General features: G+C 71.5%; 183 protein-coding genes and 1 tRNA gene (1 of these 184 cut by a window edge). 76 read left to right on the plus strand and 108 right to left on the minus strand.

The genetic code is table 11. The features are described from left to right. The 3 genes from ACFY8U_RS26060 to ACFY8U_RS26070 all read left to right on the plus strand — a co-directional run. Positions 1 to 663: acyl-CoA dehydrogenase family protein (locus tag ACFY8U_RS26060; protein ID WP_389574192.1), on the plus strand; the 663-nt coding region annotated here is incomplete at its 5' end. 44 nt (positions 664 to 707) lie between these two features. Next, positions 708 to 1493, plus strand: coding sequence for an electron transfer flavoprotein subunit beta/FixA family protein (locus tag ACFY8U_RS26065; protein WP_389574194.1), 786 nt, complete (start codon positions 708 to 710; stop codon positions 1491 to 1493). 33 nt (positions 1494 to 1526) lie between these two features. Further along, positions 1527 to 2483 (plus strand): electron transfer flavoprotein subunit alpha/FixB family protein, encoded by a 957-nt coding sequence (locus ACFY8U_RS26070; RefSeq protein ID WP_389574196.1) that lies wholly within the window; start codon positions 1527 to 1529, stop codon positions 2481 to 2483. Positions 2484 to 2554: 71 nt separating this feature from the next. Here ACFY8U_RS26070 and ACFY8U_RS26075 read toward each other — a convergent pair whose 3' ends face one another. From ACFY8U_RS26075 to ACFY8U_RS26090, 4 genes are all read right to left on the minus strand, one after another. Then, entirely contained in the window at positions 2555 to 2950 is a 396-nt protein-coding gene (locus ACFY8U_RS26075; RefSeq protein WP_361441289.1) for a hypothetical protein, read from the minus strand. Between the two features lie 121 nt (positions 2951 to 3071). After that, positions 3072 to 3785 carry a TetR family transcriptional regulator gene (locus ACFY8U_RS26080; protein ID WP_361441286.1) on the minus strand — a complete coding sequence of 238 codons (714 nt, stop codon included), beginning with the start codon at positions 3783 to 3785 and terminating at the stop codon, positions 3072 to 3074. A gap of 83 nt (positions 3786 to 3868) precedes the next feature. Continuing rightward, positions 3869 to 4630: an SDR family NAD(P)-dependent oxidoreductase gene (locus ACFY8U_RS26085; RefSeq protein ID WP_389574198.1), complete on the minus strand. Its 762-nt coding sequence runs from the start codon at positions 4628 to 4630 to the stop codon at positions 3869 to 3871. 63 nt (positions 4631 to 4693) lie between these two features. Then, complete coding sequence (locus tag ACFY8U_RS26090) at positions 4694 to 5848, minus strand: acyl-CoA dehydrogenase family protein (RefSeq protein WP_389574201.1); 1155 nt, start codon at positions 5846 to 5848, stop codon at positions 4694 to 4696. Between the two features lie 133 nt (positions 5849 to 5981). Here ACFY8U_RS26090 and ACFY8U_RS26095 point away from each other — a divergent pair, with 133 nt between their 5' ends. Then, positions 5982 to 6587, plus strand: coding sequence for a TetR/AcrR family transcriptional regulator (locus ACFY8U_RS26095; protein WP_361441277.1), 606 nt, complete (start codon positions 5982 to 5984; stop codon positions 6585 to 6587). Positions 6588 to 6722: 135 nt separating this feature from the next. Here the strand turns inward: ACFY8U_RS26095 and ACFY8U_RS26100 are convergent, their stop codons facing one another. The 6 genes from ACFY8U_RS26100 to ACFY8U_RS26125 form a co-directional block, all read right to left on the minus strand. After that, positions 6723 to 7937 (minus strand): GNAT family N-acetyltransferase, encoded by a 1215-nt coding sequence (locus ACFY8U_RS26100; protein ID WP_389574205.1) that lies wholly within the window; start codon positions 7935 to 7937, stop codon positions 6723 to 6725. Between the two features lie 33 nt (positions 7938 to 7970). Continuing rightward, on the minus strand, positions 7971 to 9107 hold the full coding sequence (locus tag ACFY8U_RS26105) for an XdhC family protein (protein ID WP_389574207.1): 1137 nt from the start codon (positions 9105 to 9107) through the stop codon (positions 7971 to 7973). A gap of 43 nt (positions 9108 to 9150) precedes the next feature. Then, the gene (locus ACFY8U_RS26110; RefSeq protein ID WP_260225838.1) at positions 9151 to 10617 is read right to left on the minus strand and encodes an NCS2 family permease; all 1467 of its coding nucleotides are present in this window, start codon (positions 10615 to 10617) and stop codon (positions 9151 to 9153) included. Between the two features lie 290 nt (positions 10618 to 10907). Beyond that, on the minus strand, positions 10908 to 13307 hold the full coding sequence (gene pucD / locus ACFY8U_RS26115) for a xanthine dehydrogenase subunit D (protein WP_389574210.1): 2400 nt from the start codon (positions 13305 to 13307) through the stop codon (positions 10908 to 10910). A 2-nt stretch (positions 13308 to 13309) separates the two neighbouring features. After that, the gene (locus ACFY8U_RS26120) at positions 13310 to 13912 is read right to left on the minus strand and encodes a (2Fe-2S)-binding protein (protein WP_361441262.1); all 603 of its coding nucleotides are present in this window, start codon (positions 13910 to 13912) and stop codon (positions 13310 to 13312) included. A 2-nt stretch (positions 13913 to 13914) separates the two neighbouring features. Then, complete coding sequence (locus tag ACFY8U_RS26125) at positions 13915 to 14805, minus strand: FAD binding domain-containing protein (RefSeq protein WP_389574213.1); 891 nt, start codon at positions 14803 to 14805, stop codon at positions 13915 to 13917. A 385-nt stretch (positions 14806 to 15190) separates the two neighbouring features. Here ACFY8U_RS26125 and ACFY8U_RS26130 point away from each other — a divergent pair, with 385 nt between their 5' ends. Together ACFY8U_RS26130 and ACFY8U_RS26135 are read left to right on the plus strand one after the other, a co-directional pair. Beyond that, positions 15191 to 16882, plus strand: coding sequence for a PucR family transcriptional regulator (locus ACFY8U_RS26130; RefSeq protein WP_389574216.1), 1692 nt, complete (start codon positions 15191 to 15193; stop codon positions 16880 to 16882). A 789-nt stretch (positions 16883 to 17671) separates the two neighbouring features. Continuing rightward, positions 17672 to 18460, plus strand: a complete 789-nt coding sequence (locus ACFY8U_RS26135) for a hypothetical protein (RefSeq protein WP_361441253.1) — start codon at positions 17672 to 17674, stop codon at positions 18458 to 18460. A gap of 82 nt (positions 18461 to 18542) precedes the next feature. Here ACFY8U_RS26135 and ACFY8U_RS26140 read toward each other — a convergent pair whose 3' ends face one another. Together ACFY8U_RS26140 and ACFY8U_RS26145 are read right to left on the minus strand one after the other, a co-directional pair. Then, positions 18543 to 20165, minus strand: a complete 1623-nt coding sequence (locus ACFY8U_RS26140) for a WD40 repeat domain-containing protein (RefSeq protein ID WP_389574219.1) — start codon at positions 20163 to 20165, stop codon at positions 18543 to 18545. 138 nt (positions 20166 to 20303) lie between these two features. Continuing rightward, on the minus strand, positions 20304 to 21215 hold the full coding sequence (locus ACFY8U_RS26145) for a GntR family transcriptional regulator (RefSeq protein ID WP_389574222.1): 912 nt from the start codon (positions 21213 to 21215) through the stop codon (positions 20304 to 20306). Between the two features lie 149 nt (positions 21216 to 21364). On the opposite strand from ACFY8U_RS26145, the gene ACFY8U_RS26150 reads away from it, so the two are divergent. Together ACFY8U_RS26150 and ACFY8U_RS26155 are read left to right on the plus strand one after the other, a co-directional pair. Further along, a complete protein-coding gene (locus ACFY8U_RS26150; protein ID WP_389574225.1) occupies positions 21365 to 22222 on the plus strand; it encodes a (2Fe-2S)-binding protein in 858 nt (285 codons plus the stop codon). 204 nt (positions 22223 to 22426) lie between these two features. After that, entirely contained in the window at positions 22427 to 23485 is a 1059-nt protein-coding gene (locus ACFY8U_RS26155; protein ID WP_361441241.1) for a DUF2637 domain-containing protein, read from the plus strand. Positions 23486 to 23519: 34 nt separating this feature from the next. Here ACFY8U_RS26155 and ACFY8U_RS26160 read toward each other — a convergent pair whose 3' ends face one another. The 5 genes from ACFY8U_RS26160 to ACFY8U_RS26180 form a co-directional block, all read right to left on the minus strand. Then, entirely contained in the window at positions 23520 to 23924 is a 405-nt protein-coding gene (locus tag ACFY8U_RS26160; RefSeq protein WP_389575015.1) for an ATP-binding protein, read from the minus strand. Positions 23925 to 24003: 79 nt separating this feature from the next. Then, a complete protein-coding gene (locus ACFY8U_RS26165) occupies positions 24004 to 25989 on the minus strand; it encodes a calcium-binding protein (RefSeq protein WP_389574229.1) in 1986 nt (661 codons plus the stop codon). 169 nt (positions 25990 to 26158) lie between these two features. Then, positions 26159 to 27901 (minus strand): pyruvate dehydrogenase, encoded by a 1743-nt coding sequence (locus ACFY8U_RS26170; protein WP_389574236.1) that lies wholly within the window; start codon positions 27899 to 27901, stop codon positions 26159 to 26161. Positions 27902 to 27928: 27 nt separating this feature from the next. Beyond that, positions 27929 to 29401 carry a protein phosphatase 2C domain-containing protein gene (locus ACFY8U_RS26175; protein WP_389574239.1) on the minus strand — a complete coding sequence of 491 codons (1473 nt, stop codon included), beginning with the start codon at positions 29399 to 29401 and terminating at the stop codon, positions 27929 to 27931. Between the two features lie 108 nt (positions 29402 to 29509). Beyond that, a complete protein-coding gene (locus ACFY8U_RS26180) occupies positions 29510 to 33271 on the minus strand; it encodes a S8 family serine peptidase (RefSeq protein WP_389574242.1) in 3762 nt (1253 codons plus the stop codon). Positions 33272 to 33504: 233 nt separating this feature from the next. Between ACFY8U_RS26180 and ACFY8U_RS26185 the strand changes: the two genes are divergently transcribed. From ACFY8U_RS26185 to ACFY8U_RS26195, 3 genes are all read left to right on the plus strand, one after another. Then, positions 33505 to 34488 (plus strand): helix-turn-helix domain-containing protein, encoded by a 984-nt coding sequence (locus ACFY8U_RS26185; RefSeq protein WP_361602339.1) that lies wholly within the window; start codon positions 33505 to 33507, stop codon positions 34486 to 34488. 262 nt (positions 34489 to 34750) lie between these two features. After that, on the plus strand, positions 34751 to 35233 hold the full coding sequence (locus ACFY8U_RS26190; protein ID WP_389574245.1) for a DUF456 domain-containing protein: 483 nt from the start codon (positions 34751 to 34753) through the stop codon (positions 35231 to 35233). Positions 35234 to 35312: 79 nt separating this feature from the next. Next, positions 35313 to 35726: a PPOX class F420-dependent oxidoreductase gene (locus ACFY8U_RS26195; RefSeq protein WP_361770543.1), complete on the plus strand. Its 414-nt coding sequence runs from the start codon at positions 35313 to 35315 to the stop codon at positions 35724 to 35726. On the opposite strand, the gene ACFY8U_RS26200 is transcribed toward ACFY8U_RS26195, so the two are convergent. From ACFY8U_RS26200 to rsgA, 3 genes are all read right to left on the minus strand, one after another. After that, the gene (locus ACFY8U_RS26200) at positions 35692 to 36138 is read right to left on the minus strand and encodes a GNAT family N-acetyltransferase (RefSeq protein WP_389574248.1); all 447 of its coding nucleotides are present in this window, start codon (positions 36136 to 36138) and stop codon (positions 35692 to 35694) included. The two genes, ACFY8U_RS26195 and ACFY8U_RS26200, sit on opposite strands and share 35 nt — an antisense overlap. Before the next feature lie 4 nt (positions 36139 to 36142). Beyond that, positions 36143 to 37522: a bifunctional transcriptional activator/DNA repair enzyme AdaA gene (locus tag ACFY8U_RS26205; protein ID WP_389574251.1), complete on the minus strand. Its 1380-nt coding sequence runs from the start codon at positions 37520 to 37522 to the stop codon at positions 36143 to 36145. A gap of 716 nt (positions 37523 to 38238) precedes the next feature. Next, positions 38239 to 39363 carry a ribosome small subunit-dependent GTPase A gene (gene rsgA, locus ACFY8U_RS26210; RefSeq protein WP_389574253.1) on the minus strand — a complete coding sequence of 375 codons (1125 nt, stop codon included), beginning with the start codon at positions 39361 to 39363 and terminating at the stop codon, positions 38239 to 38241. A 335-nt stretch (positions 39364 to 39698) separates the two neighbouring features. Between rsgA and ACFY8U_RS26215 the strand changes: the two genes are divergently transcribed. After that, a complete protein-coding gene (locus tag ACFY8U_RS26215; protein WP_389574256.1) occupies positions 39699 to 39842 on the plus strand; it encodes a hypothetical protein in 144 nt (47 codons plus the stop codon). Between the two features lie 19 nt (positions 39843 to 39861). On the opposite strand, the gene ACFY8U_RS26220 is transcribed toward ACFY8U_RS26215, so the two are convergent. Beyond that, positions 39862 to 40977 carry a sulfite oxidase gene (locus ACFY8U_RS26220; RefSeq protein ID WP_389574259.1) on the minus strand — a complete coding sequence of 372 codons (1116 nt, stop codon included), beginning with the start codon at positions 40975 to 40977 and terminating at the stop codon, positions 39862 to 39864. A gap of 374 nt (positions 40978 to 41351) precedes the next feature. Between ACFY8U_RS26220 and ACFY8U_RS26225 the strand changes: the two genes are divergently transcribed. After that, entirely contained in the window at positions 41352 to 41750 is a 399-nt protein-coding gene (locus tag ACFY8U_RS26225) for a VOC family protein (protein ID WP_389574262.1), read from the plus strand. Here ACFY8U_RS26225 and ACFY8U_RS26230 read toward each other — a convergent pair. Together ACFY8U_RS26230 and ACFY8U_RS26235 are read right to left on the minus strand one after the other, a co-directional pair. Beyond that, a complete protein-coding gene (locus ACFY8U_RS26230; protein ID WP_389574265.1) occupies positions 41687 to 42424 on the minus strand; it encodes a helix-turn-helix domain-containing protein in 738 nt (245 codons plus the stop codon). The genes ACFY8U_RS26225 and ACFY8U_RS26230 overlap by 64 nt on opposite strands. Positions 42425 to 42537: 113 nt before the next feature. Beyond that, a complete protein-coding gene (locus tag ACFY8U_RS26235; protein ID WP_361441202.1) occupies positions 42538 to 43653 on the minus strand; it encodes a YihY/virulence factor BrkB family protein in 1116 nt (371 codons plus the stop codon). 17 nt (positions 43654 to 43670) lie between these two features. Between ACFY8U_RS26235 and ACFY8U_RS26240 the strand changes: the two genes are divergently transcribed. The 14 genes from ACFY8U_RS26240 to ACFY8U_RS26305 all read left to right on the plus strand — a co-directional run bounded on the left by ACFY8U_RS26240 (position 43671) and on the right by ACFY8U_RS26305 (position 57455). Continuing rightward, positions 43671 to 45314, plus strand: a complete 1644-nt coding sequence (locus ACFY8U_RS26240) for an acyl-CoA dehydrogenase family protein (RefSeq protein ID WP_389574268.1) — start codon at positions 43671 to 43673, stop codon at positions 45312 to 45314. Positions 45315 to 45584: 270 nt separating this feature from the next. Beyond that, on the plus strand, positions 45585 to 46901 hold the full coding sequence (locus tag ACFY8U_RS26245) for a GAF domain-containing protein (RefSeq protein ID WP_389574271.1): 1317 nt from the start codon (positions 45585 to 45587) through the stop codon (positions 46899 to 46901). A gap of 290 nt (positions 46902 to 47191) precedes the next feature. Beyond that, on the plus strand, positions 47192 to 47758 hold the full coding sequence (locus ACFY8U_RS26250) for a GNAT family N-acetyltransferase (protein WP_389574274.1): 567 nt from the start codon (positions 47192 to 47194) through the stop codon (positions 47756 to 47758). Positions 47759 to 47898: 140 nt separating this feature from the next. Then, positions 47899 to 47982 (plus strand): putative leader peptide, encoded by an 84-nt coding sequence (locus ACFY8U_RS26255; RefSeq protein WP_352077884.1) that lies wholly within the window; start codon positions 47899 to 47901, stop codon positions 47980 to 47982. A 126-nt stretch (positions 47983 to 48108) separates the two neighbouring features. Then, the gene (locus tag ACFY8U_RS26260) at positions 48109 to 49806 is read left to right on the plus strand and encodes a nitrite/sulfite reductase (protein ID WP_361441190.1); all 1698 of its coding nucleotides are present in this window, start codon (positions 48109 to 48111) and stop codon (positions 49804 to 49806) included. Continuing rightward, entirely contained in the window at positions 49803 to 49982 is a 180-nt protein-coding gene (locus tag ACFY8U_RS26265; RefSeq protein WP_361966987.1) for a hypothetical protein, read from the plus strand. Before ACFY8U_RS26260 ends, ACFY8U_RS26265 begins: the two co-directional genes overlap by 4 nt. Next, complete coding sequence (locus ACFY8U_RS26270; RefSeq protein WP_389574278.1) at positions 49979 to 50689, plus strand: phosphoadenylyl-sulfate reductase; 711 nt, start codon at positions 49979 to 49981, stop codon at positions 50687 to 50689. The genes ACFY8U_RS26265 and ACFY8U_RS26270 overlap by 4 nt, the downstream gene beginning before the upstream one ends. Next, positions 50671 to 51252, plus strand: coding sequence for an adenylyl-sulfate kinase (gene cysC, locus ACFY8U_RS26275; RefSeq protein WP_389574281.1), 582 nt, complete (start codon positions 50671 to 50673; stop codon positions 51250 to 51252). The genes ACFY8U_RS26270 and cysC overlap by 19 nt, the downstream gene beginning before the upstream one ends. Next, on the plus strand, positions 51249 to 52187 hold the full coding sequence (gene cysD / locus ACFY8U_RS26280) for a sulfate adenylyltransferase subunit CysD (protein ID WP_389574284.1): 939 nt from the start codon (positions 51249 to 51251) through the stop codon (positions 52185 to 52187). Before cysC ends, cysD begins: the two co-directional genes overlap by 4 nt. Positions 52188 to 52189: 2 nt before the next feature. Next, positions 52190 to 53530, plus strand: a complete 1341-nt coding sequence (locus ACFY8U_RS26285) for a GTP-binding protein (protein WP_361441176.1) — start codon at positions 52190 to 52192, stop codon at positions 53528 to 53530. A 200-nt stretch (positions 53531 to 53730) separates the two neighbouring features. Next, positions 53731 to 54837: an aliphatic sulfonate ABC transporter substrate-binding protein gene (locus tag ACFY8U_RS26290; protein ID WP_389574288.1), complete on the plus strand. Its 1107-nt coding sequence runs from the start codon at positions 53731 to 53733 to the stop codon at positions 54835 to 54837. Positions 54838 to 54872: 35 nt separating this feature from the next. Next, a complete protein-coding gene (locus ACFY8U_RS26295) occupies positions 54873 to 55667 on the plus strand; it encodes an ABC transporter ATP-binding protein (protein ID WP_361674436.1) in 795 nt (264 codons plus the stop codon). Then, positions 55654 to 56559, plus strand: coding sequence for an ABC transporter permease (locus ACFY8U_RS26300; RefSeq protein ID WP_389574291.1), 906 nt, complete (start codon positions 55654 to 55656; stop codon positions 56557 to 56559). Before ACFY8U_RS26295 ends, ACFY8U_RS26300 begins: the two co-directional genes overlap by 14 nt. A gap of 2 nt (positions 56560 to 56561) precedes the next feature. Continuing rightward, the gene (locus ACFY8U_RS26305; RefSeq protein WP_389574294.1) at positions 56562 to 57455 is read left to right on the plus strand and encodes a sirohydrochlorin chelatase; all 894 of its coding nucleotides are present in this window, start codon (positions 56562 to 56564) and stop codon (positions 57453 to 57455) included. A 78-nt stretch (positions 57456 to 57533) separates the two neighbouring features. On the opposite strand, the gene ACFY8U_RS26310 is transcribed toward ACFY8U_RS26305, so the two are convergent. Next, positions 57534 to 58430, minus strand: a complete 897-nt coding sequence (locus tag ACFY8U_RS26310; RefSeq protein WP_389574296.1) for an alpha/beta hydrolase — start codon at positions 58428 to 58430, stop codon at positions 57534 to 57536. A 117-nt stretch (positions 58431 to 58547) separates the two neighbouring features. Here ACFY8U_RS26310 and ACFY8U_RS26315 point away from each other — a divergent pair, with 117 nt between their 5' ends. Further along, positions 58548 to 59651 (plus strand): helix-turn-helix domain-containing protein, encoded by a 1104-nt coding sequence (locus ACFY8U_RS26315; RefSeq protein ID WP_389574299.1) that lies wholly within the window; start codon positions 58548 to 58550, stop codon positions 59649 to 59651. Here ACFY8U_RS26315 and ACFY8U_RS26320 read toward each other — a convergent pair. From ACFY8U_RS26320 to ACFY8U_RS26350, 7 genes are all read right to left on the minus strand, one after another. Beyond that, positions 59614 to 60237, minus strand: a complete 624-nt coding sequence (locus ACFY8U_RS26320; RefSeq protein ID WP_389574302.1) for a DsbA family protein — start codon at positions 60235 to 60237, stop codon at positions 59614 to 59616. The two genes, ACFY8U_RS26315 and ACFY8U_RS26320, sit on opposite strands and share 38 nt — an antisense overlap. A 94-nt stretch (positions 60238 to 60331) precedes the next feature. Beyond that, positions 60332 to 60886, minus strand: coding sequence for a DUF1697 domain-containing protein (locus ACFY8U_RS26325; RefSeq protein ID WP_389574305.1), 555 nt, complete (start codon positions 60884 to 60886; stop codon positions 60332 to 60334). Positions 60887 to 60956: 70 nt separating this feature from the next. Continuing rightward, a complete protein-coding gene (locus tag ACFY8U_RS26330) occupies positions 60957 to 62159 on the minus strand; it encodes a S8 family serine peptidase (RefSeq protein ID WP_361602273.1) in 1203 nt (400 codons plus the stop codon). Positions 62160 to 62382: 223 nt separating this feature from the next. Then, on the minus strand, positions 62383 to 63579 hold the full coding sequence (gene mgt / locus ACFY8U_RS26335; protein WP_389574307.1) for a macrolide-inactivating glycosyltransferase: 1197 nt from the start codon (positions 63577 to 63579) through the stop codon (positions 62383 to 62385). A 99-nt stretch (positions 63580 to 63678) separates the two neighbouring features. Next, positions 63679 to 64974 (minus strand): ABC transporter substrate-binding protein, encoded by a 1296-nt coding sequence (locus ACFY8U_RS26340; protein ID WP_389574310.1) that lies wholly within the window; start codon positions 64972 to 64974, stop codon positions 63679 to 63681. Further along, positions 64974 to 65816, minus strand: coding sequence for a carbohydrate ABC transporter permease (locus tag ACFY8U_RS26345; RefSeq protein ID WP_389574313.1), 843 nt, complete (start codon positions 65814 to 65816; stop codon positions 64974 to 64976). Before ACFY8U_RS26345 ends, ACFY8U_RS26340 begins: the two co-directional genes overlap by 1 nt. Next, entirely contained in the window at positions 65813 to 66742 is a 930-nt protein-coding gene (locus ACFY8U_RS26350; RefSeq protein ID WP_389575019.1) for a carbohydrate ABC transporter permease, read from the minus strand. Before ACFY8U_RS26350 ends, ACFY8U_RS26345 begins: the two co-directional genes overlap by 4 nt. A gap of 147 nt (positions 66743 to 66889) precedes the next feature. Here ACFY8U_RS26350 and ACFY8U_RS26355 point away from each other — a divergent pair, with 147 nt between their 5' ends. Continuing rightward, a complete protein-coding gene (locus ACFY8U_RS26355; protein ID WP_389574316.1) occupies positions 66890 to 67777 on the plus strand; it encodes a phosphotransferase enzyme family protein in 888 nt (295 codons plus the stop codon). A gap of 49 nt (positions 67778 to 67826) precedes the next feature. Continuing rightward, entirely contained in the window at positions 67827 to 68657 is an 831-nt protein-coding gene (locus tag ACFY8U_RS26360) for an alpha/beta fold hydrolase (RefSeq protein ID WP_389574319.1), read from the plus strand. Positions 68658 to 68776: 119 nt separating this feature from the next. Here ACFY8U_RS26360 and ACFY8U_RS26365 read toward each other — a convergent pair whose 3' ends face one another. Beyond that, positions 68777 to 69499: an exonuclease domain-containing protein gene (locus ACFY8U_RS26365; protein WP_389574322.1), complete on the minus strand. Its 723-nt coding sequence runs from the start codon at positions 69497 to 69499 to the stop codon at positions 68777 to 68779. A gap of 88 nt (positions 69500 to 69587) precedes the next feature. Further along, complete coding sequence (locus ACFY8U_RS26370) at positions 69588 to 70838, minus strand: SAV2148 family HEPN domain-containing protein (RefSeq protein ID WP_361602255.1); 1251 nt, start codon at positions 70836 to 70838, stop codon at positions 69588 to 69590. Positions 70839 to 71300: 462 nt separating this feature from the next. On the opposite strand from ACFY8U_RS26370, the gene glgX reads away from it, so the two are divergent. Further along, entirely contained in the window at positions 71301 to 73421 is a 2121-nt protein-coding gene (gene glgX, locus ACFY8U_RS26375; protein ID WP_389574325.1) for a glycogen debranching protein GlgX, read from the plus strand. A 53-nt stretch (positions 73422 to 73474) separates the two neighbouring features. Here glgX and ACFY8U_RS26380 read toward each other — a convergent pair whose 3' ends face one another. Further along, positions 73475 to 74710, minus strand: a complete 1236-nt coding sequence (locus tag ACFY8U_RS26380) for an MFS transporter (RefSeq protein ID WP_389575021.1) — start codon at positions 74708 to 74710, stop codon at positions 73475 to 73477. 90 nt (positions 74711 to 74800) lie between these two features. On the opposite strand from ACFY8U_RS26380, the gene treY reads away from it, so the two are divergent. Further along, positions 74801 to 77170, plus strand: a complete 2370-nt coding sequence (treY, locus tag ACFY8U_RS26385) for a malto-oligosyltrehalose synthase (RefSeq protein ID WP_389574328.1) — start codon at positions 74801 to 74803, stop codon at positions 77168 to 77170. Positions 77171 to 77228: 58 nt separating this feature from the next. On the opposite strand, the gene ACFY8U_RS26390 is transcribed toward treY, so the two are convergent. From ACFY8U_RS26390 to ACFY8U_RS26400, 3 genes are all read right to left on the minus strand, one after another. Next, positions 77229 to 78395: a cytochrome P450 gene (locus tag ACFY8U_RS26390; protein ID WP_389574331.1), complete on the minus strand. Its 1167-nt coding sequence runs from the start codon at positions 78393 to 78395 to the stop codon at positions 77229 to 77231. A gap of 102 nt (positions 78396 to 78497) precedes the next feature. Then, positions 78498 to 80717, minus strand: coding sequence for an MMPL family transporter (locus tag ACFY8U_RS26395; RefSeq protein WP_389574333.1), 2220 nt, complete (start codon positions 80715 to 80717; stop codon positions 78498 to 78500). Positions 80718 to 80878: 161 nt separating this feature from the next. Next, a complete protein-coding gene (locus ACFY8U_RS26400; RefSeq protein ID WP_361441114.1) occupies positions 80879 to 81427 on the minus strand; it encodes a DUF1707 and FHA domain-containing protein in 549 nt (182 codons plus the stop codon). A gap of 259 nt (positions 81428 to 81686) precedes the next feature. Here ACFY8U_RS26400 and ACFY8U_RS26405 point away from each other — a divergent pair, with 259 nt between their 5' ends. From ACFY8U_RS26405 to ACFY8U_RS26415, 3 genes are all read left to right on the plus strand, one after another. Continuing rightward, positions 81687 to 82637, plus strand: a complete 951-nt coding sequence (locus ACFY8U_RS26405; RefSeq protein WP_389575024.1) for a GNAT family N-acetyltransferase — start codon at positions 81687 to 81689, stop codon at positions 82635 to 82637. Between the two features lie 78 nt (positions 82638 to 82715). Next, positions 82716 to 84467 (plus strand): malto-oligosyltrehalose trehalohydrolase, encoded by a 1752-nt coding sequence (treZ, locus tag ACFY8U_RS26410; RefSeq protein WP_389574337.1) that lies wholly within the window; start codon positions 82716 to 82718, stop codon positions 84465 to 84467. A 322-nt stretch (positions 84468 to 84789) separates the two neighbouring features. Beyond that, positions 84790 to 85602: a hypothetical protein gene (locus tag ACFY8U_RS26415; RefSeq protein WP_389574339.1), complete on the plus strand. Its 813-nt coding sequence runs from the start codon at positions 84790 to 84792 to the stop codon at positions 85600 to 85602. Here the strand turns inward: ACFY8U_RS26415 and ACFY8U_RS26420 are convergent, their stop codons facing one another. The 3 genes from ACFY8U_RS26420 to ACFY8U_RS26430 all read right to left on the minus strand — a co-directional run bounded on the left by ACFY8U_RS26420 (position 85603) and on the right by ACFY8U_RS26430 (position 88772). Next, entirely contained in the window at positions 85603 to 86685 is a 1083-nt protein-coding gene (locus ACFY8U_RS26420; protein ID WP_389575027.1) for a M24 family metallopeptidase, read from the minus strand. Between the two features lie 178 nt (positions 86686 to 86863). Further along, a complete protein-coding gene (locus ACFY8U_RS26425) occupies positions 86864 to 87838 on the minus strand; it encodes a hypothetical protein (RefSeq protein WP_389574342.1) in 975 nt (324 codons plus the stop codon). A gap of 61 nt (positions 87839 to 87899) precedes the next feature. Further along, positions 87900 to 88772, minus strand: a complete 873-nt coding sequence (locus ACFY8U_RS26430; protein WP_389575029.1) for a LysR family transcriptional regulator — start codon at positions 88770 to 88772, stop codon at positions 87900 to 87902. Between the two features lie 175 nt (positions 88773 to 88947). Here ACFY8U_RS26430 and ACFY8U_RS26435 point away from each other — a divergent pair, with 175 nt between their 5' ends. Continuing rightward, complete coding sequence (locus tag ACFY8U_RS26435; protein WP_389574345.1) at positions 88948 to 89667, plus strand: hypothetical protein; 720 nt, start codon at positions 88948 to 88950, stop codon at positions 89665 to 89667. 17 nt (positions 89668 to 89684) lie between these two features. Here the strand turns inward: ACFY8U_RS26435 and ACFY8U_RS26440 are convergent, their stop codons facing one another. Continuing rightward, positions 89685 to 90320 (minus strand): nucleoside/nucleotide kinase family protein, encoded by a 636-nt coding sequence (locus ACFY8U_RS26440; RefSeq protein ID WP_389574347.1) that lies wholly within the window; start codon positions 90318 to 90320, stop codon positions 89685 to 89687. 47 nt (positions 90321 to 90367) lie between these two features. Here ACFY8U_RS26440 and ACFY8U_RS26445 point away from each other — a divergent pair, with 47 nt between their 5' ends. Next, entirely contained in the window at positions 90368 to 90760 is a 393-nt protein-coding gene (locus tag ACFY8U_RS26445; RefSeq protein WP_389574350.1) for a VOC family protein, read from the plus strand. A gap of 96 nt (positions 90761 to 90856) precedes the next feature. Here ACFY8U_RS26445 and ACFY8U_RS26450 read toward each other — a convergent pair whose 3' ends face one another. Then, a complete protein-coding gene (locus ACFY8U_RS26450) occupies positions 90857 to 92344 on the minus strand; it encodes a TerD family protein (protein ID WP_389574353.1) in 1488 nt (495 codons plus the stop codon). 116 nt (positions 92345 to 92460) lie between these two features. Between ACFY8U_RS26450 and ACFY8U_RS26455 the strand changes: the two genes are divergently transcribed. Next, positions 92461 to 93696, plus strand: coding sequence for a benzoate/H(+) symporter BenE family transporter (locus tag ACFY8U_RS26455; protein WP_389574356.1), 1236 nt, complete (start codon positions 92461 to 92463; stop codon positions 93694 to 93696). Between the two features lie 3 nt (positions 93697 to 93699). Here ACFY8U_RS26455 and ACFY8U_RS26460 read toward each other — a convergent pair whose 3' ends face one another. The 7 genes from ACFY8U_RS26460 to ACFY8U_RS26490 form a co-directional block, all read right to left on the minus strand. Continuing rightward, positions 93700 to 94290, minus strand: coding sequence for an NAD(P)H-dependent oxidoreductase (locus ACFY8U_RS26460; RefSeq protein WP_389574359.1), 591 nt, complete (start codon positions 94288 to 94290; stop codon positions 93700 to 93702). A 34-nt stretch (positions 94291 to 94324) separates the two neighbouring features. Beyond that, positions 94325 to 94397 (minus strand) — tRNA-Ser (locus ACFY8U_RS26465). A gap of 210 nt (positions 94398 to 94607) precedes the next feature. Further along, a complete protein-coding gene (locus ACFY8U_RS26470; protein ID WP_389574361.1) occupies positions 94608 to 95981 on the minus strand; it encodes a hypothetical protein in 1374 nt (457 codons plus the stop codon). 101 nt (positions 95982 to 96082) lie between these two features. Further along, on the minus strand, positions 96083 to 96493 hold the full coding sequence (msrB, locus tag ACFY8U_RS26475) for a peptide-methionine (R)-S-oxide reductase MsrB (RefSeq protein WP_361441077.1): 411 nt from the start codon (positions 96491 to 96493) through the stop codon (positions 96083 to 96085). A 10-nt stretch (positions 96494 to 96503) separates the two neighbouring features. Then, the gene (gene murC, locus ACFY8U_RS26480) at positions 96504 to 97895 is read right to left on the minus strand and encodes a UDP-N-acetylmuramate--L-alanine ligase (RefSeq protein WP_389574366.1); all 1392 of its coding nucleotides are present in this window, start codon (positions 97893 to 97895) and stop codon (positions 96504 to 96506) included. A 345-nt stretch (positions 97896 to 98240) separates the two neighbouring features. Beyond that, positions 98241 to 98723 (minus strand): indole-3-glycerol phosphate synthase, encoded by a 483-nt coding sequence (locus tag ACFY8U_RS26485; protein WP_361441071.1) that lies wholly within the window; start codon positions 98721 to 98723, stop codon positions 98241 to 98243. 106 nt (positions 98724 to 98829) lie between these two features. After that, on the minus strand, positions 98830 to 99621 hold the full coding sequence (locus ACFY8U_RS26490; RefSeq protein ID WP_389574369.1) for a pyrimidine reductase family protein: 792 nt from the start codon (positions 99619 to 99621) through the stop codon (positions 98830 to 98832). Positions 99622 to 99657: 36 nt separating this feature from the next. Here ACFY8U_RS26490 and zapE point away from each other — a divergent pair, with 36 nt between their 5' ends. From zapE to ACFY8U_RS26515, 5 genes are all read left to right on the plus strand, one after another. After that, positions 99658 to 100773, plus strand: a complete 1116-nt coding sequence (gene zapE, locus ACFY8U_RS26495) for a cell division protein ZapE (RefSeq protein WP_389574372.1) — start codon at positions 99658 to 99660, stop codon at positions 100771 to 100773. Between the two features lie 33 nt (positions 100774 to 100806). Then, entirely contained in the window at positions 100807 to 101232 is a 426-nt protein-coding gene (locus ACFY8U_RS26500; RefSeq protein ID WP_389574374.1) for an OsmC family protein, read from the plus strand. A gap of 126 nt (positions 101233 to 101358) precedes the next feature. Further along, positions 101359 to 102717 (plus strand): alkaline phosphatase PhoX, encoded by a 1359-nt coding sequence (locus ACFY8U_RS26505; RefSeq protein WP_389574376.1) that lies wholly within the window; start codon positions 101359 to 101361, stop codon positions 102715 to 102717. A 253-nt stretch (positions 102718 to 102970) separates the two neighbouring features. Beyond that, positions 102971 to 103816: a PPK2 family polyphosphate kinase gene (locus tag ACFY8U_RS26510; protein WP_389575032.1), complete on the plus strand. Its 846-nt coding sequence runs from the start codon at positions 102971 to 102973 to the stop codon at positions 103814 to 103816. Between the two features lie 148 nt (positions 103817 to 103964). After that, positions 103965 to 104873 (plus strand): polysaccharide deacetylase family protein, encoded by a 909-nt coding sequence (locus ACFY8U_RS26515; protein WP_389574379.1) that lies wholly within the window; start codon positions 103965 to 103967, stop codon positions 104871 to 104873. On the opposite strand, the gene ACFY8U_RS26520 is transcribed toward ACFY8U_RS26515, so the two are convergent. The 4 genes from ACFY8U_RS26520 to ACFY8U_RS26535 all read right to left on the minus strand — a co-directional run bounded on the left by ACFY8U_RS26520 (position 104870) and on the right by ACFY8U_RS26535 (position 107680). Beyond that, entirely contained in the window at positions 104870 to 105439 is a 570-nt protein-coding gene (locus tag ACFY8U_RS26520; protein ID WP_389574382.1) for a hypothetical protein, read from the minus strand. The genes ACFY8U_RS26515 and ACFY8U_RS26520 overlap by 4 nt on opposite strands. 83 nt (positions 105440 to 105522) lie before the next feature. Continuing rightward, positions 105523 to 106173, minus strand: a complete 651-nt coding sequence (locus tag ACFY8U_RS26525; RefSeq protein WP_389574385.1) for an ABC transporter — start codon at positions 106171 to 106173, stop codon at positions 105523 to 105525. Beyond that, a complete protein-coding gene (locus ACFY8U_RS26530; protein WP_389575035.1) occupies positions 106170 to 107009 on the minus strand; it encodes an ATP-binding cassette domain-containing protein in 840 nt (279 codons plus the stop codon). The genes ACFY8U_RS26525 and ACFY8U_RS26530 overlap by 4 nt, the downstream gene beginning before the upstream one ends. Beyond that, on the minus strand, positions 107006 to 107680 hold the full coding sequence (locus ACFY8U_RS26535; protein ID WP_361602183.1) for an AIM24 family protein: 675 nt from the start codon (positions 107678 to 107680) through the stop codon (positions 107006 to 107008). The genes ACFY8U_RS26530 and ACFY8U_RS26535 overlap by 4 nt, the downstream gene beginning before the upstream one ends. Before the next feature lie 70 nt (positions 107681 to 107750). Here ACFY8U_RS26535 and ACFY8U_RS26540 point away from each other — a divergent pair, with 70 nt between their 5' ends. From ACFY8U_RS26540 to ACFY8U_RS26560, 5 genes are all read left to right on the plus strand, one after another. Beyond that, complete coding sequence (locus tag ACFY8U_RS26540) at positions 107751 to 108446, plus strand: peptidyl-tRNA hydrolase (protein ID WP_389574389.1); 696 nt, start codon at positions 107751 to 107753, stop codon at positions 108444 to 108446. A 112-nt stretch (positions 108447 to 108558) separates the two neighbouring features. Continuing rightward, on the plus strand, positions 108559 to 109314 hold the full coding sequence (locus ACFY8U_RS26545) for a DUF4142 domain-containing protein (protein WP_361441034.1): 756 nt from the start codon (positions 108559 to 108561) through the stop codon (positions 109312 to 109314). Between the two features lie 96 nt (positions 109315 to 109410). Beyond that, a complete protein-coding gene (locus ACFY8U_RS26550) occupies positions 109411 to 110865 on the plus strand; it encodes a DUF692 domain-containing protein (RefSeq protein ID WP_389574392.1) in 1455 nt (484 codons plus the stop codon). A 7-nt stretch (positions 110866 to 110872) separates the two neighbouring features. Then, on the plus strand, positions 110873 to 111928 hold the full coding sequence (locus ACFY8U_RS26555; protein WP_389574395.1) for a TIGR04222 domain-containing membrane protein: 1056 nt from the start codon (positions 110873 to 110875) through the stop codon (positions 111926 to 111928). Positions 111929 to 111999: 71 nt separating this feature from the next. Next, the gene (locus ACFY8U_RS26560; RefSeq protein ID WP_389574398.1) at positions 112000 to 113661 is read left to right on the plus strand and encodes an alpha/beta hydrolase; all 1662 of its coding nucleotides are present in this window, start codon (positions 112000 to 112002) and stop codon (positions 113659 to 113661) included. Positions 113662 to 113669: 8 nt separating this feature from the next. Here the strand turns inward: ACFY8U_RS26560 and hemQ are convergent, their stop codons facing one another. After that, a complete protein-coding gene (hemQ, locus tag ACFY8U_RS26565) occupies positions 113670 to 114383 on the minus strand; it encodes a hydrogen peroxide-dependent heme synthase (RefSeq protein WP_361441022.1) in 714 nt (237 codons plus the stop codon). 17 nt (positions 114384 to 114400) lie between these two features. Next, positions 114401 to 115876, minus strand: coding sequence for a protoporphyrinogen oxidase (hemG, locus tag ACFY8U_RS26570; protein ID WP_389574401.1), 1476 nt, complete (start codon positions 115874 to 115876; stop codon positions 114401 to 114403). 128 nt (positions 115877 to 116004) lie between these two features. Here hemG and ACFY8U_RS26575 point away from each other — a divergent pair, with 128 nt between their 5' ends. From ACFY8U_RS26575 to ACFY8U_RS26585, 3 genes are all read left to right on the plus strand, one after another. Continuing rightward, positions 116005 to 116916, plus strand: a complete 912-nt coding sequence (locus ACFY8U_RS26575) for a DUF4349 domain-containing protein (RefSeq protein WP_389574403.1) — start codon at positions 116005 to 116007, stop codon at positions 116914 to 116916. A 54-nt stretch (positions 116917 to 116970) separates the two neighbouring features. Next, on the plus strand, positions 116971 to 118344 hold the full coding sequence (locus tag ACFY8U_RS26580; protein ID WP_389574405.1) for an FAD-dependent oxidoreductase: 1374 nt from the start codon (positions 116971 to 116973) through the stop codon (positions 118342 to 118344). A gap of 65 nt (positions 118345 to 118409) precedes the next feature. Then, positions 118410 to 118832: a hypothetical protein gene (locus tag ACFY8U_RS26585; RefSeq protein WP_361602159.1), complete on the plus strand. Its 423-nt coding sequence runs from the start codon at positions 118410 to 118412 to the stop codon at positions 118830 to 118832. A gap of 60 nt (positions 118833 to 118892) precedes the next feature. Here ACFY8U_RS26585 and hemE read toward each other — a convergent pair whose 3' ends face one another. Beyond that, positions 118893 to 119969, minus strand: coding sequence for a uroporphyrinogen decarboxylase (hemE, locus tag ACFY8U_RS26590; protein ID WP_361441007.1), 1077 nt, complete (start codon positions 119967 to 119969; stop codon positions 118893 to 118895). A 91-nt stretch (positions 119970 to 120060) separates the two neighbouring features. Here hemE and ACFY8U_RS26595 point away from each other — a divergent pair, with 91 nt between their 5' ends. The 3 genes from ACFY8U_RS26595 to ACFY8U_RS26605 all read left to right on the plus strand — a co-directional run bounded on the left by ACFY8U_RS26595 (position 120061) and on the right by ACFY8U_RS26605 (position 123340). Further along, complete coding sequence (locus ACFY8U_RS26595; RefSeq protein WP_361441004.1) at positions 120061 to 120741, plus strand: DUF3000 domain-containing protein; 681 nt, start codon at positions 120061 to 120063, stop codon at positions 120739 to 120741. A 529-nt stretch (positions 120742 to 121270) separates the two neighbouring features. Then, complete coding sequence (locus ACFY8U_RS26600; RefSeq protein WP_389574408.1) at positions 121271 to 121936, plus strand: LuxR C-terminal-related transcriptional regulator; 666 nt, start codon at positions 121271 to 121273, stop codon at positions 121934 to 121936. Positions 121937 to 122053: 117 nt separating this feature from the next. Continuing rightward, entirely contained in the window at positions 122054 to 123340 is a 1287-nt protein-coding gene (locus ACFY8U_RS26605; protein ID WP_389574411.1) for a ribonuclease D, read from the plus strand. Between the two features lie 43 nt (positions 123341 to 123383). Here ACFY8U_RS26605 and ACFY8U_RS26610 read toward each other — a convergent pair whose 3' ends face one another. Further along, on the minus strand, positions 123384 to 124511 hold the full coding sequence (locus tag ACFY8U_RS26610) for an alpha/beta fold hydrolase (protein ID WP_389574414.1): 1128 nt from the start codon (positions 124509 to 124511) through the stop codon (positions 123384 to 123386). A gap of 267 nt (positions 124512 to 124778) precedes the next feature. On the opposite strand from ACFY8U_RS26610, the gene ACFY8U_RS26615 reads away from it, so the two are divergent. Further along, the gene (locus ACFY8U_RS26615; RefSeq protein ID WP_389574417.1) at positions 124779 to 125993 is read left to right on the plus strand and encodes a thiolase family protein; all 1215 of its coding nucleotides are present in this window, start codon (positions 124779 to 124781) and stop codon (positions 125991 to 125993) included. Next, a complete protein-coding gene (locus tag ACFY8U_RS26620) occupies positions 125990 to 128119 on the plus strand; it encodes a 3-hydroxyacyl-CoA dehydrogenase NAD-binding domain-containing protein (RefSeq protein ID WP_361440992.1) in 2130 nt (709 codons plus the stop codon). The genes ACFY8U_RS26615 and ACFY8U_RS26620 overlap by 4 nt, the downstream gene beginning before the upstream one ends. Positions 128120 to 128208: 89 nt before the next feature. On the opposite strand, the gene ACFY8U_RS26625 is transcribed toward ACFY8U_RS26620, so the two are convergent. From ACFY8U_RS26625 to ACFY8U_RS26645, 5 genes are all read right to left on the minus strand, one after another. Continuing rightward, a complete protein-coding gene (locus ACFY8U_RS26625) occupies positions 128209 to 129294 on the minus strand; it encodes a hypothetical protein (protein WP_389574420.1) in 1086 nt (361 codons plus the stop codon). A 107-nt stretch (positions 129295 to 129401) separates the two neighbouring features. Beyond that, positions 129402 to 132275: a stealth conserved region 3 domain-containing protein gene (locus ACFY8U_RS26630; protein ID WP_389574423.1), complete on the minus strand. Its 2874-nt coding sequence runs from the start codon at positions 132273 to 132275 to the stop codon at positions 129402 to 129404. Positions 132276 to 132283: 8 nt separating this feature from the next. Continuing rightward, positions 132284 to 133231, minus strand: coding sequence for a hypothetical protein (locus ACFY8U_RS26635; protein WP_389574426.1), 948 nt, complete (start codon positions 133229 to 133231; stop codon positions 132284 to 132286). Next, the gene (locus ACFY8U_RS26640; protein ID WP_389574429.1) at positions 133228 to 134907 is read right to left on the minus strand and encodes a stealth family protein; all 1680 of its coding nucleotides are present in this window, start codon (positions 134905 to 134907) and stop codon (positions 133228 to 133230) included. Before ACFY8U_RS26640 ends, ACFY8U_RS26635 begins: the two co-directional genes overlap by 4 nt. 455 nt (positions 134908 to 135362) lie before the next feature. Then, positions 135363 to 136460 carry a hypothetical protein gene (locus tag ACFY8U_RS26645; protein ID WP_389574431.1) on the minus strand — a complete coding sequence of 366 codons (1098 nt, stop codon included), beginning with the start codon at positions 136458 to 136460 and terminating at the stop codon, positions 135363 to 135365. Positions 136461 to 136679: 219 nt separating this feature from the next. Here ACFY8U_RS26645 and ACFY8U_RS26650 point away from each other — a divergent pair, with 219 nt between their 5' ends. After that, entirely contained in the window at positions 136680 to 137771 is a 1092-nt protein-coding gene (locus ACFY8U_RS26650) for an LCP family protein (RefSeq protein WP_389574434.1), read from the plus strand. 83 nt (positions 137772 to 137854) lie between these two features. On the opposite strand, the gene ACFY8U_RS26655 is transcribed toward ACFY8U_RS26650, so the two are convergent. The 9 genes from ACFY8U_RS26655 to ngcE form a co-directional block, all read right to left on the minus strand. Then, positions 137855 to 139333 carry an amino acid permease gene (locus ACFY8U_RS26655; protein WP_389574437.1) on the minus strand — a complete coding sequence of 493 codons (1479 nt, stop codon included), beginning with the start codon at positions 139331 to 139333 and terminating at the stop codon, positions 137855 to 137857. A 190-nt stretch (positions 139334 to 139523) separates the two neighbouring features. Then, complete coding sequence (gene dxs / locus ACFY8U_RS26660; RefSeq protein ID WP_389574439.1) at positions 139524 to 141440, minus strand: 1-deoxy-D-xylulose-5-phosphate synthase; 1917 nt, start codon at positions 141438 to 141440, stop codon at positions 139524 to 139526. A gap of 210 nt (positions 141441 to 141650) precedes the next feature. Beyond that, the gene (locus tag ACFY8U_RS26665; RefSeq protein ID WP_361440965.1) at positions 141651 to 142946 is read right to left on the minus strand and encodes a sugar ABC transporter permease; all 1296 of its coding nucleotides are present in this window, start codon (positions 142944 to 142946) and stop codon (positions 141651 to 141653) included. Continuing rightward, the gene (locus ACFY8U_RS26670) at positions 142943 to 143737 is read right to left on the minus strand and encodes an ATP-binding cassette domain-containing protein (RefSeq protein WP_361440962.1); all 795 of its coding nucleotides are present in this window, start codon (positions 143735 to 143737) and stop codon (positions 142943 to 142945) included. Before ACFY8U_RS26670 ends, ACFY8U_RS26665 begins: the two co-directional genes overlap by 4 nt. A 181-nt stretch (positions 143738 to 143918) precedes the next feature. After that, positions 143919 to 145034, minus strand: coding sequence for a substrate-binding domain-containing protein (locus ACFY8U_RS26675; protein ID WP_361440959.1), 1116 nt, complete (start codon positions 145032 to 145034; stop codon positions 143919 to 143921). Positions 145035 to 145156: 122 nt separating this feature from the next. Beyond that, entirely contained in the window at positions 145157 to 146368 is a 1212-nt protein-coding gene (locus tag ACFY8U_RS26680; protein ID WP_389574443.1) for an ROK family protein, read from the minus strand. A gap of 455 nt (positions 146369 to 146823) precedes the next feature. Next, positions 146824 to 147762: an ABC transporter permease subunit gene (locus ACFY8U_RS26685; RefSeq protein WP_389574445.1), complete on the minus strand. Its 939-nt coding sequence runs from the start codon at positions 147760 to 147762 to the stop codon at positions 146824 to 146826. A 91-nt stretch (positions 147763 to 147853) separates the two neighbouring features. Further along, positions 147854 to 148783: a carbohydrate ABC transporter permease gene (locus tag ACFY8U_RS26690; protein ID WP_389574448.1), complete on the minus strand. Its 930-nt coding sequence runs from the start codon at positions 148781 to 148783 to the stop codon at positions 147854 to 147856. Positions 148784 to 148898: 115 nt separating this feature from the next. Further along, positions 148899 to 150347 (minus strand): N-acetylglucosamine/diacetylchitobiose ABC transporter substrate-binding protein, encoded by a 1449-nt coding sequence (gene ngcE / locus ACFY8U_RS26695; RefSeq protein WP_361440950.1) that lies wholly within the window; start codon positions 150345 to 150347, stop codon positions 148899 to 148901. Positions 150348 to 150735: 388 nt separating this feature from the next. Here ngcE and ACFY8U_RS26700 point away from each other — a divergent pair, with 388 nt between their 5' ends. The 3 genes from ACFY8U_RS26700 (at position 150736) to ACFY8U_RS26710 (ending at position 156675) form a co-directional block, all read left to right on the plus strand. Beyond that, a complete protein-coding gene (locus tag ACFY8U_RS26700) occupies positions 150736 to 154554 on the plus strand; it encodes a GH92 family glycosyl hydrolase (protein ID WP_389574452.1) in 3819 nt (1272 codons plus the stop codon). A gap of 151 nt (positions 154555 to 154705) precedes the next feature. Continuing rightward, positions 154706 to 155614: an FG-GAP repeat domain-containing protein gene (locus ACFY8U_RS26705; RefSeq protein ID WP_389574455.1), complete on the plus strand. Its 909-nt coding sequence runs from the start codon at positions 154706 to 154708 to the stop codon at positions 155612 to 155614. A 131-nt stretch (positions 155615 to 155745) separates the two neighbouring features. After that, positions 155746 to 156675, plus strand: coding sequence for an FG-GAP repeat domain-containing protein (locus tag ACFY8U_RS26710; RefSeq protein WP_389574458.1), 930 nt, complete (start codon positions 155746 to 155748; stop codon positions 156673 to 156675). 87 nt (positions 156676 to 156762) lie between these two features. On the opposite strand, the gene acnA is transcribed toward ACFY8U_RS26710, so the two are convergent. Together acnA and ACFY8U_RS26720 are read right to left on the minus strand one after the other, a co-directional pair. Beyond that, a complete protein-coding gene (gene acnA, locus ACFY8U_RS26715; RefSeq protein WP_389574461.1) occupies positions 156763 to 159480 on the minus strand; it encodes an aconitate hydratase AcnA in 2718 nt (905 codons plus the stop codon). A gap of 201 nt (positions 159481 to 159681) precedes the next feature. Continuing rightward, entirely contained in the window at positions 159682 to 160674 is a 993-nt protein-coding gene (locus ACFY8U_RS26720) for a helix-turn-helix domain-containing protein (RefSeq protein WP_389574464.1), read from the minus strand. A gap of 109 nt (positions 160675 to 160783) precedes the next feature. Here ACFY8U_RS26720 and ACFY8U_RS26725 point away from each other — a divergent pair, with 109 nt between their 5' ends. Continuing rightward, a complete protein-coding gene (locus ACFY8U_RS26725; RefSeq protein ID WP_389574467.1) occupies positions 160784 to 161815 on the plus strand; it encodes a saccharopine dehydrogenase family protein in 1032 nt (343 codons plus the stop codon). A 97-nt stretch (positions 161816 to 161912) separates the two neighbouring features. Here the strand turns inward: ACFY8U_RS26725 and ACFY8U_RS26730 are convergent, their stop codons facing one another. Beyond that, positions 161913 to 162761, minus strand: a complete 849-nt coding sequence (locus ACFY8U_RS26730) for an NAD(P)H-binding protein (RefSeq protein WP_389574470.1) — start codon at positions 162759 to 162761, stop codon at positions 161913 to 161915. 114 nt (positions 162762 to 162875) lie between these two features. On the opposite strand from ACFY8U_RS26730, the gene ACFY8U_RS26735 reads away from it, so the two are divergent. The 3 genes from ACFY8U_RS26735 to ACFY8U_RS26745 all read left to right on the plus strand — a co-directional run bounded on the left by ACFY8U_RS26735 (position 162876) and on the right by ACFY8U_RS26745 (position 165840). Continuing rightward, positions 162876 to 163832, plus strand: coding sequence for a cupin domain-containing protein (locus ACFY8U_RS26735; protein ID WP_389574472.1), 957 nt, complete (start codon positions 162876 to 162878; stop codon positions 163830 to 163832). 73 nt (positions 163833 to 163905) lie between these two features. Further along, positions 163906 to 164259 (plus strand): VOC family protein, encoded by a 354-nt coding sequence (locus ACFY8U_RS26740; protein ID WP_389574475.1) that lies wholly within the window; start codon positions 163906 to 163908, stop codon positions 164257 to 164259. Positions 164260 to 164310: 51 nt separating this feature from the next. Then, on the plus strand, positions 164311 to 165840 hold the full coding sequence (locus tag ACFY8U_RS26745) for a UDP-N-acetylglucosamine 1-carboxyvinyltransferase (protein WP_361440920.1): 1530 nt from the start codon (positions 164311 to 164313) through the stop codon (positions 165838 to 165840). 230 nt (positions 165841 to 166070) lie between these two features. Here ACFY8U_RS26745 and ACFY8U_RS26750 read toward each other — a convergent pair whose 3' ends face one another. Further along, on the minus strand, positions 166071 to 166547 hold the full coding sequence (locus ACFY8U_RS26750) for an MmpS family transport accessory protein (protein ID WP_389574479.1): 477 nt from the start codon (positions 166545 to 166547) through the stop codon (positions 166071 to 166073). A gap of 300 nt (positions 166548 to 166847) precedes the next feature. On the opposite strand from ACFY8U_RS26750, the gene ACFY8U_RS26755 reads away from it, so the two are divergent. The 3 genes from ACFY8U_RS26755 to lepB all read left to right on the plus strand — a co-directional run bounded on the left by ACFY8U_RS26755 (position 166848) and on the right by lepB (position 176802). After that, positions 166848 to 175535, plus strand: coding sequence for a DNRLRE domain-containing protein (locus ACFY8U_RS26755; RefSeq protein WP_389574482.1), 8688 nt, complete (start codon positions 166848 to 166850; stop codon positions 175533 to 175535). A 74-nt stretch (positions 175536 to 175609) separates the two neighbouring features. Then, complete coding sequence (locus ACFY8U_RS26760) at positions 175610 to 176146, plus strand: hypothetical protein (protein WP_389574484.1); 537 nt, start codon at positions 175610 to 175612, stop codon at positions 176144 to 176146. A 62-nt stretch (positions 176147 to 176208) separates the two neighbouring features. Beyond that, entirely contained in the window at positions 176209 to 176802 is a 594-nt protein-coding gene (gene lepB, locus ACFY8U_RS26765) for a signal peptidase I (protein WP_389574486.1), read from the plus strand. A 52-nt stretch (positions 176803 to 176854) separates the two neighbouring features. On the opposite strand, the gene ACFY8U_RS26770 is transcribed toward lepB, so the two are convergent. From ACFY8U_RS26770 to ACFY8U_RS26790, 5 genes are all read right to left on the minus strand, one after another. Then, a complete protein-coding gene (locus ACFY8U_RS26770) occupies positions 176855 to 177790 on the minus strand; it encodes a tetratricopeptide repeat protein (RefSeq protein WP_389574489.1) in 936 nt (311 codons plus the stop codon). Between the two features lie 190 nt (positions 177791 to 177980). Then, the gene (gene tpx, locus ACFY8U_RS26775) at positions 177981 to 178481 is read right to left on the minus strand and encodes a thiol peroxidase (RefSeq protein ID WP_389574492.1); all 501 of its coding nucleotides are present in this window, start codon (positions 178479 to 178481) and stop codon (positions 177981 to 177983) included. A 95-nt stretch (positions 178482 to 178576) separates the two neighbouring features. Next, entirely contained in the window at positions 178577 to 180130 is a 1554-nt protein-coding gene (locus ACFY8U_RS26780; protein WP_389574495.1) for an MFS transporter, read from the minus strand. 104 nt (positions 180131 to 180234) lie between these two features. After that, positions 180235 to 180633, minus strand: a complete 399-nt coding sequence (locus ACFY8U_RS26785) for a RidA family protein (RefSeq protein WP_361602075.1) — start codon at positions 180631 to 180633, stop codon at positions 180235 to 180237. Further along, a complete protein-coding gene (locus tag ACFY8U_RS26790) occupies positions 180630 to 181925 on the minus strand; it encodes an acyl-CoA dehydrogenase family protein (protein ID WP_389574497.1) in 1296 nt (431 codons plus the stop codon). The genes ACFY8U_RS26785 and ACFY8U_RS26790 overlap by 4 nt, the downstream gene beginning before the upstream one ends. Before the next feature lie 109 nt (positions 181926 to 182034). Between ACFY8U_RS26790 and ACFY8U_RS26795 the strand changes: the two genes are divergently transcribed. Both ACFY8U_RS26795 and ACFY8U_RS26800 read left to right on the plus strand, forming a co-directional pair. Further along, the gene (locus tag ACFY8U_RS26795) at positions 182035 to 183678 is read left to right on the plus strand and encodes an AMP-binding protein (RefSeq protein ID WP_389574500.1); all 1644 of its coding nucleotides are present in this window, start codon (positions 182035 to 182037) and stop codon (positions 183676 to 183678) included. 9 nt (positions 183679 to 183687) lie between these two features. After that, on the plus strand, positions 183688 to 184536 hold the full coding sequence (locus tag ACFY8U_RS26800) for a PaaX family transcriptional regulator C-terminal domain-containing protein (protein WP_389574503.1): 849 nt from the start codon (positions 183688 to 183690) through the stop codon (positions 184534 to 184536). 26 nt (positions 184537 to 184562) lie between these two features. On the opposite strand, the gene ACFY8U_RS26805 is transcribed toward ACFY8U_RS26800, so the two are convergent. Both ACFY8U_RS26805 and ACFY8U_RS26810 read right to left on the minus strand, forming a co-directional pair. Next, complete coding sequence (locus tag ACFY8U_RS26805) at positions 184563 to 186977, minus strand: bifunctional salicylyl-CoA 5-hydroxylase/oxidoreductase (protein ID WP_389574506.1); 2415 nt, start codon at positions 186975 to 186977, stop codon at positions 184563 to 184565. Further along, positions 186962 to 187789 (minus strand): enoyl-CoA hydratase family protein, encoded by an 828-nt coding sequence (locus tag ACFY8U_RS26810; protein ID WP_389574508.1) that lies wholly within the window; start codon positions 187787 to 187789, stop codon positions 186962 to 186964. Before ACFY8U_RS26810 ends, ACFY8U_RS26805 begins: the two co-directional genes overlap by 16 nt. A gap of 254 nt (positions 187790 to 188043) precedes the next feature. Here ACFY8U_RS26810 and ACFY8U_RS26815 point away from each other — a divergent pair, with 254 nt between their 5' ends. After that, positions 188044 to 188484: an ATP-binding protein gene (locus ACFY8U_RS26815; protein WP_389574511.1), complete on the plus strand. Its 441-nt coding sequence runs from the start codon at positions 188044 to 188046 to the stop codon at positions 188482 to 188484. Here ACFY8U_RS26815 and ACFY8U_RS26820 read toward each other — a convergent pair. The 6 genes from ACFY8U_RS26820 to mmuM form a co-directional block, all read right to left on the minus strand. Continuing rightward, positions 188441 to 189997 (minus strand): amino acid permease, encoded by a 1557-nt coding sequence (locus ACFY8U_RS26820; RefSeq protein ID WP_389574514.1) that lies wholly within the window; start codon positions 189995 to 189997, stop codon positions 188441 to 188443. The genes ACFY8U_RS26815 and ACFY8U_RS26820 overlap by 44 nt on opposite strands. A gap of 166 nt (positions 189998 to 190163) precedes the next feature. Then, positions 190164 to 191171, minus strand: a complete 1008-nt coding sequence (argF, locus tag ACFY8U_RS26825) for an ornithine carbamoyltransferase (RefSeq protein WP_389574516.1) — start codon at positions 191169 to 191171, stop codon at positions 190164 to 190166. Between the two features lie 113 nt (positions 191172 to 191284). Beyond that, positions 191285 to 192517, minus strand: a complete 1233-nt coding sequence (locus ACFY8U_RS26830; protein ID WP_361602048.1) for an arginine deiminase — start codon at positions 192515 to 192517, stop codon at positions 191285 to 191287. Positions 192518 to 192661: 144 nt separating this feature from the next. Continuing rightward, positions 192662 to 195250, minus strand: a complete 2589-nt coding sequence (locus tag ACFY8U_RS26835; protein ID WP_389574520.1) for a polynucleotide kinase-phosphatase — start codon at positions 195248 to 195250, stop codon at positions 192662 to 192664. Beyond that, complete coding sequence (locus tag ACFY8U_RS26840) at positions 195247 to 196752, minus strand: 3' terminal RNA ribose 2'-O-methyltransferase Hen1 (protein ID WP_389574523.1); 1506 nt, start codon at positions 196750 to 196752, stop codon at positions 195247 to 195249. Before ACFY8U_RS26840 ends, ACFY8U_RS26835 begins: the two co-directional genes overlap by 4 nt. Positions 196753 to 196865: 113 nt before the next feature. Further along, positions 196866 to 197774, minus strand: a complete 909-nt coding sequence (gene mmuM, locus ACFY8U_RS26845) for a homocysteine S-methyltransferase (protein ID WP_389574526.1) — start codon at positions 197772 to 197774, stop codon at positions 196866 to 196868. Between the two features lie 444 nt (positions 197775 to 198218). On the opposite strand from mmuM, the gene ACFY8U_RS26850 reads away from it, so the two are divergent. The 3 genes from ACFY8U_RS26850 to ACFY8U_RS26860 all read left to right on the plus strand — a co-directional run bounded on the left by ACFY8U_RS26850 (position 198219) and on the right by ACFY8U_RS26860 (position 199896). Further along, positions 198219 to 198431 (plus strand): hypothetical protein, encoded by a 213-nt coding sequence (locus ACFY8U_RS26850; RefSeq protein WP_361440874.1) that lies wholly within the window; start codon positions 198219 to 198221, stop codon positions 198429 to 198431. Positions 198432 to 198519: 88 nt separating this feature from the next. Then, positions 198520 to 199458: an LLM class F420-dependent oxidoreductase gene (locus ACFY8U_RS26855; protein WP_389574529.1), complete on the plus strand. Its 939-nt coding sequence runs from the start codon at positions 198520 to 198522 to the stop codon at positions 199456 to 199458. 219 nt (positions 199459 to 199677) lie between these two features. Then, positions 199678 to 199896, plus strand: coding sequence for a hypothetical protein (locus ACFY8U_RS26860; RefSeq protein WP_389574532.1), 219 nt, complete (start codon positions 199678 to 199680; stop codon positions 199894 to 199896). Positions 199897 to 199970: 74 nt separating this feature from the next. On the opposite strand, the gene ACFY8U_RS26865 is transcribed toward ACFY8U_RS26860, so the two are convergent. The 5 genes from ACFY8U_RS26865 to ACFY8U_RS26885 all read right to left on the minus strand — a co-directional run bounded on the left by ACFY8U_RS26865 (position 199971) and on the right by ACFY8U_RS26885 (position 203652). Next, the gene (locus ACFY8U_RS26865) at positions 199971 to 200465 is read right to left on the minus strand and encodes a DUF6099 family protein (RefSeq protein WP_389574535.1); all 495 of its coding nucleotides are present in this window, start codon (positions 200463 to 200465) and stop codon (positions 199971 to 199973) included. A gap of 126 nt (positions 200466 to 200591) precedes the next feature. Further along, the gene (locus ACFY8U_RS26870; RefSeq protein ID WP_389574538.1) at positions 200592 to 200972 is read right to left on the minus strand and encodes a nucleotide pyrophosphohydrolase; all 381 of its coding nucleotides are present in this window, start codon (positions 200970 to 200972) and stop codon (positions 200592 to 200594) included. Next, positions 200965 to 202500: an ATP-binding protein gene (locus ACFY8U_RS26875; protein ID WP_389574540.1), complete on the minus strand. Its 1536-nt coding sequence runs from the start codon at positions 202498 to 202500 to the stop codon at positions 200965 to 200967. The genes ACFY8U_RS26870 and ACFY8U_RS26875 overlap by 8 nt, the downstream gene beginning before the upstream one ends. Before the next feature lie 205 nt (positions 202501 to 202705). After that, a complete protein-coding gene (locus ACFY8U_RS26880; protein WP_361440856.1) occupies positions 202706 to 203131 on the minus strand; it encodes a cell division protein SepF in 426 nt (141 codons plus the stop codon). A gap of 65 nt (positions 203132 to 203196) precedes the next feature. Further along, entirely contained in the window at positions 203197 to 203652 is a 456-nt protein-coding gene (locus ACFY8U_RS26885) for an Lrp/AsnC family transcriptional regulator (RefSeq protein WP_389574542.1), read from the minus strand. A 116-nt stretch (positions 203653 to 203768) separates the two neighbouring features. Here ACFY8U_RS26885 and ACFY8U_RS26890 point away from each other — a divergent pair, with 116 nt between their 5' ends. Next, entirely contained in the window at positions 203769 to 204830 is a 1062-nt protein-coding gene (locus tag ACFY8U_RS26890) for an asparaginase (protein WP_389574545.1), read from the plus strand. A gap of 68 nt (positions 204831 to 204898) precedes the next feature. After that, positions 204899 to 206311 carry an aspartate ammonia-lyase gene (gene aspA, locus ACFY8U_RS26895; protein WP_389574548.1) on the plus strand — a complete coding sequence of 471 codons (1413 nt, stop codon included), beginning with the start codon at positions 204899 to 204901 and terminating at the stop codon, positions 206309 to 206311. 47 nt (positions 206312 to 206358) lie between these two features. Here aspA and ACFY8U_RS26900 read toward each other — a convergent pair whose 3' ends face one another. The 13 genes from ACFY8U_RS26900 to ACFY8U_RS26960 form a co-directional block, all read right to left on the minus strand. After that, the gene (locus ACFY8U_RS26900; RefSeq protein ID WP_389574551.1) at positions 206359 to 207963 is read right to left on the minus strand and encodes a glycoside hydrolase family 13 protein; all 1605 of its coding nucleotides are present in this window, start codon (positions 207961 to 207963) and stop codon (positions 206359 to 206361) included. A 186-nt stretch (positions 207964 to 208149) separates the two neighbouring features. Further along, positions 208150 to 209025, minus strand: coding sequence for a carbohydrate ABC transporter permease (locus tag ACFY8U_RS26905; RefSeq protein WP_389574554.1), 876 nt, complete (start codon positions 209023 to 209025; stop codon positions 208150 to 208152). Between the two features lie 17 nt (positions 209026 to 209042). Next, the gene (locus tag ACFY8U_RS26910; RefSeq protein WP_389574557.1) at positions 209043 to 210002 is read right to left on the minus strand and encodes a carbohydrate ABC transporter permease; all 960 of its coding nucleotides are present in this window, start codon (positions 210000 to 210002) and stop codon (positions 209043 to 209045) included. Positions 210003 to 210090: 88 nt separating this feature from the next. Next, positions 210091 to 211506: an extracellular solute-binding protein gene (locus tag ACFY8U_RS26915; RefSeq protein WP_389574560.1), complete on the minus strand. Its 1416-nt coding sequence runs from the start codon at positions 211504 to 211506 to the stop codon at positions 210091 to 210093. 381 nt (positions 211507 to 211887) lie between these two features. Then, positions 211888 to 216174: a discoidin domain-containing protein gene (locus tag ACFY8U_RS26920; protein WP_389574563.1), complete on the minus strand. Its 4287-nt coding sequence runs from the start codon at positions 216172 to 216174 to the stop codon at positions 211888 to 211890. 111 nt (positions 216175 to 216285) lie between these two features. Continuing rightward, a complete protein-coding gene (locus tag ACFY8U_RS26925; protein ID WP_389574566.1) occupies positions 216286 to 219654 on the minus strand; it encodes a CARDB domain-containing protein in 3369 nt (1122 codons plus the stop codon). Between the two features lie 297 nt (positions 219655 to 219951). After that, positions 219952 to 220962, minus strand: a complete 1011-nt coding sequence (locus ACFY8U_RS26930; protein ID WP_361601979.1) for a LacI family DNA-binding transcriptional regulator — start codon at positions 220960 to 220962, stop codon at positions 219952 to 219954. An 83-nt stretch (positions 220963 to 221045) separates the two neighbouring features. Next, on the minus strand, positions 221046 to 222071 hold the full coding sequence (locus ACFY8U_RS26935; protein ID WP_389574569.1) for a pyridoxal-phosphate dependent enzyme: 1026 nt from the start codon (positions 222069 to 222071) through the stop codon (positions 221046 to 221048). Then, positions 221992 to 222942, minus strand: a complete 951-nt coding sequence (locus ACFY8U_RS26940; protein ID WP_389574572.1) for a GHMP kinase — start codon at positions 222940 to 222942, stop codon at positions 221992 to 221994. The genes ACFY8U_RS26935 and ACFY8U_RS26940 overlap by 80 nt, the downstream gene beginning before the upstream one ends. Before the next feature lie 77 nt (positions 222943 to 223019). After that, on the minus strand, positions 223020 to 223898 hold the full coding sequence (locus tag ACFY8U_RS26945; RefSeq protein ID WP_389574575.1) for a Rossmann-like domain-containing protein: 879 nt from the start codon (positions 223896 to 223898) through the stop codon (positions 223020 to 223022). An 11-nt stretch (positions 223899 to 223909) separates the two neighbouring features. Continuing rightward, positions 223910 to 224707, minus strand: a complete 798-nt coding sequence (locus ACFY8U_RS26950; protein WP_389574578.1) for an ABC transporter ATP-binding protein — start codon at positions 224705 to 224707, stop codon at positions 223910 to 223912. Next, positions 224704 to 225861: a FecCD family ABC transporter permease gene (locus tag ACFY8U_RS26955; protein WP_389574580.1), complete on the minus strand. Its 1158-nt coding sequence runs from the start codon at positions 225859 to 225861 to the stop codon at positions 224704 to 224706. The genes ACFY8U_RS26950 and ACFY8U_RS26955 overlap by 4 nt, the downstream gene beginning before the upstream one ends. Next, positions 225851 to 226873: an ABC transporter substrate-binding protein gene (locus ACFY8U_RS26960; protein ID WP_389574583.1), complete on the minus strand. Its 1023-nt coding sequence runs from the start codon at positions 226871 to 226873 to the stop codon at positions 225851 to 225853. Before ACFY8U_RS26960 ends, ACFY8U_RS26955 begins: the two co-directional genes overlap by 11 nt. A 142-nt stretch (positions 226874 to 227015) precedes the next feature. Here ACFY8U_RS26960 and ACFY8U_RS26965 point away from each other — a divergent pair, with 142 nt between their 5' ends. Next, positions 227016 to 228281, plus strand: a complete 1266-nt coding sequence (locus tag ACFY8U_RS26965) for an MFS transporter (RefSeq protein WP_389574586.1) — start codon at positions 227016 to 227018, stop codon at positions 228279 to 228281. 104 nt (positions 228282 to 228385) lie between these two features. On the opposite strand, the gene asnB is transcribed toward ACFY8U_RS26965, so the two are convergent. Continuing rightward, a complete protein-coding gene (gene asnB / locus ACFY8U_RS26970) occupies positions 228386 to 230230 on the minus strand; it encodes an asparagine synthase (glutamine-hydrolyzing) (RefSeq protein WP_389574589.1) in 1845 nt (614 codons plus the stop codon). A gap of 211 nt (positions 230231 to 230441) precedes the next feature. Then, positions 230442 to 230686, minus strand: partial view of an ABC transporter ATP-binding protein gene (locus tag ACFY8U_RS26975; RefSeq protein ID WP_389574591.1) — the 3' end only. 1249 nt of this gene lie beyond the right edge of the window; 245 of the gene's 1494 nt are visible here — the last part of the coding sequence; its start codon lies beyond the right edge, outside the window — the gene reads right to left on this strand; its stop codon occupies positions 230442 to 230444.

Here is a 230686-nt window from a genome sequence, read left to right on the forward strand (position 1 = left end):
GCCGGCGTCAGCGAGTACTACACGGTGATGGCCGTCACCGACCCCGACAAGCGCTCCAAGGGCATCTCCGCCTTCGTCGTGGAGAAGAGCGACGAAGGCGTCTCCTTCGGCGCCCCGGAGAAGAAGCTCGGCATCAAGGGCTCCCCGACCCGCGAGGTCTACCTCGACAACGTCCGCATCCCCGCCGACCGCATGATCGGCGCCGAGGGCACCGGCTTCGCCACCGCGATGAAGACCCTGGACCACACCCGGATCACCATCGCCGCCCAGGCCATCGGCATCGCCCAGGGCGCCCTCGACTACGCCAAGGGCTACGTCAAGGAACGCAAGCAGTTCGGCAAGCCGATCGCCGACTTCCAGGGCGTGCAGTTCATGCTCGCCGACATGGCCATGAAGCTGGAAGCCGCACGCCAGCTCACCTACGCCGCCGCCGCCAAGTCCGAGCGCGTCGACACCGACCTCACCTTCTTCGGCGCCGCGGCCAAGTGCTTCGCCTCCGACGTCGCCATGGAGGTCACCACCGACGCCGTCCAGCTCCTCGGCGGCTACGGCTACACCCGCGACTACCCCGTCGAGCGCATGATGCGCGACGCCAAGATCACCCAGATCTACGAAGGCACCAACCAGGTCCAGCGCATCGTCATGGCCCGCAACCTCCCGTAATCGCCCGTCACCTGCCCGCTTGATCGCTTGAAAGGAGCCAGGCCGTGACCCTGAGGATCGCTGTCTGTGTGAAGTACGTACCCGACGCGACCGGCGACCGCGGTTTCGCCGACGACCTGACGGTCGACCGCGACGAGGTCGACGGCCTGCTGTCGGAGCTCGACGAGTACGCCGTCGAGCAGGCGCTGCGCATCTCGGAGGAGTCCGACGACGCAGAGGTCACCGTCGTCACCGTCGGCCCGGACGACGCCAAGGACGCGCTGCGCAAGGCGCTGTCGATGGGCGCCGACAAGGCCGTCCATGTCAACGACGACGACATCCACGGCACCGACGTGATCGGCACCTCCGCCATCCTCGCCAAGGCCCTGGAGAAGACCGGTTTCGACCTGGTCATCTGCGGCATGGCGTCGACCGACGGCACGATGGGTGTGCTGCCTGCGCTGCTCGCCGAGCGGCTGAGCCTCCCGCAGGTCACCCTCCTCTCCGAGGTCTCGATTGAGGGCACCGTGGTGAAGGGCCGCCGGGACGGCGACGCCGCCACGGAGCTGATCGAGGCCCCGTTGCCCGCCGTCGTCTCGGTCACCGACCAGTCGGGCGAGGCGCGTTACCCCTCCTTCAAGGGGATCATGGCCGCCAAGAAGAAGCCGGTCGAGGAGCTGGACCTGGACGACCTCGGCATCGACGCCGACGAGGTCGGCCTCGCCGGGTCCTGGACCCTGGTCGAGTCGGCCACCGCGCGCCCGGCCCGTACCGCGGGCACGATCGTCACCGACGAGGGCGACGGCGGCAAGCAGCTCGCCGCGTTCCTGTCCGCCCAGAAGTTCATCTGACCCACCGTCACTAACGTTCAGGAGCAAGGAATCATGGCTGAGATCCTGGTTCTCGTGGACCACGCCGACGGTGCGGTCCGCAAGCCGGCGCTCGAACTGCTCACGCTGGCCCGCCGGCTGGGCGAGCCGACGGCCGTCGTGCTCGGCGCCGGCGAGGCCGCCGCGTCGATCGCCGCCACCGCCGGTGAGTACGGCGCGGCGACCGTGTACGTCGCGGACGGCGCCGAGTTCGCCGACCAGCTCGTCGTGCCGAAGGTCGACGCGCTCACCCAGATCGCGAAGGACAAGGGCGTCGCCGCCGTTCTGGTGACGTCGTCGGGCGAGGGCAAGGAGGTCGCGGCTCGTGTCGCACTGCGTCTCGGCTCGGGTCTGATCACCGACGCCGTGGAGCTTGAGGCCGGTGCCGACGGCCCGGTCGCGACCCAGTCCGTCTTCGCCGCCTCGTACCAGGTGAAGTCGCGGGTCTCGCACGGCGTGCCGGTCATCACCGTCAAGCCGAACTCCGCCGCCCCGGAGGCCGCCCCGGCCGCCGGTACGGTCGAGAACGTCACCGTCGCCTTCACCGGCAACGCCGCCACGGTGGTCTCGCGCACCCCGCGCGTCTCCACCGGCCGCCCCGAGCTGACCGAGTCCGCGATCGTGGTCTCCGGCGGCCGTGGCGTCGGCGCGGCCGAGGGCTTCGAGGTCGTCGAAAAGCTCGCGGACTCGCTCGGTGCGGCTGTCGGCGCCTCGCGTGCCGCCGTCGACGCCGGCTGGTACCCGCACTCCAACCAGGTCGGCCAGACCGGCAAGCAGGTCTCGCCGCAGCTGTACATCGCGGCGGGCATCTCCGGCGCGATCCAGCACCGCGCGGGCATGCAGACCTCGAAGACGATCGTGGCCGTCAACAAGGACGCGGAGGCTCCGATCTTCGACCTGGTGGACTACGGCGTGGTCGGTGACCTCTTCGAGGTCCTGCCGCAGCTGACGGGCGAGATCGGCGCACGGTAGGGCCGGTCCTTCAGCAAACGGAAGCGGCCCGGTGGCACTCTGTGCCACCGGGCCGCTTCATCGTGTTCTGATCAGATCCAGCCGTCGAGGGGGACCTCTTCGCAGAGCCGGACGACCGGCTGCCCTGCCGCGGCCGGGCGGGCGGAGAGTCTGACGCGGACGCCGGGGCGTACCGCGTGCGGGGGCCCGTCGACGCGGCACCGTACGACGAAGCCCTCGGCCATGTGCACCGGCCAGAGGTCGTTGTCGGCCGCGGCGACCCCGCGGCGCACGGAGATCACGCCCTCGCCCTCGCTGCGTTCGGGGGCCAGGTCGGTCGACCCGCAGGTCGGACAGAGCAGGCGCTGGAAGGTCGTGGTGTGGCACCAGCGGCAGAGCTGGTAGTAGAGCTCGGCGCCGTCGGCCGATTCCTCGGCCCGGACGGCGGTGCTCCCGTTCCTCAGTGCTACGGACCCGGTGTGGAACACGATGCGTTCTCCTTGCACTCGGCGGCTCGACCGTGCATGGAGCAAAGATATGGCACTGAGTGCCATCAAATAAAGACCTGAGTTCCCTCAATTGAAGATACTGAGATCCCTCAGCCGTCTCTCAGCTCTCGCCGAGGCTCGATTCGACCTCGCGCACCACACGCCACATCGGCGTCGACCGCTTGGTGATCACCACGACGATGTCCTCGGCCTCCTCGCCGTGGCCGGCACCGCCCCCCTCGCTCCCCTCGCTCCACGTGTCGCGGACGAACTCCAGGGCCCGGTCCACCTCGGCCAGCGGATCGCCCTCGCCGCCCGAGCGCAGCCAGTGCCGGAGCGTGTGGTTGTGCGCGGCGACCACGGCGGCGGCGACCACGTTGGCCCGCAGGGTGCCGTCGCGCCGGTCGGCGTAGCGGGTCCGCAGATAGTCGCCGAGGGTCTTCTCGTACCGCCAGACGACCGACAGTTCGTACGTCCGCAGGCCCGTCACCTCACGGGTGAGGCGGTAGCGCTGGACGGAGAAGGTGGGGTTCTCGGCGTACATCCGCATGACGAGGCGGGTGGCGTCGCAGACCCGAGTCAGCGGGTCGTCGGCGTCCCCGCTCGCGGCGAGGAACGCGGTCATGTCGGCGAGGCTCTGCTCGTGGTCGGGGAAGACCACGTCCTCCTTCGACGGGAAGTACCGGAAGAACGACCGGCGGCCGACCCCGGCGAGGGCGACGATGTCGTCGACGGTGGTCTGCTCGTACCCCCGCTCCAGGAAGAGCTGGAAGGCCGCGGCGATGAGGGAGTCCCGCATCGCGGGCTTCGCGGAGTTCGTCGAGGCTGTTCCCATGGCCAGAACCTAACATCCGGCGGAGGGAACGCGGCACTTGGTGCCAGCTTTCACCGGCACCAAGTGCTCTCTGGACGGGAGTGTCAGCGGGCCGCCATCCGGAGGGCGCCGTCCATCCGGATCGTCTCCCCGTTCAGGTAGTCGTGCTCGGTGACCATCGTGACGAGCCTGGCGTACTCGTCCGGGCGGGCCAGGCGCTGCGGGAAGGTGACGCTCGCGCCGAGCCCGGCGCGGATCTCCTCGCTGAATCCGGCCATCATCGGGGTGTCGACGATGCCGGGGGCGATGGTGACGACCCGGATGCCGAACTGCGCGAGGTCACGGGCGGCGGTGACGGTCATACCGGCGACACCCGCCTTGGAGGCGGCGTACGCGATCTGTCCGACCTGCCCCTCGAAGGCCGCGATCGACGCGGTGTTGACGACGAGGCCGCGCTGACCGTGCTCGTCCGGCTCCTGACGGGCGATGACCTCGGCGGCCAGCCGCATCACGTTGAACGTCCCCAGCAGGTTGACGTTCAGGACGGTACGGAACAGGTCGAGGTCGTGCGGACCCTTGCGGCCCAGGACGCGGGCGGAGGGGGCGATGCCCGCGCAGTTGACGGCGAGCCGCAGCTCCACGCCGTCGGCCTCGATCCGGGCGAGCGCCTCGCGGACCGGCACCTCCTCGGTGACGTCGGCGGCGAGCAGGATGACGCCCTCGGGCAGGGGCCCGGCCGCGGCGACGGCCTTGTCCAGGTCCAGGCCGTAGACGGTGGCGCCACGGGCGGCGAGTGCGGCGGCGGTGGCGGCGCCGAGACCGGATGCGGCGCCGGTGACGAGCGCGGCGGAGCCGGCGGTGTCCATGGAACTCCTCGAAACGTCAGCGGGAAATCAGCGGGAGGGAGCGGGCGTGGGCCAAGGAGGGCGTCAGAGGACGAGCCCGCGGCTGATGACCAGCCGCTGGATCTGGTTGGTGCCCTCGAAGATCTGCATGATCTTGGCCTCGCGCATGTAGCGCTCGACCGGGAAGTCGCGGGTGTAGCCGTACCCGCCGAGGACCTGGACGGCGTCCGTGGTCACCTTCATGGCCGCGTCGGTCGCGGTCAGCTTGGCCACGCTGGCCTGCCGGCTGAACGGGCGGCCGAGGTCGCGCCGGCGGGCCGCGTCGAGGTAGGTGGCGCGGGCGGAGTCGACGGCGGCGGCCATGTCGGCCAGGAGGAAGCCGAGCCCCTGGTGGTCGACGATCTTCCGGCCGAAGGTGGTGCGCTCGTTGGCGTACGCGACGGCGGCGTCGAGCGCGGCCTGTGCGAGGCCCGTGGCGCAGGCGGCGATGCCGAGGCGGCCGGAGTCGAGCGCGCTGAACGCGATCTGGAGGCCCTGGCCCTCGTCGCCGATGAGCCGGTCGGCGTCGAGCAGCGCGCCGTCCCAGTGGGCAGAGGTGGTGGGGACGGCCTGGAGGCCCATCTTCCGCTCGGGCTTGCCGAAGGAGAGGCCCTCGGTCTCGCCGGGGGCCAGGAAGCAGGAGATGCCGTGGCTGCCGGGGGCCGTACGGGCGAAGAGGGCGTAGAAGCCGGCCTTGCCGCCGTGGGTGATCCACGCCTTGGTGCCGGTGACGCGGTACGCGGCGCCGTCCGGGCCTTCGTCCACGCGCTCGGCCTTGCAGGCCAGGGCGGCCGCGTCGGAGCCCGCCTGGGGCTCGGAGAGGCTGTAGCCGCCGATGGTCTCGCCGGCGAGCATCGCCGGGAGCCAGCGCTCCTTCTGCTCCGGGGTGCCGAAGGAGTGCAGGGGGTGGCAGGCCAGGGTGTGGACGCTGGTGGCGACGGCGACGGCCGCCCAGCGTGCCGCCAGCTCCTCGAGGACCTGGAGGTACACCTCGTACGGCTGGCCTCCGCCGCCGTACTCCTCGGGGTAGGCGAGGCCGAGCAGTCCGGCCCGGCCGAGCGTGGCGAACAGACCCTCGGGATACGTCTCTGCGGCCTCGTGCTCGTCCACCCGGGAAGAGAGCTCCTTGTCGGCGATCTCCCGGGTGAGGGCGATGAGGTCCGCTGCCTCGGGGGTGGGAAGCAGGCGGTCGACATCCATGGCGACTCCATTGACACTCAGCCACTCAGTATCCGTTGTAACGGTACTGCGGGCGGTACGGCAGTACCACTTAGCGTAGCGCAGAAGGGGTCTGCCGTAACCCCTGGAACGGGCCGACCGGCATACTGTTCGGGTGATCGACACTCCAGCCGCCGGCGCCCCCAAGCTGACGGGCCGTGGCGCGGCCCGCCGGTCCGCCCTCTTCGAGGAGCTGGTGGAACTCCTCGTGGGAGAGGGTTTCGCCCAGCTGACCCTGGACGATCTCGCGGCCCGGCTGCGCTGCTCCAAGCGCACGCTGTACGGCCTGGCGGGCAGCAAGGAGCAGCTCGTCCGGGCGGCCGTCGTCCACTTCTTCCGGCGCGCGACCACCCGGGTCGAGGCGGTCCTCGCGGCGGAGCAGGATCCGGCGGAGCGGCTGGCCGCGTATCTGCGGGCGGTCGCGGCGGAGCTGGCTCCGGTCTCCCCTCAGTTCTTCGACGACGTCGCGGCCTTCGAACCGGCCGCCGAGGTCTACGAGCGCAATACGCGCGCGGCGGCCGGGCGGGTGCAGCAGCTGATCGAGGAGGGCGTGCGCGCGGGCGTCTTCCGCGAGGTCCATGTGAGGTTCGCGGCCGATGTCATCGCCTCGGTCATGGTCCGCATCCAGCAGCGGCAGGTCGCGGCGACGACGGGCCTGGCGGACGCGGAGGCGTACGGACAGCTGGCCGAGCTGCTTCTGAACGGCCTCCGCAAGAGCTGAGAGCGCCCCTCGCCGTGCCCCGGGACGTTCCGGCGCTCCGAAGCCGGTGAACCGACCCCGGCCTCCCGGCCCCCGGCGAACCGATACCGGCCCTCCGACTTCCCGGCGGACCGACCCCGGCGTACGGGGCCCGGCCTAGAACTCGTCGTCGGTGTGCGGCAGTCGGGGTGTGCGCAGCGCGGTGTCGAACGTGGCCGCCGCGCCCGGTGTGTGCTCCTCGACCAGGCCCGCGGCGACCAGGTCCACGACCTTCGTACCGCCGAGGTAGCAGGCTGCCAGGTCCTGTACGCCGAAGGAGAGGTCGACCGGGTCGCCCGTCGGCTCGTACTGCGCCCCCTCCGGGCCCGACGAAAGGCGGAAGCGGCCGGAATTGGCCGGAAGGCGGCTGTCGTGCACTTCCAGGACGAGATCGACGGCGGCGACCCAGCCTCGGGCCGTGAGCGCCGCACGGACGTCGATCAGCCGCACCCACAGCGCGGGGAACTGGCCGGTCACACGGACCTGGTCGCGGTCCGCGGCGAAGAGCAGCAGCGGGTCGTCGAGCGGCCGGCCGCAGGCGCGGACGGTGCCGGTCAGGTCGATCGAGGCGAGGTACCGCCAGAGGGCGGCGGACACGGCCGGGGTGTCGGCCTCCAGCTCGTCGACACGGACCAGGCCGGGGGTGTGGGTGTCCTCGTCCTCGCCCTTGGTGCGGTAGACGGCGTATCCGGCGACGGGGTCGCCGAGGGCGACGATCCGGGGCGGGGAGAGCTCGTCGTCCTCCTCGTCCTCGTCGGCGAGCCACTCCCCGCTCCAGCGCTCGTCGTCCCGCGCGATCCGGCCGGCCCGGTCGGCGCGCGTGGCCTCGAAGCAGGGCCCGACGACGTCCGGCGCGTCGGCCGGGTCGATCAGCCGCAGAGGGCGCTCGTCGGGGTCGATGCGCAGGGCGAGGGGACGCCGTGAGTCGATCTCGACGGTGACGCCCTGGGTGGCGGGGCCGAAGCCGAAGCGGCCGTAGATGGCGTCCTCGGAGGCCCAGAGCGCGGCGATCGGAACGGCGCGCTCGGCGGACCGGCGGAAGAGCTCGGCGAGCAGGGCGGAGAGCACGCCACGACGCCGGTGAGTCGGGGCGACGGATACGAACGTCAGGCCGGGGCAGGGCAGTTCGCCGCCGGGCACGGAGAGCGTGAAGCGGTGGGCGGCGACGAAGCCGACGAGCGTCTCGCCGTCGTACGCCCCGATCCGCTCGCAGGGGAGCAGCAGGTCGCGGTGGTGCTTGCGCTGCTCCTCCTCGTGACGCTCGTGGAAGACGAGGTACGCGAGTTCGAGGGCGCGGTCGAGATGCGCTTCGGGTACGTCACGAATGTCCATGTTCCGGACCCTAACCGCCGGGTGGACTTCCGCTCAGGCGACGGAACCTATCCGGCCATCGGGGGCGCGCGGTCCGTCGTGGTGGATCGGAGTGTGCGCGCCGGTGAGGGAGACGCCGGTGCCGCCGCGGCGGGCGGCGACGATCTCGGCGGCGATGGACACGGCCGTCTCCTCCGGGGTTCGGGCGCCGAGGTCGAGCCCTATCGGGGAGCGCAGGCGGGCGAGTTCGAGCTCGGTGACACCGACCTCGCGCAGCCGCTTGTTGCGGTCCTCGTGGGTGCGGCGGGAGCCCATCGCGCCGACGTAGGCGACGGGCAGCTTCAGGGCGGCTTCGAGGAGCGGGACGTCGAACTTGGCGTCATGGGTGAGCACGCAGAGGACGGTCCGCCCGTCGACCTCGGTCGACTCCAGGTAGCGGTGCGGCCAGTCGACGACGATCTCGTCGGCCTCGGGGAAGCGCGCCGGCGTCGCGAAGACGGGCCGGGCGTCGCAGACGGTGACGTGGTAGCCGAGGAACTTGCCGACCCTGACCAGGGCGGAGGCGAAGTCGATGGCACCGAAGACGATCATGCGCGGGGCGGGGACGGAGGACTCGACGAGGAGGGTGAGCGGCTGTCCGCAGCGGCTGCCGTCCTCGCCGATCTCGACGGTCCCGGTGCGGCCCGCGTCCAGCATGGCCAGGGCCTCGCCGGCCGCGGTCCGGTCCAGCTCGGGGTGGCCGCCGAGGCCGCCCTCGTACGATCCGTCGGGACGGACGAGGAGCGCCCGGCCCATCAGGTCGGAGGGTCCGGAGACTATCCGGGCGAGGGCCGCAGCCTCCCCCGAGACGGCGGCGGCCAGGGCGGCGGAGAAGACCTCGCCGCGCACCGGGGTGACGAGGATGTCGATGATTCCGCCGCACGTCAGCCCCACGGCGAAGGCGTCCTCGTCGCTGTATCCGAAGCGCTCGAGGACGGTTTCGCCGTCTTCGATGGCCTGTCGGCACAGGTCGTAGACCGCGCCCTCCACACATCCGCCGGAGACCGAGCCGATCGCCGTGCCGTCGCTGTCGACGGCGAGCGCGGCGCCCGGCTGCCGGGGCGCGCTCCCGCCGACCGCCACGACGGTGGCGACGGCGAACGTGCGTCCCTGCTCGACCCACCGGTGCAGCTCTTCGGCGATGTCCAGCATCTCGAACTCCTCGATACGTGTGTGGAGGGCGACGTTACGGGCGTCAGCTGACGCCCAGCCAGCTCTCGATCGGATGGATGGCGAAGAACACGATGAAGATCGCGGTCAGGCCCCACATGAAGGCGCCGACTTCGCGCGCCTTGCCCTGCGCCGTCTTGATGACGGCGTAGGAGATGACACCGGCCGCGACACCCGTGGTGATCGTGTACGTGAACGGCATCAGGACCACGGTGAGGAACACCGGGATCGCGACGGACCGGTCGCTCCAGTCGACGTGCTTGGCGTTCTGCATCATCATCGCGCCGATGACGACCAGGGCGGCGGAGGCGACCTCGGCCGGCACGATCGCGGTGATCGGGGTGAAGAAGAGGCAGGCGGCGAAGAACGCGCCCGTGACGACGGAGGACAGACCCGTACGGGCACCCTCGCCGACGCCGGTCGCCGATTCGACGAAGACCGTCTGGCCGGAGCCGCCGACGCCGCCGCCGATGACACCGCCGGCACCGTCGATGAACAGGGCCTTGGAGAGGCCGGGCATCCGGCCCTGGGAGTCCGCGAGCTTGGCCTCGGAGCCGACACCGATGATCGTGGCCATGGCGTCGAAGAAGCCGGCGAGCACCAGGGTGAAGATGATCATGGTGATCGTGATGTAGCCGACGTCGCCCCAGCCGCTGAAGGACACCTCGCCGATGAGCGAGAAGTCCGGCGTGGAGACGGCGCTGCCGCTGAGCTCCGGCGGGCCGGAGAACCAGGCCTTGGCCGGCAGGTCGCCGACGGCGTTGACGATCGCGGCGATGACCGTGCCCGCCACGATGCCGATCAGGATGGCGCCGGGCACGTTGCGGGCCTGGAGCGCGAAGATCAGCAGCAGGGTGAAGGCGAAGATCAGGACGGGCCAGCCGGCCAGCTCACCGGCCGGGCCGAGGACGACCGGGCCACCGCCGGGCGAGGGGTTCTCGTGGACGAAGCCGGCCTTGACGAAGCCGATCAGCGCGATGAAGAGGCCGATGCCGATGGTGATCGCGTGCTTGATCGCCAGCGGGATCGCGTTCATGATCATCTCGCGGAGGCCGGTGACCACCAGGAGGCAGATCACGGCACCGTAGGCCACACACATGGCCATCGCCTGCGGCCAGGTCATGACGGAGATGACCTGCGAGGAGAGGACACCGGAGACGCTGAGCCCGGCCGCGAGGGCGAGGGGGACCTTGCCCCAGAAGCCCATCAGCAGGGTCGTCGCCGCGGCGGCCAGTGCGGTCGCCGTGATGAGGGCGGGCTGGCTGAGGACGTTGCCGTCCACATCCTTGCCGCCGAGGATCAGGGGGTTGAGCAGGAGAATGTACGCCATCGCCATGAAGGTGGTGACGCCGCCGCGGATCTCCGTCGCGACGGTGGATCCTCTCTCCGAGATGTGAAAGTACCGGTCGAGCCAAGAACGGCCGGCGGGGACGTTGGAGCCGGAGCCCGCGTCCTCCGAGGCGGTCTTGGGCTCCACTGACGACTGGGTCATGGGGCCTACTCCCAAGGTTCAAAGGGGCACCCGCATAAGACTTTCCGAAGGTCAGACAAGCTGCGGGATTTGGGATGCTGCGTGGGCTGCACGACCCGGGGGACGGCCCGAGACGAACTTTGATGAATCAGGTCAATCTGGTGCTGCTCGGCACTGCTGGTGGTGCTGGTGGTGCTGGTGGTGCTCGGTACTGCTGGTGGTATCGGTGAGCGGTGATACCGGGGGCTGCTCCGGGCGGTGCGGGCGGGGAAGTGTGACGTTCCTGGGAGGAACGCACCGCCCGGAGAGTTCTAGAGGGTGCCGGTGAGCGCCTCGGGGCGGACCGGCGTCTTGTTGAGCTCCAGGCCCGTCGCCGCCCGGATCGCCGCGAGGACGGCCGGGGTCGACGAGAGGGTCGGGGCCTCACCGATGCCGCGCACTCCGTACGGGGCGTTCGGGTCCGCCAGCTCGAGGTAGTCGACCGGAATGGTCGGCGTGTCGAGGATGGTGGGGATGAGGTAGTCCGTGAAGGAGGGGTTGCGCACCTTCGCGGTCTTCGGGTCGACGATGATCTCCTCCATCACCGCGACGCCCAGGCCCTGGGTGGTACCACCCTGGATCTGACCGACGACGGAGAGCGGGTTGACCGCCTTGCCGACGTCCTGGGCACAGGCCAGTTCGATGACCTTGACCAGGCCGAGCTCGGTGTCGACCTCCACCACCGCGCGGTGCGCGGCGAAGGCGTACTGGACGTGGCCGTCGCCCTGGCCGGTGACGAGGTCGAAGGCCTGGGTGGGACGGTGCCGCCACTCCTCCTCGATCTCCACGGCCTGGTCCTCGAGGACGTCCGCGATGGAGGCGAGGGCCTCGCCGCCGTCGGTGACGACCTTGCCGCCCTCCAGGAGGAGTTCGGCGTTGGCCCACGCGGGGTGGTACGAGCCGAACTTGCGCCGGCCGATCTCCAGGACCTTCTCGCGGACGAGCTCGCAGGAGTTCTTGATGGCGCCACCGGTCATGTACGTCTGGCGGCCCGCGGAGGTCGAACCGGCCGAACCCACCTGGGTGTCGGCGGGGTGGATCGTGACCTGCTGGACGCCGAGCTCGGTGCGGGCGATCTGCGCGTGGATCGTCACGCCGCCCTGGCCGACCTCCGCCATCGCGGTGTGGACCGTGGCGACGGCCTCACCGTTGATGACCTCCATACGGATCTTGGCGGTCGAGTAGTCGTCGAATCCCTCGGAGAAGCCGACGTTCTTGATGCCGACGGCGTAGCCGACGCCCCGCACCACGCCCTCACCGTGCGACGTGTTGGAGAGACCGCCCGGCAGCGCGCGGACGTCCGCGCCCTCGCCCGCGGTCTCCCACTGGCGCTCCGGCGGCATCGGGCGGGCCTTGACCCGGCGAAGCAGCTCGGCGACGGGGGCCGGGGAGTCCACGACCTGGCCGGTCGGCATGATCGTGCCCTGCTCCATGGCGTTGAGCTGGCGGAGCTCGACCGGGTCCATGCCCAGCTTCGCCGCGAGCTTGTCCATCTGGGCCTCGTAGGCGAAGCAGGCCTGGACCGCGCCGAAGCCGCGCATGGCGCCGCAGGGCGGGTTGTTGGTGTAGAGGCCGATCGCCTCGATCTCCACGTCCTCCACGACGTACGGGCCGACCGAGAGGGAGGAGGCGTTGCCGACGACCGAGGCCGTGGACGAGGCGTACGCCCCGCCGTCGAGCACGATCTTGCACTTCATGTGCGTGAGCTTGCCGTCCTTGGTGGCACCGTGCTCGTACCAGAGCTTCGCCGGGTGCCGGTGGACGTGCCCGAAGAAGGACTCGTACCGGTTGTAGACCATCTTGACCGGCTTGCCGGTGCGCAGCGCGAGCACGGAGGCGAGGATCTGCATCGAGATGTCCTCGCGGCCGCCGAACGCGCCGCCGACGCCGGCCATCGTCATGCGGACCTTGTCCTCGGGCAGGCCGAGGCAGGGGGCGATCTGCTTGAGGTCCGAGTGCAGCCACTGGGTGGCCACGTACAGGTCGACGCCGCCGTCCTCGGCGGGCACGGCGAGGCCGGACTCGGGGCCGAGGAACGCCTGGTCCTGCATGCCGAAGGTGTACTCGCCCGTGACGATGACGTCGGCCCGCTTGGCGGCCTCGTCGGCGTTGCCGCGGATGATCGGCTGGCGGTGCACGATGTTGGGGTGCGGGACATGACCGGAGTGGTGGTCGTCGCGGTTCTCGTGGACCAGGATCGCGTCCGGAGCGAGGGCCGAGGCCTCGTCCGTGATGACCGGGAGCTCCCGGTACTCGATCTTGATCTTCGCGGCGGCGCGGCGGGCGGTCTCCGGGTGGTCGGCGGCCACGAGGGCGACCGGCTCACCGTGGTGACGGACCTTGCCGTAGGCGAGGACCGGGGTGTCCTGGAACTCCATGCCGTAGTTCTTCGCGGCCGGCAGGTCCTCGTGCGTCAGGACGGCGTAGACGCCGTCCATCGTGAGGGCCTCGGAGGTGTCGATGGACAGGATCTCGGCGTGCGCGACCGTGGAGCGCAGGATCTGGCCCCACAGCATGTCCTCGTGCCACATGTCCGAGGAGTACGCGAACTCACCGGTGACCTTGAGGGTGCCGTCCGGGCGGAGGGTGGACTCCCCGATGCCGCCCTTGACGTGGTTCTGTGTGACCTCGGTGGGCGTACCCACCGGAACGGTGCGTGTGTTCTGAGCCATCGTCAGACCGCCTCTCCCTGACGCTCCTGGCGAGCGGCCGCGAGGCGGACCGCGTCGAGGATCTTCTCGTAACCCGTGCAGCGGCAGAGGTTGCCGGAGAGCGCCTCGCGGATGTCCGCGTCCGTCGGGGACGGGTTGCGCTCCAGCATCTCGTCGGCCGCGACCAGCAGACCGGGGGTGCAGAAACCGCACTGCACGGCACCGGCGTCGATGAACGCCTGCTGGATCGGGGACAGTTCGACGCCCTCGCCGGTCTGCGAGTCGCCCGGCTTGGCCTGCCACCGCTGGGCGGCGTCCAGGCTGGTGCCGCAGCCGCCGGCGCCACAGGCGCCGCCCGGGTGGGCGTCCTCGCGGTGCTGTGCGTAGTCCGCCAGACCCTCGACCGTGACGACCTCGCGGCCCTCGGCCTGACCGGCGGCGACCAGACAGGAGCAGACCGGCACGCCGTCGAGACGGACGGTGCACGAGCCGCACTCGCCCTGCTCGCACGCGTTCTTGGAGCCGGGCAGGCCCATCCGCTCACGCAGAACGTAGAGGAGGGACTCGCCCTCCCAGACGTCGTCGGCTTCCTGCGGACGACCGTTGACCGTGAAATTGACGCGCATGGTTATGCAGCTCCCTCAAGCGTGCGGCCGGTGCCGCGGTACTGCTCCCAGGTCCAGCCGAGCTGGCGGCGGGCCATGATGCCTACGGCGTGGCGGCGGTACTTGGCGGTGCCACGGACGTCGTCGATCGGGTTGGCGGCGCCCGAGCAGAGCTCCGCGAACTGCTTGGCGATCGACGGCGTGATGATCTTGCCGCTCTCCCAGAAGCCGCCCTCCTCCAGAGCCGCGTTCAGGAAGGCCTCGGCCTCCTTGGCGCGGATCGGGGTCGGCGCGGCCGAACCGATGCCGGTGCGGACCGTGCGGGTCTCCGGGTGGAGCGCCAGGCCGAAGGCGCAGACCGCGATGACCATCGCGTTGCGCGTGCCGACCTTGGAGTACTGCTGCGGGCCGTCCGCCTTCTTGATGTGGACGGTCTTGATGAGCTCGTCGGGCTGCAGCGCGTTGCGCTTCACGCCCGTGTAGAACTCGTCGATCGGGATGAACCGGTTGCCACGCACCGACTCGACCTCGACCTCGGCACCCGCCGCGAGCAGCGCGGGGTGCGCGTCACCGGCGGGGGACGCGGTTCCCAGGTTGCCGCCGACGCCGCCGCGGTTGCGGATCTGCGGGGAGGCCACGGTGTGCGAGGCGAGCGCGAGGCCCGGCAGCTCGGCCCGCAGGTTCTCCATGATCTGGGTGTACGGAACGGAAGCGCCGAGGCGGACGTCCTCCTCGCCGACCTCCCACTCGCGCAGCAGCTCGATTCGGTTCAGGTCCAGGAGGTACTCGGGACGCCGGTGGTCGAAGTTGATCTCGACCATGATGTCGGTACCACCTGCGATGGGCACGGCCGTGGGGTGCTCGGCCTTGGCGGCGAGCGCCTCCTCCCAGCTGGCGGGGCGAAGGAAGTCCATGGTGGCTCTCTTCTAGTGCTTCTAGTGATCGGGGGTCGGTCGGTCTGACGGGCCCGGGGGGACGGCCGGCCCTCGACTTCGAATTCATGTTCACGTGCTGTTAACGCGATGTGTGGCCTAGTACACAAGGCCTGCCCGCCGGGGTGCAGTCACCGAAAACATGAAGGAGTTGGCTGGTGACCTTGTTCGTCTTGTAGATTCGAACGAACGGCGGTACTCGGCAACCTCGCCGTTTCCCCCTGGAAACAGCGGCACCTGGCCACCGACGACAACGCGACAGTCTTCGGACCGGTCGGACGTGCCGTCGGCTCCGGGGGAGCGCAACGGGCGAGTACCCGCGAAAGTGACAGACGAGTGACGGACGAGAAGGAACGGCGGCAACGAGATGCGGCTGCGCGCACTGCTGGAAACCGACGCGCTGGGGCTGCGCCTGCTCGGTGGTGAGGACGAGCTGGACCGCACCGTCCGTGGCGTGATGACGACGGACCTCAAGGACCCCAGCCGGTATCTGTCCGGCGGCGAGCTGGTCCTCACCGGCCTCGCCTGGCTCCGGGACCCCGAGGACGCCGAACCGTTCGTCCGGATCCTGGCCTCCGCCGGGGTGGCCGCGCTCGCGGCCGGCGAGGCGGAGCTCGGGGACATCCCCGACGATCTCGTACAGGCGTGTTCTCGCCATCGGCTGCCGCTGTTCGCAGTCAACGAGACCGTTGCGTTTGCGACGATCACCGAACATGTTGTTCGACAGGTGTCCGGTGAACGGGCGGGCGACCTGGCTGCGGTCGTCGACCGCCACCGTCGGCTGATGACCTCCGGTCCGGCGGGCGGCGGGCCCGAGGTCGTTCTGGACCTCCTCGGCTCCGACCTGGACCTCCGGGCCTGGGTGCTCTCCCCCACCGGCCGCCAGATCGCCGGCGCGGGCGAGCCCCTGGAGCCCTCGCTCGCCGCGACCCTGGCCGGCGAGCACCTGGCGGCGACGAGGACCGGACGGCGCGGCCCGCACCGGCTCAGCGCCGCCGGAACCACGTACTCCCTCTTCCCTATCCGCAACACCGGGCGCGGCGCGGCGCCCGCGGTGCGTGACGTACGGGAGACCGTGCTGTCCGACTGGCTGCTGGCCGTCGAGGCCGACGCGGGCGACTGGCCGGCGGCCCGCCTCGACCTGCTCCAGGGCGTCACGCAGCTGATCGCCGTCGAGCGTGACCGGCGGGACGCGGCCCGTACGGTACGGCGCCGGCTCGCGCAGGAGGTCCTGGAGCTGGTCCAGACGGGCGCCGCCCCCGCCGAGATCGCCGCGCGTCTGCGGGTCGCCGCCCCGGTGCTGCTGCCGGGCCTCGGGACCGCCCCGCACTGGCAGGTCGTCGTCGCCCGCGTCGAGTGGGACGCGGAGGGCGGGCAGAGCCCGGTGGAGACCGGTCCGGTCGCCCAGGCGCTCCTTGAGGAGATCCTCGTCGACCCGTCGACCGTGGGCCCCGAGTCCACCGACCGGATCGCGGTCGCCCACCACGGGGACGAGGCCATCGCGCTGGTGCCGCTGCCCGCGGGCCCGCTCCCCGACAGCGAGGACGAGGGCACCGCCGGCATCGGGCTGCACGCCGACGCGCTGCTGGCGACCGTACGGGACCCCCTGTCGTCCGGTCTCGCCGACGACGGCCGGCTCACGCTCGGCGTCAGCGCCGCCGTCCACTCGGCGGAGGGCCTGCGCGGCGCCCTGGAGGAGGCCCGGCACGCCCGTCGTGTCGCCGCCGCCCGCCCGGGCCGCGTCTGCGCCGCGGGCCACCACGAGCTCGCCTCGCACGTGCTGCTGCTGCCGTTCGTCCCGGACGACGTCCGCCGCGCCTTCACGGCGCGCCTGCTCGACCCGCTGCGCGACTACGACCGCCGCCACCGCGCCGAGCTCATCCCCACGCTGGAGGCGTTCCTCGACTGCGACGGCTCCTGGACCCGCTGCGCGACCCGGCTTCACCTGCATGTGAACACCCTGCGCTACCGGGTGGGCCGGATCGAGCAACTGACGGGCCGCGACCTGTCGCGTCTGGAGGACAAGCTCGACTTCTTCCTGGCACTGCGCATGAGCTGACCCCTCGGGGCGCAAGGGGCCGGACGCGCGGACCCGAGGCGGGTGCGCGGGGGCGCGCGAGTCGGGTCCGGGCGGGCGGACCCGGGGCATGTCGGGGCCCGGGGCGCACGGGGTCCGGGGCCTTGGCGCCCGGGCGCAGGGGGGCCGCGGCACCCGGGGCCGGGACGCACGGGCCCATGGGCCCGTGAGGGCAAGTGGGCCGTGAGGCGCGTGGGCCCGCGAGGGCCGCGAGGCCCGTCAGGCCGTGGGCCCGCGAGGTCCGTGGGCTCGCGAGGCCCGTGGGCTCGCGAGGCCCGTGAGGTCCCCGTGGGCAGGCGCGGGCGCGAGGCCCGCGTGAGCCCGCGAGGGCCGGGAAGGCCGCGGGCCCGCGAGAGCCGGGAGGGCCGAGGGCGTGGGGCGCGGGCGCTCGCCCGCCCGGCGCCCGGGCCGGGTGGGCTGCGGGTCACTCGCGTGGCTCAGGCGGCCGGGGAATCCGGGGCCGTCACCCGAAGGGATCATGGCGGGATTCATCTCTTCGGGGGAACGCGGGCTCGAGCGGTACGGAAGGTGCCGAGGCCCTGGCGGGGCGGCGGCCGACGCGCCGTGGCGCCGCCCGGAGGCAGGCCACAGGCGGAGCTGATCGGCCACCGTGCCATGCCGAACGCACGCGTCCGCATAGCGGTCAAGGTCCAGTACTTGTGAAAAGTTTCACCTGACCCCTTGGCCAGCGCCACGCGTTCGTGCTGAGATGCGGGCCTGACTCAACAGCTCAATGGCGCGCTCGGGGAGGGCAATGTGGCGGACACCGCCATGTCTGGTTCCGAAACAACGGGTGGCGACGATCCGTCCCTTGGCTACGGCGGGGCGACCCCGATGGAGACGGCCATATGGCGTCTCCGCTCGCGCGGCTGCTGGACGGACGCCGCTGCCCTGCTCACGCCCCGCGCGGCGGAACCGGCGGCGGCGCTGGAACGGGCGGCCCTGCTGATCGAACGGTGTCTGTACACCGAACAGGGGTGGGCGGACGCCGAGGAGGCGCTCAGGGCGGCCGAGGCCGTGGCCCAGACGGACGAGGAGCGAGGGGCGGCCGCGTGTGAACGCGGCTATCTGGCCTACGCGTCGACACTGCTCGGCGTCCGCGACCGGGCCGACGAGGCGACCGCCGCGCTCGGGCGGGCGGCGGCGCTGATCAGCCCCGGGGGCGAAGGGCGCCCACTGCTCGACTACCGGCGCGGACTCATGGCGCAGAACCTCGGAGACTCGCCCCAGGCCGCCCGCGCCGCCTACCGTCGCGCCCACGCTGGCGCGACGGCCCAGGGGGACGAGCTACTGCTCTCCTCCACCTGGCGCCACCTCGCCGGACTCGCTTTACGGGAAGGCGAGTTGGCGGAGGCACGGCACGGCTTCGCCGAGTCCCTCCGCATCCGTGAGGAGCTCGGCTATCTGGTCGGCACGGCCCCGGCCCTGACGGCCCTCGCCGACACGGAGACGGAGCCCGAGGCGGGCCGCCTCCGGGCGGAGGCCGCCCGTCTGTTCCGCCTCCTGGGCGGCGTACCGACCTGGCTGGCGGCCCAACTGACGCCTCGGCCGGCGATCTGACGGAGCGTCCGAACAACCGAGAGGGTGGGCGGAGAGGGATCCGCCCACCCTTCGCCAAGCGCACGACAGACATGACGTACCGTCACCTCGCCCTGCCCGTCCCCCGATCCAGGCAGAGCAGCCCCTCCTCCATCCCCACCACCAGCGCCCCGTCCGGCGTGAGGGCCACCGCGCGGACCGGCGGTCCGGGGCGGAAGGTACGGCGGGAACGGGTGTCGAGGTCGTGGAGTTCGACCAGACCGTCCGCCCAGGCGATCGCGAGCGAGGGGCCCTCGGCGGTCTCGGTGGCGTACAACGACACGACCGCGGCCCGGCGTTCGGCGATCGGTGCCGGGTCGGGGTCCTGGCCCGGGATCCAGCGGCGGACCGTGCCGTCGAGGCCGCCGCTGCAGAGGAACGGCGTGGCCGTCTCGACCGCCGTCACGGCCGTGACGCGGCCGCTGTGCAGCGCGGCCTGATGAATGCCCGTCAGGCCGAAGGCGTGGACGGAGCCGAGCCGGTCACCGACCACCACCGAGCCGCTGATCGCCGCGAGAGCGCTGCCCGGGTGCCGGGCGAGGGTCGCCGCGACGGCCGTCGTGAGCCGCTCCAGATAGGGCGGCCGGGGCCCGGGCCCGGGGACGGGTTGCAGCCGGCCCCGCTCGTCCAGGAGCAGCACCGTGCCGTCCGGCGCGGGCGCCAGCGCCTTGACCCGGCCGCCCGAGGGGGTCCGCAGGGGTTCGCCCGCGGGGGTCGCGTCGGCCGCGTCGAGCAGCCGCACCTCGTCCGTCGTCCCCGCGACGAGGAGGCGGTCGCCGATCGCGCCCAGGGCCGTGACCGGCCCCGGCCAGGGCGGGGTCAGGTCGCCTCGTACCCGGGTCCACCGCACCCGCCAGGGCGCGTCGGCGGCGAGGGCGCGCAGCGCGGGACGGAGCCGGGGGTCCGCCCCGTCGCCGAGCGCGCCGAGCAGGACGACGGCCCGGTCCGCCGGGTTCTGGTCGCGGCAGAGGGACTGGCCGGCGCGCAGCCAGGCGGACCGCAGGCCGCCGCGGTCGTCGCCGGGGCCGGTGGCGTACACGGTGGTGACGCGCAGCGGGTCGACCGTGCACACGGCGACGGGGTCGGCCAGATCGACCGCGTGGCGCGCCTCGTACGGCTCCGAGGGCGTCCCGTGCCCCGACTCCCCCTGCTCGGCGGCCTCGTGGGCCTCCTCCGCCGTCTCGACGTCCCCGTCGAGGTCCACGACCGTGACGCGGCGGTCGGCGAGGAGGGCGTACGACGGCGTTCCCGTACAGGTCTCCACGACGAGCCGGACGCGGCCCGACGCGGCGAGCTCCCCGATGAGTTCGGCGATCGCCTCCGGCTCGGCGGCGGCGTGGAGGTCCGGCAGGACGAGGGCCGCGCGCCGTGCCTCGGTGGTGGCGACGGCCTGGACGAGTTCGCCGGGCGTCCTGGCCACCACACCGAGCCGGTTGGCGATCGTCCAGGCGGCGCCGAGCGCGCACTGGCCGGTGAGCGGGATCAGCTCGCGCGCCGCACGCCGGCGGCGGGCGCCGGGGCGGGTCCCGTGAGCGGCGAGCCAGGAGAGCAGGGCGGACTTGCCCCGGCGGGGGCCACCGACGACCAGGCAGAGGCGCGGGGCCTCCGGGTCGGTGAGCCAGCCGAGCAGGGCCGCCGCCTCGGCCTCCGTACCGGCGGGGCGGTCTCCGCGGACGGATCCGGTCACGGGCACCTTCCCCGTGCCGGGGAAGGAGTCGCGGACGGCATGGGACACCTCACGGACGGCGCTCTACGGGCGGGACGACGGCAACAGCCAACGGCGGCAAGGGCCAAGGGCACCGGCCGACGGCACTGACCTTAGTCGTCACTCCGCCGATCCGGTGAAATGCTCTCTGACAAGTGACTGCACGACGGTGACATCCTGGGCGATCAGGGCGTCGAGGAGGGCGGTGTGTTCCGCCGCGTCCGCCACGAGGTCGCCGTGCCGGGTCACCGGGCCGCTCACGAGGGGCCACTGGGAGCGGCGGTGCAGATCGTCGGCGACGGTGAGGAGCTGCTCGTTCCCGGCGAGGGAGAGGACGGCGCGGTGGAACGCACGGTCGGCCTCGGCGTAGTGGGCGCGGTCGCCGCGGGCGGCGGCGGCACCGGTGGCCTCGGCGAGCGGCCGCAGCTCGGCCCAGCGGGCGGCCGGGACCGTGCGGGCGAGGCGGAGCATGATCGGGATCTCGATGAGCGCGCGGACCTCGGCGAGCTCGGCGAGCTCGCGGGGGGTGCGTTCGACGACCCGGAACCCGCGGTTCGGCACGACCTCGACCGCACCCTCGATCGCGAGCTGCTGCATGGCCTCGCGCACGGGGGTCGCGGAGACGCCGAAGCGCTCGGCGAGGACGGGGGCGGAGTACACCTCGCCGGGGACCAGCTCGCCGCCGACGAGGGCGGTGCGCAGGGCCTGGAGGATCTGGCCCCGTACGGAGTGGCGCTGGACGGTACGGGGGGTGGCGAGGCCGGGCGCGGCCTGCTCGCCGCGAGAGGGCTGGCCGCGGGTGAGCTCCCCGTGGACGGGCTCCCTATGGGTGAGCTCCCTGGGGGTGGGCTCCCCGTGGACGGGCTCCCTGTGGGTGAACTCTCCGTGGGTGAGCTCCCTGCGGGTGAACTCTCCGTGGGTGTGTTCACCACGCGCCGGCTCGCCGCGCGTCTGTTCCGGGACCCGTGCCGCGCCGTCGTGCGGCGGGAGCGGACGGTCGGCCGCCCGCTCGCGCGCTCTGCCCTGCTCCACCCGGGTCCTCCTGCGGGGTCGTGCCGGGCCTGGCATGCGATACCGAGGCCCCGTGTGCACCATAGGCGGACAGGGCTGCAGTTCAAACATCGAGAGCATCGGGTAAGGTAAGGCTAACCTGCTAACGATCGCGATTCGGTGGTCCCCGTATGGCCCTCCCCGCCCTGCTCCCCGCCCCGTTCACCTCCCCTGTCGCGGCCTCGTACGCCCGCCTCGGCGAGGTGTTCCCCGGCCTGCGGGTAGAGGAGCTGGAGAGTGGCGAGCAGTCGCCACGCGGGGCCGGCTGGGTCGGCGCGGACGAGCTCGCGGCCGGCGGTGCCGCCCTTGACGCCTTCCTCGCCTGGGACAACGCCCAGGTCCTGCGTGACTACGGGCAGCAGGCCCGCCCCGACGTGGTCGCGAGCTTCGGACTGCACCGGTACGCCTGGCCCGCCTGCCTCCTGGTCACCGTCCCCTGGTTCCTGCATCGCAGGGTCCCGCGGCTGCCCGTCCGGAACGTCGCCTTCCAGCGGGCCCTCGGCCGGATGTCCGTCCGGATCGAGGAGTTCGCCTGCCTGCCCGACGACCCCGCCGCCGCCCTGCCCGGCGCCCGGGTCGTCCCGGACGAGGAAGCGCTGCGCGCCGAGGTCAGGGACGCCCTCGCCGAGCACTTCGAGTCCGTTCTGGCCGGCTTCGGGCCGCGGATGCGGCGCGGCAAGCGGGCGCTGTGGGGCATGGCGACGGACGAGATCGTCGAGGGACTCTGGTACGTCGGGGCACTGTTCGGCGAGGAACCGCGGGCCATGGCCGAGCTGGAGCTGCTGCTGCCCGGCACGGCCAAGCCGTACGCGGGATCCGCAGGCTTCCGCGAGCTCGCCGGCGCCGAGGCGCCCGACGGAACGCCCCGCATCACCCGGGACCGCGCGGCGTGCTGCTTCTTCTACACGCTGCGCCCCGAGGACACCTGTCTGACGTGTCCGCGTACGTGTGACGCCGAGCGGGTCCGCAGGCTCACCGAAGCCGCCTGACCGCCTGACGGATTACGCCACTCGTACGGGTGACGTGAATCGAACACAACTCTCTTGCTCCGTGCGGTCGTTCGACCAGATCGCACCTATTCGTATGCCGTCCGGCCTCATTGGCGTGCTCTTGCCGCGAAACCCCTTGGGCGGCCTCCGGGGTCGGCCAGTATGGGCGGCCGAAACGCCCTACTGCGATGCAAGGGACACCGCATGAGACTGACCGACATATCGCTGGACTGGCTGCTTCCGGGTGGCGTCATGGTGGCCGGAGTCCTGACGGCGGTGGCGGTGCTCGCGCGCGGCAAGCGCGCCGGTGACCAGGCCGCGGCGGACGACTCCTGGGAGCGCAGTGAGGAACGCCGCCGACGCAAGGAAGCGATCTACGGAACCGCCTCCTACGTACTGCTCTTCTGCTGCGCGGCCGTGGCCGCCGCGCTCTCCTTCCACGGCCTGGTCGGCTTCGGCCGGCAGAACCTGAACCTCACCGGGGGCTGGGAGTACCTCGTCCCGTTCGGCCTCGACGGCGCGGCGATGTTCTGCTCGGTGCTCGCGGTGCGCGAGGCGAGCCACGGTGACGCGGCCCTCGGCTCGCGGCTCCTGGTGTGGACGTTCGCGGGCGCGGCCGCCTGGTTCAACTGGGTCCACGCTCCCCGGGGTCTGGGCCACGCGGGCGCCCCGCAGTTCTTCGCGGGCATGTCCCTCTCGGCAGCGGTCCTCTTCGACCGGGCCCTGAAGCAGACCCGCCGGGCGGCACTGCGCGAGCAGGGCCTGGTGCCCCGCCCGCTGCCGCAGATCCGGATCGTACGGTGGCTGAGGGCGCCCAGGGAGACCTTCGCGGCCTGGTCGCTGATGCTCCTGGAGGGTGTACGGACCCTGGACGAGGCGGTCGACGAGGTCCGTGAGGACCGGCGCGAGAAGGAACAGAACCGGATGCGCAGGCGCGAGCGGGAGAAGCTCGACCGGGCCAGGATCAAGGCGATCAACCGCCAGCACCGGGCCTTCGGCCTGGGTCGCGGGGGCCGTCAGGTCGAGGTGCCGGCCCTGAACTCCGGCGCGGGCTCCGCGACGCCGTCCGTGGGGACGGCCGTCGCGGAGCCCGCCATAGCGGACCCCGGACAGCTGCCGCTTCGACACCGGCCCTCCCTCCAGGCCGTGAAGGGTACTGAGCCACGGACGGTGGACCTCACCGCCGAGGACGACACCCAGACGCTGCCCCGGCTCGACTCGCTGGAGCGCAAACTGAAGGACCTGGAGCAGCAGTTCGGCTAAGACGCCGACGCGAACGGTGGGGCGGCGTGAGCACTCACGCCGCCCTGCCGTTCAGCTCGAACCACACGACCTTGCCCACACCGTGGGCCTCCACGCCCCAGGAGTCGGCCAGCTCCTGGACCAGGACCAGACCCCTGCCGTTCGTACCGTCGTCGGCGATCGGTACGCGCGGCTCGGGGACGGCCGAGACGAAGTCACGCACCTCGACCCGGAGGTTGTCCGGGACGACGGTCGCGGTGACCACGGCGCCGTGATCGGTGTGGACCAGCGCGTTGGTGACGAGTTCGCTGATGAGCAGCTCCGCGACGTCGGAGGCGCCCGGTCCGCCCCAGGTGCGCAGCATCTTGCGCAACGCATGGCGCACCTCCGGCACCGCGGTGAGATCCTCGCATCCCACCTTTCTCAGCAGTTGAGTCGGCTGTCGCGCCTCCCCGGCCATAACCCCCACCCACATGTCGGCACACATCTCCTCGAACAGGCTCACGGAGATGCATGCCCCACCGACCGGCCCGCATTCATCAAGGGCAGCTGTTGCGGGTGTCGCCGGTGTCGGTGGAGCAGTAGTCGAAGCCGGTCCCGCCATAGGCGGCGTCGTTGCCGGTGACGCCGTCGCGGGTGTCGAGGTTGTCGTTGCCGGCGTCGCCGTTGAGGCGGTCGTTGCCGCTCTGGCCGATGAGGCGGTCCGCGCCGTTGCCTCCGTTGACCAGGTCGTTGCCGGGTCCGGCGTACACGGTGTCGTTGCCGCCGCCGGCGTTGACGGTGTCGCTGCCGCTGAGCGCGCAGATGACGTCGTTGCCGAAGGTGCCGTTGAGCGTCTCGTAGCTGCTGGTGCCGATGATCGTGCAGCCGCGGGCGTTGTTCACCGTGGTGGCGGCGTTGGCGTTGTTGTTGCCGGGCACGGGGTCGGTCTCGACCGCCGCCGTCGCCACCCAGTCCGTCAGGGTGCCGGTGGCGCGCGGCTCCGCGACCACCGTGACGGTGGCCGAGGCGCCGGGGGCCAGGTTGCCCAGCGGACACGTCATCGTGGTGGGGTTGACGGTGCACGGCCCGCCCTGGCTGGGCGAGGCCGACAGCAGGGTCCCGGAGCCGCCGGTGAGCGTGTCGGAGACCGAGACCGCGGTGGCGGTCGCCGTCGCGCTGTTGTTGGTCACCCGGACCGTGTACGTGGCCTGGTCACCGATGCTGATCGTGCCGGGCCCGGTCTTCGTCACCGAGAGGTCCACGCTGGGCGGCGGGGGCGTGCCGGTGACCGAGTAGCGGGCCACCGCGTGGTTGTCGCTGCCGTTGCCGGCGACGACGATCCTGCCGTCGGTCTGCAGGGCCACCGCGCGGCCCTCGTCCCAGTTGCCCTCGAAGTCGGTGGTCACCCGGCCGTCACCGCCGAAGTCGGTGTCCAGGGACCCGGCCGTGGTGAAGCGGGCGAGTGCGAAGTCGCCGTTGGCGACGCCCGCGACGACGATCCTCTCGTCGTCCTGCACCGCCATGTCGTGGCCCGTGGCGCCATTGCCTCCGAAGCCGGTGGTCACCGTGCCGTCACCGCCGAAGGTCGGGTCCAGGTCGCCGTTCCCGTCGTAACGGGCCACGGCGAACTGCGAGTTGACACCGGTCCCGTGGGACCCGGCGGCGACGATCTTGCCGCCGGCCACCAGTTCCACGCCCTCGACCGAATTGCCGAACGGGGTGGACACCAGGCCGTTGTCACCGAAGGTCGCGTCCCGACCGCCGAACTCCATGTAGAGACGTACGAGCCCGAATCCGGCGGGGCTGGAGCCGGCCGCGATGATCGTGCCGCCGCCGGACACGGTGAGGGCGTGGATCGCCGAGTTGCCGCCCGGGAACGGGAAGACGGCCTTGCCCGAGTTGTCTTCACCGAAGATGTCGAGGCCCCCGGAGGGGGTGAGGCGGGTCACCATGGCGTCGCCGTCGAAGGTGCCGCCGATGAGGATGTTGTCGTCGAGACCCATCATCACCGCGTTGCCGGTGGTGGGGACGGTCTCCCCGAAGCTGGTGACGACCTTGCCGTCGCCGTCGAAGGTGGTGTCCAGGGAGCCGTCCGCGCGGTAACGGGCCACCGCGAGCTGGGGCCGCCCCGTGTCGGTGTCGCTGCGGCCCACGGCGACGATCCCGCCGCCCCCCAGGGTCAGGGCGTGGGCCTCGTCGTCGGTGGAACCGCCGAAGTCGGTGCGAACGATGCCGTCCCCGCCACCGAACGTGGTGTCCAGAGTGCCGTCGGCGTTGTAGCGCACCAGGATGAAGTCGTTGGGGCCGTCGAAGTCGAAGCCGGTGCCCAGCGTGACGATCTTGCCGTCAGGCTGGATCACCACGTCCCGGCTGTCCTCGATGGCGGCGGTGTCGGTGATGACCTTGCCGTCGCCGCTGAACGTGGGATCGAGGTCGCCCGGGGCGGCGGCGGCCGCTCCGGACAGGCTCAGTACGAGGGCGAGTCCTGCGGCACTCGCCGCGGCGATGCGCCCGGTCCGGCGCCGTGGGGAGATCAGAGGCATGCGCGACCACTCCGTCTGTCGATACCTGGGGGCCCACAGCGTGGTGGGCACACCCGGGGGCCGGCTCGAGGCCGGGCCGTGGTGCGCCCACTGGGACCCGGGGTTGCACCCCGGGGGGTGACAGAGCGATCACCCGAACAACCGCACTCCGCGTACGGAGGGCCGCCGGCTAAGGCCGGGGGACGTTGCGCAGGTTCGAGCGGGCCATCTGGAGCATGCGGCCGACGCCACCGTCGAGGACGATCTTGCTGGCCGAGAGGGCGAAGCCGGAGACCATCTCTCGGCTGATCTTCGGAGGGATCGAGAGTGCGTTGGGGTCGGTCACGATGTCGACGAGCGCCGGGCCCTTGTGCTTGAAGGCGTCCTTCAGGGCGCCCGCGAGGTGCTTGGGCTTCTCCACGCGGATGCCGTAGGCGCCCGCCGCCCGGGCGACGGCGGCGAAGTCGGGGTTGTGGTTGGTCGTTCCGTACGAGGGGAGGCCGGCGACCAGCATCTCCAGCTCCACCATGGAGAGCGCGGAGTTGTTGAACAGGACGATCTTCACGGGGAGGTCGTACTGGACGAGGGTGAGGAAGTCACCCATCAGCATCGAGAATCCGCCGTCGCCGGACATCGAGATCACCTGGCGGCCCCGGTCCGTGAACTGCGCGCCGATGGCCTGCGGCAGGGCGTTCGCCATCGAGCCGTGCGAGAAGGAGCCGATGATGCGACGGCGCCCGTTGGGCGAGACGTAGCGCGCCGCCCAGACGTTGCACATGCCCGTGTCGACGGTGAACACCGCGTCGTCGTCGGCCAGTTCGTCGAGCACCGAGGCGACGTACTCGGGATGGATCGGGACGTGCTTCTCGACCTTGCGGGTGTACGCCTTGACGACGCCTTCGAGCGCATCGGCGTGCTTCTTCAGCATCCTGTCGAGGAAGCGGCGGTCCGCCTTCGCCCGGACGCGGGGGATGAGGCAGTTCAGCGTCTCCCGGACGTCGCCCCAGACCGCCAGGTCGAGCTTGGAGCGGCGGCCGAGGCGCTCGGGCCGGACGTCCACCTGGACGATCCTGACGTCGTCCGGCAGGAAGGCGTTGTACGGGAAGTCCGTGCCGAGCATGATCAGCAGATCGCACTCGTGGGTGGCCTCGTAGGCCGCTCCGTAGCCGAGCAGTCCGCTCATCCCGACGTCGAACGGGTTGTCGTACTGGATCCACTCCTTGCCGCGCAGCGCGTGCCCGACGGGCGCCTTCACCCGCTCGGCGAACTGCATCACCTCCGCATGCGCCCCGGCGGTGCCGCTGCCGCAGAACAGCGTCACCCGTTCGGCCTCGTCGACCATCCGCGCCAAGGCCGTGATCTCGGCGTCACTCGGACGGACGGTGGGCCGGGAGGTGACGAGCGCGGTCTCCCAGGCCTTGTCCGGGGCCGGTTCGGAGGCGATGTCGCCCGGCAGCGAGACGACGCTGACCCCGCTCTGCCCGATGGCGTGCTGAATGGCCGTCTGGAGCAGCCGTGGCATCTGGCGGGGGTTGGAGATCAGCTCGCTGTAGTGGCTGCACTCGGAGAAGAGCCGGTCCGGGTGGGTCTCCTGGAAGTAGCCGAGGCCGATCTCGCTGGAGGGGATGTGCGAGGCGAGCGCCAGGACCGGGGCCATCGAGCGGTGCGCGTCGTACAGGCCGTTGATCAGGTGCAGATTGCCCGGGCCGCAGGAGCCTGCGCACGCCGCGAGCCGGCCGGTGATCTGCGCCTCGGCTCCGGCGGCGAAGGCGGCGGTCTCCTCGTGCCGGACCTGGATCCAGTCGATGTCGGGCGTACGGCGGATGGCGTCGACGACGGGGTTCAGGCTGTCGCCGACGACTCCGTACAGCCGCCGGACGCCCGCCCGGACCAGGATGTCGACGAATTGTTCTGCGACGTTCTGCTTGGCCATGGATCCATCAACCCATGGGGCGGACCGTTACGCCTCCCAGACGGCCACGCCCGTACGGTCGTCGGCGTACCCCTTCACCCGCAGCTGTGTGTCGGCGAGGAACGCGGCGAGCCCGGGCGGCTCGGGGGCAGCCCAGCGCTCCGCGAGCTCCTTGGCGAGGGCCGGTTCGCCGCGCATCGGCTCGGCGAGTCCGTTCGAGGCGAGGAGGAGGGTGTCACCGGGACGGGCTACGGAGGCGCGGAAGCGGAACGGTTCGGCGGGCGGCACGAGCGCAGCGGTACGGGGGTCCCCCCAGCCGGAGGCGGGGTGCGGGTTCTCGGCGGAGTGGGCGCCCGGGGGGCCGGTGACGCCGAGTCTCATGGTCTGGCGGTCGCCCTCCGCCGTCTCCGCGGGTGGCGAGCCGAAGCCGACGACGGGAGCGCCGGCGAGCGCGGCGGGCTCCGGGAGCAGGGGCTCGATGTCCTGCCAGGCGCCGTCGCGGAGGCGGAAGAGGCCGCCCGCGCCGATCCCGAAGAAGACGCGCGTACGGCAGGCGGGGTCGGCGGAGAGCAGCAGACAGCGCAGCCCCGCCGTGTACTCCTCGGGCTCCACGCCCAGTTCGGCGGCTCGGGCACGCAGCTTGCCGTAGGTACGGTCGGTGAGCCGGTGGAGCCCCGACTTCAGGTCGCCGCGGCGGCCGGAGCGGATGTCCTCGGCGAGCCGGGTGTGGCTGCGGCCGACGGCCTCGCCGATCCAGCGGCAGGCGTCGGCGGCGGCGAGATGGGCGGCCTCGGCGGCGCGGGCGCCGCTCGCCACGACGACGAGGACGAGCGCGGCCTCCTCCTGGCCGAACCGGGCGGTGAGCAGGGCGTCCCTGCGGGGTTCGCCGCGGTAGCGGGCGGAGTCGCCGCGCTGGGAGGCGGCGCGCAGGGTGTACGAGCCGTAGCGCGCGCCGTCGAGGACGGTGTCGGCGACGAGCTCTCCGAGCTCTCCGGGCCTGGCCGCGGGGAGCGCGGTGGGCTCGGCCTCGTAGGTGGGCGGGCGGTTGCCGATGTGGACGGTGCGGGGACGGGGCACGGCGGGAACGGCGGGAACGGCGTTCGCCTCCGGCGCACTGGGCCCGGGGCCGCCGTCCGCCGGCGCGGGTGGCGCGTCCGGCACCGGGGCCGGGGTCGGGGCCGCGTTCGGCAACGGGGCCGGGGTCGCGTCCGGCACCGTCGGTGCGGGGGGCGTCGGCGGGCGGGGCGGGGGTGCGGGGAAGGAGCGTGGTTCAGGGGCGGAGCCGGGGTCGTCGACCGGCTCCCAGGGAGCCCGTGGCGGCACCGCCGCCGTGCCGCCCGTCGTGGGGGGTGCCGGAGCCGGGGGCGACGCCGTCGGGGGTGCCGTCGTCGGAGGCGCCGTCGTCGCCTGCGACGCGGAGTCGAAGCGGTCGTCGAGCGTGTCGCCCGTCGTGGTCGGTGCCGTGTCCGGCGCCGACTCGTCGTAGAGCTTGTCCCACCAGTTGTCCCCCTGCTGAGTCATGCCCTTATTGTCCACCGCACAGGCCCGCAGAAAACGGGACATGACGAAAAAGGGGTCCGCCGGGCGACCCCACCCCCCACGGGAAGGACGCCCGGCGGACCGGCGTGATCAGCGCACGTCGTAAGCGCGGACCACGGTCTGGGTGACGGAGTTGCCGTTGGCGTCCGTCAGTTCGGTCTTCAGGGTGACCGGCTTGCCGGCCGCGCCCGCGTGGTTCACGGTCGCGGTCCAGGCGCCGCCCTGCTTCGAGACCTGCGCCTCCGTCCAGGTCGTGCCTCCGTCGTAGGAGTACGAGAGCCTGGCCGAGGTGAGAGCGGCGGACTTGTAGCCCGCGTGACCCGTCGCGGTGAGGCCGATCTTCTGGCCGTCGGTCGCGGCGAGGGTCTTGAGTCCGTCCTCCGGAAGGGTGTACCGGGGAAAGAGAATCGGGATGCCTTGAGAGTAGACGCTCTCGTCGGCCTGGGAGGTGAATTCCCACACCGAGTTGACGGATGTGGAGCGGTTCCAGACCTTGCTGCCGATCTTCATGGTGTTCTGTTCGAGCGCGTACGCGCCGCGCTCGGACGGGACTTCGAAGACCCCGAACGGCCATCCGGTCTCACCGAGCACCTCACCGTCCCTGCTCAACCGGAGGTTGCCGATGTCGCCGAAGGATCCGGGCTGGGAGTAGTGGGTGCTGTCGCCCCACATGGAGTCGGCGAAACCGATCAGGTTGCCCTGACGCTCGGCGACGAGGGCCGGCTCGCCTGACGCGTCGAGCGGGGCGGTCGGGGCGACGACGCCGTCGTACCAGCGCTCGGTCCGCTTCTCCCCCGCCTTGTAGGCGTGCTTGGCCCCGATCATGAACTCTCCGAACGGGAAGCTGGAGGACAGCACCTGGTCCCACTGGGTGTCGCCGGGCGTGTAGTACTCCGTCCGCGTGCCCGGCGCGGGGACCGGCTCGACGGCGCCGAAGAAGACGGCCGTGCCGTTCGGCCGGTACGCGGCCGCGTTGTCGATGAAGTCGGTGGCCACACCCATGGATCCGTAGGTGGACTCGGTACGTCCCAGCTGTGCGTCGCGGACCCGGTAGGTCCTGTCGTCCCGGACCTGACCCGACTCGGGGAACGCGAGGTTGTAGAGGTACGGGCTCTTCGCGGTGGCCTTCCAGGAGAGGGTGACCTCGCCTGCGGAGAGCTGGGTCAGGAGCGCCGCGGCCTCGGCCGAGCCGATGGCGAGGACCGGGAGACCCGGTCCCCCGAAGCCCGCGGTCGGGATCCAGCGGATGGGCGAGGTCCGGTGCACCAGGACCGCGACGGCGCCCGCGGCCTTGGCGTTCCGTGCGACGGTGGCCACGAGGCTGGCGGTGTCGGGGATGCGGACCAGGGCGACGCGGCCCTGGACGCCGGCGGCCGTCAGCTCCTCGGGGGTTCCGGTGCCCGCGTCGACCAGCCGGGCGGAGCCGTTGCCGTCGAGGTTGTCGGAGCCGAGGGAAGTCGTGTACGGGTGCAGGACGGTGCCGTCACCCGTCTTCAGCTCGGAGACCAGCGGGGCGGCGGTGCGCCAGTAACTGCCGAACTCGAAGTCGCCCTCGTCGGCGCGGCCTTCGACGGAGGCGTAGTAGCCGAGGATCGAGCGTGTACCGGCCGCCGAGCCGGAGTGCATCCAGGTGTCGTCCCAGGAGCGGGAGAACGCCAGGGTGGTGCCGCGCTGCTCACCGGGCTTGTCGGTCCGCACCGACAGCTTGTGGGCCTTGCGGGCGTCGAGGACGACGGTGGTGTCCTTCTTCACCTCGATCTGCGGGCGGGCCAGGTAGCTGAGCGAGTCGTTCAGCGTGGCGCCCTCGCCTGCGTCGGGGGTGGTGACGAAGGAGGTGAGGAAGTAGCTGCCGGGCCGGACCTGGAAGACCTGGTCGGCGGCGCCCTCGTTGAAGCGGCGCTCGCCGCTCGCGGTGTCGGTGCCGATGAGGTCGAGGGACGAGGCGCCCGCGGCGGGCTTGCCCTGACGGTCGATCAGTTTGACCCGCAGGGTGACGGTCTCGGGCTGGACGTAGAGCGAGAACGGCGTCGAGACGTGGACGCCGCCGGGGCCGGTGGCGACGACGCGGCCGGTGACGTCACCGTACTGGGCGCGCTCCAGACCGGCGGTCGGGTCCAGGTGCAGCGGGACCTCGACGGTCGCACCGGCCGGGACGGTGACGGTGCGCTTGCCGAGCCGGGCGACGGAGGACCGTACGCGCGAGCCGTCGTTGCCGGTGACCCTCTCGACGGCGAGCGTCAGCGTGACGGCCTTGTCGGAGGTGTTCGTGTACGGGACGGCGACCGAGGTGCGGTCGCTGGTGTCCTGGGGCCAGTTGAAGGTGCCGCCCTGGACGGCGTCGGCGCCGAGGACCCTCTGGTCGATCGCGGCCTTGACGTCGAGCCGGCCGCCGCCGACCTCGCGTACGTCGCCGGGGACGGAGCTCTCGGCGGAGGAGACGAGCGCGGCCTTGATCTGCTGGGCCGTCCAGTCGGGGTGGCGCTGCTTGACGATGGCGGCGGCGCCCGCGACGTGCGGGGCGGCCATCGACGTACCGGACATGCCCTGGTAGGCGTAGACGCCGCGGCCGCCCGCGGCCGCGGCGGAGATACCGACGCCGGGCGCCGCGATCTCCGGCTTGAGGGTGTGGCTGAGGGTCGTCGGGCCGCGGCTGGAGAAGGACGCGGTGGAGTCGTCGCGGTCGGTGGCGCCGACGGTGAGGACGCTCGACGCGCAGCCGGGCGAGGAGACCGTGTTGAGCGAGGGGCCGGTGTTTCCGGCGGCGACGACGAACAACGTGCCCTCGTTCTGGGCGAGTTCCTCGGCGGCGATGCTCATCGGGTCGGTGCAGTCGGTCTCGGCGGGGTTGCCGAGGCTCATGGAGACGACGTCGGCGCCCTGCGCGACGGCCCACTCCATGCCGGCGATGATCCAGGAGGTGGCGCCGGAGCCGGAGTCGTTGAGGACCTTGCCGTTGAGGAGGTCCGCGCCGGGCGCGACACCCTTCTTCTTTCCGTCGCTCGCCGCGCCGGAGCCGCCGACGGTGGAGATGGTGTGGGTGCCATGGCCCTGGCGGTCGTCGGCGCTGTCGGAGTCGGTGAAGTTCTCCGAGGCGACGACGCGGCCCTTGAGGTCGGGGTGCTCGATGTCGGCGCCGGTGTCGAGGACGGCGACCTTGGTGCCCTTGCCGTCGAAGCCGGCGGCCCAGGCCTCCGGGGCGTGGACCTGCTGGGTGGAGCGCTCCAGGGTGGCCTGAACCTTGCGGTCGAGCCAGAGCTTCTTCAGGCCGGAGGCCGACCGGGCGGCGGGGGCGTTCACATCCGCCCAGAAGGCGGCGGCCTGCTTCTTGTCGGCCTTGAGCGCGACGCCGTCGACGGCCTGGAGCACCTGGCCGCGGCTGGCTCCGCGGGGCGCGGCCGGGACGGAGCGGGCGAGGTCGGAGCCGTAGACCGCGATCAGAGGGAGCGTCTTGGTGCCGGCGTCGTCGTAGCCCTGCCGGATCAGGCCGGTGACGTTGAAGAGCTCCTCGTCGACACGGCCCGCGGCGAGGGCGGCGGTGGCGCCCTCGGGGTAGACGTACAGGTCCTGGCCCGAGCGGCGGGTCTGGACGAAGGGCACCGTCCCGTCCTCGCGGGGCAGTGCGGCGGCAGCCGGGTTCCCGGCCGCGTCCCGGCTGACGACGACCCGGTCGCCCGTGACCAGCGTGACGGTGGCGGCCCGCTCCCCGGCGCGGGCCTGGGCCTCGCTGCCTACCAGCGGTCGATTGCCGGTCGAGTCGTCCTGCGGCGCGGCGGCCGAGGACGGCGCGACCGCGGTGACGGCCAGGACGGCGGCGGTCGCCGCCCCCAGGGCCGTACGCGAAATCGGGCGCATCGCTCTCCCCATCTGAATCCGGACCAAAGGCAGGCAAAAGACCTGCGCCCGGAGGCTGTTGGTGCTGCGGTGACGCCACATTGGCAGAGGTGAGGGTGGTGCAGGGATGATGTGTGCGGCGGGAATGCGTCGTGGCCGATTTCCGCCAGGGGGCCAACGGAACGAATGCGTCCGGTGAACGTCCCGGGAATGTCCGGGACGTCCCAGGACGTCCGGCGAGGGGTGGGACAGCGATGCTCGGAGCGATAGGTCTCGACGAACGGCAGGAGTCGGCGTACCGCGCGCTCGTCGCGCTGGGGGCGGCGGAGGTCGCGGACCTGGCGCACCGGCTCGCCCTGCCCGAGACGGACACCGAGCGGGCGCTGCGGCGCCTGGAGTCGCAGGGCCTGGCCGCGCAGTCCTCGGCACGGACGGGCCGGTGGGTCGCGGCGCCACCGGGAGTGGCCCTGGGTGCCCTGCTGACACAGCAGCGGCACGAGTTGGAACAGGCCGAGCTGGCGGCGGCGCTGCTCGCGGAGGAGTACCGGGCGGAGGCGGCGGAGCCGGCCGTCCACGACCTGGTGGAGGTGGTGACCGGCGCGAGCGCCGTCACCCACCGCTTCCTCCAGCTCCAGCTGGGCGCGACCGACGAGGTCTGCGCGCTGGTGACGGGCAAGCCGATCGCGGTCACCGGCATGGAGAACGACGCGGAGGAACTGGCGGCGGAGCGGGGCGTCTCCTACCGGGTGGTCGTCGAGCGGGAGGTGCTGAGCCTGCCCTCGGGGATCGTCGAGCTGTCTGCGGCGCTCGGCCGTGACGAGCAGATCCGGGTGGTGGACCGGGTCCCCACGAAGCTGGTGATCGCGGACCGGGCCCTGGCGATGGTCCCGCTGACCGGCCGCGGGGCGGAGCCCGCGGCGCTCGTGGTGCACGCGAGCGGGCTCCTGGAGTCGCTCATGGGCCTCTTCGAGGCGGTCTGGCGCGACGCACTGCCGCTGCGGCTCGGGGCGAGCGCGCAGATCACGGAGACGCAGGTGGCGGGTCCGGACGTGACGGACCTGGAGATCCTCTCGCTGCTCCTGGCCGGCATGACGGACGCGAGCGTGGCCAAGCAGCTCGACCTGGGCCTGCGCACGGTACAGCGCCGCGTGAAGGGCCTGATGGAACTCGCGGGCGTGACGACCAGGCTCCAGCTGGGCTGGCACGCGTACGAGAAGGGGTGGGTGGCCCGCCGCTAGAGACGGCCGAGCGCCCGGAGGGCGGACGGACAGGCGGGCGGCCGAACCCGAACGCGGACGGACCGCGGAACGGCCGACGGGACGGCGCACGGACCGCGAAACGGCCGACCCGGGCGGCGTACGGACCGCAGGACGGCCGACCCCGGACGGCGGAGCCGGACAGGCGGGCGGGCCCCCGGACGGCCGAGCCGGACAGGCGGGCGGGCCCCCCGTACGTACCCTGCGACCTGCGGGGAGATCATGGGTCCTGCACGCTGGGCAGATGGGTGTGTGGCAGCTGTTGCTCGTCGCGATGGTGATGCTGCTCGGCCTGTTCGGGGTACTGGCTCCCGGCGTGCCGGGGCCGTGGCTGGTGTGGGCGGCCGTGCTCTGGTGGTCGCTGCACGAGCAGAGCGGCCTCGCATGGATCCTGCTCGTCGCCTCCACCGCGCTGCTCCTGCTCACCCAGGTGGTGGTGTGGCTGCTGCCGCAGCGCCGGATCCGCGGCGTCGGTATCACCCGGCGGATGGTGACGTACGCCGGGCTCGGCGCGTTCCTCGGCTTCTTCCTGATCCCCGTGATCGGCGCCGTCCCCGGCTTCATCGGCGGGATCTACCTCTGCGAACGGCTCCGCCTTGGCGGTCACGGCCAGGCCATGGCCTCCACGCGGACGGTCATGAGGGCGGCCGGGACGAGCATCCTCGTGGAGATGTTCGCCTGCCTGCTGATCGTCGGCGCGTGGGCCGGCGCGGTGATCTGGGGCTGAGGACCTAGGACCGCGGCCCCCTGCCTGGTCGGTCGGACCGCCGATGCGCACGGCCCGGACCGGGAGCGATGCTGACCGTATGAGGGATTTCGAGGGATTCAGCGTCGCCGAGCTCGCCTACCTCCGCACCCAGCGGCTCGGCCGCATGGCCACGGTCGACCCCTCGGGCCAGCCGCAGGCCAACCCGGTGGGCTTCTTCCCCCAGGAGGACGGCACGGTCCTGGTCGGCGGGCTCGCGATGGGCCGCTCGAAGAAGTGGCGCAACCTCCGCGCCAACCCCAAGGTGGCGCTGGTCGTCGACGATCTCGCGAGCGTCCGCCCGTGGCGGGTGCGCGGGGTGGAGATCCGGGGCGAGGCCGAGCTGCGGGTGGGGCCGCACGAGCTCGGTCCGCACTTCAGCGCGGAGGTCATCCGGATCCACCCGCGCCGCATCCACAGCTGGGGGCTTCCGGAGAGCGTCACGGACCCTTCGGAAGATCGATCTGGTACTTGATGAAGCCGGTGTCGCGGGCGACCTTGTCGTAGAGGTGCCGGGCGGTGGTGTTGGACGCCTGGGTGTTCCAGTAGACCCGGTCGCAGCCCTGTTCCTTCGCCCACTCGGTCACGGCCGCGATCAGGGCCCGCGCCACGCCCCGGCCGCGCGCCTCGGGATCGGTGAACAGGTCCTGGAGGTAGCAGACGTCCGGCCCCGAGGTGCTGGGGTGGACGAAGAAGTGGGTGAGGCCGACGACCTGGCCGTCGAGCCGCGCGGCCCGGGCGTGCACGCGCGTGCCGTCCTGGAAGGCGGCCCACGCCCGCTCGTACAGGGCGTCGGGCTCGCTGCGGCCGTAGAAGTCCAGGTACGCGCGGAAGAGACGCTCCCAGGCGTCACGGTCGTCGGGGCCGAGCAGGTCTGTTTCGATCATGGAGTCATTCTGCCGTGCGGGGTACGGACTCCCGATACCGGTGGGCGTACGACCGCCAGGGCCGCCAGGCCTCGGTGCGGGCCTCGCTTCCTGGGTCCACGTCGGGGTCGCCGAGGGCCCGCATGCGGATGAGGGCGGCGTGGGCGGGCGAGACTCCGGGGACGGCCCGCAGGGCGCTCTCGGCCTCGTCACGGTCCGCGCCCGGATCGAGGCGTACGGCCCCGGTGGCGAGCGCCGTGGCCAGGGGGCCGGCCTGGGGGTGGGCGGTGAGCGCGGCGGGCTCGGGGAAGAGGTGGGTGAGGGCGCCACAGGCGGTCTCCAGGGCCGAGCCATGGGTGCGGACCAGCCGCGCCGCCTCGTCCGGACCGACCACGGTCCGCAGCGCGAACTCCTCGGGGTCGGCGGCGCCGGGCGACCGCAGGCCGGGGCGGGCGGCCACCCGCGCGGCGAGGGTGGGGTCGGCGCCGAGGCGCTCGGCGACGGCGTACGGGTCGGCGTCCAGGTCGAGGAGACGGCGCAGCCGCTGAACGGCGGTGGTCAGGTCGCGCAGGTCGGTGAGGTGGATCCGGGCCTCCAGCCAGGGCCCGCCCGCGCGCTCGTCGACGGAGACGATGCCGGTGCCGTACGGGAGACGGAGCGTACGGCGGTAGGTGCGGGGCCCCGGGCCGCCGAGCACCTCCTCGACGCCGGGCAGGGCCTCGGCGGCGAGCAGGTCGAAGACCTCGCGGGCGGCGTACGGGCCCCGGTGGGCGAGCCGGAGCGGCACGCCGACGGCGAGCGCGGTGCGGGGCCCCGCGCCGGTGCCGGACTCGGCGCGCAGCTCGGTGGGGGTCCGGGCGTAGATGCGGCGGATCGTGTCGTTGAACTGGCGCACGCTGGCGAAGCCGGAGGCGAAGGCGATCTCGGTGACCGGCAGCCCGGTGGTCTGGAGGAGCAGCCGGGCGGTGTGCGCCCGCTGGGCGCGGGCGAGGGCGACGGGGCCCGCCCCCAGCTCGGCGGTGAGCTGACGCTGCACCTGCCGGGCGCTGTAGCCGAGCCGTCCGGCGAGCCCGGGGACGCCCTCGCGGTCGACGACGCCGTCTCCGATCATGCGCATGGCGCGCCCGACGACGTCGGCGCGGACGTTCCACTCGGCGGACCCGGGGACGGCGTCCGGGCGGCAGCGCCGACAGGCGCGGAAGCCGTGGCCTTGGGCGGCGGCGGCGGTCGGGAAGAACGTGACGTTCTTCCGTTTGGGGGTGACGGCGGGGCAGCTGGGCCGGCAGTAGATGCCGGTGGTCTCGACACCGAAGAAGAACGCCCCGTCGAACCGGGCGTCCCGACTGCTGACGGCCTCGTACCGGGTGTCCTCGCTGGTGACCGAAGTCAGTTCCTGGTGCCTCACGAGATCCAGTGTGCGGGGGGTGATGGCCGGGCGCTGGCGGTTTTCGGACACGACGATGGCGGTCCACGGGATGCCGCCGGACCACGGCGGGTCACCCCGGCAGAGCCGACCAGCCGGCCGCGCCGGCCGCGGCCGCAGGGCCGGCCGGGCGGGCCGAGCGGGCCGGCCTGCCGGGCCCGACGGCCGGAGGGCCGCCCGGCCAGCGGGCCCAGCGGACTGACAGGCCAGCGGTTCGCCGCGAGCGCCCGATTCGGCCCGCTGGCCATCGGACGAGCGGCCAACAGCTCGGCGACGTGCCAGCGGGCTGACAGGCCGGCGGACCCCCGGCCGACGAAAGAACCGCAGGCGCCCCGACGGCGAACCCGACCGGCCAGCAGGACGACCGCCTTGCGGCTCGGCGGACCGGCGGCCAGCGGACCATCACCCAGCGACTCGGCGGCCTGCCGGCCGTCGGCGGCGGCCCGGCCGGCACGCGGCAGGCCGTCGGCGGGCCGGACGCCGGGGCAGGCGGCCTGCCGCCGAGCCGGGCGGCAGGCCGTCGGCGGGCCGGACGCCGGGGCAGGCGGCCTGCCGCCGAGCCGGGCGGCGGGCCGTCGGCGGGCCGGACGCCGGGGCAGGCGGCCTGCCGCCGAGCCGGGCGGCGGGCCGTCGGCAGGCCGGACGCCGGGGCAGGCGGCCTGCCGCCGAGCCGGGCGGCGGGCCGGCGGGGTGGTCGCCTAGCGGCCCGTGTGCCGGCCGCCGCCTCGCTTCGCTTCCATCGCCGCGCGGCCCTCCGCGCCCTTGCGCTTCCAGTCCTTGAGGATCTCCGCGCGCACGCGGGCGTCCGTCTTGGCGACGATGCGCTGGTTCTCGCGCAGGAGCTTGCGGTAGCTCTCCAGCCGGCGCACGGACAACGTGCCATCGTCGACCGCCGCCGTCACGGCGCAGCCCGGCTCCGCCTCGTGGGCGCAGTCGTGGAACCGGCACTCCTCGGCCAGGGCCTCGATCTCCGAGAAGACCTGGCCGACGCCGGTCTCGGCGTCCCAGAGTCCGACGCCGCGCAGACCCGGCGTGTCGATGAGCACACCGCCCTCGGGCAGCACGAGCAGGTTGCGCGTGGTCGTGGTGTGACGGCCCTTGCCGTCCACGTCACGCGCCGCCTGGACGCTCATCACGTCCTCGCCGAGGAGCGTGTTGGCGAGCGTGGACTTCCCGGCGCCGGAGACACCGAGCAGCACGCTCGTCCCGCCACCCACGACCGCGCGGAGCACGTCCAGCCCCTCGCCGGTCGCCGAGCTGACGGGAATCACCTGCACGCCCGGCGCCACGGTCTCCACGTCCTCGACGAGGTACGAGAGGCCCACCGGGTCGGGCACGAGATCGGCCTTGCTGAGCACGACGAGCGGCTGGGCGCCGGACTCCCACGCCAGGGCGAGGAAGCGCTCGATGCGGCCGAGGTCCAGCTCGACGGCGAGCGAGACGGTGATGATCGCGTGGTCGACGTTGGCGGCGAGGATCTGGCCCTCGGACCGCTTGGACGACGTGGAGCGCGCGAATGCCGTGCGGCGCGGGAGCAACGTCCGTACGTAACGGGGATCGCCGTCCGCGTCGACGGCGGCCCAGTCACCCGTGCAGACGACCTTCAGCGGGTCGCGCGGCACGACGAACTCGGTGTCGGCCCGCACGACGCCGACCGGGGTGATCAGATCGCACTGACCGCGGTCGACCCGCAGCACACGGCCGGGCAGAAGTCCCTGCTCGGCGTAGGGAGCGAACGCGGCCTCCCACCCTTCGTCCCAGCCGTACGGGACGAGAGCGTGCGAGAGAGAGGAGGAGGAACGGACAAGAGAGGAGAAAGACAAGGGGAACCCTTCAAAGGGTGGCCCCGGCACACGCCGAACGGCGCGGAAGAAAGGGAGAGTCAGCCGGCGGCCACGGAGGTGTCGTGGAAGACGTACGCGAAGCGGGCAGCGCCCGACGTGACAGCAGCCATCGGTCACACCTCCTGAAGAAAACACCCTCGGCTGACGGCGACCGGCAACGGCCGCCGAAGAACACGAGGATCGTAACCACGGCCCCGGAAGGTCGCCACTCCTTTTTCCGACCACTGGCCTGCCCGTGGCCTCGCGCTTCATACAGACCAGAGATTCACAGCCAACTCACTTACGGTGAGCCGGTGTTGATGGTCGCGCGGGGCTTGCAGACCAGAACCATCGTCCCGACCCTGCGCGCGCACGCCTCGCTCGTGAACCACCTCGTCTCGCCCCCCTACGGGCCACCCGTCTCCGGCCATGTCAGCACCGTCCTCGCCCCGCGCCACGACCCGCCGTGCGGCACGTGACACCGGCGGCCACGAGGCGTCAGACGACGACCACCTCGACCGTGGCCACGGGGTTGCAGCCGTAGCCCTGGGCGTTCCACGGGGCGCGGTCGGGCTGGGTGGCGCCGTGGGAGTCGGTCGCGCGGGCCAGAAGCCGGTACCGGCCGGGGCGGCGCGGCGTCCAGCGGTACGACCAGCCCGTCCAGGCGTACGGGCCGGTGGGCGGCTCGAGTTCGGCGTCGTGCCACTCCGCGTCCGGGACGCCCTCCCCCGGGCCGGTACCGTCCTCGTCCTCGGCCCGGACCTCGACGCGGCCCACGGACCGGCCGGCGCCCGACCACGCCCTGCCGCGTACGACGGTCTGCGTGCCGCGGCGCAGATCCTCGTCCGGTTCGGGCGCGGTGATGAGCGACTTGACGCGGATGGCCGCGACGGGGCCGTCGGGGGTGCCGTCCGAGGCGATGTAGACGTACTCCTCGGTCTGGAAGACGCCGGTGAAGGGCTCGGTGACGGCCCGCGCCCCGGTCAGCCACTTCACGTCGGCGACCGCGTACCGCCCGGGGACCACGAGCCGGACCGGGGCGCCGTGCTCGGGCGGGAGCGGTTCGCCGTTCATGTGGGTGACGAGGAGCGTGTCGGGGTGGAGGGCCTCGGCGAGCGGGAGAGCGCGCTCGAAAACCGTGCGGTGGCCGTGGACGCTGCCGGAGTCCGCTCCGGCGAAGACGAACTCGACCGTCGCCGGGTCGAGACCGACCCGGTCGGCGACCAGGTGGAAGGGCACGCCCGCGAACCGGGCGCAGCCGACGGCGCCTCGGCCCCAGGGCAGCCCAGGCGGGCGCGGGTTCATGAGGGCGCGCCCGTTGCCCGCGCACTCCAGGACGACGTCGAACTCGCGGCGGCCGGGGCGGCCGAGGGCGATGAGGTCCTCGTAGTCGAGGCTGAGCGGCGCGGTCACGGCGCCGTCGACGCGCAGCCGCCAGCCGGCGGTCTCCGTGGGCGGGACGCCGAAGTGGTCCCGTACGAAGAGGGCGTCCGCGGGCGTGACCGGATCGGCCAGCGCGGCCATCGGCGTCTGCGCGTTGTACGGCTCGGTGGTCACCGTCTCGGGCGCCCAGGCGGTCGCGCCGGGCCCTCGGGGAATGGCCGATGCGGTCATGCCGACACCTCCGTGGGGCGCGGTCCCGCTCTCAGCGTACGTCCGGCGCGGCCGGGCTACCCGACGAGCGGACGAGGTGCCCGAGGACTCGGGCCGGCTCTACGACTCGGGGCCGGAGGGCCCTTCCAGAGCACGCCCCGGGGGGGGGGGGGGGGGGGGGGGGGGGGGGGGGGGGGGGGGGGGGGGGGGGGGGGGGGGGGGCGGGGGTCCCGCCGGGGGGGGGGGGGGGCCGTGGTATGGGGCGGGCGCCCCCCCGGGGGGGGGGGGGGCCCCCCCCCCCCCCCCCCCCCCCCCCCCCCCCCCCCCCCCCCCCCCGCGCACCGGCGTCCGATTCGTACAAGACCGCGTATCCGCCCCCTGCCTACCGTGGCCTCATGAACACACCACGACTGGACGTCATCGGCCTCGTCGTCTCCGACATGGCCGCCTCGCTCGCCTTCTACCGGCGGCTCGGGCTCGACATTCCGGCAGACGCCGACAACGCGCCGCACGTGGAGGCCGCTCTGCCCGGAGGGATGCGGATCGCGTGGGACACAGAGGAGGTCATCGCGTCCTTCGATCCCGGCTGGAGCCGGCCCGAGGGCGGTGACCGGGTCGGGCTCGCGTTCCTCTGCGACTCTCCGCGCGAGGTGGACGCCACGTACGAGTCGCTCGTCGCCGCCGGGTACCAGGGGCATCTGAAGCCCTGGGACGCCGTGTGGGGACAGCGCTACGCCGTCGTGCTCGACCCGGACGGCTGCGGGGTCTCCCTCTTCGCCCAGGCCGACGCGTAGGCGGTCAGGGTCGTGCCCGCCAGCGCCCTGGTCTCGCGTGCCAGGTGGGCCTGGTCGGCGCAGCCCGCGCCGAGCGCGGCCTCGGCGTAGGGAACCCCGGCCCTGACCAGGGCGAGGGCGCGCTGGAGACGGAGGATCCGGGCCAGGGTCTTGGGCCCGTAGCCGAACGCGTCCAGCGACCGCCGGTGGAGCTGGCGCGCGCCGAGGCCGACGACGTCCGCCGTCTCGGCGACGGGCCGTCCGGCGGCGAGGCGCCGGGCGACGGCTCGGATCAGCGGGTCGGGGTCCGGGGCGCCGGCGGCGCGGCGGACGACGAGGTCCTCGAGGGCGGCGGCGGGGTCGGGCGCGGCGGAGATCCGCTCGCCGAGCCGCCGGGCCCGCGCCTGACCCCACAGCGCGCCCAGCTCGACCCGCCGGTCGCGCAGGGCGCTCGCCGGTACGCCGAGCAGCGCGGGCGCGTCACCGGGTGCGAACCGGATCCCGGCGTAGCGGCCCGGGCCTCCCTCGGGGAGGAACGCGAAGGTGTCGGGGCCCGCGACGAGCAGCCGGCCGTCGCACCACAGCAGGTCCATGCACCCGTCGGGCAGCACCGGTACCGGACCCTCGCCCGCGGGACGTGGCGTGAGGGTCCAGACGACCGCGCCGTCCAGGCGCGCGGGGCGTTCCTCGTACACCCCTCCGAGCCTAGGTCACCCTCCCGAGCCCAGGCCCGGTGCCGGTCCGCCTCCCACCCGGAGTGGAGCCGTGACTTCTGGTCGGTCTCCCACCCGGAGTGGAGCCGTGACTTCTAGTCCTTCTCCCAGCCGGAGTGGAGCCGTGACTTCACGTCGTCCGGGGGGAGGAAGCGGGACCAGCGTTCGGGGAACTCCGACGGCATGTCCGGGTCGTCCTCGTCCACCTCTTCCGCCTCGGCACGCAGCCGCGCGACGAGCTCGGCGGCCTGGGCGGCGCGGACGCGGTCGCTGGCCTCGCGGGCGGCGGCGGTGGCGACCGAGGGCCAGACCCGGTCGATCGCCGCGTTGACCGCCGCGCCGACGAGCACGGCGAAGGCCGAGATGCCGATCCAGAGGAGGACGGCGATGGGCGCGGCGAGGGAGCCGTAGATGGTGGGGCCCTCGACCTGGCTGGTGAGGTAGATCCGCAGCAGGAAGCTGCCGAGCACCCACATCCCGAGCGCCACCAGCGCGCCCGGGATGTCCTCGATCCACGGCGATCTGACGGGCACGGACACGTGGTAGAGCGTGGTGAGGAACGCTACGGAGAGCAGGATGACGACCGGCCAGTACAGGACGGAGACGACTTCCGTGCCCCAGGGGATCAGCTCCACCACCCGGTCGGGTCCGACCACGGCGAGCGGCAGCACGACGGCGCCGATGAGGAGCGCCACGATGTAGAGCAGGAAGGCGAGGAGCCGGGTCTTGACGATGCCGCGGTGGCCGTCGAGTCCGTACATCACCGTGATGGTGTCGATGAAGACGTTCACGGCGCGCGAGCCGGACCACAGGGCGATGGCGAAGCCGAGCGAGACCAGTTCGGGTCGGGTGCCCTGGGTGACGTCGTCCAGGAGCGGTTCGGCGATCTGGCGGACGCCCCGGTCGGAGAGGACGGTCCGGGCGGCGTTGAGGATGTTCTCCTCGATGCTGGCGACGGTGTCGGTGTTGGTCCAGTCGTCGGCGTAGCCGAGGAGGGCGATCAGTCCGAGGAGCAGCGGCGGCAGGGACAGCAGGGTGAAGAACGCGGCCTCGGCGGCGAGACCGAGGATGCGGTACTCGATGCACGAGTTGACGGTGTCCTTCAGGAGCAGCCAGACCATCTTCCGCTTGGATACGTTGCGGTAGAGGACGCGCGCCCGGTGGAGTCTGGTCCCGGGCCGCCGCTCGGGTGTTTCGTTTGCTGCCTGCACGTCCTTACCGTATCGGCATGGCACCCAGCACCCACACCGTGACCAACCAGCCTCCGCCCCTGGTCGGATACGACGTGTTCACGGCGGACAGGGCCCTCGCGGAGGCGGTGGAGCGGCATCTGCCGCCGGACGTCTTCGCGGAGGCACGCGAGGATCTGGCGGACTTCGGCCGCTCCGCCGGGTCGGCGCAGGCCGCGGAGTGGGGGGCGCTGGCGAACGAGAACCCACCGCGGCTGCGGACGTACGACCGGTACGGGAACCGGATCGACGAGGTCGCGTTCCACTTCGCCTGGCACCGGCTCCTGGGCCGGGCCGTGGGCGCCGGTCTCACCGACGCGTGGGGCCGTCCGGGTGGTCATGTGCGACGGGCGGCCGCCTTCGTCGTGACGACGCAGGTCGAGGCGGGGCACGGCTGCCCGGTGTCGATGAGCCACGCCGCGGTGCCCGTGCTGCGCACGGACCCGGAGCTGGCCGCCGAGTGGGAGCCGCTGCTGACGTCCCGGGTGTACGAGGAGGAGCTGCGTCCGCCGCAGGAGAAGAGCGGGGTGCTCCTCGGGATGGGGATGACGGAGAAGCAGGGCGGCAGCGACGTACGGACGAACACGACCGAGGCGCGGGCGCTCTCGGGGGCGGACGGGGACGGGTACGTACTGACGGGGCACAAGTGGTTCTGTTCGGCGCCGATGTCGGACGGCTTCCTGGTCCTCGCGCAGGCGCCCGGGGGGCTGACCTGCTTCCTGGTGCCGCGGGTCCTGCCGGACGGGACGCGCAACGCGTTCGCGATCCAGCGGCTCAAGGACAAGCTCGGCAACCGGTCCAACGCCTCCGCGGAGGTCGAGTTCGACGGGACGACGTGGGCGCGCCGTGTCGGCGACGAGGGGCGCGGGGTCCGCACGATCATCGGGATGGTGGCGGCGACACGCCTCGACTGTGTGCTGGGCTCGGCTGCGCTGATGCGGCAGGCGGTCGCCCAGGCCGTGCACCACACCGCGTACCGCCGCGCGTTCGGCGGGGTGCTGATCGACAAGCCGCTGATGCGCAATGTGCTGGCCGATCTGGCCCTGGAGTCGGAGGCGGCGACGGTCCTCGGGATGCGGCTCGCGGCGGCGTACGACGCCGACTCGGAGGCGGAGCGGGCGTTCGCGCGGATCGCGGTGCCGGTGGCCAAGTACTGGGTGACGAAGCGGTGCACGCCGCTGGTGGTGGAGGCGCTGGAGTGCCTGGGCGGCAACGGCTACGTGGAGGAGTCGGGGATGCCGCGGCTGCTGCGCGAGTCACCGCTCAACTCGATCTGGGAGGGCTCCGGCAACGTCCAGGCCCTGGACGTGCTGAGGGTCCTGCGGCAGGAGCCGATGGCGCTGAACGCGTTCCTGACGGAGGTCGGCAGGGCGCGGGGCGCGGATCACCGGCTCGACCGGGCGATCAAGGGGATGCTGACCGAGCTGGCCGATCTGGACGGGATCGAGGGTCGCGCGCGGCGGCTGGTGGAGCGGATGGCGCTGGTGCTGCAGGGGTCGCTGCTGGTGCGGTGGGCGCCGGCGGAGGTGGCGGACGCTTTCTGCGCGTCGCGGCTCGGAGGCGACTGGGGTGCGGCATTCGGGACGCTGCCGTCGACGCTGGATCTGGCCGCGGTGGTGGAACGGGCGCGGGCGGAGGTCTGACCAGGTAAGTCCCCGGGGCCGGCCGGAGCCGCCCGGCGCGTCCCCCGCGGGGCCGGACATACGAAAAGCGGTGGGTGGTGCTGCGCCGACACGGCACCACCCGCCGCTCGCACCACCCTCATGCACGAGAGCGGTTGCTTCCAGAGTTGCAAAGGGTTGCAGGATTACCCGAACCGCCCTTCGCGGGGCAGTCCAGGACGGCACGATGGGCACCAAGACTCCGCACATCTGCAGAACCGATACAGCGCCGCGGTTGGCTGGGAGAGACCGATGACGAACACTCGGCTGAACAACACGCGTCTCGACATGAAGCGGCTCGCCGCAATGGACGCCGCCCAGGCGACCCGACTGCTGCATCGCGTACGGGAGGAGACGCTGGCCGGGCGCACGCCGCCGATCGCTCCCAGACCGGTCATCGACGCCTCCTGGCAGCGGATGTTCCGGCTCGGTCTCGACCCGGACCAGGGCACGAGCACGGTGCTGCTCCAGCGGGACGAGCTGGAGGAGCGCCGGCGCACGACGGTCCTCGGCGAGGTGATGCGCACCCTGAGCACGATGCTCACCGGGATCGCGGACGCCTCGATGCAGATCATGGTGGTGACGGACGAGCAGGGCCGGGTGCTGTGGCGCGAGGGCAACCTCGCGGTGATGCGGCAGGCCAACGGCATCTGCCTGGAGGAGGGCGCGGCCTGGACCGAGCACACCACCGGGACGAACGCGGTGGGGACGGCGCTCGCGATGCGGCGGCCCGTCCAGGTCCACTCGGCCGAGCACTACGTCCACACGCTGCACAACTGGACCTGCGCGGCGGCCCCGGTCCACGATCCGCGCGACCAGAGGCTGTTGGGGATCGTGGATGTGAGCGGGCCCGCGTCGAGCTTCCATCCGTCGACGCTCGCGCTGGTCGGTTCGGTCGCCCAGCTCGCGGAGGCGGAGATGCGCGACCGCCATCTGCGGTCGATCGAGCGGCTGCGGTCGGTGGCCGCGCCGATCCTGTGCCGGGTGGGGGGACGGGCGGTCGCGGTGGACACGCACGGCTGGACGGCGGCGGTTACGGGGATGGCGCCGGTGGACCGGATCGTGCTGCCCAAGTCGTGCCGCGCGGGGCGGGTGTGGCTGCCGTCCCTCGGGATGTGCGCGGTGGAGCCGCTGCCGGGCGGCTGGCTGCTGCGGGTCGAGGACGAGGACCGGGCGGGTGCGGCGCCGGCCGGGGAGTCGGCGAGCCGGGTGGTGCTCGACCTGAGCCGGCCACGCCGGTGGTCGGTCGCGGTCTCGGGGGCGGCGGGGAGCTGGTCCCAGGAGCTGAGCCCGCGCCACGCCGAGCTGCTGTACGTGCTGGCGCTGCACCGTGACGGGCGGACGGCGGCGGAGCTGGCCGAGGACGTGTTCGGCGACCGGACGAGGACGGTGACGGTACGGGCGGAGATGTCGCGGATCCGCCGGAACCTGGCGAGCGTGCTGGCCCACCGCCCGTACCGTTTCAGCGAGGAGGTGGAGGTCGCGATCGTGTCGCCCGACCACCCGGCGGACCTCCTCCCCCACTCGACGGCCCCGGCGGTACGGTCCGCCCGTCTGGGGCGGGCGTAGACCGGGCGGCCGTGGACCGGGCGAGCGTGGACCGGCTGGGTGTGGAGCGGCCGGGTGTTGAGCGGCCGGGTGTTGAGCGGCCGGGTGTGGACCGGGCGGCCGTGGACCGGCCTGGCCCGGCCGGCCGGGTGTGGGGCGGCGCCTTCCCGCGCCCGCACCGAGCCGCCTGTCCACCATGTGGACTGGCGGCTCACGGCGCCGGTGGCGGTGCACCCGCCCTGCCCGGTGACGGCGCTCACCGAGCCGGGGCCGCCCTGGGAATCCTGGGCTCCGCATGATCCGATGAGGTCATGCGCATCACTCTCACCACCTGGTCCCTCGAACAGACCTCGCCGTCCGATCTGCGCCCCGCGACCCCGCCGGAGGGGGAGGACGTCACGATCCGGCGCGCCGAGGTGCCCTCCCCCGAGTACAGCCGCTTCCTCTATACGGCGGTCGGCGGCGACATCCGCTGGAACGACCGGCTGTCGCTGACGTACAAGCAGTGGCAGGAGATCGTCGAGAAGCCCGGGGCCGAGATCTGGGTGGCGTACGACAAGGGGACGCCGGCCGGGTACGTGGAGCTGGACCCGCAGGACGACGGTGTGGTGGAGATCGTCTACTTCGGACTGATCCCCGCCTTCCGGGGCCGCCGGATCGGCGGGCATCTGCTCTCGTACGGCGTGCAGCGCGCCTGGGACCTGGCCGAGCGCTGGCCGGAGCGGGAGGCGACCCGGCGGGTGTGGCTGCACACCTGCTCGCTGGACGGCCCGCACGCGATGGACAACTATCTGCGTCGGGGCTTCAGGCTGTTCGACACCAAGGTGGAGGAGGTCGAGGAGTCCGAGACGCCCGGACCCTGGCCCGGCGCGCACTGACCGGTCACTCACGTCCGTCCCGGGTCCGCGGGAGGGCCCGGGACGTGACCCACACCACACCGTCTCGCGATGCGGGACGTTGGTGTCCACATTGCGGACGAAGCTGGACTGAGTCCAAAGCCCCGTGACACGCTTCCGTCATGTCTGGAACTGGAATTGCCTTGGTGAGTCGGCGGCACGTCGACCTCGGCCGCATGTCCAGCGCCATGTGTTCGGCGCGCTGAGAGAACCAGCACCTCCCCGAGCACCTTTCAGACCGACCCTGCTGCGCACCGTCGCGCCATCCCCTGACCCACGTACGAGTGTGCAGGTCAGAGCCGCCCTCCCGCAGTCCCGAAGGACACATCGCCATGGCCGCCACCCCGGAAAACCCCGCACCCGCCACGCCCCGCCGCAAGGTGAGCCGTCACCGCGGCGAGGGCCAGTGGGCCGTGGGGCACTTCACCCCGCTGAACGGCAATGAGCAGTTCAAGAAGGACGACGACGGTCTCAATGTGCGGACACGCATTGAGACGATCTACTCCAAGCGTGGATTCGACTCGATCGACCCCAATGACCTGCGGGGCCGCATGCGCTGGTGGGGTCTGTACACCCAGCGCAAGGAGGGCCTCGACGGCACCAAGACCGGCGTCCTGGAGCCCGAGGAGCTGGACGCGGAGTACTTCATGCTCCGGGTCCGCATCGACGGCGGCCGGCTGACGACCGAGCAGCTGCGGGTCATCGGCGAGATCTCGCAGGAGTTCGCGCGCGGGACGGCGGACATCACCGACCGGCAGAACGTGCAGTACCACTGGATCCGGATCGAGGACGTCCCCGAGATCTGGAACCGCCTGGAGGCCGTCGGCCTGTCGACCACCGAGGCCTGCGGTGACACCCCGCGTGTCATCCTCGGCTCCCCGGTCGCCGGGATCGCCGAGGACGAGATCATCGACGGCACCCCCGCCATCGAGGAGATCTACCGCCGGATCGTGGGCAACAAGGACTTCTCCAACCTGCCCCGCAAGTTCAAGTCGGCCGTCTCCGGCTCGCCGCTGCTCGACGTGGCGCACGAGATCAACGACATCGCCTTCGTCGGCGTGAACCACCCGGAGCACGGCCCCGGCTTCGACGTCTGGGTCGGCGGCGGTCTCTCCACCAACCCCAAGCTGGGCGTCCGCCTCGGCACCTGGGTCTCCCTCGACGAGGTCCCGGACGTCTACGAGGGCGTCATCTCGATCTTCCGCGACTACGGCTACCGCCGGCTGCGCACCCGCGCCCGGCTGAAGTTCCTCGTCGCCGACTGGGGCCCGGAGAAGTTCCGCCAGGTCCTGGAGGACGAGTACCTGAAGCGCAAGCTGACGGACGGTCCCGCCCCGGAGCAGCCGGCCGGCCAGTGGCGCGACCACGTGGGCGTCCACCGGCAGAAGGACGGCCGCTTCTACGTCGGCTTCGCCCCGCGCGTCGGCCGTGTCGACGGCACCACGCTCACCAAGATCGCGGAGATCGCCGAGGCGCACGGTTCGGGCCGGGTCCGTACCACCGCCGAGCAGAAGATGATCGTCCTGGACGTCGAGGAGGCGCAGGTCGAGTCGATCGTCTCCGCCCTTGAGTCCCTGGACCTGCGGGTCAACCCCTCGCCGTTCCGGCGCGGGACGATGGCCTGCACCGGCATCGAGTTCTGCAAGCTGGCGATCGTCGAGACCAAGGCGCGCGGCGCCTCGCTGATCGACGAACTCGAGCGCCGCATTCCCGAGTTCGACGAGCCGATCACCATCAACATCAACGGCTGCCCCAACGCCTGCGCCCGTATCCAGGTCGCGGACATCGGCCTCAAGGGCCAGCTGGTCCTGGACGACGAGGGCAACCGTGTCGAGGGCTACCAGGTCCACCTGGGCGGCGCCCTCGGCCTGGAGGCCGGCTTCGGCCGCAAGGTCCGTGGCCTGAAGGTCACGTCGGCCGAGCTGCCGGACTACGTCGAGCGGGTCCTCACGCGCTTCCAGGAGCAGCGCGAGGACGGCGAGCGCTTCGCCACCTGGGCGGCGCGCGCGTCGGAGGAGGCCCTCTCATGAGCGAGCGTGCCGCGCCCTTCTACTGCCCGTACTGCGGCGACGAGGACCTGTTTCCGCACGAGAACGGCCACGGGGCCTGGGAATGCCGGGCGTGCAGCCGAGCCTTCCAGTTGAAGTTCCTGGGGCTCCTCGCCCCGGGCACTTCGAGCAACCCAGCTGGAGGGGAAGAGATATGACGGCGACTCAGGCCATCACCGAGGACACCGACCTGAAGGCGCTCGCCGAGCAGGCCGGACGCGACCTGGAGGACGCCTCCGCACTGGAGATCCTTCGGTGGTCGGCGGAGACCTTCGGCAAGCAGTTCTGCGTCACGTCCTCCATGGAGGACGCGGTCGTCGCCCACCTCGCCTCACGCGCCATGCCCGGGGTCGACGTGGTGTTCCTCGACACGGGCTACCACTTCCCCGAGACCATCGGCACCCGTGACGCGGTCGACGCGGTGATGGACGTCAACGTCATCACCCTGACCCCGCGTCAGTCGGTCGCCGAGCAGGACGCCGAGTACGGCCCGAAGCTGCACGACCGGGACCCGGACCTGTGCTGCGCGCTGCGCAAGGTCAAGCCGCTCGAAGAGGGCCTGACCGCGTACCGCGCGTGGGCGACCGGCCTGCGCCGCGACGAGTCCCCGACCCGGGCGAACACCCCGGTCGTCGGCTGGGACGAGAAGCGGCGGAAGGTCAAGGTCTCCCCCATCGCCCGCTGGACGCAGGACGACGTCGACGCGTACGTCGCCCAGCACGGCGTCCTCACCAACCCGCTCCTCATGGACGGTTACGCCTCCGTCGGCTGCGCGCCCTGCACCCGCCGCGTCGCGGAGGGCGAGGACGCCAGGGCCGGCCGCTGGGCCGGCCGGGGCAAGACGGAATGCGGGCTGCACGGATGACGGACACTCAGGAAGACCAGGAGAATCACGTGACCGGTGCCACCATCTGGCTCACGGGCCTGCCCAGCGCCGGCAAGACCACGATCGCGTACGAGCTCGCCGCCAGGCTGCGCGGCGAGGGACACCGGGTCGAGGTGCTCGACGGCGACGAGATCCGCGAGTTCCTCTCCGCGGGCCTCGGCTTCAGCCGCGAGGACCGGCACACCAACGTGCAGCGGATCGGCTTCGTCGCCGAACTGCTCGCCTCGAACGGTGTGCAGGTGCTGGTCCCGGTCATCGCTCCGTACGCGGACAGCCGTGAGGCCGTCCGCAAGCGTCATGAGTCCGAGGGCACCCCGTACGTCGAGGTGCATGTCGCCACTCCGGTGGACGTGTGCTCCGTACGCGATGTGAAGGGGCTGTACGCCAAGCAGGCCGCGGGCGAGATCAGCGGCCTGACCGGGGTCGACGACCCGTACGACGAGCCGGCCGAACCCGATCTGCGGATCGAGTCCCAGAACCAGACCGTGCAGGAGTCCGCGGCGCAGCTCCACGCGCTGCTCACCGAGAGGGGCCTGGCGTGACCACCACCGTTGCCCATGTTCATGAGGAGACCGACAGCCCGTTCGCGCTGTCGCACCTGGACTCGCTCGAGTCCGAGGCCGTCCACATCTTCCGCGAGGTGGCGGGGGAGTTCGAGCGGCCGGTGATCCTCTTCTCCGGCGGCAAGGACTCCATCGTCATGCTGCACCTGGCGCTCAAGGCGTTCGCGCCCGCGCCGGTCCCGTTCACGCTGCTGCACGTCGACACCGGGCACAACTTCCCCGAGGTCATCGAGTACCGCGACCGGGTCGTGGCCCAGCACGGGCTGCGGCTGCACGTCGCCTCCGTCCAGGAGTACATCGACGCCGGGAAGCTGCGGGAGCGTCCCGACGGGACGCGCAACCCGCTCCAGACGGTGCCGCTGACCGAGGCGATCCAGCAGCACCGTTTCGACGCCGTCTTCGGCGGCGGCCGGCGCGACGAGGAGAAGGCCCGCGCGAAGGAGCGGGTGTTCTCCCTGCGCGACGAGTTCTCGCAGTGGGACCCCCGGCGCCAGCGCCCCGAGCTGTGGCAGCTCTACAACGGCCGCCACGCGCCCGGTGAGCACGTCCGCGTCTTCCCGCTCTCCAACTGGACCGAGCTGGACGTCTGGCAGTACATCGCCCGGGAGTCCATCGACCTGCCGGAGATCTACTTCGCCCACGAGCGCGAGGTCTTCGCCCGCAACGGCATGTGGCTGACGGCCGGCGAGTGGGGCGGCCCCAAGGACACCGAGACGGTGGAGACGCGGCTGATCCGCTACCGCACCGTCGGTGACATGTCCTGCACGGGCGCCGTCGACTCCGACGCCACCACGCTGGACGCCGTCATCGCCGAGATCGCCGCCTCCCGCCTCACCGAGCGGGGTGCGACCCGCGCCGACGACAAGATGTCCGAGGCCGCGATGGAAGACCGCAAGCGCGAAGGGTACTTCTAGCCATGACGAGCACGACCGAGCAGTTCGCCGACGTCTCGGCGACCACCCTGCTGCGTTTCGCGACCGCCGGATCCGTCGACGACGGCAAGTCCACGCTGGTGGGCCGGCTCCTGCACGACTCCAAGTCGGTCCTGACGGACCAGCTGGAGGCCGTGGAGGCGGCGTCCCTCAAGCGCGGCCAGGAGGCCCCGGACCTGGCGCTGCTCACCGACGGTCTGCGGGCCGAGCGGGAGCAGGGCATCACGATCGACGTGGCATACCGCTACTTCGCCACCCCCCGGCGCCGGTTCATCCTGGCCGACACCCCCGGGCACGTGCAGTACACCCGGAACATGGTCACCGGCGCCTCCACCGCCGAGCTGGCCGTGGTCCTGGTCGACGCGCGCAACGGCGTGGTCGAGCAGACCCGCCGCCACGCGGCCGTCGCGGCGCTGCTGCGGGTGCCGCACGTGGTCCTGGCCGTGAACAAGATGGACCTCGTCGACTACGCGGAGCCCGTCTTCGCCGCGATCGCCGAGGAGTTCACGACGTACGCCTCCGAGCTCGGCGTCCCGGAGATCACCGCGATCCCGATCTCCGCGCTGGCCGGCGACAACGTGGTGGAGCCGTCCGCCAACATGGACTGGTACGGCGGCCCGACCGTCCTGGAGCACCTGGAGACCGTGCCGGTCAGCCACGACCTGACGGCCTGCCACGCGCGTTTCCCCGTGCAGTACGTGATCCGTCCGCAGACCGCCGAGCACCCGGACTACCGGGGCTACGCCGGTCAGATAGCGGCCGGTGCCTTCCGGGTCGGCGAGCAGATCACCGTACTGCCGTCGGGGAAGACCTCCACGATCACCGCGATCGACGCGCTGGGCGAGCCGGTGGACATCGCCTGGGCGCCGCAGTCGGTCACGATCCGGCTGGCGGACGACATCGACATCTCGCGCGGCGATCTCCTCGCCCCGAGCGGTGACGCCCCGGCCACGAGTCAGGACGTCGAGGCGACGGTCTGCCATGTGGCGGACCAGCCGCTGACCGTGGGCCAGCGGGTGCTGCTCAAGCACACCACGCGTACGGTCAAGGCGATCGTCAAGGAGATCCCGTCCCGGCTGACCCTGGACGACCTCTCCCAGCACCCCGAGCCGGGGCAGCTGGTCGCCAACGACATCGGCCGGGTCAAGGTCCGTACCGCCGAGCCGCTCGCGCTCGACGCGTACGCCGACTCGCGCCGCACGGGTTCGTTCCTGCTGATCGACCCCGCGGACGGCACCACGCTCGCGGCCGGCATGGCGGGCACGTCCTTCGCCGACGCCAAGGTCGTCACGGCGGTCGCGGACGACGAGGGCTGGGACTTCTGACATGACGTACGACGCCTACGGCACCTTCGCCAAGGAGGGCGGCCGCGTGGGTTCCGGCGCCCTCGGCGCGGGCAGCGGAGGGGTCGCGCGATGTGCGTGCTGATGCCGGCGCGGCGCGTACGCGCCGTGATTCCGCCCCACCCGTTCCACGACCGACATAGCCGAAGAAGCCTTCGAAGACCCTGAGGGGAACCACCTCCGTGCCTGCCTCCCGTACGACTCCGCGCCGCTCACTCGTCGCCGCCGCGGCCCTGCCGCTGCTGATCGGCGCGCTGGCCTCCTGCGGCTACGGGTCCCAGGCGAAGAGCGACGAGAAGAAGGTCGCGGCGGTGGGCGAGAAGCTCTCGGCCGACGCCGTCCGGCTCGGGTACTTCCCGAACCTGACCCACGCCACCGCGCTCGTCGGGGACGAAGAGGGCATCATCCAGAAGGAGTTGGGCGGCACGGAGCTGAAGGTCGCCACCTTCAACGCCGGGCCCTCCGCGATCGAGGCCCTGAACGCCGAGTCGATCGACATCGCGTACATCGGCCCCTCCCCGGCGATCAACGGTTACACGAAGTCCCAGGGCAAGAACCTGCGGGTCGTCGGGGGTTCGGCCTCCGGCGGTGTGAAGCTCGTCGTGAACCCGGAGAAGATCAAGACCCTGGACGACGTCAAGGGCAAGCGGATCGCCACCCCGCAGCTCGGCAACACCCAGGACGTCGCCTTCCTCAACTGGATCTCCGAGAAGGGCTGGAAGGTCGACGCCCAGAGCGGCAAGGGCGACGTCTCCGTTCTCCGTACGGACAACAAGGTCACCCCGGACGCCTACAAGAAGGGCTCCATCGACGGCGCCTGGGTGCCCGAACCCACCGCCTCGAAGCTCGTCAGCGAAGGCGCCGAGGTCCTCCTCGACGAGTCGACCCTGTGGCCCGACGACAAGTTCGTGATCACGAACATCGTCGTGTCGCAGAAGTTCCTCGCCCAGCATCCGGACGTCGTCGAGGCCGTGCTGCGCGGCTCGGTCAACACGAACACGTGGATCAACGCCAACCCCGGCAAGGCCAAGGCATCCGCCAACGCCAAGCTGAAGGAACTGACCGGCAAGCCGCTGGGCGCCGATGTGATCGACGGCGCCTGGCCCTCGATCCGGTTCACCGACGACCCGCTGGCCGCCACGCTCCAGGCCCAGGCGGGCCACGCGGTGAAGGCCGGTCTCCTCAAGCAACCCGACCTCGACGGCATCTACGACCTGAAGCCCCTCAACAAGGTGCTGAAGGCCGCCGGCCGGCCCGAGGTCTCCGACGCCGGTCTCGGCGTCAAGTGAACACGTCCGCCGCTCATACCCAGGAGGTGACGACCATGGCCACGACCACGACGCTCGCCAAGGCCGAGGACCGTGCGACGGTGACGCACGCCGCCCGGATCGCTCATGTCTCGAAGTCCTTCGGCGGGCCCGCCGGAGGGCAGCTCGTCCTTGACGACATCTCGCTCGACGTCGCCCCGGGTGAGTTCGTCACGCTCCTCGGCGCGTCCGGGTGCGGGAAGTCCACCCTGCTCAACCTGGTCGCCGGGCTCGACCGGCCGTCCGCGGGGTCCATCGAGACCCCCGGAGGCCGGCCTGCCCTGATGTTCCAGGAGCACGCCCTCTTCCCGTGGCTGACCGCGGGCAAGAACATCGAACTGGCCCTGCGCCTGCGCGGGGTGCCGAAGTCCGAGCGGCGCCCGGAGGCGGAGCGCCTCCTCGACCTGGTGCGGCTCGGCGGCTCGTACCGCAAGCGGGTGCACGAGCTGTCCGGCGGTATGCGCCAGCGCGTCGCCCTGGCCCGTGCGCTCGCCCAGGACAGCGACCTGCTGCTGATGGACGAGCCGTTCGCCGCGCTCGACGCGATCACGCGGGACGTGCTGCACGACGAGCTGACGCGGATCTGGCGCGAGACGAACCTCTCGGTGCTGTTCGTGACCCACAACGTGCGGGAGGCCGTGCGGCTTGCCGAGCGCGTGGTGCTGCTGTCGTCCCGGCCCGGGCGGATCGCACGGGAGTGGACCATCGACATCCCGCAGCCGCGCCGCATCGAGGACGCCGACGTGGCGGAACTGTCCGTCGAGATCACCGAAGAACTGCGTGGGGAGATCCGCCGTCATGGCCAGCACTGATACGACGGGCCCGAAGGCCGCAAGCGCCTCGAAGGCCGACGACCTGGCCGGCCTGGAGGCGGGCCTCGACGCACTGGACGCGGTGCAGGTGCGCCGTACTCCGCTGCGCGAGGTCCTCGTGAAGAAGGTCCTGCCGCCGGTGGTGGCCGTACTGCTGGTCCTCGCGGTCTGGCAGCTGCTCGTCATGGCCGAGGTCACCGACGAGTCCAAGCTGCCCGCGCCGTCCGCCGTCTGGGACAGCCTGACCACGATGTGGCTGGAGGGCACGCTCCTCGAAGTGCTCTGGACGAGCGTGTCGCGAGCCCTGCTCGGCTTCCTGATGGCGCTCGCCATCGGTACGCCGCTGGGTCTGCTGGTCGCCCGCGTGAAGGTCGTGCGGGCGGCGATCGGACCGGTGCTCGCGGGCCTGCAGTCGCTGCCGTCGGTGGCGTGGGTGGCGCCGGCCGTGCTGTGGATCGGCCTCAACGACTCGATGATGTACGCGGTGATCCTGCTGGGCGCCGTCCCGTCGATCGCCAACGGCCTGGTCGCCGGTGTCGACCAGGTCCCGCCGCTCTTCCTGCGCGCAGGGCGCACGCTCGGCGCGACCGGGCTCAAGGGCGCCTGGCACATCGTGATGCCGGCCGCGCTGCCGGGCTATCTCGCGGGTCTGAAGCAGGGCTGGGCGTTCTCCTGGCGCTCGCTGATGGCCGCCGAGATCATCGCCTCGTCGCCCGATCTGGGTCTGGGTCTCGGCCAGTTGCTGGAGAACGGCCGGAACAACTTCGACATGCCGGGGATCTTCCTCGCCATCATCCTGATCCTGCTGGTCGGTGTCGCCATCGACCTGCTGATCTTCAGTCCGCTGGAGCGCGCGGTGCTGCGCGGACGCGGCCTGCTGGTGAAGGGCTGACCATGAGCGCCCCTGTCCTCCTCGTCGTCGCCCACGGCAGCCGCGATCCGCGGCACGCCGCGACCGTGCACGCGCTGGTGCGCCGGGCCGGCTCGCTGCGGCCGGGGCTGCGCGTGGAGACGGCGTTCCTCGACTTCAACCTCCCGTCGGTGGCCGGGGTGCTCGACCGGCTCGCGGCGGAGGGGGTACGGGACGTGGTGGCGCTGCCGCTGCTGCTGACCCGCGCCTTCCACGCGAAGGCCGACATCCCGGCCGTACTGCGGCAGGCCCCGCCGGGTCTGCGGATCCGCCAGGCGGAGGTGCTCGGCCCCTCGCCGCTGCTTGTCGCGGCGGTGCAGCGGCGCCTGTACGAGGCCGGCCTGACGCCCGCCACCAGGAACACGACCGGGGTCGTCCTGGCCTCGGCCGGATCCACAGACCCGGAGGCGATCGCAGCGATCGCACCTGCGTCTACCCGGGGGACAACCCCCGGACCCCCGGCAGGGACCACCGCGTGGCACCGGGCCGTCGACGAGATGAAGCGCACGACCGGGGTCGTCCTGGCCTCGGCCGGATCCACAGACCCGGAGGCGATCGCAGCGATCGCAGAAACGGCGCGGGAGCTGCGGCGCACCGGTTGGTGCTCCGTGCGGCCTGCGTTCGCCTCCGCATCCCTTCCGAGGACCGAGGACGCGGTTCGCGCGATGCGCGCCGACGGCGTGCGCCGGGTGGCGGTGGCCCCGTACGTCATCGCCCCCGGACGCCTGCCGGACCGTATCGCCGCGGGCGCGGCCGAGGCCGACGTCCTGGCGGACGTCCTCGGCCCGTCACCGGAGCTCGCCCAGCTGCTCGTCGACCGGTACGAGGAGTGCCACGCGCCGGCGGCGAAGCCCCTCGCGACGCGGGCCGCGGGCTAGCCGGCCGAGCCCGCCCGGCGCACACCTACGCCGTGGGACCCCGGCGAGGGCGTTCGCGTCGTCGCACGTCTCCTGCCCCTAGGGAGCAAGCGCGCGCCGCAGGACGGCGGCGAGTTCGGCGATCTGGCGCTGTGAGACCTCCGCGGAGAGGATCGTCTGCGAGCCGTGGAAGGTGCCGGGATAGTGGTGGAGTTCGACCGGGACGCCCGCCTGCAGCAGGCGCAGCCCGTACTCGATCCCCTCGTCGCGGACCGGGTCGAACTCCGCGGTGGTGACATAGGCCGGCGGCAGCCGGGACAGATCGGTGGCGCGTGCCGGGGCGGCGTACGGAGTGGCGGCCCGGGCGCCGAGGTAGTGGCGCCACACGGTGGTGAGCGTGCCCCGGTCCACCCAGGGCGTGTCGGTGAAGGTCCGCTGCGACCACGTCTCCTGGCGGTCGTCGAGCCCGGGCTGGTTGAGGAGTTGGAAGCGGATCGGCGGGCCCTGCTGGTCGCGGGCCCGTAGCGCCGTCGCGGCGGCGAGACAGGCGCCGGCGCTGTGCCCGCCGACGGCGATCCGCTCCGGGTCGATGCCGAGGTCGGCGGCGTGCTCGGCCGCCCAGGCGAGGACGGCGTACGTGTCGTCCAGCGCGGCCGGGAACGGGTGCTCGGGAGAGCGGCGGTAGTCGACCGAGATCACCACCGCGCCGGAGCCGAGGGCGATCCGGGTGGCCCACGGATGCTCGGTGTCCAGGTCGCCGAAGACGAATCCGCCGCCGTGCAGCCAGATGACGGCGCCTTGTGCCTGGTGCGGGCGGTAGATCCGCACCGCCACGTCCGGATCGGCGGGCACCGTGCGGTTCTCGATCTCCATGCCGGTGGCGTCCGGCGTCGGGAACGCGGCGGCGCGTTCGGCGAAGTCGGTGCGGATGGCGACCGGATCGGAGTAGTCCGGCTTCGGGATGAACGGGAGGAACGCTTCGAGTTCGGGATCCATGTCGGCCATCCTCGCGGCCTCCGCCCACCGGGCGTCAGCGACCTTCGTCGCGCTTCCTCCCCCGATCACGCACCGTTCGGCGCACCGATCCGCGCAACTCGCTTCTATCCTTCTCCCATGGAGGCACTGGCCGTTCGTCTGTCGGGAGTGGATCCGTACGTCGAGGGCGCGATCAGGGTCGTGGCGTTCTACGACACGCTGATGCGCCGCCGGGTGGATCTTCCCGCTCTGACCCGGGCCTCGGCCGGCCTGGCCGAGTGCGTGGCGGGCTTACGGCTTCACGGAACGGGCCGGGTGATCCGGGTCGGGCCCGACGGCCGGGAGGCGTCCGCCCCGGCGGCGCCCGCCTCCACCTCGGTACCGATCACCCTCGACGAGGAGGAGATCGGCTCGGTCTGGCTGGAACGCCCCGGCCCGCCCGGCCCGCTCGATGCGGTCCTGCTCGACCGGCTGGCGCTCGCCGCCGCGGCGGTCGTCGAGCGGTACGGCCCGGCCACGACCACCATGGCCGACCCCGCCCTCGTCGAACTGGTCATCAGCAGCGACACGGACGAGGCCGCCCGGGCACGGGCGTTGCGCCTCCTGGGCTTCGCCGCCGACCTGCCGGTCCGCGTCCTCGCCGTACGCTCACGGCTTCCGCTCGACCGGATCGGTGGCCTGGTCTGCCCGGGCCGTCTGGTGAAGGCGGCTCCGCTCGCCGATGTCGGCGTGGTCCTGGCCACCGCCGTGGACCGGGACCGGATTCCGGCGGGCGTACGGGCGGGCATCGGCGCCGCCGAGAGCCCGGACCGGTCCTGGCGGGAGGCCCGGACCGCCCTCCGTTTCACCAGCGCGCGTGAACCCGTGGTCCACCACGGCGACCTGGGCGCGCTGGCGCTGTTGGCCGAGGTGCCTCACGACGTCGCCCGCGACAACACCGACGTGGCCGCGGTGGCTCGCCTCGCCGACAACCCGGACGACCTGGAGACCCTGGACGCGTACTGCGCCACCGGCTCACTGCGTCAGGCGGCGGACCTGCTCCATCTGCACCACAGCAGCGTCGCCCGCCGGATCGACCAGATCGGGCGGACGCTGGACATCGACCTCACCACGCCGTCGGGCCTGGCGCGGGCCGGACTCGCGCTCGTCGCGCGCCGACTGCTCGAGGACTGCTCGACGACCGATGAGGCCACCCGCTCCTCGGTCAGCCGAAGTCGAGCCCGCCCGTCCGGGTCCGCTTGAGCTCGAAGAGGTCGGAGTGGCCGGCGAGCACGCGGAAGCTGTCGAAGAGGTCGACCGCCTCCTTGCCGCGGGGGATGGCGCGGAGCACCGGGCCGAACCAGACGGTGCCGTCGACATGGATGGTCGGCGTGCCGACGTAGCCGTCCGCCTCGGGGTCCTTCCCGGCGTCGTGGCTGCGCCGGACCGCCTCGTCGTACGACGGGTCGTGGGCCGCCGCCGCTAGGTCGGCGGGGAGCCCGGACTCGGCGAGGGCCTCGGCGATCACGGCGTCGAAGTCCTTGTTCCTGTCCTGGTGGATCCGCTTGCCGTACGCGGTGTAGAGATCGCGCAGGACCTCGCCGCCGTGCCGCTCGGCGGCCGCGGCCGCCACCCGCACCGGGCCGATCGACTTGTCGACCAGCTCCCGGTACCAGTCGGGGAGCTCGTTGCCGATGTTGTGGAAGTACAGGCTCATCACCCGGAAGCGCAGTTCGATGTCGCGGTGGCGCTCGACCTCGAGCATCCAGCGGGAGGTGATCCAGGCGAACGGGCAGGCGGGATCGAAGTAGAAGTCGACGACGGGCTTCGGTGGTGTCTCGGTGGTCATGTCAAGGAGCGTAGCCAGCGGGTGGCCGCCTCCTCCGGTCCATTCACGGTTCCGTCGACCGGGCCACTTCGGGGCGGCCGGGACTCCTACCGGATCAGTCCCGGGTCATCTCCACGAGCTTGACCACGGTGTTCCAGTTGCGGCTGGTGGCCACGATCCCCTTGAAGAGGGCGGGGCGGGAGAGCGCCTCGCCGAGCTTGGACCGGCCGAGGCCTTCGGGTGCGTACAGGTAGAGCGCGCGCTCGCCGAGCCGGAACTCCTCCGGCAGGAAGGCGGTCCGGTCGATCGAGGCGAACCGCTCGGGGGTGACCCCCTCGGAGAGGTAGGTGACGTGGAGCTGCTTGCCCTCGAGTTCCGCGGCCGGGAACGGGCAGGCGTCGGCGACGGCGGCGAGGTACGCGGCGTCGCGGACGAGGCAGTCGACGCGGAAGCCGAACCGCTTCTCGATGGCGTCCTCGATCGCCGTGGTCAGTTCCTCGTCGGTCAGCTCGTCGGTGTCGGTGGTGAAGACGGCGTTGCCGCTCTGCAGATAGGTCCGGACATCGCGGTGGCCGAGCCCTTCGAGCAGTGAACGGAGCTCCGCCATCGGAACTTTGCGGTGTCCGCCCACATTGATCCCGCGCAGCAGCGCGGCGTACGTCGTCGTCATGGCCACACGATAAGGCGGCCGCCGTGCCCCGTGGGGGAGGGCACGGCGACCGCCGGTTGCTGCTGCTCGGTTACTCGACGATCTTGAGCAGCTTGTTCGCGGTGCCCGAGGACGGGTTGCTGATCTTGTCCGCGGTGGCGCCGTCGACGAGCGCCTTGGCGACCTGGTCCGGCGTGGCGTCCTGGTGGGCCGCGAGGTAGACGGCGGCGGCGCCGACCACGTGCGGGGTCGCCATCGACGTGCCGGAGATGGTCTTCGTGCCCTCGTCGCTGTCGTTCCACGCCGAGGTGATGTCCGAACCCGGGGCGTAGAGGTCGACCACAGCACCGAAGTTGGAGAAGTCGGACTGCTGGTCCTCCTTGGTGGAGGAGGCCACGGTGATGGCTTCCTTCACGCGGGAGGGGGAGCCCTGGCCGGCGTCGGAGGACTCGTTGCCCGCGGCGACACCGAAGGTGACGCCGGAGGCGATGGCCTTCTGCACGGCCTCGTCGAGGGCCGGGTCGGCGCCTCCGCCGAGGCTCATGTTGGCGACGGACGGGCCCTGGTGGTTCTTGGTTACCCAGTCGATGCCGGCGACGACCTGCTCGGTGGTGCCCGAGCCGTTGTCGTCGAGGACGCGGACGGCGACGATCTTCGCCTTCTTGGCGACACCGTGCGCGGCGCCGGCGATGGTGCCGGCGACGTGGGTGCCGTGGCCGTTGCCGTCCGAGGCGTCGTCGTCGTTGTCGACGGCGTCGAAGCCGGAGGTGGCGCGGCCCTCGAAGTCCTTGTGCGTGACGCGGACTCCGGTGTCGATGACGTAGGCCGTCACGCCCTCACCCGCGGTGTCCGGGTAGGTGTACTTGGAGTCGCCGGCGGTGTCGGCCTGGTCGACCCGGTCCAGGCCCCAGGACGGCGGGTTGTCCTGGGTCGCGTTGATGGTGAACTTCTTGTTCTGGACGACCTTGGCGACGGCCGGGTCGGCGGCGAGGCGCTTGGCCTCGGTCTCCGAAAGGCCGTTCACCGAGAAGCCGTTGACGGCGGAGTCGTAGCTGCGGCGCAGGGTGCCGCCGTACTCCTCCGCGAGGTCGCCCTTGTCGGCCTTCTCGTCCAGCAGAACGATGTAACTGCCGGCGACGGCGCCTTCGACGCCGAGGCCGTGGACCGTTCCGAGGGCGGGTGCGGGGGCCGCGCCGGCGAACGGGCTGACGATGACGGTGACTCCGGCCGCTGCTGCGATCGCGGTCGAGACGGCGATGAGCTTCGTCCGGCGGACACGCTTGTGTATTGCCATGAAGAGGGGACTCCTCGTCAGGATTTGTGGGGGGTTGAGCCTCCGGAAGGAAGTTCTCCGGCGGCTGCCTCGAAACCCTTGCTCATTGACGAGTGCAAATCAAGACCTTCATGCAGCTGTGATTTACTCAACAAGACTTCGTAATAATCTATGGGGCATCTCGCCCCAACTCACCGCACACGTAAGGCCCCCGGGCATTTCCGGGGGCCTTGAGCGGGGTGCGTTACGGGAGTTCGGCCTCGATCAGGTCCGCCGCGCGGGGCGTTCCCCCCTCGTTCGCCATTCGCTCCTGGACCTCCTTGGCGCGGAGGGCCACTTCGGGGTCGCCGACGAGGGCGAGGACGGCCTCGCGCAGACGCTCGGCGGTCACCTCCTCCATCGGCAGATGACGGGCCACCCCCAGGGACTGGAGCATGTCGGCGTTGCCGAACTGGTCGGTGGCCAGCGGGACCGCGACCATCGGGGTGGCGGTGGCGAGCCCCTCCTGGCTGCCACCCGCCCCCGCGTGGGTGATGAAGGCGTCCGCCTGCCTCAGGATCGCCAACTGAGGTACCCAGGAGTGCACTTCGACGTTGGCGGGGATCTCCCCGAGCTCCACCGGGTCGACGAACGCGCCGATCTGGAGCACGACGTGCCAGCCGGGCTGGTCGCCGAACGCGGCGACGCACGCCCGGTAGAAGTCCGGCTGCTTGGTGAAGGCCGAGCCCAGGGAGACCAGGAGCACCTTCTCCGCGCCGGCCGGCCGGTGCCACTCCCCCTGGTCGGCCCGGTCGCCCTGACAGGCGCCGACGAAGGTGAAGACGGAGTCGTCGACCCGGTCGGCGTGCGGCTGGAGGGCACGCGGGATGAGCACGATCGCCCGGCGGGGGCGGGCGATGAGCCGGTCGGGGTGGGTGTCGACACCGTGCTCGGTCAGCCAGTTCTCGAAGCGGGCGTAGTACGCCTTGCCCCGCTCGGAGGCCTTGAGCTCGGCGAACATGGGCTCGGCCACCTCCTCCTCGTACCCCTCCCAGGGCACGAGATTCGGCCAGAGTCCCACGGCGGGCACACCCCACCCGTGTGCGAGGACGGGTGCCGGGTAGGCGGTGATGTCGTGGAGGACGAGGTCCGGCCGGTCGCCGTCGAAGGCCTCCGCGAGCTGGGGCAGGACCTGGATCGCGTCATGGAGGAAGGGCTCGATGTTGTCGATCAGTTCGGTGCCCCACGCGTCCGGGTCCTCGTCGGTCGGAAGCGTGGACGTGTAGACGACGGGGGTGGCGCCGGTGGCGGCGACCTTGTCGGCGAAGGAGGCGGGGATGGCGTAGCTGACGCGTTGCCCGCGGGCGACGAGCTCGCGGATCACTTCGAGGCTCGGATTCACATGGCCGTGGGCGGCGATGGAGAACATGGCGATGTGCGCGGGGCGCGGGGTGGCGGTCATGGCTTCACAGTAAGCGAGACGAGACGTCTCGTCCAGTTCATTGCGTGCGAAGCGCCCCTCACGTGCGAGGGGTGGCTCACTTCACGTGCGCGGGGTGACTCAATCGCGCTGGTAGCGGGCGAGGACGAGGTTGCCGTCCTCCTCCAGACGCTCGCGCAGCTCCGCCGCGTCGATCGCCCCGCTGTAGTACTCCTGGTAGGCCGGGGTGGCCACCTTGTCCTTCCACTCCGGATAGCCCCGGACCGACTGCGCGGGGGCGGAACGCAGATGCGCGGCCACGGCGGCGCCGGTCGCCCACCCGTCCTTCGGGGTGTGGAGCGACGGGTCCGCGAGGGCCGCCGTCCCGGTGGGCAGCATCCAGTCGCCGCGGGCGAGGCGGACCATGTTCGCCGGCTGGAGGAAGAAGTCGAGGAACTGCGCCGCCTCCTTCTTGTGCGGGCTGTCCTCGGCGAGGGAGAGCGTCTGCGGACTGACGCCCTGCGCGAGTCCCTCCGCGCCGGCGGGCGCGGGCAGGACGATCCACTCGAAGCCCTTGGGCGCCTGCTGGGTGATCTGCTGGCGGTAGGAGAACCCGAGCGGCACCATCGCGTACTTGCCGCCGAAGAAGCCCGGCAGGGCGTCGGAGCCGCCGGTGCCGAGCGTCGAACGCGAGGCGCTGAGGTCGGTGTTGACCTGGTCGTGGATGGTGCCGGGCACGATGTCGTCCTGCTCGGTGAACCGGACGGTCACCTTGCCGTCGGGGCCGCGGTGGAAGAGCTGCCCGCCGGCCGAGAGGCCCAGGTTGAGGCTGACCGAGACCGGCTCCTTGAGTGGCCAGGCGACCGCGTACCTCCCCTTGCCCATGGCTGCGGTCAGGTCCTTGGTGATCTGGCGGAACTCCTCCCAGCTCCAGGGATGTTCGGGGGTCGGGAGGCGGACGCCGGAGGACTCGAGGATCTGTTTGTTGGCCATGATCACGCGCGGCTCCTGGAGGAACGGCACGCCGTAGATCCCGTCGCCGAAGGTCGTGGTCTCCCAGCTGCGCGCCGGGATGTCGGCCTTGAGCCGCTCGGGCAGGAGGTCGGTCAGATCGGCCAGATAGCCGCCGTACGCGAAGTCGGCGAGGTCGTCGGAGGCGTCATGGATGATGTCGGGCGCCTCGCCGCCCTCGAAGGAGGTGAGGAGCTGGTCGTGGACGGAGTCCCAGCTGCCCTGGACGTAGTCGACCTGGATGTCGGGGTGGGCGGCGTTCCACTCCGCCACCAGCTCCTTGTTGGCGTCGACGGACTCCTTCTGCCAGGCCAGGGACTGGAAGCGGAGCCGTACGGGTCCGTCGCCGGGCTCGTCCCCCGCCGAGCAGCCGGTCAGGAGCAGCGCGATCGTGGCGGCGGCGGCCGTGAACCTCCGTACACGCATCAGGACTTCACCGCCCCGGCCAGCATCCCGCCCGTGATGCGCTTCTGGATGATCGCGAAGATGACCAGCGAGGGGATCGTGGCGAGGAACGCGGCCGCGGCCAGCGGTCCGAGGTCGGCGACGCCCTCCGCGCCGAGGAAATGGGTGAGGACGACCGGCAAGGTCTGCTTCTCCGGGGTCTTGAGCAGGACGAGCGCGAAGAAGAACTCGTTCCACGCGGTGATGAAGGCGAAGAGCGCGGTGGCGACGATGCCGGGCGCGAGCAGCGGGGCGGTGACCGAGACGAGCGTACGGAGCTTCCCGGCCCCGTCGACGGCCGCGGCCTCCTCCAGCTCGGCCGGCACGGCCCGTACGTACCCGACGAGCATCCACAGCGCGAAGGGCAGCGACCAGACGACGTACACCAGGACGAGGCCGAAGAGGCTGTTGATCAGGTGCAGGTTCTTCAGGACGAGGAAGAGCGGGATGATCACCAGCACGAAGGGGAAGGCCTGGCTGATCACGACCCAGCCGGTGGCGGCCGTGGAGAGCCGGCCGCGGTGCCGGGCCATCACATAGGCCATGGGCGTGGCGATGACTACGGCGATCAGGGCGGCGGCCAGGGCCGCGATCAGGCTGTTCGCGGCGGCCCGGAGCAGCGGCTGCTCGTCGAACGCCTGCCGGAAGTTGGCGAGGGTCGGGTCCTCGGGGATCCAGGTCGGGTGGAGCGAGCCGAGCTCGGTCGCCGGCTTGAAGGCGGTGGAGATCAGCCAGAGGAACGGGAAGGCAAGGAAGACCAGATACGCGAGGAGCGCGAGGTACTGGCCGAACCGTGCCGGTCTGCTGGTACGGAGCGTGCTCACCGGTCCTGGTCCCCCTTCAGCCGGCCGACGAGATAGAGGGCGAGGAGCACGGAGATGACGGCGACCATGACACAGCCCATCGCGGCGGCGTAGCCGAACTGGCCGTAGCGGAAGGCTTCTTCGTAGGCGAAGAGCATGGGGAGCCGGGTGCGGCCGCCGGGTCCGCCGTTGGTCAGCACGTAGACCAGGGCGAAGGAGTTGAAGTTCCAGATGAAGTTGAGGGCCGTGATGGCGAGGGCGACCGGCTTGAGGGCGGGCCAGGTGACGGTACGGAAGCGGCGCCAGGCGCCCGCGCCGTCGAGGGCGGCGGCCTCGTGGAGTTCGTGCGGGGTGTTCTGCAGGCCGGCGAGCAGGGCGACCGTGGTCTGCGGCATTCCGGCCCAGATGCCGACGACGATCACGGCGGGCAGGGCGGTGGCGAGTCCGGTGAGCCAGTCCCGTCCGTCGCCGAGGCCGAGATCCCGGATGGTCTCGTTGAGGATGCCGGCGTCGGGGTTGTAGACGAGCCGCCACATGATGCCGACGACGACCTCGGGCATGGCCCAGGGGATGATCGCGAGCGCCCTGGCCAGCCAGCGGAAGCGGAGGTTCTGGTTGAGCAGCAGCGCGAGGCCGAGGGCGAGCAGGAACTGCGGGACGGTGACGCCGACGGCCCAGAGCAGGCCGATCCGGAAAGAGTCCCAGAACAGCGTGTCGTACAGCAGGTCCTGGAAGTTGAGGGTGCCGACCCACTGGGTGGCCTGGGTGCGGCCGGACTGCGCGTCGGTGAAGGCGAGCGCGATGCCGTAGAGCAGGGGGCCGACGCTGAGGATCAGGATGGGGATGAGGGCGGGCAGCACCAGGAACCAGGCGCCGTGGTCCCGCCCGGCTCCGGGTCTCTTGCCGGCGGCAGCTGTTCCGCCGGGCCGCTTCGTCGCGGTCGCCACACTCACAGATCGACCCCTTTGTGCCTTTTGCCACGCTGCACCGGCCTCCGTCATGGTCCTGACGGGCCGTCGGTCCGTCAAGGCCACCTGCACGGATGCGAGACTTTGGCTGATTCGCACAGGCATCGGGGCAGCTGGGAGAGACGGATGGACGAGGCGCGGGCACGGGAGATCCTGGCCGCCGCGGGGCTGTCGACGAGCGACACGGGCGGCGCCGCGACCGGCGGGCCGGAGCCGCGGCTCCTCGCGCTCGGCGAGAACGCGGTCTTCGCCCTGGGCGAGCTGGTGGTGAAGATCGGCCGGGACGCCGAACTGCTCCCCCGCGCCGAACGGGAGCTGGCCCTCGCGGACTGGCTGGCCGCGACGGACGTACCGGCCGTACGGGCGGCGGAGCCGAAACCCCGGCTGGTCGACGGCCACCCGGTCACCCTCTGGCACCGGCTGCCCGAGGCCGTACGCCCGGCCGAGCCGCGGGACCTGGCGCCCCTGCTGCGGCGGATCCACGCCCTGCCGGAGCCGGACGGCTTCACGCTCCCGCGCCGCGACCTGCTGGGCGGGGTCGAGCGGTGGCTGCGGCTCGCCGGCGACGCCGTCGCCCCGGCCGACGCGGAGTTCCTGCGCGAGCGGCGTGACGCCTTCGCCCCCGCGGCGGCCGCGCTCACCCCGCACCTCACACCGGGCCCGATCCACGGCGACGCCCTCCCCCGGAACGTCCATGTCGGCCCGGACGGGCCGGTCCTGGTGGACCTGGAGACCTTCTCCTCCGATCTGCGCGAACACGATCTGGTGGTGCTCGCCCTCTCCCGTGACCGGTACGGACTCGACCCGGCCGCCCACGACGCCTTCACCGAGGCGTACGGCTGGGACGTACGGAAGTGGGAGGGGTGCGCGGTGCTGCGCGGGGCACGCGAGACGGCAAGCTGCGCCTGGGTCGCCCAGCACGCGCCCACGAACCCCAGGGCGCTGGCCGAATTCGAGCGGCGGGTGGCATCGCTGCGAGAGGGTGATCCCGAGGTGCGGTGGTACCCCTTCTGACCTCAGGGGTCCCGCCACTCGAATTTCCACTCACGATCGGGGTGTTGTGATGCGTGTGGAACTGTCCGAGGTGACGCTCGACGTCGAGGTGAGCGGCCAGGGTCCGGCCGTCCTGCTGGTGCACGGCTTCCCCGACAGCCACCATCTCTGGCGCCACCAGGTGCCGGCCCTGACCGCGGCGGGGTACACCTGCGTCGCTCCCACTCTGCGGGGCTTCGGCGCGTCCGGTCGGCCTGAGGGCGGCGCGGCGGCGTACCACCCGGCCAAGCACGTCGGCGATCTGCTCGAACTCCTCGCCCGGCTGGAGATCGACCGGGTCCATCTCGTCGGTCACGACTGGGGCTCGGGCATGGTCCAGGGGCTCGCCCGGGTCATCCCCGACCGGATGGCGTCCCTGACCATCCTGTCGGTGGGACACGCCGCGTCGATTCTCGGCGCGGGGTGGGAGCAGAAGCAGCGGTCCTGGTACATGCTCCTCTTCCAGCTGGAGGGCGTGGCCGAGGAGTGGCTCCGACGCGACGACTTCGCCAACTTCCGCGAGATGCTGGGCGAGCACCCGGACGCGGAAGCGATCGTCGAGCAGCTGCGGGCGCCGGGCGCGCTCACCGCCGCCCTTAACGTCTACCGGGCGGGCCTGCCCGCCGACGTCCAGTTCGGCCCGGCGCAGCCCGTCCCTCCGCTGCCGGGCCCGGTCATGGGCGTCTGGTCCACCGGCGACCGCTTCCTCACCGAGCAGTCCATGACCGGCACCGGTAAGCACGTGGACGGCACCTGGCGCTACGAGCGCATGGAGGAGGCGGGCCACTGGCTCCAGCTGGACCAGCCGGACCGTGTCAACGCGCTGCTCCTGGACTTCCTGGCGGAGAACCCGATCGGCTGACGGCTCCGGCCGCGGCGACAGGTCCGGGCGGGACGGGAGGCACGGGAGCTCGGGACGGTCTGGACAGGAACTCCGGGCAGGACGGTCGGGGCGGACCCGCCGGGCCGGGGGGCGGTCCGTCAGCCGGCCACCGGCGCGAGCTCACGCAGCGGCCAGGACGGGTCGACGACCGCCTCCGGGGTGCCCTTGCGGCGCAGGAAGTCCTGGAAGTCCTCGGCCCAGGCGCGGTACCAGTCGATCTGACGCTCATGCAGCTCCGCCGGGGTCAGCGCGGCCACCGGCGCGTGCCGCTCGGCTATCGCGACGGCCACCCGTACCGCGGCCAGCGCGTCGGCGGCCGCCTGGTGGGCCGTGTCGAGGACGACGCCGTACTCGGCGCAGACCGCTTCCAGGGTCCGCTTCCCGCGGCGGTAGCGGTCGACGGCCCGGTCGATGGTGTACGGGTCGACGACGGGGCCTATCGGGGCGCCGCCCAGCCGCTCGCTCAGCGAGGGCAGGCCGTGGCGGCGCAGCTCGGCGGAGAGGAGCGTGAGGTCGAACGAGGCGTTGTACGCCACGACCGGGATGCCCTGCGTCCAGTAACCGGTGAGCGTCTCGGCGATCTCGTCGGCCACCTCGACGACCGGCCGGCCCTCGGCGGCCGCCCGCTCGCTGCTGATGCCGTGGATCGCGGACGCCTGCGCCGGGATACGGATCCCGGGGTCGGCGAGCCAGTCCTGCTGCCGCACCACCTGCCCGCCGTGGACGCCGACGACCGAGGCCGTGACGATCCGCGCCTCCAGCGGTTCGGTACCGGTCGTCTCCAGGTCGAATCCGACCAGCGCTTCCCCGTGCCAAGCCATCGGGTCCTCCTTACGTGATCTCCCCCGTGGTGCTGAACACCCTCGCACGAGCCACTGACAACGCCCCTCGGGCTCTGGTCCCAGGCCCTCAGGAGACCGGGCGGGAGTCGAGCCAGACCGACTCGAACTCCTCGCGATATGTAGCGAAAAGTCCGTATTCACCGTCACGCGCGACTTGTCCGGAACGCACCACGTTCCGGCCGCCCCCGCGCAGCACGAGCACCGGCGCCTCCATCCCTCGCGCCTTCCGCAGATACGACTGGACGACGGCGAGCCCGTCCGGGCCGTCCCCGTCCACCAGGTACGCCGTGAAGCGCGGGGTCTCGTCGAAGACATGGATCTGGAAGGCGTCCGGGTCACGGAGCCGGGCCCGCACCCGCCGCATATGGAGGATGTTCATCTCCACCGAACGGCTCAACTCGCCCTTCTTCAGACCGAGTTCCCGCTCACGCCGCTTCACGGCGCTGCTCGCCGGATTCAGGAAGAGCAGGCGTATGCGACAGCCGGACTCGGCGAGCCGCACCAGCCGCCGCCCGGAGAAGTTCTGCACGAGGAGGTTCAGGCCTATGCCCGTGGCGTCGAGGCGGCGGGCCCCGCCGAAGAGATCCTCGGCCGGCAGCTGGCGCTGCAGCCGCACCCGGTCGGGGTGGACGGAGACCACGTCCGCGTACCGGTCGCCCACGAGGTCCTCGACCGCGTCGACCGGCAACCGGTCCGCGGACGGTACGCCCGCGCCGCTGCCGAGGATCTCCAGGAGCCGCGCCGAGGCCCGCTCGGACTGGGCGAGGACGGTCGTCGACAGGGCGCGGTTGCGGGAGACGACGTTACGCGTCACCTCCAGCTCGTCGAGGGCGAGTTCGACCTCGCGCCGGTCGTCGAAGTACGGCTCGAAGCACGGCCAGTGCTGCACCATCAGCTCCCGCAGCTGCGGGAGCGTGAGGAAGCTGAGAACGTTGTCGTCGGCCGGGTCCAGGAGGTAGCCCTTGCGCCGTGAGACCTCGCGGACGGCGACGGCCCGCTGCACCCACTCCTGTCCGGCGGGCCCGGCCGCGGCCACGACCCAGTCGTCGCCGTGCACCGGTTCGTACACCGGCCGCAGCACGGCGGCCACCACCGCACGCAGCCGCTGCTCGACGAGATTCAGCCAGATATAGGCCCGCCCGGCCCGCTGGGCGCGGGTGCGCACCTCGCTCCAGGCCTCGGCGCCCCAGTCGAGCTCCGCCCCGATCTCCATCGGCCTGGCGACGGAGACCGCTCCGGGCGGTACGTCCACGGGGTCGGGCGGGCCCCCCTCGTGACCCGCGTCACCTGGGGGCAGCTCCAGACCTCCCGAGCTCACCCGCGCACCGCCTTCTGCTGTTGGACGCCCGATCCCACCGTCTGTCGACGATCAAGGAAGGGTACTCCCCGAGCGGGAGGCGGTGCAGCAGGATCGGCAGGCTGCTTGCTCAACTCCCCTGAATCCGAGCGCCGTTCCGTGCCACCGCCAAGGCCGGAGTGAGCGGATTCATACCGGTGAGACCCCTGGACGCGAGCGGGAGGCCCGGTCGGCGGACGGCCGCCCGACGCCGGACCCGTCCGGGGCGGTGCAGGGGAACCCCAGGTTGACCTGGGGCGGGCGGGGGTGACGGCCGGGCCGCAAACCCCTGACACGTCACACATCCGAGCGATCTTCGAACGTATTTCCGATGAACGCGCACCCGGCAGGGCGGGGCGAAGTCCTAGGAGGTTGCCCCACTTTCGGGCAGGATCTGGCCGGAGTACACCCCCACACCCGGATCAGAATGGAAGAGTCTTATCTATGCAGGTCTGGCCGGGACAGGCGTATCCCCTGGGCGCCACTTACGACGGCGCCGGAACAAATTTCGCGGTCTTCTCGGAGGCCGCCCACAGGATCGAGCTGTGTCTGATCCATGACGACGGCTCGGAGACGGCGGTGGAGCTGCGCGAGACGGACGCCTTCGTCCGGCACGCCTATCTGCCGGGAGTGATGCCGGGTCAGCGCTACGGCTTCCGTGTCCACGGTCCGTACGCACCGGAACGCGGGCAGCGCTGCAACTCGGCGAAGCTGCTCCTGGACCCCTATGCCCGTGCGGTCTCGGGTTCGATCGAGTGGGGCGAGGCGGTGTACGGCTACCACTTCGGGCGGCCGGACTCCCGCAACGACCTCGACTCGGCGCCGCACACGATGACCTCGGTCGTGGTCAACCCGTACTTCGACTGGGGCGACGACCGGCGCCCACGTACGGACTACCACCGGACGGTGATCTACGAGGCCCATGTGAAGGGCCTGACCATGCTCCACCCGGAGCTGCCGGAGGAGCTGCGCGGGACGTACGCGGGGCTCGCCCACCCGGCGGTAATCGGGCATCTGAAGGAACTGGGTGTCACGGCCCTCGAATTGATGCCGGTGCACCAGTTCGTCAACGACCACCGTCTGGTGGACGCCGGGCTCGCCAACTACTGGGGCTACAACACGATCGGCTTCTTCGCCCCCCACAACGCCTACGCCTCCTGGGGCGACCGGGGCCAGCAGGTCCTGGAGTTCAAGTCGGCGGTACGGGCCCTGCACCAGGCGGGGATCGAGGTCATCCTCGACGTGGTCTACAACCACACCGCGGAGGGCAACCACCTGGGCCCCACGCTCTCCTTCCGGGGCCTGGACAACCCCTCGTACTACCGCCTCGCGAACGACCGGCGGTACTACACGGACACCACAGGCACCGGCAACTCGCTGCTCATGCGCTCCCCGCACGTGCTGCAGCTGATCATGGACAGCCTGCGGTACTGGGTGACGGAGATGCACGTCGACGGCTTCCGCTTCGATCTGGCGGCGACGCTCGCCCGGCAGTTCCACGAGGTGGACCGGCTGTCGTCCTTCTTCGACCTGGTGCAGCAGGACCCGGTGGTCAGCCAGGTGAAGCTGATCGCCGAGCCGTGGGACGTCGGCGAGGGCGGCTACCAGGTGGGGAACTTCCCGCCGCTGTGGACCGAGTGGAACGGCAAGTACCGGGACTGCGTACGGGACTTGTGGCGCGGCGAGCCGCGCACGCTCGCCGAGTTCGCGTCCCGGCTCACCGGCTCGTCCGACCTGTACCAGGACGACGGCCGCCGGCCGCTGGCCTCGGTCAACTTCGTGACCTGCCACGACGGCTTCACGCTGCGCGATCTCGTCAGCTACGACGGCAAGCACAACGAGGCGAACGGGGAGGGCAACCGGGACGGCGAGAGCTACAACCGGTCCTGGAACTGCGGCGCCGAGGGCGACACGGACGACATCGGGATCCGGGAGCTGCGGGCCCGGCAGATGCGGAACTTCCTCGCGACGCTGATGCTCTCGCAGGGTGTGCCGATGCTCAGCCACGGCGACGAGTTCGGCCGGACGCAGGGCGGCAACAACAACGCGTACTGCCAGGACAACGAGGTGTCGTGGGTGCGCTGGCCGGAGCCGGGCGCCTCGGAGGAGGGCACCCTGCTGGAGTTCACCCGGGCGATGGTGCGGCTGCGACGGGACCATCCGGTCTTCCGGCGTCGGCGCTTCTTCCACGGGCGTCCGGTGGAGGGCACGCACGACGAGCTGACCGACATCGCCTGGTTCACGCCGGAGGGCGAGGAGATGACGGCGCGGGACTGGCAGGCGGCGCACGCGCAGGCCCTGTCGGTCTTCCTGAACGGCAACGCGATCTCGGAGCCGGGGCTGCAGGGAGAACGGATCGCGGACGACTCGTTCCTGCTGATGTTCAACGCGTCGGCGCAGGAGCTGGAGTTCGAGGTCCCGATCAACCACGGCGAGAGCTGGCGGGTCGTCGTGGACACCTCCCACCCGGAGGGCATCCCGCCGCAGGAGGGCCCCAAGGTCGCGGCCGGCGAACGGGTGACACTGGCGCCGCTGAGCCTGACGGTACTGAAACGCCCCGCCTAGGCGGCACGAGAGGGTGGCGGGCGGGGGCTTACGGCTCCCGCCCGCCGCCTCTGTCAGGCCTTCACCGCGGCTTCCGCCCCGGCCGGCCGGGCGTCGGCCGCGGGAAGCCGGGTGCGGACCGACCAGGACAGCACCGCGCACAGGACGGCCGCGACGACCGCCACCGCGAAGGCGGCCGGTGCGCCGTGGGTGTCCGCGAGGCGGCCGGAGAGGGCGAGCGCGAGGGCCTGGCCACCGACGATCCCGCTGGTGAGGAAGGCCATCGACTCGGCCAGCCTCGAGGGCGGAACGGTCCGCTCGGTGAGCCCGAACACGGTGATGAGGTGCGGCGCGTAGGCGGCACCGAGGACGATCACGACCGCGTACAGGGCGAGCAGCGAGTCGACGAGGACGAGCGGGCCCGAGAGGACGACGAGTGCGGCGGTGGCGGCCCGCCAGCGGGTCGGCAGGCCGATCCGCGCGGGCACGGCGGCCATCGAGAGGCCGACGGCGGCGCTCATCACGCCCATGGCCGCGTAGACGAGCCCGGCCTGCGCGGGCGCCCCGAGCTTCTCGGTGAGCGCGGTGATACCGGCCTGCGAGGCACCGAACATGGCGCCCTGAAGCACCATCGTGATCCGAAGGGCGTACGCGGACCTCGGCAGCCGCCCCCGTTCGGCGGCGCCCGTACGGGTGGTGACGGCCGTCGCACCACCCTCGGCCGCCCGGGCCGACGGGTGCAGGGCGAACGCCGTGCCGCAGGTCGCGAGGAGGGCCGAGGCCGTCAGGAGCGCCGCCGCCGGGTGGGCGAGGGCGGCGGCGAGGCCCACCAGGGCCGGGCCGAGGACGAAGGACACCTCGTCGAGGGTGCCTTCGAAGGAGAGGACCGTGCCGACCGCGCGGTCGTCGGCGCCGGAGCGCCGGGCCAGGGCGACCGAGCGGGTCCGGGCGAGCGGGCCGATCTGGGGGACGGTCGCGCCGGCGAGCGCGCCGAGGGCGATCAGCCAGCCGGTCGCCGCATGGGCGAGGGCCGCGAGGACCAGCGCGGCGACGGCGACCGCGTTGGCGAGGGACGCCACGAGGACCACTCCGCGCTGTCCGCGCCGGTCGGCGAGCCTGCCGATGACCGGCCCCGCGACCGTCTGCCCCGCCGCGAGCGCGCCGCCCGCGAGACCCGCCGTCGTCAGGGATCCGCTCGTCTCGGCGACCAGGAGCAGGCTGCCGAGCTGACACATGGCGGTGGGCAGCCGCCCCAGGAACGAGAGGACCGGGAGCACCGGTCCGAGGAGGGACAGGGTGTCGCGATACATACGGAGCATCGCCAGAACCTAACGCGATGCACCCGAACGGGCGCATGGGGCGATGACACAGAAGCCTCCGCGCCGGGTACGTACGTTCGCATGACGTCCTCGCTCCCGACCCCGCCCACCGCCCGGACCGTTCCCACCGCCACCTACCGGCTCCAACTCCAGCCGGAGTTCCCCTTCTCGGCCGCCGAGCGGGCCGTCCCGTATCTCGCCGGCCTCGGGGTGTCCCACCTCCACCTCTCCCCCGTCCTGGAGGCCGTGCCCGGCTCGACGCACGGCTACGACGTGACCGACCACCGCACGATCCGGGCCGAGCTGGGCGGCGAGGAGGGGCTGCGGGCCCTCGCCGCGACCGCCCGGGCGCACGGTCTCGGCCTGGTCGTGGACCTGGTGCCCAACCACATGGCCACGTCACCCACGCACAACCACGCGCTGCGCGACGTGCTCCGCGCGGGACCGGAATCGCCCTACGCCCGCTGGTTCGACATCGACTGGGAGGCGGGGGACGGCCGCCTCCTGCTGCCCGTGCTGCCGGCCCGGCTCCCGGACGTACGGGAGCGGATGAGGGTTGCCGACGGAGCGCTGCACCTGGACGACCAGACCTTCCCGCTCCGCGAGGGCACGGAGGGGCTTCCCCTGCCCGAGCTGCTGGACGCGCAGTGGTACCGGCTCGGGTGGTGGCGACTGGCCCGCACGGAGCTCAACTACCGTCGGTTCTTCACCATTTCGGAGCTGATCGGGGTACGGGTCGAGGATCCCGAGGTCTTCGACGCGACGCACGGCACGATCGTCCGGCTGGTCAGGGACGGGGTGATCGAGGGGCTGCGGATCGACCACCCGGACGGCCTCGCCGACCCCGAGGGCTATCTGCGGCGCCTGAGGGAGGCGACGGGCGGCCGCTGCTGGACGGTCGTGGAGAAGATCCTCACCGGCCCCGAGCCGCTGCCTGCCGCCTGGCCGGTGGCGGGGACGACCGGCTACGACGCGCTGCGGTACGTGGACGGCGTCTTCGTGGACGGAGTCGGCGCCGCCGAACTCTCCGATGTGTACCGGGAGTTCGCGGGCCGTGCCGGAGACCGCGGCGGCACCTGGGAGGCGACGGCCCGCCGGGCCGCGTACGAGGTGGTGACGCACGAGCTGGCGGCGGAGACCGCCGCGCTGACCCGGCTCGCCGAGCGGATCTGCGCCGCCGATCCCGCGCTGCGCGACCACGCCCCCTGGGCCCTGACCACCGCGATCCGTGAGCTCCTCGTCCGCGTCCCGGTCTACCGCTTCTACCGCGAGGGAGACGAGTCGGTGCTGACCCCGGAAGCCGCCCGGGGCGCGACGGCAGCCTTCGCGGTACCGGAGGAGGCCACGGCCGTCGACACCGTACGCGGCCTGGCGCTGGGGCGGTACGGCGAGGGCCCCGAACACCGGGCGTTCCGGGCGAGGTTCGCGCAGACCTCGTCGGCGCTGCGCGCCAAGTCCGTGGAGGACACCGCCTTCTACCGCTACACGCCTCTCCTGTCGGCGAACGAGGTGGGCGGCGACCCCGGGCGGCCGGCGATCGGGATCGAGGAGTTCCACGCGTACTGTCTCCGGCTCTCCCGGGACTGGCCCGCGACCGGGACCGTCCTGTCCACGCACGACACCAAGCGCAGCGCGGACCTCCGCGCCGGTATCGCGGTCCTCTCCCAATGCCCGTCCGTGTGGCGGGATCTGCTGGAGGAGGTGGCCGGCGTGCCCGCGCCGGACCCGCACCTGGCATGGACGGCGTGGCAGACCGCGTTCGGCTTCGGCACGCCGGACCCGGAGCGGCTCGGTCCCGCTGTCCTGAAGTCCGTACGGGAGGCGGGGCTGCAGACGAGCTGGACCGAGCCCGATCCGGCGTACGAGCGGGCGGTGACCGAGTTCGTGGCCGCCGGACCCGGCCGGATTCCGCTCCGGGCGGCCTCGGAGGCGGCCTTCGCCCTGGAGCCGCACATCCGGGCTCAGCAACTGGGCGCCACGCTGGTCCAGTTGACGATGCCTGGGGTGCCGGAGCTCTACCAGGGGACCGAGCGGGAGTACCGGGCGTTGGTCGACCCGGACAACCGGAGGCCCTTCACGGTCGGCGAGGACGACGACAAGACGGCGGTGGTCCGCGCGGCGCTCGCGCTGCGGCGGCTGCACCCCGAGGCCTTCGCCGCGCCCGATTCGTACACCCCGCTGACCGTGACCGGGGCCGCGGCGCCGCACTGCCTGGCCTTCGCCCGCGGCGAGGGCGCGTCGGCGGAGGCGGTGACGGCAGTCACGCGACTGCCGCTGCGGCTGGCGGAGGCGGGCGGCTGGCAGGACACGGAGCTGATCCTGCCGCCCGGCACCTGGTTCGATCTCCTCGACGGTGTACGGCAGTTCGCGGGCGGGGCGGTGAAGCCGGCGGAGCTCTTCGACGCCCGTCCGGTGGCGCTGCTCGGCCGCCGGCCGGCACGGGAGGGGTGAAGGGGGCGGATCGGGGCGCAGCCGCCGGGGCGGGCGCACGGGGGTGTACGGGGTGCGCTCAGCCCCCGGGGCGTACGAGAAGGCTCCGCGGGGCGCGGGTGATCAGGCCGGTCCGCTCGGGCCGGAAGCCGTGGGCGAGCCGCAGCCGGGGCATGGCGTCGAAGAGTGCCCGCACGGCGTACTCGGCCTCGAACTCGGCGAGGAGGACGGCGGGGCAGGCGCCGCTGCCGTAGCTGAGCTGGCCGGGGTCGTCGCGCAGCGGGTCGTAGCGGTCGGGGTCCCGGAAGCGCTCGGGGTCCCGGCAGGCGGCCCCGATCAGCAGGGCGACGGGCTCCCCCGCCGGGATCGTGCCGCCGCTGACGCGCACCTCGGCGGCGGTGCGGCGGACGGCGATCTGCACGGGCGGGTCGTGGCGCAGCGACTCGGTCCAGGCGCGGGCGATCTGCTCCGAGGGCGCGTCGCGGAGCGCGGCCGCGCGCTCCGGGTCGGCGAGGACGTGGGCGAGGAAGGAGGCGAGGGCCTTCTCCCGTACCGAGATCTGGCTGGTGCACTGGCCGGCGAGCGCGGAGGCGGCGCGGCCGCGGACCAGGCGCATCATGTCCCGGTAGGGCACGCCCACGGCGGCGGCGACGGTGCCTGCGGGCAGCCAGTGGCAGAAGTCCGCGACCAGGTCCGCGTTGGGCCGGTCGGCGATCCGGCGGGCGAGGACATGGGCGGTGCGCGCGGTGACGCTGCGCAGCTCGGCCACGTCGACGTCGACGTGCGTCTGGGCGCAGGGCGGGTCGCCGGGCCGGTGGCCGTGGGTGAACCGGGCGTCCGTGAGGGCGGTGGCGACGTCGGCGTACCGGCTCAGGACCCAGGCGCGCAGCAGCGGGTCGAACGTGAGCGGGAACTCCTCGCGCAGGACCCGGTGGACGCGGTACGGGTCCCGGGTGGCGCCGGGGTCGAGAGGGCTGGGCGCGACGGTCCGGCTCCGCGTCGGCCCGGCGGGGGGCGCGGCGGCGGAAGCTGCGCCCCGGACACGCCCGTCCGCCGCCCGGACGCGCCCGGCGGACCGCGCCGCCGGGGAGGCGGACGCGGCCGCGGACGCGGCTGCGGAGGTGGAGGCGGGGGTGGAGGCGGGGGTGGTGGCACCGGCTCGGGCGCGCGAGGAGGGCCCCGGCTCCATGGGCGGCAGGTCCGCCCAGCCGTCCTTCCGTATCCACGGCTTCGACTCGTCGCGCATCGCGCCCCCTGTCGGTCCAGCGTGTGTGCGTCTCCCCACCCCACCACCGGCGACGGCCACCCGCAGCCCGCATACCGCCGAACGGGTGAAGCCGACCGTCATTCAGACGAGGACCTTCCCCTCGGCCACCGCGCCGGACCGCAGCCCCGGCGCCGGCGCCCCGGTCGGCCGGTCCGGCCACCACGCGCGGTCGCCCAGGAGCGCCATCGCCGACGGGAGGATCACCGCGCGCAGCACGATCGCGTCGAAGAGCACCGCGACCGTCAGACCCACCGCGATCTGCTTCATCTCGATGCGGTCGATGAAGAGGAAGCTGACGAAGACCGATACCATGATCACCGCCGCGCTCGTCACCACGCTCGCCGAGCCGGCGATCCCGTCGACCACCGCCTCCCTGGTCGGCACCCCCCGCCGTACGGCCTCACGGATCCGGCTGACCACGAAGATCTGGTAGTCCGTGGAGAGCCCCACCAGGATCGCGAACACCATCAGCGGCGTACGGGAGCCGACGAAGCCCAGCGACTCGAAGCCCAACAGGCCCTCCGCCCAGGCCCCCTGGAAGACCAGGGTGAGGACGCCCCACGCGACCAGCACGGCGGCCAGGTTGAGAACCGTGCCGAGCGCCGCCATCACCACCGAGCGGAACGCGGCGTACATGATCGCCAGGGTGGCGAGCGAGACGAAGAGGATCACCCACGGGAGCCGCTGTTCCTGGTGCGCCGCGTAGTCGGCGCCGGCCGCGATCTCGCCGGACACGGCCCATTGGAGCCCCGGCGTGCCGACGACGGCGGCGGGCAGCAGACGTCCGCGGACCTGTGCCAGCGAGCGGGCGGCCTCGGGCGAGTTCGCCGCGTGGGGGACGGGCAGCACGAGCAGCGCCGTCCGTCCGTCTTCCGCGACCCGTACCACCGGCGCCCTGTCCTGCGCGAAGAGCGCGTCGCCGCGCGTCGTTCCGGCCAGCTTCCGCAGGGGCGCGGCCGGGTCCTCACCCCGTACGAGCACGAGATGCGCGGGTCCCTCGGACGGGAAGGCCGTCACGAGGCGGTCGTACGCGGCGACGGCCGGGATGCTGTCGGGGAACGTCTCCTTGCCCTCGGTGCCGAGCCGCATGCCGAGCGCGGGCGCGGCCAGCGCGACGGTCGCGGCGACGCCGGCAAGGAGCGCCACGAGAGGGCGGCGTACGACCGGGCGGAGCAGCGCGGCCCACACGCGCCCCTCGCCGCCCTCGCGACGGCGGCGGGCGAGCCGGCCGCCGTCCGTCCGGTGGCCGAGCTTGGCGAGCAGAGCCGGCAGGACGGTCAGCGAACCGCCGACCGCCACCAGCGTGACGAGGATCGCGCCCGTGGCGATCGACGAGAAGATCACGTCCCCGACGAGGTACAGACCGGCGACGGAGAGGGCGACGGCGAACCCGGAGTCGACGACCGCACGGCCCGAGGTCGCGGCGGCCAGTTCGACGGCGCGGGCGTGCGAGATCGTGCCGCCGGACCGATCCCGCTCCTCGCGGGCCCGCTTGAGGTAGAAGAGCGAGTAGTCGACGCCGACCGCCATGCCCATCATGAAGATGACGCTGAGCGCCGCGCCGCCCGCGTCCGGGAAGATCCAGGAGGCGAGACCGTACAGGCCGACCGCGCCCGCGAAGGAGAAGAGGGCGAGCAGGACGGGGATTCCGGCGGCGAGGACCGCGCCGAAGACGACGAAGAGGATGAGGAAGGTGACCGGGAGGCTGATCATCTCGGTCCGCTGGAGATCCTGGCCCTGCTTGTCGTTGACCGCGACGGAGATGGAGGCGCTGCCGGTCTGTTCGATCGTCAGACCGGGGTGGGCCCGCCGGACCTCGGCGGTCTGGGCGAGGAGCGTCTCGACGTCCTTCTTCGCGGTCTCCCGGTCGCCGCGCAAGGTGACCGCCACCCGCACCGCGAGGCCGCCGGACGAGGTCGCCGGGGCGTCGACCTTCTCGACGGCCGGGAGCGTCTCCATCCGCCGGCGGATCTCCTCGGCCGCGACCGAGGGTTCGTCGCCGGACGTCCGGGCCGTGCGCTCGATCAGTACCTGCTCGACCGGCGGCGGCGTCAGTCCGCTGCCCGAGGCCATGGCCTCCGCCCGCCCCGCCTCACCGATCCAGAAGTCGGCGAACGAGCCCTTGTTGGTGCCGGCGGCCGCCCCGGCCCCGATGCACACGACGACAAGGAGCACCCAGCCGGCGATCGCCTTCCACGGATGCGTCGCACACCATCGCGCCGTACGGACCGTGACCGGAGCCCTGCCCGGGGAGACCATGGACCCCGGGGGCGTCGGGGGCTGCTGACCTGTTCTTCTCATGGCGATCAGCCTCCCGTCGGAGGCGCCACGCGGTCACTGGTGGACTCCGGTGGACGGTCGGGGGGTTATCCCCACCCGTAGGGGGCGTCCCCCATGAATCCGGGGGGTTCAGCGTACGGAGGGCCGGAAGGGCATCAGGGTACGGAGGGGCCGGATGGGCATCAGCGTACGGAGAGCCGGAACGACATCTGTCCGAAGCCGACCATGTCGCCGGCCCGGACGGCCACCGCGCCCGTGACCCGGCGTCCGTTCACGACGGTGCCGTTGGTCGAGCCGAGGTCGCGCAGCACCCAGAGCCCGTCCTGCAGGGAGAGTTCGGCGTGCATCCGGGAGACCGTCTCGTGGCTGAGCCGCAGCCCGTTCACCGGGTCGCGGCCGATCCGCAGCGGGTACGGCCCCGGTTCGGGCAGGAGCAGCTTCGGCAGCCGCTCGGCGTGCCAGGCCCGGCCGAGCTTGGCCGTGAACGCGGACATCTTCTCCACGACGCCCACCACGCGCCGCGTCCAGCCGGACTCGGTCTGCAGATCGGCTGTGAGAAGGGCGAGTTCGTCCGGTCGCTGGGCGACGAGCGCCCGCTCCATACGGAAGAGGAAGGTGTCGTGCGAGAGCCTGCCCTGGGCGGCACCCTCACGGAGCAGCACCAGCGCACGGTCCCGCTCGGCATCGGAGAGCCGAGCGGGGTGCGTGGAGAACTCGAAAGGCGTCGTCACAACGTGATTGTCGGGCCGACGGGCCCGAAGTGTCCAGAACGGAGCCGCAAGGGCCCCGCGTCCGCTCCCGCCCCCACGTCCGCATGCACCCGGCCAGCCTTCAATCCCGGCCGCCCTCAATACCGGCCCGCACTCAAACCGGGCTCGCCTTCAATCCCGTACCGCCCCGACCAAGATCGCTGTTACGGTCTGCGGACTCGACTCCCTGGGGGACCACGACGTGACCACGTCATCGACCGGCACGCCCGACGGCGTGACCATGCGCCCGCTCTCCGGACCGGATGAGCTGGACCTCTTCTGCCGGCTCAGCTACGTCCTCGACCACGAACTCGAGGACGATCTCGCCACCGGCCGCCGTCTGCCCTCGTGGATGTGGGTCGCCCTGCGCGGCGACCGCGTCCTCGCCAGGATCTCCTGGTGGACCGACAAGGAGGGCGGCGCGCCGCTCGCGCTCGACTTCTTCGACCTGGCCCCCGAGCTCCCCGAGCAGGAGCGCGCCGGGATCGGCCTGCGCCTGCTCGAGACGGCGACCGCGGCGGTCGTACCGGAGGGAGCGGCCCGCCCGGAGTTCGGCCGCTTCATCCCGGCGGACTGGCGCGAGATTCCCGAGACGCGCGCCCGGCTGGAGACGCTCTTCGGCGTCCTGGAGGCCTCGGGCGCCCGCCCGCTGGTCGAGCGGCTGCGGCTGGAATGGCTCCCCGGCACGCCCGTACCCGAGCCGACGGGCCGGCTGGAGTTCCGTCCGGTGCGTGACCGCGAGGACCTGGTCGCGCTGATGACCCCGGTGATGGAGGGCACGCTCGACGCGCACGGGAAGGCCGACCTGGCGTCCGGTCTCTCGGCCCGCGAGGCGGCGGACCAGCACTACGACGAGGAGTTCGCGCACTACGCCTCGCCCCGCGCGTGGTGGCAGGTCGCGCAGCTGCCGGAGACCGGCGAGCCGGTCGGCTTCGTCGTCCCCGCCCGGAACAACTACAACCACACGATCGCCTACATCGGTGTGCTCCCCGCACACCGCGGCAAGGGTTACATCGACGACATCCTCGCCGAGGGCACCCGCATCCTGGCCGCCGAGGACGTGCCGCGCATCCGTGCGGCGACCGACCTGGGCAACGTGCCGATGGCGAACGCCTTCGCCCGCACGGGGTACGCCGTCTTCCAGCGCGCGATCAACTTCGTCTGGGACACGCCGGGCGCGGCCCAGTCCTGACTGCCAGGATGGACGCCGTAGCTGCGACAGGGGCGCGGCTGCCGTTGCGAGTGGACCCATCGACGAGGGGATCGGCCGGTGCTGTTCGAGGTGTGGGCCCCGCGGGCCCGTGACCGGGTGACGCTGGAGCTGAACGGAACCGGACACCCGCTGGAGCGGGACGCCGAGCGGGACGGCTGGTGGACCGGGGTGGTGCCGGCCGGGGACGGAGACCGGTACGGCTTCTCCCTGGACGACGGGCCGGTGCTCCCGGACCCCCGGTCCCGCCGTCAGCCGGACGGCCCGGACGGCCTCAGCGCGGTCGTCGACCACTCCGCGTACGTCTGGTTCAACGAGGCCCCGCGGCTGCGGCTGCGCGCCGCGGTCCTCTACGAGCTGCACGTCGGGACCTTCACCCGGGACGGCACCCTGGACGCGGCGGCGGAGCGGCTCGGGGAGCTGGCGGGGCTCGGGATCACCCATGTGGAGCTGATGCCGCTCTGCCCCTTCCCGGGGAAGCACGGCTGGGGGTACGACGGCGTGGCGCCGTGGGCGGTCCACGAGCCGTACGGCGGGCCGACGGCGCTGAAGCGGTTCGTCGACACGGCGCACGGCCTCGGGATGAGTGTGGTCCTGGACGTGGTCCACAACCATCTCGGCCCGTCCGGGAATCATCTGCCGTCCTTCGGCCCGTACTTCACCGACACGCACCACACCCCGTGGGGCGCCGCCGTGAACCTGGACGCGGCGGGCTCGGACGAGGTCCGCGCGTATCTGAGGAACAGCGCGCTCGCCTGGCTCCAGGACTACCGGATCGACGGCCTCCGGCTGGACGCCGTGCACGCCCTCGTGGACGACCGGGCGCTGACGTTCCTGGAGGAGCTGAGCGAGGCGGTGGACGAGCTGGCGCGGGAGCAGGGCCGCCAGCACTTCCTGATCGCCGAGTCGGACATGGCCGACCCCCGGACGACGACCCCGCGCGTCTCGGGGGGCCTGGGCGTCCACGCCCAGTGGAACGACGACTTCCACCACGCCCTGCACACGGCGCTGACCGGCGAGTCCCAGGGCTACTACGCCGACTTCGCGCGCGCCCCGCTGGCCGCGCTCGCCAAGACGCTGACCCATGTCTTCTTCCACGACGGTACGTACTCGAGTTTCCGCGGCCGTCACCACGGCCGGCCGGTGGACCGGGTGCGCACGCCGGCGCACCGCTTCCTGGGGTACGCCCAGACGCACGACCAGATCGGCAATCGGGCGCAGGGCGACCGTCTCTCGGCGACCCTCTCCCCCGGGCTGCTCGCCTGCGCGGCGACCCTGGTCCTGACGGGTCCCTCGGTGCCGATGCTCTTCATGGGCGAGGAGTGGGGCGCGACCACACCCTGGCAGTACTTCACCGACCACACCGACCCGGAGCTGGCGGAGGCGGTACGGCAGGGCAGACGGCGGGAGTTCGCCGAGCACGGCTGGGCGGAGGAGGACATCCCCGACCCGCAGGATCCGGCCACCCGGGACCGCTCGGTCCTCGACCGTACGGAGCGCGAACGTGCCCCGCACAACCGGCTGGCGGCCTGGCACCGCGAGCTGATCGCGCTGCGCCGTACGCTGCCGGACCTCACGGACCCGGACCTGGCGGCGGTGCGGGTCGCCTTCGACGAGGAAGGCCGCTGGCTGGCGTTCCGGCGCGGGGTGCTGCGGATCGCGGTCAACCTGGGCAAGGAGCCGGCGGAGATCCCGCTCGGCACGAACGGCCGCGACAGAGTCGTCGCCGCATGGGCTCCGATCGACGCCCCGGGCCAGGACGGCCTGCTCCGCCTCCCGGCGGAGTGCGCGGTGGTACTGACGGACGGCTGAGGCGACGGGCAGCGGCCGGCGGGGGCGGGGGCGGGCGGTGTGTCGTTCGGCCGCGTGGGACGACGGGGTCGGACAGTGCGGGACCGGCTGGACGGGTGTGACCGGGCCGGACGGGTGTGATCGGGCCGGACGAGTGTGACCGGGCCGGACAGGCTGGGACCGGGGGGCGCCGGGCTGGGACCGGGGGGCGCCGGGCGGGGCGGAGGCCTGAGCCAATTGGATCATGGTCCGGCCTGTCCCCTCGCCCCGGGCGGCCGACCAGTGGTGGGCTGTGGCCGGTGGGGGGCGACCGGTACGTCGACCTCCTCTCGGGGACTCGCACATGACCACGCTCGTCACCATCGCCGCCATGGCCGTCGCCCTGGCCGTCGGCCTGATCGCCAACCGTGTCCGCAGCCGCCGCACCGCGGACGAGCAGGAGGACGCCGAAGCCTCCGTCAGCGACCTCATCAGCCCACTGGAGACCCTCGCCGTCCTGCTGGTCGCGTTCGTCATCGTCGTCGCCGCCGAGTCGTTCGGCGCGGCCGGGGCCGCCGTCGCGACCGAGGCGCGGCGGGTCGACCAGCTCTACGAGGTGGCCGACTACGCGCCCGAACCGCACCGGCAACGGCTCCAGGCCGCGTCGGTCTGCTACTCGCGGGCCATCCAGGCCCACGAGTGGCCCGCGATGGAGAACGGCGGCGAGTCCTCGCTCCGCGCCTCCCAGTGGTCCACCGAGTTCCGCAGGTCGTTCAAGGAGCTCGCCCACCAGGACGACGCCACGTTCGACGTGCTGGTGCAGGCCGACGACGAGCGCTCCACGGCCCGGCACACCCGGCTCGGGGAGGCGACGCCGGCGATCCCGACCGTCGTCTACTGGTTCATGGTCGTGTCACTCGCCGCCACGGTCGGCGCCTTCGCCTTCGGACTCCCCCGAAAGCGGGGCCCGGCGCACCTGCTCCTGCTGTCCACCCTCGCGGTCCTGTTCACCGGCTCGCTGCTGTTGATCCAGGACATCGACCGGCCCTTCGACGGCCAGATCCGGATCACGGGCGACGCCATGCGGGGTACGGCGGAGGACGTCTCCGAGGACTTCGCGGAGGACCACCCGGGGGCCGTGCTCCCCTGCGACGAGGGCGGCACGCGCACGACCTGATCACTCCACGATCGCCATCTCGTGCGGGGTGTTGTTGAAGCGGCGAGCCCCCGAACCGCCCTCCGTCGGAGTCACGATGTCCTCGATCCGGACGCCGAAGCGGCCCGGCAGATAGACGCCCGGCTCGATGGAGAAGCACATGCCCGGCACGACCGGCCGCTCCTCACCCTCGATCATGTACGGCGGCTCGTGTGTCGTGACGCCGATGCCGTGGCCGGTGCGGTGGATGAAGTACTCGCCGTAGCCCGCGTCCGTGATGACCTTGCGGGCCGCCCGGTCGACGTCCTGGCAGGCCACGCCCGGCCGTACGGCCTCGAAGCCGGCCTGCTGCGCCTCCCGCACCAGGTCGTGGACGCGCTGCTCCTCGGCCGTCGGCTCGCCGACGTGCACGGTACGGGTGGTGTCGGAGCCGTAACCGTGCTTGAGGCCGCCGAAGTCGAGCACGACCATGTCCCCGCGCCGGATGACCCGTTCGCCCGCCTCGTGGTGCGGGTTGGCGCCGTTGGGTCCGGAGCCGACGACGGTGAAGTCGACCTGGGAATGACCGAAGCGCATGAGCAGCGCGGCGAGGTCGGCCGCCACCTCGGTCTCCCTCCGGCCGGCGAAGGCGACCTTGAGGATCTCGCCGTACGCCTGATCGGCCGCGGCGCCGGCCGCCGCGATCCGCTCCAGCTCGTGCGCGTCCTTGACCGCCCGCAGCATCGGCAGCGCCTCGGTCAGCGACACGTACGAGGTGGAGGGCAGCTCCTTCTGCAGCCCGAGCAGATGCATCGCCCAGGCGTTGTCGCTGACGCCGAAGCGTCCTTCGGCGTCGAGGAGGGGTGCGGTGACGGTGTACGGGTCCTTGCCGTCGGTCCAGTCGCGCAGGGTGAGCGCGGCGGCGCCCGGGGCCTTCCCGGCGTCCGGTGCCTCCAGGGTCGGCACGACGAGGACCGGATCCCGGCCGGCGGCGAGAACGAGGACGGTGAGCCGCTCGGTGATCGCGGTCGGCCGATAGCCGGTCAGGTAGACCAGGTCCGGGCCGGGCGCGACGAGGACACCGGCGAGTCCGGCGTCGGCGGCCGACTCGGCGGCGCGGTCCATCCGGGCCCGGTAGTCGTCGGCGGTGAACGGCGCGGGCGTACGGGACTCAGGCGTACGGGACTCGGACGTACGGGACTCAGGCGCACGGGACTCGGACGTACGGGACTCAGGCGCACGGGACTCAGGCGTACTCGGCATGGGGTCATCCTGCCCCGCCCCGCCCTCACGGCGCGAGCGCTCAGCGCGGCTCCTGGCCGCCGTGTCCCGGCCCCTGGGCGATGAGGCGTTCGAGCAGCTCGTGGAAGTCCTCGCCGACGACGATCCGCAGCTCGCCGCCGTCCCCGTCCCGGTCGCTGAGCTGGGTGAGCGTGCCGCCGCGCCACCAGAAGACGTACGGGCTGATGGCACCGGGCGTGTCCTCGTAACCGGAGGCGGCGAACGAGGCCATCGCGCCGAGCGCGGGAACGATCGTGGTGTCGCGGATCGGGTGGAAGGCCAGCTGGTGCCGGAACGGCATCGCGACCAGGGCCCCGTGCTCGCCGAGCGGCCGGCCGGTCACGCGCCGCACCACGGCGTCCAGGTCGAGGACGCGGCTCGCGGTGTAGAAGGAGTCGCCGAGGATCACCTCGAAGGACATGCCGTCGGCGTCCCGTACCGTCTCGTGGCCCTCGACGGGCAGCCCGCGCAGATTGGCCAGCGCCCGGTCGCGCAGCTCCGTGACGTCGCCGAGCGGTTCGAGCGCCTCGTCGGTCAGCATGACGACGCTCTCGGGCAGGTCGAGCGCGAGGATCTCGTACAGTCCGGGCGCGACGCTCCGGGCGTAGCCGAAGGTCCCCGGGTCGATGCCGTCGCCGCTGATCACCCGGGGGTAGAGCTGGGCGCGGATCTGCTCGGGCCGGAGGGTGTCGAGCGCGGAGGGGCCGTCCATGGTGCGCAGCACCAGGCCGACATGGCGGCGGATCAGCGCGGGCCAGACGCGTGGTCCGCGGCGGTCGTTGTGGCAGACGGCGGCGAGGTTGCCGAGGCCGAAGGCACGGCCGTCGGCGTCGCGTACCGAGTCGGCGTAGACGGTGACCTCGAGGCCGAGTTCGGCGAAGGCCTCACGGACGCGGCTGCGGAAGAGAGCCGCCTCGCGCTGCGAGAAGTACGAGAACTCGGGGTCCCTGGGAGCTTCGTCACCGTCACGCCTGGGTCCTCGCCGGAACAGCCCCACGTCCGCCCGCCTTCCTCTCGCCGTGGGACCAGCCTAGGGGGTGTCGCGTCGGCACGGCCGGTCAGATCGTCAGCCTCCGGGTCAACTCGGCTGCCGGGCCGGAGGGTTCGGCGCCGGTGTGGAGGAGTTCGACGCGGTGGACGAGGCGTGGGGCGCTCAGCGGTACGGCGACGGCTCCGGCGATCGCGGCGGCCAGGGAGACGGGGAGGAGCGTCAGTCCGTGTCCGGCGGCGGCCAGGGCGCCGAGGACGCGGGAGTCGGTGCCCTCGTGGCGCAGGGCGGTGCGGAAGCCGTGGCCGGAGGGGCCGCCGTGCGCGGAGCGCAGCCGGTCGAGCGGGAGGCCGGCGTCGGGTGCGTCGAGCCAGCGGGCGTCGACGAGGTCGGCGAGCTTCAGGCCGGGGCGGCCGGCGAGCGGATGCCCGGCGGGCAGGACCACGGCGACCGGCTCCTCGGTGACGCGGACGGCGGTGAGCGGGGCGACGTCGGGCAGCCGCAGCGGGTCGCTGGGGGCGGCGAGTCCGTCGACCAGACCGAGGTCGGCCGCTCCGGTCGCGACGGCGGCGGACACCTCGTCGCGGGGCAGGGTGCGCAGGGTGACCCCGGTGGCGGGGAGGGCGGCGAGGGTGCGGGGGTGCAGGGCGAGCGGGGAGGCGGCGAGGGCCAGCGTCTCGCTGGGCGCGGCGGCGAACCGGGCGAGGTCGGCGCGGGCGGCGCCGAGCCGGAGGAGGAGCGAGCCGGCGTGTTCGAGGAGACGCTCTCCGGCGCGGGTGGGGAGGACGGGACGGCGGCCGAGGAGCGGCAGGCCGAGGTCGTTCTCGAGGGCGGCGATGTGCTGGCTGACGGCGGACTGGGTGTAGCCGAGCGCGCGGGCGGCCCCGGAGAAGGAACCGAGCCGGGCGACGGTGACGAAGGTACGGAGGTGGTGCGGGTCCATGGGGTTTCCGATGTCGAACGGGATCGAATGCATGCGGCAGCCCCCTGGTCATGTGCGGTCGCGAGGCTACCTCGCCCCTCTCCGGCGCCCCCGAGGCCCCCCATCAGCGTTCGCGATCGGACGTGCAGGAATCATCGTTGGACGTGAACCTGCCCCTCCGACCAGCATGGTCGGCATGACGCACACTCCTTGCATCGCACTGGTCGGCGACCGTTCCCCGCACGTGAAGTCCCATGTCCGCATCCCCGCCCTGCTCGACGCGCTGGCCGATCGGGACGGCTTGGTCCTCGACGCGTACTGGATCCCGACCGGCGACGCGGAGGCGCCGGGCGCGGTGAAGGACTTCGACGCGGTGTGGGTGCTGCCGGGGAGTCCGTACGCGAGTGAGGCGGGCGCGCTGGCCGCGATCCGTACCGCCCGCGAGGACGGCATCCCGTTCCTCGGCACCTGCGCCGGTTTCCAGCACGCTCTCCTCGAATTCGCCCGTGACGTCTGCGGTCTCACGGCTGCCGCACACGCCGAGAACGACCCGGCGGCTGCCGGCGACGACCTGCTGATCGCACCGCTCGCCTGCTCGCTGGTCGGCCACGAGGGCCCGGTCCGGGTGACTCCGGGCTCGCTCGCGGAGTCGGTCCTCGGCGCCGAACGGACGACGGAGCGCTACCACTGCAACTACGGCCCCGACAGCCGTCATCTGGACACCTTGCACGCCCACGGCATGCGGTTCACGGGAGAGGACGAGGACGGTCAGGTCCGCATCGCGGAACTGCCCGGCCACCCCTTCTTCCTGGCCACGCTCTTCCAGCCGGAACTGGCGAGCGACGGCACGCACCCGCACCCGCACCCGATCGTCCGGGCCCTGGCGCGGGCGGCGACGGACCACGCGGGCCGCTAGGACCGGTGGTCCGCTCCCTACGTCATGCGGACGACGAGGTGGGCGCGGTCACGGCCTGGGGCGACGAGCCGGGCGTTGGACTCGTCGGAGTCGCGGACCCAGCGCTCGGCGTGGGCGCGGTCCTTGCCGAAGCGGACATGACGTTCGACGAGCCGTGGCACGCGGCGGTGGTCGTCGAGCTCCAGGAACCACGCCTCGTCGAGCAGCGGAAGTACGGCGGCCCACGGGCCCTGGTCGTGGAGCAGGTAGTTGCCCTCGGTGACGACGAGGGGCACGTCGGGGCCGACCGGGATCGCCCCGGCGACCGGCTCCTCCAGCGTGCGGTCGAACGTGGGGGCGTAGACCGTGGTGCCGGGCTCGGGGCTGCGGAGGCGGGCGAGCAGCGCCGCGTACCCGGCGGCGTCGAAGGTGTCCGGCGCCCCCTTGCGCTCCGCGCGGCCGAGCCGCTCCAGCTCCCCCTGCGCCAGGTGGAAGCCGTCCATCGGCACAAGGACGCCGAGCCCGTCGAGCCGGGCGACGAGGCGGGCCGCGAGCGTGGACTTCCCCGCTCCGGGCGCCCCGGCGAGCCCGAGGATCCGCCGCGTACCGGGGACGGCGAGGAGCAGGGCGCGGTCGGTGAGCTCGGCGAGCAGCTGGGCGTCCATGCGGTGCATTGTCGCACCGCGTGGCGCCCGTCCGGTCATACGTATAACCTGGACGTATGTCCACCATCGCTCTCGTCACTCTCGTCGTCCGTGACTACGACGAGGCCCTCGCCTTCTACACGGGCCCCCTCGGCTTCGACCTCGTCGACGACACCGCCCGCGACGACGGCTCCCGCTGGATCGTCGTCCGCCCCGCCGGAGCCGCCGCCGGCACGGGCCTGCTCCTGGCCCGTGCGAAGAGCCCGGAGGAGGAGTCCGCCGTGGGCCGCCAGACGGGCGGCCGGGTCGGCTTCTTCCTCCACACCGACGACTTCGCACGTGACCACGCCCGCATGACCACGGCGGGGGTCCACTTCCTGGAGGAACCGCGCCACGAGCCGTACGGCACGGTGGCGGTCTTCGAGGACCTCTACGGCAACCGCTGGGACCTCCTGCAGCCGACGGCCTGAACGGCCCCCCGGGCCCCCTCCCTTCGCGTGGGCCACGTCTCTATCTCACGCCACCCCTGCCCCAGCCCACGGAGGGGCGGGGGACCGGCGGAAGAGTCAGCGTCTGCCCCGCCGCAGCCAGTTCTGCACCTTGCCGGGCTCGGGAAGCGTCTCCGGGAGCCTCGTCGTGCCGCCTCCGGACGACGGCCCGCCGCTGTGCGGCTCGAGGTGCTTCAGACGCCCGCGCCACGGGCCGTCCGCCATCATCAGATGGACGATGACCGGTCCTTCGGGCAGCGGTATGGTCTCCCGCCGCTTGCCGATCTCGTTGACGGTGGACCCCACGTCCGGAAGCGTGGTGGGGTCGTCGTGGTCGGCAAGTTCGTAGAGGTAGATGATGAGGTTGTCGTCGCCGCGGTAGCGGATGGCGAAGTCGGCCGTCCCTCCTGTGTGCAACAGGACATCGGGGCCGAAGCCCTCCATGTCCTCCTCCGTCAGACGCCGGGCCGCCGCCAGCGGCTGGACCTGGAGCCGCCAGGGCCCGTCCGCCCTGAGCCGTAGACGCAGACGCCCGTTCTTGGGGACGAAGGCGATGACTCGGCCCCGGAAGTTGTCCTCGGTGCTGTTGATGAGGCTCGATTCCTCCTTGTTGGACCGGGAGAGGGGCCACAGGCCGGTGTACGCGTCCTTGGCGTCGACGGCGAGGTCGACCACGACCGGGCCCGGCGGGAGCCCGTCCACCGAGATCACGTCGCCGTCCCGGCCGGTCTTCGTGTACGGCTCGAAGACGGGGCCGAACGTCCAGTCCGGCGCGGGTGGCTGCGGCGCGGGCTGCGGGACCACCGCGGCGGGCACCGGGGCGGGGGGCGGCGCGCCGACCGGCGGCTGGAAAGGCACCGGGGCGGGGGCCTGGAATGGCGCCGGGGCGGGGGCCTGGAAAGGCACCGGGCCCGGAGCCTGAGCCGGCGGCTGGAACGGAACCGGGGCCGGAGCCTGAGCCTGAACCGGCGGCTGGAACGGGACCGAAGGCGGGGCCTGAACCGGGGCCTGAACCGGGGCCGGAGCCTGAGCCGGCGGCTGGAAAGGCACCGGAGCCTGCGCCCCGCCCGGAGCCGACGGCTCGTCCGCCACGTCCACGCCGTAGTCCCTCGCCAGGCCCGCGAGGCCGTTCAGCCACCCCTGGCCCACCGCCCGGAACTTCCAGCCCCCCGCGCGCCGGTACAGCTCGGCGAGCACCATCGCTGTCTCGCCGCCCGCGTCCGTCACGTCGTACCGCGCGACCGGCGTGCCGTCCGGCGCGAGCGCCTCCACGGAGAGCCCGCGTGCGTCCCGCATCGCGCCGCTCTCCGTCGACCCGACCACGAGGACCCTGCTGATCTCCGCCTCGATCGCCGTGAGGCCCCCCTCCAGCCAGACCGTGCCGCCGTCCTCCCCCAACAGCCGCACCGCGCCCGAGGGATGGACCGGCGCTCCGTGGAACACGATGTCGGCGTCCCCCCGGACCCGGCCCGTCTCCGTCAGCAGCAGAGCCGCGACATCGATCCCACCCCGCACCGCGATCCGCAGCGGCACCGTCGGAACGAAGGCGTTGTCTCCCTTGATCATTTCCCCTCCCCAAAATGGATCACTCCTGGATCTTGCGGCCATCGGGGCCCACGGGACAAGGCCTGTGGAAAACCCGATGGGGTCCCGCCCACGGGATGTGCCACGATGCCCTGGCCATGGCTTTCCTACGACACATCCAGTCCGCCGCGCCCGCCTCCGCCGTCGCCGCCGGATTCCTCGCCGTACTCATCGGCGTCACCAGTTCCGTGGCCGTCGTCTTCACGACGGCCAAGGCGGCAGGGGCGACCTCCGCCGAGCTCACCTCCTGGGTCTTCGCCCTCGGCGTCGGCATGGGCATCACCTGCATCGGTCTGTCCCTGCGCTTCCGGGCCCCGGTGGTGACGGCCTGGTCGACCCCCGGCGCCGCCCTGCTCGCCACCGGGCTGCAGGGTGTGACGATGGCTCAGGCGGTCGGGGCGTTCCTGCTGTCCGCCGTCCTCATCGTGATCAGCGGGGTCACCGGCTGGTTCGAGCGGATCATGAACAGGATTCCCGTGCCGCTCGCCTCGGCGCTGCTCGCCGGGGTCCTCCTCCAGTTCGGCACCGAGCTGTTCACGCAGATGGAGCGGAACGGCGCCATCGCCGTCCCCATGTTCCTGGCGTATCTCGCCGGCCGGCGCTGGTTCCCCCGGTACGCGGTCGTCGCCGCGCTCGCTGTCGGTGTCGCGGCGACGGCGTGGCAGGGCTCGTGGAAGCTGGACGGCTTCGCGCTCACGCTCGCGGAACCGTCCTTCGTACGCCCCGAGTTCGACTGGCAGGTCCTCGTCGGCGTCGGGCTGCCGCTCTTCGCCGTGACGATGGCCTCGCAGAATCTGCCGGGGGTCGCGGTGCTGCGCAACGCCGGTTACTCCACGCCCGTCTCACCCCTGCTGACCTGGACGGGCACGGTGAACACCGTTCTCGCGCCCTTCGGTTGCTTCGGACTGAACCTGGCCGCGATCACCGCGGCGATCTGCAGCGGCGAGGCGGCACACCCTGATCCCAGGAAGCGGTACGTGGCCGGCGTCTGGACGGGCATCTTCTACCTTCTGGTCGGCCTCTTCGGCGGAACGGTCGGCTGGCTGCTGACCGCGATGCCGCCCGCCCTGGTTTTGGGGATCGCGGGCATCGGCCTGCTGGGCACGATCGGCGGCTCCCTCACCTCGGCGCTCAAGGACGACCGCCTCCGCGAACCGGCCGTGGTCACGCTGCTCGCCACGGCCTCCGGCTTCACGCTCTTCGGTATCGGATCGACCTTCTGGGGCCTCCTGGCGGGCGTCCTCACCCTCGCCGTGGGCGACCTCGCCCGGCGCCGGAAGCGCTCCGACGAGCCGTCGCCGACTGCCGCCCCCGAGAAGGCGAAGAGCGGCTGAGCCTCAGACCGAGCGCGCCAACTCCGCCGCCCGTGCCAGGTGCGCGGCCTTGAGGGCCGGCCATTCCTCCGTGCCCGCGGTCGCCGAACCCCCGAGGACGACGAAGTCGCTCGCCCTGGCCCGCTCGCCGATCCGGTCGGTGAGCATGACCGTCCGCATCGCCTCGTAGCAGCCGGAGGCTTCGAGTTCGGCGATGTCGTACCCGGCCGTGCAGAGCACCAATGCCTTGTCGGCCACCGTGGGTCGTCCGACGGTCTTCCGGGCGAACCCCACCGTCCACACCCGGTCGAACCATCCCTTGAGCCGGGCCGGGCAGTCCGCCCACCACACCGGATAGACGAACACCCACGCTCCGGCGGCGGCGAGCGCGGCCTGCTCGGCGGCGACGTCGTCGGGCACGGGCGTGTCGGGCCGCTGCCCGGACTCGCGCTCGTACTCGGCGCGCGTGAGTTCGGAGCGGAATTCCGCCGCGTAGAGGTCCGAGACGGTGTACGTGTGCCCCGCGCCGTCCAGCCCGCCCAGGAAGGCGTCGAGAACCTCGCGGGTGAAGGTCCGCTCACCGGGGTGCGCGTAGACGACGTGAACGTGGGTCACACGTCCCCCTGGGGTGGGAGGGATGAGAGGGCGGCGGCAAGGGCAGGATTCGAACCTACGTCCACCCGGAGATCGAGCCGGGCGCTCCTCCGCAGAGCTTCCTCGCCGCCGTCGTACATCCTCGACAGCGGGCGCGGCACCGGTCAACTCATTTCCGGCGCCCGGCTCGGCGGCGCCACGTTCCTGGCGCGCGCCCGGCTCCCGGCGCGCGCCCGGCTCCCGGCGCGCGCCCGGCTCCCGGCCCCTGCCTCCCCGGCGCCCGGCTCGGCGACTCCCCGGCTCCCCGCCTCCCCGTCGACGCGTCACCTACCGCCCCGTCACAGCCACTCGCTCGCCGCCGCGCGCTGGCCCTTCCCGGAGAACACGCCGGTGGACCGCAGGGCACTCGCCATGAGCGGATCCGCCACCCGGACCCCGTGCACCAGCTCCGGCGTACGGCGGTATCCGACCGGTTCGGCGGCCGGCCGCGGAGCGGTCCAACCGCCCGCCACCGGGTCCACGCCGTACCGCCCGCAGACCTGCTCGACAAGGGAGCGCGTGCACTCCTCCTCGCCGCGCAGCACCTTCCAGGGAAGCGGAAGCTCCGCCCACACATACGTGTCGGGGTGCAGGCCGCCACCGCTCTTCCGGTGCCAGTAGGCGACGTCGGCCGCCATCAGCCGGGGCACCTTGCCCGGGCAGACCCGGTCGAGGAAGTCCTCCCGCCCCAGTTCGGTGAGGAGCGCGAACCAGTGCGCCCGGGCCGTACTCCAGGCCTGGGCGGCCTGGTTCCACGTCGACGAGTCGTTGCCCGGCCGGACGATCATGGTGTTGCGCTCGAGGGCGCATCTGTTCCAGGCATCTTCGAGCAGCTCGGCGACCGACCGCAGGAAGCGGCTCCAGCGCGAGAGCAGAAGCGAGAGTTCCTCGTCGGAGAGGTGTCCGAGCACCTCCGCCGTGGGGTGGGCATGGGCGACCACGTACCAGTCGGTGCGCTCGGGCTCCGCGCGCAGCCGCTGGAACAGGGCGTCGGCCACCTCGTCGTACGGTCGGCGCTGCTTGCCGTTGGTGAACATGCTGCGCATGTATCCGCGGGCGGTGAGGTACGCGACGAAGGCCGCGGTTCCGGGATCGGCGGCGAACGGCCCGTACGGCAGGGTGTGGGCGATCGCCCCCTTGCCGGTCATGACGACCTCGTAGCGGCGCTGTTCGTGGACGACCCGCGCCAGCTTGGCCTCCATCCTGCGCAACAGCCGGAAGCGCTTGTTGTACTGGCGCTTGGACAGCTCGCCGATGCCCGCCTCGGCGCGCTCGGCCCGGTTGAGCCGGTCCATGCCGAAGTCGTTCTCGCCGTACGCCCGGCCGATCTCCTCGCCCGCCCGGCGGATCACCGCCTCGATCCGCTCGGGGTCGTCTCCCGCGTCCGCCGGAAGGGGCGGAACGTTTCCGAACAGCTCGGCGGCGCGGCCGAGTTGGCGCTGCGCTCCGACGGGCCGGGCGAAATCCTCACGCATGGAGGTGTATCCGTGCCAGAGGCTACGAAGCGAGTTCTCGGTGGCCTTGCCGAGGGCGGTGGCGGTGGCCGGGTCGAGCGCGACTCCCTGGGCGGTGAACAGATCGAGCACGAGCTGGGCCACGTCTTCCGGACGCTTGCGCAGTCCCAGCGAGGCATACAGCTCCTTCAGGAGCCGCTCTGCGTGGTGCGACGTCATGCGTCACACCCTGTCACCGCCTCGCCGGGACCTCCACCGGTTATCCGACGGCGCCCGCTCCGCCGTGGCAGGGCGCCCGCCCCGTCGTGGCCGGGGGCCGCTCAGCCCTCGTCGGGCGTCAGCGTGAGCGAAATGCTGTTGATGCAGTACCGCTGGTCCGTCGGGGTCGGGTAGCCCTCGCCCTCGAAGACATGACCCAGGTGCGAGCCGCAGCGCGAGCAGCGGACCTCGGTGCGGACCATTCCGTGCGAGCGGTCCTCGATCAGCTCGACCGCCGCGCTGTCCTTCGGGTCGTAGAAGGACGGCCAGCCGCAGTGCGACTCGAACTTCTCCGTCGACGTGAAGAGCTCGGCGCCGCACGCCCGGCAGGAGTAGACACCCTTGGTCTTGGTGTCCGTGTACTCACCGCGGAACGCGGGCTCGGTGCCCGCCTGCCGCAGCACCTGGTACTCCGCCGGGGTCAGCTCCGCGCGCCACTGCTCGTCCGGCTTCTCGACCTCGTACGACGTCATCACATGCTCCTCAGCTCGACAGACGGGCCAGGATCAGCGGACCGAGGTCCGTGACGTCACCCGCGCCCATCGTCAGAACGAGATCGCCGGGCCTGGCCATTCCCGCGACGACGTCCGGCACCGTGGCCTTGTCGTGCACCGGCGTCACGTCCGCGCCTGCCGTGCGCGCCGCCGCGATGATCAGCTCGCTGGTGATGCCGGGGATCGGGTCCTCGCGGGCCGGGTAGATGTCCAGGACCACGGAGGCGTCCGCGAGGGCCAGGGCGTCGCCCATCTCCTTGCCGAGCTCCTGGGTGCGGGAGAAGAGGTGGGGCTGGAAGACCACCAGAAGGCGGGCGGCCCCGGCGGCGCCGCGCATGGCCTCCAGGTCGGCCGTCATCTCGGTGGGGTGGTGGGCGTACGAGTCGATGACCTGGACACCGGCCGCCTCGCCCTTGAGCTGGAGGCGGCGGCCGACACCGGTGTACGCGGTGAGGGCCTGGGCCAGCTCCGCCGGGTCGATGCCCACGCGGGAGCCGGCGGCGAGGGCCGCGGCGGCGTTGTGGGCGTAATGCCGGCCGGGGACGGAGACGGTGAAGGTGTGCTCGACGCCATCGAGGACGACGACGACCTCGCTGGTCATGCCGTTCGGGACGATCGAGCGGATCCACACGTCGGAGGTCTCGGACTCGCCGACGGTGACCACGTGCAGGTCGCGGTTGCCGGAGACCCGCCCGGCCAGTTCGCGGGCGCCGGGGTGCTCGCCGACGACGAGCGTGCCGCCGGGGCGGATCTTGGCGGTGAAGGCCTCGAAGGACTCGTAGATCTCGTCCATCGAGGCGTAGTTCGCGTGGTGGTCCAGCTCGACGTTGAGGACGATCGCGACCTCGGGGTCGTACTTCTGGAAGCTGCGGTCGCTCTCGTCGGCCTCTGCCACGAAGACCTGCCCGTCGCCGTGGCGGGCGTTCGTGCCCGGGCCGGCGAGGTCGCCGCCGATGGCGTACGACGGGTCGAGACCGAGCTCGGTGAGCGCGACGGCCAGCATGGACGTGGTCGTCGTCTTGCCGTGCGTACCGGCCACGGCGATCGCGCGCAGGCCGTCCATGAGGGAGGCGAGCGCGTCGGAGCGGTGGACGACGGGGATGCCCAGCTCGGCGGCGCGGGCCAGCTCGGGGTTGTCGGCGCGGATGGCGCTGGAGACGACGACGGCGGAGGCGTCGTCGGCGAGGTGGGCGGCGGCGTGCCCGATGTGGACCGTGACCCCGAGCGCGCGCAGCGCCTCGGCGGTCGCGGACTCCTTCGCGTCGCTGCCGGCGACCTTCGCTCCGCGCTGGGCGAGGATCTTCGCGATGCCCGACATTCCGGCACCGCCGATGCCGATGAAGTGCGGCCGTTCCATGGCGGCAGGGATGGCGGGTGCCATGAGTGTTCTCCCCGGGGTACGACGTACAGGAGGTCCCCAGCCTAGTGGCTCCCTGTGTCACCCCCGGGCCGACGGCCCCGGGGGCGTCGCCACCCGCCGCCGCCGTGCCGGGCGGAGCACGGCGTCCGCCCGGCACGGCGCCCATCCAGGGGCACGGGCACGCACACCCGCCCGGAAGCACGGCGTCCGCCCGGCACGGCACCCGCCCGGGAGCACAGGTACGGGCACGGCACCCGCCCGGGAGCGCCGCGCCGTCCGGAAGCACGGCGTCCGCCCGGGGCTACGGGACGGCGGCCCGGCCTGGCCCCGGCGCCGCGCCCCCGGCTCCCGGCGCACCGCCCTGCGTCAGGTCGTTTCCGCCTCGCTGTGGGCGAACAGTTTCAGGACCGGGACGCCGACCTTGTGGCGGGCCCGCGACGCCCAGTCGCGGTGGAAGAACTCCTCCACGTAGTGGGGCGCCGTCAGGACGATCACCTCGTCCGCGTCCGACTCGTCGACCACCGACTTCATCTTGTTCAGGGGGTGGTCCTCGACCACCTGTCCGACCGCCTCGCAGCCGGCGTCCCGCAGCGCCTGGAGCGAGTGCTCCAGGGCCTGCTCCGCCGGAACACGGGCCGCCTTGCCCTCCGGCTCCTCGCCCTCACGGGTCGCTTCCTTGAGTTCGCCCATGGCGACGTCGTCGATGGCGCGCAGGAGTACATCGGCCTGGTCACCCCGCGGCTGCATCAGCACGATGAACGACACGTTCTCGTCACCGTGCAGGGTGGTGACGAACTCCACGTCGACGGACGTGAGGGGCTTCTCGATCATCAGAACGCTTGTGAACACCTCAGGAGCCCTTCTGCGGAAACCATCCTTCCCCGTGCCCGCACGGGGTCTACGGGGGTAAGTGTGCCCAGCGGAAGCTAACCGGAACGACAAATTCCGCCGCTTGTCAGATCCGACGGTAGCGGGTGAAAAGGAACCCGGCCTCCTCCAGCAGGGACGCCACGGCGAACCGTTGCGGCACGGCCACCGAAGGCCCCCCGGCGATGCGCTGCGCGGTGCCCGCCGTCATCGTCGGCGAGACCGTCAGACACAGCTCGTCGAGCACTCCGGCCGCCACGAACTGGCCGAGCAGCCGCGGACCGCCCTCGGTCAGCTGCCGCCGCAGGCCCCGCTCCGCGAGCGCCGCCACCGCGCGGGCCGGCTCGACCCCGGGCCCGTCGCCGGCGATCACCACCTCCGCCCCCGCCTTCCCGGCCTCGGCCACCCGGTCGGCGGGCGCCACGGCGCCGGTCAGGACGAGGGTCGGGACCAGGGGCTCGGTGAAGAGCGGAGCGGAGAAGTCCAGGTCGAGGGAGGCGCTGACCACGGCGATCACCGGCGCGGGGCCCTGCCCGGCTGCCTCCCGGCGGGCCGCGAAGGCCTCACGCGCGCGTGCCGGGCGGTATCCCTCCTGGCGTACCGTCTGCGCCCCCACGACGATCACGTCCGCGAGACCCCGCAGCGTGCCGAAGATCCGCATGTCGCTGTCGGAGGAGAGGGGCTGGGAACGGCCCTCGTGCTGTCCGGCGCCGTCGAGGGAGGAGACCATGTTGGCGCGCAGCCAGGTCCCGCCGGGGGCGAGAGCGGGGTACGCGTAGGCGTCGGCGAGCTCGTCGAGGGACCACTCCCTGTCACCGAAGGTGTCCTGACCGGCGTCGTCGCTGGCTGTCATGTCCGTCACAGGGAACAGGCGTCGCATCCTCGCAGTCTGACACGGCGCTTAGAGTGGGTAACTGTGTCGACCCGTACCTCCCACGCGCCCCGCGCCATAGCCGACGCCTCTTCCGGCGAAGCGGCCCCGGTCTCCCTCTGTGCCCGGGAGCCCCATGTCCCCGCCGACCGGCTCGTCGCGGAGATGGTCCCGCCGCCCCGGTTCGACTCGGTGCGCTTCGACACGTACATCCCGGACCCGAACCAGCCGAGCCAGACCGACGCGGTCAAGGCCCTGAGCTCCTTCGCCGAAGGGCTCGGCGGTGCCCACGCCACCGGTGCCGGGAAGCGCCCGGCGCTCAGCCGCTGGTTCGCGAAGAAGCCGGCCGCCCCCACCGGGCCGCGCGGCGTCTATCTCGACGGCGGTTACGGCGTGGGCAAGACCCACCTGCTCGCCTCCCTCTGGCACGCCACGCCGGCCGAGCCCGGGCTCAAGGCCTTCGGCACGTTCGTGGAGCTGACCAACCTGGTGGGCGCGCTGGGCTTCCAGCAGACGGTGCGCACGCTCAGCGGGCACCGGCTGCTCTGCATCGACGAATTCGAGCTGGACGACCCGGGCGACACGGTCCTCGTCTCGTCCCTCCTCAGCCGGCTCGTCGAGGCGGGCGTGGCTCTCGCCGCGACCTCCAACACGCTGCCGGGCAAGCTGGGCGAGGGCCGGTTCGCCGCCGCCGACTTCCTGCGCGAGATCCAGGGCCTCTCCGCCCACTTCCGTCCGCTGCGGATCGACGGCGAGGACTACCGCCACCGCGGGCTGCCCGAGGCCCCCGCCCCGTACTCCGACGAACAGGTGACGAAGGCGGCGTACGCCACGCCGGGCGCTTCGCTCGACGACTTCCCGCACCTGCTCGACCACCTGGCCAAGGTCCACCCCAGCCGGTACGGAGCGCTCACCGACGATCTGACGGCGGTCTGCCTCACGGATGTACGGGCGGTCCCGGACCAGTCGACGGCGCTCCGGCTCGTCGTCCTCGCCGACCGGCTGTACGACCGCGAGGTGCCGGTGCTCGCCTCCGGGCTCCCCTTCGACCGTCTGTTCAGTGAAGAGATGCTGAAGGGCGGGTACCGCAAGAAGTACTTCCGGGCGATCTCCCGGCTCACGGCGCTGGCACGAGACGCGAAGGGCTTGGTCGCGCAGTAGGTTGGGGGCCATACCCGATCGAAGGGACACACCATGGCCACCGTCCGCCACGCCCACACCGTCTGGGAGGGCGACCTCCTCAAGGGCAAGGGCGTCGTCACCCTCGACTCCTCCGGCCTCGGCGAGTACCAGGTCTCCTGGCCCGCCCGCGCGGAGGAGCCGAACGGCAAGACCAGCCCCGAGGAACTGATCGCGGCCGCGCACTCCTCCTGCTTCTCCATGGCGTTCTCCAACGGGCTGGCCAAGGCCGGCAACCCGCCCACCCGCCTGGAGACCAAGGCCGACGTCACCTTCCAGCCCGGCGAGGGCATCACCGGCATCCACCTGACCGTGCGCGGCGAGGTCCCCGGCCTGGACGCGGACGAGTTCAAGGCGCTGGCCGAGGACGCCAAGAAGAACTGCCCCGTCAGCCAGGCGCTCACCGGCACGACGATCACGCTGACCGCCGAACTGGCCTGACCGCTCACGCCACATGAGGCCGTTGTGGCCCGCATGGTTCACGTGTCACCACCACGCGTGGTACACACATGCGGGTCACACGTCACAGCACACACCTGTCCGCCAACAGGAAAAGTGGGTTGCCTCATGTCCGCAACACGACGTCAGATCCTGTCCCGCACCGGCGCGTCCGTCGCCGGCATCGCCTTCACCGGCGCCTTCGCAGAACTCTTCGCCGGTACGTCGGCCGCTCGCGGTCACTCCGGCTACGGGCCGCTGGTCCCCGACCCCGCCGGCCTCCTCGACCTCCCCGAGGGCTTCCGCTACACGGTCCTGTCCCGCGAGGGGGAGGACCTCCGTTCCGGCGAGGGCCTCGTCCCGAGCAACTTCGACGGCATGGCCGCCTTCGTCGGCCGCCGTGGGCGGGTCCATCTCGTCCGGAACCACGAGAACCGGTCCACCGGCCGCATCGGGGTCCCGACCGTCGAGGGCCTGACGTACGACCCCGCCGGCAAGGGCGGCTGTACGGCGCTCACGCTCGACGGCCGCGGCAACGTCCTCGACGAGCACGTCGCGATCGCGGGCACGGCGGTCAACTGCGCCGGTGGGCCCACCCCTTGGGGTACGTGGCTGACCTGCGAGGAGACCGAGGACAAGGCCGGGATGAACGGCTACACCAAGGACCACGGTTTCATCTTCGAGGTCGACGGAGCCGACCCGCACCGCACCGGAGCCGTACCCCTCACGGCCATGGGCCGCTTCCAGCACGAGGCGATCGCCGTCGACCCGCACAGCGGGATCGTGTACGAGACGGAGGACGCGTTCGAGCGGCCGTTCGGGCTCTTCTACCGCTTCCTGCCCGAGGTGCCGATGGGCGGCCGCGGTTCGCTGCGGGCCGGCGGGGAGCTGCAGGCGATGCGGGTGCCAGGCGTGCCCGACCTCTCCGTGATCCAGGAGACCGGCGCGAGCTTCGACCGCGTCGAGTGGGTGCCCGTACCGGACCCGATGGCCGTCGAGACCCCCATCAGGCACCAGGACTTCGGGCCGCGGGGCATCACCCATGCGCAGAAACTGGAGGGCTGCTACTGGGGTGGCCGGTCGGTCTACTTCGTCTCGTCGTTCGCGCGCACCGGCGACGGCTCCGCCGGGACCCACTTCGGGCAGGTGTGGAGGTACGAGCCGTACCGGCGCCGTCTGACGCTCGTCGTCGTCTTCGGCCCGAGCACCGACATCCAGCTGCCCGGCGAGTCGCCGGACAACATCTGCCTCGCCCCGAGCGGCGGGCTGATGGTCTGCGAGGACGGCAACGGCGCCCAGCACGTGTACGGAGTGAGCCGTCGGGGCGAGGTGTACGCGGTGGCACGCGGGGCGCAGAACATCGGCACCCCGGAGTCGCCGGAGTGGGGCGAGTTCGCGGGCGTCACCTTCTCCCCGGACGGCCGGACCATGTACGTCAACTGCTACACGCCCGGCACGACGTTCGCGGTGACGGGACCGTGGTGCTGACGTAGCCCGTGGGCCACCGGTCGCGCGCCCGCGTGTTCCGTCGCAGGATCGGGGGAAGGCGCGGGTGGACGCGAAGGGTGGCGACGTGGCGAAGAAGGACCGGAAGCAGGAGAAGAAGCGGGAGACCGGGCCGGCGAAGAACGCGGACAAGAAGGACGGAGCGAAGAAGGACAGGTCCAGGAAGGACGGAGCGAAGAGGGACGGAGCGACGAAGGACAGGTCCAGGAAGGGCGCGTCCGACCAGCTCCGCCCGATGAAGCAGCCGGTCCTGCGTGACCTGCTGCGCGTGCCCGCCGGGAAGCCGGTCGACCTCTCGACGTACTCCGCGTCGGAGATCACCGCAGGGCCCGCGAGCAAGGTGGCGGGGACCGAGGCGACGGCCCTGCTCGCTCCCCGCCTCGCCGAGTTCCAGGAGCGCCTGTACGCGGCGAGCACGGCCGGCGACCGCCGCCGGCTGCTGCTCGTCCTCCAGGGCATGGACACCAGCGGCAAGGGCGGCACGGTCAAGCATGTGATCGGCCATTTCAACCCCTCCGGCTGCCGGGTCCGCGCCTTCAAGGCGCCGACGGCGGAGGAGCGCAACCACCCCTTCCTCTGGCGGATCTCGCGGGCCCTTCCGGTGCCGGGCGAGATCGGCATCTTCGACCGGTCGCACTACGAGGACGTCCTCATCGCGCGCGTCCGCGACCTGGTCCCCCGCCGCGACCTCGGCCGCCGCTACGGCCAGATCAACCGGTGGGAGGAGTCCCTCGCCGACGACGGCGTGACGATCGTCAAGGTCTTCCTCCACATCTCGTACGAGGAGCAGCGCGCGCGGCTGCTGGAGCGCCTGGACAATCCGGAGAAGCACTGGAAGTTCAACGCGGGCGACATCGAGGAGCGCGCGCTGTGGCCCGCGTACCAGGAGGCGTACGAACTCGCCCTGGAACGCTGCTCGACCGGGGTGGCGCCCTGGTACGTGGTCCCGGCCGACCGCAAGTGGTACCGCAACTGGGCCATCAGCAAGCTGCTCCTGGAACACCTGGAGGCCCTGGACCCTCGGTACCCCCCGGGCGACTTCGACGTGGCGGAGAGCCGGAGGCTGCTCCTGGCGAGCTGAGCGCTCCTGCCTGGCGATGGAGCACCTGAGGCCGCGCGCACGCTTTGCCCGGGCCCAGCGCGCCCTCATCGCCGCATTCGCCACTCGTGTGCTGCTGCCGCTGTCGAGCCGCAAGCACTGAACCGGCGCGATCGGATAACTTCCGTTCGTGACCATTTCTGTACGAAAGCTGTCGGCACTTGCTCTGCTGGGTGCCGTACTCGTCGGCTGCGGTGGGGGCGCGGCCGACACGGCGGCCGCGCCTGACCGTCCGTCCGCCGCACCGTCGAGCCCCGCGTCAGGGGCGAGCCCGAGCGCGAGCGCGAGCGCCGGAGCGGCTCCCGGGCAGCCGGCCGTCGTGCGCAAGGCTCCGCCGACGATGGCGCCGGGACCGGGAGGGCTCACGCCCGTCTTCGAGCGGGGCCGCAAGGGTACGGACAAGGTTGTCGCGCTCACCTTCGACGCCGACATGACGGCCGACCAGGGGCCGCGTGCGGCGAGCGGCGAGCGCTTCGACAACCCGCAGCTGATCGAGACCCTGCGGCGGCTCAAGGTCGACTCGACCGTCTTCATGACCGGCCGGTGGGCCGAGGAGTACCCCGACCAGGCCAGGTCCATCGGCACCGACCCCCGCTTCGAGATCGCCAACCACTCGTACAGCCACTACGCCTTCGCCTCGCCCTGCTACGGCCTCCCGAGAGTCGCCGAGCAGGACATGGCCGCCGACGTGAAGCGGGCCTTCGAGGCGTTCCGGAAAGCCGGGGCGCGCAATGTCGTCCCGTACTTCCGCTTCCCTGGCGGCTGCTACGACGAGCGGGCGCTGCACGCGCTCGGACCCGCCGAGGTCACGGCGGTGCAGTGGGACGTGGTCAGCGGCGACGCCTTCGCGAAGGACGGCGACGCGGTGGCCCAGCAGGTGCTCGACGGCGTGAAGCCGGGCTCGCTGGTGGTCATGCACTGCACCCGCAGCGCCGCCCCCGTCACGGAACAGGCGATCCGACGGATCGTCCCCGCACTGCGGGCCAAGGGCTACCGCTTCGTGAAGGTCTCCGAGCTGATGGCGGAGCGGGCCTCCTAGGCGCTGACGCGGTGGAGGTCCGCGATGACGTCCGCCGCCCGCCGGTTCGCCGTGAGACCCCACGACGGGGACAGCTCCGTCAGCCGGGCGACCGCCGTCCCCAGCCACTCCGGGTCGCCCAGCCGGTGCGCCGACTTCGCCTCGACCGTGTGCCGGAACAGGTGCTGCAGCCAGAAGACGTCGGCCGCCGTGTAGCGATGTTCATGGTGGCTGTAGCGCGCCGACCAGTCCTCGTACGGGTGGCGCAGCAACGCGGTGACGGCGCAGCCGTCAGGGCCGACGACCGTGCCGTGGCCGGCGCCGAAGACACCCATGGGCCGACTGGCCGTCCACCCCCGCCCGGTGGCGCGCAGATGCAGCTGCATGAACCTGGACCACGGTATGACGGCCTCCGGTTCGGCTGCCGCGTTCCGGTGGTGCTCCATGCCGTCGCCGGTGAGCACGAGGCATTCGCCGCCCTCCCGCTTCGGGTCCCCAAGGACCCATCGATCCCCGACCAGCCCGAGCGGCCCCAGTCGTCCCACGGTGAACCCCCGTACGTGGATGCTGATATGACGTCGCATCATCACACTACTCCCCGGGACGGAGCACGCCGGAGACCCGACCGGCGATCCTGATCGTCAGCCGCCGACGATCGGCTCCCGAGGCCTCACTCCCGCCAGGCCGTGGCCCTCGTGCTCACGGCCGCCGCCGCGGCGGCGAGTGCCAGGGCGCCCGCGAGGGCGAGCCAGGGCATCGGGGTGGTCGCGGTGCGGGAGCCGGTGATCAGGCCCGTGACCGCGAACTGCGCCGGTGAGCCTGTCGTCACGAGCGCGAGGAGCGAGCCGAGGACCAGCGCGGTGAGGGACCAGCCGCGGGAGCGGACGAGCGGCCGGGTGGTGAGGGCGCCCACGGCGGCTCCGGTCAGGGCGCAGGCCGCGGTGGCGAGCAGACCGGCGGTCGCGGCCTCGACCGGGTCGACGCGGCGGAGGTCGCTCATCGCCGTCACACCGAGGACGGCGACGACTCCGAGCAGGGCCGCGCACGCCACGGCGGCCAGGACGGCCGCGAGGTGGGCCCGTTCGCGTCCGGCGGAGGCGGCCACCACGTGCCGCGCGGCGGACGGTTCCTGGCCGAGACAGATCCGTACGATCCAGGCCGTCACGGGGAGCAGCGCGGCGGCCGTGTAGCCGAGGGCGCCGAGCACGGGCTCGCCGGCCCGGACGCCGACGCCGAGGAACACCGCGTACAGGAGCACCGGCGCGAGCCACCGCTGGGAGCGCAGCAGCAGATCGGTCTGGTAGCGCAGAAGTGCCGTCATACCCGCCCTGCCCGGATGGCTTCGGTGCTCAGCTCGTGGATGTGCCAGGAGGCGGCGAGCAGGGCTCGGAGCAGCGCGTCGGAGTGTGCCGCGTCGACCCCGTACACCGTCGTGCCGTCCGGTCCTTGCTCGTACGAGGGCGAGCCGGGGAGCCCGTCGGGGAGCGGGCTGCCGCCCGAGGCCACGATCCGCGCACGGGTCCGGACATCCTGGTCGCGTCCCGGAGTCCCGGTCCGCACCCGCCCCGCCTCGACCGTGAACGCGGCGTCGGCCTCCCCCGCGAGCCGGCGCGGGTCGTGGTCGACGAAGACGACCGTCCCGCCCGCCGCGACCCGTTCGCGGACGGCGCGGTCCAACTGCTCCCGCGCGCCCGTGTCGAGGCCCGTCCACGCCTCGTCGAGGACCAGGAGGCCGGGCCCGGCGAGCAGGGCCTGGGCGACGGCGACCTTCTGGCTGCTGCCCTTGGAGAGCTCGGCGAGCTGGGTGTCCGCGAACCGCCCCGCGCCGAACCGCTCCAGCCACTCCCCCGCCCTCGTCGCCGCCTCCGCCCGGCCGAGCCCCTGGACGCGCCCGAGGTGCGTCAGATAGCCGCTCGCGGTGAAGGGCAGGGCGGCCGGGAAGCGTTCCGGGACGTACGCCGTGCGCCGTGGCCGGCCGGTGATCCGGCCCTCCGTCGGTGCGTCGATGCCGGCGACGAGCCGGAGCAGCGTCGACTTTCCGCTGCCGTTGGTGCCCGTGATCCTGACGAGGCTGCCTGCGGGCAGGCCGAGGCCGACCTCGCGCAGCACCCAGGGGCCGCGCAGGCCGTACCGGCGCCCCACCCGTTCCAGGTTCAGTTCGAGGTCTTCTGCGGGGTGAGCTCGCTGGGCCGGACGATGACGAATCCCTCGCCCTCCAGCTTCAACTGGACCGCCTCGCCCGAACCGCCGCGGATCATCGAGCCGACGGACTGCGAGCGGTGCAGCGAGGTCTGGAGCTGGTTGCTCCAGCCGACGACGGCGTCGGTGTCGACGAACACCGGGGAGTGCGCCGTGACGGGGATGACGATCGGGTTGCCCTCACAGATCAGGGCGATCTTGCCGTAGCCGGTGAAGAGGCTGTTGAAGAGGCCGCCGCCGGTCATGCCGGCGCCCTTCACCGTCTTGATCTCGTAGCTGAGGGTGGAGTCGAAGCAGAGGACGTTGCGGCCGTTGACGGTGAAGGCGTCGTTCTGCTCGATGTCGACGATGAAGCAGTTCTGCGCCTCGTGCGCGAACCAGGCCTCGCCCTGGCCGCGGACGGCCATCAGCGCCAGCCCCTCGCCGGTGACGGCACGCTTGAGCATGCCGCCGATGCCCTGGCCCTTGCGCTCGAACTGGAGGTTGCCACGGAAGGCGATCATCGAGCCCTGCCGCGCCTGCATCTCGCCGTTGACGGCGTACTTGACGCACTTGGCGTTCTGCAGGGTCATGCCCGGGAACGTCGCGGTCTCGGCGAGGTTCTCGCCGGCAAAAAGGTCGCTCTTCATGGGGTCATCCTGTCCCGGAACCGTCCATTCCTCCAAGAAGCAGCTGTTCGAGCGGTGGCAGACTTGCCAGGTGAGCAGCAACGAGACCGACATCCGCGATGAGAAGCCCCAGTTCGTCCTCCCCCTGGTGGTACGGATCGAGCGGGCCGAGCCCCCGGCCCGTACCGACGCCCTGGAGACGGCCGCCCGTGCCGTCCTGGAGATCCTCGCCGACGAGCGCTCGACCGGGGACGGCGAGTGGGCACAGATCATGACCGACTGGCAGGACGCCCGGATCCGCAAGGTCGTGCGCCGGGCGCGCGGCGCCGAGTGGCGGCGCGCGGAGGCGCTCCCGGGGATCACGGTGACGGGTGAGGCCGCGGAGGTACGGGTGTTCCCGCCGGTCCCGTTGGACGGCTGGCCCAAGGAGCTGGCCAAGCTCCAGGTCTCGGGCACCGACCTGGAGGACCCGGCCGCACCCGGCGCCCCGCGCCCGGGTGCGGCGCTCCTCTGGCTCAACCCCGACCTCGACATGTCCGCGGGCAAGACCATGGCCCAGGCGGGGCACGGGGCTCAGCTGCTGTGGTGGGAGATGCCGGAGGCCGACCGCAAGGCGTGGCGCGAGGCCGGCTTCCCGCTGGCCGTGCGCACGGCCGATCCGGCGCGCTGGGCGGGGCTGACGACGAGCGGCCTGCCGGTGGTGCGGGACGCCGGGTTCACGGAGATCGCGCCCGGTTCGTGCACGGTCGTGTCCGGGTTTCCCTCGCTCGGTTCGCTCGGCGACTGAACACGCCCGTCCTGTAGTACGTATCTCCCGATACCGCCAAGCGGGTTGAACGGAAGCGTCGTTGCCGGTTCAGTTCCGGTGACCGATATTTCGAACGTACGGGAGAGACACCTTGTCGCTACGCGTCAACGGGACGGCACTCATCATCGCGGCGCTCGTCGCTACGGTCGGCGCGCTCGCCTTCCCCGTCTGGTCCTACGCCGACCGCTCCGGAACAGGCGAGGCGAATCTGAACGCGTCGAGCGTCGCCACACAGTGGGGGCCGCTCTCCGCCACGGACCGTGACTTCCTGGTGAAGGTACGGCTGGCCGGCCTCTGGGAGCTCCCCGCCGGCCAGCAGGCCATCGAACGCGCGCCGAGCAAGGCGATGGTGGAGTGCGGCGACCACCTCGTCGTGGGCCACACGGACCTGGACCGGCGGGCCCGCGACGTGGCGGCGAAGCTGGGCATCGAGCTGCCCAACCAGCCGACCGAGCAGCAGCAGGGGTGGCTGCGCGAGCTGACGGCGGCGAGCGGCCAGGAGTACGAGCGCAAGTTCGCGAACCTGCTGCGCAACGCGCACGGCAAGGTGTTCGCGCTGGTCGCGGAGGTCCGGCACACCACGCGCAACACGTTGATCCGGCAGCTCGCGAGCGACGCGAACCAGACCGTGCTGGACCACATCACCATGCTGGAGGCCACCGGGATGGTCGACCACGACGCGCTCGCGAACGAGGCGGCCGGCCGGAAGACGGCCCCGCCGACGGGCCCGCCGGTCGTGCCGTCGCCCGCGGTGCCCTCGCCGGTGGTCCCGTCGGGGACCGACCAGTCCTTCACCTCACGCCCGGTGCCGGAGGCGGGCATCGTGACGCCGCACTCGGAGCCGTAGCGCCGCCGAAACCTCAAATCAACCTCTGAACGTCCCCCTGACTGGATTCGAACGGCCCCGGCAGGGCCATCACGTGGGGGACTGAAGGAGGGGGACATGACGGAACTCGGCATCGGCATCGGCTGGCGGCCGGAGATCGCGGAGGCGGTGGAGGCGCTCCCGGGCGTCGACTGGGTGGAGGTCGTGGCGGAGAACGTCTGCGCGGGCCACCTGCCCGACTCGCTGACGCGGCTGCGCTCGCGCGGGGTCACGGTCGTCCCGCACGGCGTCTCGCTGGGTCTCGGCGGCGCGGACCGGCCGGACGCGGGGCGGCTCGCCGACCTGGCGGCGACGGCGACGGCGCTGGGGGCGCCGCTGGTGACGGAGCACATCGCGTTCGTCCGGGCCGGGGGCGCGCTGACGGCGACCCCGGTCCTGGAGGCGGGCCATCTGCTGCCCGTGCCGCGTACCTGGGACGCGCTGGACGTGCTCTGCGAGAACGTCCGGATCGCGCAGGACGCGCTGCCGGTGCCGCTGGCCCTGGAGAACATCGCGGCGCTGATCTCCTGGCCGGGCGAGGAGCTGACCGAGGGCCAGTTCCTGGCGGAGCTGGTGGAGCGTACGGGGGTACGGCTCCTGATCGACGTCGCCAACCTGCACACGAACCACGTCAACCGGGGCGAGTCCCCGTCGAAGGCGCTCTCGGAGCTCCCGGTGGAGGCGATCGCCTACGTCCATGTGGCGGGCGGCCTCTCCCGCGACGGCGTCTGGCACGACACCCACGCCCACCCGGTCCCGGAGCCCGTCCTGGACATCCTGTCGGACCTGGCCTCCCGGGTCGCCCCGCCGGGCGTCCTGCTGGAACGGGACGACAACTTCCCCGCGCCGGCGGAGCTGGCGTCGGAACTGAAGGCGATCCGTGGGCGGGTGGCGGGGGCACGGGCGACCACCTCGGCGACCGGCGGGGCGGGCTCCGCGGTCGCTCCGGGGGTGGCCGACGCCGAGCAGCCGCTGCTCATCGGCGCGGGCGCCCGCGTCTCGGGCGGCCCGATGCCGCACCCGCTCGCACCGGCCGAGGCGCTCACGGCGAAACCGGTCCCGGTCCAGGGGACCGCGCGGACCGGGGGCACAGCGTCCGAGCGGACCGCTCCGGAGCGCGCCGACGCCGCTCGGGAGCGGGTCGGGGTCGCGCAGGCCGCGCTGCTGTCCGCGCTCGTCGCCGGGACACCCGTGCCCGAGGGGTTCGACCCGGCGCGGCTCGGGGTGCAGAGCCGCGCCCTCCTGGGGAAGCGGGCCGACGTGATCTCCAAGATCGCGCCCGAGCTCCCCGAGATCCTCGGCGACGGCTACCGGCCCGCGTTCCGGGCGTACGCCAAGTCCCGCCCCATGACCGGCGGCTACCGCCGCGACGCGCTCGCCTTCGTCGAGCACCTGCTCGTCGCCGGGCGCATCGAGGACCCGGACGACCGGCGCCGCCTCACCCGCTGGTGGCAGGAGCGCACCGACACGCGCCCGCCCGGCCCGACCGCCCGACTCTTCCGCGCAGCCCGCGCCGCGCTCGTACGGAGGTGACGCCCTCATGAACCTGATCGCTCTGCTCTTCTGGGCCACCGTGATCACCGGCTCCGCCCTGCTCATCGCCCGCCTCCGCGCCGCCCGCGCGGACCGCGGTGGTTCCGTCCACGACCTCTCCGAGGCCGCCTTCCTGGCCGGCGGCCCGCCCCGGGTCGTGGACACCGCCCTGGCGACCCTGCACGCCGAGGGGCTGATCGGGGTCGGCGGTCCCGGCCTCGTCGTCGTACTCCGCCCCGACCTGCGGGCCCGGGACCATGTCGGCCGTGCCGTCCTGGAGCAGCTCGCGGCCGCCCCCAGCGGCGCCCTGCACGAGCTGCGCCTGGCGGTGATGCGGAGCCCCGCCGTCCAGGAGATCGGCGACGCCCTGGCGGCGCGGGGCCTGATGGTGGCGCCGGACGTCCGGGCCGCCGGGAAGCGCGCGTGCCTCGCGCTCGGCATCACCTCGCTCGCACTCTTCGTCACCTCGATCGCCCTGTCCGTGGGCGTCGAACGCGAGGCGTTCGAGGTGCCGTTCCTCTTCAAGGTGATCCCCGTCGTCTTCGCGGGCATCTTCGTGGCCCTCGGCTGCGCCGCGTACAACGCCACCCGCCCCACCCGCGCCGGCCGGCGCGCCGCGGCCGAGTACCGCCGGGACCACGTCTACGACGCCGACGCCGGGCACCAGGTGGCGCTGCGCGGACTGCGCGGCGTGCCGGAGCCCGAGCTGCGGACCCAGCTGATCGCGGCGGCCCGGATGCCGCTCTCCAGGACCCGCACCCCCGCCCATTCCGGCGCGTCCGGTACGGACATGGTCCTGCTCCCGATGCTCTGGTGCGCGGGCACTCCGGGCAGCCCGGGCGGCTGCGGCGGCGCTTCCGGCAACACGGGAGGCTCCGGCGGCGGGGGCGGGACGGACAGCGGGTACGGGGGCGGCGGCTGTTCCGCGAGCGCCTGCTCCGGCGGTTCCGGCGGCGGGTCGAGCTGTTCGAGCTCCAGTGGCGGGGGCAGCTCCTGCTCCAGCAGCAGTGGTTCGAGCTGTTCCAGCAGCAGCGGGTCGAGCTGCTCCAGCTCCAGCGGCTGACCGGGTCGATTCCCGCGACACCGGCCGGAGAACCTTTACAAGGGGCGGCCGCTCGTGCCAACGATCCTGCCGTGAAAGCCCTCGCGTTGACCGGAACCGTCGGGTCGTTGCTGCTGACCTCCCTCACCGCCGCACCCGCCCCCGCCCAGGACGCCCCGCCCGCCGACAGCGGCGGCACCGTCGTCGCCGCCCGCCGCGCGGCCGCCGAAGGCATCCGCTTCGGCGGCTGCCCGGCGGACGAGAAGCTGCCGCCGTCCGTCCAGTGCGGCACCGTCCGGGTCCCCCTCGACTACGCGGACCCCGGCGGTGCCCGGATCCCGCTCACCGTCAGCCGGATCAAGGCCTCGGGCCCGGCCGCCGACCGTCAGGGCGCGCTCGTCTTCAACCCGGGCGGCCCCGGCGCCTCTTCGACGTACTTCCCCCTGGTCGCGGAGGTCCCGGCCTGGAAGCGGATCGCCGCCGCGTACGACCTGGTCGGCTACGCCCCGCGCGGGGTGGGCGCCTCCGCCCCGGTCTCCTGTCAGGACCCCGCCGACCGCCCCAAGGGCCCCACCCCGGCGCCCACCCACCCCTCCGAGGTCTTCAAGCGCGAGCGGATCGCCCGCGCGAAGACGTACGCGCGGGGCTGCGCTACCCGCACCGGCACGGCCTTGCGGCACTACCACTCGCTCAACAACGCCCGTGACCTGGAGGTCCTGCGGGCCGCGCTCGGCGAGCCGAAGCTGACATACATGGGCGCCTCCTACGGCACGTACTTCGGAGCGCTGTACGCGACGCTCTTCCCGCACCGGGTGCGCCGCATGGTCTTCGACGCACCCGTCCACCCGGCTCCGGAGAAGATCTGGTACGCCAACAACCTCGACCAGTCACGCGCGTTCGAGGGCCGCTGGACCGACTTCCGCACCTGGGTCGCCAAGCACCACAAGGTGTACGGCCTCGGCACCACCGTGCAGGAGGTACAGGAGAGTTACGAGAAGGTCCGCGCCGGACTCGCGGCGCGGCCGGCCGGCGGGCGCGTCGGTCCGGGGCAGCTCCACGGGGCGATGCTCCAGGCCGGGTACCACGACGGTTTCTGGCCACTGCGGGCCACGGCGCTCGCCCGGTATCTGAAGGGCGACCCGAAGCCGCTGATCGAGCAGGCGGCGCCGGACGAGAAGATCACGGCGTCCACGGGCAACGGGGCGGCCGTCTACACGGCGGTGGAGTGCAACGACGCGCCGTGGCCGGAGGACTTCGAGGTCTGGGACCGGGACAACACCCGGCTGGCGAAGGACGCCCCGTTCGAGACCTGGGACAACGTCTGGGCCAATCTGCCCTGCGCGTACTGGAAGGCACCGCGGCAGAGGCCGCTGGACGTACGGACCGGTCCCGGCGTGCTGCCGCCGGTGCTGATCCTGGCCGCCGAGCGGGACGCGGCCACGCCGTACGAAGGAGCCCTCGAACTGCAGCGCAGGCTGGCGGGCTCGGCCCTGGTGACCGAGCGGGAGGCCGGTACGCACGGCATCGGGGGCGGGGCGAACGCCTGCGTCAACGGGTACCTGGAGACCTATCTGCTGACGGGGACCGTCCCGGACGCCGCCGGAAAGACGCCGGTGCGGCGCGCATCGTGCGCGCCGCACCCGGAGCCGGACCCGGTGTCGCTGGAGCGGCGTGCGGAACTCCGTCCGCCGTCTGATCTTCCGGGTCAAGGGGTGACGGCCCGGCAGGCAGCCGGACCGTCACCGAGTCGGTAGGGCGGCCGTCAGGCCAGGCCCGCCACCAGGTCCGCCACGGAGCGGCGGCGACCGGTGTAGAACGGGACCTCCTCGCGGACGTGCATCCGCGCCTCGGAGGCCCGCAGGTGGCGCATGAGGTCGACGATGCGGTGCAGCTCGTCGGCCTCGAAGGCCAGGAGCCACTCGTAGTCGCCGAGCGAGAACGAGGCGACCGTGTTGGCGCGGACGTCGGGGAAACCGCGGGCCATCTTGCCGTGGTCCGCGAGCATCCGGCGGCGGTCCTCGTCCGGCAGCAGGTACCAGTCGTAGGAGCGCACGAAGGGGTAGACGCTCACGTAGTCGCGGGGCGTCTCGTCGGCCAGGAAGGCCGGGATGTGCGACTTGTTGAACTCGGCGGGGCGGTGCAGCGCCATGTTCGACCAGACCGGCTCGAGGGCGCGGCCCAGCTTGGTGCGACGGAAGAGGTTGTACGCGTCCTGGAGCTCGTCGCTCGTCTCGGCGTGCCACCAGATCATGACGTCGGCGTCGGCGCGCAGACCGGAGAGGTCGTACGTGCCGCGGACGGTGATGTCCTTGGCGGCGAGCTGGTCGAACAGCTCCTGGACCTCGTCGGCGTAGCCGGCGCGGTCCTCGGGCAGGTTGTCGCGCAGCTTGAACACAGACCACAGGGTGTAGCGGATGACCTCGTTGAGGTCCTTCGCCTTCTTACCGGCGTTCGGGATCTTTTCGGGCGCACTCATACGCCTATTCTCGCCCGTCACGGACAGTGCCCTGCACCAGGGTGGGTGGTTTCCGACGTGGCGATGATCTCGTCGGCGAACCCGGCCGCGATCTCGTCGGCCGCGCGGTGGCCCGAGGCGACGCAGGCGGGGATGCCGACGCCTTCGTACACGGCCCCCGCCACACGCAGCCCGGGGACCTCGGCGACGGCGTCGTGGATGCGGGCGACGCGGGCGAGATGGCCGACGGGGTACTGCGGGAGGCCGCCGGTCCAGCGGGTGACGGTGGTGGCGACGGGCTTGGCGGTCAGCCCGGCGGCCGCGGCGAGGTCCTTCAGGGAGGCCTCGACGAGGTCGGCGTCGTCGCGGAAGACCTGCTCCTCCTCGCCGTAGCGGCCGACGGAGGTACGGAGGACGAAGAGGTCGGGGGCGCCGTCGGCGACCCACTGCCACTTCTGGCTGGAGAAGGTGGACGCCTTGATGGTGTGTCCGTCGACGGGCGGTACGAGGAAGCCGGAGCCGGGCAGCGCGCGGACGTCCTGCCGGCGGAAGGCGAGGGTGACGAGCGCCATCGAGGCGTACTCGACGGTCCCGAGCTCGCGGGCGGCCACGGGTGCCTCGGCCGCGAGGAGCTCGGCGGCGGCCCAGGCGGGCGCGGCGACGACGACCGCGTCGGCGAGGAACTCCCGGCCGCCGGCGGCGACCCGCCACTGTCCGTCCACCGCGCGGCGCAGCTCGGTCACGGGCATCAGGGTCAGGATCTCGCCACCCGCCGAGCGGATCGCCGTGGCGACGGCCTCCGGGAGGGTGCCGATGCCGCCCTCGATGCCCAGGAAGGCGGAGCCGCCGAGGCCGGTGGCCGCGCCCGCGGCGTCGGACGGGGTCGCGGCGCCCGCGCGCTGGACGGCGTGAACGGCGTCGGTGAGCGTCGGGTGGGTGCAGGCGGCGGCGAAGAGCGCCGGAACGGCGGCCCGCATCGAGATGCGGTAGGCGTCGCCGGCGTACACCCCGCCGAGCAGCGGCTCGACGAGCCGGTCGACTACCTCGTGGCCCATCCGCTCGGCGACGTACGCGCCGATGGCGATGTCCTCGCCGATCTCGGCGGGGGGCAGTTCACGGTCGCGCGCGACCTGGCGCAGGCCCTCGTCGGAGAGGAGTTCGGTGAGTGCGGCGGCGTCGCCGGGGACGCCCATGACGTGGCCCTTGGGCATCGGACGCAGCGCGCCGCGGGTCCAGACGGAGGCGGTGGTCGTGGCGGGCGGCCGGAGCCGGTCGCCGAGGCCGACGGCCCGGGCGAGCGCGATCGCCTCGGGCCGGCGGGCGAGGAGCGACTCGGCGCCGAGGTCGACGGGGGCGCCGGCGATCTCCCCGGCGAGCAGCTTGCCGCCGAGCCGGTCGCCGCCTTCGAGCAGCGTCACCCGGAGCCCGGCCGAGACCAGACGGTGGGCGGCCGCGAGACCGGCGATACCGCCTCCGACGACGACGACATGCCTGGTCCTGGTGTCCGCGTTCATGGCTCCACTCTCTCAAACCCGTTCCGAGGCCAGAACGTGACCGCATCGCTACCGCCCGGGGGAAACCCGTACGCCCCTCCGCCGCGTCGAACCGGCACCACTCGTCACCATCCCAGGGGGGATATTCCATGCGTGGAGCACGAAGAGCGGCTGTGGCGCTGCTGACGGTCTCGTTGGCGCTGACCGGCTGCGCCGGGGGCGCGTCGGACAGCGGTGGGGACAGCAAGGCGCTGAGCGAGGCGAAGTCCGCCGAGGGCGCGGGCGCGGCCGACCGGGGCTACGAGGCGGGCAAGGGGGCCGCCGCGGACACGAAGGCGCCGGCCCCGGCGCCCCAGCGGCAGCACGTCATCCGGACCGCCGAGCTGGCCGTGGAGGTCGAGGACGCGACCAAGGCGCTGGCCACCGCCCGGCGGGTGACCGAGGGCGCGGGCGGCCATGTGGCCAACGAGTCGACCGAGCGGGTCGACGAGACGCACGTGACCTCGCGGGTGGTGCTGCGCGTGCCGCAGGAGTCGTACGACTCGGTGCTCACGGAACTCGCGGGCACGGGCCGGCTGCTGTCCCGGAAGGCGGACGCGAAGGACGTCACCGAGCAGGTGGTGGACGTCGAGAGCCGGATCGCGACGCAGCGGGCGAGCGTCGACCGGGTCCGCAAGCTGATGGACCGGGCGACGCGGCTGAGTGACGTGGTCACGCTGGAGGGCGAGCTGAGTCGCCGTCAGGCCGATCTGGAGTCGCTGCTGGCCCAGCAGGCCTCGCTGAAGGACCGTACGACCATGGCGACGATCACCCTCGAGCTCATGGAGGAGGAGAGCGAGAAGGCGTCGGACTCCGAGGACCGGCCGGGCTTCCTCGACGCCCTCGGCGGTGGCTGGAACGCGCTGGTCGCGGCGCTGGCCTGGGCCGGGATCGTCCTGGCGGCGACGGCTCCGTGGCTCGCCCTGGCTCTCGTCGGCTATCTGGTGTGGCGGCTGCTCGTCCGGCCGCGTCGCTCGGCGCGCCGTGCGGAGCGCGAGCCTGCCGAGGAGCCCGGCGACTGAGCCGATGGGCGCGAAGCGCGCCCGGAGGCGGACCGGGCCCTGAAGAATAGGGCCATGAGCGAACGACTGGTGGTCATCGGCGGAGACGCGGCGGGCATGTCCGCCGCGTCTCAGGCACGCAGGCTCAAGGGCCCGGAGGAGCTGGAGATCGTCGCGTTCGAGCGCGGTCACTTCTCCTCGTTCTCGGCCTGTGGCATTCCGTACTGGGTCGGTGGCGACGTCGCCGAGCGCGACGAGCTGATCGCGCGTACCCCGGAGGAGCACCGGGCGCGGGACATCGATCTGCGGATGCGTACGGAGGTCGTCGAGCTGGACGTGCCGGGGCAGAGGGTGCGCACCCGCGATCTGGAGTCGGGGGCCGAGTCGTGGACGGGCTTCGACAAGCTGGTGATCGCGACCGGCGCGCGGCCGCTGCGGCCGCCGCTGCCGGGGATCGACGCGCCGGGTGTGCACGGTGTGCAGACGCTGGACGACGGGCAGGGCCTGATCGACTCCCTGGAGCGTACGGAGGGCCGGCGGGCGGTGGTCGTTGGCGCCGGGTACATCGGCGTGGAGATGGCCGAGGCGCTGCTGAACCGGGGCTACGAGGTGACCGTCCTCAACCGGGGCGAGCAGCCGATGGCGACGCTCGACCCGGACATGGGGCGCCTGGTCCACCAGGTGATGGACGGCCTCGGGATCAGGACGGTCGGCTCGGCGGCCGTCACCAAGATCCTCACGGGGGACGACGGCCGGGTGCGGGCGGTGGCGACGGACGACGCCGAGTACCCGGCCGACGTGGTGGTCCTCGGGATGGGCGTGGTGCCGGAGACGCGCCTGGCGGAGGCGGCCGGGCTGCCGCTGGGTGTGTACGGCGGGCTGCTCACCGATCTCGCGATGCGGGTGCGGGGCCACGAGAACATCTGGGCGGGCGGTGACTGCGTCGAGGTGCTGGACCTGGTCTCGGGCCGGGAGCGGCACATCGCGCTCGGCACGCACGCCAACAAGCACGGCCAGGTCATCGGCTCGAACGTGGGCGGCGGCTACGCCACCTTCCCCGGAGTGGTCGGCACGGCGGTGTCGAAGGTGTGCGACCTGGAGATCGCGCGGACGGGTCTGCGCGAGAAGGAGGCCCGGGAGGTGGGCCTGCGGTACGTCACGGTGACGGTCGAGTCGACGAGCCGCGCGGGGTACTACCCGGGGGCGGCGCCTATGACGGTGAAGATGATGGCGGAGCGCCGTACGGGCCGGCTCCTCGGGGTGCAGATCGTGGGCCGTGAGGGCGCGGGCAAGCGGGTGGACATCGCGGCGGTGGCACTGACGGCCGGGATGTCGGTGGAGCAGATGACGGCGCTGGACCTGGGGTACGCGCCGCCGTTCTCGCCGGTGTGGGACCCGGTCCTGGTCGCGGCGCGCAAGGCGGTGGCGGCCGTTCGGGCGGAAGGCTGACCTGACCGGACCACGACACATGGTGACGACTTGCGGCCATTCGGTCACCATGTGTCACTGATCGCATGATCAGACACGCTGTGCGAGCGCTCTGCGCCGCCTCACTCCTGATAGCCCCGTTCGCCCTGAGCACCCCCGCCCACGCGGTCAGCTGCACGGTCAACGGCGTCCCCGTCTCGGGCTCGGTCGTCAACGGAACGGCGGGCCCCGACTTCATCCGCTGTGACGGGCCCCCGTCCTTCCAGGCCGTCCAAGGCCTGGGCGGTAACGACCACATCGTCATCACCAGCGCCGTAGCCGGCCTGGTGGCCGGTGGCGACGGCCACGACTACATCACGGTCGACGCCGGGGTCGCCTCCGGCGGCGCGGTCACCGGCAACGCCGGCAGCGACTTCATCCGCGTCGGCCCCAACGCCGGTGTCGTCGACGGCGGACTCGGGCTGGACTTCTGCCGGGTCGCCTCCGGCAACCCTCCCGTCAACTGCTAGCCCGCCTTCCGCCCGCTGCGCGCCGCCGGGACCGGCGGCGCGCAGCGGCGCGCGGCACGGTCAGACGGCCGTCTTCGTGTGGACGTACTCCACCAGGCGCGTCAGCGCGTCCGGGTCGGTCGTCGGAAGCACACCGTGGCCCAGGTTGAAGACGTGCCCCTCAAGGCCCTCGGCGGCGGCCAGGACCTCGTCCGTCTTGGCCTCGACGGCTTCACGGGTGGAGAACAGCACGGCCGGGTCCAGGTTGCCCTGGAGCGCCTTGCCGGGGCCGACGCGCCGGGCGGCCTCGTCCATCGGGACGCGCCAGTCGACGCCGACCACGTCGGCGCCCGCCTCGCCCATGAGGCCGAGCAGCTCGCCCGTACCGACACCGAAGTGGATGCGCGGGACGCCGTACGAGGCGACCGCGTCGAACACCTTGACGGAGGCGGGCATCACCGAGCGGCGGTAGTCGGCGGGGGCGAGGGCGCCCACCCAGGAGTCGAAGAGCTGGACGGCGGAGGCGCCGGCCTCGATCTGGACCTTGAGGAAGGCCGACGTGATCTCGGCGAGGCGGTCGAGCAGATCGGCCCACAGCTGCGGGTCGCCGTACATCAGCGCCTTGGTGTGCTCGTGGTTGCGGGACGGGCCGCCCTCGACGAGGTAACTCGCGAGGGTGAAAGGCGCGCCGGCGAAACCGATGAGCGGGGTGGAGCCCAGCTCGCCGGTGAGCATCCCGATGGCCTCGGTGACGTAGTGGACGTCCTCGGGGGTCAGGTCGCGCAGTCGGTCGAGGTCGGCGCGGGTACGGATCGGGTCGGCGACGACCGGGCCGACGCCGGGCTTGATGTCGAGGTCGATGCCGATGGCCTTGAGCGGGACCACGATGTCGCTGAAGTAGATCGCCGCGTCCACCTTGTGGCGGCGCACGGGCTGCAGCGTGATCTCGGTGACCAGCTCGGGCCTCATGCAGGACTCGAGCATCGGGATGCCCTCGCGGACCTTCAGGTACTCGGGCAGCGAGCGCCCGGCCTGCCGCATGAACCAGACCGGCGTGTGCGGCACGGGCTCCCGCCGGCACGCCTTGAGGAACGCGGAGTCGTGCGTCCGCGACTGCTGCTTCGTCTGCTGGCCCACGGGGCTGTCATTGGCACTCACGACCAGAATCTTCGCATGTGGCGGGAAGCCGCTCGCCCGGGCCGGGTGTCCCTCCCTGCGCGAGGCCCCCGTTCCGCCTACTCTTCCCCGCATGGCTGCGGCTCAGGGACATTTTTCCGATCATTCCGACGGTGACGGAGGTACGGGCGACACGGAGGCGAACGCGGTGCCCCCCGCATTCCGGCGGGCGGTCGACGCCCTGCGGGCGGCTCGGCTGCGGCCGGAGCTGGAGATCGATCCGACCAGGCCGCCGCAGCGCCTGGCCCCGTACGCGTACGCGCTGGAGGCGGCGGTCGTCGAGGGTGAGGACGATCTGGCCGACGGGCGGCTCGTGCTGCTGCACGATCCGGCCGGGCACGACGCCTGGAAGGGCACGTTCCGGCTGGTGACGCTCGTCCGGGCGGAGCTGGAGCCCGAGATGGCGGCGGACCCGCTGCTCCCGGAGGTCTGCTGGTCGTGGCTGACCGGCGCGCTGGAGGCGCGGGGGCTGGCGTACGGCGAGGCGAGCGGCACGGTCACCCAGGCGGGCTCGCACTACTTCGGCGGGCTGGCCGAGCGCCGTCCGGCGACCCAGATCGAGATCCGGGCGTCCTGGACGCCGCAGGACGCCCTGGGCGGCGCGCCGGACGCGGCGGCGCATCTGACGGCCTGGTCCGATCTGCTCTGCCAGGTCGCGGGCCTCCCGCCGTCGCCGCCCGACCCGGGGGCGGGAACGATCTCGGGCGCGGGGGTCGTCTCCCTGCCCCAGCGCAGGGGCCCGCAGCAGCCGTAGGGAGAGCACCGGGGCAGCCCGAGCGGGCGCCCCGAGGGCCTGCGGGGGGGGCCGGGGAGGGCTGGGAGGCCCTGGGAGGCCACCCCCGGCGGAGGTCTGCCGTAGGGCACGATGGGGGCCCGCGAGGGGCCGGCGCGGATTCGGGCGCGGAGCCCGGCGCCTAGCCCGGCGGGGAGGCCCGGCGCGTAGCCCGGCGGACGCCCGGCGGACGCCCGGCGGAGGCCCGGCGGAGGCCCGGCAAGGGCTTGACCAGGGCTCGACGAGGCCTGATGGAGGCCTTCGGGCAGGGCCCGGCGGCGACCTGATGGAGGCCCCGGCGAGGGTCGGCGGCGGCGTTCGGGTGGAGGCTCACTCGTAGGATGATCGATCACGCGTCCGAATTGCCCGAATTGTTACTCACCAAATCGTGATCTTTCCCTAAAGGCAGGCGGCCCAGCTGCCGAAGAGGTCAATGACCCCTTCACCGCACGGGTTCGCCCCCGGCTTCTTCCCCGAGCCGGCTCCGTCCCGCATCTCCCCAGGAGGCCGTGTGTCCGTTCTCCTCGAGCAGCCCGCAAGCCTGGTCGCCTACCGCCCGAACAAGCCGACGGCCATGGTCGTCGTGGCCGACCCGCGCGTCCGCTCCACCGTCACCCGCCACCTGTGGGCCCTCGGCGTACGCGACGTGATCGAGGCGTCGTCCATCGCGGAGGCCCGTCCTCGCGTCGGCAACCCCCGCGACATCTGCGTGGCCGACGTCCACCTTCCCGACGGCAGCGGCCTGACGCTGCTGTCCGAGACCCGCGCGGCGGGCTGGCCCAACGGCCTCGCCCTCTCCGCGGCCGACGACATCGGCGCGGTGCGCAACGCACTGGCCGGTGGCGTCAAGGGCTATGTCGTCACCGGTACGCGTACCAACATCGGGCACCACTCCCGCCCCGGAGCCGCCCCCATCGGCGCCGCGGCAGCCCGCCTCGGCCACCGCCGCCCCCCGGGTGCTCCGAGCCACCCGGGCGGCTACCGCGAGCTCTCCGGCCGTGAGGTCGAGGTGCTCCGGCTGGTGGCCGAGGGCCAGTCGAACAAGGCGATCGGCGTGTCCATGGGCCTCTCCGCCCTCACCGTGAAGAGCCACCTGGCCCGGATCGCCCGCAAGCTGGGCACCGGCGACCGGGCCGGCATGGTCGCGGTGGCGCTGCGCACCGGAATCATCCACTGAGTCCGCCGAGGCCCCGAACGGGCACCCCGCGCGGTTGACGAAAGATCGGCGCCTGTCGACGGAACGTTCCGGCGTTCTGTCGACAGGCAATTGCCGATTCACAGATACCCTTGACACGTGACCGACGCCCAAGAGACCGCAGCAGACACAGCACTGCGAACCACCGGGGGCGCTCCCCCGGACGACGACGTCCCTGCGAATGGGCTGCCGATCCCCTTGCTGGAGCCCCGTGAGGGCGTTCCGCCCGTCGTGACCACCGCCGAGGGGCTCGCCGAGGTGATCGCCGCGTTCGCCGCGGGCCACGGGCCCGTCGCCGTCGACGCCGAGCGCGCCTCCGGCTACCGCTACGGCCAGCGCGCCTACCTCGTTCAGCTCCGCCGCGAGGGCGCGGGCACCGCGCTCGTCGACCCGGTGGGCTGCCCCGATCTGACCGGCCTCGGAGAGGCGCTCGCGGGGACGGAGTGGATCCTCCACGCGGCGACCCAGGACCTGCCGTGTCTTCGGGACATAGGCATGGTGCCGACCCGGCTGTTCGACACCGAGCTGGCCGGCCGACTCGCGGGCTTCCCGCGGGTCGGACTCGGGGCCATGGTCGAGTCCGTACTCGGCTACGCCCTGGAGAAGGGGCACTCCGCGGTGGACTGGTCCACCCGCCCGCTGCCCGAGCCCTGGCTCCGGTACGCCGCGCTGGACGTCGAGCTTCTCGTCGACCTGCGTGACGCACTGGAGAAGGAGCTCGACCGGCAGGGCAAGCTGGAGTGGGCCCTGCAGGAGTTCGACGCGATCGCCTCCGCCCCGCCCGCCCCGCCGCGCAAGGACCCGTGGCGGCGGACCTCCGGCATGCACAAGGTGCGGCGCCGTCGCCAGATGGCGGTCGTACGGGAGCTGTGGACGGCCCGGGACCGGATCGCCCAGCGGCGGGACGTCTCGCCGGGCAAGGTGCTGAGCGACGCGGCGATCGTGGAGGCCGCGCTCGCGGTGCCGGCGAACGTCGCGGCGCTGACCCTGCTGCCGGGCTTCGGCCACCGGATGGGCCGGCGACAGCTGGAGCAGTGGCAGGCGGCCGTGGACCGGGCGAAGGCCCTCCCGGACAACGAACTTCCCCAGCCCGGACAGCCGGTCGCGGGTCCGCCCCCGCCGCGTGCCTGGGCGGACAAGGACCCGGCGGCGGCCGCCCGGCTCTCGGCCGCCCGTACGGCGGTCTCGGCCCTGGCGGAGGAGCTGAACCTCCCCCAGGAGAACCTGATCACCCCGGACACCGTCCGCCGCGTCTGCTGGGAGCCGCCCGCCGGGGCGACGGCCGAGTCGGTGTCCGGCGCACTCGCCGGGTACGGAGCGCGCCCCTGGCAGATCGAGCTGGTCACGCCGCTGCTCGTGACGGCGTTGGCGAGCGTCGAGGAGTGACCGAAGGAGCCCCCGGCCGCGCGCGGCCGGGGGCTCCGCCGTCCTAGGAGACCGGACTGAGGTCGCCATTGACGGCCATGTCGAAGACGCCCTGGGTCTTGCCGTCGACCTTGAGGTGCTTGAGCCAGTGCTTCGAGAGGTTGTGCACGTTCTTGTGCTGCACCTCCCACACCAGCGAATGGCCCGCGTCGGCCAGCCGGACCATGAGCTTGTGGGAGCCCGCGACGGCGTCGTAGAGCGCGGGGACCGAGACGTTGAGTTCCGGGTTCGTGCTGGGTGGTGACGTGTTCACCGTGGCGTCGGCATCCCCGTACACGATCAGAACCGGCACGCTTCCGCCGAGGACACCGCCCTGCGCCGCCGTCGTCCTGTTCCAGCCCCACCGGACGAAGTTCCGGACACGGCTGAGGCCCTCCGGCGGTCCCCACGTCCTGCCCTCCGGGTCGTTCTCCATGATCGCGGCCCACACCCTCTCGACCATGCCGGGTTCACGCTGGTCCGGTGAGCGCAGCTCCGTGTTCCACCCCGACTCGACACCCCATCTCGTGGTCAGGAACATCGGGAGGCCCGGAAGCGGCAGCGGGCCCAGCGGGGTCGACGTGGCGTCGGGCGGGAAGATCGGCGCCAGCAGGAAGAGGCTGTTCACCCTGGTGGGGTTCTTCACCGCGTACGGCCCCATGCTGAACGCCGCCGCCGACCAGCCGACGAAGGCGACCGTGTCCACGTCGCGCTCTTTGCGGATCCACTCCACGACGGTGTGCAGCTCGGCCTGGTCGCTGTCCGAGTTGTTCAGCTGGAACGCGTAGGTCGCCGGGCCGGGGGTGAAGCCCGGTGGTCGCGGCTTGACGAGGGCCTGATTGGCCTGGCTGCAGTTCCGCGGGTCGTCCATCCTCGGGCGCGGCGACCGCCCGGAGCCCTGGAGGTCCATCATGAAGACGTCGTGGCCGGCCTTCGCCAGCGCCTCGGCCCAGCTGTACGAGGCGTGCTGGAGGTCGAAGCCCGCGAGGACCGGGACGCTCCGGCCGTGCAGCATGAGGACGACCTTGCGCTCCGGGTTCTGCCCCGGCGACGTGTCGTACTTCTCCCGTACGAAGAGGTTGACCATCTCGTCCTTGTTCGCGGGGACGGTGGACTTGTGGGGAACCGGGTGGTCCTTGGTGATGACAGGCATGGAGGTCCGTTCCGTGCGGCGGGTCCCGGGGCTCCTGCCCCGGCGTGACCAGCCTCGACTCGCGGTGCGCCCCTCGCCACGGCACGGCATCGGGCCTGGGCCCATCGGGTTGCGGGACCCTCCGATCGGCGGTCGGCAGATGTGACCTTCGCCGCTCCGGCCCCCGGGGCTGGGCAGCCCGGTTACCCGCAAGTAGCATGGGGGGAGCAAGCGCGCGCTTAGCCGCGTGCGCAGCAGTGCCATCCCGCACCCTGGAGGAGAGCCATCGTGCCTCGTACCGTCAGGGACGTCGTCTTCGTCGACGGCGTCCGCACCCCGTTCGGCAAGGCGGGCCCGAAGGGCATCTACCACGAGACCCGCGCCGACGATCTCGTCGTGAAGGCCATCCGGGAGCTGCTGCGCCGCAACCCCGGTCTCGACCCCGCGAAGATCGACGAGGTCGCCATCGCCGCCACCACGCAGATCGGTGACCAGGGTCTGACCCTCGGCCGCACCGCGGGCATCCTCGCCGGGCTGCCGCAGTCCGTCCCGGGCTACTCCATCGACCGCATGTGCGCCGGTGCCCTCACCGCCGTGACCTCGGTCGCCGGCTCCATCGCGTTCGGCGCGTACGACGCCGTCATCGCCGGTGGCGTCGAGCACATGGGCCGTCACCCCATGGGCGAGGGCGTCGACCCGAACCCGCGGTTCGTGAGCGAGAAGCTGGTCGACGAGTCCGCCCTGTTCATGGGCATGACCGCCGAGAACCTGCACGACCGCTACCCGAGCATCACCAAGCGGCGCGCCGACGAGTACGCCGTGCGCTCGCAGGAGAAGGCAGCCAAGGCGTACGCCGACGGCAAGATCCAGCAGGACCTGGTGCCGATCTCGGTCCGCCGCACCAACGCCGAGGCCGGCGAGACCGGCTGGGGCCTGGTCACCGCCGACGAGCCGATGCGCCCGGGCACCACCCTGGAGTCGCTGGCCAGCCTGAAGACGCCGTTCCGCGTCCACGGCAACGTCACCGCCGGTAACGCGGCCGGTCTCAACGACGGCGCCACCGCCTCGATCATCGCCTCCGAGGACTTCGCCCGCGAGAACGACCTCCCGGTGAAGATGCGCCTCGTCTCGTACGCCTTCGCCGGCGTCGAGCCCGAGGTCATGGGCTACGGCCCGATCCCGGCCACCGAGAAGGCGCTCGCCCAGGCGGGTCTGTCCATCGAGGACATCGGCCTCTTCGAGATCAACGAGGCCTTCGCCGTCCAGGTGCTGGCCTTCCTCGAGCACTACGGCATCGCCGACGACGACGCCCGCGTCAACCAGTACGGCGGCGCCATCGCCTACGGTCACCCGCTCGCCTCCTCCGGCGTCCGTCTCATGACGCAGCTGGCCCGCCAGTTCGAGGAGAACCCGCAGGTCCGTTACGGCCTCAACACGATGTGCGTCGGCTTCGGCATGGGCGCCACCGTCATCTGGGAGAACCCCCACTGGGAGGGCAAGTGAGCACCACCGCCGAGCTTCTGAAGGGTGCGGCCGAGCTGTTCCCGGACGAGGTCGTCACCAGCGCCCACGTACGGCACTTCGAACTGCCCGCGGGTGCGGGCCGGTTCGCGCTGATCACGCTGGACAACGGCTTCGACCACACCAAGCCGACCACCTTCGGTCCGCAGTCCCTGGCGAACCTCAACACCGCGATCGACCAGGTCGAGGCCGAGGCCGCCAACGGTGAGATCGTCGGCGTCGGTATCACCGGCAAGCCGTTCATCTTCGCAGTGGGCGCCGACCTCAAGGGCGTCGAGCTGCTCAAGCAGCACTCCGACGCGCTCGCCATCGGCAAGGGCGGCCACGACGTCTTCAAGCGTCTGTCCGCGCTGGCCGTGCCGACCTTCGCGTACTACAACGGCGCGGCGATGGGCGGCGGTGTCGAGGTCGGTCTGCACTGCACCTACCGCACCGTCTCCAAGGCGCTGCCGGCGTTCTCGCTGCCCGAGGTCTTCCTCGGTCTGGTCCCCGGCTGGGGCGGCTGCACGATCCTGCCGAACCTGATCGGCGCGGAGAAGGCCGTCTCGGTCATCATCGAGAACTCTCTGAACCAGAACCGTCAGCTCAAGGGCAAGCAGGTCTTCGAGCTCGGCATCGCCGACGCGATCTTCGAGGGCGCGGACTTCCTGGAGCAGTCGCTGATCTGGACGGCCTCCGTCCTCAACGGCTCGGTCACGGTGGAGCGTCCGGAGATCGACCGCGGTGAGGGCTGGGACCAGGCCGTCGCCAAGGGCCGGTTCATCGCCGACTCCAAGGTGCACGGCGCGGCCCCGGCCGCGTACCGCGCCCTGGACATCATCGCCGCCTCCAAGGACGGCGACCTCCAGGCCGGTTTCGACGCCGAGGACCAGGCGCTGGCCGACCTCATCATGGGCGGCGAGCTGCGCTCCGGCATCTACGCCTTCAACCTGGTGCAGAAGCGCGCCAAGCGGCCGGCCGGTGCCCCGGACAAGTCGCTGGCCCGCCCGGTCACCAAGGTCGGTGTCGTCGGCGCCGGTCTGATGGCCTCCCAGCTCGCCCTGCTCTTCCTGCGCCGCCTCGAGGTGCCGGTCGTCCTGACCGACATCGACCAGGAGCGCGTCGACAAGGGTGTGGGTTACGTCCACGCCGAGATCGAGAAGCTGCTCGGCAAGGGCCGGATCAACCAGGACAAGGCCAACCGTCTCAAGGGCCTGGTCTCCGGTGTCCTGGACAAGGCCGAGGGCTTCGCGGACGCGGACTTCATCATCGAAGCCGTGTTCGAGGAGATGTCCGTCAAGCAGAAGGTGTTCGCGGAGGTAGAGGCGGTCGCTCCGGCGCACGCGATCCTCGCCACCAACACCTCCTCGCTGTCGGTCTCCGAGATGGCGTCCAAGCTCCAGCACCCGGAGCGCGTGGTCGGCTTCCACTTCTTCAACCCGGTCGCGATCCTCCCGCTCCTGGAGATCGTCCGCGGTGAGAAGACGGACGACGCCTCCCTCGCCACCGCGTTCGGTGTCGCGAAGAAGCTCAAGAAGACCGCGGTCCTCACCAAGGACGCCCCGGCGTTCGTCGTGAACCGCATCCTGACCCGCTTCATGGGCGAGATCCAGAACGTCATCGACGAGGGCACCTCGGTCGAGACGGCCGAGAAGGCCATCGAGCCGCTCGGTCTGCCGATGTCCCCGCTGGTCCTCCTGGAGCTCGTCGGCCCGGCGATCGGTCTGCACGTCTCCGAGACCCTGAACCGCGCCTTCCCGGAGCGCTTCACCGTTTCCCCGAACCTGGCGGCCGTCGTCAAGGCCGGCAAGCGCGGCTTCTACGTCTACGACTCCGGCAAGCCGGAGCTGGACCCCGAGGTCGCCGCGCTCCTCAAGCAGGGCGATGTCGTCCTGACCGAGGAGCAGGTCCGCGACCGCGTCCTGGACGCGGTGGCGCAGGAGATCGGCCTGATGCTGGAGGAGGGTGTCGTCGCCGAGGCGCAGGACATCGACCTCTGCCTGATCACGGGCGCGGGCTGGCCCTTCCACCTGGGCGGCATCACGCCGTACCTGGACCGTGAGGGCGTCTCCCAGCGGGTGAACGGCAAGCCGTTCCTCGCGCAGGGCGTCGCGAGCGTCCCGGCCTAACGCCACGTACGCGAACGGCCCCGGCACCTTTCTGGTGCCGGGGCCGTTCGTGTTGCGCGGTGCGCGTTCGCGGTGCGCGGTGCGGAGGGTCAGACCAGGGAGTGCCAGGCGCCCAGCTGGAAGCCGTCGGACGCCGTCTTCTGCCGCATGGTGAGCAGCACCGGTCCGTCGGCCACCGTCATGGCCACGAGACCGCCGTCCACGGCCTGGGTGAGGGTGGTCGTGAGCGGACCCTGCGGGGCGCCCGTCTCCGTCCACTTGGCGCCGGCCGTCTCCTGCTCGGCGGGGTACGCGGCGAGCGCGAGCCGCCCGTCGGCGGACTGCTGGGCCAGGACCGTGCAGTCGAAGCCGTCGATCCGGCAGGAGGCCGCCGCGAGCGGTCCCGTTCCCACGGCGTCGACGAACGGCGTCGCCTCGGGCGAGCGGCCCGGGGACCAGACGCAGACGCGCCCCTCCTTGTCGAGGTAGAAGAGGGTCACGTGCCCCGAGGGCCCGGTCACCGCGGCCAGCGTGCCGAGGGTCACGGCGGCGGGCACCACGTCCTGCCGCACCGGCTTGCCGCCGGGCTCCTCCTGGACGTAGCGCAGCAGCCCCTTTGCGGTGGCCGTGTACAGCTCGACGAGACCGTCACCGTTGGTGACGGCGACGGGCGAGGGGTCGGTGCCGCTGCCCATCAGGTCCCACCAGGGGTGCCAGCCGCCGTTCTGCTTCTGAGCCCGGACGCTGAGTCCGCCGCCACCGTTGCGGGTGAAGACGTACGCGCGTCCCTCGGCGTCGACCGCGATGCTCGGGTTGCCGGTCCACTTGAAGCTCTTGCCGTTGGAGTGGGCGAGCGAGCGCCACTCGACCGTCGGGCGGCCCGTCTGGAACTGGGTGGTGTGCACCAGCTCGACGTGCTCCTCCTCGCCGGGTACGGGACGCAGCCCCACGAGGTGGACGTAGCGGTCGGCGCCCTGTCCGACCGCCAGGATCGGCAGGAGTCCGCCACCGCCGAGGGAGACCGCGCCGCTCCACCGGCCGTCGGTGTCCTCCGTCCAGCGCACCACCTCGCCGTCCCTGAGCAGGTACGCGCTGAAGAGGCCCTCCGTGCCACGGGTGAGCCATCCCCCGCGCAGCGTCGGGACGGTGAACGGCCCCTTCGGACGGTGGGTCGGGTCCTCGGATCGATATGCCATGGGGTCCAGCGCTCCGGTCGACAGGTCAGCATCGGAATGGGCAGGTCCGCTCGGACTGCTGTTCGTCGACTTTAGTGGGTGCCGGGAGTGCCTGATGCCGCCGTGGGCTACGCCACCGTCCCGCCGGGAAGCCGGCCCGCGTGGAACCGGTGGTTGCGGGGCGAGCCGGTCTCGAACTGGCTGGCGATGGGGAAGTAGCTGGGCAGGAAGGCGGCGAGCGTGGCGTCCTGCTCGTCCTCGGAGACGTCCCCGTCATGGAAGTCGTTGAGGCAGAACACGTCGTTCGACCGGGTGGCGAGGAGCCGGTTGAGCTTCTTGACCTGTTCGCTCAGACCCACGTTGACGAAGCCGCAGGAGATCTTGCCGGGCACGCTGCGTGAGGTGTAGTAGCCGAAGTAGTGGTGCAGCGAGGAGGCCGCGGAGACGTCGCTCGGGCTGCGCAGCTGGTTGTGCGCGGTCTGTGCCATCGCGTCGGGGAAGTACGCCTCCAGGTCGGCCATGACACTGCGGCGCAGGGGGTGCGGTGCGTGGATGAAGGAGTTGACCAGGGTGCGGCCGAACATGCCGGCGATCAGTTCCCGGTTGTTCTTCGCGGCGATCCGGCTGAACTCGTCGCCTTCCATGACCGGTCCCATGGGGATGGCGTTGGAGGAGGTGAAGTGCTTCGCCTGGCCGTTGCTCAGATAGAAGAGGTCGGGCTGGAGGGGACGGGCGGCGAACACGTCGTCGTTGAAGTAGAGGAAGTGTTCGGCCAGCCCCTCGATGTGGTGCAGCCGGCTCTCGATGGCGTGCGAGTTGTACGTGGGCAGGGCGCCCTGGCCGCCGAAGATCTCCGTGTGGTCGACCACCCGCACGCGGGGGTGGGAGGTGTCCAGCCAGGCCGGGACCTGGCGGTCGGTGACCAGGTAGATGTTCCGGATCCAGGGCGTGTACATGTCGATGGAGCGGAGGGAGTAGCGCAGTTCGTCGCGATTGCGGAACCGGGCGGCACTGGTCGCCGCGTCCTCCGTGACCATGCCCAGCGCTGCCAGGACGGCGTTCTTCCGCTCCAGCCAGGCGACGTCGGCGCCGTCGACCCAGGTGTACACGGCATCGATGGGGAAGGGGATGTCGTGGTGGAGGGTGGCCGCGTACGGCTCGATGGTGGGCAGCGGGCGGTCGGCCACCGTCGTCCGCGCCTGGCGCATGGAGGCCTTGGGCACCCGGACGCCGATCAGGGTGCGGCGCGGGGAGACGTAGTAGCGGTCGTCCTCCGGATCGTCGTCCCAGAAGGAGATGACACAGCCGTACGTCGCGCCGATGCGCAGCGTTCCCGTGGCGGCGACCGCGCTGCCGTAGACGCGCAGACCGGTGCACTCGGTCCGGAGGTAGGTGGAGGAGAGCGAGGCCAGGGTGGTCACGGTCTCGGCGTCGGCGTCGTTGAGGAGCGCCACGTAGACGGCGCTCGTACGGTGCGTGTCGGCGATCGCCTTGAACACGGCCTCGCGGTGGTCGGAGTGGACCGCGACGGAGGCGCGCACCTTGGAGTCCCGGACGACGAAGTACGGGATGCGGGCGCCCTCCAGGGCGTCGGCCACGAGCCCCAGGTTGGCGTGCGCGATGTCGAAGGGGGTCTCGGAGTCGATGACCCGGCACACCTGGCCGCCGTCCCTGACCAGCCCGGCGTCCTGCTTGAGGAGCTGTTCCTCGGCGTCGCGGAGCTTGCGGGTCCGCGCGGTGCTCGGCGGGGCGGCCGCGGCGGCCCTGGCCACGCCCTCGGAGTCGCCGTACACGGCCTGGGCGGCCATCCGCTCGGCCCTGGCCCGGGCGCGGTCGGTGGCGCGGTCGGCCGCGAGCGCGGTGAGCAGTTCCTCCCAGCGGGCGGTGGACTCGGCGGACCGGAACCGGTCGGCGTATCCGGCGGCGCTCGCCCCGAGGCCGTGCCGCAGCGAGGCGTCCTCCATCAGGCTCATCAGGGTGTGGGCGAGGGCCTCGGTGTCGTCCGGCGTGACGAGGAGGCCGGTGTGGCCGTCCATCACCACGTCGCGGGGCGCGTTGGGGCAGTCGTACGCGACGACCGGGACACCGGCCGTCTGCGCCTCCATCAGCGAGAGGCCGACCGCGTCCTCGCGTGCGGTGCTCAGGGCGATGCTCGCCTTGGCCCACTCCTCCGCCGGGTGCGTGGCCTCGCCGACGAGCTGGACGGTGTTGTGGAGGCCGAGCTGGTCGCGGCGCTTGCGCAGGGCGCCGGAGAGCGGTCCGTCGCCGAGGATGCGCAGGGTCCAGGTCGGGTGGTACGGGCCCGCCATCGCCCAGGCGTTGAGGGCCTGGGCGACCCCGGCCCGCTCCTCGAGGCGGGCGGCGAGGGTGACGATCCTGGTCTCCAGGGTGGAGCGCGGCCGGAACCCGCCGCCGAGGACCGGCGGGATGACGGCGAGCCGGGGGGCTCCGGCGCCGAAGCTCTCGGCGAACCACTCGTACGAGCGAGGGCTCGGGAAGGTGACGGCGTCGAACCGCGGAGTGTGGCGCAGCAGCGGCTCGCCCTCGGGCCCGCCGAGCTCCGAGACGCGCTGCTCCTGGTGGACGAGGAGCAGGGAGTCGGGGGCGTACCGCGCGGCCAGCGCCATCAGGGCCGGCGAGGTGGTGACGAGCACGTCCGTGTCGAGGGACCGCAGGGCGAGTTCGGTCTCGATGTCGGAGAGCCGGCTGAACGTGTCGTCCCAGCGGCGCTCGACGATCTCGCTGGGCAGCGCGGCGAGCGCGGCGGCGGCGGCCGGGTCGGGTCCGCCCCGGCGCGTCGCGCTCTGCTGGGGGCCGGCCGCCTCGATCAGGAAACGGACCGCCACCCGCTCGTCGGGCGGCGTGAACCTCCGGCGCCGGACCTTGAACACGCTGAGGACACCGACCTCGTGGCGCACGGCGAGTTCGGACGCCTGGTGGAACACGGCGCGTTCGGCGTCGCCCATCGTGTCGGCGGCGCTGAGGAGAAAGGTGACCTTCATGTACGTCCTTAGGCGGCCGTGGACACACGGCTGCAGGTGAACCGCAGATTGCCCGTGGGCGTGTATCGCGGTTCGATCGTCATCAGGTGGTCGCGCTGCGGGGCGACCACGATCTTGCGCATGGAGAAGACCCGCTGAGGGTTGCTGAGATCGTGCAGCCGGCGCGCGAAGCGCAGCGGTCGGCGGCCCGCGCCGCAGAGAACGACGTCCCAGTGCTCGCGGCGGTCGGCGCGGGGGACCATGTCGGCGAGGGGCACCTCGACGCGCCAGACGCCCGGCTCGACCTCGGCGAGGTCACGGCGGACCCGCCGTCCGGAGGCGACGAACTCGCTCCAGCCCGCCGCGTCCGCCATGCCGAGGAGCCGTACGTCCACGTCGATCCGGGCGTGCTCGATGTGGACGTCCACGACCTCCACGGCGGGCCGCGCGGGGGTGCAGCGGATCCGGGCGTTGCCGGTCGCCGTCCAGCCGATCCGGTAGCGGTCGCCGGTGACGGGTGAGGCGTCCATGGGGCGGGTGGTGCCCTCGTAGGAGTGCGGTGCGTCGAGGAGCAGCAGCGGGAGCCGCCGGGTGCGACGGCCAGCCTCGACGCGCAGCCGCAGCCGCCAGCGGCCGGGGGTGAGGTCGGCGCCGCCGACGCCCGCACCGAGCAGTACGGCCGCGTCCACGAGCGTCCTGCCCTGCCCGTCGTCGTACACCCGTGCCTCGGTGACGTGCCGGCGGCGTCGGCCGCTGACGACGATCTCCGCGCGGTCGGCCCCGTGGGCCGTCGCGGGCAGTTCGGCGTGGAGGTTGAGGGTCTGTCCGTCGAGCACGGCGGCGTAGCGCAGCCGGGCGGCGCGGCGGCCACGCAGCGGCAGGAAGACGCGCTGCATCCACCAGGCCCGCCATCGCACGACCAGCGCGATCGTGGCGCGGCGCAGCCTGCCGAGACGTCGTCGTACGGCTCCGATCACAGCGCACGCTCCAGTTCGGCGAGCCGACGGGTGGGAAGAGTCTCGGCGTCCGGCCCCTCGTAGGGGCTGGGGACGGGGAAGTAACCGTCGAGGAAGCGCTGGACCATCCGTGCCTGGGCGTCCCGGTCCTCGGGGACGACGGTGTCGTTGATGCAGAAGGTGTCGAAGTCCCGTCGGGCGAGGAGCCTGTCGAGACGTTGCTGGGCCATCCGGTCCCCGATGTCGATGTACTGGTAGCGCAGGTCGCCGATGGTCGCGCGCGCCGAGTGGTAGGCGTAGTAGTGGTGCAGGGACGAGGCGATGGGCACGTCCTGCGGGGAACGGAAGCGCGAGTGCTGGGTGGTGCGGTGCGCCAGCTCGTAGGTCTGCTCGATCTCGGCGAGCACGCTGCGGCGCAGCGCGTGAGGGGTGTGCTTCATCTTCTGCGAGATGACGACGCCGAACTGCTGGGCGATCAGGCCCCGGCTGTTCTTGCCCGCCGCGTTGACCGGGAGGTCCTCGGGGCTGGGCCGGCCGGACGGGATCAGCGCCTTGGACATGAAGAACTTGGTCAGGCCGTTCGGGTGGAAGAAGGACCCCAGGGAGACCGGGCGGCCGAAGAACACGTCGTCGTTGAGGTAGAGGAAGTGCTCCGACAGGTCGGGGATGTGGTGCAGCTGGCTCTCGATGGCGTGCGAGTTGAAGGTGGGCAGGGCCGTGGGGTCGGAGAAGATCTCACGGTGGTCCACGACCCGCAGCCCGGGGTGTTCGGTGTGGAGCCAGCCGGGCACCTGTCCGGCGGTGACCAGGAAGATGTTCCGCACCCACGGGGCGTTCTGGTGGATCGAGCGCAGGGAGTAGCGCAGTTCGTCGCGGCTGGTGAAGCGCGCGTCGTTGGCTGCCTGCTCGTGCGGCGGCGCGTCGGCGTCCTGGGCGAGCAGGCGGCGCGCGGCGTCCTTGCTCTCGCGCCAGACCGGGTCGGAGTCGTCGACCCAGGTGTAGACGACGTCGACCGGGAACGGGTGGTCGCCGGGCAGGGGCGCCATGAACTCGGGCAGGGTCCGGGCGTGTCCGGTGTGGTAGGGGGCGGGGACGGCGCTGAAGAGCTTCTGCTCGGCCCAGCGGCGCTCGTGGTCGTGCGGGACCTCGGTCACCACGCTGTTGGGGCGGGGCGCGATCAGCTTCCCGTCCTCCTCGCGCCAGAACTCCAGGTCGCAGCCGGACTCGGCGCCGAAGACGAGGTGGGCGGTGGGGTCGCAGACGTTCCAGGCGAGCCGGACGACCGTGGCCGAGCGCAGCCTGCGCCAGGTGGAGGGCTCGACACCGGAGCGCATCTGACGGCCCGTGGCGTCGCCGGCGTAGCCGGGGTTGCGGGCGAAGCCGAACTGGAGGAGTTCTTCGACGTCGTCGCGCAGTCGCGCCGGGACCGCCACGCAGGGCAGGTCCTTCGCGGTGCCCCGGACGCAGAAGTACGGGATGTCCGATTCTTCCAGGAGCGCGACGAGGAGATGAAGGTTGCGGGCGCGGGCGGCCCACTCGGTGATGCCGGGGACCTCCACGGCGCGCATGTGCCGGCCGTTCACCCTGACGACGCGGAGCAGGGCGCGCGCGCTGTGCCGTGCCTTGGTCGGCCGGCCGCCGAGGGCACGGACCACGAACGCCGAGCGGGTGGCGTCGAAGGTCGCCAGAGCTCCCATGACGCCTTGACGCATCGGACGGGGAATCCGTCGGACGATCCGCCGTCGCGCCCTGACGGGCAACAGCGAACGGTACGTCGAGACAAGGGCACTGGCCTCAGGGTTCTTGAGGCTCGCCACCGTAGTTCTGCACGCTCCCAACACACTGTCGTCGGATCGTCGTGGCCCGCCGAAGCGGACCCCGAGCACTGCTCGAACAAGGAGCGCCCTGGAGTGGGCGGTCCTCGAATCCCCCCATCGAGCAGCCGCCGCCCTGAGCGCGGGTCAGGTTCTTCCTGACGGGGCGCGTGCCATGAGCGGGACAACAGTCGATGACCGATACATCTTCACAATTTACTTACGGTCTGTCCATCTCAGGCCAGGACTTTTCGTCGCCTGTTATTCACCTGAAATCAAGGAACGACCCGTCGGCGACCTCGGTGTGAGAAGGGCAACGAGGGAACACGCGCGGCGGCTCAGAACCGGGCGGCGCGGCCCATCGCGAGTCCCTGCTCGGGCTTCTGACGGGACACGTGGAGCCGGCCGTCCGCCCCGACCACGGCCAGCACGATCCGTCCGTGGGCGTCGAGGGCCAGCCCCGGGTCGCCCGGACTCGTCTCACCGGTGGACGCCCACCAGAGCCCCGCGTCCTCCTGCTCGGACCCACAGGCGGCCAGCATGATCTGACCGTCCTCGGCCCGGTGCGCGAGCACCGTGCAGTCGTAGCCGTCGATCGGCGCGCGCAGCGCGGCGGGCCGCCCGGCGGAGGGCACCCCGCCGAGCGGGATCACCCAGCCCCCGGGACGGTGGGCCATGAGCGTGCCGGTGGCCGCGTCGGCCCAGTAGTACGTGATCCGGTCCGGCGAGGTCTCCAGCGCCGTGAGGCTGCTCTCGGCGGGTACGACAGGTACGTCCGGCGCGCGGCGCGGCTCGCCGCCCGCCTCCTGCCGGCCCCAGTGCAGGGCCCCCGACCGTCCTGGCGCGAGGAGTTCGACCCGCCCCGCCGAGTCCACGGCGGGCGCGAGATCGCCGCGCACCCCCGAGCCCTTGAGGTCCCGCCAGGACTTCCAGCCGCCGGAGGCTCCGTCGGTACGCGCCGAGACACCCCCGCCCGCGTTGCGGACGAAGAGCCAGAGCGCACCCGACGCGCCGACGACGGCCGCGGGTTCGCCGAGCCGCGCCGAACGCTCGGGGTCGCGGTACGGACTCCCGGCGGAGTGCAGGGGGCCCAGGGGGCGGCCGCTCTGGTACTGGGTGGCGTGCACGAGGTCGACGAGGGTGACGCCGTCGTCGCCGAGGACCGAACGCCGGCCCAGGACATGGACGTAACCGTCGGCGCCCTGTGCCACCGTGAGCCGGGAGACGCCGGGCACCTCGAACACGTCCGGGCCGGTCCACTCCGGTCCGCCGGGGCGTACCTCGGTCCAGCGCAGCAGCCGCTCGGCACTCTGCGCGTACGCCGTGAGCCGGCCGTCCCTGCCGCGTACCAGCCACCGACCTGCGGCGGCGCGGTCCGCCCGCCGTCCGTCCGGGGCTCCGACGCCGGGCCGAGGGGCAGGCCCACCGGCACGCATGGCTCTCCGCGACACCCCAGACTCCCCCACTCCGACCATATGACCGTCGCATCATATGTGGCGGTTGCGTGGCCGTTTCTCGAACACCCCGCGAACACCCGTGCACACGGCGGCCTATACTGCACGCTCCACAGGAGCTGTGCGGATCCTGATGCCCCGGGGGGGGTGCCGGGTCGCCGTAACCCGCAGCGGGTTCAGAAATTCGAGGATGCACGCGCGATGAGTCAGGACATACGTACGCCGGACGCCGGAACCGACGGCGGTCCGTCCGCCGGCCGCTCCCGCAAGGCTCCCAGGCGCAAGCGCAGGACCGGGCGGATCATCCTGCTGACGCTGCTCGTTCTGGCCCTCGCCGCGGGCGGCACCGCGTACTGGATGTACAGCAGCCTCGACGGCAACATCAAGGCCGTCGACGTCGACAAGGCGCTCGGCGACGACCGCCCGCAGAAGCTCCCGACCACCGGACAGAACCTGCTGGTCCTCGGCTCCGACTCGCGCGCCGGGGCCAACGCGGACCTGGACGGCGGGAAGGTGAGCGGCGCCCGCTCCGACACCGCTCTGGTGGTCCACATACCGGAGGGCCGCACCCAGGCGGTCGCGGTCAGCATCCCCCGCGACACCCTCGTCACCCGGCCCGAGTGCCAGAAGTCCGGGGGCGGCACCGCGCCGGCCGCGCAGCGTGTGATGTTCAACTCCGTGTTCGCGCAGTACGGACCGGCCTGTGTGATGAAGACCGTCGAGAAGATGAGCGGCGTGCGGCTCGACCACTACCTGGAGATCGACTTCGCGGGCTTCAAGGACCTCGTCGACGCCATCGGCGGCGTCACCGTCGACATCGAGGAGCCCATCAGGAACGGCTCGGCAGGCCTCGACCTCGCCGCCGGCCCGCAGCGGCTCGACGGCACGCAGTCCCTGGCCTTCGTCCGGACCCGGTACGGCGTCGGCGACGGCAGCGACCTCGGCCGCATCGGCAACCAGCAGAAGTTCCTCACCGCGCTGCTCACCGAGGTCCGCAAGCAGGATCTGCTGAGCAGCCCCACCAAGACCTACGAGGTCGCCGACTCCGCGACCAAGGCGCTGACCACCGACTCCGGGCTCGCCTCGCTCACCGCGCTCAGCGAGTTCGCCCGGTCCCTGAACGGCGTCGACCCGAGCAGCATGGAGACCATCATGCTGCCGGTCGCGTACGACAAGAAGGACCCGAACCGGGTGGTCGCGTACGAGCCCAACGCCTCCAGGCTGTGGAAGGCGATCCGCGAGGACACCCGGATCCCGGAGTCGGCCAAGAAGTCCCCCGCCACCGGCGGCTGATCCCCACGTCCACCGAAGAAGGGTGCGAACCGGCCTCGCCGGTTCGCACCCTTCTTGCGGAGATGCCTCTCACGAACGGCGCGTCAGTACAGCGCGCCCTTGTCCGCCTTGCCCAGACGGCTGTGGGAGCGGCCGTACAGGAAGTACACGACGACGCCGATGGCCATCCAGACCGCGAAGCGGAACCAGGTCTCGCCGGGCAGGTTGAGCATGAGCCAGACCGACGCGGCGATGGAGAGGATCGGGAGCACCGGCACCCAGGGGGTGCGGAAGGCGCGGTGCAGGTCGGGGCGGGTGCGGCGGAGCACCATCACGCCGATCGCGACCATGACGAAGGCGAACAGCGTGCCGATGTTCACCAGGGTCGCCAGCTCGTTGATGCTGGTGAAGCCGGCCACGATGGCGATGACCACGCCGAGCAGGATGGTCGGCCGGTACGGCGTCCTGAAGCGCGGGTGCGTGACGGAGAAGAACCGCGGCAGCAGCCCGTCACGGCTCATCGCGAAGAACACCCGGGTCTGGCCGAGCAGCAGGATCAGGCAGACGGTGGTCAGACCGACGGCGGCGCCGAAGCTGATCACGCCGGCGTAGAAGGGGTGTCCGACCGACTTGAAGGCGTCGGCGAGCGGAGCGCTCACGGAGAGCTCGCTGTAGTGCTGCATGCCGGTCACGACCAGGGCCACGGCGACGTAGAGCACGGTGCAGATGAACAGGGAGCCCAGGATGCCGCGAGGCATGTCGCGCTGCGGAACCTTGGTCTCCTCGGCGGCGGTGGCGACCACGTCGAAGCCGATGAAGGCGAAGAACACGACCGACGCGGCGGTGAAGATGCCCATGACGCCGAAGTTGGTGGGCTCGTACCCGAAGATCGTCTGGACGAGCGGGGCGTCCCAGGCGGAGCCGCCGCCCGGCGGGGTGACCGCGTCGGGGATGAAGGGGTCGTAGTTGGAGCCCACGATGAAGAAGAGACCCGCGATGATCACGATCATGACGACGGTGACCTTGATGGCCACGACGATCGCGGTGATGCGGGCGGACAGCTTCATGCCCAGGACGAGGACCACGGTCAGCACCAGGACGAGCAGGAAGGCCAGGATGTCGAACGTGCCCCCTGGCACGTCGGGCCCTTCCAGCGCGGCTGGTAGATGCCAGTCCACGTTGTCCATGAGGGACCGTACGTAGCCGGACCAGCCCACCGCGACGACGGCCGTGCCGAGCGCGAACTCCAGGACGAGGTCCCAGCCGATGATCCAGGCCGGGAGTTCGCCGATGGAGGCGTACGCGAAGGTGTAGGCCGAACCGGCGACGGGGACCGTCGACGCGAACTCGGCGTAGCACAGAGCCGCGAGCGCGCAGACGATGCCGGCCGCGACGAAGGCCAGCGCGGTGGCCGGCCCCGCGTTCTCCTTGGCCACCTTGCCGGTGAGCACGAAGATGCCGGTGCCGATGATGACGCCGACGCCGAAGACCACCAGGTCCCAGGCAGAGAGCGATTTCTTGAGCGCGTGCTCCGGTTCCTCCGTGTCGCGGATCGACTGCTCGACCGTTTTCGTCCGGAACATCCCGGAGTTCGCTCGTGGTGGTTGCTGATCCGTACTCACCGTCGTACCTCCGTACCGTCGGTCCCGACACCCATGATCGAGACCCCGAAGGGATGGCGCCTGTCGAACCAACAGGTTTCACACGAACGGGCCGGTCGGCAACCCCGCGGGGTGGTCCGACCGGCCCAATGGTGACGCGCGGTGACGAGAATCAGTCGCGGGCGGGCTCCACGGCTCGGCTGTCCTCGTACTTCCCGTCGAGGCGCGAGACGAGGCCGGTGACCTGACGGGCGATGTCCGGGGCGGTCAGACCGATCTCGGCCATCACCTCGGCACGCGAGGCGTGGTCGAGGAAGCGCGGCGGGATGCCGAAGTCGCGCAGCGGTACGTCCACTCCGGCGTCGCGCAGGGCCTGGGAGACGGCCGAGCCGACGCCGCCCACGCGGCTGTTGTCCTCGACGGTGACGACGACCCGGTGCTGCTCGGCGAGCGGGGCGAGCGCCTCGTCGACCGGCTTGACCCAGCGGGGGTCGACAACGGTGGTCGAGATGCCCTGCTTGTCGAGCAGGTCGGCGATCTCCAGGCACATCGGCGCGAGCGCGCCGACGGAGACCAGGAGGACGTCGGGCGTGTCCGTGCCCGGCTCGCGGAGCACGTCCATGCCGCCGACGCGGCGCAGGGCCGGTACGGCGGGGCCGACGGCGCCCTTGGAGAAGCGGACGACGGTCGGCGCGTCGGTGACGTCGACGGCCTCGCGCAGCTGGGCGCGGACCTGGTCGGCGTCGCGCGGCGCGGCGAGCCGCAGGCCGGGGACGACCTGAAGGATCGACATGTCCCACATACCGTTGTGGGAGGCGCCGTCGGTGCCGGTGATGCCGGCCCGGTCCAGGACGAAGGTGACACCGCACTTGTGCAGGGCCACGTCCATGAGGACCTGGTCGAAGGCGCGGTTGAGGAAGGTCGCGTAGACCGCGAAGACGGGGTGGAGGCCGCCGGTGGCGAGGCCGGCGGCGGAGACCGCGCCGTGCTGCTCGGCGATGCCGACGTCGTACACCCGCTCGGGGAAGGCCTTGGCGAACTTGTCGAGGCCGACGGGCTGGAGCATGGCCGCGGTGATCGCGACGATGTCCTGGCGCTCCTTGCCGAGCTCGACCATCTCCTGCGCGAAGACGCCGGTCCAGTCGGCGCCGGAGGAGGCGATCGGCAGACCGGTGTCGGGGTGGATCTTGCCGACGGCGTGGAAGCGGTCGGCCTCGTCCTGGAGCGCGGGCTGGTAGCCGCGGCCCTTCTCGGTGAGGCAGTGGACGATGACCGGGCCGCCGAAGCGCTTGGCGCGCGTCAGGGCGGACTCCAGGGCCTCGATGTCGTGGCCGTCGATGGGGCCGACGTACTTCAGGCCGAGGTCCTCGAACATGCCCTGCGGGGCGATGAAGTCCTTCAGGCCCTTCTTGGCACCGTGCAGGGTCTCGTAGAGCGGCTTCCCGACGACGGGGGTGCGCTCCAGGATGTCCTTGCCGCGGGCGAGGAAGCGCTCGTAGCCGTCGGTCGTGCGGAGCGTGGCCAGGTGGTTGGCGAGGCCGCCGATCGTGGGGGCGTAGGAGCGCTCGTTGTCGTTGACGACGATGACCAGCGGGCGGTCCTTGGCGGCGGCGATGTTGTTCAGCGCCTCCCAGGCCATACCGCCGGTGAGGGCTCCGTCACCGATGACGGCGACGACGTGGTCGTCCTTCTTGAGGACCTCGTTGGCCTTGGCCAGGCCGTCGGCCCAGCCGAGGACCGTGGAGGCGTGCGAGTTCTCGATGACGTCGTGCTCGGACTCGGCCTGTGAGGGGTAGCCGGACAGGCCGCCCTTCATCTTCAGCTTCGAGAAGTCCTGGCGGCCGGTGAGCAGCTTGTGGACGTAGCTCTGGTGGCCGGTGTCGAAGAGGACCTTGTCCTTCGGGGAGTCGAAGACACGGTGCAGGGCGATGGTCAGCTCGACCACGCCGAGGTTCGGGCCGAGGTGGCCGCCGGTCTTGGAGACGGCGTCCACGAGAAACGTCCGGATCTCCTCGGCCAGCTGGTCCAGCTGTTCCGGGGAGAGCCGGTCCAGATCGCGCGGTCCCCTGATACGGGTCAGCAATGCCACCCGTGCCTCCTTGCCATTGAGCTGGTCGAGCTTGCCGATTTGTCGAGTCTAATGTTCCGCCCCCGGCCTTGGTCATCGGACGGCGGGGTGTGCGTCACGCGGATGGCCGACACACCGCTGAGCCTACGGGCGGTGCACTGGGCAGGACGCAGCAGTGCCCGGCACCGGTTCTCCGGCGCCGGACACTGTGGGCTGGGTAACGCGGAAACGTTACGCGCGGCCCGCGGTCTTCTGCGTACGGCGCGAGACCGAGTCGATCACGACGGCGGCGAGGAGCACCGCGCCGGTGATCATGTACTGGATCTCGTTGGCCATACCGATCATGTTCAGGCCCTGCTGGATCGACTGGATCACGATCATTCCAAGGAGTGCCGACCAGACCTTGCCGCGGCCGCCGAAGAGGCTGGTGCCGCCGATCACGGCCGCCGCGATGACGAGCATCAGCGTGTTGCCGCTGCCGAGGCTCTTGGTGGCACCGCCCGAGAGGCTGGCCACGAAGAGGCCGCCGAAGGCGGCGAGCATGCCCGAGATGCCGAAGACGACGATCCGGATCCGGTCGACGTTGATGCCGGCGCGGCGGGCGGCCTCGGCGCTGCCGCCGACCGCGAAGACCTTGCGGCCGAAGAGCGTACGGCGGGCGACGAAGTCGGCGATCACGAGGACGGCCAGGAAGAGGACCAGGGCGAGCGGCAGGCCGCGGGCGCCCTCGGGCTCGTTCAGGACGTAGGCGACGACGAAGCAGAGGACGGCGACGACGGCCGTGCGCAGCACGATCTCGCTGACCGGCCGGGACGGCAGGGCGGCGGCCTTGCGGCGCTTGGCGTCGAGCAGCAGGGAGCCCGCGTAGGCGAGGACCGCGACGAGCGCCAGGCCGTACGCGGCGGCCTTGTCCTCGAAGTAGTACGCCGTGAGGTTCTCCACGATCGAGCCGGAGGGGGCGTTGATCGAGCCTTCCTTGCCCATCAGCCAGATCTGGAGACCGCTCCAGCCGAGGAAGCCGGCGAGGGTGACCACGAAGGCCGGGACGCCGATCTTGGCGAAGAAGAAGCCGTGCAGCAGGCCGATCGCAAGGCCGGAGAGGACGGCGAGGGCCACGGCCAGCAGGTCGTTCATGCCGTTGGTGACGTTGAGCACCGCCCACACGGCGGCGCCGACGCCCGCGACCGAGCCCATCGACAGGTCGATCTCGCCCAGGATGAGGACGAAGACGATGCCGACGGCCATGATGCCGAGGCCGGACGAGTAGACCGCGATGTTCGCGACGGAGCTCGCGGAGAGGAAGTTGCCGTTCTGCGCCTGGAACACGATCGCGATGACGATCAGACCCAGGACGACGGGCAGGGAGCCGAGTTCGCCACCGCGGATCTTGCGGTTGAACTCGGTCCAGTAGCCCTTGATGCCCTGCTCGCGGACGACCAGGCGCGGGTCGACGGCGGGGATCGGAGCGGCGGAGGCCGCCGGGGCCTCCGCGGAGCGGGGCTTGGGGGTCTTGGCGAGGTCGCTCACTTCGCGTCCTCCTTCGTGGCCTGGCGCGCCTGGCGACGGGTCACGGCGTTGTCCGTGGCGCCCGTGATGGCCGCGATGATCGTCTCGTGGCTGGTCTCGGCGACGTTGAAGTCGCCGTTGTTGCGGCCGAGGCGCAGGACCGCGACGCGGTCCGCGACGGCGCGGACATCGGCCATGTTGTGGCTGATGAGGATGACTCCGTGGCCGCGCTCGCGCAGCCGCTCCACGAGGTCGAGCACCTGTGCGGTCTGCTCGACGCCGAGCGCGGCGGTGGGCTCGTCCAGGATGACGATCTTCGGGTCGCCGATCAGGGCGCGGGCGATGGCCACGACCTGACGCTGACCGCCGGAGAGCGCCGCGACCGGGATGCGGACGCTCGGGATCCGGATGGACAGGGTGTCCAGGAGCTCCTTGGCGCGCTTCTCCATGGCGATCTCGTCGAGGACGGAGCCGGAGCTCAGCTCGCTGCCGAGGAAGAGGTTGGCGACGACGTCGAGGTTGTCGCAGAGCGCCAGGTCCTGGTAGACGGTGGCGACCCCGAGGTTCTGGGCGTCATGCGGCTTGGTGATCTGGACGGGGCGGCCGTCCCACTCGATGACGCCCTCGTCGATCGGGTGAACACCCGAGATCGTCTTGACGAGGGTCGACTTGCCGGCGCCGTTGTCGCCGACCAGGGCGACGACCTCACCGGCGTGGATCTCCAGTTCTACGTCGGTGAGCACCTGGACGGCGCCGAACCGCTTGGAGATTCCGCGCAACGCCAGCACGGGCGTAGCGGACACGTGAATCATCTCCTTCGCCGCCTGACCGGCGGGGATGGTGGTGCGAGAGAGCACAGAGGGGGGCTGTGAGAAGAGTCCGGCGCCCCCGCCCCCGCTTGCGGGGCGTTGAACGGGGCGGGAGGCGCCGGACCGGACCGGGGGGCCGTCCGGAGCAGGTCTGGGGGTCCGGAGGGCCGTGCCGGGGCGGGTGTTACTTGATGCCCGCCGCGTCGCAGGCCGCCTTGTACTCGCCGGCGCAGAGGGCCGCGGCCTCGTAGACGCCGTCGGCGATGATCGTGGAGCCGATGTTCTCCTTGGTCACGACCTGCGCGTCGTACAGCTTCGCCGGGATGTCCTTGAACTCACCCGTGAGGCTGGTGACCTTGGTGGGGACCAGGTCGTCGATCTTCTCGCCCTTGAGCAGGCGGACCGCGATCTCGGCGGTGGTCTCGGCCTCGGGCTTGATCTGCTTGTAGATCGTGAAGGCCTGGTCGCCCTTCAGGATGCGCTGCAGACCGGCGAGCTCGGCGTCCTGGCCGCCGACCGGGACCTTGATGCCCTGCTTGGAGAGGGCGGTGATGATGCCGCCGGCCATGCCGTCGTTGGCCGAGTAGACGCCCTGGAAGCCGTCCTTGCCCAGCGAGTCGATGGCGGCACCCATCTTCTTGTTGGCCTCGTCCGGGGACCAGTCCGGGATGTCCTGCTCGTAGACGACCTTCTTGACGCCCGAGTCGAGGACGCTGTGGGCGCCCTTCTTGAAGAGCGGGGCGTTCGGGTCGGTCGGCGAGCCGTTGATCATGACAACGTTGGCGTCCTTGGCCTTGTCGCCGAGCGCCTTGACCAGGCCCTCGCCCTGCAGGCGGCCGATCTTCTCGTTGTCGTAGCTGACGTAGGCGGAGATCGGGCCCTCGGCCAGGCGGTCGTACGCGACGACCGCGACGCCCTGCTCCTTGGCCTGCTGGACCCAGGACTTGGTGGCCTTGTAGTCGACCGAGTCCAGGATGATGACCTTCACGCCCTGCGTGACCAGCGCGTCGAACTGCTTCTTCTGCGTCTCGGTGTCCTGCGCGGCGTTGTTGTACTTGACCTCGCAGTCCGAGCAGAGAGCCTTGATCTTCGCCTCGATGATCGGGCGGTCGAAGGTCTCGTAACGCGTGGTCTTGTTCTCCGGCAGCAGCAGACCGATGGTCTTGCCGTCGCCGCCGTTCCCACCGGTGTTGTCGCCCGAACCCGAGCCGCTGTCGCCCGCCTTGCCACAGGCGGCGAGGGAGAGGGCCATGGAAACCGCGGCCGTGCCTATGACGACGCGGCGCGTCATTGCGTTCATGTGGGGTTGCCTCCCTGACGAGGCCGCGACATTGCGGCCGAGGTGGCTGGAAGTCAACTCGGCCGCAGGGTCGCCGTCAAGGAGTAAATCCTTAACGAGATGACAACGGTGCCATCCGTTATCTAAGTGAAGGCAGGCGCCGAGGCCCGCACAGCACTGGGCAGGGTGCTCTCAAGAAGGGTCGAATCGCCCATCTCGCTCAGCGCGAGAGCCAGCGCGCCGAGCACCTCGGCGCGCCCGCCGAGCGCCCCCGGGGCAAGGGAGAGCTGGCGGGCGGCGCTCGGAATCGCGTACCGCGAGACGGAGTCGCGGATGGGCGCGAGCACCAGCTCGCCGGCCTCGGCCAGATCGCCGCCGAGGACCACCCGGCTGGGGTTGAGCAGGTTGCAGAGGTTGGCGACACCGCTGCCGATGTGCCGGCCGACATCGGCGATCACCCGGCGGCAGCCGGGGTCGCCCTCACGGGCCAGCTGGACGACCCGCTCCATGGTCAGATCGGGGCCGTGACCGGGCTGGAGCAGCGGCAGGACGTACCTGGCGGCCGTGAAGGTCTCCAGGCAGCCGCGGTTGCCGCAGCGGCAGACGGGGCCGGACTCGTCCAGCGTGATGTGGCCGATCTCGCCGGCGGTGCCGCCCGGCCCGCGGTAGACCCGTCCGTCTATGACGAGACCAGCGCCGACGCCACTGGCGACCTTGATGTAGGCGAGGTCCTTCACCCCGCGGCCGCTGCCCCAGACGAGTTCGCCGAGCGCGCCGAGGTTGGCGTCGTTGTCGACGTACACGGGGACGCCGAGCCGGCCCGAGAGCTCGTCGGCCGGGTTGATGCCGCTCCAGCCCGGGAGGATCGAGGTGGAGCCGAGCGTGCCCGAGGAGACGTCGATCGGTCCGGGGACGCCGAGGCCCACGCCGACGACCTTGTCGCGGCCGATGCCGGTGGCCCCGATCAGCCGCATGACCAGGCGCTCCGCCCGGTCGAAACCCTCTGCGGCGGAGGCGTCGACGTCCAGCGGCTCGGACTCCTCGGCGAGCACCTGGTGGGCGAGGTTGCCCACGGCGACCCGCAGATGGGTGTGGCCGAAGTCGACGCCGATGACGATGCCGGCGTCGCCGGAGAGCGAGACGCTGCGGGCCCTGCGGCCGCCCGCGGAGGTGGGGGTGACCTCGACGGTTCCGCCGTCCTTCAGCTCCCGCACGATGTTGGAGACCGTGGCGGCGGACAGCCCGGTGGACCGGGCGATCTCCGCCTGCGTGAGCGAGCCCGCCATGCGTACCGCACGGACGACCCGTTCGAGATTGGCCTTGTGCAGAGATGTCTGCGACCCCGGAGTCTCCATCGACTCATCCACTCCCGCCTGCGCCGGACGGTGAGATCACCGCCCCCGGGCCGGGGTCGCGCCTGTGAGACCCCAGCTTGTTCTCCAACTTGTGAACTCTAAGCTGAGCCTTTGGGGCTGTCCCCCGTCAAGAGCTTGAGCCAGAGGAGGCTCGGATGAGCTCGGCGGCGGCACCCGCTCCGGCCGACCGGGCACGGGCGTGGACCGCCCCTTCGGGTGACACTTCAGAGTACCTGGCTTCAAGGGTGAACACGCAGGTCAGCGTGGGTACGGACGCCCTGTGCGGAACCTGCGGCCCGCCTCGATGGACGTCACACCGCGTGACATTCCGGCTCGCTGCGCCGCGCCCGGGGAGGTACGGCGGTCGGCTGTGACGGCCAGGTCCTGAACATCGCCGTCACAAGCGGAGGGCGGCCCCTCTTGCGCAGGGGCCGCCCTCCAGGGGTCCGGGACCGTTACTTCACCGCGCCGGCCGTCAGTCCGGCAACCACCTGGCGCTGGAAGATGATGTACGCAGCGAGGACGGGGAGCATGGCCATGACCAGGCCGGCGAAGAGGCCCGACCAGTCACCCTTGTATCCCTGGCTGACGGCGAGCTGGACCAGGCCCTGGGAGAGCACCTTCTGGTCCTGCTCGGTGTTGAGCACGGTGGGGAGCAGGTACTGGTTCCACTGGCCCAGGAAGTTGAAGATGCCCACGCTGATCAGGCCGGGCTTGGCCATCGGCAGCATCACCTGGAAGAAGGTCCGGGTGTGCGAGGCGCCGTCCATGAAGGCCGCTTCCGCCACCGAGCTCGGCAGGGTGCGGAAGAAGGCCGTGAGGAAGAAGACGGTGAACGGCAGCGAGTACGCGATGTAGACCAGGATGAGGCCGTGCAGCGTGTTGAGCAGGGCCATGTTCTGCAGCACGTAGAACAGCGGCACGAGCGCCAGGATGATCGGGAAGCTCATCCCTCCGATGAAGAGGAAGTAGATGAAGCGGTTGCCCGGGAACTCGAAGCGGGCCAGCACGTAGGCCGCCATCGAACCGAAGAGCAGTGTGCCGATCAGCGAACCGCCCACCACCAGGATGGTGTTCAGGAAGTAGTCGCTCATGTGCGCCTCGGTCCAGGCGCGCGACCAGTTCTCGAAGTGCAGCTTGTCGGGCAGCGCCCAGGGCGAGGTGAAGATCGCCCGGTCGGTCTTGAACGAGGTCATGACCGCCCACAGCAGCGGCATGACCACCATGATCGCCCAGATGATCAGGATGCCGTGGGAGAAGACGTTGAGGGTCGCGCCCTCCGCCTTGCTCGCCTTGCGGGGAGCGGAGGGAGCGCTCTTCGTCACCTTCGTGACGCCAGGCTCGGGCGGCTCGGGCAGCGCCGCGCCGGCCGGAGGGGTGTCGATGGCTTTCACCGGAGGTCACCTCGTGCTGTCGTGCCGGCCACCGCGACCGAGCTGCTTTCCTGCTGGGGGTCCGGGAGTCGTCCCCCGGGAAGACACAGCATCAGTACTCCAGCCGCTCGCGCCGGCCGAGCCGCATCACGACCGCCGCGAAGAGCAGCGTGACGACGAGCAGCGCGACACCGATGGTGGTCGCGTAGGCGGCCTGACCGTCGCGGAAGGCCTTCTGGTACACGTACAGCGGCAGCACGATGGTGGAGTAGTCCGGCCCGCCGCCGTTGGGGCCGACCGTCATGATCTGGACGACGGCGAAGGACTCCGCGCCGAGCGCCAGGATGCCCATGTAGATCCAGCCGGACTGCACGGTGTCCCAGAGCAGCGGCAGGGTGATCTTGAAGAAGGTGGTGAAACGGTTCGCGCCGTCGAGCAGCGCCGCCTCGTAGAAGTCCTTGGGGATCGAGGCCATGCCCGCCGAGAAGAGGACCACGAAGAAGCCGACCGTGGACCAGACGAGGACGACCATCACACAGATGAGGGCCAGGTTCGGGTCACCCAGCCAGTCGGGCTGGATGCTGCCGAGTCCGACTCCCTTGAGGACCGAGTTGATGGCTCCGCTGTTGGGGTTGTACGCGAACTGGAAGAGGAGCGCCACGATCGCGATGGACAGCACCTGCGGGAAGAAGTACACGATCTTGTAGAAGGACGAGCCGCGCACACCGGCGACGGCCGCTCCCCGGCGGCGCCGACCGCCGACATTGAGCATGAACGCGAAGAACAGCGCCAGGCCGACGGTGACCAGCGGCAGCACGACCGCGAAGGTCAGGCTGTGCTGGAGCGATTTCCAGAACACCTCGTCGTCGAGCATGCGGCTGTAGTTGTCGAACCCGACCATCCGGAATTCGGGGCTGAGACCGCTCCAGTCCGTGAACGAGTAGTAGATGGACTGGATGAAGGGCCAGACGACGAACAACGCGTACATGGCCAGGGGAACCGCCAGGAACCCCACGATGAAACGGTACTTGCCGTGTTGCATTCCTACCGACCCCGATCTTCCCGCGGAGTAGCCGCTGGTGCCGTGCGTGGCGTGCGTGCCGTACGCAAGGAGCCGGGGCCCGCTCCCGGTCGGCGGGAAGGGGCCCCGGCACAGCTCACTGGTGCTTGTAGTGCTTGATGGAGGAGTCCTTGGCCGCCTCGTCGGCGAACTTCTGGATCTTCTTGATCGTCTCGGCCGGCGTCGCCCGGCCTGCCATCATCTCGCCGATGCCGGCGACACCGATCTTCTCCTTCTGCAGCGCCACGTACCAGTCCTGCAGACGCGGGTTGACGACATTCTGTCCGGCCTTGTCGAGGGCCGCGACGCCGGACTTCAGACCCGGGGTCAGCTCGATGCCGTCGGTGCCGCCGTTGAACGCGGTCAGCGACTTCACGGACTTGGTGAAGTTCTTCGAGGAGGCCTCGCTGAGCATGATGCGCAGCTGCTCCATGCCGCCCTCGATGTTCTTCGCCTTGGCCGGGACGATGAAGGGCTCACCGCCGGAGGCCCAGATCGTGCCGAACGGCATCTTGTCGGAGGAGTCGATGCCGGTCGGGGCGGAGACGGCGAGGTTGAAGTCCGCCGGCATGGTCTTCGCCGCCTCGTTCTCCACCCACGAGCCGTTCGGGATGAAGAGCGCCTTGCCCTCGGTCCAGGCCGTCTGCGACTGGATGTGGTCGAGGCCCGGGGTGCCCTGGAGGATGTAGCCCTTCCGCTGGAGCTCGTAGTACGCCTCGAAACAGGCCTTGACGGCGGGGTGCTCCCAGGCCTTCGGCTCCAGGTTGTCGATCGCGTCGAGGACCTCGCGGCCACCGACCTTGCCGATCATCGGGTAGAGCGAGAACGGGACGTAGTAGGGGTGCTTGCCCGCGTACGTCCAGCCCGCGATGCCCTTCTTCTTGGCCTTCTCGCAGACGGCCAGCATCTCGTCCCAGGTCTCGGGGTACTTCGCGTCGAGCGAGTCCAGCAGCTTCTGGGAGTACCAGACGCCGTAGATCGTGTACGCGTAGTAGAGGATCCAGACCGGCGCGCCGTCGAACTGGCCCATCTCCACGATGCCCGGGCGCAGGGTGTCGCGGACCTTCTTGCTCGGGTCGTCGATCGAGGCGGCGTCGAGCAGCGCCGTGAGGTCGGCCAGCTGCTTCTGGCCGACGAGGACACCCATGTCCATCTGCTCGGCGCCGGAGTTGTCGATGAGGTCCGGCGGGTTGCCGCCGTTGAACCGCGGCTGCAGCTCGGTGGTGATCTTCTGGGTGGCGGTGAACTTGACCTTGGCCTGCGGGTAGGTGGTCTCGTAGACCTTCACCGCGTCCTTGGCGTACTGCTGGCCGAAGCCTCCGTCGAAGAGGACGAAGTCGAGCGGGGCCGACCCGTTGACGCCGAGCGGGTTCTTCTCGGTCTTCGTGCCCTTCTCGACCTTGTCGCCGCCGTCGGTGGTGCCGCCGCTGGCGCAGGCAGAAAGGAAGCTCATCGTCGGCACCGAGATCAGACCGAGAGCGGCGGACCGCTTGATCAGATCGCGGCGGCCGAGGCCCTCGTCGTTGTGCGCGGAGGTGGATCCCATGCTCAAGTCCTCGCCTTCATTCAGGACTCAGGCGGTGTACCGGTCGCCCGTTTCTGATCGCCACAGGCGAAGGGGCCCCGCCACCGCATTCGAATGCAGCTTGGGTCGTACACGTACAGGCGTCGTGCCGTCGAGTGACTGGTACGACGGTCCGGACGCCGACAGGTATAGTCCACTTCCCTTCTCCTGAGCAAGATCGAAAGCAGGTTTGCGCGGCAGTCTTTCCCGAGTTGAGACCTCGCGGATTATGCAGACGTATCTATGCCGTTTCATCCCCCGACTTGCCGTCAACACCCTTGACACCACCTCTCACTTGGCCTCCTACTGGAGCCTGCGTCTTTGGTTTGACAACGTTGTCCAAATCCAGTGGCAGGAGCGGCGACACGGCATGGAGCCCAGAATTCGCACCCGATCGCGGTCCCGGAACCCCCGCTTCAGAGCCGCCGCGCTGATTGCGTCGACGGCCTTGGTACTGAGCTCGGCGCCCTCGGTGGCACAGGCAGTTCCCGGCCAAACCGACATATCCTCCGGTGAGTTCACCACCTCCTTCGAATCGGACGAAACTCAGCCCACTTGGCGTAATACGGTGGACGTCGGATCGAACGGCGCGCCGCGCGCGTCGGGGGTCGACGGCGGCTTCGCCAGTGGAATACCGGGCAATGTCACCGACAAGGTGGTGGCGCTGCGCGCGAGCGGCGAGAACGCGGGCTCGGGGGAGACCAAGGAAAACCTGGTCGACCTTCAGCCCTCCACGAAATGGCTGGTCTTCGAGCCCACCGCCTGGATCGAGTTCGACCTGGACGAGCCGGTCAAGGTGGTCACCTACGCGCTGACGTCGGCGAACGACGCGGCCGAGCGCGACCCTCGCGACTGGACCCTGAAGGGCTCGGCGGACGGCAAGGAGTGGAAGGCCCTCGACAGCAGGGAGGGCCAGAGCTTCGCCAAGCGCTTCGAGACGAAGACGTACGACACCGCCAACGACACGGCGTACGCCCACTACCGGCTCGAGTTCACGAAGAACGCCGGAGCGGGCCTCACCCAGCTGGCCGACGTTCAGTTCTCGAACGGGGACACCTCCACCCCCGTGCCCGAGGAGATGCGCAGCCATGTCGACCGCGGCCCCGGCGGCTCGCCGACCGCCAAGGCGAACGCCGGCTTCACCGGAACGCGGGCCCTGCGCTACGCCGGCACGCACAAGCCGGACGGGCGGGCGTACTCGTACAACAAGATCTTCGACGTGGACACCCCGATAGCCCGGGACACCGAGCTGTCGTACCGGATCTTCCCGTCCCTTCCCGAGACGGACCTCAACTACCCCGCCACGAACGTGTCGGTGGACCTGGCCTTCACCGACGGCACCTCTCTGAGTGACCTCAGGGCCGCCGACTCCCACGGCGGGCTCCTCTCACCCCAGGGCCAGGGCGCGGCCAAGCGGCTCTACGTCAACCAGTGGAACCAGGTGACCTCGCGGATCGGAGCGGTCGCGGCCGGCCGGACCGTCGACCGGATCCTGGTGGCGTACGACTCCCCCAAGGGCCCGGCGAAGTTCCAGGGCTGGATCGACGACATCGCGCTCAAGGCCAAGGCGCCGGAGAAGCGGCTTGACCGGCTCTCCGACTACGCCTCCACCACCCGGGGAACGAACTCCAGCGGCTCGTTCTCGCGTGGCAACACCTTCCCGGCGACCGCCGTCCCGCACGGCTTCAACTTCTGGACGCCGGTGACCAACGCGGCCTCCAAGAGCTGGCTGTACGAGTACGCGCGCGGCAACAACGCCGACAACCTGCCCACGGTGCAGGCGTTCGCCGCGAGCCATGAGCCGAGTCCCTGGATGGGTGACCGGCAGACCTTCCAGGTGATGCCGTCGGCGGCGGCCGGCACCCCGGAGACCGACCGGACCAGGCGGGCGCTCGCCTTCCGCCACGAGAAGGAGACGGCCCGGCCGCACTACTACGGCGTCACCTTCGAGAACGGTCTGAAGGCCGAGATCACCCCCACCGACCACGCGGCGCTGATGCGCTTCACCTACCCGGGCGACGACGCGAGCGTCGTCCTCGACAACGTCACGGCGGAGGGCGGTCTGACCCTCGACCCGGCGAGCAGCTCCTTCACCGGCTTCTCGGACGTCAAGAGCGGTCTGTCGACGGGCGCCACCCGGATGTTCGTGTACGGCGTCTTCGACGCGCCGGTCACCTCCTCGGCGGCCGAGGGCGTCAGGGGCCTGCTCCGCTTCGACGCGGGCGCCGACCGCACGGTGAGCCTGCGGATCGCGACCTCGCTCATCTCCGTCGACCAGGCGAAGGCGAACCTCGCGGACGAGCTCCCGGCCGGCAGCGGCTTCGAGAGCGTGAAGGAGCGGGCGCAGGACGCCTGGGACGAGATCCTGGGCCGGGTCGAGGTCGAGGGCGCCACCCACGACCAGCTGGTGACCCTCTACTCCAGCCTCTACCGGCTCTACCTCTACCCGAACTCCGGATTCGAGAAGGTCGGTTCGAAGCACCGGTACGCCAGCCCCTTCTCCCCCATGACCGGTCCCGACACCCCGACGCATACCGGGGCAAAGGTCGTGGACGGGAAGGTGTACGTCAACAACGGCTTCTGGGACACCTATCGCACGACCTGGCCGGCCTACTCCTTCCTCACGCCCCGCAAGGCGGGCGAACTGGTCGACGGCTTCGTGCAGCAGTACAAGGACGGCGGCTGGATATCCCGCTGGTCCTCCCCCGGCTACGCCGACCTGATGACCGGCACCTCCTCGGACGTGGCGTTCGCCGACGCGTTCGTCAAGGGCGTGGACTTCGACGCGGAGGCCGCGTACGAGGCGGCGCTGAAGAACGCCACCGTCGTGGCGCCGAGCCGGGGCGTGGGCCGCAAGGGGATGGAGACCTCCCCCTTCCTCGGCTATGCGTCGACCGAGACCCACGAGGGCCTCTCCTGGTCCCTGGAGGGCTACCTCAACGACTACGGCATCGCGAAGATGGCGCAGGCGCTGCACAAGAAGACGGGCAAGAAGCGGTACCAGGAGGAGGCGGCGTACTTCCTCTCCCGCGCGCAGAGTTATGTCTCCCTCTTCGACGCGAAGGCCGGCTTCTTCCAGGGCCGTGATCTGAAGGGCGACTGGCGGGTGCCCTCGGAGCAGTACGACCCGAGGATCTGGGGGTACGACTACACCGAGACCAACGGCTGGGGCTACGCCTTCACGGCGCCGCAGGACTCGCGGGGGCTGGCCCAGCTGTACGGCGGCCGGTCGAAGCTGGGCGAGAAGCTGGACAGCTACTTCTCCACGCCCGAGACCGCGAGCCCGGAGTTCGTCGGCTCGTACGGCAGCGTCATCCATGAGATGACCGAGGCCCGGGATGTCCGGATGGGCATGTACGGGCACTCCAACCAGGTCGCCCACCACGTCCCGTACATGTACAACGCGGCCGGGCAGCCCTGGAAGACGCAGGAGAAGGTCCGCGAGGTGCTCTCGCGGCTCTACACCGGCAGCGAGATCGGGCAGGGCTACCACGGCGACGAGGACAACGGCGAGCAGTCCGCCTGGTACCTCTTCTCCGCGCTGGGCTTCTACCCGCTGGTGATGGGCAGCGGGGAGTACGCGATCGGCTCGCCGCTCTTCACCAAGGCGACGGTCCGGATGGACAACGGCCGCAAGCTGGTCGTCGAGGCCCCGCGCAACAGCGCGAGGAACCTCTACGTCCAGGGGGTGAAGGTCGACGGCAAGCGCTGGAACTCCACCGCGCTGCCGCACGACCTGCTGGCCCGCGGCGGCACGCTCTCGTTCGAGATGGGGTCGAAGCCCTCCGCCTGGGGCACGGGCGCGCAGGCGGGTCCGGTCTCGATCACCCCGCTCGGCAAGGCCCCGTCGCCGCGCACGGACGCCACGACCGGCACCGGTCCGCTCGTCGACAACACCTCGGCCACGTCGGCGGCCGTGACCTCCGTCGCACTGCCGGTCGCGGAGAGGACGCGTGCCGTGCAGTACACGCTGACGTCGGCGGCGGCGGAATCGGCGCCGACCGGGTGGGTGTTGCAGGGTTCGAGGGACGGACAGAAGTGGACGGACCTGGACAAGAGGACCGGCGAGACCTTCACTTGGGACCGCCAGACCCGGGCCTTCACGATCCGGGCGCCGGGCTCGTACACGACCTACCGTCTGGTGCTCGGCACAGAGGCCCAGTTGGCAGAAGTGGAGCTGCTCCGCTAACTCCCGGCAAACAGGAGCTCCTTACCGAAACAGTTCTGTCACAAACGAATTGACCCGTGAAGATCCTGTGCGAGGATTCCTGGGAGTGAGTGGTCCGCCGCGCCCCTCGGGGTGCGGCGGACCCATTTCCACCAAAAACGGGAGTGAATACGTGGCCAATTCTTCTGGCCTGAACACCACGGGCATCCTGTCCCGTGTCACGGTCGCGGCGATCACCGCGGCCCTGGTCGCCACGACCACGAGCGCCGTCGCGGCCGACCAGCCGACGACCGCCGAGCGCGCGCAGGCGGCGCCGTCCGCCTCCGCGTTCAACACGTCGGCCGCGGCCGACGCCCCGATCAACGCCCTGTACGGCGTCAACAGCAACGGCGACATGTACGGCTACCCGCCGAACGGCGACGGCGGCCTGGACAGCCGGATCTACACCGGTTACGGCTGGAACTACGCCAAGCACATGACGCAGGCCGACCAGGACGCGGACGGCAGCGCGGACGGCCTCTGGGCCGTCGGCAACGGCACGCTGTCCTACACGCCGTTCGGCGAGGACTCCTTCAACGTCGGCAGCGGCTGGGGCATCTACAACAAGGTCACCTCCGCGGGCAACCTCGCGGGCGCCGGCGCCGACGACCTGCTCGCGCGGGACACCTCGGGCAAGCTGTACCTGTACCTGGGCTACGGCAACGGCAAGCTGACCGCGCGCAAGCTGGTCGGCAGCGGCTGGGGCCAGTACAACCAGATCACCGGCAAGGGCGACCTGACCGGTGACGGCAAGGCCGACATCGTCGCGCGTGACGGCGCGGGCAACCTGTACCTGTACAAGGGCACGGGCAGCTCCACGGCCCCGTTCGCCGGGCGCGTCAAGATCGGCGGCGGCTGGAACCTGTTCAACAACCTCGTCTCGGTCGGCGACATCGACTTCGACGGCATCACGGACCTCATCGCCCGTGACAACGCCGGTGCGCTGTACCTGTACAAGGGCACCGGCAACGCCGCGGGCGCGTTCAAGCCCAGGGTGAAGATCGGCACCAGCGGCTGGAACACCTACCGCCTGCTGTTCTGATCGACCTGACGTTCTGACCGGCGTCCTCGACGTCCGACGAACAGACGAACGGGCCCCGCTCCTCTTCCGGGGAGCGGGGCCCGTTCGCCCTTTGCGGCGGACCCTTTCCACCACAGACACTGGAGACTGACGTGGCCACCTCCTCTGGCCTGAACACCACGGGCATCCTGTCCCGTGTCACGGTCGCGGCGATCACCGCGGCCCTCGTCGCCACCACCACGAGCGCGATGGCGGCCGACGCCCCGAACGGCGCCGGCAAGGCGGCCGCCGCGGCCACCAAGCCGGTGCAGGCGCCGAAGGCGGGCATCGCCTCCACGACTGCCGAGGCCGACTACCGCTGGCTGGGTGCCGTCACCGGCAACACCCTGTACTGGTACTCGCCGAACGGCACGGGCGGCTACGACGCCCGCCTGTGGCAGACCGACACGTGGGGCGACGTCAAGCACGCCCAGCAGGCCGACAACGACGGTGACGGCGTCGCCGACGACATCTGGGTGTGGGCCACCGACGGCACCCTCGGCTACGCCGACGGTGACACAACGGACGACGGCATCACCGTCGGCACGGGCTGGAACATCTACAACAAGGTTCTGGTCCCGGGCAACCTCGGTGGCGCGGCCGCTCCGGACCTGCTCGCCCGCGACACGTCCGGCAACCTGTACATCTACCTCGGGTACGGCACCGGCAAGCTGACCGGCCGCACCCTGGTCGGCGGCGGCTGGGGCCAGTACACCCAGATCACCGGCGCCGGCGACCTCAGCGGTGACGGCAAGGCCGACATCGTCGCGCGCGACGGCGCGGGCACCCTGTGGCTGTACAAGGGCACGGGCGACCAGAAGGCCCCGTTCTCCGCCCGTACCAAGGTCGGTACCGGCTGGAACATGTTCAACAACCTCACGGCCGTGAGCGACCTGGACTTCGACGGGCTCGCCGACATCGTCGCCCGCGACACGACCGGCAAGCTGTACCGCTACTCGGGCACCGGCAACGCCACGGCCCCGTTCAAGGCCCGTGTCCTCATCGGCAACTCGGGCTGGAACACGTACCGCTTCATGTTCTGATCGACGCCCCCGGCGCCCGACGAACAGACGGACGGGCCCCGCTCCTCTTCCGAGGAGCGGGGCCCGCTTCGTTCTTCACCCGATGCGTCAGCCGCGGATCAGGTTGCGCAGGACGTACTGCATGATGCCGCCGTTGCGGTAGTAGTCCGCCTCACCGGGGGTGTCGATGCGGACGACCGCGTCGAACTCGACACCGGTGTCGGTGGTGACCTTGACCGTGCGCGGCGTGGTGCCGTTGTTGAGCTCCTCGACGCCGGTGAAGGAGAAGGTCTCCTCGCCGGTCAGGCCCAGGGTCTCCGCCGAGGCGCCCTCCGGGAACTGGAGCGGCAGGACGCCCATGCCGATGAGGTTCGAGCGGTGGATGCGCTCGTACGACTCGGCGATGACGGCCTTGACGCCGAGCAGCGCGGTGCCCTTGGCGGCCCAGTCGCGGGACGAGCCGGAGCCGTACTCCTTGCCCGCCAGGATCGCGAGCGGGGTGCCCTGCTCGATGTAGTTGCGGGAGGCGTCGTAGATGAAGGAGACGGGGGCGCCTTCCTTCGTGAAGTCGCGGGTGTAGCCGCCCTCGGTGCCCGGCGCGATCTGGTTGCGCAGGCGGATGTTGGCGAACGTGCCGCGGATCATGACCTCGTGGTTGCCACGGCGCGAGCCGTAGGAGTTGAAGTCACGACGCTCCACACCGTGCTCGGTGAGGTACTTGCCGGCCGGGGTGTCGGCCTTGATGGCACCGGCCGGGGAGATGTGGTCGGTGGTGACCGAGTCGCCCAGCTTGGCCAGGACGCGCGCGCCGACGATGTCGGTGACCGGGGTGGTCTCCATCGTCATGCCCTCGAAGTACGGGGGCTTGCGGACGTAGGTGGACTCGGTGTCCCACTCGAAGGTGTTGCCGGTCGGGATCGGCAGCGCCTGCCACTGGGCGTCGCCCGCGAAGACGTCCTGGTAGGACTTGTTGAACATGTCCTCGCCGATGGCGTTGGCGACGACGTCGTTGACCTCGGCCTCCGACGGCCAGATGTCCGCCAGGTAGACCGGCTTGCCCTCGGTGTCGGTGCCGAGCGCGTCCTTGGTGATGTCCACCTTCATGGAGCCCGCGAGGGCGTACGCGACGACCAGCGGCGGGGAGGCCAGGTAGTTCATCTTGACGTCGGGGTTGATACGGCCCTCGAAGTTCCGGTTGCCGGAGAGGACCGAGGTGACCGCGAGGTCGTGCTCGTTGACGGCCTTGGAGACCTCCTCCGGCAGCGGGCCGGAGTTGCCGATGCAGGTGGTGCAGCCGTAGCCGACGAGGTTGAAGCCGACCTTGTCGAGGTACGGGGTCAGGCCCGCCTTGTCGAAGTAGTCGGTGACGACCTTCGAGCCCGGGGCGAGGGTGGTCTTGACCCACGGCTTGCGGGTCAGGCCCTTCTCCACGGCCTTCTTCGCGACGAGCGCGGCGGCGACCATGACGTACGGGTTCGAGGTGTTGGTGCAGGAGGTGATCGCGGCGACGGTGACGGCGCCGTGGTCGATCTCGTACGTGGAGCCGTCGGGGGCCGTGACGGTGACCGGCTTCGACGGGGCACCGTTGGGGTGGTTCGCCGGGGCGTCGGAGGCCGGGAAGGACTCCTTGCCCGCCTCGTCGACCTCGTCCACGTAGTTGCGGACGTCCAGCGCGAACTGCTGGGCGGCGTTGGCCAGGACGATGCGGTCCTGCGGGCGCTTCGGGCCGGCGATGGAGGGAACGACCGTGGAGAGGTCGAGCTCCAGCTTCTCGGAGAAGTCGGGCTCGGCGGACGGGTCCAGCCAGAGGCCCTGCTCCTTGGCGTACGCCTCGACGAGCGCGACCTGCTGCTGGGAGCGGCCGGTGAGCTTGAGGTAGTTCAGGGTCTCGCCGTCGATCGGGAAGATCGCGGCGGTGGAGCCGAACTCGGGCGACATGTTGCCGATGGTGGCGCGGTTGGCGAGGGAGGTGGCGGCGACGCCCTCACCGTAGAACTCGACGAACTTGCCGACGACGCCGTGCTTGCGCAGCATCTCGGTGATCGTGAGGACGAGGTCGGTGGCGGTGGTGCCGGCCGGCAGCTCGCCGGTCAGCTTGAAGCCGACGACGCGCGGGATCAGCATGGAGACCGGCTGGCCGAGCATGGCGGCCTCGGCCTCGATGCCGCCGACGCCCCAGCCCAGCACACCGAGGCCGTTGACCATGGTGGTGTGCGAGTCGGTGCCGACGAGGGTGTCGGGGTACGCCTGGCCGTTGCGGACCATGACCGTACGCGCCAGGTGCTCGATGTTCACCTGGTGGACGATGCCGGTGCCCGGGGGGACGACCTTGAAGTCGTCGAAGGCGGTCTGGCCCCAGCGCAGGAACTGGTAGCGCTCCTTGTTGCGGCCGTACTCCAGCTCGACGTTCTGGCCGAAGGCTTCCTTCGTGCCGAACTTGTCGGCGATGACGGAGTGGTCGATGACCAGCTCGGCCGGGGAGAGGGGGTTGACCTTCGCCGGGTCGCCGCCGAGCTCCTTCACGGCCTCACGCATGGTGGCGAGGTCCACCACACACGGGACGCCGGTGAAGTCCTGCATGATCACGCGGGCCGGCGTGAACTGGATCTCCTGGCTCGGCTGGGCCTGCGAGTCCCAGCCGCCGAGGGCCCGGATGTGGTCGGCGGTGATGTTCGCGCCGTCCTCGGTGCGGAGCAGGTTCTCCAGGAGGACCTTCAGGCTGTAAGGGAGGCGCGCGGAGCCCTCGACCTTGTCCAGCTTGAAGATCTCGTACGACTCGTCGCCCACGCGCAGCGTGCTGCGGGCGTCGAAGCTGTTCGCCGACACGACAGTCTCCTTCATCAATGTGCGCGTATTACCGCCATGCTGCCGCCACGACTCCTCGCCGATCCGCTAAGGTAAGGCTTAGTTAGGTAACCCTTACCGGGTGGGCGGCTGCGGTGCGCCGTAAGCAGTTATCTCGATGTCGAGATAACTCTAGTGCATCCCCGCCGCTCGGTCATGCCCGGCATGCGTGTGACCGCCCACTCAATCGCGCGGGTGGCCGGTGAACGACGCCGGACTGCCGGCCTCCGCCCTCGGGCGATCGCCCGTCCCGTCCGCCCGGGCGCTGCGGAACGTGCGGCGGTAGGCGTCCGGGGGGACGCCGAGCGTGCGGTTGAAGTGGCGGCGCAGGGTCGTGGCCGTGCCCATGCCGGTGGCCGCCGCGATCGCGTCGACGCTGTCGCCGGTGGACTCCAGGAGTTCCTGGGCCCGCCGGATCCGCTGGGTCAGCAGCCACTGCAGCGGGGTCGTGCCGGTCACCGACCGGAAGTGGCGGCCGAGGTGGCGCGAGCTCATGTTCGCCCGGCGGGCCAGGTCCTCCACCGTCAGCGCCTGGTCGAGTCGCTCGATCACCCAGGGGAACAGACCGGCCAGTGGGTGGTCGTCCTGGGCCGGGACCGGGGCGGTGACGAACTGGGCCTGGCCGCCCGCCCGGTGCGGGGGCACGACCAGGCGGCGCGCGACCGTGTTGGCGACCGCCGAGCCGTGGTCGAGGCGGACCAGGTGCAGGCAGAGGTCCATCGCGGCGGCCTTGCCCGCGGAGGTGAGCACGCTGCCGTTGTCGACGTAGAGCACGTCCGGGTCGACCTCCACCAGGGGATGGCGGGCGGCCAGGACGTCGGTGTGCGCCCAGTGCGTGGTCGCGCGGCGGCCGTCGAGCAGGCCCGCCGCCGCCAGCACGAACGCGCCCGTGCACAGGGACGCCACCCGGGCGCCCGCCTCGTGCGCCGCGCGTACCGCGTCGACGAGGTCCGCGGGCGGGGGCACGTCCACGTCCGCCCACCCCGGAACGATCACCGTGTCGGCGTGCGGGAGCCGGTCGAGACCCGCGTCCGGCTCCAGCAGGAACCTCCCCACCCGTACCGGGCCCGGCCCACAGACGGCCAGGCGGTACAGCGGGTCGCCGAACACCTCGTGCGCCACGGAGAGTTCGAAGTGCAGCATCCCGTCGGTGACGGCCAGCGCGACAGTTCCCATGTCCGGAATTGTACGAGCCATGTCGTTCCGGACACTCCCTCGGACCGAGCCTCGGTTGCCAGACTCTCCTTGTCCGAACGACGGAACACAGAGGACAACGGGGGAACCCATGGGATCAGGACAGAAGACAGTCGCCGTGTTCGGTGCCTACGGGCACACCGGCCGCTTCGTGGTGGCGGAGTTGCTGGACCGGGGGTTCGTCCCGGTTCTCGCCGGGCGCGACGCCGGCAAGCTGCGCGAGTTCGCGGCGACCCGTCCCGGGCTCGAGGCCCGGCCCGCCACGGTCGACGACCCGGCCTCGCTCGACCGCGCGCTGGCCGGCGCCGCCGCCGTCGTCAACTGCGCCGGGCCCTTCGCCACGACCGCCGCCCCGCTGATCGAGGCGGCGCTGCGCGCCGGTATCCCGTACGTGGACGTGGCGGCCGAGATCGAGGCCAATCTCGACACGTTCGCCCGGTTCGAGGAGCCCGCCCGCGCCGCGGGTATCGCCGTCGTCCCGGCGATGGCCTTCTTCGGCGGCCTCGGCGACCTGCTCGTCACCGCGGCGATGGGCGACTGGACCTCGGCCGACGAGGCGCACGTCGCGTACGGACTGAGCAGCTGGCACCCCACCGCCGGGACCCGCACGGCGGGCGCGGTCTCCCGGCAGCGCAGGGACGGCCGGCACGTCCGCTTCCGCGACGGGCGCCTCGAGTACAGCCACGACGCACCGCCGACCCTGAAGTGGACCTTCCCCGAGCCGCTGGGGGTCAGGGCCGTGATCGGCGACTTCACCATGGCCGACGTCGTCACCGTCCCCAGCCACCTGACGGTGCCCGAGGTCCGTACGTACATGGCCGTCGAGGCGGCCGGGGACCTGGCGGCCTCGGACACCCCGGCGCCTGCCGCGGTCGACGAGCGCGGACGGTCCGCGCAGACCTTCCTCGTCGACGTCGTCGTGCGCTCCGGTGGCGTGGAGCAGCGCGCCGTGGCGAGCGGTCGGGACATCTACGCCGTCAGCGCGCCGCTCGCGGTGGAAGCGGTCGAGCGGCTCCTCACCGGGCGGACCAGGACGGCCGGGGTCGCCTCGGCGGGCGCGATGTTCGACGCGCCGGACTTCCTCCGCGCCCTTTCCGCCCACCTCTCGGTCGAATTGCCGTAGGTCGACGGAGGGACGGCCAGCGGTGCCGGGCCGATGTGACCACGGCGTACGGACGCAGCCGGAGACGGGTGGGACGGTCAGCCGTTCCAGACACCTGTCAGCTGTGCCAGACACCCGTCACCGCGGCCGTACGGACGTAGTCGGAGAAGTCGCGCGGTTCACGGCCGAGGGCGCGCTGGACGCCGTCCGCGAGCCGGGCGAAACGTTCCTCGCGGATCCAGCCGTAGAGCATGTTCAGCAGGGCGATGTACTCCTCGGACACCCCGCGCCGCGCCGCGTAGGACGCGAACTCCTCGGGCGAGACGGCCCGGTGGGTGACGTCCCGGCCGGTGGCCCGGGCGATCTCGTCGGCCACGGCGTCGAAGGTGAGCAGCCGCGGCCCGGACAAGGGGTACGTCTGCCCGGCGTGCCCGTCCTCGGTGAGGGCGGCCACGGCGACGTCGGCGATGTCCTCCGTGTCGACCCACGGCTCGGCGCCCGCTCCCGTCGACGTGACCACCTCCCCGTCGAGGATCTGCCCCCGGAACATCGGGTCCTCGCTGAAGTTCTGGGCGAACCAGGCCGGCTTCAGGATCGTCCACGCCGCACCGGACTCCCGCACCGCGCTCTCGCAGGGCAGCTTCTCCTCGCCCTCCGGCACGACCCAGTCGCTGTGGGAGAGCAGGACGAGGCGCTCGACCCCGCCGGCGGCGGCGAGCTTCGCGAAGGCGCGCATCGAGGTCGCGGCGTCCTCGCGCTGCGAGTCGACCAGATAGACCGCGCCGGCGCCCGCGAGGGCGGGCTCCCAGGTGTTCTCGTCGGTCCACTCGAAGCGGGTCGGCCCCTTGCGGGAGGCCGCGCGGACGTCATGGCCGCGCCGGCGGAGGCGGGAGAGGACACGGCGCCCGGTCTTGCCGGTGCCGCCGAGGACGAGGATCGGCCCGGTCGTCATGTGATGAGTCGTCATGAGAGACATCCAACGCCGAGGATGTGAGGCGCGGAATGGCATGAGCGCTCACATCGATGTCTCAGCGTCTCAAGGAGCCGCGTCACCCGCCGACTCAGGGTCTAGCCTTGCCCCATGGACGCGTTGGGAAGTCTGCTGTACGAAGTGAGATCCGACGGCGCGCTGTTCAGCCGGAACATCCTGGCGCCGCCGTGGTCGATCCGTTTCGCCGACCGGACGCAACTCACCCTGGTCACGATGTTGCGGGGATCGGGCTGGCTGATCCCGGGCGGCACCGAGCCGCCCGTGGCGCTCGGCCGAGGGGATGTGGCGGTCGTGGTCGGCTCGGAGCCGTTCTCCGTCACCGACGATCCCGGCGCCGGGACTCCGCCGCTCTACGTCCTGGAAGGCCCCGACCGGTGCACGACGGCCGACGGTGAGGAGGTCTGCGAGGACATCGTGCTGGGACTGCGCACCTGCGGGAACACCCTGGACGGCCCGACGGTGCTGCTCACCGGCAGCTATCACGTGGGCGGCCGTGTCTCGGAGCGGCTGTTGAGCGCGCTCCCCCGGGTGGTCACGGTCCGCCCCGACGGCGGGCCCGGCCCGATCCTGGACCTCACCGCCGCGGAGATCGGCCGGGACGACCCGGGGCAGCAGGCCGTCCTGGACAGGCTCCTGGACCTGTTGCTGCTGTCCACGCTGCGCGAGTGGTTCGCGCGTCCGGAGGCCGATCCGCCCGGCTGGTACCGCGCGCTCGGCGACCCTGTCGCGGGCCGGGCGCTCCGGCTGATGCACGACCGTCCGGCGCGGCCATGGACCGTGGCGGCGCTCGCCGAGGAGACGGGGGTGTCGCGGGCGACGCTCGCCCGCCGCTTCACCGACCTGGTCGGCGAACCGCCCATGGCGTATCTGACCGGCTGGCGGCTCGCCCTGGCGGCCGACCTGCTGGCGCGTACCGACGCGACGGTGGAGTCGATCGCCCGACAGGTCGGCTACCGCAGCGCCTTCGGGCTGAGCGTCGCCTTCCACCGGGTGTACGGGACCCGCCCGAGCCACCACCGCGCGGCGACCGCGCCGGCCGCGGCCTGAGCAGCCCCGCCCCCTCTCCCCGTACGGGCGCGGAGCGATTGCCGCGGCCGTACGGCAGGGGGAGGATCGGAGCATGTTCAGCGGCGCGCATGTGATTCTCTACACCCCGGACGCGGACGCCGACCGGGCGTTCCTGAAGGACGTGCTGGGCTTCGAGCACGTCGACGCGGGTCGCGGCTGGCTCATCTTCAAGCTGCCGCCGGCGGAGGTCGCCGTTCACCCCACGGAGGGTGCGCCGAAGCACGAGTTCTATCTGATGTGCGACGACATCACCCGTACGCTCGCCACGTTGCGGGAGCGCGGGGTCGAGACGTCGGAGCCCAGCGACCAGGGGTGGGGGCTGCTCGCCACCGTACGCATGCCGAGCGGGTCCGAACTGTCCCTGTATGAACCACGTCACCCCACTGCTCACGGTTCGTCACCCTGATGGCTCACCCCCGCGCAAGCCTCATCTCATATCTGAGATAACGTGACGCCCATGGCAGACGACTACCTCGTACGCATCGGCAAGCTCATCCGTGACGCCCGTCAGCACCGTGGATGGACGCAGACGCAGCTCGCCGAAGCCCTGGCCACCAGCCAGAGCGCCGTGAACCGGATCGAACGTGGCAACCAGAACATCAGCCTTGAGATGATCGCACGCATCGGCGAAGCACTCGACAGCGAGATCGTGTCCCTGGGTTACGCCGGCCCCATGCATCTGCGGGTCGTCGGCCGCCGCCGGCTCTCCGGGTCCATCGACGTCAAGACGAGCAAGAACGCGTGTGTCGCGCTGCTCTGCGCCTCACTCCTCAACAAGGGCCGCACGGTCCTGCGCCGCGTCGCGCGCATCGAGGAGGTCTTCCGGCTCCTGGAGGTCCTCAACTCCATCGGGGTGCGCACCCGTTGGATCAACGACGGGGTCGACCTGGAGATCGTGCCGCCGGCCGAGCTGGACATGGACTCGATCGACGCCGAGGCCGCGATCCGTACCCGCTCGATCATCATGTTCCTCGGCCCGCTGCTGCACCGCCTCGACCGCTTCAGGCTGCCGTACGCGGGCGGCTGCGACCTCGGTACGCGGACGATCGAGCCGCACATGATCGCGCTGCGCCGCTTCGGCCTGGAGGTCACGGCCACCGAGGGCCTCTACCACGCGCAGGTCGAATCCTCCGTGGTCCCGGACCGCCCGATCGTGCTGACCGAGCGCGGCGACACCGTGACGGAGAACGCGCTGCTGGCCGCGGCCCGCCACGACGGCGTGACCGTCATCCGCAACGCCTCCTCCAACTACATGGTCCAGGACCTCTGCTTCTTCCTGGAGGCGCTGGGCGTACGGGTGGAGGGCATCGGCACGACGACGCTCACCGTCCACGGTGTCCCGCAGATCGACGTGGACGTGGACTACTCCCCCTCCGAGGACCCGGTCGAGGCGATGAGCCTGCTGGCCGCGGCCGTCGTCACCGAGTCGGAGCTGACGATCCGCCGGGTCCCGATCGAGTTCATGGAGATCGAGCTCGCGGTCCTGGAGGAGATGGGCCTCGACCACGACCGCTCCCCGGAGTACGCCGCGGACAACGGCCGCACACGTCTGGTCGACCTGACGGTCCGCCCCTCCAAGCTGGAGGCGCCGATCGACAAGATCCACCCGATGCCGTTCCCGGGCCTGAACATCGACAACGTCCCGTTCTTCGCGGCGATCGCGGCGACGGCGCAGGGCAAGACGCTGATCCACGACTGGGTCTACGACAACCGCGCCATCTACCTCACGGACCTCAACCGCCTGGGCGGCCGCCTCCAACTCCTCGACCCCCACCGCGTCCTGGTCGAGGGCCCCACCCGCTGGCGCGCGGCCGAGATGATGTGCCCCCCGGCCCTGCGCCCGGCGGTGGTGGTCCTCCTGGCGATGATGGCCGCGGAGGGCACGTCGGTCCTCCGGAACGTCTACGTCATCAACCGCGGCTACGAGGACCTGGCGGAACGCCTGAACTCGGTCGGCGCGCAGATCGAGATCTTCCGGGACATCTGACAGATCGTCGCGGCTGAGGCTCGCCGGCGCGTCCACGGGCCGGAGCGCGGGACGGCCGATCCCTCCACCACGTCGGCATCCGCGGCAGCCGACATCGCGCTCCTGCGACGCCAGGCGGCCGGGACCCTGCAGAAGGGGCCCGGCCGCTGTCGTTCGTGGTGGTCGTGCTCGTCAGCTTCTGGCGTACGGGGAACTGCCCGCGGCCGTACGGATCCCCGGGAGGTGGCGCGTCACCCCTGGCCGCCGCCGGGGGGCAGCTCGCCGGTGCACGTGGCGCGCCCGAACTCGCCCATGGCGGTGGAGCGCTGGACGTGCTTGCCGCGGATCGCCAGTGTGCAGGCCGCCTGTCCCCCCTTCCCGTCGAGGACGATGGCGACGGTCGGGGCCTTCCCGAGGGGCACCTGGACCGACTTCTTCCAGGGAAGCGCGACGGCCTTCTCGACCGTGGCCGTGCCGGCCACGCTGCGGGCGAGGTACGAGATCTCTGCGGTTCCCGTCCCCGTGACCTCGTACGTCACTTCGGCCGTCGGCACGGCACGCGGCTTCGGCTGTTCGTCGGTGTCGAGCATGCCGTAGCCGACGATCCCGAAGCAGGCGAGCAGGGCGATACCGGCAGCCAGCAGCCCCCGCCGGTCCGGCGAGCCCTCGGTGCCCTCGTGTTCGCTCTCCTGCTGTGCGGCATTCTCCGCGATTCCGCTGGATGACATGAAAGAGCCCGGCTTTCGGTTGGTCGGCAGATGAACCGGGCGGTTATACACCACGCCCCCGGTCACACGCGAGTGGGCGGAAGAATCGGGCGAACAACACCTCTTCAGAGCGCGCGATTGTCCCTTATGTCATCAGGATTGACGCAGCGTCATAAGGCTGGCTAGAAAGCCCACTGCGACGCCGCGAGCTCGCGTTTTCCTGCTTCTCGCGGTCATCTCGCATCGCTCCAAGCCGGGCGGAAACCTACGCTCCGGCTAGTTCGGCGTGCCCATTTCGCGTGAAGTGATGCGGGTGCGTCGATGCCGAAAGGTATTGAGGTGAAAGTTCCGTACAGGAGATATCTCTCCTGTCTCGTCGTGTCGGCGGTAGCGGGCACGCTATTGCCACAGGTCGCCTATGCGGCTCCCGAATCACCGTCCCATGACGACGGCAAGGGCGTCTTCGACACGATCGCGGGCTGGTTCTCGGACGACGGCGCGGGCGGGACGCAGCCCCCGGCCGGCGGGAACCTGGAGGTACCCAGCCGGGAGAAGCTGCCGAAGGGCGAGAAGCTCCCGAAGGCGAAGCGGGTCAAGGAGCTGACGGGGAAGCGCACGTCGCAGGCGCGCTTCTGGCAGTTGTCGGACGGCCGGATCGAGGCCGAACTGACGGCCGTGCCGACGTCGTACAGGTCCGGGAAGTCCTGGAAGCCGGTCGAGACCACGGTGCGTGCCACCCAGGACAAGGGCTTCGACTTCGCCAACACCGCGAACACCGGCAAGAGCTGGTTCGGCTCCGACGCCGGCAGGTTCATGCGCTTCGAGGCGGAGGGCGGCGGGGCGGTCACGTTCGGCCTGTCCGGTGCCCGCGCGCTCAAGCCGGAGGCGAAGGGCGACCAGGTCGTCTACAAGGACGCGGTCGCCGGCGCGGATCTGTCGTACCGGGTCGGCAACGGTCAGGTGAAGGAGGACATCGTCCTCGCCGAACGCCCGGCGGGACCGGTGTCGTTCACCTTCACCCTGGACACCGAGGGCGGCCTGACGCCGACGGCCCGCAAGGACGGCTCGATCGCCTTCTTCGGCGAGGCTCCGGGTACTCCGGTGATGGTGATCCCGGCTCCGTACATGACGGACGGCAAGAAGGATCCGCAGTCGGTGACCGGTGGTACGTACAGCACCAGGGTCACGCAGAAGCTGGCGCGGGACGCCGACGGCAAGGGCTGGAAGCTGACCATCACGCCGGACGCCAAGTGGCTCGCGGCGAAGGAGCGTCAGTACCCGGTCGTGATCGACCCGACGATCACGATCACTCCGATCGCCTCGGCCTCCGAGGACACGATGGTCCTTTCGGACCAGCCGGCGGTCAACTTCAACAACACCTGGAAGCTGTCGGTCGGCAAGACCGACACCGGTATCTCCCGTTCGTTGATCAAGTTCCCGCTGAACGAGGTCCCGGCGGGAGTGAAGGTCGACGCGGCCCGGCTGAGTCTGTACTACGACCAGGCGCACACCACCAACGGCAACGTCGTCGCCCTCGAGGCGCACCGGGCAACCGGGGCGTGGAGCGAGTCGGGCGCGACGCCCGCGACGTGGTCCAACACCAGCGCGCTGGTGGGTGAACTGTCCGGCACCACGGTGCAGGTGGACGACGGCGACGCCGGTACGGCGGCGGTCGGCGAATGGCCGCGAGCCACCACGACCGGCGGCGCGGCGACCAACGACGACTACGCCTACAACAAGAACGCGCTCACGGGCGAGTCGTACACCTGGCAGCCGAGGGTCCCGGAGACCGACACGTACCGGGTGGACGTGCACTACCCGGCGGCGGCGGACGCGGCCACGGCCGCCCCGTACACCGTCACCCACAACGGGGGCACGAAGAACTACACGGTCAACCAGACCGGTACCGGCGGTGTCTGGAAGACCCTGGACGCGGCCGAGCTGAGCTTCGCCAAGGGGAACGCCGGGAAGGTCGCCCTCGGTGACACCGGCTCGGCCACCACCCGTGCGCTGGCCGACTCGGTGCGGCTGGTGAACCCCGCCGAGATCACCAAGGCCGCCTGGGACTACAACAAGTGGCACGACTTCCCCGTCGCCGACACGGTCCAGAAGTGGGTCTCCGGCACGGCGACCAACCACGGCTTCGTGCTGAAGGCCAAGGACGAGTCGGGCACCGCGCCGACCGGCGGCCCGCGCTACGCGGCGGCCGACGGCAACGCCTATGGCGGTGAGACCTCCACGTACCCGCGCCTGACGGTGACCTACGGGGCTGTCGGCACATCGCTGAACTCGCCGACCGTCGTCCACTCCACCGGACCGGAGCTCTCCTGGCCGGCGTACGCCAACAGCAGCGGTGACACCGGCCTGGACATCGTGGAGTACCAGCTGCACCGCTCCACGCAGCAGGCCTTCACCCCGTCCGCGGCGACCCTGATCGCGCCGATCGGCTCGACCGTGACGACGTACACGGACACCACGGCGGTGCCGACCCCGGACTCCAGCTCCAGTGAGATCGGGAAGTCGTACTACTACCAGCTCGCGGTCAAGACCAAGAACGGCCAGCTCCTCGGGTCGCCGACCCGCATCGTGGGCATCCCGAAGGCCGGCCGGACGATGAAGATCATCCAGGCAGGTCAGACCGACACCACGCTCTCCTCGCAGCAGCCGACCGTCAACCACGACGGTCTGGTCTCCGGCAAGGCGCAGACCTGGCTGAGCGTGGGCAACAACTCCGGCACGTACGGCAAGACGCGCGCCGTCATCAAGTTCCCCACCACATCCATCCCCACCACCGCCACGGTGCTGGAGAACAAGATGTACATGTGGGGCGCGGAGACCACCAGCACGACCAACGGTGCGATCTACGAACTCCACTCCCTGACCAGGGACTTCACCGAGACCCAGGCGACGTGGAACAACGCGAACTCCACGACCCCCTGGACCACCGCGGGAGGTGACTTCTCGGCCACCGTCGCCGACACCGTTCCGCAGATCACCGACGAGGTCGGCCGCCACTGGTGGGACGCCACCGGACTCATGCAGTCCTGGGTCAAGACGCCTGCCAACAACAAGGGCGTCCTGGTCAAGCTGAAGGACGAGACCACCACCGGCCCGCAGGAGCGCACGCTGTTCCTGTCGTCCGAGGCCTCCGACCCGCAGCTGCGTCCGTACATGCAGGTCATCTACGTCGACGCGACCACCGAGGACACGTACTACGCCCCGACGACTCCGGCCCGTATGACGCCGAACTCGCAGTACGCCGTCGAGTTCACGGTCACCAACACCACGTCCACGGCGTGGGCGGCCGGTGAGCGGCAGCTGTCGTACACCTGGAAGCTGCCCGACGGCACGGACGTCACCACGGGCGGCAACCAGCTGTCCACCGCGATCCCCGCCCTGCTGCCGGGCAAGTCGGCGACGATCCAGGCGCAGGTCAAGACGCCGATCAACTCCGACAACGGAAACAAGCGCAACGAGTACGTGCTCGGCTGGGACGTCCGCAAGATCGCCGACGGCACCTGGCTGTCCGCCGGCACCGGCGGCATCCCGTCGCTGAAGCAGAACGTGGCGGTCGAGGACCCGACCTCCAACAGCCTCGGCATGGAGAAGTTCTACAGCTACACCGGTAAGAACACCGGCGCGGGATCCACGGTCATGAACAACCTGGCCACCGGTAACAGCGTGTGGCAGTACAACGCGTTCACCAACCCCGGCCGGGGCCTGAGCACCTTCGCCCGGTTCGCGTACAACAGTCTCGACACCAGTGACACCGTCGCCGGACACGGCTGGTCGTTCCAGACCTCCGGGCCCATCCGCATGGGTGCGCCCCTCGACTTCCACCCGAACCCGAACCCGACGGAGATCCGTCTGCCGGACGGTGACGGCACCACGCACGTCTTCCGCTGGGACGCCGCCAACAGCGTGTGGAAGGCACCGGCCGGTGTCCACTACAAGCTGACGATGAAGGCGGGCCTGGACTGCAAGCCCACCAAGGACCCCGTCCCCGACGCCTGGACCATGACCAGGCCCGACGGCACGCGGTTCCTGTTCGGCTGCGACGGCTACATGACCTCGACGGTGGACAAGAACGGCAACACACAGACCTTCACCTACGAGGAGCGCAAGTCCAACAACAAGCCGACCAAGTTCCTGACCTACGTCACGGACCCGGCCGGCCGTCAGTCCTTCACCGTCGACTACTACAAGAAGGGAGACGCGTCCTACGAGTACATCAACGATCTGGGCGCGAAGGTCACGGGCTCGAACCTGACCAACTCCAAGATCTACGACCACGTGAAGTCCATGACGGACATCTCCGGCCGCAAGATCTCCTTCTACTACACCGACAAGGGCCTGCTCGGCCAGATCACCGATGGCGTCGGTTCCAGCCAGCCCAAGGACTTCAAGTTCACCTACGACGCCACGCAGGGGAACAAGAACGTCAAGCTGGTCAAGGCCACCGACCCGCGCGGCAACGCCACGCAGCTGGCCTACCACGCGCCGCAGGCCGGTGACGACCCGAAGTACCACTGGTGGACCAAGACGATCACCGACCGCCTGCAGGACACCACCGGCTTCGCCTACGCGGTCGACGCGACGAACACCAAGTTCACCGACACCAAGGTCACCGACGCCGAGCAGCACACGTCCACCTATGTCACCGATGACTTCGGCCGCGGTGTGCAGACGACGAACGCCAAGGCGCAGACCTCGAAGATGTCGTGGGACGCGGACAACAACGTCACGTACCTGGAGGAGGCGAACGGGGCGAAGACCGCGTACTGCTACGACCAGAAGACGGGTTACCCGCTCTGGCAGCGCGACGCGGAGAACAACAAGGCCGGCGTGCCGGCCCAGAGCGACTGCGCCCCGGGCACCTACCCGGCCAATTCGCAGCAGTACAGCTACCAGACGCGTCTGGACGGCTACTCCGCCGACCTCGCCACCAAGACCTCGCCCGAGGGCCGTAAGTGGCAGTTCGGCTATGACCAGTTCGGCAACCTGAAGACGGTCACCGACCCGGAGGGTGTCGCCACCACGGCCGTCGCCGGCGACTACACGACGTCGTACGAGTACGACTCCCACGGCCAGCTGACCAAGGTGATCGACGCCAACGGCAACTCGACCACCAACAGCAGCTTCGGACCCACCGGGTACCCGGCCACCATGACCGATGCCCTGAACCATTCGACGGGCTTCGTCTACGACGAGCGCGGCCAGGTCACCGAGGTGACCGACGCCCTGGGCAAGAAGACCACGCAGACCTACGACACCTTCGGGCGTCCGCTGGTGGCCACGGTGCCCAAGGAAGCCGGGACCCTGATCACCACTCCGGCACCCGTGTACGACGCGAACGACAACGTCACCACGTCCACCTCGCCCACCGGCGCGGTCTCCACGGCGGTGTACGACGCGGCGGACCAGGTCACCTCGGCCACCGCACCCAAGGACACGGCGACCTCGGGCGAGCGGAGGTCGACGTACACCTACGACAAGGTCGGCAATCTCAGGACGACGACGGAGCCGAAGGGTGCCCTGACCACGGCGGACGCGACGGACTACGTCACGACCAACGTCTACGACGAGCTCTACCAGCTCGTGTCCGCGACCAACGCGGACGGCCACAGGATCTCGTACGAGTACGACAACGCCGGCAACGTCACCAAGGTCGTCGACCCGAAGGCGAACGCCACCGCCGACCCGGCCGACTACATGACGAAGACCGCCTACGACCTGAACCACCGGGTCACGACGGTCACGGACGCGGCGGGCAAGGCCACTTCGCGGACGTACGACAAGGACTCCCTGGTCATCGAGACCAAGGACGCCGAGAACAACTCCACGTACGTCGACTACGACAAGCGCGGCAAGCAGAAGGAGATCCGCAAGCCGTACGCGGGCACCACGTTCCGCAAGACCCGGTTCGAGTACGACGAGGTCGGCAACACCACCAAGGTCATCTCGCCCCGAGGCACCGAGACGGCGGCGGCGGACGACTTCACCCGGCGCACCGAGTACGACGCGCTGAACCGGCCGGTGAAGCAGTTCCAGCCGTACGACCCCGCCGACAGCCGCTACAACGACCCCAACGTCTACGTCGAGACGGTGTACGACGAGGTGGGCAGGGTCAAGAAGACCTCGGCGCCCCCGTCGGAGGGCCAGACGGTCCGCAACGACACGACGTACGAGTACTTCGACAACGGCTGGATCCGCAAGTCCGTCGACCCGTGGGACATCGCCACGACGTACGACTACACGGAGACGGGCCAGCAGAAGGCCCGTACGCTCACCTCGGCCGGCGGGTCCTCGAACCGCACCATGACGTGGTCCTTCTACCCCGACGGGAAGCTGAAGTCCAAGTCCGACGACGGCGTGCCGGTGGGTACGGCGGTCGTCCTGGTCGACAACTCCGACACCCAGCACACCTCCGCCACGGGTTCCTGGGCCACCGGGAACACCACCGGTCAGCAGGGCTACGACCACCGGACGCACGCCGCGGGCAGCGGGACCGACGCCTTCACGTGGACGCTCAACGTCCCCAAGGACGGCACGTACACCGCTTACGTGAAGTACCCGGAGGTGGCCGGCGCGGCCACGACCGCGAAGTACACCCTGTCGCAGGGCACGACCACGCACCCGGCGGTGACCAAGGACCAGAGGACGGCCGCGGGCACCTGGGTCGCGCTCGGTTCCTACAGCCTCAAGCAGGGCAATGACGCCCGGCTGAAGCTGGATCAGAACAGCGGCGGCGCGGTCGTCGCGGACGCGGTCAAGCTGGTGCGTGACACCGCCGGTGAGACCGACGGCGAGAAGCACTCCTTCACCTACACCTACGATGTCAATGCCAACCTGACGTCGATCGACGACACCTCGGCGGGTGCGAAGATCGACGCCTACACGATCGCCTACACCGGCCTCAACCAGGTCCAGAAGGTGACGGAGGCCCTGGCGGGCCAGGAGAAGAAGGTCTCGTCGTTCACGTACGACGACAACGGCCGGCCGGTGACCACCACCCACCCCGACCAGTTCTCCAAGTACACCTACGAACTGCGCCAGTTGGTCTCGTCGGTGTCGGTCGGCACGTCGGCGACCGACACCTCGCCGAAGGTGACGTCGTACACGTACACCGACCGTGGCCTGAAGCTCCGGGAGACCAAGGCCAACCAGAACACGGTCGACTACACCTACTACCTCAACGGTGCGGTGAAGTCGACGACGGAGAAGAAGGGCTCCGGCACCCTCGTCTCCTCGCACACCTACACGTACAACGCCAACGGCAACAAGGCGCAGGACGTCGCGAAGAAGATGAACGCCGACAACAACGCGGCGTATCTCGACTCCACCACCGACTACACGTACGACCCGGCCGACCGGCTCGCCAAGTCGGTCAAGACCGGTAACGGCGCAGGCACGGACACGTACGTCCACGACGACAACGCCAACGTCATCAGCCAGACGGTCAAGGGCACGTCCACGACGTACGACTACGACCGCAATCGTCTGAAGTCGGCTGTCATGGGCGGCTCGACCGCCACCTACAACTACGACCCGTTCGGCCGCCAGGAGTCGGTCGTCGCGGGCGGAAAGGTCATCGAGCGCAGCGTCTACGACGGCTTCGACCATGTCGTGGAGTCCCAGAAGGCGGACGACGCGGGTGTCCTGAAGTCGACGAAGTACACCTTCGACCCGCTGGACCGCACCGCGTCCAAGACGGCCGACGGAAAGACGACCGACTTCACGTACCTCGGCCTGTCCACCGAGGTGCTGGGTGAGGAAGTCGCCGGAGAGCTCACCAAGTCCTACCAGTACAGCCCCTGGGGCGAGCGCCTGTCCCAGGTCAAGCACAACACCGACGGCACCGGCGAAGACGGCTTCTACGGCTACAACTCGCACACCGATGTCGAGACGCTGACCGACAAGGACGGCAACACCAAGGCCACGTACGGGTACACCGCCTACGGCTCCGACGACAAGGCCGAGTTCACCGGCATCGACAAGCCGGAGGCGGCCGACCCGACCAAGGAGGCCTACAACCCCTACCGGTTCAACGCCAAGCGCTGGGACGCCAAGTCGGGTACGTACGACATGGGCTTCCGCGACTACAACCCGGGGCTCAACCGCTTCACGTCCCGGGACATGTACAACGGTGCGCTCTCGGACATGGGCCTCGGTTCCGACCCCTACACCGGAAACCGGTACGCCTTCACCGGCGGCAATCCCGTCAACTTCGTGGAGATGGACGGGCACTGCTTCGGATGGGATGCCTGCGAGGACTTCTTCGACGACGCCACGGACATCGCGGGCGGCGTGAAGAAGACGGGCGGAGGCTGGCTCACCGCCGTCAACGTCTTCCTCGACGGCATCGGCTGGAACACGGAGACCGCGCCCAACGGGTACGAGTACGAGCCCGGTGACTCGCCGGACTACGACCGGGGTCTGCTCACCAAGACCGATGACGTGAAGGAGTGGCGGGGCGCCGACACGGTGTTCCCGTTCCAGAATTCGGGTTGCCAGGACAGCAGGAAGAGCGAGCTGTACTACATGCCGCTCGACGGTGCGGGCCGTTCCCAGGGCGCGATCGCCTGCCTGAACTGGCACGACATCAACAATGTGGACAAGAAGACCGGCGAGATGTACGGGGATGACGGCATCTTCGGCAGCCCGACGGTCTGGCCCACCGACGACCCCCTGTTCATCCCGAAGGCGATGCAGAAGGGTGGTCCGCTTTACCGGAAGGGCCTGGACCGGGGTCACCTGATCGCCGACCGATTCGGCGGCTCGGGTGAGGACATCCGCAATCTCGCGCCGATGTACAGCCGCGTGAACCAGAGGGTCATGTCCACGGTGGAGGAAGCGGTGGCCGGCCAGATCAACAACGGCCACACCGTCTTCTACCAGGTCAAGGTGCACTATCCCAGTGCCACTGATCCGATGCCGGACCGGATCGACATATCCTGGACGAGTTCGAGCGGCGCCAGCGATTCGGTGCCCGTTTACAACACCCCATAAGAGGATTCCGGGGGGCGTGCCGGACATCCGGCACGCCCCCCGGTCCCAGTGTCTTCAGTTTCTTCGATCGGAGTGTGGAAGGAATGTGGGTCGAGCGCATCGCCGAGACCACGAACTGGGAGCCGCTTCGGCTGGAACTCCCCTGGAACAGCATGGAAGAAGACCTCGGCACGGCACTGCCCGAGGACTACAAGAAACTCGCCGAGACATTCGGTACGGGGGAATTCTCGGAGTTCATGAGGGTTCTGAGTGTCGATGCCACGCGCCAGTTCGACCTGACCCATATCTGGCACACGTACCTCGACACCAGCCCTGAGGAAGGGCCCGATCCCGTCCTCAAGCCGTACCAGGTGTACCGGCCCGGTCGTCGAGGCCTGATTCCGTGGGCCTTCGCGGAGATGGACTGCAGCTACTTCTGGCTGGCGTCCGCGGAGGAGGACCCGTCGACCTGGCCGATCGTCACCCAGGGCAACCCGTACCCCTGGCACGAGGTGAGCATGTCCACCTCCGAGTTCGTCTACCGCGTCCTGACGGACCCGGAGTTCGAACCCTTCTCCATCGCGCGGCTGATGCCGGAACCGGACTTCTACCCGATCGGCGCGGCGTCATGACGAGTCGGCGCCGGCCGCGGCTCGCCGGACGCGTGCTGGGCGCAGCGGGGCTGGCTGCGGCCGTGGGTGCGATCGCGCTCCTCGCCACCGGGTACACGACAGCCACCGTCAACGGCGATGCCATGGACCCGACATACCCACGCGGCGACCGTGTCTTCTTCGAGCGCATCGACGCGGACGAGGTCAGGCGGGGCGATGTGGTGCTCCACCGGACGGAGGACGGCTACGAGAACAGGCCCGTGCTGCGTCGTGTGATCGGCATGGGCGGCGACCACGTCCGTCAGATCCCCGGCGGGCCGGTGACGGTGAACGGCGGGACGCTGACGGAGCCGTACGTGAAGGACGGCGATCCGTCCGGCACGGCACCCGCCTACGACGTGCTGGTGCCCGAGGGGAGACTGTTCCTGCTCGGTGACCACCGCGCGAACTCCAACGACTCCCGCTTCTCGCTCGACGCGCAGTCGGGCAGCGTCGCGGCCACCACGGTCCAGGCCCGTGCCCTGGACAACAACTGGGGACTACTCCTGCTGGTCCTGACAGCGCTGTTCGGGCTGCTCGGCGCCGCCGGCGGGCTCGCGATGGAGATCGCTTCCCAGGTCTCGCGGCGGGCGAGTCGGTCCCCCCACCCGCCTGCCCCGCCGGCTCGAGTCCGATAGCGGTCAGGGGATGCTCGCCGCTCATGGCGAGTACGGCCTCGGACCCGGCGCCTCAGCTCGGCGTGGGTGGGTGGCTGCGCAGTTTCTTGCGGAGCGTGCGGGTTTCCGGGTGCTTCGGGCCGAGTGCCGCGTCCAGGATCGCGAAGCTGTCGTCGTACCACTGGCGGGCTCCGTCGGGGCCCTCCGTGAGGAGGGCTACGTCGCCGAGGCGTTCGCAGAGGAGGCTCAGGGCCCGCTGGGCCGACAGGTCCCTGGGGTCGTCGCCGAGCAGGGCGCGGCGGTTGGTGAGCGCCTCCTCGTAGTGGGCGCGGGCGGTCTCCAGGTCGTGGCGGAGCAGGGCCAGGTCGCCGAGGCGTTCGTGCTGGGCGCCCAGGTCACGGCGGGTGCGGGGGTCGTTGGGCGTCTCCAGGGCCAGGTTCCGGCGGACGGTCAGCGCGCCCGCGTACCACTCGGCCGCCTCGTCGTGCTCCCCGCGGTCCGCCGCCAGGAGCCCGAGCCGCTCCTGGATCACGCCCAGTTCACGCCGGTCGGCACGGTTGCGCGGGTCCGCGTCCACCAGGCGCTCGGCGTACGACAGCGCCGCCGTGTAGCGGTCGCGGGCCGTGTTCCCGGCCGTGGCACCCGCGATCTCGCCGAGCTTGAACTCGGCGTGCCTCAGGTTCCGGAGCGCCCCGGGGTCGTCGGGGTGCTCCCGGTGCAGTCGCGTGGCGACCGCCAGGGCCTCCTCGTACGCCTCCGCGGCCTGGTCGGGGCGGTGCGCGTCGACCCAGAAGTCGCCGTACTTGCCGAAGGACGCGCTCAGATCCCGCCGCGTGGAGACGTCGGGGAACTGCTCGGCCAGCTGGATGGCGTTCGCCAGCATGCGTTCGTAGTGCCGCCGGGCCTCCCGGGGCCTGCCTCTCCGCACGGCCTCGTCACCGGCCCGCTCTGCGGAGGTACAGCTCTCGACGATGCCCTGCCGAACCCGGACCGCATCCCATCTCGTCATCGAACCCCCACGTGCACGGCCCGGCCGTTCACGGCGGGAAACCAGCTGACCGGATCACTATCCCCGGCCCCGGCACCTCGGGAGACGCCGTGCGACGAAGCTTCCGCCAGAGTTCACCCAACCGTCGGCGAGCGCGTCGCGCGCGGGTCCGGGCGGGCGACAGCGGGGCCGCCCGCCCGGACCGGTCCGGCTACTTCAGGGCGGCGAGGGCGGCCTCGTAGTCGGGCTCGGTCGCGATCTCGCCCACGAGCTCCGAGTGGAGCACCTCGTTGTTCTCGTCCAGGACGACCACGGCGCGGGCGGTCAGGCCGGCCAGCGGGCCGTCCGTGATCTCGACGCCGTAGTTGGTGTGGAACTCGCGGCCGCGCAGGGTCGAGAGCGTCTTCACGTTCTCCAGCCCCTCCGCACCGCAGAAGCGGGACTGCGCGAAGGGCAGGTCCGCGGAGATGCACAGCACGACGGTGTTCTCCAGGTCGGCCGCCTTCTCGTTGAACGTACGGACGGAGGCGGCGCAGACGCCGGTGTCGACGCTCGGGAAGATGTTCAGCACCTTGCGCTGTCCGGCGAACTGCTCGAGCGAGCTGTCCGTCAGCTCCTTGGCGACGAGCGTGAAGGCCGGGGCGACAGTGCCGGGGGCGGGCAGCACGCCGTTGACCTGCACCGGGTTGCCCTTGAACGCGATCTGGGCCATGGGGGTTTCTCCCTGGGTAGTGATACCGACAACGCGATCGATCGTACGTTGCGCGGCCACTCACCCGGGTTGCCCTCACCCGGTCCTCGGCGCGGTCAGCCGGCGCCGGGCGGTGGCATCCCGCCCTTGAGGCGGTCGATGTCCGACTGGCGGACCTGGATCACGAAGAGCGCGATGAAGAACGCCACGATGGAGAACGCCGCCGCGGTGATGAATCCGGACGAGACACCGGATGTCAGGACCTGGTCGGCGTACGGCGGGGGCAGCTGCCCGGTCCTGGCGAACTCGGCCTTCTCCAGGGGCCCCGCCTGGGAGAGGAAGGCGGGGATCTGCACCTTCGCCTCGTTGCGGCTCGCCGTGCCGAAGACGGTCACCAGGATCGAGAGGCCCAGCGAACCGCCCACCTGCTGCGTGGCGTTGAGCAGCCCGGACGCGGCGCCCGACTCCCGCTGCTCCACGTTGGACAGGGCCATGATGGTCAGCGAGACGAACATGAGACCCATGCCCATGCCGAAGACCAGGATCGGCCCCAGGATGCTGCCCAGATAGGTCGAGTCGACGTCGGTCAGGGTCAGCCACGACAGGCCGGCCGCCGCGAGGAGCGAGCCGACCACCATGAAGGGTTTCGGGCCGAACCTGGGGAGCAGCTGGGAGGCGACGCCGGCACCGACCGCGATGATCGCGCTGACGGGCAGGAAGGCGAGACCGGTCTTCAACGGGCTGAAGTGCAGCACGTCCTGCACCCAGAGCGTCAGGAAGAAGAACATTCCGAAGATCGCCGCGGCCAGGCAGAGCATGATCGCGTACGTTCCCGCCCTGTTGCGGTCGGCGAACATGTGCAGCGGGGTGATCGGCTGCCGGGAACGGCGCTCCACCAGGATGAACAGGATCAGCAGGACGACCGCCGCGCCGAACGAGGCGAGCGTCCACGGGTCGCGCCAGCCCTCCTGGGACGCCCGGATGAATCCGTAGACCAGCGCCACCATGCCCAGGGTGGAGGTGAACGCACCGGTGAAGTCGAAGTGGCCGGGGTGCCGCTCGGACTCCTTGATGTGGCGGGGTGTGAGGAACACGATGAGCAGCGCGATGGGCACGTTGACGAAGAAGATCCAGCGCCAGTCGAGCCATTCGACGAGCAGTCCGCCGGCGACGAGCCCGATCGCGCCGCCGCCCGCGGAGACGGCCGCGAACACGCCGAACGCCCGGTTGCGTTCCGGGCCCTCCTCGAAGTTCGTGGTGATCAGGGAGAGCGAGGTCGGGGAGGCGATGGCTCCGCCGACGCCCTGGAGTGCGCGGGCGGCGAGGAGTTGCCAGTCGTTCTGGGCCAGTCCGCAGAGCAGCGAGGCGAACCCGAAGAGCAGGATGCCGAACATGAAGACACGGCGGCGGCCGAGGATGTCACCGGCGCGACCGCCGAGGAGCAGCAGTCCGCCGAAGGTCAGCGTGTAGGCGTTGACGACCCACGACAGGCTGGTCGTCGAGAACTCCAGCGAGCTCTGGATGTGTGGCAACGCGATGTTGACGATCGTGATGTCGAGAACGACCATCAACTGACACGAGGCGATGACGAAGAGGGCGATGCCCTTTCCGTCGCCCCGGTGCTTCGGGGCCGCGGTCTCTGCTGGGGTTGTCGGCTTGGGTGTACTCATGGCGCATCGCGCCCTCGCTCTGTGAGGAGCCGTGGGCCGGTCAGTCCACCTTTCGACATTAAGCCCGGGTTCGGCGACTCTCCAGTTGATCAAGCGGGGTGCCGTCACTCCAGGACGGCGAGCCCGTCCAGTTCGACGTGCGCCTGCTCGTCCCAGAGCCGTACGACTCCGATGACGGCCATCGCCGGGTAGTCGCGTCCTGCCAACCGCCGCCAGATCCGGCCCAGTTCGTGGGCGTGGTGGCGGTAGTCGGCGATGTCGGTGGCGTAGACGGTGACGCGCGCGAGGTCGGCGGGGGAGCCGCCGGCGTGACGGAGGGCGGTGAGGAGGTTGGTGAGAGCGGTCTCGAACTGCTCGGGCAGGGACTCCCCCACGACCTTGCCGTCACGGTCGAGGCTGGTCTGCCCGGCGAGGAGGACGAGCCGCGAGCCGGTGGCGGTGACGGCGTGGGAGAAGCCGGTGGGCGGGGAGAGCTCGGCGGGGTTGTGCCGGTGCAGGCTCATGACGTGGCCTCCTTCGACGGCGCGGAAGGCGTCTCGACAAGCTTCTCGTACGGCAGGGCCGGGGGCTGCCCCGACGCCTGCCCCGGAGGCCGTTCCGGGGGCTCTTCCGACGCCTGCCCCGCGGGCCGCTGCGGGGGCCGCCCCGTTTCCGGGGCCCCCTCCCGCGACCGGCCCGCCTCCGCCCGGTACAGCTCCTTCGCGATGATCGTGCGCTGGACCTCGGTGGCTCCTTCGTAGATGCGCGGGGCACGCACCTCGCGGTAGAGGTGTTCCAGGAGGTGGCCGCGTTGCAGCGCGCGGGCGCCGTGGAGCTGGACGGCGGCGTCGACGACGTACTGCGCGGTCTCGGTGGCGAGCAGCTTCGCCATCGCCGCCCGGCGCGGCACGTCCTGCGCACCCGCGTCGTACGCGGCCGCCGCCGCGTAGACGAGGAGGCGGGCGGCCTCGGTGCGGGTGGCCATCTCGGCGACCTGGTGGGCGACGGACTGGAGGTCGCCGAGGACGCCGCCGAAGGCCGGGCGTGCCGCGGTGTGCGTGAGCGTGGCCTCGAGGGCGGCCTGGGCCATGCCGACGGCGAAGGCGCCGACGCTGGGGCGGAAGCGGTTGAGGGTGGTCATGGCGACCCGGAAGCCGCGGTCGGGTTCGCCGAGGACGTCCGCGGGGCCGACGGGGACCCCGTCGAAGACGAGGGTGCCGATGGCGTGCGGGGCGAGCATGTCGAGAGGGCTGCCGGAGAGGCCGGGCCGGTCGGCGGGGACGAGGAAGGCGGTGACACCGCGGGCGCCCGCGCCGGGGATCGTACGGGCGAAGACGGTGGCGAAGTCGGCCTCGGGGGCGTTGGAGATCCAGCGCTTCTCGCCGTGCAGACGCCAGCCGCCCGCGCCGTCCGGCCGGGCTTCCAGGGCGAGGGCGGCGGCGTCGGATCCGGCGTCGGGCTCGCTGAGCGCGAAGGCCGCGACGGCGCGTCCCGCGACGACCTCGGGGAGCCAGCGGTCGCGCTGTTCGGGAGTACCGAAGGCGGCGACGGGGTGGCCGCCGAGACCCTGGAGCGCGAGGGCGGTCTCGGCCTCCGTACACGCGTGTGCGAGGGACTCGCGCAGCAGGCAGAGGTCGAGGGCGCCCGCGTCGAAGAGCCCGGCCAGCAGGCCGAGCTCGCCGAGGGCGGCGACGAGGGGGCGATTGACGCGGCCCGGTTCGCCCTTCTCGGCGAGTGGCCGCAGCCGCTCGGCCGCGAGGGCGCGGAGTTCCGCGCAGCGGGCGGTCTGCTGTGGATCGAGTGAGAATACGGACATTCGGACCCCTGTCCCGTTCGCCGACATCACTTCTATCGCGCACCGTTGACTGTCGTCACCATCACGATACGCTCGATGGGCGACCCCACCACGACAAGGGGACGAACTCATGGAGCTGACCCCCTCGGCCCACCACGACACCTTCGCGCGCGACCAGCTGCCGCCGCCGGACCAGTGGCCGCGCCTGCTCTTCGAACTGCCCGGGCTCGACTACCCGGAGCGGCTCAACTGCGGAGCGGAACTGCTGGACGGCACGGTGGAACGATTCGGTGCGGAACGCCCGGCGTTCAGGGACGGCGACGGTCATGTCTGGACATACGGACAACTGAGCGAGCGGGTGAACCGGATCGCCCATGTGCTCACCTCCGACCTCGGCGTCCTGCCCGGCAACCGGGTGCTCCTGCGCGGCCCCACCACTCCCTGGCTGGCCGCCTGCTGGCTCGCGGTGATGAAGGCGGGCGCCGTCGCCGTCACCGTTCTGGCCCAGCAGCGCGCCCAGGAACTGGCGGTCATGTGCGAGATGGCCCGCTGCACGCACGCGCTCTGCGACATCCGGACGGTCGACGACCTGGTCAAGGCCGAGGTGCCGGGGCTGCGGATCACGGCCTTCGGCGGGGACGCCCCGGACGACCTGCTCAGCCTCTCCGCCGGCCGGCCGGACACCTACGAGGCGGTGGCGACCGCCGCCGACGACGTGGCGCTGATCGCCTTCACCTCCGGCACCACCGGGCGGCCCAAGGGGTGCATGCACTTCCACCGTGACGTGCTCGCCGTCGCCGACACCTTCTCGCGGCACGTCCTGCGGCCGGAGCCTGACGACGTCTTCGCCGGCTCCCCTCCCCTCGGCTTCACCTTCGGGCTCGGCGGGCTCGTCCTCTTCCCGCTGCGCGCCGGAGCCAGCGCGCTGCTGCTCGAACAGGCGGGCCCCAAGCAGCTCCTGGAGGCGATCCCGCAGCACGCGGTGTCGGTGCTGTTCACCGCGCCGACGGCGTACCGGGTGATGCTGGAGGAGCTGGACCGGCACGACGGCCACGACGCCGGCGAGCTCCGCTCCCTGCGCCGGTGCGTGTCGGCGGGCGAGAACCTGCCGGCGGCGACCTGGAACGCCTGGTACGAGCGCACCGGCCTGAAGCTCATCAACGGCATCGGCGCGACCGAGCTGCTCCACATCTTCATCTCGGCCGCCGACGGCGACATCCGCCCCGGTACGACCGGGCTGCCGGTCCCCGGCTGGCAGGCACGGGTGGTGGACCGGGCGGGAGTCGAGGTCGCGGACGGCGAGGAGGGTCTGCTCGCGGTACGCGGTCCGGTCGGCTGCCGGTATCTGTCCGACCCGCGCCAGAGCGAGTACGTCCACCAGGGCTGGAACGTCACGGGCGACACGTACGTCCGCGAGCCCGACGGCTACTTCCGTTATGTCGCCCGCGCCGACGACATGATCATCTCGGCGGGCTTCAACATCGCCGGGCCCCAGGTGGAGGAGGCGCTCCTCGCCCACCCGGACGTGGTGGAGGCGGCGGTGGTGGGGCACGAGGACGCGATGCGCGGCCAGATCGTGGTGGCGTACGCGGTGGTACGGGACGGGGTGGCGCGGAACGCCGAGACCGCCGGGGCGCTGCGGGCGTTCGTACGGGCCCGGCTGGTGCCGTACAAGAGCCCGCGGAAGATCGTCTTCCTGGACGCGCTGCCCAGGACGGCGACGGGGAAGCTACAGCGATTCCGGCTGCGCGCGGGCCTCGAGGACACCCCCTAGAGTGATCACGTGGTCGAGCAGCACACCCCCCGTTCCCTGATCGTCTCGCTGTACGGCGCGTACGGCCGCGGCCTCGCGCCGGGCGAGGAGCCGTTGCCGGTGGCCGAGCTCATCCGCCTCCTCGCGGTGCTCGGCGTGGACGCGCCGTCGGTCCGCTCGTCGGTGTCCCGGCTGAAGCGGCGGGGCCTGCTGCTGCCCCGCCGGACGGCGGACGGGGCGGCCGGGTACACCCTGTCGGACGACGCCCGCCAGCTCCTGGAGGACGGCGACCGCCGGATCTACGCCCGTACCCGTCCCGCGCTCTCGGACGGGTGGGTCCTCGCCGTCTTCACCGTTCCCGAGGCCGAGCGCCACAAGCGGCACCTGCTGCGCTCGCGGCTGTCCAGGCTGGGCTTCGGCACGGCGGCCCCGGGGGTCTGGATCGCCCCGGCGCGGCTGTACGAGGAGACCCGCCACACTCTGGAGCGCCTGGAGCTCTCCTCGTACGTGGACCTCTTCCGCGGCGAGCACCTGGGGTACGCGGCCACGGCGGAGGCGGTGGCCCGCTGGTGGGACCTGCCGTCGATCGCGAAGCTGCACGAGGAGTTCCTGGCCGCCCACGAGCCGGTCCTGCGGTCCTGGAAGGCCTCTCCGGGCTCGGCGGAGGACGCCTACCGTGACTATCTGTTCGCCCTGGACTCCTGGCGCCGCCTCCCCTACGCGGACCCGGTCCTCCCGGCCGAACTGCTCCCCCAGGACTGGCCGGGCGCCCGCTCGGCGGCCGTCTTCGCGGAACTGCACGCGTTGCTGCGGGACCGGGGTGCCCGGTTCGCCCAGCCGCAGCCGCAGCCGGAGCCGGACGGCTCCGGGGAGGGCTGAGCGCCTCCCGCCACGCATGCTGGGTGTCAGTTCAGGGTGAGCCGCGGTCTGGGTGCGTCCGTGCGGCCCGTCGGGGGTGTGCGGCTGCCCGCGCGGTACGGGGCCGGCCAGGGTGCCGCCGCGCCCTGGTAGTTCTGCTCGGCCGCCGCGTGCAGGGTCCAGTGCGGGTCGTAGAGGTGCGGGCGGGCGAGGGCGCAGAGGTCGGCCCGGCCCGCCAGGAGGAGGGAGTTGACGTCGTCCCAGGAGGAGATCGCCCCGACCGCGATCACGGGGACCGCGAGCGCGTTGCGGATCCGGTCGGCGTACGGGACCTGGTAGGAGCGGCCGTACTCGGGGCGTTCGTCGGGGACGACCTGGCCGGTGGAGACGTCGAGGGCGTCCGCGCCGTGGGCGACGAAGGCGCGGGCGATCGCGATCGCGTCCTCGACCGTCGTCCCGCCGTCCGCCCAGTCGGTCGCGGAGAGGCGCACGGTCATCGGCCGGTCATCGGGCCACACCTCCCGTACGGCGTCGAAGACTTCGAGCGGGAAGCGCAGCCGGTTCTCCAGCGGGCCGCCGTAGGCGTCGTCACGGTGGTTGGTCAGCGGGGACAGGAAGCCCGAGAGCAGATAGCCGTGGGCGCAGTGCAGTTCGAGGAGGTCGAAGTCGCAGCGGGCTGCGCGCCGGGCGGCGGCGGCGAACTCCTCCCGTACGGCCGTCATGCCCGCCCGGTCCAGGGCGCGCGGGACCTGGTTGACGCCCGGTCGGTACGGCAGCGGTGACGCCGCCGTCAGGGGCCAGTTGCCGTCGGGGAGCGGCTGGTCGATGCCCTCCCACATCCGGCGGGTGGAACCCTTGCGGCCCGAGTGGCCGAGCTGGACGCCGATCGCCGTACCGGGGGCCTGGGCGTGGGTGAAGGCGGTGATCCGGCTCCACGCGTCGGCCTGCTCGTCCGTCCAGAGTCCGGTGCAGCCGGGGGTGATACGCCCCTCGGGGCTCACACAGACCATCTCGGTCATGACGAGTCCGGCGCCGCCTAGCGCCCGCGCGCCGAGGTGGACGAGGTGGTAGTCGCCGGGGAGCCCGTCCTCGGCGACGTACATGTCCATCGGCGAGACCACGACCCGGTTGCGCAGGGTGAGTCCGCGCAGCCGGAAGGGCGTGAACATCGGCGGGGTGCCCGGCGGGCAGCCGAAGTCCCGTTCCACGGAGTCGGTGAACCGTGCGTCGCGCAGGCGCAGGTTGTCGTGGGTGACGCGGCGGCTGCGGGTGAGGAGGTTGAAGGCGAACTGCCGTGGCGGCTGGTGCAGATAGCCCTCCAGCTCCTCGAACCAGCGGAGGCTGGCCGCCGCCGCGCGCTGGGTGGACTCGACGACGGGCCTGCGCTCGGTCTCGTACGCGGCCAGCGCCTCCGCCAGGGTGGGCTGCTCCTCGACGCAGGCGGCGAGCGCGAGGGCGTCCTCGACGGCGAGCTTCGTGCCGGAGCCGATGGAGAAGTGCGCGGTGTGGGCGGCGTCGCCGAGGAGGACGGTGGTGCCGTGGGACCAGCGCTCGTTGACCACCGTACGGAACGCGGTCCAGGTGGACCGGTTGGAGCGCAGGGTCCGGCCGCCGAGCACCTCGGCGAAGATCTTGGCGCAGCGGGCGGTGGACTCGTCCTCGGTCATCTCGTCGAATCCGGCGGCCTGCCAGACCCCTTCGCGCATCTCGACGATGACGGTGGAGGCGTCGGTGGAGAAGGGGTAGCCGTGGAGCTGCATCACGCCGTGCTCGGTCTCGGCGATCTCGAAGCGGAAGGCGTCGAGGGCGAAGTCGGCGGCGAGCCAGATGTAGCGGCAACGGTGGGTGGTGATCCGGGGGCGGAAGACGTCGGCGTGCGCCTCGCGGGTGGCGCTGTGGACGCCGTCGGCGGCGATGACGAGGTCGTGCGTGGTGGCCAGCTCGGCGGCGGGCGGGGCCTCGGTACGGAAGCGGAGCCGTACGCCGAGGTCGGCGCAGCGGGCGTGCAGGATCTCCAGGAGCCGGCGGCGGCCGAGCGCGGCGAAGCCGTGGCCGGAGGAGGTGAGGAGGTGCCCTCGGTGGCCGATGTGGATGTCGTCCCACCGGACGAACTCGTCCTGGAGGGCGCGGTAGACGGCGGGGTCGGCGTGCTCGATGCCGCCGAGGGTCTCGTCGGAGAGGACGACGCCGAAGCCGAAGGTGTCGTCGGGGGCGTTGCGCTCCCAGACGGTCACCTCGCGGGCGGGGTCGAGCCGTTTGAGCAGGGCGGCGGCGTAGAGCCCGCCGGGCCCGCCTCCGACGACGGCGATCCGGAGGGGCGCGCGGGGGCCGCCCGGGGCCGCGTGGGAGGCCGGGGCCTCGGATGGGGCCGGGGCCGCGTGCGGGTCCGGGGCTTCGTACGGGTCGGGAGCGGGGGCCGCGTGCGGATCCGGGGCGGGGGCCATCGTCACCGCCCCCGCCATTTCGGGGGGCGCTTCTCGGTGAAGGCGGCGTGGAACTCGGCGTAGTCCTCGCCGTTCATGAGCAGCGCCTGGGTGGCGGCGTCCAGTTCGACGGAGGCCGCGAGCGGCATGTCCAGCTCGGCGGTGAGCAGGGCCTTGGTCTGGGCGTGGGCGAGGGCCGGTCCGTCGGCCAGGCGGCGGGCGAGCTCGGCGGCGCGGGCGGGGACGTCGCCCTCGTCGGTGAGTTCGCTGATCAGACCGATGCGTTCGGCCTCCGCGGCGCGGACCGGTTCGCCGAGCATGAGGAGCCGGGTCGCGTGGCCGAGGCCGACGACGCGGGGCAGCAGATAGGCCGCGCCCATGTCGCCGCCGGAGAGTCCCACCCGGGTGAAGAGGAACGCGAACCGGGCGCTCGGGTCGGCGATCCGGAAGTCGGCGGCGAGGGCCAGGACCGCCCCCGCGCCGGCCGCGACGCCGTGGACGGCGGCGATCACCGGGAAGGGGCACTCGCGGATCGCCCGGACGACCTGTCCGGTCATCCGGTTGAAGTCGAGCAGCTCGGCCGTGTCCATGGCGAGGGTCGCGCCGATGATCTCGTCGACATCGCCGCCGGAGCAGAAGCCGCGCCCCTCGCCGCCGAGGACGAGGGCGCGGACGGCCCGCTCACGGGAGAGTTCGGCGAGCAGGTCGCGCAGGTCGGCGTAGGCGCCGAAGGTGAGCGCGTTGAGTTTCTCGGGTCGGTCGAGGGTGACGGTGGCGACGCCGTCGTCGACGGTCAGTCGCAGATGCCGCCAGCGCTCGGTGCGGGGTGCGGAGCCGGTAAAGGGGCTCATACGGGACGCCCTCCCTTCCTCCTCCCTTGAGCGTATCACCGTGTTGTGACTGTCGTCACGAGTACGCGATAGCGCGCAGGCGCAGAGCCTTCGGCCGAAGGTCCTCCCGGGCCGGTGCCCCTGGGCCCGGCGACGAAGGAGGGGGTGCCCATGGAGCTCGGCGACGGGCTTCGTAAGGTGGAAAGCAGGACGTCCCGGGACGCGCCCTCCCCCCGCATCCCCACCCCCACAGCCCTCCGCGAACGGACCCCGCCATGGTCGAAGCCACCGACCCCACCCTGTGGCGCATCGAGCTTCCGCACAGCACGGCCGCCGTGCCCATGGCCCGCGCGCTGGTCCGCACGGCGCTCACGAACATCGACGCGCCCGCCGACGGCGACACCGCCGAGCTGCTGACCGCGGAGCTCGTCGCCAACGCCGTGGAGCACACCGCGGGCGACGGTCCGATCGAGCTGGTCGTCGAGGTGCTGCCGGGTGGCTGCCAGGTGGAGGTGCACGACGGGCGGCCCGCCCGCCCCGGCGAGCTGATCGGCCCGGAGCCGGCCGAGGCACCCGACCCCTGGCAGGAGCACGGCCGCGGACTCTTCCTCATCCGCGCGCTCAGCAGCGCCTGCGGCCACCGCCCGACCGCGCGCGGCAAGGCGGTCTGGTTCAGCCTTCCCGCGCTTCCTGCCCAGCGCCGGCCGGCGCACTAGCGGCACTCGCGGAGACGGCCGCGACCGGTACGGCGCCGGCCTGGACCGCGGCACCCGAAGCAGCCGCACCCGAAGCAGCGCCGACCGGCTCAGCGTCGGCCGAGGCCGGGGCGCCGGCGGCGAGGCGCGAGTTGCGGCGCCCGTAGAACGCGTAGACCAGGGCGCCGACGGCCAGGAAGGCCGCGAACTGGACCCATGTCGTCCAGCCCGTGCCCCAGATCAGGTACAGACAGAAGCCGACACCGAGCACCGGGCTCAGCGGATAGAGCGGCACCCGGAAGGAGCGCGACAGCTCCGGGTTCCGGCGGCGCAGGGCGATCACCGCGATGTTGACGACGGCCATGACCGCGAGCGTGCCGATGGTCGTCAGGCCGACCACCACGTCGAGCGAGGAGAACGCGGCCGGGACCGCGAAGACCGCGGCCACGATCCAGGTGTTGGCGACGGGGGTCGCGCTCTTCGGGGAGACCCGCTCGAAGACCCGGGGGACGAGACCGTCACGGGACATGGACATCGGGACGCGGGTCTGCCCGTACATCACCGCGAGAACGACGGACGCGATCGCGACGACCGCGCCGAAGGCGATGATCCCGCCGCCGATCGTCGATCCGGTGACCTGGTCGACGACGAGCGAGAGCGCGGCCGGCCGCCCGGCGACGTCGTCGGCGCCCAGTGCCCCGATGGCCGAGAGGGCCACCGCGCCGTAGAGCAGCGTGACGACACCGAGGCAGATGAGGATCGCGATCGGGATGTTGCGGCGGGGGTTCTTGACCTCCTCGCCGGCGGTGGTGATCGCGTCGAAGCCGATGTACGAGAAGAACGCCAGGGAGGCCCCCGCGGTGATCCCGGCGGCGCCGTGCCCCGCGAACGGCGAGAGGTTGCCGTCCTTGAAGGCGGTGAAGCCGACCGCGCAGAAGAGGATCAGGATCCCGATCTTGAGGACGGCCATGGCGGCCGTCGCCCGGGCGCTCTCCCGGACGCCGCGCACCAGCAGGACGGCGGCCAGCGCGATGACGATCACCGCGGGCAGGTTGATCATGCCGCCGTCGCCGGGCCCGGCGGAGAGCACGTCGGGCAGCCGCAGGCCGACGAGGCTGTCGAGCAGCTCGTTCAGGTACTGGCTCCAGCCGACCGCGACCGCAGAGACCGACACGCCGTACTCCAGGAGCAGGCACCAGCCGACGAGGAAGGCGACCCGCTCGCCGAGGCTCGCGTACGCGAACGAGTACGAGGAGCCGGACACGGGGATCGCGCCGCCCAGCTCCGCGAAGGAGAAGGCGGTGAAGACGCAGGTGATCGCGGCCAGGACGAAGGAGACGACGACGGCAGGGCCCGCCTCGGCGACGCTGTCGGAGAGCCCGACGAAGATGCCGGTGCCCACGATGGCGCCGACGCCGAAGCACACGAGCTGGAAGAGGCCCATGGTGCGCTTGAGGCCGTGGCCTTCGAGGTCCGCGCCGGATTCGGCGATGAGCTGCTGGGGGGATTTGATCCGCGGCGCGGACGGGGACATGCGGGGGTTCTCATCTCTGGTCGAGCGGGGCGCACCGGGCGTGGACGCACGGGTGAGGACGCACGGGTCCGGACGCGCGAGTGGGGTCCGAGCGTGCGAGCTCGAACCCCACCATTCGATCCGATGGTAACCACGGGAGCGCATATACCCCCAATCGGGCGTATCGCTATTCGACGCCGGCCATGGTGGCGACGAGGACCGCCTTGATGGTGTGCATACGGTTCTCGGCCTCGTCGAAGACGACGGAGTGCTCGGACTCGAAGACCTCGTCGGATACCTCCAGCTCGGTCAGACCGTGCCGGGCGTGGATGTCCCGGCCGACGGCCGTGCCGAGGTCGTGGAAGGCCGGCAGGCAGTGCAGGAACTTCACCCCGGGGTTGCCGGTCGCGCGCAGGACGTCCATGGTCACGGCGTACGGCACGAGGTCGGCGATCCGCTCGTCCCAGATCTCCTTGGGTTCACCCATGGAGACCCAGACGTCGGTGGCGACGAAGTCCGCGCCCAGGACGCCTTCGGCGACGTCCTCGGTGAGGGTGATCGTCGCGCCGCTCGTCTCCGCGAGCGCGCGCGCCGAGGTGACGATCTCCTCGCCGGGCCAGTACGCCTCGGGTGCCACGATCCGGACGTCCATGCCGAGCAGCGCCCCGGTGACCAGGTAGGAGTTGCCCATGTTGAACCGGGCGTCGCCGAGGTAGGCGAAGGTCACCGCGTCGAGCGGCTTGTCCGTGTGCTCGGTCATGGTGAGCACGTCGGCGAGCATCTGGGTGGGGTGCCAGTCGTCCGTCAGACCGTTGAACACGGGCACGCCCGCGTGCGTGGCGAAGTCCTCGACCTTCGAGTGGCTGTCGCCGCGGTACTCGATGGCGTCGAACATCCGGCCGAGGACGCGGGCCGTGTCCTTCACGGACTCCTTGTGGCCGATCTGCGAGCCGGACGGGTCCAGGTAGGTGGTGGAGGCGCCCTGGTCGGCGGCGGCGACCTCGAAGGCGCAGCGCGTCCGCGTCGAGGTCTTCTCGAAGATCAGGGCGATGTTCCTGCCCCGGAGCCGCTGGACCTCGGCGCCCGCCTTCTTGGCCGCCTTCAGCTCGGCGGCCAGGTCGATCAGGCCTCGGAACTCCTCGGCGGTGAAGTCCAGCTCCTTGAGGAAGTGGCGGCCGATGAGGTCGGTGGCCATGGGGCACTCCTGGGTACGGTCGGGTACGGCGAACATGTCAGCGACTGGAAGTCTATACGTCAATCAGTATGGCTATACAGAGAGGCTGCACACTCGCCGTCCCGATCCGTTCCTCACACGGCGTCGCGCTCCACCGGGCAGCTCATACAGCGCGGGCCGCCCCTCCCCCTTCCCAGCTCGCTGCCCGGGATCTCGATCACCTCGATGCCCTGCTTGCGCAGATGGGTGTTGGTCGTCGCGTTCCGCTCGTACGCGACGACCACGCCGGGCTCGACGGCGAGGACGTTGCAGCCGTCGTCCCACTGCTCGCGCTCCGCCGCGTGGACGTCCTGCGTGGCCGTGAGGACGCGGATGTCCTGGAGGCCGAGCGCGGCGGCGATCGCACTGTGCATGTGCTCGGGCGGATGATCGGTGACGCGCAGCGACTGGCCCTCGTCGCCCGGTTCGATCGTGTACGAGCGGAGCATGCCCAGGCCCGCGTACTGCGTGAAGGTGTCGTGGTCGACCATCGTCATCACCGTGTCGAGGTGCATGAACGCGCGCCGCTTCGGCATGTCCAGGGCGATGATCGTCCGGGCCGAGCCGGCCGCGAACATCCCGCGGGCCAGCATTTCCACCGCCTGCGGGGTGGTCCGCTCGCTCATCCCGATCAGGACGGCTCCGTTGCCGATCACGAGAACGTCGCCGCCCTCGATCGTGGACGGGTAGTCGGCCTGGCCCTCGGACCAGAGGTGGAAGTTCCCCGCCTCGGAGCCGGTGAAGAGCGGATGGTGCTTGTAGATCGCCTCGAAGTGGACCGTCTCGCGCTGGCGGGCGGGCCAGCGCATCGCGTTGATGGAGACGCCGTCGTAGATCCAGGCGGAGGTGTCCCGCGTGAAGATGTGGTTCGGCAGCGGCCTGAGGACGAAGTCGTCCAGGTCCATGACATGGAACCGGACCGAGGTCGGCTCGCGGTGCTCGGCCAGGAACTCGCGCTTCGTCATCCCCCCGACCAGCGCCTCGACGAGCGAGGACGCGTCCAGGGAGTCGAAGGCCGCGCGGAGGTGGTCGGCGGCGAGCGGACCGTACTCCTTCTCGTCGAAGACCCGGTCGAGCACGAGCTTGCGGGCGGCGGGCAGTTCGAGGGTCTCGCTCAGGAGGTCCCCGAAGAGATGGACCGCGACGCCCCGGTCGCGCAGGACGTCCGCGAAGCCGTCGTGCTCCTGCCTGGCGCGGCGGACCCAGAGCACGTCGTCGAAGAGGAGAGCGTCCTTGTTGGAGGGTGTCAGCCGCTTCAGCTCCAGATCGGGCCGGTGCAGTATGACGCGGCGGAGCCGCCCGGTCTCGGAATCGACATGGAATCCCATGCGCCCATCCTGACGGAGCCGGGCGGCTCGCGCGTGCTTCTCCCCTCACGTCACGTCAGGTCACCTCAGGTCATGTCACCGGGTACGCGACGACGAGGGCGAGGAGGGTCACGAACGCCCCCCTGCGCCCCCGTGGGATCACGGTCAGAGACGCGGATCCACCGGCTCGGACTCCAGTGCGAGCACCGCGAACACGGCCTCGTGCACCCGCCAGAGCGGCTCGCCCCCCGCGAGCCGGTCCAGCGCCTCCAGGCCGAGCGCGTACTCGCGCAGAGCGAGCGAACGCTTGTGACCGAGGAAGCGGTTCCGCAGTCGCTCCAGGTTCTCCGGGCGGGTGTACTCCGGGCCGTAGATGATCCGCAGGTACTCGCGTCCGCGGACCTTCACGCCCGGCTGGACGAGCCGGCCGCCCGCGCCGCGTACGAACGCGGCGAGCGGCTTCACGACCATGCCTTCGCCGCCGGCCGCCGTCATCTCCAGCCACCAGTCGACACCTGCCCGGACCGACGCTTCGTCGCCGGTGTCGACCACGAGCCGCCGGGTGGCCTGGAGCAGACCGGTCGGGTCGGAGTCGGTCATCCGGTCGAGCCACCCGAGCTGCTCGTCGTGCGGTACGGCCGCGAGCGAGCGCCCCCGTGCGGCGAGGATCTGGAACGGTGCGAAGCGCACGCCCTCGAGACCCTGTGTCGGCCAGCAGTACCGGCGGTACGCCTCGGTGAACGCCTCGGCGTCCGCCGCCCGTTCGCGCTGCTTGGCGAGAAGCGCGTCCACCCCGCTCACGCCCCGCGCCACCGCCTGCTCCAGTGCGCCGAGCGCGCCGGGGAAGACGGCGCCGGAGGCCGCGCCGACCGCCGCGTACTGCGAGCGCAGCAGCCCAGCCGACTTCAGCGACCACGGCATCAGTTCGCCGTCGAGCAGCAGCCAGTCACCCGCGCCGGAGGCGCTGTCGGATGCCGCGAGCTCGTCCCAGAGCCCGGCGGCGGTGACCGCCGAACGCAGCCGCTCCAGGACCTGCTCGGTGACCTCCGGGTCGTCGAAGAAGGGCCGTCCGGTACGGGTGTGCAGGGCGCCGGTCACTCCGGTGGCCCCGAACCGCTCGCGCGCCGCTTCCTCGTCCCGGCAGACCAGGGCGACGGCCCGCGAGCCCATGTGCTTCTCCTCGCACACGACCCGCTCGACACCGTCCGCCCTGTACTGGGCGAACGCCTCGGCCGGGTGCTCCAGGTAGCCGTCCTCCTTCGAGGTGGCCGTGGGCGCCATGGTCGGCGGCAGGTAGGCGAGCAGCCGGGGGTCGACCGCGAAGCGGCTCATGACCTCCAGGGCCGCCGCCGCGTTCTCCTCCCGTACCGAGACGTTGCCCATGTGCCGGGTCTCCACGATCCGGCGTCCGTGCACGTCGGCGAGGTCGAGCGGGCGCCCCTCGTGGCCGCCGGGCGCCTCGGTCGCGAGCGGCCGGGCCGGCTCGTACCAGACCTTCTCCGCCGGTACGTCGACGAGTTCGCGCTCCGGCCAGCGCAGCGCGGTCATCCTGCCGCCGAAGACGGCGCCGGTGTCCAGGCAGATCGTGTTGTTGACCCACGAGGTGTTCGGGACGGGCGTGTGACCGTAGACGACGGTGGCCCGGCCGCGGTACTCCTCGGCCCAGGGGTAGCGCACCGGCAGGCCGAACTCGTCGGTCTCGCCCGTCGTGTCCCCGTACAGGGCGTGCGAGCGCACCCGGCCGGAGGTCCGGCCGTGGTACTTCTCCGGCAGACCGGCGTGACAGACGACGAGCTTGCCCTCGTCGAGGACGTAGTGGCTGACGAGCCCGTCGATGAACGCGCCCACCTCGGCGCGGAACTCCTCGCTCTCCTGCCCCAGCTGCTCGATGGTCTCGGCGAGGCCGTGGGTCTCCTGGACCTTGCGGCCCTTGAGCCAGCGGCCGAGCTTGTTCTCGTGGTTCCCGGGCACGCAGAGCGCGTCCCCGGCCGCGACCATCCCCATCACCCGGCGCAGGACGCCCGGGCTGTCGGGTCCGCGGTCGACGAGGTCGCCGACGAAGACGGCCGTGCGCCCTTCGGGGTGGTGACCGTCGACGTAACCGAGCCGGGCGAGCAGGGTCTCCAGCTCGGAGCGGCAGCCGTGGATGTCGCCGATGATGTCGAAGGGGCCGGTGAGGTGGCGAAGGTCGTTGAACCGCTTCTCCAGGACGACCTCGGCCGCCTCCACCTCCTCGACGCTGCGCAGGACGTGCACCTTGCGGAAGCCCTCGCGCTCCAGTCCGCGCAGTGAGCGGCGCAGCTCGCGGCGGTGGCGCTGGATCACGTGGCGCGGCATGTCCGCGCGGTCGGGGCGGGCCGCGTTCCGTGCCTGGCAGACCTCCTCGGGGAGGTCGAGGACGATCGCGATCGGCAGCACGTCGTACTGCCGGGCCAGCTGCACCAGCTGACGCCGGGCCTCCTGCTGGACGTTGGTGGCGTCGACGACGGTCAGCCGTCCCGCCTCCAGGCGCTTGCCCGCGATGTAGTGCAGGACGTCGAAGGCGTCCTTGCTGGCGCTCTGGTCGTTCTCGTCGTCGGCGACCAGACCGCGGCAGAAGTCGGAGGAGATGACCTCGGTGGGCTTGAAGTGGCGGCGCGCGAAGGTGGACTTGCCGGAGCCGCTCGCCCCGATCAGGACCACGAGGGACAGGTCGGTGACGGGCAGCCTGCGGCTGCCGGTGGTGGCGGTGGTCTCGGTGATCTCGGTGGTCATGCCTGCTCCTCCTTCGGGACGGTCGCGGTGGTCGGGGTGGTCGCGGGGGCTGTGGTGATGTCGGTGTTCTGGGTGAAGACGGCCATCTGCGTGGGCGGGCCGACCTCGGGGTCGTCCGGGCCGACGGGGGTGAACCCGACGACGTATCCGTACTGTCCGGCGACGCGCTCCGCCCAGGTGCGGAACTCCTCGCGGGTCCACTCGAAGCGGTGGTCGCCGTGCCGGACGTGCCCGGCCGGGAGGGACTCCCAGCGGACGTTGTACTCCACGTTCGGGGTGGTCACGAGGACCGTACGGGGGCGGGCCGAACCGAACACGGCGTACTCGAGCGCGGGCAGCCGCGGCAGGTCCAGGTGCTCGATGACCTCGCTCAGGACCGCCGCGTCGTAGCCGGTCAGACGCTTGTCGGTGTACGCGAGCGAGCCCTGGATCAGCTTCACGCGGCCGGCCTGGCGCTCGCCGAGCCGCTCCAGGCGCAGCCGTCGCCCGGCGATGGTCAGGGCCCGTACGGACACGTCGACACCGACGATGTCGGTGAAGCGCACGTCCTTGAGCAGCGCCTGCACCAACTGGCCCTGTCCGCAGCCGAGATCGAGCACACGGCTCGCGTCGGCGGCGCGCAGGGCGGCGAGGATGGCCTCGCGGCGCTGCTCGGCGAGCGGTACCGGCTTCTCCTCCGTGTCGCTCGTCTCGTCGACCGCGTTGTCGACGTCCTCGACGTCCAGGCCGTCGGACTCGGCGAGACGCACCAGCTCCAATCGCTCCATGGCGTCGCGGGTCAGGCCCCAGCGGCGGGAGAGGTAGCGGCTGGTGATGAGCTTCTGCTCGGGGTGCTCGGCGAGCCAGCCGTCACCGGCGCGCAGCAGCTTGTCGACCTCGTCGGGCGCGACCCAGTAGTGCTTGGCGTCGTCGAGGACGGGCAGCAGGACGTACAGCTGGTTGAGCGCGTCGGCGAGCCGCAGCTCCCCTTCGAGGACGAGGCGTACGTAGCGCGAGTCGCCCCACTCCGGGAACGAGGTGTCCAGGGCCACCGGCTCGGCGTCGACCGTGTCCCAGCCCAGCGGACCGAACAGCTTGCGCACCAGCTCGGCACCGCCGCGCGCCGGGAGCGCGGGGACCTCGATGCGCAGCGGCAGGGGCGCGGCGGCGCGCTCGGGCATCGCCTTGCAGGCGCCGCGCAGGGCGCTCTTGAAGACGGTGGAGAGCGCGACGGCGAGCAGCGAGGACGCGGCGTACGGCCGGTCGTTCACGTACTGCGCGAGCGCGGAGTCGGGGGCGCCGCCCCTGCCCTTGCCCTTGCCGCGCCGCACCAGACCGATGGGGTCCACCTCGAGGAGGAGCGCGGCCGTGCACCGCTCGGCGGTCGCCTCGGGGTAGAGGACGTGCGCCGTGCCGTGCGAGGTCGAGAACGTCTGCGCGTTGTCGGGATGCTTGTGCAGCAGAAAGCCCAGATCGGTCGCGGGACGTTCGGGGGTGCCGGTGGTGCTGATCGTCAGGAACACAGGTCCGAGTATGGTCCCCGATCCCTGCGCCGACCAGGCATTTTCGGCTGTCGCCGGCGCTGGACGCCGACGGCGCCTCCCGGTCGGTGCGCAGGCGGCGGGCGTGGCGGGCGTCAGGGTGCCGGCGACACGGCGGCGGCCAGTGCGGCGATCCGGTCGGGGCCCACCCGGCAGCAGCCGCCCAGCAGACGCGCGCCAGCCGTCGGCCAGTCCCGCATCCGCTCCGGGTCGAAGGCCCCGGCGCCGCGCCAGGACCGGGCGGCCGCGTCCCACTCCTCGCCGCTGTTGGGGTAGACGACGACCGGCTTTCCGGTGGCCGCCGCCGCGATCTCCACGGCCCGCGCGGCGTCGTCCGGTTCGCAGCAGTTGACCCCGACCGCGATCACCTGGTCGTTCCCCACCGCGAGCCCGAACGCCTCCGTCAGCTCCTGCCCGGCGCGCGTCCGCTCGCCCTCGATCGTGTACGAGAGCCAGACCGGCACCGCGCACCCCTCGGCCGCCCGCAGCAGCGCCTCGGCCTCGACGGCGTCCGGCACCGTCTCCAGCGCCAGCACATCCGGAGCGGCCGCCGCGAGCGCCTCGATCCGGGGCCGGTGGAACCGCTCCAGTTGGCGCACGCTCAGCCCGTACCGCCCGCGGTACTCACTGCCGTCGGCGAGCATCGCCCCGTACGGTCCGACCGACCCGGCAACCCAGACCGGCTCCGCTGCCCCCTCCCCGGCCGCCCGCGCCAGCTCCACGCTCCGCGCGAGCAGCCGCGCCGCCTCGGCACTTCCGACCCCGCGCCGCGCGAAGCCCTCGAACGTGGCCTGATAGCTCCCGGTGATCAGCACCCGGGCCCCCGCCCGTACATACGCCGTGTGCGCCGCCTCGATCTGCTCGGGACCATCGACGAGCAGCCGCGCCGACCACAGCTCGTCCCGCAGATCGCACCCCTGCGCCTCCAACTGGTTGGAGAGCCCGCCATCGAGGACGAGCACCTCGTCGGCAAGCGCCTCGGCAAGCGTACGGACGGGCCTCATCGACACGCCTCCGTTCGGTCGGGCGGGACTGGACCTGGCCGGAGATCGACTCCAGGTGGTCCAGGATCGGCGACAGCGAGGCAAGCGGCAACAGATGCCGGGGCGCGGCGCCGAAGGACTCTCCGCCTCAGGACTCGGGACACCCCACCGCCACGAGACCGTGCCGTGGGGACGGCAAGGCAGCGCCTCCCCACCGCTCCAGCACCCAGGGCACCCCGCGCCCTCAACTACGGTCTCTTGCACCGGCATTGGCCCGCCGGTAAAGTTGCCGCGTTGTTCCTCTGCCCACTCGGAGGTCTTGTGTCTGGTTCGCACTCCGCGCGCCTACAGCCGATCGGCTGTGGGGGAGCTCCCTAGCTCCTGCGCGACTCGCTGGATGACTCCTCACTCAGGTGAGGTGTGTCCGGATCCAGCGTGCCTGCGAACACACAACGGAGGAACACAGTGACCACCAATCAGCAGCATGTCTGCGCCCACCCTGGTCGTGACCTGACGATCGTCGCCCTGTGCGCCGCTCTTGCGTCGCTCGTGGCCGTCATCGTCGTCATGACCTTCAAGGGTTCCCCGCTCGACGCCTTCAAGGCCGGCGGCGGCGTGCTGCTCGCCGTCTTCGTCGGCGGCCTGGCCGTGCTCCAGTATCTGAAGCGCACCAACTAGCGACGCCTGAAGGGGCGGCCTCCTTGAGGCCGCCCCTTGGACCGTGGTGCATCTTGGTCCCCGATCCGCAGCCGGGCATGATTGCCGTATGGATCTTCGCGTCTTCACAGAACCACAGCAGGGTGCGACCTACGAGACGCTCCTCCGCGTCGCAAGGGCCGCCGAAGACCTCGATTACGGAGCCTTCTTCCGCTCCGACCACTACTTGCACATGGGGTCCGTCGATGGGCTCCCGGGGCCTACGGACGCCTGGATCACGCTCGCGGGACTCGCGCGGGAGACCACGAGGATCCGGCTCGGCACGCTGATGACCGCAGGAACCTTCCGCCTCCCCGGCGTCCTGGCCATCCAAGTGGCCCAGGTGGACCAGATGTCGGGTGGACGCGTCGAGCTGGGTCTCGGCTCCGGCTGGTACGAGGACGAGCACAGGGCGTACGGCATCCCGTTCCCGAAGGAGAAGTTCGGGCGGCTGGAGGAGCAGCTCGCCGTCGTCACGGGGCTCTGGGACACTCCCGTCGGGGAGCGTTTCGACTTCGACGGGAAGTTCTACCAGCTCCAGGACTCCCCCGCGCTCCCCAAGCCGGCACAGGCCAAGGTCCCCCTCCTCGTCGGTGGTCACGGCGCCAAGCGGACGCCGGCCCTCGCCGCGCAGTATGCCGACGAGTTCAACATCCCGTTCGCCTCCGTCGCGGATACCGATGCGCAGTTCAAGCGTGTGCGTGAGGCCGCCGAGCAGCGGGGCCGGAAGGCCGGCGACCTTGTCTACTCCAACGCCCTCGTCGTGTGCGTCGGAAAGACGGACGCCGAGGTCAAGCGCCGCGCCGACGTCATCGGCCGTGATGTGGACGAGCTGAAGGCCAACGGGCTGGCCGGATCGCCCGCGGAAGTCGTCGAGAAGCTGGGGCGCTATCAGGCCGTGGGCTCACAGCGCGTCTATCTCCAGCTCCTCGACCTCGAAGACCTGGACCACCTGGAGCTGATCGCCTCGGACGTCATGCCGCACGTCGCCCGGACCGCCGGGCGGTAGTCAACCTCTCCGTCAGCCCCACGGGCGGCGCGTCTCGGTCGGGTGAATATCCGGCCCTCCGGCGGGGCGCTGACCGCTGGGCCAGTGACCGGGGACCGGCATCGTCGTTGGCTCGGGCGGAGCCGGACCGCCCGGCCCGCGTGCCGGCGGCCCCTGCCGGTGCGTCGTTCTCACGTGTGGCCCTCCCCCATGGGAAGGGTCTGGGCCGAGGAGGCCGCCATGTCCCAGGAAGCCGCGTCCCAAAGGGCGCTGCCCGAGCAGCCGGTACAGCAGTCCGTGCCCGAACAGAAGGGCTCCGGCGCCCCCCAGGGCCTGCTGCAGCAGATGGAGGAGCTGATGGCGGCGCTCAACGCCGACCTGTCGCAGCTCGACGCCGACCTTCAGTCCTCCGCGGACCGCCAGGAGCCCCCTGCCTGGGAGGCACCCCGCGGGGACTGACGGCGCGCCGCCCGCCCTCCGGCGATCTCCCTGACGGCCGCCGCCCTCCCCACGGCCGTTCCCGCGGGCGCCGTTCATCGCGGCGCCGCCGGACCTGCCCGGCCCCGGGCGGCATCGGGCGGCCGGTCCCGTTCCCGGATCGCGAGTCGGCGCAGCATCCCGCGCACCCGGTCGTTCGACTCGTCGGCGGCGTCGATGGCCTCGATGCACTGCCAGTACAACCCCTCCTCGTCGGTCGCGCAGGCCACCCCGACCAGGGCGATGCCCACTTCTCCCAGGAGCGCGCCGAGCGCGGTCAACGCCACGCGCGCGTTGGCCACTTCGGTCAGCTGGGCGGCTCTCGGTCCGCCCGTCCTCAGCACCGGGTGGTCGGCCGCCCCGCGCCCGCCGCAGATCTCGCTCAGCCCCCGCGCCTCGCTCCGCAGTTCCTGCGGTCCGCAGAGCGCGAGATGACTTCCTATCGCCTGCGCGAGGGCCTGGGCCTGCCAGGCCTCCGCCACGATGTCCAGCGCCGTCCGGCTCTCCGCCAGCGCGTTCCGGCCCGTCGCGATCAGTCGCTCCGCTTCCATGTACGCCGCCCCCGTTCGTACGACTTACTGCCCACTGAATCCATTACCCAGAGTGAAGGCGCCTGAGCCCAAACGCCAGAGGAATTCGGAAATCTGTGGACAGGAAGCTCGACGGGGAGAAGTCGATCACTCCGAAGAGTGACGATCACCGTTTTCAGTGGCGTCGGTGTCCCCGCCCGGAGGCCGTACGGCGGGGAAGCGGAGTTCGTTCCTGTCGATCTTCGCCGACAGCGCGGCGAGCGGGTCGACGCCCAGTACCTCGCAGAACTGGAGCAGATAGGCCAGCACGTCGGCGACCTCGTCCTCCACCCGGTGTGCCCTGCCCGGGTCGTCCATCACCCGGTCCGCCTGCTCCGGCGTCAACCACTGGAAGATCTCCAGGAGTTCGGCGGCCTCGACGCTGAGCGCCGCCGCCAGGTTCTTCGGTGTGTGGTACGGCTGCCACGCCCGCGCCGCCGCGAACTCGGCCAGCCTGCGCTGCAATCCCGCTACGTCCAATTCACTCACGCCCCAGGTCTACCACCGACACCCCCGGTGTCTCGCGTGCGTATCCCGCGGCAGCCTCCCCCACCGCACCCACGAGCCGGATGTGCCCGTCGGCGCAGATGCCTGCGGCGAGGCCGAGGAGCGCGCGCAGCTGGGGGCCGTCCAGACATCCGTCGAGGCCGTCGGCGAGCACGGTCAGCGTCCGCATGGCGCTGGGCACTTCGGCGAGCTGGTCCATGGCCAGCACACCGGGGCCGGTGAGCAGGACGAGGGCGAGGGCGAGATAGCGCAGCTCGCCGTCGCCGAGCCGGCCGAGCGGCGTCACGACCGGCGCGCTGCGCGGCGCCGGAATCGCGACCCGGCTCGCCACACCGCTCGTCCCGGCGCCCGCCACACCGCTCGTCCCGGTGCCAGCCACACCGTTCGTCGCGCCGCTCGCCACACCGCTCGCCCCGCCGCTCGCCACACCACTCGTCGCGCCGCTCACCACGCCACCGGACCGCCCGAACGGGATACCCGCGGCCCCGGCCCCCGCCGACCTGGCCGACTCTCTCGGGTCACGGTCCAGGAACGCCCGTACCGTCGCGTCCGGCAGCACCTCCACCCGCAGCCCGGTGACGACGCCCGCGCAGCCGGCGTCCGCCACCGCCGCGAGCCGGGCATGGCGGCGCGCGCACTCGGTGGCGGTGCGGTGCAGCACCTCCGCCAGGTTGTCGCAGCCGCGCCGCAGCCGCCCCTCGCCCATCGGCACGGGAGCCCGCATCCGCCGCGGCTGCGGGTCGCACGGGAAGACCGAGCGCAGCGCGACGACCATCTGCTCCGCGGCCGCCAGCACCTCCAGCTGCCCCTTCGTCTTCCCGGCCACGCGCAACGGCAGCAGGGCGGTGCCGAGCAGGTCGTCGGGGAACGGCGCCCGGGTGACCGGGGTGGTGCCCGCCGTGTGCCACTCGGCCTGGACGGTGCTTCGGCCGGGGTCGCGGAGTGCGGTGGTGAGCAACGTACGGCCGCGGCAGGTGAGCCGTTCGCCGACGATGCGGAGGGAGGGTTCGACCTGCACCGCGAGGTCGAGGCGGACCGGCCCGGCCGGGCCGTCGACGGTGCAGCCGATCCGGAAGCCCCGCCTCCCCTGGGCGTCGGGCCGGGCACGCTCGGGCACGCAGGCATCGGCGTCGGTGAAGGCGGCGGCCAGGTCCTCGCCCGCGCCGAGGCGGGCCAACGCCTCGTACGCCCGCAGGGCGGTGGACTTTCCGCTGCCGCTGGCCCCGGTGAAGAGCGTCACGGGGCCGAGCGGGTGGACGGCGGCGCGGTGCCCGGCGAAGGCGGAGAGCCGGAGTTCGGTGACGGCGGGCCGGGCGAGGCCGGCGGGTCGTGCGGCGCCGGTGGTCCGGGCGGGGCGGTCGGGCCGGGCCGGGCCGACCGGTCCTCCGCCGGACCTGGCGGGCCGGCGCGCGGAGCCGTCCGTGAGCTGCCGCGGTACCTCGCCGCGCGCGGCGCCGCCGAAGACCGGCTCACCACCCGCCGGAACTCCGTCCGTCGGAGCACCGTCCATGGGATCACCGCCCGCCCGGCCTGCCGTTCCGCCACCGCGTAAGGGGACACGGACCTGGCTCCGTGCCGGGGTCGTACAGGCGAGGGAGACGGAGGAAGAGGGGGCGGAATCAGGCGTGCGGTCGGGCGCGGGGCCGCCGGTGGAGTCCATGATCGGACCGTACGCAGACCCACGGATGACGAACCGTTACGCCCAAAGCATCTTCCTACGATCGGGGGACGGCGACTCCCGTCATGTCCTCGTCCGCCCCCGCCTCGGACACGCCCTCGACCTCCGTACCCGCGGGTGCCAGCAGGAAGACGTTGCGGTCGACCCGGTGCATGACGCTGCCGAGCCCGAACACGACGCCGCTGCTGAAGTCAAGGATGCGCTTGGCGACATCGGTGTCTGCGCTCGTCAGATCGAGGAGCACCGGAATCTGCGCGATGAGGTACTCGGCGACCTCGCGCGCGTCCGCGAAGACCTGCACGCGCAGGACGACCATGCGGCGCTGCTCGGCCGCCTCGTAGGGGTCGGGCATCGTGCGGTGGTCGACCCTGGACGGCCATTCGTCACGGCCGCGCAGGGGCAGGACCTGGGCGAGGCCCTCCCACTGCTCGTCGGTGACGTCGTACCTCTCGTACCTACTCATGCACCCATCCTCCCGTTACTCACCCGTTCGGCCCAACAGCGACACGAGCCGACTCGGGTGTGCGGTCAGCGTTCGACCGGCAGTCCGCGCGGTTCCTTGATCCGTTTCATGATGATCTGCGAGTTGACCTCGGTGACCCCGGTGAGCGAGGTCAGCCGCTCGATCCAGAGCCGTTCGTACGCGGCGAGGTCGGCGACGGCGATCCGCAGGAGGCAGCCGGGGCTGCCGAACAGCCGGTGCGCCTCGATGACGTCCGGGATGTCCCGCAGGGCCTCCTCGAAGGCCTCGACGGTCTCCCGGTCGCGCCGGACCTCGATCGAGACGAGCACCTCGAAGCCCCGCCCGACGGCCGCCGGATCGATGACCGCGCGGTATCCCTGGATCACGCCGTCCTCCTCCAGCTGCCGCACCCGCCGCAGGCAGGCCGAGGCGCTGAGGCCGATGCGCTGCGCGAGCTCCAGGTTGGTCAGCCGACCGTCATCCTGAAGCTCACGCAAGATACTGCGATCGATCCTGTCCATGACGCAATTATGCACGCCGGAGTTCATGATTCCGCGTCCGAACTCGCAATCACATTCCATACAAGCTGGCCTATCGTTGCGAAGGCGACACCCTTCGATCTCCGGGACAGACAGACATGCAGTGGACACGCGACGACCGGCCGCGCCGGATCACCCTCATCAGCACGGGCGGCACGATAGCCAGCCGCTGGCAGGGCACGGGGTACGCCGCCGACGCCTCCGGTGACGACGTCCTGGCCACCTCGGCCCTGCCCGAGGGCGTGACGGTCGAGGTCGTCGACCTGTTCAACGTCAACAGCTCCCGGATGACCTCCGCCCGTCAGCTCACCCTGCTGCGCGCGGTCCACACGGCGCTCGCCGACCCCGGCGTGGACGGCGTCGTGGTCACTCACGGCACGGACACTCTTGAGGAGTCCGCCTTCTTCCTGGACCTCCACCACGCGGACCCGCGCCCGGTCGTCTTCACCGGCGCCCAGCGTCCGCTCGGTACGGGGGACGGCGACGGCCCCGGCAATGTGTACGACGCCCTGCAGGTCGCCGCCTCGGTCCGCGACCTGGGCGTGCTCGTGGTCTTCGACGGCCGCGTGCACGCGGCGCGCGGCACCGTGAAGACGCAGACCCTGGCGGCGGACGCGTTCGCCGACCCCTCGGAGTCCAGCATCGGAAAGGTCGGTTTCGGCAGCGTCGACATCCGCCGCAGCCCCGACCGGCCCACTCCGCTGCCCCTGCCCACGGCCGCCGTCGAGGACCTGCCCCGGGTCGACGTGGTCATGCACCACAGCGACGGCGACCCCCTCTTCCTCAACACCTCCGTCGCGGCCGGTGCGCGGGGCGTCGTCCTCGTCGGTACGGGTGCGGGCAATGCCACGCCGGACATCGCCGAGGCCGTCGGCGCGGCAGTCGCCCAGGGCACGCTGGTGGCGCTGAGCACGCGCGTGCCCGCCGGCCCGGTCGCCGAGCTCTACACCGGCGGCGGAGCCGTGGACCTGGTGGCCGCCGGAGCCGTACCGGCCGGGACGCTGCGTGCGGGGCAGGCCCGGATGGCCGTCCTGGCGACCCTCCTGTCCGACGTGGGCCCGGAGCGCCGCCCGGCGCTGCTGCACAGCCTGCTGAACGGCCCGACGCGCCCGGAGCCCGCCCTGACGGCGTCCGGCTCGCGCTTCAACGGCGCCTCCTGACGCGTTCTCCTCTCCCCTCCCTCTCCTCTCCCTCCTCTCCCCCTCCCCCTCCCCTCGAAGGCACCTCGATGACGACTGTCTCCCGCCGTGAGCACGACCTCCTCGGAGAGCGGGAGGTGCCCGCCGACGCGTACTGGGGCATCCACTCCCTGCGCGCCATGGAGAACTTCCCGATCACGGGAACGCCGATCTCCGTCTACCCGCAGCTGATCGACGCGCTCGCCGCCGTCAAGGAGGCCGCCGCGCTCGCCAACGAGGAGCTCGGTCTGCTCTCCCCGGCGAAGACGGCCGCCATCGTCGCCGCCTGCCGGGAGATCCGCGGCGGGAAGCTGCACGACCAGTTCGTCGTCGACGTCGTCCAGGGCGGCGCCGGGACGTCGACGAACATGAACGCCAACGAGGTCGTCGCCAACCGGGCCCTCGAACTCCTCGGCCACGCCAAGGGCGAGTACCAGCACCTGCACCCCAACGAGGACGTCAACCTCAGCCAGTCCACCAACGACGTCTACCCGACCGCCGTCCGGATCGCGGCGATCACGGCCGTCCACGGTCTGCTCCAGGCGACGGCGGTGCTCCAGGACGCGTTCGCGGCGAAGGCCCTCGAGTTCCGCGACGTCCTCAAGATGGGCCGCACCCAGCTCCAGGACGCGGTGCCGATGACGCTGGGCCAGGAGTTCTCCACGTACGCGGTGATGCTGGACGAGGACCGCAACCGGCTGGCCGAGGCCGTGGAGCTCATCCACGAGATCAACCTGGGCGCCACCGCCATCGGGACGGGTCTCAACGCCCCCGCCGCCTACGCCGAGACGGCCCGCCGCCACCTCGCCGAGATCACCGGCATGCCGCTGGTGACCTCGGCCAACCTGGTGGAGGCGACCCAGGACTGCGGCGCCTTCGTCCAGCTCTCGGGCGTCCTCAAGCGCCTGGCGGTCAAGCTCTCCAAGACCTGCAACGACCTGCGTCTGCTCTCCTCGGGCCCCCGCGCGGGCCTGAACGAGATCAACCTCCCCGCCGTGCAGGCCGGTTCGAGCATCATGCCGGGCAAGGTCAACCCGGTGATCCCCGAGGTCGTCAACCAGGTCGCCTTCGAGGTGATCGGCAACGACATGACGATCACGATGGCGGCCGAGGGCGGCCAGCTCCAGCTGAACGCCTTCGAGCCGATCATCCTGCACTCGCTGGCGAAGAGCATCACCTCGCTGCGCGCGGCCTGCCTCACCCTCGCGGAACGCTGCGTGGTGGGCATCACGGCCAATGTGGACGAGCTGCGGGCGGCGGTCGAGAACTCCATCGGCCTGGCCACGGCCCTCAACCCGTACATCGGCTACACCGCCGCCACCGCGATCGCCAAGGAGGCCCTGCTGACGGGCCGGGGCGTCGCCGAACTCACCCTGGAGAAGGGCCTCCTGCCGGCGGAACGCATCGCGGAACTGCTGACCCCGGAACGCCTGACGGGCGCCGAGGCCCACCCGGTCGGCTGAGCCGCCGGCGGGATTCGGGTGCCGCCTCCGCGCCACCCGACGTTCCCTCAGGTGCGCAGCCAGGCCGCCGTGTCCGCCGGGAGGCGGCCCTCCGTGTCCAGTGGGCCGCTGGTGAGGAGGACGCCTTCGTGCGGGGGGAGGTCGGTGGGGGTGGGTGAGAGGTTGACGACGCAGACCAGGCCCCGGGGGCGGGCGAAGGTGAGGACGCCCCCGGGCGCGGGGAGCCAGGTCATCGGGCCGTCGCCGAAGCCCTCCTCGGTGCGGCGCAGGGCCAGCGCCGTACGGTACAGCGCGAGCATCGACTCCGGGTCCGTGTCCTGGCGGTCCACGGCGTAGCGGCCCCAGTCCTGGGGCTGGGGCAGCCACGGCTCGGCTGTGGAGCCGAAGCCGTACCAGGGCGCTTCGGCGCTCCAGGGCAGCGGGACGCGGCAGCCGTCGCGTCCCGGGTCGGTGCCTTCGGAGCGGGCGTGCATCGGGTCCTGGATGCGGTCGAGCGGGATGTCCGCCTCGGGCAGCCCGAGTTCCTCGCCCTGGTACACGTACACCGAGCCGGGCAGCGCCAGGGTCAGGAGCGCGGCGGCGCGGGCGCGGCGGGTGCCGAGTGCGAGGTCGGTGGGGGTGCCGAAGGCCTTGGTCGCGAAGTCGAAGCCGGTGTCCGCGCGCCCGTAGCGGGTGGCGGTCCGGGTGACGTCGTGGTTGCAGAGCACCCAGGTGGCGGGAGCTCCGACCGGGGCGTGCTCGGCCAGGGTGTCGTCGATGGCACGGCGCAGCCGGTCCGCGTCCCAGGGGCACGAGAGGAAGCTGAAGTTGAAGGCCGTGTGCAGCTCGTCGGGGCGCAGGTAGCGGGCGAAGCGTTCGGAGTCCGGCAGCCACACCTCGCCGACGAAGACCCCCTGGTAGGTGTCGGCGATCGCCCGCCAGGAGCGGTAGATGTCGTGGAGTTCGTCCTGGTCGATGTACGGGTGGGGGTCGACGCCCTCGACGAAGTCGGCGAGGTCCGGGTCCTTGGCCAGCAGTGCGGCGGAGTCGATCCGTACGCCGGCGACACCGCGCTCGAACCAGAACCGCAGCACGTCCTCGTGCTCCCGGCGGACCGCCGGGTGGGCCCAGTTGAGGTCCGGCTGCTCCGGGGTGAAGAGATGGAGGTACCACTCGCCGTCCTCGACCCGGGTCCAGGTCCGCCCCGAGAACTGCGAGGGCCAGTTGTTGGGCGGGAGTTCGCCGTGCTCGCCGCGGCCGGGGCGGAAGTGGAACAGTTCGCGCTCGGGGCTGCCGGGTCCGGCCGCCAGGGCCGCGCGGAACCACGCGTGCTGGTCGGAGACGTGGTTGGGAACGATGTCGACGATCACCCGGATGCCGAGCTCCCGGGCTTCGGCGATCAGTTTCTCGGCCTCGGCGAGGGTGCCGAACGCGGGGTCGATGGTGCGGTAGTCGGCGACGTCGTATCCGCCGTCCACCAGCGGGGAGAGGTACCACGGGGTGAACCAGACGGCGTCGACGCCCAGTTCGGCGAGGTAGGGCAGTCTCGCCCGGACGCCCGCGAGGTCCCCGGTGCCGTCGCCGTCGCCGTCGGCGAAGCTGCGTGGGTACACCTGGTAGATGACGGCGTCGCGCCACCAGTCGTCGGTGCGGTGCGAGTGAGGGGCTGCCACGTGACGGTCCTTTCGGGCAGGTCGGGGTTCCTCGCCGCCGGCCCGGTTGCTGCGGGGCGTGTGACGGGCCGGCGACGAAGTCTTCTGGGTGCGCGGGAGGGTAGGGAGGTGACGGCAGCGGCGGGTGGGTGCGGGCGGCGGCCGTGCGGGCGGCCGTCCCCCGGTGCCGGCGGCCGCGCGGGCGGGTCAGCCCTTGAGGCCGCCCGCCGTGAGACCGCTCATGATGTTGCGCTGGAAGACCAGGAAGATGAGCAGGGTCGGCACCGAGGCGATCGTGAGCGCCGCGATCAGCACGTTCACCGGCACGCCGTTGGAGAGCGAGTAGATACCGACGTTGAGCGTCTGCATCGCGGGGTCGGGGAGTGTGAGCATCGGCCAGAGGAAGTCCTTCCAGACGCCCACGACGGCGAAGATCGACACCACGCCGAGGATCGGCCGCGAGATGGGGAGCACGATCGACCACAGGATCCGCGTCGGCGAGGCCCCGTCCATCGACGCGGCGTCGAGCAGCTCCCTCGGGATCGAGTCGAAGAACCGCTTGAGAAGGAAGATGTTGAAGGCGTTGGTGACGGACGGGAGCCAGATCGCCCAGGGCGTGTTCAGGAGGTTGCGCTCCACGATCGGCACGTCGAGGACCGTGAGGTACTGCGGGACGACGAGGACGGTCGCCGGGATCATCAGGGTCGCCAGCATCAGGCCGAGGATCGCCTTGCCGAGAACGGGCCGCAGTCGGGAGAGCGAGTAGGCGGCCGCGACGTCGAGGACGAGCTGGAAGGCGAGCGCTCCGAACGCGTAGTAGAGGGTGTTGAACAGCAGGGTGGCGAGGTCCATGACCTCCCACGCGCGCGTGTAGTTCGCCGGTTCGAAGGTCCCGGGCACCAGCGTCGGTGGTGTCTGGATCACTTCCTGGGCGTCCTTGAAGCCGCTGGACACCATCCAGTACAGCGGGCCGAGGAACGCCAGGGTGAAGCCTCCGACGACCACGGCGAAGACCGTCCAGTAGAGGGCCTTGCCGCGGGGGCGGGCGAGCTGCGCCGGCGAGATGAGTGTGCGTGTGGACATGCTGGTCTCCCCCGGTCCTACTCGTCCTCGGCGCGGCTGAGCTTCACGTACGCGGCCGAGAATCCGGCCAGGAGTACGAGCAGGAGCAGCCCGAGCGCCGCCGCGGCACCGTAGTTGTTGAAGTTGAAGGCGTACTGGTAGATGAGGTAGACGACGGTCGTGGTGGAGCCCTCGGGGCCGGCGCCGCCGGTGAGCAGGAACGGCTCGACGAAGACCTGCATGGTGGCGATGATCTGCATGAGCAGCATCAGGGACAGGATGAGCCGGGTCTGCGGGATGGTGACGTGCCAGATCTTGCGGAACAGGCCGGCGCCGTCGAGTTCGGCCGCCTCGTACAGCTCGCCGGGGATGCTCTGGAGCGCGGCGAGGTAGATGAGGGCCGCACCGCCCATGTTCATCCAGGTCGAGGCGATGACCACGGACAGCATGGACAGATCGGGGTCCTGGAGCCACTGCTGCTCGGGCAGGTGGAGGAAGCGGAAGAGTTCGTTGAGCAGGCCGTAGCCGGGGTCGTACAGGTACTTGAAGAGGAGGACCGAGGCGACCGGCGGCAGCATCACGGGCAGGTAGACGAGCAGTCGGAGGTAGCCCTGCCCGTGGTGGAACTCGTTGATGACGAGGGCGACGACGAAGGGGACGGCGAAGCCGAAGACCAGGGCGAGGGCGGTGAACAGGAGCGTGTTGCGCCACGCCTGCCAGAACGCCGGGTCGTTGAAGACGGTGGTGAGGTTGTCGAGGCCGACCCAGGTGGTCTGGCCGCTCTCGGTCTTCTGGAAGGCGAGGAGGAACTCCCTGACCATGGGATACCAGGAGAACACCGCGAAGCAGACGACCGCGCCGATGAGGAATCCGTGGGCGGTGAGGTTGCGCTTCAGATTCCTGGCGAACCGGCCGGTGGGCGGCGTGGGATCCGTCTCGTACGGCGGTGAGGGGCGGCGGGAGGCCGCTGTGCTCGGGGTCAGGCTGGGGGCCGACATCTCGTCGCTCCTTGGTGCTGGTCTGCCGGGTTGACGTCCGTGGGCGGGGCGGGGACGGCTGGACGGTCCGCCCCCGCCGCCGGTCCCGTCACTGGTTGGCGAGGACCTGGTTCACCTGCGTCTCGGCGGTGGCGAGCAGCTTGTCGATGTCGGCGTCCTTGTTGGTGAGGAGGCCGGACATCACGTTGTCGAGGACCTTGTAGACCTCCTGCGCCTTCGGCGGCTCCGCCTTGCCGGCGACGGGGTTGTCCATGAAGGTCTTGAAGTTGGCGACCGGCATGGTGGCGTGCTCCACCCGGGCCGCGTCGTCCTGGGCCTTGGAGTCGTTCAGCCAGAAGTTGGGCTGCGGTACGCCGACGGGCAGGCCGTCCTGCTTGCTGCGCGCCCAGTCGAACTGGCCCTTGCCGACGGTGAGGTTCTTGAAGTTGAGCCAGGCGACCGCGGCCTTGATCTTGTCGCCGGATATGCCCTGCTTGATCATGTAGTTGTTGCCGCCGGCCAGGGTGGCCTTCTCGCCGGGGATCGGCCCCATGCCGAAGTTCTCGTACTTCGCACCGAGTTGCTGGACCATGTACGCGATGTCGTCCGGCGCCGCGAGGAACATGCCGAGCTTGTCGGTCGCGATCTGCTTCTGCAGGTCGCCCCACTTGAGCAGCTGGGTCTTGCCCATGCTGTCGTCCTCCCAGCGCATGGCGTGGAGGTTCTTCGCGACCTGCTTGCCGAGCTCGTTGTTGAAGGCGGCCTTCGTGCCGCTCGCGTCGACGACGTCACCGCCCACGCTGTACATCTGCGCGGTGAAGTGCCAGCCGCCGGTGTTGCCCGCGCTGTACTCGCCGAACCCGGCGATGCCCTGGCCCAGTCCCGCGATCTTCTTGGCGGCGGCACGGACCTCGTCCCAGGTGCGCGGCGGGGCGTCGGGGTCGAGGCCGGCCTGCTGGAAGAGCTTGCGGTTGATGAGCAGGCCCATCGTGTAGTTGCTGGTGGGCAGGCCGTACAACTTGCCGTCCTTCTTGAGCGAGCCGAGGACGTTCGGGTCGATGTTCTTGAGGAGCGGGACGGACGTGTCGTTGACGTAGGCGGTGATGTCGGCGGCACCGTCGTTGTCGAGGACCTGCGGCAGGTCGGTGAAGTAGGTGTAGAAGACGTCCGGCTGGGACTTCGCCTTGAGCATCGCGGTGAAGCGGGGCGGTTCCAGGCACTGGCCGGGGGTGGAGCGGCCCTCGATCGTGACGTTGGGGTACGTCGCGTTGAAGGCGGCGACGTCGGCCTTCCACTGCTTGAGCTCGGCCGCCTTCGCCGCCGGGGGCATGCAGTCGATGGTGATCGTCACCTTCGTCTTCGGGTCCAGCGGGGCGGAGGGATCGGACGAACCACCGCCCTCGGAACCGCCGCTGCCGTTGTTGCTGCTGCTCGTGCCGCAGGCGGCGAGCGCGGTCAGCGTGAGCGCGGAGACGAGGGTGACCGCGCTGGCGCGGCGCGTACGGCGGAACCGGGCACTTCTCATGGGTGGTCCCCTTCGGGCATGAACGTGGAGGTCGCGTCGCCCCACCGCCGGTGCGTTGTGGGGCGCGCCACACTCAACCACCCTCAACAAGTGAACGCAAGATATCGCGCTGATTTCGTAATTGCCTGACAGAGAAAAGAAGGACTGCGGGGATCCTGACTTACGAAGCAGACGAGGCGGACCGCCCGAGGGGGCCCAACAGGGCCCCTGGAGGCCCGAGGTGGCCTCGAGGGCACTTCGACAGGCCCTATGGCCGGGTGCCTTCACCGCCGGACCGCTGCCGCGCCCCAGCAGCCACAACGCACGCAAGGCCGGTGCAAGCAGCCGCAAGCCGCCTGCACCGACCTCGCCGGGCTGTCGCCCGGGGTGTCGCGGGCCCCGTCAGGGGTTGACGTTGATCTTGAAGGTGGACGTGGTGTTACGGATGTCCACCGCGTTGCCGCTCAGCTTCAGGCCGTTGAAGGTCACCTCCCCCACGGCCGGCCCCTGCCCGGACTCCGGCATCTCGTTGGCCCAGAGGCCGAAGCCCGACTTCGCGTCGAAGGCGTCCCCGCTCTTGCGCGCCCCCGTGATCGAGATGTCCGTGAACACGGTGTCCTTGATCGGGAACTGTGGCTGTCCACCGACGTAGTTGGTCTGGAACATCACTCCGCTGTACGTCGGGTCGACGATGTCGACGTGGTTGACCCTGATCCCCTGGAAGACCTTGGAGGCGGAGAACACCCAGATGCCCGGGAAGGTCTGCGCTCCCCAGAAGTGCCCGCCGGCCCGGACGATCGAGATGTTCTCGAAGGTCGTGGGATCGGTGCCGAAGCCGTTCATCGGATAGCCGAAGTCCAGCGAGGAGATCGTGATCCCGGAGTAGACCAGCGTGTCCGCGATGTGGATGTTGCGGAAGATGTTGTTGTAGCCGCCGTAGACCGCGACCCCCGCGGCCCGCCAGGTGAGCGTCGAGGTCAGGTTCTCGTAGACGTTGTTCTTCATGTCCGCGCCGCCCGCGTCGATCGCGGAGAAGAGCGCGAAGCTGTCGTCGCCGGTGGCGCGGGCGTCGTTGTTGGTCACGAGGTTGTCCGTCGACCCGTTGGTCATGTTGATGCCGTCGGCGAACATGTTGCGGATCCTGGAGTTCCGAATCGTGATCCGGTCGGTGTTGGCGCCCCAGTACAGGCACACCATGTGCTCGTTCCAGATGTCGTCGATCACGATGTCGGAGACGTTGGCGAAGTCGAACACCTTGCCCGGACCGTCGATCCGCGAGGTGTAGTTGCCGAAGTACGCGAAGCCCTTGAAGAGCGACCCCTTCGCCGCGGCCTCGGCCCGGAAGCCGACGTCGGTGTTGTCCTGCGTGGCGGGTGCGTGGAACTTCGTGTACCAGGGCCCGGCGCCGACGACCTTCACGGCCTTGCCGTACACCTGGAACTTGCTCGACGTCTGGTAGTCGCCCGGCGGCAGGTAGACGCCGACGAGAGTGCCCGTCGTGTCCATCCGTACCCGGTCGAGCGCGTTCTGGACGTCCTGGTGGGTGAGCCCGGCGGGGACCGTGTACGTCGCCGGGTCCGGGTTGGCGACCGGCGCGACCTGCTCCAGGTTCACGAAGTCGATCGCGTACGTGTGGCTGTTGGCGGCGTCCTTCTGCAGCCTGATCCTGCTGCCCGCCCGCACCGTCTCACCCAGCATGAGGTGCGCCTCGTCGTAGATGTGGCGCGGGGCGCCCGCGCCCGGGGAGTTGCCGGGCGAGGTCTCGGCGCCGTACAGCCACGCGTACTTCGAGGTCAGCGGGAGCGCCTTCTTGAAGACGCCGTCGACGTAGACGTTGATCGTCGCGTCGATGCCGCCGCCGCCCGGGGAGTCCGGGATCGAGAAGCGGGTCACTAGGGTGTTGGTGTCCGCGCGGGTGGTGAACTCGACGTACTCACCCGTCGCGTCCAGGTTCACGGCCCTGCGGCCCGAGGCCTCGCCCGCGATGTCGCCGACGGTCCGGTTCGGGCCGACGACCTGGGCGCCTCCCCCGGCGTTCCCGTCCTCGGCCTCGTACATGTCGTACGGCATGTTCGCGCCGCGACCGACGAACAGCGGCTGCGTGGAGGTGTTGTTCGCCCGCTTGACCGGCAGTTCGTTGGCGTCGTCGGCGAGGACGACCTTCACGGTGTACGAGCCGTTGACCGCGGTCCAGGATCCGAGACCCACCTCGGCCGTGGCCCCCGCCGCGATGGCTCCGGCGTGCGCCCCGGTCAGCGTCCTGACCGTGGCACCGGTGGAGTCGGCCAGGGTGAGTGTGACGCCGTGGCTGCCCGACGCGCTCGCCACGGTGCCCTGGTTCTTCACGGCCACCTTGAAGGTGACGGCGTCACCGGCCGCGGGGCTGGACGGCGAGGTCGTCACGGCGGACGCGACCAGGTCGGAGCTGGAGACCGGCCTGACCACCAGGGCGGTGGGGCTGGTGAAGGCGTTGTTGGACTCGTTCTGCTCGATGACCGTGTTCGGCTCGTCGGCGACGGCGCTCAGCTGGTACGAACCGGCGTCGCGGGCGCCGATGGAGGCGCTGGCGGTGGTCTGGGCGCCGGCGGCCAGCGCCCCGACCTGTGCGGTGGCCACCTTGGTACCGCCGAGGCGCAGCGCGACGGCCGAGGCGGGTGCGGCGGCCGGACCGCTGTTGCGGATGGTCGCGCTCACCGTGATCGGGTCCGACTCGACCGGGGAGGTGGGCGAGGCGGTGAGGGCGGTGACCTCCAGGTCCGGGTTGGGCGCCGGGACACCGATGACCTGGAACTCGGCCAGCTGGCCTGCCGGAGCACCGGTGTTTGCGGTGAACTTCAGCTGCACGTCCGCGACCCGGGCAGAGAGGGGGATCGTCACGGTGTTGGCGCTCGCCGGGTTGAACGCGTAGCTCTTCGCCGCGACGAGGCTGCCGAAGCCGGAGGCGCTCTGCTCGCGGCCGAGGACCTCGACGGTCTGGCTCCGGGTGGCCCAGGCCGCGTCCGGGTTGAGCTTGAGGACGAGGCGGTCCACGTCGGCGTTGGAGCCCAGCTTCACGGTGAGGGTCTGCGGGTAGCTGCCGCCCGCGCCCTCCCAGTAGGTCGCGACGTTGTTGTCGTTGGCGTTCGCCGCGGTGTAGGTGTGCACCGTGGAGGAGGCGGCGATCGCCTTGCCGACCGCGAGGTCGGAGCCCGTACCGCCCGTACCGTCGCGGGTCACGGCGTTGCTGTTCGCCGACCGGTTGCCTGCCGCGTCCTTGGCGCGGACGTGGTAGGTGACGGTGGCGGAGGCCGGCTGCGTGTCGGTGTAGGTGGTGACGTTGCCGGCGACGCTGCCGCGGAGCGTGTTGTCGGCGTAGATGTCGTAACCGGTGACGCCGGTGTTGTCGGAGGAGGCGTTCCAGGTCAGTCGGATCTGACCGGCGCCCGGTTCGGTGAGGGCGAGGTTCGTCGGCGCGGTCGGTGCCTGGGTGTCCCCGGTGTCACCGGTGCGCGTCACGCTGTTGCTGTCGGCGGACTGGTTGCCGGCGGCGTCCTTGGCCCGGACGAGGTAGGTGACCGTCTGGTTCGCCGGCCGGGTGTCGGTGAAGGTCGTGACGCCCCCGCCGACGCTGGTCAGCAGGGCGCCGTTGGCGTAGATGTCGTAGCCCGTCACGCCGACGTTGTCGGTGGCCGCGTTCCAGGTGAGCCTGATCTGGTCGGTGGCGGGCTGGGTGAGGGCGAGGTTCGCGGGTGCCGACGGGGCCTGGGTGTCGCCGGTCTGCGGGCCGTAGACCTCCAGCTCGGAGAGCTGTCCGGCGGCCTGGACGCTGTTCGCGGTGACCAGGACGCGTACGTACCGGGTGGTGGCCGCGTCGAAGGTGATCGTCGCGGAATGCCCGGCCGCGGCGTCGAAGGTGTACGCCCGGGAGGCGGTCAGGTCGGTGAAGGCTGTGCCGTTGGTGCTGCCCTGGATCTTCAGGGTCTGGCTGCGTGCCTCCCAGCCGGAGGGGAGCCGCAGGACCACCCTGTCGACACGGACGGCTGAGCCCAGGTCGGCCTGGATCCACTGCGGGAGGGCGTTGTTGGTGCTCTCCCAGTACGTGGCCCGGTTGCCGTCGTTGGCGTTGCCCGCCGCGTACACCTGGGTGTGGCTGCTGGCGGTCAGGGTGCGGCCGCTCGCGAGGTTCACGGACGACCCGTCGGCGGCGTGCACCTCCAGCTCGGAGAGCTGGGCGGCCTGCCAGCCGGTGTTGGCGGTGATGTGGACGCGGACGAACCGCGCCTGGGTGGCGGGGAAGCTCACGGTGACCGTGTTGGCCGCGCCCGGGCTGAAGGTGTAGGTGGCGGAGTTCTTCAGGGTGGCGAAGCTCGTGCCGTCGGCGCTGCCCTGGACGGAGAGCGTCTGGTGACGGCTCTCCCAGCCGGCGGGCAGCTTCAGGACCACCTCGTCCACGCGTTCCGTGGTGCCGAGGTCGGCCTGGACCCATTGCGGCAGGCTGCTGCCGGCGCTCTGCCAGTACGAGCCCTGGTTGCCGTCGGTGATGTTCGCGGCGCCGTACTCGGCGACGGCGCTGCTCGCCGCCGCGGTGTCACCGAGGGCGATGTTGGGGCCGCCGGCGGCCTGGGCGGTCATCAGCGGACCGCCCAGGGTCAGGAGGCTGGTCGCGACCACGGCGCTCAGGAACCGTGGTCTCCAGTCGGAGATGCTCATCTGTCCTCTCAGTCCTCGATCTCGGCCTCGCGCCCGACCGGCGGCGAGGCACGGCTCAGGGGCGGCGGCCCCGTCGGTACGGGGCCGCCGCAGGGGGGTGTGGCGTGAGGATCAGTTCCTGTTGACGACGAACTGCGAGCCGGGCTCGACGAGGACGTCGCCCTCGGCCGAGTCGGTGATGGTCACGTTCGTCAGCGTCGCGCTGCCGCGCGCCCCGCTCATCGCGAGGATCCCGGAGCCGTTGTTCGACTTGTCGATGCGGACGTTGGTGATCTTCACGTCCGGCATCTCGCCGCCACCCGTCTTGAACTGGATGCCGTCGTACGTCGAGTCGAGGATGTCGGTGTCCCGGATGGTGACGCCCGGGATCGGCTGGCCCTGCGCGAAGAGTGTGATCGCGCCGAACTCCTGGTCCTCGTTCCAGAACGCGCCGCCGGTGCGGTGCAGGGCGTTGTTGGCGATCAGCGTCTGCCCGGAGAAGGGCAGCGGGTCGTGGTCGGTCGCCAGCATGATCCCGGGGTAGTTCATGGTGTCCGAGATGATGTTGTTCTCGATGGTGTTGCCGAAGCCGCCGTAGACCGCGATGCCGTTGGCGCGCCACGGCAGTTGGATGGTGTTGTTGCGGAAGTGGTTGTTGGATCCGATGTCCACCGAGGTGTCCTTGACGTACTTGCTGGCCCAGACGGCCAGCGCGTCGTCGCCGGTGTTGCGGAAGGACGAGTCGAAGACGGTCGAGTTACGGGTGCCGTTGGCGAAGTTGATGCCGTCGGCGTATGTGTTGCGGATCCGCATGCCGGTGAACTCGAGACCGTCGCCGGGGCCCCAGAGCTCGGGGATGTTGGAGTAGTCCCGGCCGGCCCAGACGCCGACGTTGGCGTGCTCGATCCAGACGTTGCTGATCTGGGTGCCCTTGCCGAAGCGGCCGTTGAGGCCGACGCCGCCCTCGGCGTTGCCGTCACCGCCGCGGATCTGGCCCGACCCGAAGATGGCGATGTCGGAGATCTGTGTGTTGTGGTCGATGTCGAAGCCGAAGTTGCCCTCGTGCGGGTGGTTGATGCCGCCCGCCTGGTGCGGCGGGGTCAGCGTGTACAGCTGGGAGTGCCACATGCCCGCACCGCGGATCGTGACGTCCCTGATGCCGACCTGGTTGAACTGCCCCCGGTTGAGCGGGTCGTCGGTGAGGATCTTCTGCTCCTGGCGCCACTGCCCGGCGGGGATCCAGACGCAGGGGATCTGACCGTTCTGGTCGGCGGTCACCGCGCGCTGGAGGGCGTCGGTGTCGTCGATGCCGTCGTTGGGGACGGCGCCGTACTCGGTGATGGAGACGCAGTTCGCCGGCTTGGCGGCCGGGGGCGCGACCTGCTCCAGGTCGATCAGGTCGATGACGTAGAAGGCCGCCGAGTCGCCGGCGTCGCGCTGGAGCCGGAACTTCGTGCCCACGGGGTAGGTCTGCGCCAGCAGCGCGTGCGACTCGTCGAAGAGCCGTCGCGCGTCACCGCCGGGGCGGTTGGTGAGCCCCTCGGGGTCGTCGGTGGTGCCGTAGAGCCAGCTGTGCTTGGACGACAGGGTCAGCTTGCGGACGAAGACGCCGTCCGCGTACAGGCTGATCGTCGCGTCCGCCCCGCCGCCGGCGGAGGAGTCGGGGACGGAGTTGCGCACCACGATCGAGTTGGACGGGTTGGTCGAGGTGAACTCGACGTACTGGCCCTGGGAGTTCAGGCGCACCGACTTGCGGCCGGAGGACTCGGTGGCGAAGTTGGTGTGACCGAACGTCCGTTTCTGGTCGGCGGTGAGCAGCGTGCCCTCGTAGCGGGCGTCCTCCGCCTCGTACTCGGTGTACGGGACGGCCGCGCCGCGTCCGACGACGAGGGAACGGGTGAAGACGTTGTTGTTCTCGTCGGTCTCGGTGACGGTGCCGGTGGCGTCGGCGGTCGCGGTGAGGGTGGCGCCGCCGCTGGTCGCCGTCCAGGTTCCTGAGATCGGGACGGTGACCGTCTGACCGGCGGCGATCGCGCCCGCGGTGCCGTTCAGGGTGGTCGATCCGGCCGTCAGGCGGGTGACCGTGCCGGCCGGAGCGCCGGTGGTGCCACGGTTGTGGACCGTCACGGTGAAGGTGACGGCCGAGCCGACGGCGGGGCTGGCCGGGTTGGTGGCGATCCCGGTGACCCGCAGATCGGGGCCGGGGCTCTGGCCGACGACCAGTTTCGCCGTCGCCGTCCGGCTGTTGTTGGTGTCGTCCTGCTCCGCGACGGTGCCGGCCGGGTCGACCACGGCCGAGACGGTGTACGAGCCCAAGGGGCGCTTGCCCACCGTGACCGGGACGGTCGCCGAGGCGCCGGCGGCGAGCGCGGCGACCGGGGCGGAACCGGCGACGGCGCCCTCCAGGCTGACCTGGACGGTGGTCGCGGCCGCCGGGGCGGTGCCGGCGTTGCGTACGGTGGCGTTGACCGTCACCGTGTCCGTCTCCGACGGGGAGGAGGGGGTCCACGCCAGGTCGGTCACGGTGAGGTCGGGGTTGGGTGCGGCCGCTCCGACGACCTGGAACTCCGCGACCTGGCCGCCGGGGGCGCCGGTGTTGGAGAAGAAGGCGAGGCGCAGATCCGCGTACCGTCCGGTCACCGGGATCGTGACGGAGTTCTGACCGGCGGCGGGGCTGAACGCGTAGTCGGCGCGGGCCTTGAGCGAGGTGAAGCCGGAGGCCGACTGCTCACGCCCGAGGACCTCGATCGACTGTGTTCTGGGCCCCCACACCTGGTCGGGGTTGAGCTTGACCACCACGGCCCGGACGTCGGCGCTCGCGCCGAGTTTCACCGTCAGGGTGGACGGGAAGCCCGCGGACTCCCAGTAGGTGCCGGTGTTGTCGTCGTTGGCGTGGGCGGCGACGTAGGTCTGGGTCGCCGAGGACGCCTCGATCGGCTTGTTGCGCGCGAGGTTGGTCCCCTCGACCGGAGGGTCGACCGGGCCGCCCTCGCCGTGGATCTCCACCTCGGAGAGCTGGGCGGCGTTCCAGCCGGAGTTCGCCGTCACCTGGATCCGTACGTACCGGGTGGTGGCGGAGGTGAGGGCGATGCTCACGGTGTTCGCCCTGGCCGGGTCGAACGCGCGGGGCTGGGCGGCGGCGAGGGTGGTGAAGGAGCTGCCGTCGCTGCTGCCGAGGACGCCGACGGTCTGCGAGCGTGCCTCCCAGGTGGTGGGGAGCTTCAGGACGACGTCGTCCACACGGGTGCTCGCGCCGAGGTCGATCTGCACCCACTGGAGGAACGATCCTGCCGGACCCTCCCAGTAGGACTGCTGGCTTCCGTCGGTGACGTTGCCCGCCGGGTACGCGCCGTGGGCGCCGCCGGCGGTCACCGTTCTGCCGAGCGCCAGGTTGGGCCCGGCCGCCGCGGCGTACGCGTGGACGGGCAGGAGCCCCACGGCGACCAGTCCGGCTATCAGCATGCCGACCGTCAACCGCCAGCTCAGGATGTTGCCTCTCATATGGGCCTCTCCGTCTGCTGGGCCGCGGCTCGGCGCCGACACAGGGACACTCGCCAGGAACCCAGCGGAGCTCTGACAATGAATGACGGCGAGATACAGACTTATTGAGCATTTTCGTTAATCTTTTGCGCCGCCGGGGTGTCAGGTTTCTATCAGGTCACCGCTTTGTCAACAGCCGTGGCAGAACCGGCGGACGGGTCGTCACATCCCGGCAGGTCAACGAGAAACGGCTCCGGCACCGGGGAGGCGGTGAGGCCTCCCCGGCGCCGGAGCCGGGGAACGACGAAGGAGTGAGGGTCAGCCGAGGGGCGGCGGCGCGGTGGAGCCGCGTACGACGAGTTCGGGCTCGAAGAGGAGCTCGCCCGGGTCGGTCTGGGTGCCCTGGATCTGGGCGCAGAGCAGCTCGACCGCCGCGCGGCCCATCGCCTCGATGGGCTGGCGGACCGTGGAGAGCGGCGGCTCGGTGCAGTTCATGAAGGCGGAGTCGTCGAAGCCGACGACCGACACCTGCGACGGAACGGAGAGCCCGCGCCGGCGCGCGGCCCTGATCGCCCCCAGGGCGAGCGGGTCGCTGGCGCACACGATGCCGGTGACGCCGCGCTCCAGGAGGCGGGTGGCGGCGGCCTGGCCTCCCTCGAGCGAGAAGATCGACCGCACGACGTGCTCGTCCGGCAGCGTCGCGCCCGCCGCCTCGGCGGCCGCCCGGGCCGCTTCGAGCTTGCGCCGCGACGGGACGTGGTCACTGGGGCCGAGAACGAGACCGATCCGCTCGTGCCCGAGCGAGGCCAGGTGGCGCCACGCCTGCTCGACGGCGACGGCGTCGTCGCACGAGACGCAGGGGAAGTTGAGCCCGGCGATGGAGGCGTTGATGAGGACGACCGGGATGTTGCGCTCCGCCAGCTGGTGGTAGTGGTCGTGCGGCGCGTCCGCCTGCGCGAACAGCCCGCCGGCGAAGACGACGCCGGACACCTGCTGCTGGAGGAGGAGCTCCACGTAATCGGCCTCGGAGACACCCCCCTTGGTCTGCGTACAGAGCACGGGGGTCAGCCCCTGCTGTGCGAGCGCACCACCGATCACCTCGGCGAACGCGGGGAAGATGGGGTTCTGCAGTTCCGGCAGGACAAGCCCGACGAGCCGCGCGCGCTCGCCGCGCAGCTGCGTGGGCCGCTCGTAGCCGAGCACGTCGAGCGCTGTGAGGACGGACTGCCGCGTGGCCTCGGAGACACCGGGCTTGCCATTGAGCACACGGCTGACCGTGGCCTCGCTGACTCCCACCTTCTTGGCCACTTGAGCAAGTCGTCGCGTCATGAGCGCAAGACTATCGCAAGGCGCGCAAGTTTGTTGCGTCGCCCGATGGGGCCGAGAGCACCGCAGGCGCGCGTCCGAGAGGTCTACGAGCCCACGGCGGACGCCGTCGGCGTTCGGTTCCAGTGCATGCGGGACCAGGGCAGGGTCAGCTCGCCCTGGTTCTGGACGTCCTGGGGGGTGAGAGCTGCGAGGGGGGCTGCCTCGGTGTGGCGGGCGAAGACCGTGTCGACGTAGCGGTGGCCCGTGTCGGCGGCGATGAAGAGGACCGTCCGCTCGGGGGCGCGCTCGCGTTCGTGGCGGGCGGCGAGGTAGGCGGCGCCGGTCGACAGGCCCGCGAAGACCGCGTGGCGGCGCAGGAGGTCGACGCTGCCCGCGAGGGCCGCGTCGAAGGAGATCCAGTGCAGGGTGTCGTACAGCTCGTGCGTGACGTTGCCGAAGGGGATGGAGCTGCCGATCCCGGCGATGATGATCTCCGGGTCGGAGACGTGCTCGGCGCCGAAGGTGACGCTGCCGTACGGCTGGACACCGACGAGTTCGACGTCGGCCGGCGCGCGCCCGTCGGGGCCCTCGCGCAGGTAGCGGGCGAGGGCGCCGGTGGAGGCGCCCGAGCCGACCCCGCCGACGACGGTGAGCCCGTCCGCGCCGGTCGCCTCCCGGACGCGGTCGGCGATCGCGCGGTAGCCCAGGTAGTGGATGTCGTCGTGGTACTGCCGCATCCAGTGGTACTCGGGGTGTGCGGCGAGGATCTCGTGGATCCGCTCCACCCGCCGCTTCTGATCGAGCTTGAGGTCGCTGCACGGCTCCATCTGCTCCAGCGTCGCTCCGAGGACGGCGAGTTGGGTGCGCAGCGTGTGGTCGACCGTCGTCGAGCCGACGATGTGGCAGCGCATGCCGTGCCGGTGACAGGCCAGGGCGAGCGCGTACGCGTAGATGCCGCTGGAGCTGTCGAGGAGGGTGTCCCCGCGGCGTACGACTCCGGTGTCGAGCAGGTGGCGCACCGCGGCGAGGGCGGAGACCACCTTCATCGTCTCAAAGCGCAGGCAGACGAGCCGGTCGTCGAGGCGTATCAGATCCGGCCGGCCGATCGCCTCCGCGATGTGCTGGTCCATGGGGCGTCTCCTTGGTGGTGGGGGCGGTCGTGAAGGTGCGGGTGGCGGGGATGCCGTGGGCGTCCAGGGCGCGAAGGCATCGGCGCACGCGGTGGCGCAGGCCCGGCGCGGCGGGGTCGAGGAGCACGCCCGCCACCGCGCCGCTGTGCGCGATCTGCACGCCCGCCGCCCCGACCCTCCGGGCGATGGCGGTCAGCGCGTCGAACTCCGGGTGCTCGAGCACCTCTTGGCCGCGCCGGGCGCTGGCGGTGGCAACCTCCCCGAGGAGGCGGGCGTCACCGGTGGCCACCGCCCGGCGCAGCAGGGCACGCAGCCGCTCGTACTCCCGGATGTCGGCGTCGCCGGCCTCCCGTACGGGCAGCGCGAGGGTGTCGACGGGCGCGCCCCCGCCGAGTGCGCAACCCACGACGACCAGGGGCGGGAGGGCCGGGCCCAGGACCTCCAGGACCCGGCCCTCCCGCTGGGCGAAGAGCACCGCGCGGCCGTCCCACATCAGCGGATCGCTGGCGAGTTCGGCGCGTACGGCGAGCCGGGCGACCGTCTCGGCGGCGAGGCCACGCAGCCCGTACGCGTCGGCGACCGCGCGCACGGCGGCGATCACGTCGCTGGTGGAGCTGCCCATGCCCAGGCCCACCGGGATGTCCCCCGTGAGCCGCAACGCCCCACCGCAGGGCGGCAGTCCGGCCAGCTCCGCGCACTCCGCGACCGCGAGGACCGCGGCGTGCGCGGCCTTCGTGCGGTCGGCGGGCACGACGGTGAGCGCGTCGGGCGCGGTGCCGGGGCGGCGGACGAACACGGCGCGGCTGCCCGGGCCGGCCAGGGGCAGAGTGACAAGTCCGGCGCACCGGCGCCCCTCGCCGTCGAGGAACACCCCCTGGAGGATCTCGCCGTGGTGGCAAGGGGCGTACCCGGTACCGGTACGGCGTGCGCCCCGGCGCGCGGTGGGGATCACGCGCCGCCCACAGCCCGGTAGCGGTACAGGGCCGTCTCCTCGGCGCTGAACTGGGAGAAGGGGAACGGTTCCGCGGACAGGGCGGTCACGCCCGAGCCGAGGAAGGCGCGGGCGACGGCGCTGCCGGTCTGTGCGTAGACGATCAGCGGGATGCCCCGGGCCCGGCAGCGTGCCAGGACGGTGTCGAACGAGCCGTTGCTCAGGGTCATTCCGGTGGCGACGACGGCCTCGGCACGCTCCAGCACCTCGTGCATGTCGTCCGTGACGGGGTCGCCCCACTGGGTGGCTCTGAGGTTGAAGTCGCAGGGCAGCGGTTCGCCGCCGCGCTCGCGGATCGCCGCGACCAGCGGATTGACGACGCCGATGAGGCCGATCTTCGCCCCCTTCTCGATGTCGAGGAGTCCTGCGACGGCCGCGTCGCGGGCCGCGGCGCGGACCTCGGGGGTACCGGCGGGCAGGGTCACGGCCTCGGCGTCGCCCGCCTCCCCGGCCACGCGGTGCGGGCGCGTCTCGGAGAGGTACGCGTCGAGGGCGGCGATCCGGAGCGGGCGCGGGGCCTCGCGCAGCAGGGCGTCGAGCGGGGTGCCGGAGAAGTCGCGGCAGACCGACGCGTCGATCTCGCCTGCCTCGAAGGCGCACCCGCCGAAGGAGCCGCCGAGGCGGACCAGGACGTACTGGTTGAGGTACGTGGTGTCGCCGCCGGCCAGGCGGGTGCCGTGGTGGAGCCAGAACACGCTGGTCGCGACGAGTTCGGAGGGGAGCGGGCCGTGCTCGCCGGCCAGGACCGCCTCGACGAGCGAGTCGACGGAGAGGACGGGGGTGGAGGGGGCGGGGGTGGAGAGGACGGGGGTGGAAGGGGCGGGGGTCAGGGTCATGGGGTTCCTTTTCACAGGGCGGGTTCGGCCACGGGTGCCACGGCCGGGAGCGGCCCGCGGTAGGTGACGGCCGGATGTCCCAGCGCGTCGGTGGTGAGTTCGGCGTCCACCTCGAAGACCTCGGCGAGCCGCTCGGCGGTCAGGACCGCTGCGGGGGTGCCGGAGGCGACGAGGCGGCCGTGGTGCAGAAGCAGCAGCCGGTCGCAGTGGCGGGCGGCGAGCGACAGGTCGTGCAGCGCGACCAGGACGGTCCGCTCGGTGCCGGACAGCAGCTCCATCAGTTCCAGCTGGTGCCGGACGTCGAGGTGGTTGGTGGGCTCGTCGAGCAGGAGCGCGTACGGCTGTTGCGCCAGGGCGCGGGCCAGGTGGGCGCGCTGCCGCTCGCCGCCCGACAGCGCCTTCCAGGAGCGGCCGGCGAGTGCGGTGAGCCCCACACGGTCCAGTGCGGCGGCGACCACCGCCCGGTCGGTGGCGTCCGGCCCGCGCCAGCGGTCCCGGAACGGGGTGCGCCCCAGGCCCACCACGTCGGCGACGCGCAGATCGCTGTCGGCGCCCGAGTCCTGTGCGACGAAGGCGACCTGGCGGGCGATCCGGCGCGCGCTCCAGTCCCGTACGGACTCGCCGTCGTAGCGGACCGTGCCCGTGTCGGGGGCCCGCAGCCCTGCCAGGCAGCGCAGCAGCGAGGACTTGCCCGAGCCGTTGGGCCCGAGCAGTCCGACCGTCTCACCGGGGGCGATCTCCGCGCTGACGTCGCGTACGACCGTGGTACCGCCCACCGACCAGCTCAGTCTCTCGGCGGTGATCCTCACAGCTCACCCCGCTTGCGCAGGACCAGGAGGAAGAGCGGTACGCCGAGCAGGGCGGTGATCACGCCCACGGGGACCTCGCGGGGTGCGAAGGCGATCCGCGCGAGCGTGTCCGTCCACACCAGGAACACCGCGCCGGCGAGCGCCGCGTACGGAAGCAGGACCCGGTGCAGCGGTCCGACGAGGAACCGCACCCCGTGCGGGACGATCAGGCCGACGAAGCCGATGGCGCCGACGGTGGCCACCGCGACCGCGGTCAGCGCGGCCGTGACCACGAGCAGCAGCATCCTTGTGCGCCGTACGCCGATGCCGAGCGAGGCGGCGGTGTCGGTGCCGAAGGCGAGTCCGTCCAGGGCCTGCGAGCAGAGCCACGCGACCGCGAGGCCCAGCGGGGCGACGATCGCGCAGACCACGACCGTGTCCCAGCGGGCCGGCGCCATGGAGCCCAGCAGCCAGTGGGTGACGGCCCGCGTGGTGTCCGCGTCCGCCGAGGCCATCAGGACGAGCGAGGTCAGCGCGGTGAACAGCTGGCCGACCACCACACCGGTGAGGACGATGCGTACGGAGTCGAGTCCGGTGCGCCGCAGCAGGAGGAGCAGCAGCCCGAAGGCGAGCAGCGCGCCGGCGAGCGCACCGCCGGTGACCCCGAGCGCGCCCGCGCCGATCCCGAGGACGACGACGGTGACGGCTCCCGCCGACGCACCGGAGGAGACGCCGAGCAGGTAGGGGTCGGCGAGCGCGTTACGGGTGACCGCCTGGAGCACCGCGCCGCACACGGCGAGCGAGGCGCCGACGAGGGCGGCCATCAGCACGCGTGGCAGGCGCAGGTCCCAGACGAGGGAGTCCACCAGCGGGGGCAGGGGGCTGACGTCCAGGCCGAGACGGGCGCCGAGGACCCGGGCGAGGTCCGTCCAGCCCACGTCGGCGGTGCCGATGCGTACGGCGGCCGCGACCGAGCCGACGAGGGCGCCGGCGCCGAGGAGCAGCAGGACCGCCCGGAAGGCGCCGGAGCGCCCACCCGCGCCGGACGCGCCGCTCGCGCCGGACGCGCCGGACCTCTCGACGCGCAGGGGCCCTGTGGCGACGGAGACCCCGCGGGCGGCCGGAAGCAGTGGATCGACCGGCCCTCTCCTGGCGTCGACCGGTTCAGCGGACATACCCTAGGTCCTTCATGCCCTGGGCCAGCAGCCCGAGGGCGTGTACGGAGCGTACGGACGGGTCCAGTTCGATGCCCGGCACGGTGAGGATCTTGTCGTCGCGGACCGCGGCCAGCTTCGAGATCACGGGGTGCCCGGTCATCGTGGCGCGCTTCTCGGCGGCGCTGTCGCCGGGCCGGCCGCGCTCGGACAGATCGCCGATCACGATGAAGTCCGGGTCGCGCTCGGCGACTTCCTCCCAGGAGACCTCCGGCCAGTCCTCGTCGACGTCGTCGAACGCGTTCTTCGCGCCGACGATCCGGCTCATCTCGCTGGGCAGACCGGTCCCGCCGGCCACGTACGGCATGCCGTTGAAGACGGAGTAGAGGTAGACGACGGTCGGCCGGTCCGCGCCCCGGGGAGCCCTGGAGGCGCTCTCCCCCGCCTTGGCGACGGCGGCGCGCTGGTCGGCCGCGAGCTTTCCGGCCCGCTCCTCGGCCCCGAAGACCGTGCCGAGCTTCTCGTAGTCGGAGAAGAGCAGCTCGAAGGGGGTCGTGCCGGCCGGGTTCTGGCGCGGGCAGTCCACGGCGCTGACGAAGGTGGGGACCTTGAGGGCGTCCAGCTCCTCGCGGGTGCCGGCCCGGTCCGCGGTGAAGAGGTCGGCGGAGCCGCCGACGACGAAGTCGGGTGTGGCGGCCCGCAGTTGCTCGCCCGTGGCGATCTTCGGGGCGATGACCGGAACCGTGGCGTACGCGGCCTCGTACCGGGCGGGGATCTTCGTCTTGAGGTTGGCGGTGCCCGCCATCCGGTCCTGGAGTCCGAGTTCGAGGAGGGTCTCGGTCGAGGTCTGGTCCAGGGCGACGGTGCGTCGCGGCGGCTCGGCGAAGGACACCGTGCGGCCGCAGCTGGTGACGGACGCCGTCCGGGCGGTGGGCTCGCTGGCCGCGTCGGAGCCGCCGCCGGCTGCCGTGGAGCAGCCCGCGGTGGCGAGGGCGAGGGTCAGGGCGATGCCGAGACGGGCGGGTTGGCGCATGGGTTCTCCGGTCTGAGGGGGCAGGGCGCTGCACCGGGCAGGAGTGCCGCGTTCAAGAGGGTACTGTAACGACAATCATTTTCATTAACCACCTCCGGGTGCGGCCCGCCGCACCGCACGCGATCCCCAGGAGCAGCCACGCATGGCCACCACACCCACACCGACGGCCCCCAAGTCCGCCGTCCCGCCCCCGCGTTCGGTCCTCCGCGACCCCGCGTTCCTGCGCCTCTGGGCGGGCACCACCGCCTCCGGCCTCGCGACCTGGGCCCTGCCCTTCGTCCTCGGACTCGCCGTACTCCACCGCGATCTCGGCGCGGCCGGGCTCGGCCTGGTCCTCGCCGCCCGCACCGCCGGATTCCTCGCCGCGGTCGCCATTGGCGGCGTGCTGGCCGACCGGCACTCCCGGCGCGCGGTGGTCCTCTGGTCCGCCCTCGCGGCCGCGGCCGCCGCGCCCCTCCTCGCCGCGGGCCTCGGCCGCTCACTCGTGCTGATGACGGCCGCCGCGGCGCTGGCAGGAGCCGGACAGGGGGCCTGCCGCCCGGCGTTCCAGGCGCTGACCGCCGAGATCGTCGACCCCGAGCGCCGTCAGCAGGCGAACGCCGCCATGACCATGGCGGTACGGAGTTCCACCCTCGCCGGGCCCGCCCTGACCGCGCTGCTCGCGGCGTTCCTCGACGTCGGAACCCTGCTGCTCGGCATCGGCCTGCTCTGGCTGGTCGCCGCACTGGTCCCGGGCAAGGGCGCGGCGACGAACGCGCATACCGTTGCGGAGGCAGGGGGCCTGAACTTCCGCTCCGACTTCATGGAGGGCATACGGGAGGCGCGCCGCCACCCCTGGTTCCTCGCCGGTCTCGGCGCCCTGGTCGCCGTCATCGCCCTCGGCTACTCCGCCACGAGCGTCGCGCTCCCCCTGATCAGCCGGGACCGCTACGGCACCGAGTGGGTGCTGGCCGCGGCCATGACCGCGTACACGCTGGGCGCCCTCGGCGGCGCCCTGGTGATCGCCCGTTGGCGCCCGCGCTCCCAGGGCTGGGCCGCCTTCGCCGGCCTGGCGACGTACGGCGTCGCACCCCTGAGCCTGATGCTGCCCGTCCACCCGCTCGTCGTGGTCGCCGCGTACGCCGTGGCCGGCATCGGGATCGAGCTGTTCAACGTCCCCTGGTTCACGGCCACTCAGCGCGAGGTCGCCCCGGACAAGCTGGCCCGTGTCTCGTCGCTGGACTTTCTGGTCTCCTACGGCCTGGCGCCGATCGGCCTGGCACTGATCGCCCCGGCGATCGACCTCTTCGGGATCACCCCGGTCCTCGCCGCCTGCGCCGCCGCCTGCTTCCTGGTCCCGGCCGCGGCGGCCGTGGTGCCCACGGCCCGCCACTTCGGCCGCACCACGCCCCCGCCCACGACCGGCTGACGAACTCCCTTGCCGTACCGGCGGATGCGCCGGTGATACACCGCACACGCGGCCGGCCTCTCCGACCCGTACGTCGGAGAGGCCGGCCGCCCGGGGCGGGGTGGTCAGTCCAGCTGGAGCTCGGGTGCTCGCAGCTCCATCCAGGTGTGCAGGTCGAGCACCCGCTCCAGGCCGGCCCGTACGGCCACCGGCATGGCCGCCGGGTCCTGCGCCACGACCTGCTGCGCCCACGCCCTGTCGACCAGGGCGAACACCGGGGCGTCCGGCTCCGCGACCAACTCCTTGACCTGCTGCTGCAGATGCGCCGCGTATCCAGGGTTCTGCGGCGACGGGTACGGGCTCTTGACCCGCTCCACCACCGACTGCGGCAGCACATGGGCCGCGGCCTGGCGCAGCAGGCTCTTCTCCCGCCCGTCGAACGTCTTCAGCGCCCAGGGGGTGTTGTAGACGTACTCGACGAGTCGGTGATCGCAGAAGGGGACCCGGACCTCGAGCCCGACCGCCATCGACAGCCGGTCCTTGCGGTCGAGGAGCGTGCGCACGAACCGCGTCAGGTGCAGATGGCACATGGAGCGCATCTGCCGGTCCTGCGCGGACTCGCCGTCGAGGTGCTCGACCTCGGCGAGTGCCGTCGCGTACTGGTCGGCGGTGTAGGTCCCCACGTCGAGCTGTTTCCGCAGACCGGGCTCGATGTGGTCGGTCCGCGCGGCCAGGCTCATCGGGGGGATGAACATCATCCAGGGGAACGTGTCGGCGTGGCGCGCCGCCTCGATGTGGAACCAGGGGTACCCGCCGAACACCTCGTCGGCCGACTCCCCGGACAGAGCCACCGTCGACTGTTCCCGGATCGCCTTGAACAGCAGGTAGAGCGAGCTGTCCAGGTCCCCGAAGCCGTTCGGAATGTCCCGCGCGCCGACGGTCGCACGCCGTACCGCGGGGTCCGAGATCTCGGCGGGGTTCAGGACCACGTCGTGGTGCGCGGACCGCACGTGCGCCGCGACATCGCGGACGAACGGCGAGTCCGGGGTCTCGCGCATCTCGTCGGGGACGAAGTTCTCCTCCTGGCCGGCGAAGTCCACGGAGAAGGTACGGAGCCTGTCGCCACGCAGGGCGAGCTGCTCGGCCGCGAGGCCGGTGATGGCGCTGGAGTCCAGTCCGCCGGAGAGCAGGGCGCACTGGGGCACGTCCGAGATCAGCTGCCGGCCGACGATCCCGGTGAGCATGTCCCGCGTACGGGCGATGGTCTCGTCACGGCCGTCGGTGTGCTCGACCGCGCGCAGGCTCCAGTACGTGCGCTGCCGCAGTCCCCTGCGGTCCACGCTGACGAGCGTGCCCGGCAGCATGTCGTGCATGCCCTTGTACAGCGCCCAGCCCGGGGTTTTGGTCTGCGCGAACAGCTCCCGCAGTCCGTCCGTGTCGACGGCGGGGCGCACCGCCGGGTGGGCCAGGATCGCCTTCGGTTCGGAGCCGAAGAGCACGCCGTCGGGCGTCGGGTGGTAGTAGAGCGGCTTGATGCCCATGCGGTCGCGTACGAGTACGAGCTTCTGCTCGCGCTCGTCCCATATCGCGAACGCGTACATGCCCTCCAGGTGATCGACCAGGCTCTCGCCCCACTCGAGGTAGGCGCGGAGAACGACCTCGGTGTCACTGTCCGTCCGGAAGGTGTGCCCCCGCGACGCGAGCCCCTTCCGCAGTTCCTGGAAGTTGTAGGCCTCGCCGGAATACACGATGGCTATGTCACCGGCAGGGGTGGTCACGCTCATCGGCTGGGCCCCGCCGGCCAGGTCGATGACGGCGAGGCGGCGGTGTCCCAGTCCGGCATGAGTGCGCAGGTACGTGCCGCTGCCGTCCGGCCCGCGGCACGCCATGGTCTCGGTCATCGCGTCCAGGGTGTCGCCCCGGCGCGTCAGGTCGGAGTCGAACGAAACCCATCCTGCGATACCACACATTCCACAACCCCATTTCCCATACGGTTCCGTGCATTTCTCATGCAATTCGAAGTGCAGCTGACGCAGGCCGGGCGGAAAATGAACATCCACGGCGACGCTTGTTCTCCCTCGCCGCGGGAGCGTAGCAATGCGATTCCTGGCCCGACAATGTTCGCTCCACCCGTCCTTGTATGAGAAATGCACATTCCCCGCTCGTCGGCCCGACGGAAAGTCAGGGGATGGGACGGAGGCACAGTTCCTGGTCCGCGGCGAGGTCGAGGAGATCGGCGTCGTGGCTGATGAGGACGGTCACGGCACCCGCCGCGGCGACATCGCGCATCGCGGCGGTCATTGATCTCAGGTGTCGGCGGTCGACACCTGAGCTGGGCTCGTCGAAGATGACGATACGGCGGCCGCTCAGGCGCGCCGTGGCGACGACCAGGCGCTGCTGCTGGCCGCCGGACAGCGACAGGGGAT

The sequence above is a fragment of the Streptomyces sp. NPDC012508 genome, assembly GCF_042902595.1.
Lineage (GTDB): Bacteria > Actinomycetota > Actinomycetes > Streptomycetales > Streptomycetaceae > Streptomyces.

Excerpts from the sequence above, each read along its gene's own strand:
- ACFY8U_RS26285 (WP_361441176.1), top strand. The coding sequence starts at position 52,190 with ATGACGAGCACGACCGAGCAGTTCGCCGACGTCTCGGCGACCACCCTG.
- ACFY8U_RS26610 (WP_389574414.1), bottom strand. The coding sequence starts at position 124,511 with ATGCCTGTCATCACCAAGGACCACCCGGTTCCCCACAAGTCCACCGTC.
- ACFY8U_RS26120 (WP_361441262.1), bottom strand. The coding sequence starts at position 13,912 with ATGCGCGTCAATTTCACGGTCAACGGTCGTCCGCAGGAAGCCGACGAC.
- ACFY8U_RS26150 (WP_389574225.1), top strand. The coding sequence starts at position 21,365 with ATGGCCCTCCCCGCCCTGCTCCCCGCCCCGTTCACCTCCCCTGTCGCG.
- ACFY8U_RS26670 (WP_361440962.1), bottom strand. The coding sequence starts at position 143,737 with ATGATTCACGTGTCCGCTACGCCCGTGCTGGCGTTGCGCGGAATCTCC.
- ACFY8U_RS26790 (WP_389574497.1), bottom strand. The coding sequence starts at position 181,925 with ATGTCCGTATTCTCACTCGATCCACAGCAGACCGCCCGCTGCGCGGAA.
- ACFY8U_RS26170 (WP_389574236.1), bottom strand. The coding sequence starts at position 27,901 with ATGGCCAAGCAGAACGTCGCAGAACAATTCGTCGACATCCTGGTCCGG.
- hemQ (WP_361441022.1), bottom strand. The coding sequence starts at position 114,383 with ATGAGTGCGCCCGAAAAGATCCCGAACGCCGGTAAGAAGGCGAAGGAC.
- ACFY8U_RS26810 (WP_389574508.1), bottom strand. The coding sequence starts at position 187,789 with ATGAGCCCCTTTACCGGCTCCGCACCCCGCACCGAGCGCTGGCGGCAT.
- ACFY8U_RS26795 (WP_389574500.1), top strand. The coding sequence starts at position 182,035 with ATGGAGCTGACCCCCTCGGCCCACCACGACACCTTCGCGCGCGACCAG.
- ACFY8U_RS26855 (WP_389574529.1), top strand. The coding sequence starts at position 198,520 with ATGGATCTTCGCGTCTTCACAGAACCACAGCAGGGTGCGACCTACGAG.
- ACFY8U_RS26340 (WP_389574310.1), bottom strand. The coding sequence starts at position 64,974 with ATGCGTGTACGGAGGTTCACGGCCGCCGCCGCCACGATCGCGCTGCTC.
- ACFY8U_RS26955 (WP_389574580.1), bottom strand. The coding sequence starts at position 225,861 with ATGTCCGCTGAACCGGTCGACGCCAGGAGAGGGCCGGTCGATCCACTG.
- ACFY8U_RS26555 (WP_389574395.1), top strand. The coding sequence starts at position 110,873 with ATGAACCTGATCGCTCTGCTCTTCTGGGCCACCGTGATCACCGGCTCC.
- ACFY8U_RS26510 (WP_389575032.1), top strand. The coding sequence starts at position 102,971 with ATGAAGCAGCCGGTCCTGCGTGACCTGCTGCGCGTGCCCGCCGGGAAG.
- tpx (WP_389574492.1), bottom strand. The coding sequence starts at position 178,481 with ATGGCCCAGATCGCGTTCAAGGGCAACCCGGTGCAGGTCAACGGCGTG.
- ACFY8U_RS26130 (WP_389574216.1), top strand. The coding sequence starts at position 15,191 with ATGCGGCTGCGCGCACTGCTGGAAACCGACGCGCTGGGGCTGCGCCTG.
- ACFY8U_RS26500 (WP_389574374.1), top strand. The coding sequence starts at position 100,807 with ATGGCCACCGTCCGCCACGCCCACACCGTCTGGGAGGGCGACCTCCTC.
- ACFY8U_RS26440 (WP_389574347.1), bottom strand. The coding sequence starts at position 90,320 with ATGCACCGCATGGACGCCCAGCTGCTCGCCGAGCTCACCGACCGCGCC.
- ACFY8U_RS26265 (WP_361966987.1), top strand. The coding sequence starts at position 49,803 with ATGAGCGAGCGTGCCGCGCCCTTCTACTGCCCGTACTGCGGCGACGAG.
- ACFY8U_RS26885 (WP_389574542.1), bottom strand. The coding sequence starts at position 203,652 with ATGGACAGGATCGATCGCAGTATCTTGCGTGAGCTTCAGGATGACGGT.
- ACFY8U_RS26805 (WP_389574506.1), bottom strand. The coding sequence starts at position 186,977 with ATGGCGGGGGCGGTGACGATGGCCCCCGCCCCGGATCCGCACGCGGCC.
- ACFY8U_RS26880 (WP_361440856.1), bottom strand. The coding sequence starts at position 203,131 with ATGAGTAGGTACGAGAGGTACGACGTCACCGACGAGCAGTGGGAGGGC.
- ngcE (WP_361440950.1), bottom strand. The coding sequence starts at position 150,347 with ATGGGATCCACCTCCGCGCACAACGACGAGGGCCTCGGCCGCCGCGAT.
- ACFY8U_RS26785 (WP_361602075.1), bottom strand. The coding sequence starts at position 180,633 with ATGAGCCTGCACCGGCACAACCCCGCCGAGCTCTCCCCGCCCACCGGC.
- mgt (WP_389574307.1), bottom strand. The coding sequence starts at position 63,579 with ATGACCGCCACCCCGCGCCCCGCGCACATCGCCATGTTCTCCATCGCC.
- ACFY8U_RS26830 (WP_361602048.1), bottom strand. The coding sequence starts at position 192,517 with ATGGGATTCCATGTCGATTCCGAGACCGGGCGGCTCCGCCGCGTCATA.
- ACFY8U_RS26720 (WP_389574464.1), bottom strand. The coding sequence starts at position 160,674 with ATGGGAACTGTCGCGCTGGCCGTCACCGACGGGATGCTGCACTTCGAA.
- ACFY8U_RS26915 (WP_389574560.1), bottom strand. The coding sequence starts at position 211,506 with ATGAGAAGTGCCCGGTTCCGCCGTACGCGCCGCGCCAGCGCGGTCACC.
- ACFY8U_RS26110 (WP_260225838.1), bottom strand. The coding sequence starts at position 10,617 with ATGACCCAGTCGTCAGTGGAGCCCAAGACCGCCTCGGAGGACGCGGGC.
- ACFY8U_RS26300 (WP_389574291.1), top strand. The coding sequence starts at position 55,654 with ATGGCCAGCACTGATACGACGGGCCCGAAGGCCGCAAGCGCCTCGAAG.
- mmuM (WP_389574526.1), bottom strand. The coding sequence starts at position 197,774 with ATGAGGCCCGTCCGTACGCTTGCCGAGGCGCTTGCCGACGAGGTGCTC.
- ACFY8U_RS26155 (WP_361441241.1), top strand. The coding sequence starts at position 22,427 with ATGAGACTGACCGACATATCGCTGGACTGGCTGCTTCCGGGTGGCGTC.
- ACFY8U_RS26925 (WP_389574566.1), bottom strand. The coding sequence starts at position 219,654 with ATGAGAGGCAACATCCTGAGCTGGCGGTTGACGGTCGGCATGCTGATA.
- ACFY8U_RS26380 (WP_389575021.1), bottom strand. The coding sequence starts at position 74,710 with ATGTATCGCGACACCCTGTCCCTCCTCGGACCGGTGCTCCCGGTCCTC.
- ACFY8U_RS26690 (WP_389574448.1), bottom strand. The coding sequence starts at position 148,783 with ATGCAACACGGCAAGTACCGTTTCATCGTGGGGTTCCTGGCGGTTCCC.
- ACFY8U_RS26240 (WP_389574268.1), top strand. The coding sequence starts at position 43,671 with ATGGCACCCAGCACCCACACCGTGACCAACCAGCCTCCGCCCCTGGTC.
- ACFY8U_RS26165 (WP_389574229.1), bottom strand. The coding sequence starts at position 25,989 with ATGCCTCTGATCTCCCCACGGCGCCGGACCGGGCGCATCGCCGCGGCG.
- ACFY8U_RS26330 (WP_361602273.1), bottom strand. The coding sequence starts at position 62,159 with ATGGCAATACACAAGCGTGTCCGCCGGACGAAGCTCATCGCCGTCTCG.
- ACFY8U_RS26910 (WP_389574557.1), bottom strand. The coding sequence starts at position 210,002 with ATGTCGGCCCCCAGCCTGACCCCGAGCACAGCGGCCTCCCGCCGCCCC.
- ACFY8U_RS26755 (WP_389574482.1), top strand. The coding sequence starts at position 166,848 with ATGCCGAAAGGTATTGAGGTGAAAGTTCCGTACAGGAGATATCTCTCC.
- ACFY8U_RS26935 (WP_389574569.1), bottom strand. The coding sequence starts at position 222,071 with ATGGACCAGCACATCGCGGAGGCGATCGGCCGGCCGGATCTGATACGC.
- ACFY8U_RS26905 (WP_389574554.1), bottom strand. The coding sequence starts at position 209,025 with ATGTCCACACGCACACTCATCTCGCCGGCGCAGCTCGCCCGCCCCCGC.
- ACFY8U_RS26320 (WP_389574302.1), bottom strand. The coding sequence starts at position 60,237 with ATGACCACCGAGACACCACCGAAGCCCGTCGTCGACTTCTACTTCGAT.
- argF (WP_389574516.1), bottom strand. The coding sequence starts at position 191,171 with ATGGCCACCGACCTCATCGGCCGCCACTTCCTCAAGGAGCTGGACTTC.
- ACFY8U_RS26890 (WP_389574545.1), top strand. The coding sequence starts at position 203,769 with ATGCAGTGGACACGCGACGACCGGCCGCGCCGGATCACCCTCATCAGC.
- ACFY8U_RS26920 (WP_389574563.1), bottom strand. The coding sequence starts at position 216,174 with ATGAGCATCTCCGACTGGAGACCACGGTTCCTGAGCGCCGTGGTCGCG.
- ACFY8U_RS26390 (WP_389574331.1), bottom strand. The coding sequence starts at position 78,395 with ATGCGCGACGAGTCGAAGCCGTGGATACGGAAGGACGGCTGGGCGGAC.
- ACFY8U_RS26750 (WP_389574479.1), bottom strand. The coding sequence starts at position 166,547 with ATGTCATCCAGCGGAATCGCGGAGAATGCCGCACAGCAGGAGAGCGAA.
- ACFY8U_RS26860 (WP_389574532.1), top strand. The coding sequence starts at position 199,678 with ATGTCCCAGGAAGCCGCGTCCCAAAGGGCGCTGCCCGAGCAGCCGGTA.
- ACFY8U_RS26295 (WP_361674436.1), top strand. The coding sequence starts at position 54,873 with ATGGCCACGACCACGACGCTCGCCAAGGCCGAGGACCGTGCGACGGTG.
- ACFY8U_RS26070 (WP_389574196.1), top strand. The coding sequence starts at position 1,527 with ATGGCTGAGATCCTGGTTCTCGTGGACCACGCCGACGGTGCGGTCCGC.
- ACFY8U_RS26630 (WP_389574423.1), bottom strand. The coding sequence starts at position 132,275 with ATGAAGGTCACCTTTCTCCTCAGCGCCGCCGACACGATGGGCGACGCC.
- ACFY8U_RS26625 (WP_389574420.1), bottom strand. The coding sequence starts at position 129,294 with ATGGCATATCGATCCGAGGACCCGACCCACCGTCCGAAGGGGCCGTTC.
- ACFY8U_RS26470 (WP_389574361.1), bottom strand. The coding sequence starts at position 95,981 with ATGACGTCGCACCACGCAGAGCGGCTCCTGAAGGAGCTGTATGCCTCG.
- ACFY8U_RS26360 (WP_389574319.1), top strand. The coding sequence starts at position 67,827 with ATGCGTGTGGAACTGTCCGAGGTGACGCTCGACGTCGAGGTGAGCGGC.
- ACFY8U_RS26430 (WP_389575029.1), bottom strand. The coding sequence starts at position 88,772 with ATGGACCCGCACCACCTCCGTACCTTCGTCACCGTCGCCCGGCTCGGT.
- ACFY8U_RS26250 (WP_389574274.1), top strand. The coding sequence starts at position 47,192 with ATGCGCATCACTCTCACCACCTGGTCCCTCGAACAGACCTCGCCGTCC.
- ACFY8U_RS26820 (WP_389574514.1), bottom strand. The coding sequence starts at position 189,997 with ATGTCCCCGTCCGCGCCGCGGATCAAATCCCCCCAGCAGCTCATCGCC.
- ACFY8U_RS26875 (WP_389574540.1), bottom strand. The coding sequence starts at position 202,500 with ATGGACGGTGCTCCGACGGACGGAGTTCCGGCGGGTGGTGAGCCGGTC.
- ACFY8U_RS26960 (WP_389574583.1), bottom strand. The coding sequence starts at position 226,873 with ATGCGCCAACCCGCCCGTCTCGGCATCGCCCTGACCCTCGCCCTCGCC.
- ACFY8U_RS26680 (WP_389574443.1), bottom strand. The coding sequence starts at position 146,368 with ATGGAGACTCCGGGGTCGCAGACATCTCTGCACAAGGCCAATCTCGAA.
- ACFY8U_RS26315 (WP_389574299.1), top strand. The coding sequence starts at position 58,548 with ATGGAGGCACTGGCCGTTCGTCTGTCGGGAGTGGATCCGTACGTCGAG.
- ACFY8U_RS26650 (WP_389574434.1), top strand. The coding sequence starts at position 136,680 with ATGAGTCAGGACATACGTACGCCGGACGCCGGAACCGACGGCGGTCCG.
- ACFY8U_RS26640 (WP_389574429.1), bottom strand. The coding sequence starts at position 134,907 with ATGGGAGCTCTGGCGACCTTCGACGCCACCCGCTCGGCGTTCGTGGTC.
- ACFY8U_RS26780 (WP_389574495.1), bottom strand. The coding sequence starts at position 180,130 with ATGAGTACACCCAAGCCGACAACCCCAGCAGAGACCGCGGCCCCGAAG.
- ACFY8U_RS26185 (WP_361602339.1), top strand. The coding sequence starts at position 33,505 with ATGCTCGGAGCGATAGGTCTCGACGAACGGCAGGAGTCGGCGTACCGC.
- ACFY8U_RS26355 (WP_389574316.1), top strand. The coding sequence starts at position 66,890 with ATGGACGAGGCGCGGGCACGGGAGATCCTGGCCGCCGCGGGGCTGTCG.
- aspA (WP_389574548.1), top strand. The coding sequence starts at position 204,899 with ATGACGACTGTCTCCCGCCGTGAGCACGACCTCCTCGGAGAGCGGGAG.
- ACFY8U_RS26535 (WP_361602183.1), bottom strand. The coding sequence starts at position 107,680 with ATGAAGAGCGACCTTTTTGCCGGCGAGAACCTCGCCGAGACCGCGACG.
- ACFY8U_RS26675 (WP_361440959.1), bottom strand. The coding sequence starts at position 145,034 with ATGAACGCAATGACGCGCCGCGTCGTCATAGGCACGGCCGCGGTTTCC.
- ACFY8U_RS26735 (WP_389574472.1), top strand. The coding sequence starts at position 162,876 with ATGGACGCGTTGGGAAGTCTGCTGTACGAAGTGAGATCCGACGGCGCG.
- ACFY8U_RS26740 (WP_389574475.1), top strand. The coding sequence starts at position 163,906 with ATGTTCAGCGGCGCGCATGTGATTCTCTACACCCCGGACGCGGACGCC.
- ACFY8U_RS26125 (WP_389574213.1), bottom strand. The coding sequence starts at position 14,805 with ATGGACTTCCTTCGCCCCGCCAGCTGGGAGGAGGCGCTCGCCGCCAAG.
- ACFY8U_RS26965 (WP_389574586.1), top strand. The coding sequence starts at position 227,016 with ATGGCCACCACACCCACACCGACGGCCCCCAAGTCCGCCGTCCCGCCC.
- ACFY8U_RS26770 (WP_389574489.1), bottom strand. The coding sequence starts at position 177,790 with ATGACGAGATGGGATGCGGTCCGGGTTCGGCAGGGCATCGTCGAGAGC.
- ACFY8U_RS26645 (WP_389574431.1), bottom strand. The coding sequence starts at position 136,460 with ATGCGTGCCGGTGGGCCTGCCCCTCGGCCCGGCGTCGGAGCCCCGGAC.
- ACFY8U_RS26310 (WP_389574296.1), bottom strand. The coding sequence starts at position 58,430 with ATGGATCCCGAACTCGAAGCGTTCCTCCCGTTCATCCCGAAGCCGGAC.
- ACFY8U_RS26435 (WP_389574345.1), top strand. The coding sequence starts at position 88,948 with ATGACGCACACTCCTTGCATCGCACTGGTCGGCGACCGTTCCCCGCAC.
- ACFY8U_RS26190 (WP_389574245.1), top strand. The coding sequence starts at position 34,751 with ATGGGTGTGTGGCAGCTGTTGCTCGTCGCGATGGTGATGCTGCTCGGC.
- ACFY8U_RS26575 (WP_389574403.1), top strand. The coding sequence starts at position 116,005 with ATGCGTGGAGCACGAAGAGCGGCTGTGGCGCTGCTGACGGTCTCGTTG.
- ACFY8U_RS26725 (WP_389574467.1), top strand. The coding sequence starts at position 160,784 with ATGGGATCAGGACAGAAGACAGTCGCCGTGTTCGGTGCCTACGGGCAC.
- cysC (WP_389574281.1), top strand. The coding sequence starts at position 50,671 with ATGCGGGCTGCACGGATGACGGACACTCAGGAAGACCAGGAGAATCAC.
- ACFY8U_RS26260 (WP_361441190.1), top strand. The coding sequence starts at position 48,109 with ATGGCCGCCACCCCGGAAAACCCCGCACCCGCCACGCCCCGCCGCAAG.
- glgX (WP_389574325.1), top strand. The coding sequence starts at position 71,301 with ATGCAGGTCTGGCCGGGACAGGCGTATCCCCTGGGCGCCACTTACGAC.
- ACFY8U_RS26865 (WP_389574535.1), bottom strand. The coding sequence starts at position 200,465 with ATGGAAGCGGAGCGACTGATCGCGACGGGCCGGAACGCGCTGGCGGAG.
- ACFY8U_RS26245 (WP_389574271.1), top strand. The coding sequence starts at position 45,585 with ATGACGAACACTCGGCTGAACAACACGCGTCTCGACATGAAGCGGCTC.
- ACFY8U_RS26700 (WP_389574452.1), top strand. The coding sequence starts at position 150,736 with ATGGAGCCCAGAATTCGCACCCGATCGCGGTCCCGGAACCCCCGCTTC.
- ACFY8U_RS26135 (WP_361441253.1), top strand. The coding sequence starts at position 17,672 with ATGTCTGGTTCCGAAACAACGGGTGGCGACGATCCGTCCCTTGGCTAC.
- ACFY8U_RS26730 (WP_389574470.1), bottom strand. The coding sequence starts at position 162,761 with ATGACGACTCATCACATGACGACCGGGCCGATCCTCGTCCTCGGCGGC.
- ACFY8U_RS26655 (WP_389574437.1), bottom strand. The coding sequence starts at position 139,333 with ATGTTCCGGACGAAAACGGTCGAGCAGTCGATCCGCGACACGGAGGAA.
- ACFY8U_RS26395 (WP_389574333.1), bottom strand. The coding sequence starts at position 80,717 with ATGAGAAGAACAGGTCAGCAGCCCCCGACGCCCCCGGGGTCCATGGTC.
- ACFY8U_RS26945 (WP_389574575.1), bottom strand. The coding sequence starts at position 223,898 with ATGACCCTGACCCCCGCCCCTTCCACCCCCGTCCTCTCCACCCCCGCC.
- ACFY8U_RS26415 (WP_389574339.1), top strand. The coding sequence starts at position 84,790 with ATGACCACGCTCGTCACCATCGCCGCCATGGCCGTCGCCCTGGCCGTC.
- ACFY8U_RS26930 (WP_361601979.1), bottom strand. The coding sequence starts at position 220,962 with ATGACGCGACGACTTGCTCAAGTGGCCAAGAAGGTGGGAGTCAGCGAG.
- ACFY8U_RS26835 (WP_389574520.1), bottom strand. The coding sequence starts at position 195,250 with ATGACCACCGAGATCACCGAGACCACCGCCACCACCGGCAGCCGCAGG.
- ACFY8U_RS26200 (WP_389574248.1), bottom strand. The coding sequence starts at position 36,138 with ATGATCGAAACAGACCTGCTCGGCCCCGACGACCGTGACGCCTGGGAG.
- ACFY8U_RS26815 (WP_389574511.1), top strand. The coding sequence starts at position 188,044 with ATGGTCGAAGCCACCGACCCCACCCTGTGGCGCATCGAGCTTCCGCAC.
- ACFY8U_RS26090 (WP_389574201.1), bottom strand. The coding sequence starts at position 5,848 with ATGGATGTCGACCGCCTGCTTCCCACCCCCGAGGCAGCGGACCTCATC.
- ACFY8U_RS26180 (WP_389574242.1), bottom strand. The coding sequence starts at position 33,271 with ATGCGCCCGATTTCGCGTACGGCCCTGGGGGCGGCGACCGCCGCCGTC.
- ACFY8U_RS26595 (WP_361441004.1), top strand. The coding sequence starts at position 120,061 with ATGGCTGCGGCTCAGGGACATTTTTCCGATCATTCCGACGGTGACGGA.
- ACFY8U_RS26585 (WP_361602159.1), top strand. The coding sequence starts at position 118,410 with ATGATCAGACACGCTGTGCGAGCGCTCTGCGCCGCCTCACTCCTGATA.
- ACFY8U_RS26365 (WP_389574322.1), bottom strand. The coding sequence starts at position 69,499 with ATGGCTTGGCACGGGGAAGCGCTGGTCGGATTCGACCTGGAGACGACC.
- ACFY8U_RS26085 (WP_389574198.1), bottom strand. The coding sequence starts at position 4,630 with ATGGACACCGCCGGCTCCGCCGCGCTCGTCACCGGCGCCGCATCCGGT.
- ACFY8U_RS26270 (WP_389574278.1), top strand. The coding sequence starts at position 49,979 with ATGACGGCGACTCAGGCCATCACCGAGGACACCGACCTGAAGGCGCTC.
- ACFY8U_RS26550 (WP_389574392.1), top strand. The coding sequence starts at position 109,411 with ATGACGGAACTCGGCATCGGCATCGGCTGGCGGCCGGAGATCGCGGAG.
- ACFY8U_RS26445 (WP_389574350.1), top strand. The coding sequence starts at position 90,368 with ATGTCCACCATCGCTCTCGTCACTCTCGTCGTCCGTGACTACGACGAG.
- ACFY8U_RS26525 (WP_389574385.1), bottom strand. The coding sequence starts at position 106,173 with ATGACGGCACTTCTGCGCTACCAGACCGATCTGCTGCTGCGCTCCCAG.
- ACFY8U_RS26160 (WP_389575015.1), bottom strand. The coding sequence starts at position 23,924 with ATGGCCGGGGAGGCGCGACAGCCGACTCAACTGCTGAGAAAGGTGGGA.
- asnB (WP_389574589.1), bottom strand. The coding sequence starts at position 230,230 with ATGTGTGGTATCGCAGGATGGGTTTCGTTCGACTCCGACCTGACGCGC.
- ACFY8U_RS26520 (WP_389574382.1), bottom strand. The coding sequence starts at position 105,439 with ATGATGCGACGTCATATCAGCATCCACGTACGGGGGTTCACCGTGGGA.
- ACFY8U_RS26450 (WP_389574353.1), bottom strand. The coding sequence starts at position 92,344 with ATGATCAAGGGAGACAACGCCTTCGTTCCGACGGTGCCGCTGCGGATC.
- ACFY8U_RS26580 (WP_389574405.1), top strand. The coding sequence starts at position 116,971 with ATGAGCGAACGACTGGTGGTCATCGGCGGAGACGCGGCGGGCATGTCC.
- ACFY8U_RS26195 (WP_361770543.1), top strand. The coding sequence starts at position 35,313 with ATGAGGGATTTCGAGGGATTCAGCGTCGCCGAGCTCGCCTACCTCCGC.
- ACFY8U_RS26325 (WP_389574305.1), bottom strand. The coding sequence starts at position 60,886 with ATGACGACGACGTACGCCGCGCTGCTGCGCGGGATCAATGTGGGCGGA.
- ACFY8U_RS26225 (WP_389574262.1), top strand. The coding sequence starts at position 41,352 with ATGAACACACCACGACTGGACGTCATCGGCCTCGTCGTCTCCGACATG.
- ACFY8U_RS26745 (WP_361440920.1), top strand. The coding sequence starts at position 164,311 with ATGGCAGACGACTACCTCGTACGCATCGGCAAGCTCATCCGTGACGCC.
- ACFY8U_RS26455 (WP_389574356.1), top strand. The coding sequence starts at position 92,461 with ATGGCTTTCCTACGACACATCCAGTCCGCCGCGCCCGCCTCCGCCGTC.
- ACFY8U_RS26305 (WP_389574294.1), top strand. The coding sequence starts at position 56,562 with ATGAGCGCCCCTGTCCTCCTCGTCGTCGCCCACGGCAGCCGCGATCCG.
- msrB (WP_361441077.1), bottom strand. The coding sequence starts at position 96,493 with ATGACGTCGTACGAGGTCGAGAAGCCGGACGAGCAGTGGCGCGCGGAG.
- pucD (WP_389574210.1), bottom strand. The coding sequence starts at position 13,307 with ATGGCTCAGAACACACGCACCGTTCCGGTGGGTACGCCCACCGAGGTC.
- ACFY8U_RS26220 (WP_389574259.1), bottom strand. The coding sequence starts at position 40,977 with ATGACCGCATCGGCCATTCCCCGAGGGCCCGGCGCGACCGCCTGGGCG.
- ACFY8U_RS26080 (WP_361441286.1), bottom strand. The coding sequence starts at position 3,785 with ATGGGAACAGCCTCGACGAACTCCGCGAAGCCCGCGATGCGGGACTCC.
- treY (WP_389574328.1), top strand. The coding sequence starts at position 74,801 with ATGACGTCCTCGCTCCCGACCCCGCCCACCGCCCGGACCGTTCCCACC.
- ACFY8U_RS26255 (WP_352077884.1), top strand. The coding sequence starts at position 47,899 with ATGTCTGGAACTGGAATTGCCTTGGTGAGTCGGCGGCACGTCGACCTC.
- ACFY8U_RS26405 (WP_389575024.1), top strand. The coding sequence starts at position 81,687 with ATGCGCCCGCTCTCCGGACCGGATGAGCTGGACCTCTTCTGCCGGCTC.
- murC (WP_389574366.1), bottom strand. The coding sequence starts at position 97,895 with ATGGCACCCGCCATCCCTGCCGCCATGGAACGGCCGCACTTCATCGGC.
- ACFY8U_RS26505 (WP_389574376.1), top strand. The coding sequence starts at position 101,359 with ATGTCCGCAACACGACGTCAGATCCTGTCCCGCACCGGCGCGTCCGTC.
- ACFY8U_RS26175 (WP_389574239.1), bottom strand. The coding sequence starts at position 29,401 with ATGACTCAGCAGGGGGACAACTGGTGGGACAAGCTCTACGACGAGTCG.
- ACFY8U_RS26105 (WP_389574207.1), bottom strand. The coding sequence starts at position 9,107 with ATGCTGGACATCGCCGAAGAGCTGCACCGGTGGGTCGAGCAGGGACGC.
- ACFY8U_RS26420 (WP_389575027.1), bottom strand. The coding sequence starts at position 86,685 with ATGGACCGCGCCGCCGAGTCGGCCGCCGACGCCGGACTCGCCGGTGTC.
- hemG (WP_389574401.1), bottom strand. The coding sequence starts at position 115,876 with ATGAACGCGGACACCAGGACCAGGCATGTCGTCGTCGTCGGAGGCGGT.
- ACFY8U_RS26100 (WP_389574205.1), bottom strand. The coding sequence starts at position 7,937 with ATGGACATTCGTGACGTACCCGAAGCGCATCTCGACCGCGCCCTCGAA.
- ACFY8U_RS26490 (WP_389574369.1), bottom strand. The coding sequence starts at position 99,621 with ATGCGACGCCTGTTCCCTGTGACGGACATGACAGCCAGCGACGACGCC.